This is a genomic window from Streptomyces sp. NPDC102279, assembly GCF_044766365.1.
Taxonomy (GTDB): domain Bacteria; phylum Actinomycetota; class Actinomycetes; order Streptomycetales; family Streptomycetaceae; genus Streptomyces.
The window spans coordinates 1-213,587 of record NZ_JBIWLU010000016.1 but is presented as its reverse complement, the minus strand read 5'-3'; the positions used below and the strand labels follow the sequence as shown (position 1 = coordinate 213,587).

The 213,587-nt window shown below is 71.0% G+C and carries 229 protein-coding genes, 3 tRNA genes and 7 pseudogenes; 93 read left to right on the top strand and 146 right to left on the bottom strand.

Going from position 1 to position 213,587, the window contains the following annotated elements:
* The 5 genes and pseudogenes from ACIRQH_RS35310 to tkt form a co-directional block, all read right to left on the bottom strand.
* A pseudogene (locus tag ACIRQH_RS35310) lies at positions 1–309 on the bottom strand (glucose-6-phosphate isomerase); the annotation flags it as partial.
* Positions 302–1,234, bottom strand: a complete 933-nt coding sequence (gene opcA, locus ACIRQH_RS35305; RefSeq protein ID WP_358820165.1) for a glucose-6-phosphate dehydrogenase assembly protein OpcA — start codon at positions 1,232–1,234, stop codon at positions 302–304. The pseudogene ACIRQH_RS35310 and the gene opcA, both read right to left, overlap by 8 nt.
* The gene (zwf, locus tag ACIRQH_RS35300; RefSeq protein WP_358820166.1) at positions 1,231–2,892 is read right to left on the bottom strand and encodes a glucose-6-phosphate dehydrogenase; all 1,662 of its coding nucleotides are present in this window, start codon (positions 2,890–2,892) and stop codon (positions 1,231–1,233) included. Before zwf ends, opcA begins: the two co-directional genes overlap by 4 nt.
* Complete coding sequence (gene tal / locus ACIRQH_RS35295; protein ID WP_358820167.1) at positions 2,889–4,034, bottom strand: transaldolase; 1,146 nt, start codon at positions 4,032–4,034, stop codon at positions 2,889–2,891. Before tal ends, zwf begins: the two co-directional genes overlap by 4 nt.
* Positions 4,035–4,053: 19 nt before the next feature.
* A complete protein-coding gene (tkt, locus tag ACIRQH_RS35290; RefSeq protein ID WP_404229092.1) occupies positions 4,054–6,129 on the bottom strand; it encodes a transketolase in 2,076 nt (691 codons plus the stop codon).
* Between the two features lie 146 nt (positions 6,130–6,275).
* Here tkt and ACIRQH_RS35285 point away from each other — a divergent pair, with 146 nt between their 5' ends.
* A complete protein-coding gene (locus tag ACIRQH_RS35285) occupies positions 6,276–7,205 on the top strand; it encodes an AraC family transcriptional regulator (RefSeq protein ID WP_388875525.1) in 930 nt (309 codons plus the stop codon).
* Positions 7,206–7,283: 78 nt separating this feature from the next.
* Here the strand turns inward: ACIRQH_RS35285 and ACIRQH_RS35280 are convergent, their stop codons facing one another.
* The gene (locus tag ACIRQH_RS35280; protein WP_358820170.1) at positions 7,284–8,687 is read right to left on the bottom strand and encodes a glycoside hydrolase family 16 protein; all 1,404 of its coding nucleotides are present in this window, start codon (positions 8,685–8,687) and stop codon (positions 7,284–7,286) included.
* Positions 8,688–8,925: 238 nt separating this feature from the next.
* Complete coding sequence (locus ACIRQH_RS35275) at positions 8,926–10,221, bottom strand: Ig-like domain-containing protein (protein WP_388934599.1); 1,296 nt, start codon at positions 10,219–10,221, stop codon at positions 8,926–8,928.
* A 301-nt stretch (positions 10,222–10,522) separates the two neighbouring features.
* Between ACIRQH_RS35275 and ACIRQH_RS35270 the strand changes: the two genes are divergently transcribed.
* The 3 genes from ACIRQH_RS35270 to ACIRQH_RS35260 all read left to right on the top strand — a co-directional run bounded on the left by ACIRQH_RS35270 (position 10,523) and on the right by ACIRQH_RS35260 (position 14,545).
* Positions 10,523–13,243, top strand: a complete 2,721-nt coding sequence (locus ACIRQH_RS35270; RefSeq protein WP_404229087.1) for an FAD/NAD(P)-binding protein — start codon at positions 10,523–10,525, stop codon at positions 13,241–13,243.
* Positions 13,244–13,562: 319 nt separating this feature from the next.
* Positions 13,563–14,201, top strand: a complete 639-nt coding sequence (locus ACIRQH_RS35265; RefSeq protein ID WP_388875516.1) for a class I SAM-dependent methyltransferase — start codon at positions 13,563–13,565, stop codon at positions 14,199–14,201.
* A 14-nt stretch (positions 14,202–14,215) separates the two neighbouring features.
* On the top strand, positions 14,216–14,545 hold the full coding sequence (locus ACIRQH_RS35260) for a hypothetical protein (protein WP_404229084.1): 330 nt from the start codon (positions 14,216–14,218) through the stop codon (positions 14,543–14,545).
* Positions 14,546–14,566: 21 nt separating this feature from the next.
* On the opposite strand, the gene ACIRQH_RS35255 is transcribed toward ACIRQH_RS35260, so the two are convergent.
* The 3 genes from ACIRQH_RS35255 to ACIRQH_RS35245 all read right to left on the bottom strand — a co-directional run bounded on the left by ACIRQH_RS35255 (position 14,567) and on the right by ACIRQH_RS35245 (position 17,031).
* Positions 14,567–15,349: an IclR family transcriptional regulator gene (locus ACIRQH_RS35255; RefSeq protein WP_388934607.1), complete on the bottom strand. Its 783-nt coding sequence runs from the start codon at positions 15,347–15,349 to the stop codon at positions 14,567–14,569.
* Positions 15,346–15,774, bottom strand: coding sequence for a MarR family winged helix-turn-helix transcriptional regulator (locus ACIRQH_RS35250; protein WP_404229081.1), 429 nt, complete (start codon positions 15,772–15,774; stop codon positions 15,346–15,348). The genes ACIRQH_RS35255 and ACIRQH_RS35250 overlap by 4 nt, the downstream gene beginning before the upstream one ends.
* A gap of 411 nt (positions 15,775–16,185) precedes the next feature.
* Positions 16,186–17,031, bottom strand: coding sequence for a hypothetical protein (locus ACIRQH_RS35245; RefSeq protein WP_404229078.1), 846 nt, complete (start codon positions 17,029–17,031; stop codon positions 16,186–16,188).
* 352 nt (positions 17,032–17,383) lie between these two features.
* Here ACIRQH_RS35245 and ACIRQH_RS35240 point away from each other — a divergent pair, with 352 nt between their 5' ends.
* Positions 17,384–18,721, top strand: a complete 1,338-nt coding sequence (locus tag ACIRQH_RS35240; RefSeq protein WP_404229075.1) for a 6-phospho-beta-glucosidase — start codon at positions 17,384–17,386, stop codon at positions 18,719–18,721.
* A 39-nt stretch (positions 18,722–18,760) separates the two neighbouring features.
* Here ACIRQH_RS35240 and ACIRQH_RS35235 read toward each other — a convergent pair whose 3' ends face one another.
* From ACIRQH_RS35235 to ACIRQH_RS35225, 3 genes and pseudogenes are all read right to left on the bottom strand, one after another.
* Entirely contained in the window at positions 18,761–19,816 is a 1,056-nt protein-coding gene (locus ACIRQH_RS35235; protein ID WP_404229073.1) for a D-cysteine desulfhydrase family protein, read from the bottom strand.
* Positions 19,817–19,927: 111 nt separating this feature from the next.
* Positions 19,928–20,098, bottom strand: a pseudogene (locus ACIRQH_RS35230) (chitinase); the annotation flags it as partial.
* 6 nt (positions 20,099–20,104) lie between these two features.
* Positions 20,105–20,353, bottom strand: a complete 249-nt coding sequence (locus ACIRQH_RS35225; RefSeq protein WP_404229070.1) for a hypothetical protein — start codon at positions 20,351–20,353, stop codon at positions 20,105–20,107.
* Between the two features lie 237 nt (positions 20,354–20,590).
* Between ACIRQH_RS35225 and ACIRQH_RS35220 the strand changes: the two genes are divergently transcribed.
* Positions 20,591–20,827, top strand: coding sequence for a helix-turn-helix transcriptional regulator (locus ACIRQH_RS35220; RefSeq protein WP_404229067.1), 237 nt, complete (start codon positions 20,591–20,593; stop codon positions 20,825–20,827).
* Positions 20,828–20,995: 168 nt separating this feature from the next.
* Here the strand turns inward: ACIRQH_RS35220 and ACIRQH_RS35215 are convergent, their stop codons facing one another.
* Positions 20,996–21,208 carry a hypothetical protein gene (locus ACIRQH_RS35215; protein WP_404229064.1) on the bottom strand — a complete coding sequence of 71 codons (213 nt, stop codon included), beginning with the start codon at positions 21,206–21,208 and terminating at the stop codon, positions 20,996–20,998.
* 157 nt (positions 21,209–21,365) lie between these two features.
* Complete coding sequence (locus ACIRQH_RS35210; protein ID WP_404229062.1) at positions 21,366–21,755, bottom strand: hypothetical protein; 390 nt, start codon at positions 21,753–21,755, stop codon at positions 21,366–21,368.
* A gap of 191 nt (positions 21,756–21,946) precedes the next feature.
* Here ACIRQH_RS35210 and ACIRQH_RS35205 point away from each other — a divergent pair, with 191 nt between their 5' ends.
* A complete protein-coding gene (locus ACIRQH_RS35205) occupies positions 21,947–23,155 on the top strand; it encodes a helix-turn-helix transcriptional regulator (RefSeq protein WP_404229059.1) in 1,209 nt (402 codons plus the stop codon).
* On the opposite strand, the gene ACIRQH_RS35200 is transcribed toward ACIRQH_RS35205, so the two are convergent.
* The 3 genes from ACIRQH_RS35200 to ACIRQH_RS35190 form a co-directional block, all read right to left on the bottom strand.
* Positions 23,136–23,798 carry an HAD family hydrolase gene (locus ACIRQH_RS35200; protein WP_404229056.1) on the bottom strand — a complete coding sequence of 221 codons (663 nt, stop codon included), beginning with the start codon at positions 23,796–23,798 and terminating at the stop codon, positions 23,136–23,138. The two genes, ACIRQH_RS35205 and ACIRQH_RS35200, sit on opposite strands and share 20 nt — an antisense overlap.
* Before the next feature lie 388 nt (positions 23,799–24,186).
* Complete coding sequence (locus ACIRQH_RS35195; protein ID WP_404229053.1) at positions 24,187–24,384, bottom strand: hypothetical protein; 198 nt, start codon at positions 24,382–24,384, stop codon at positions 24,187–24,189.
* Positions 24,385–24,388: 4 nt separating this feature from the next.
* Positions 24,389–24,712, bottom strand: a complete 324-nt coding sequence (locus ACIRQH_RS35190) for a hypothetical protein (RefSeq protein ID WP_404229050.1) — start codon at positions 24,710–24,712, stop codon at positions 24,389–24,391.
* A gap of 60 nt (positions 24,713–24,772) precedes the next feature.
* Between ACIRQH_RS35190 and ACIRQH_RS35185 the strand changes: the two genes are divergently transcribed.
* The 3 genes from ACIRQH_RS35185 to ACIRQH_RS35175 all read left to right on the top strand — a co-directional run bounded on the left by ACIRQH_RS35185 (position 24,773) and on the right by ACIRQH_RS35175 (position 26,509).
* Positions 24,773–25,108, top strand: coding sequence for a DUF6233 domain-containing protein (locus ACIRQH_RS35185; protein WP_404229047.1), 336 nt, complete (start codon positions 24,773–24,775; stop codon positions 25,106–25,108).
* 108 nt (positions 25,109–25,216) lie between these two features.
* A complete protein-coding gene (locus ACIRQH_RS35180; protein ID WP_404229044.1) occupies positions 25,217–25,588 on the top strand; it encodes a hypothetical protein in 372 nt (123 codons plus the stop codon).
* A gap of 54 nt (positions 25,589–25,642) precedes the next feature.
* A complete protein-coding gene (locus tag ACIRQH_RS35175) occupies positions 25,643–26,509 on the top strand; it encodes a DNA ligase (protein ID WP_404229041.1) in 867 nt (288 codons plus the stop codon).
* 82 nt (positions 26,510–26,591) lie between these two features.
* Here the strand turns inward: ACIRQH_RS35175 and ACIRQH_RS35170 are convergent, their stop codons facing one another.
* The 11 genes from ACIRQH_RS35170 to ACIRQH_RS35120 all read right to left on the bottom strand — a co-directional run bounded on the left by ACIRQH_RS35170 (position 26,592) and on the right by ACIRQH_RS35120 (position 33,662).
* Positions 26,592–28,055, bottom strand: coding sequence for a glycosyltransferase (locus ACIRQH_RS35170; protein WP_404229039.1), 1,464 nt, complete (start codon positions 28,053–28,055; stop codon positions 26,592–26,594).
* Positions 28,052–28,222: a hypothetical protein gene (locus ACIRQH_RS35165; protein ID WP_404229036.1), complete on the bottom strand. Its 171-nt coding sequence runs from the start codon at positions 28,220–28,222 to the stop codon at positions 28,052–28,054. Before ACIRQH_RS35165 ends, ACIRQH_RS35170 begins: the two co-directional genes overlap by 4 nt.
* Positions 28,223–28,361: 139 nt before the next feature.
* Entirely contained in the window at positions 28,362–28,688 is a 327-nt protein-coding gene (locus ACIRQH_RS35160; protein ID WP_404229033.1) for a hypothetical protein, read from the bottom strand.
* A 2-nt stretch (positions 28,689–28,690) separates the two neighbouring features.
* Entirely contained in the window at positions 28,691–29,974 is a 1,284-nt protein-coding gene (locus tag ACIRQH_RS35155; RefSeq protein ID WP_404229032.1) for a hypothetical protein, read from the bottom strand.
* Entirely contained in the window at positions 29,974–30,135 is a 162-nt protein-coding gene (locus ACIRQH_RS35150) for a hypothetical protein (protein ID WP_404229029.1), read from the bottom strand. Before ACIRQH_RS35150 ends, ACIRQH_RS35155 begins: the two co-directional genes overlap by 1 nt.
* A gap of 6 nt (positions 30,136–30,141) precedes the next feature.
* The gene (locus tag ACIRQH_RS35145) at positions 30,142–31,032 is read right to left on the bottom strand and encodes a hypothetical protein (protein WP_404229027.1); all 891 of its coding nucleotides are present in this window, start codon (positions 31,030–31,032) and stop codon (positions 30,142–30,144) included.
* A 13-nt stretch (positions 31,033–31,045) separates the two neighbouring features.
* Positions 31,046–31,624, bottom strand: a complete 579-nt coding sequence (locus tag ACIRQH_RS35140; protein ID WP_404229024.1) for a hypothetical protein — start codon at positions 31,622–31,624, stop codon at positions 31,046–31,048.
* A 2-nt stretch (positions 31,625–31,626) separates the two neighbouring features.
* Positions 31,627–31,956, bottom strand: coding sequence for a hypothetical protein (locus ACIRQH_RS35135; RefSeq protein WP_404229022.1), 330 nt, complete (start codon positions 31,954–31,956; stop codon positions 31,627–31,629).
* Positions 31,953–32,402: a hypothetical protein gene (locus ACIRQH_RS35130; RefSeq protein WP_404229019.1), complete on the bottom strand. Its 450-nt coding sequence runs from the start codon at positions 32,400–32,402 to the stop codon at positions 31,953–31,955. The genes ACIRQH_RS35135 and ACIRQH_RS35130 overlap by 4 nt, the downstream gene beginning before the upstream one ends.
* Complete coding sequence (locus tag ACIRQH_RS35125) at positions 32,403–32,711, bottom strand: hypothetical protein (protein WP_404229016.1); 309 nt, start codon at positions 32,709–32,711, stop codon at positions 32,403–32,405. It abuts the gene before it with no gap.
* A 27-nt stretch (positions 32,712–32,738) separates the two neighbouring features.
* Positions 32,739–33,662, bottom strand: coding sequence for an N-acetylmuramoyl-L-alanine amidase (locus ACIRQH_RS35120; RefSeq protein WP_404229014.1), 924 nt, complete (start codon positions 33,660–33,662; stop codon positions 32,739–32,741).
* 185 nt (positions 33,663–33,847) lie between these two features.
* On the opposite strand from ACIRQH_RS35120, the gene ACIRQH_RS35115 reads away from it, so the two are divergent.
* From ACIRQH_RS35115 to ACIRQH_RS35055, 13 genes are all read left to right on the top strand, one after another.
* Complete coding sequence (locus ACIRQH_RS35115; RefSeq protein WP_404229011.1) at positions 33,848–34,294, top strand: hypothetical protein; 447 nt, start codon at positions 33,848–33,850, stop codon at positions 34,292–34,294.
* Between the two features lie 103 nt (positions 34,295–34,397).
* Positions 34,398–34,787: a hypothetical protein gene (locus ACIRQH_RS35110; protein ID WP_404229008.1), complete on the top strand. Its 390-nt coding sequence runs from the start codon at positions 34,398–34,400 to the stop codon at positions 34,785–34,787.
* The gene (locus ACIRQH_RS35105) at positions 34,784–35,107 is read left to right on the top strand and encodes a hypothetical protein (RefSeq protein ID WP_404229005.1); all 324 of its coding nucleotides are present in this window, start codon (positions 34,784–34,786) and stop codon (positions 35,105–35,107) included. The genes ACIRQH_RS35110 and ACIRQH_RS35105 overlap by 4 nt, the downstream gene beginning before the upstream one ends.
* A complete protein-coding gene (locus ACIRQH_RS35100; RefSeq protein ID WP_404229002.1) occupies positions 35,104–36,183 on the top strand; it encodes an NAD-dependent epimerase/dehydratase family protein in 1,080 nt (359 codons plus the stop codon). The genes ACIRQH_RS35105 and ACIRQH_RS35100 overlap by 4 nt, the downstream gene beginning before the upstream one ends.
* A 9-nt stretch (positions 36,184–36,192) precedes the next feature.
* Positions 36,193–36,669 (top strand): hypothetical protein, encoded by a 477-nt coding sequence (locus tag ACIRQH_RS35095; protein ID WP_404228999.1) that lies wholly within the window; start codon positions 36,193–36,195, stop codon positions 36,667–36,669.
* Positions 36,666–37,676, top strand: a complete 1,011-nt coding sequence (locus ACIRQH_RS35090) for a glycosyltransferase family 4 protein (RefSeq protein WP_404228997.1) — start codon at positions 36,666–36,668, stop codon at positions 37,674–37,676. Before ACIRQH_RS35095 ends, ACIRQH_RS35090 begins: the two co-directional genes overlap by 4 nt.
* Complete coding sequence (locus tag ACIRQH_RS35085) at positions 37,673–37,873, top strand: hypothetical protein (RefSeq protein WP_404228994.1); 201 nt, start codon at positions 37,673–37,675, stop codon at positions 37,871–37,873. The genes ACIRQH_RS35090 and ACIRQH_RS35085 overlap by 4 nt, the downstream gene beginning before the upstream one ends.
* A complete protein-coding gene (locus ACIRQH_RS35080; protein ID WP_404228992.1) occupies positions 37,870–38,115 on the top strand; it encodes a hypothetical protein in 246 nt (81 codons plus the stop codon). The genes ACIRQH_RS35085 and ACIRQH_RS35080 overlap by 4 nt, the downstream gene beginning before the upstream one ends.
* Positions 38,112–38,333, top strand: coding sequence for a hypothetical protein (locus tag ACIRQH_RS35075; RefSeq protein WP_404228989.1), 222 nt, complete (start codon positions 38,112–38,114; stop codon positions 38,331–38,333). Before ACIRQH_RS35080 ends, ACIRQH_RS35075 begins: the two co-directional genes overlap by 4 nt.
* Positions 38,330–39,088 (top strand): glycosyltransferase, encoded by a 759-nt coding sequence (locus ACIRQH_RS35070; protein WP_404228987.1) that lies wholly within the window; start codon positions 38,330–38,332, stop codon positions 39,086–39,088. The genes ACIRQH_RS35075 and ACIRQH_RS35070 overlap by 4 nt, the downstream gene beginning before the upstream one ends.
* The gene (locus ACIRQH_RS35065; RefSeq protein ID WP_404228984.1) at positions 39,085–39,402 is read left to right on the top strand and encodes a hypothetical protein; all 318 of its coding nucleotides are present in this window, start codon (positions 39,085–39,087) and stop codon (positions 39,400–39,402) included. The genes ACIRQH_RS35070 and ACIRQH_RS35065 overlap by 4 nt, the downstream gene beginning before the upstream one ends.
* Positions 39,399–40,262 carry a hypothetical protein gene (locus ACIRQH_RS35060; RefSeq protein WP_404228980.1) on the top strand — a complete coding sequence of 288 codons (864 nt, stop codon included), beginning with the start codon at positions 39,399–39,401 and terminating at the stop codon, positions 40,260–40,262. The genes ACIRQH_RS35065 and ACIRQH_RS35060 overlap by 4 nt, the downstream gene beginning before the upstream one ends.
* On the top strand, positions 40,262–40,462 hold the full coding sequence (locus tag ACIRQH_RS35055; protein WP_404228977.1) for a hypothetical protein: 201 nt from the start codon (positions 40,262–40,264) through the stop codon (positions 40,460–40,462). The genes ACIRQH_RS35060 and ACIRQH_RS35055 overlap by 1 nt, the downstream gene beginning before the upstream one ends.
* A 3-nt stretch (positions 40,463–40,465) precedes the next feature.
* On the opposite strand, the gene ACIRQH_RS35050 is transcribed toward ACIRQH_RS35055, so the two are convergent.
* From ACIRQH_RS35050 to ACIRQH_RS34930, 25 genes are all read right to left on the bottom strand, one after another.
* The gene (locus tag ACIRQH_RS35050; protein ID WP_404228974.1) at positions 40,466–41,380 is read right to left on the bottom strand and encodes a hypothetical protein; all 915 of its coding nucleotides are present in this window, start codon (positions 41,378–41,380) and stop codon (positions 40,466–40,468) included.
* Positions 41,373–41,963: a hypothetical protein gene (locus tag ACIRQH_RS35045; protein WP_404228971.1), complete on the bottom strand. Its 591-nt coding sequence runs from the start codon at positions 41,961–41,963 to the stop codon at positions 41,373–41,375. The genes ACIRQH_RS35050 and ACIRQH_RS35045 overlap by 8 nt, the downstream gene beginning before the upstream one ends.
* 1 nt (position 41,964) lies before the next feature.
* On the bottom strand, positions 41,965–44,832 hold the full coding sequence (locus tag ACIRQH_RS35040; RefSeq protein WP_404228968.1) for a hypothetical protein: 2,868 nt from the start codon (positions 44,830–44,832) through the stop codon (positions 41,965–41,967).
* Between the two features lie 4 nt (positions 44,833–44,836).
* The gene (locus ACIRQH_RS35035; protein ID WP_404228966.1) at positions 44,837–46,051 is read right to left on the bottom strand and encodes a hypothetical protein; all 1,215 of its coding nucleotides are present in this window, start codon (positions 46,049–46,051) and stop codon (positions 44,837–44,839) included.
* Positions 46,052–46,100: 49 nt separating this feature from the next.
* The gene (locus ACIRQH_RS35030) at positions 46,101–50,759 is read right to left on the bottom strand and encodes a hypothetical protein (RefSeq protein WP_404228963.1); all 4,659 of its coding nucleotides are present in this window, start codon (positions 50,757–50,759) and stop codon (positions 46,101–46,103) included.
* Between the two features lie 3 nt (positions 50,760–50,762).
* Complete coding sequence (locus ACIRQH_RS35025; RefSeq protein ID WP_404228960.1) at positions 50,763–51,068, bottom strand: hypothetical protein; 306 nt, start codon at positions 51,066–51,068, stop codon at positions 50,763–50,765.
* Positions 51,069–51,136: 68 nt separating this feature from the next.
* Positions 51,137–51,559, bottom strand: coding sequence for a hypothetical protein (locus ACIRQH_RS35020; protein ID WP_404228957.1), 423 nt, complete (start codon positions 51,557–51,559; stop codon positions 51,137–51,139).
* 45 nt (positions 51,560–51,604) lie between these two features.
* Complete coding sequence (locus tag ACIRQH_RS35015; protein ID WP_404228955.1) at positions 51,605–52,165, bottom strand: hypothetical protein; 561 nt, start codon at positions 52,163–52,165, stop codon at positions 51,605–51,607.
* A 2-nt stretch (positions 52,166–52,167) separates the two neighbouring features.
* Positions 52,168–52,365 (bottom strand): hypothetical protein, encoded by a 198-nt coding sequence (locus ACIRQH_RS35010; protein WP_404228952.1) that lies wholly within the window; start codon positions 52,363–52,365, stop codon positions 52,168–52,170.
* On the bottom strand, positions 52,362–52,589 hold the full coding sequence (locus ACIRQH_RS35005) for a hypothetical protein (protein ID WP_404228949.1): 228 nt from the start codon (positions 52,587–52,589) through the stop codon (positions 52,362–52,364). Before ACIRQH_RS35005 ends, ACIRQH_RS35010 begins: the two co-directional genes overlap by 4 nt.
* Positions 52,586–53,053 carry a hypothetical protein gene (locus tag ACIRQH_RS35000; protein WP_404228946.1) on the bottom strand — a complete coding sequence of 156 codons (468 nt, stop codon included), beginning with the start codon at positions 53,051–53,053 and terminating at the stop codon, positions 52,586–52,588. Before ACIRQH_RS35000 ends, ACIRQH_RS35005 begins: the two co-directional genes overlap by 4 nt.
* Positions 53,050–53,421, bottom strand: a complete 372-nt coding sequence (locus ACIRQH_RS34995; protein WP_404228944.1) for a hypothetical protein — start codon at positions 53,419–53,421, stop codon at positions 53,050–53,052. Before ACIRQH_RS34995 ends, ACIRQH_RS35000 begins: the two co-directional genes overlap by 4 nt.
* A 75-nt stretch (positions 53,422–53,496) precedes the next feature.
* On the bottom strand, positions 53,497–53,826 hold the full coding sequence (locus ACIRQH_RS34990) for a hypothetical protein (RefSeq protein ID WP_404228942.1): 330 nt from the start codon (positions 53,824–53,826) through the stop codon (positions 53,497–53,499).
* Entirely contained in the window at positions 53,826–54,269 is a 444-nt protein-coding gene (locus tag ACIRQH_RS34985; protein ID WP_404228939.1) for a hypothetical protein, read from the bottom strand. Before ACIRQH_RS34985 ends, ACIRQH_RS34990 begins: the two co-directional genes overlap by 1 nt.
* Positions 54,270–54,271: 2 nt before the next feature.
* On the bottom strand, positions 54,272–54,709 hold the full coding sequence (locus tag ACIRQH_RS34980; protein ID WP_404228936.1) for a hypothetical protein: 438 nt from the start codon (positions 54,707–54,709) through the stop codon (positions 54,272–54,274).
* A 68-nt stretch (positions 54,710–54,777) separates the two neighbouring features.
* On the bottom strand, positions 54,778–55,692 hold the full coding sequence (locus ACIRQH_RS34975) for a phage major capsid protein (RefSeq protein ID WP_404228934.1): 915 nt from the start codon (positions 55,690–55,692) through the stop codon (positions 54,778–54,780).
* A 134-nt stretch (positions 55,693–55,826) separates the two neighbouring features.
* Complete coding sequence (locus tag ACIRQH_RS34970) at positions 55,827–56,555, bottom strand: phage scaffolding protein (RefSeq protein WP_404228931.1); 729 nt, start codon at positions 56,553–56,555, stop codon at positions 55,827–55,829.
* 37 nt (positions 56,556–56,592) lie between these two features.
* Positions 56,593–57,609: a hypothetical protein gene (locus tag ACIRQH_RS34965; protein ID WP_404228929.1), complete on the bottom strand. Its 1,017-nt coding sequence runs from the start codon at positions 57,607–57,609 to the stop codon at positions 56,593–56,595.
* On the bottom strand, positions 57,609–59,144 hold the full coding sequence (locus ACIRQH_RS34960; RefSeq protein WP_404228927.1) for a phage portal protein: 1,536 nt from the start codon (positions 59,142–59,144) through the stop codon (positions 57,609–57,611). The genes ACIRQH_RS34965 and ACIRQH_RS34960 overlap by 1 nt, the downstream gene beginning before the upstream one ends.
* A 97-nt stretch (positions 59,145–59,241) precedes the next feature.
* A complete protein-coding gene (locus tag ACIRQH_RS34955) occupies positions 59,242–60,783 on the bottom strand; it encodes a hypothetical protein (protein ID WP_404228924.1) in 1,542 nt (513 codons plus the stop codon).
* A 2-nt stretch (positions 60,784–60,785) separates the two neighbouring features.
* Positions 60,786–61,409 (bottom strand): hypothetical protein, encoded by a 624-nt coding sequence (locus ACIRQH_RS34950; protein ID WP_404228922.1) that lies wholly within the window; start codon positions 61,407–61,409, stop codon positions 60,786–60,788.
* Positions 61,410–61,753: 344 nt separating this feature from the next.
* The gene (locus ACIRQH_RS34945; protein ID WP_404228920.1) at positions 61,754–62,416 is read right to left on the bottom strand and encodes a PASTA domain-containing protein; all 663 of its coding nucleotides are present in this window, start codon (positions 62,414–62,416) and stop codon (positions 61,754–61,756) included.
* Positions 62,417–62,792: 376 nt separating this feature from the next.
* Positions 62,793–62,966 (bottom strand): hypothetical protein, encoded by a 174-nt coding sequence (locus ACIRQH_RS34940; protein WP_404228918.1) that lies wholly within the window; start codon positions 62,964–62,966, stop codon positions 62,793–62,795.
* 15 nt (positions 62,967–62,981) lie between these two features.
* Complete coding sequence (locus ACIRQH_RS34935; protein ID WP_404228915.1) at positions 62,982–63,389, bottom strand: hypothetical protein; 408 nt, start codon at positions 63,387–63,389, stop codon at positions 62,982–62,984.
* A 204-nt stretch (positions 63,390–63,593) separates the two neighbouring features.
* Complete coding sequence (locus ACIRQH_RS34930) at positions 63,594–63,968, bottom strand: hypothetical protein (protein ID WP_404228913.1); 375 nt, start codon at positions 63,966–63,968, stop codon at positions 63,594–63,596.
* Between the two features lie 125 nt (positions 63,969–64,093).
* Here ACIRQH_RS34930 and ACIRQH_RS34925 point away from each other — a divergent pair, with 125 nt between their 5' ends.
* Genes ACIRQH_RS34925 through ACIRQH_RS34915 form a run of 3 tightly spaced genes read left to right on the top strand, consistent with a single transcriptional unit; the run spans position 64,094 to position 64,856 of the window.
* Complete coding sequence (locus ACIRQH_RS34925) at positions 64,094–64,282, top strand: hypothetical protein (protein ID WP_404228910.1); 189 nt, start codon at positions 64,094–64,096, stop codon at positions 64,280–64,282.
* Complete coding sequence (locus tag ACIRQH_RS34920; protein ID WP_404228908.1) at positions 64,279–64,443, top strand: hypothetical protein; 165 nt, start codon at positions 64,279–64,281, stop codon at positions 64,441–64,443. The genes ACIRQH_RS34925 and ACIRQH_RS34920 overlap by 4 nt, the downstream gene beginning before the upstream one ends.
* Positions 64,440–64,856 carry a hypothetical protein gene (locus ACIRQH_RS34915; RefSeq protein ID WP_404228905.1) on the top strand — a complete coding sequence of 139 codons (417 nt, stop codon included), beginning with the start codon at positions 64,440–64,442 and terminating at the stop codon, positions 64,854–64,856. Before ACIRQH_RS34920 ends, ACIRQH_RS34915 begins: the two co-directional genes overlap by 4 nt.
* 58 nt (positions 64,857–64,914) lie before the next feature.
* Here the strand turns inward: ACIRQH_RS34915 and ACIRQH_RS34910 are convergent, their stop codons facing one another.
* The 7 genes from ACIRQH_RS34910 to ACIRQH_RS34880 form a co-directional block, all read right to left on the bottom strand.
* Positions 64,915–65,259, bottom strand: coding sequence for a hypothetical protein (locus ACIRQH_RS34910; protein ID WP_404228902.1), 345 nt, complete (start codon positions 65,257–65,259; stop codon positions 64,915–64,917).
* Between the two features lie 118 nt (positions 65,260–65,377).
* The gene (locus tag ACIRQH_RS34905) at positions 65,378–65,530 is read right to left on the bottom strand and encodes a hypothetical protein (RefSeq protein WP_404228900.1); all 153 of its coding nucleotides are present in this window, start codon (positions 65,528–65,530) and stop codon (positions 65,378–65,380) included.
* Between the two features lie 222 nt (positions 65,531–65,752).
* Positions 65,753–67,513 (bottom strand): FtsK/SpoIIIE domain-containing protein, encoded by a 1,761-nt coding sequence (locus ACIRQH_RS34900; RefSeq protein ID WP_404228897.1) that lies wholly within the window; start codon positions 67,511–67,513, stop codon positions 65,753–65,755.
* 63 nt (positions 67,514–67,576) lie between these two features.
* Positions 67,577–68,503, bottom strand: coding sequence for a hypothetical protein (locus tag ACIRQH_RS34895; RefSeq protein ID WP_404228894.1), 927 nt, complete (start codon positions 68,501–68,503; stop codon positions 67,577–67,579).
* A 22-nt stretch (positions 68,504–68,525) separates the two neighbouring features.
* Complete coding sequence (locus ACIRQH_RS34890; protein WP_404228891.1) at positions 68,526–68,774, bottom strand: hypothetical protein; 249 nt, start codon at positions 68,772–68,774, stop codon at positions 68,526–68,528.
* An 83-nt stretch (positions 68,775–68,857) separates the two neighbouring features.
* A complete protein-coding gene (locus ACIRQH_RS34885; RefSeq protein ID WP_404228888.1) occupies positions 68,858–69,016 on the bottom strand; it encodes a hypothetical protein in 159 nt (52 codons plus the stop codon).
* 161 nt (positions 69,017–69,177) lie between these two features.
* A complete protein-coding gene (locus ACIRQH_RS34880; RefSeq protein ID WP_404228886.1) occupies positions 69,178–69,438 on the bottom strand; it encodes a hypothetical protein in 261 nt (86 codons plus the stop codon).
* A gap of 184 nt (positions 69,439–69,622) precedes the next feature.
* Here ACIRQH_RS34880 and ACIRQH_RS34875 point away from each other — a divergent pair, with 184 nt between their 5' ends.
* From ACIRQH_RS34875 to ACIRQH_RS34865, 3 genes are all read left to right on the top strand, one after another.
* On the top strand, positions 69,623–69,889 hold the full coding sequence (locus ACIRQH_RS34875) for a helix-turn-helix domain-containing protein (protein WP_404228883.1): 267 nt from the start codon (positions 69,623–69,625) through the stop codon (positions 69,887–69,889).
* A gap of 84 nt (positions 69,890–69,973) precedes the next feature.
* Positions 69,974–70,219: a hypothetical protein gene (locus ACIRQH_RS34870; protein WP_404228881.1), complete on the top strand. Its 246-nt coding sequence runs from the start codon at positions 69,974–69,976 to the stop codon at positions 70,217–70,219.
* Between the two features lie 149 nt (positions 70,220–70,368).
* Positions 70,369–70,584 (top strand): hypothetical protein, encoded by a 216-nt coding sequence (locus tag ACIRQH_RS34865; RefSeq protein WP_404228880.1) that lies wholly within the window; start codon positions 70,369–70,371, stop codon positions 70,582–70,584.
* A gap of 123 nt (positions 70,585–70,707) precedes the next feature.
* Here the strand turns inward: ACIRQH_RS34865 and ACIRQH_RS34860 are convergent, their stop codons facing one another.
* From ACIRQH_RS34860 to ACIRQH_RS34715, 30 genes and pseudogenes are all read right to left on the bottom strand, one after another.
* Positions 70,708–71,916, bottom strand: a complete 1,209-nt coding sequence (locus ACIRQH_RS34860) for a T4 RnlA family RNA ligase (protein ID WP_404228877.1) — start codon at positions 71,914–71,916, stop codon at positions 70,708–70,710.
* Positions 71,913–72,092, bottom strand: a complete 180-nt coding sequence (locus tag ACIRQH_RS34855) for a hypothetical protein (RefSeq protein WP_404228874.1) — start codon at positions 72,090–72,092, stop codon at positions 71,913–71,915. Before ACIRQH_RS34855 ends, ACIRQH_RS34860 begins: the two co-directional genes overlap by 4 nt.
* The gene (locus tag ACIRQH_RS34850) at positions 72,089–72,289 is read right to left on the bottom strand and encodes a hypothetical protein (RefSeq protein ID WP_404228871.1); all 201 of its coding nucleotides are present in this window, start codon (positions 72,287–72,289) and stop codon (positions 72,089–72,091) included. The genes ACIRQH_RS34855 and ACIRQH_RS34850 overlap by 4 nt, the downstream gene beginning before the upstream one ends.
* A gap of 115 nt (positions 72,290–72,404) precedes the next feature.
* Positions 72,405–72,665, bottom strand: a complete 261-nt coding sequence (locus ACIRQH_RS34845) for a hypothetical protein (RefSeq protein ID WP_404228869.1) — start codon at positions 72,663–72,665, stop codon at positions 72,405–72,407.
* Positions 72,662–72,895 carry a hypothetical protein gene (locus ACIRQH_RS34840; RefSeq protein WP_404228867.1) on the bottom strand — a complete coding sequence of 78 codons (234 nt, stop codon included), beginning with the start codon at positions 72,893–72,895 and terminating at the stop codon, positions 72,662–72,664. Before ACIRQH_RS34840 ends, ACIRQH_RS34845 begins: the two co-directional genes overlap by 4 nt.
* Positions 72,892–73,830: a hypothetical protein gene (locus tag ACIRQH_RS34835; protein ID WP_404228864.1), complete on the bottom strand. Its 939-nt coding sequence runs from the start codon at positions 73,828–73,830 to the stop codon at positions 72,892–72,894. The genes ACIRQH_RS34840 and ACIRQH_RS34835 overlap by 4 nt, the downstream gene beginning before the upstream one ends.
* A gap of 60 nt (positions 73,831–73,890) precedes the next feature.
* Positions 73,891–74,358: a hypothetical protein gene (locus tag ACIRQH_RS34830; RefSeq protein WP_404228862.1), complete on the bottom strand. Its 468-nt coding sequence runs from the start codon at positions 74,356–74,358 to the stop codon at positions 73,891–73,893.
* Positions 74,355–75,197, bottom strand: a complete 843-nt coding sequence (locus ACIRQH_RS34825; RefSeq protein ID WP_404228861.1) for a DNA adenine methylase — start codon at positions 75,195–75,197, stop codon at positions 74,355–74,357. The genes ACIRQH_RS34830 and ACIRQH_RS34825 overlap by 4 nt, the downstream gene beginning before the upstream one ends.
* An 82-nt stretch (positions 75,198–75,279) precedes the next feature.
* A complete protein-coding gene (locus tag ACIRQH_RS34820) occupies positions 75,280–76,107 on the bottom strand; it encodes a DNA adenine methylase (protein ID WP_404228859.1) in 828 nt (275 codons plus the stop codon).
* A 43-nt stretch (positions 76,108–76,150) separates the two neighbouring features.
* Positions 76,151–76,516, bottom strand: a complete 366-nt coding sequence (locus ACIRQH_RS34815; RefSeq protein ID WP_404228857.1) for a hypothetical protein — start codon at positions 76,514–76,516, stop codon at positions 76,151–76,153.
* A gap of 57 nt (positions 76,517–76,573) precedes the next feature.
* Entirely contained in the window at positions 76,574–76,999 is a 426-nt protein-coding gene (locus tag ACIRQH_RS34810; RefSeq protein WP_404228854.1) for a DUF4326 domain-containing protein, read from the bottom strand.
* A 42-nt stretch (positions 77,000–77,041) separates the two neighbouring features.
* Complete coding sequence (locus ACIRQH_RS34805; RefSeq protein WP_404228851.1) at positions 77,042–77,239, bottom strand: transcription factor WhiB; 198 nt, start codon at positions 77,237–77,239, stop codon at positions 77,042–77,044.
* Between the two features lie 407 nt (positions 77,240–77,646).
* A pseudogene (locus ACIRQH_RS34800) lies at positions 77,647–77,898 on the bottom strand (WhiB family transcriptional regulator); the annotation flags it as partial.
* The gene (locus ACIRQH_RS34795; RefSeq protein WP_404228848.1) at positions 77,895–78,353 is read right to left on the bottom strand and encodes a hypothetical protein; all 459 of its coding nucleotides are present in this window, start codon (positions 78,351–78,353) and stop codon (positions 77,895–77,897) included. The pseudogene ACIRQH_RS34800 and the gene ACIRQH_RS34795, both read right to left, overlap by 4 nt.
* A 554-nt stretch (positions 78,354–78,907) precedes the next feature.
* A complete protein-coding gene (locus tag ACIRQH_RS34790; protein ID WP_404228845.1) occupies positions 78,908–79,144 on the bottom strand; it encodes a hypothetical protein in 237 nt (78 codons plus the stop codon).
* A 183-nt stretch (positions 79,145–79,327) separates the two neighbouring features.
* Positions 79,328–81,865: a phage/plasmid primase, P4 family gene (locus ACIRQH_RS34785; RefSeq protein ID WP_404228843.1), complete on the bottom strand. Its 2,538-nt coding sequence runs from the start codon at positions 81,863–81,865 to the stop codon at positions 79,328–79,330.
* A gap of 106 nt (positions 81,866–81,971) precedes the next feature.
* A complete protein-coding gene (locus tag ACIRQH_RS34780; RefSeq protein WP_404228841.1) occupies positions 81,972–82,787 on the bottom strand; it encodes a DUF2303 family protein in 816 nt (271 codons plus the stop codon).
* A complete protein-coding gene (locus ACIRQH_RS34775) occupies positions 82,784–83,146 on the bottom strand; it encodes a hypothetical protein (RefSeq protein ID WP_404228839.1) in 363 nt (120 codons plus the stop codon). Before ACIRQH_RS34775 ends, ACIRQH_RS34780 begins: the two co-directional genes overlap by 4 nt.
* Positions 83,147–83,241: 95 nt before the next feature.
* Positions 83,242–83,865, bottom strand: a complete 624-nt coding sequence (locus ACIRQH_RS34770) for a hypothetical protein (protein ID WP_404228836.1) — start codon at positions 83,863–83,865, stop codon at positions 83,242–83,244.
* Positions 83,866–83,955: 90 nt separating this feature from the next.
* Positions 83,956–84,762 carry a hypothetical protein gene (locus ACIRQH_RS34765; protein ID WP_404228833.1) on the bottom strand — a complete coding sequence of 269 codons (807 nt, stop codon included), beginning with the start codon at positions 84,760–84,762 and terminating at the stop codon, positions 83,956–83,958.
* Complete coding sequence (locus tag ACIRQH_RS34760; protein WP_404228831.1) at positions 84,759–85,037, bottom strand: hypothetical protein; 279 nt, start codon at positions 85,035–85,037, stop codon at positions 84,759–84,761. The genes ACIRQH_RS34765 and ACIRQH_RS34760 overlap by 4 nt, the downstream gene beginning before the upstream one ends.
* Positions 85,037–85,288: a hypothetical protein gene (locus tag ACIRQH_RS34755; protein ID WP_404228829.1), complete on the bottom strand. Its 252-nt coding sequence runs from the start codon at positions 85,286–85,288 to the stop codon at positions 85,037–85,039. The genes ACIRQH_RS34760 and ACIRQH_RS34755 overlap by 1 nt, the downstream gene beginning before the upstream one ends.
* Positions 85,285–85,668 (bottom strand): hypothetical protein, encoded by a 384-nt coding sequence (locus tag ACIRQH_RS34750; RefSeq protein WP_404228827.1) that lies wholly within the window; start codon positions 85,666–85,668, stop codon positions 85,285–85,287. Before ACIRQH_RS34750 ends, ACIRQH_RS34755 begins: the two co-directional genes overlap by 4 nt.
* Complete coding sequence (locus tag ACIRQH_RS34745; protein WP_404228824.1) at positions 85,665–86,108, bottom strand: hypothetical protein; 444 nt, start codon at positions 86,106–86,108, stop codon at positions 85,665–85,667. Before ACIRQH_RS34745 ends, ACIRQH_RS34750 begins: the two co-directional genes overlap by 4 nt.
* The gene (locus ACIRQH_RS34740) at positions 86,105–86,341 is read right to left on the bottom strand and encodes a hypothetical protein (RefSeq protein ID WP_404228820.1); all 237 of its coding nucleotides are present in this window, start codon (positions 86,339–86,341) and stop codon (positions 86,105–86,107) included. Before ACIRQH_RS34740 ends, ACIRQH_RS34745 begins: the two co-directional genes overlap by 4 nt.
* On the bottom strand, positions 86,338–86,613 hold the full coding sequence (locus ACIRQH_RS34735) for a hypothetical protein (protein WP_404228817.1): 276 nt from the start codon (positions 86,611–86,613) through the stop codon (positions 86,338–86,340). The genes ACIRQH_RS34740 and ACIRQH_RS34735 overlap by 4 nt, the downstream gene beginning before the upstream one ends.
* Entirely contained in the window at positions 86,610–86,969 is a 360-nt protein-coding gene (locus ACIRQH_RS34730) for a hypothetical protein (RefSeq protein WP_404228814.1), read from the bottom strand. The genes ACIRQH_RS34735 and ACIRQH_RS34730 overlap by 4 nt, the downstream gene beginning before the upstream one ends.
* Complete coding sequence (locus ACIRQH_RS34725) at positions 86,966–87,346, bottom strand: hypothetical protein (protein WP_404228812.1); 381 nt, start codon at positions 87,344–87,346, stop codon at positions 86,966–86,968. The genes ACIRQH_RS34730 and ACIRQH_RS34725 overlap by 4 nt, the downstream gene beginning before the upstream one ends.
* A gap of 86 nt (positions 87,347–87,432) precedes the next feature.
* Positions 87,433–87,624: a hypothetical protein gene (locus ACIRQH_RS34720; RefSeq protein ID WP_404228809.1), complete on the bottom strand. Its 192-nt coding sequence runs from the start codon at positions 87,622–87,624 to the stop codon at positions 87,433–87,435.
* Positions 87,621–87,857 carry an XRE family transcriptional regulator gene (locus ACIRQH_RS34715; RefSeq protein WP_404228806.1) on the bottom strand — a complete coding sequence of 79 codons (237 nt, stop codon included), beginning with the start codon at positions 87,855–87,857 and terminating at the stop codon, positions 87,621–87,623. The genes ACIRQH_RS34720 and ACIRQH_RS34715 overlap by 4 nt, the downstream gene beginning before the upstream one ends.
* A 237-nt stretch (positions 87,858–88,094) precedes the next feature.
* On the opposite strand from ACIRQH_RS34715, the gene ACIRQH_RS34710 reads away from it, so the two are divergent.
* Positions 88,095–88,634, top strand: coding sequence for a hypothetical protein (locus ACIRQH_RS34710; protein ID WP_404228804.1), 540 nt, complete (start codon positions 88,095–88,097; stop codon positions 88,632–88,634).
* A gap of 82 nt (positions 88,635–88,716) precedes the next feature.
* Positions 88,717–89,202, top strand: a complete 486-nt coding sequence (locus ACIRQH_RS34705) for a hypothetical protein (RefSeq protein ID WP_404228802.1) — start codon at positions 88,717–88,719, stop codon at positions 89,200–89,202.
* Here the strand turns inward: ACIRQH_RS34705 and ACIRQH_RS34700 are convergent.
* Together ACIRQH_RS34700 and ACIRQH_RS34695 are read right to left on the bottom strand one after the other, a co-directional pair.
* Positions 89,123–90,757 (bottom strand): recombinase family protein, encoded by a 1,635-nt coding sequence (locus ACIRQH_RS34700; protein ID WP_404228800.1) that lies wholly within the window; start codon positions 90,755–90,757, stop codon positions 89,123–89,125. The genes ACIRQH_RS34705 and ACIRQH_RS34700 overlap by 80 nt on opposite strands.
* A gap of 28 nt (positions 90,758–90,785) precedes the next feature.
* On the bottom strand, positions 90,786–92,327 hold the full coding sequence (locus ACIRQH_RS34695) for a carbohydrate binding domain-containing protein (RefSeq protein ID WP_404228797.1): 1,542 nt from the start codon (positions 92,325–92,327) through the stop codon (positions 90,786–90,788).
* Positions 92,328–92,624: 297 nt separating this feature from the next.
* Between ACIRQH_RS34695 and ACIRQH_RS34690 the strand changes: the two are divergent.
* Positions 92,625–93,399 (top strand): annotated as a pseudogene (locus tag ACIRQH_RS34690) (aldo/keto reductase); the annotation flags it as partial.
* 19 nt (positions 93,400–93,418) lie between these two features.
* Here the strand turns inward: ACIRQH_RS34690 and ACIRQH_RS34685 are convergent.
* Together ACIRQH_RS34685 and ACIRQH_RS34680 are read right to left on the bottom strand one after the other, a co-directional pair.
* Positions 93,419–93,895, bottom strand: a complete 477-nt coding sequence (locus tag ACIRQH_RS34685) for a GNAT family N-acetyltransferase (protein ID WP_388876692.1) — start codon at positions 93,893–93,895, stop codon at positions 93,419–93,421.
* A 69-nt stretch (positions 93,896–93,964) separates the two neighbouring features.
* A complete protein-coding gene (locus tag ACIRQH_RS34680; protein ID WP_404228794.1) occupies positions 93,965–95,197 on the bottom strand; it encodes an ATP-grasp domain-containing protein in 1,233 nt (410 codons plus the stop codon).
* A 271-nt stretch (positions 95,198–95,468) separates the two neighbouring features.
* On the opposite strand from ACIRQH_RS34680, the gene ACIRQH_RS34675 reads away from it, so the two are divergent.
* The 6 genes from ACIRQH_RS34675 (at position 95,469) to ACIRQH_RS34650 (ending at position 102,275) form a co-directional block, all read left to right on the top strand.
* Positions 95,469–96,377: a metallophosphoesterase gene (locus ACIRQH_RS34675; RefSeq protein ID WP_358820185.1), complete on the top strand. Its 909-nt coding sequence runs from the start codon at positions 95,469–95,471 to the stop codon at positions 96,375–96,377.
* Positions 96,325–97,041 (top strand): 4'-phosphopantetheinyl transferase, encoded by a 717-nt coding sequence (locus tag ACIRQH_RS34670; protein WP_388934629.1) that lies wholly within the window; start codon positions 96,325–96,327, stop codon positions 97,039–97,041. Before ACIRQH_RS34675 ends, ACIRQH_RS34670 begins: the two co-directional genes overlap by 53 nt.
* A 151-nt stretch (positions 97,042–97,192) precedes the next feature.
* Complete coding sequence (locus ACIRQH_RS34665) at positions 97,193–97,945, top strand: GNAT family N-acetyltransferase (RefSeq protein WP_404229099.1); 753 nt, start codon at positions 97,193–97,195, stop codon at positions 97,943–97,945.
* A 230-nt stretch (positions 97,946–98,175) separates the two neighbouring features.
* Positions 98,176–100,344 carry an FG-GAP repeat domain-containing protein gene (locus tag ACIRQH_RS34660; RefSeq protein WP_404228791.1) on the top strand — a complete coding sequence of 723 codons (2,169 nt, stop codon included), beginning with the start codon at positions 98,176–98,178 and terminating at the stop codon, positions 100,342–100,344.
* Between the two features lie 229 nt (positions 100,345–100,573).
* Positions 100,574–101,161: a YciI family protein gene (locus ACIRQH_RS34655; RefSeq protein WP_358820188.1), complete on the top strand. Its 588-nt coding sequence runs from the start codon at positions 100,574–100,576 to the stop codon at positions 101,159–101,161.
* Between the two features lie 163 nt (positions 101,162–101,324).
* Complete coding sequence (locus tag ACIRQH_RS34650) at positions 101,325–102,275, top strand: hypothetical protein (RefSeq protein ID WP_388934633.1); 951 nt, start codon at positions 101,325–101,327, stop codon at positions 102,273–102,275.
* A gap of 1 nt (position 102,276) precedes the next feature.
* Here the strand turns inward: ACIRQH_RS34650 and ACIRQH_RS34645 are convergent, their stop codons facing one another.
* Positions 102,277–102,513 carry a hypothetical protein gene (locus ACIRQH_RS34645; protein WP_081220334.1) on the bottom strand — a complete coding sequence of 79 codons (237 nt, stop codon included), beginning with the start codon at positions 102,511–102,513 and terminating at the stop codon, positions 102,277–102,279.
* Positions 102,514–102,775: 262 nt separating this feature from the next.
* Between ACIRQH_RS34645 and ACIRQH_RS34640 the strand changes: the two genes are divergently transcribed.
* Positions 102,776–103,819 carry an alpha/beta fold hydrolase gene (locus ACIRQH_RS34640; protein ID WP_404228787.1) on the top strand — a complete coding sequence of 348 codons (1,044 nt, stop codon included), beginning with the start codon at positions 102,776–102,778 and terminating at the stop codon, positions 103,817–103,819.
* Positions 103,820–103,831: 12 nt separating this feature from the next.
* Here ACIRQH_RS34640 and ACIRQH_RS34635 read toward each other — a convergent pair whose 3' ends face one another.
* Genes ACIRQH_RS34635 through ACIRQH_RS34625 form a run of 3 tightly spaced genes read right to left on the bottom strand, consistent with a single transcriptional unit; the run spans position 103,832 to position 106,339 of the window.
* On the bottom strand, positions 103,832–105,103 hold the full coding sequence (locus tag ACIRQH_RS34635) for an MAB_1171c family putative transporter (protein ID WP_404228785.1): 1,272 nt from the start codon (positions 105,101–105,103) through the stop codon (positions 103,832–103,834).
* Positions 105,104–105,116: 13 nt separating this feature from the next.
* Complete coding sequence (locus ACIRQH_RS34630; RefSeq protein WP_358820192.1) at positions 105,117–105,647, bottom strand: toxin-antitoxin system, toxin component; 531 nt, start codon at positions 105,645–105,647, stop codon at positions 105,117–105,119.
* Between the two features lie 32 nt (positions 105,648–105,679).
* Positions 105,680–106,339 carry a helix-turn-helix transcriptional regulator gene (locus tag ACIRQH_RS34625; protein WP_358820193.1) on the bottom strand — a complete coding sequence of 220 codons (660 nt, stop codon included), beginning with the start codon at positions 106,337–106,339 and terminating at the stop codon, positions 105,680–105,682.
* 269 nt (positions 106,340–106,608) lie between these two features.
* Between ACIRQH_RS34625 and ACIRQH_RS34620 the strand changes: the two genes are divergently transcribed.
* Positions 106,609–107,268 (top strand): hypothetical protein, encoded by a 660-nt coding sequence (locus tag ACIRQH_RS34620; protein ID WP_388876711.1) that lies wholly within the window; start codon positions 106,609–106,611, stop codon positions 107,266–107,268.
* A 43-nt stretch (positions 107,269–107,311) separates the two neighbouring features.
* On the opposite strand, the gene ACIRQH_RS34615 is transcribed toward ACIRQH_RS34620, so the two are convergent.
* Both ACIRQH_RS34615 and ACIRQH_RS34610 read right to left on the bottom strand, forming a co-directional pair.
* The gene (locus ACIRQH_RS34615) at positions 107,312–108,091 is read right to left on the bottom strand and encodes a cache domain-containing protein (RefSeq protein ID WP_388876713.1); all 780 of its coding nucleotides are present in this window, start codon (positions 108,089–108,091) and stop codon (positions 107,312–107,314) included.
* Positions 108,048–108,866, bottom strand: a complete 819-nt coding sequence (locus ACIRQH_RS34610) for a FadR/GntR family transcriptional regulator (protein WP_388876715.1) — start codon at positions 108,864–108,866, stop codon at positions 108,048–108,050. Before ACIRQH_RS34610 ends, ACIRQH_RS34615 begins: the two co-directional genes overlap by 44 nt.
* A 121-nt stretch (positions 108,867–108,987) precedes the next feature.
* Here ACIRQH_RS34610 and ACIRQH_RS34605 point away from each other — a divergent pair, with 121 nt between their 5' ends.
* The 4 genes from ACIRQH_RS34605 to ACIRQH_RS34590 are packed head-to-tail and all read left to right on the top strand — an operon-like array spanning position 108,988 to position 112,982.
* Positions 108,988–110,025 (top strand): ABC transporter ATP-binding protein, encoded by a 1,038-nt coding sequence (locus ACIRQH_RS34605; protein ID WP_388876718.1) that lies wholly within the window; start codon positions 108,988–108,990, stop codon positions 110,023–110,025.
* A 24-nt stretch (positions 110,026–110,049) separates the two neighbouring features.
* Entirely contained in the window at positions 110,050–111,258 is a 1,209-nt protein-coding gene (locus tag ACIRQH_RS34600; protein WP_404228780.1) for an ABC transporter substrate-binding protein, read from the top strand.
* 7 nt (positions 111,259–111,265) lie between these two features.
* Positions 111,266–112,156: an ABC transporter permease gene (locus tag ACIRQH_RS34595; RefSeq protein WP_358820199.1), complete on the top strand. Its 891-nt coding sequence runs from the start codon at positions 111,266–111,268 to the stop codon at positions 112,154–112,156.
* 10 nt (positions 112,157–112,166) lie between these two features.
* Entirely contained in the window at positions 112,167–112,982 is an 816-nt protein-coding gene (locus tag ACIRQH_RS34590) for an ABC transporter permease (RefSeq protein ID WP_404228777.1), read from the top strand.
* 34 nt (positions 112,983–113,016) lie between these two features.
* On the opposite strand, the gene ACIRQH_RS34585 is transcribed toward ACIRQH_RS34590, so the two are convergent.
* Positions 113,017–113,640: a hypothetical protein gene (locus tag ACIRQH_RS34585; RefSeq protein WP_404228774.1), complete on the bottom strand. Its 624-nt coding sequence runs from the start codon at positions 113,638–113,640 to the stop codon at positions 113,017–113,019.
* Positions 113,641–113,825: 185 nt separating this feature from the next.
* Positions 113,826–115,235: an aminopeptidase P family protein gene (locus tag ACIRQH_RS34580; protein WP_404228771.1), complete on the bottom strand. Its 1,410-nt coding sequence runs from the start codon at positions 115,233–115,235 to the stop codon at positions 113,826–113,828.
* 161 nt (positions 115,236–115,396) lie between these two features.
* Here ACIRQH_RS34580 and ACIRQH_RS34575 point away from each other — a divergent pair, with 161 nt between their 5' ends.
* From ACIRQH_RS34575 to ACIRQH_RS34520, 12 genes are all read left to right on the top strand, one after another.
* Positions 115,397–116,548, top strand: coding sequence for an NAD(P)/FAD-dependent oxidoreductase (locus tag ACIRQH_RS34575; RefSeq protein WP_404228768.1), 1,152 nt, complete (start codon positions 115,397–115,399; stop codon positions 116,546–116,548).
* Positions 116,545–116,877 (top strand): (2Fe-2S)-binding protein, encoded by a 333-nt coding sequence (locus ACIRQH_RS34570; RefSeq protein WP_388876735.1) that lies wholly within the window; start codon positions 116,545–116,547, stop codon positions 116,875–116,877. The genes ACIRQH_RS34575 and ACIRQH_RS34570 overlap by 4 nt, the downstream gene beginning before the upstream one ends.
* Positions 116,870–118,294 carry an FAD-dependent oxidoreductase gene (locus ACIRQH_RS34565; RefSeq protein ID WP_404228765.1) on the top strand — a complete coding sequence of 475 codons (1,425 nt, stop codon included), beginning with the start codon at positions 116,870–116,872 and terminating at the stop codon, positions 118,292–118,294. The genes ACIRQH_RS34570 and ACIRQH_RS34565 overlap by 8 nt, the downstream gene beginning before the upstream one ends.
* Before the next feature lie 138 nt (positions 118,295–118,432).
* On the top strand, positions 118,433–119,332 hold the full coding sequence (locus tag ACIRQH_RS34560) for a dihydrodipicolinate synthase family protein (protein ID WP_388876740.1): 900 nt from the start codon (positions 118,433–118,435) through the stop codon (positions 119,330–119,332).
* A 57-nt stretch (positions 119,333–119,389) separates the two neighbouring features.
* Positions 119,390–120,391 carry a proline racemase family protein gene (locus tag ACIRQH_RS34555; RefSeq protein WP_358820207.1) on the top strand — a complete coding sequence of 334 codons (1,002 nt, stop codon included), beginning with the start codon at positions 119,390–119,392 and terminating at the stop codon, positions 120,389–120,391.
* A 107-nt stretch (positions 120,392–120,498) separates the two neighbouring features.
* Positions 120,499–121,188, top strand: coding sequence for a GntR family transcriptional regulator (locus tag ACIRQH_RS34550; RefSeq protein ID WP_358820208.1), 690 nt, complete (start codon positions 120,499–120,501; stop codon positions 121,186–121,188).
* 79 nt (positions 121,189–121,267) lie between these two features.
* Positions 121,268–122,266: a LacI family DNA-binding transcriptional regulator gene (locus ACIRQH_RS34545; RefSeq protein ID WP_203659742.1), complete on the top strand. Its 999-nt coding sequence runs from the start codon at positions 121,268–121,270 to the stop codon at positions 122,264–122,266.
* Positions 122,267–122,432: 166 nt separating this feature from the next.
* Positions 122,433–123,788, top strand: a complete 1,356-nt coding sequence (locus tag ACIRQH_RS34540; protein WP_388876743.1) for an ABC transporter substrate-binding protein — start codon at positions 122,433–122,435, stop codon at positions 123,786–123,788.
* An 8-nt stretch (positions 123,789–123,796) separates the two neighbouring features.
* A complete protein-coding gene (locus ACIRQH_RS34535; RefSeq protein WP_358820210.1) occupies positions 123,797–124,768 on the top strand; it encodes a sugar ABC transporter permease in 972 nt (323 codons plus the stop codon).
* On the top strand, positions 124,765–125,640 hold the full coding sequence (locus ACIRQH_RS34530) for a carbohydrate ABC transporter permease (protein ID WP_358820211.1): 876 nt from the start codon (positions 124,765–124,767) through the stop codon (positions 125,638–125,640). Before ACIRQH_RS34535 ends, ACIRQH_RS34530 begins: the two co-directional genes overlap by 4 nt.
* 39 nt (positions 125,641–125,679) lie before the next feature.
* Complete coding sequence (locus ACIRQH_RS34525) at positions 125,680–127,281, top strand: glycoside hydrolase family 13 protein (RefSeq protein WP_388876747.1); 1,602 nt, start codon at positions 125,680–125,682, stop codon at positions 127,279–127,281.
* A 55-nt stretch (positions 127,282–127,336) separates the two neighbouring features.
* Positions 127,337–129,508: a discoidin domain-containing protein gene (locus tag ACIRQH_RS34520; RefSeq protein ID WP_404228759.1), complete on the top strand. Its 2,172-nt coding sequence runs from the start codon at positions 127,337–127,339 to the stop codon at positions 129,506–129,508.
* On the opposite strand, the gene ACIRQH_RS34515 is transcribed toward ACIRQH_RS34520, so the two are convergent.
* Genes ACIRQH_RS34515 through ACIRQH_RS34500 form a run of 4 tightly spaced genes read right to left on the bottom strand, consistent with a single transcriptional unit; the run spans position 129,477 to position 132,908 of the window.
* Positions 129,477–130,289, bottom strand: coding sequence for an ABC transporter ATP-binding protein (locus ACIRQH_RS34515; RefSeq protein WP_388876753.1), 813 nt, complete (start codon positions 130,287–130,289; stop codon positions 129,477–129,479). The genes ACIRQH_RS34520 and ACIRQH_RS34515 overlap by 32 nt on opposite strands.
* A 23-nt stretch (positions 130,290–130,312) precedes the next feature.
* Positions 130,313–131,083, bottom strand: a complete 771-nt coding sequence (locus ACIRQH_RS34510; protein WP_388876903.1) for an ABC transporter permease — start codon at positions 131,081–131,083, stop codon at positions 130,313–130,315.
* A 47-nt stretch (positions 131,084–131,130) separates the two neighbouring features.
* Entirely contained in the window at positions 131,131–131,940 is an 810-nt protein-coding gene (locus ACIRQH_RS34505) for an ABC transporter permease (RefSeq protein ID WP_358820216.1), read from the bottom strand.
* Positions 131,937–132,908, bottom strand: a complete 972-nt coding sequence (locus ACIRQH_RS34500; protein ID WP_388876757.1) for an ABC transporter substrate-binding protein — start codon at positions 132,906–132,908, stop codon at positions 131,937–131,939. Before ACIRQH_RS34500 ends, ACIRQH_RS34505 begins: the two co-directional genes overlap by 4 nt.
* A 185-nt stretch (positions 132,909–133,093) precedes the next feature.
* Here ACIRQH_RS34500 and ACIRQH_RS34495 point away from each other — a divergent pair, with 185 nt between their 5' ends.
* Positions 133,094–133,909 (top strand): IclR family transcriptional regulator C-terminal domain-containing protein, encoded by an 816-nt coding sequence (locus ACIRQH_RS34495; RefSeq protein ID WP_358820218.1) that lies wholly within the window; start codon positions 133,094–133,096, stop codon positions 133,907–133,909.
* On the opposite strand, the gene ACIRQH_RS34490 is transcribed toward ACIRQH_RS34495, so the two are convergent.
* The 7 genes from ACIRQH_RS34490 to ACIRQH_RS34460 all read right to left on the bottom strand — a co-directional run bounded on the left by ACIRQH_RS34490 (position 133,860) and on the right by ACIRQH_RS34460 (position 139,811).
* A complete protein-coding gene (locus ACIRQH_RS34490; RefSeq protein WP_404228755.1) occupies positions 133,860–134,795 on the bottom strand; it encodes a PDR/VanB family oxidoreductase in 936 nt (311 codons plus the stop codon). The genes ACIRQH_RS34495 and ACIRQH_RS34490 overlap by 50 nt on opposite strands.
* Complete coding sequence (locus ACIRQH_RS34485) at positions 134,792–134,971, bottom strand: hypothetical protein (protein ID WP_358820220.1); 180 nt, start codon at positions 134,969–134,971, stop codon at positions 134,792–134,794. The genes ACIRQH_RS34490 and ACIRQH_RS34485 overlap by 4 nt, the downstream gene beginning before the upstream one ends.
* Positions 134,968–136,032: a Rieske 2Fe-2S domain-containing protein gene (locus tag ACIRQH_RS34480; RefSeq protein ID WP_404228753.1), complete on the bottom strand. Its 1,065-nt coding sequence runs from the start codon at positions 136,030–136,032 to the stop codon at positions 134,968–134,970. The genes ACIRQH_RS34485 and ACIRQH_RS34480 overlap by 4 nt, the downstream gene beginning before the upstream one ends.
* A gap of 138 nt (positions 136,033–136,170) precedes the next feature.
* Entirely contained in the window at positions 136,171–137,019 is an 849-nt protein-coding gene (locus tag ACIRQH_RS34475) for a YhjD/YihY/BrkB family envelope integrity protein (protein ID WP_388876906.1), read from the bottom strand.
* Positions 137,020–137,138: 119 nt separating this feature from the next.
* On the bottom strand, positions 137,139–138,152 hold the full coding sequence (locus ACIRQH_RS34470; protein WP_388934651.1) for an NAD(P)/FAD-dependent oxidoreductase: 1,014 nt from the start codon (positions 138,150–138,152) through the stop codon (positions 137,139–137,141).
* Positions 138,149–138,688 carry an isoprenylcysteine carboxyl methyltransferase family protein gene (locus ACIRQH_RS34465; protein ID WP_388876767.1) on the bottom strand — a complete coding sequence of 180 codons (540 nt, stop codon included), beginning with the start codon at positions 138,686–138,688 and terminating at the stop codon, positions 138,149–138,151. The genes ACIRQH_RS34470 and ACIRQH_RS34465 overlap by 4 nt, the downstream gene beginning before the upstream one ends.
* A gap of 37 nt (positions 138,689–138,725) precedes the next feature.
* Complete coding sequence (locus tag ACIRQH_RS34460; RefSeq protein WP_388876770.1) at positions 138,726–139,811, bottom strand: type III polyketide synthase; 1,086 nt, start codon at positions 139,809–139,811, stop codon at positions 138,726–138,728.
* 163 nt (positions 139,812–139,974) lie between these two features.
* On the opposite strand from ACIRQH_RS34460, the gene ACIRQH_RS34455 reads away from it, so the two are divergent.
* From ACIRQH_RS34455 to ACIRQH_RS34445, 3 genes are all read left to right on the top strand, one after another.
* Complete coding sequence (locus tag ACIRQH_RS34455) at positions 139,975–140,844, top strand: UbiA family prenyltransferase (RefSeq protein WP_388876773.1); 870 nt, start codon at positions 139,975–139,977, stop codon at positions 140,842–140,844.
* 219 nt (positions 140,845–141,063) lie between these two features.
* Complete coding sequence (locus tag ACIRQH_RS34450) at positions 141,064–143,115, top strand: phosphocholine-specific phospholipase C (protein ID WP_388876776.1); 2,052 nt, start codon at positions 141,064–141,066, stop codon at positions 143,113–143,115.
* A gap of 52 nt (positions 143,116–143,167) precedes the next feature.
* Positions 143,168–144,025: a phospholipid scramblase-related protein gene (locus ACIRQH_RS34445; RefSeq protein ID WP_388876779.1), complete on the top strand. Its 858-nt coding sequence runs from the start codon at positions 143,168–143,170 to the stop codon at positions 144,023–144,025.
* A 109-nt stretch (positions 144,026–144,134) separates the two neighbouring features.
* Here ACIRQH_RS34445 and ACIRQH_RS34440 read toward each other — a convergent pair whose 3' ends face one another.
* Positions 144,135–145,088 carry a hypothetical protein gene (locus ACIRQH_RS34440; protein ID WP_358820229.1) on the bottom strand — a complete coding sequence of 318 codons (954 nt, stop codon included), beginning with the start codon at positions 145,086–145,088 and terminating at the stop codon, positions 144,135–144,137.
* The gene (locus ACIRQH_RS34435; protein WP_388876782.1) at positions 145,085–146,008 is read right to left on the bottom strand and encodes a phosphatase PAP2 family protein; all 924 of its coding nucleotides are present in this window, start codon (positions 146,006–146,008) and stop codon (positions 145,085–145,087) included. The genes ACIRQH_RS34440 and ACIRQH_RS34435 overlap by 4 nt, the downstream gene beginning before the upstream one ends.
* Before the next feature lie 231 nt (positions 146,009–146,239).
* Between ACIRQH_RS34435 and ACIRQH_RS34430 the strand changes: the two genes are divergently transcribed.
* Positions 146,240–146,857: a TetR/AcrR family transcriptional regulator C-terminal ligand-binding domain-containing protein gene (locus ACIRQH_RS34430; RefSeq protein ID WP_358820231.1), complete on the top strand. Its 618-nt coding sequence runs from the start codon at positions 146,240–146,242 to the stop codon at positions 146,855–146,857.
* 307 nt (positions 146,858–147,164) lie between these two features.
* On the opposite strand, the gene ACIRQH_RS34425 is transcribed toward ACIRQH_RS34430, so the two are convergent.
* The 3 genes from ACIRQH_RS34425 to ACIRQH_RS34415 form a co-directional block, all read right to left on the bottom strand.
* Entirely contained in the window at positions 147,165–148,175 is a 1,011-nt protein-coding gene (locus ACIRQH_RS34425; RefSeq protein WP_388876785.1) for a DUF2510 domain-containing protein, read from the bottom strand.
* Positions 148,176–148,239: 64 nt separating this feature from the next.
* Positions 148,240–149,394 (bottom strand): anhydro-N-acetylmuramic acid kinase, encoded by a 1,155-nt coding sequence (locus ACIRQH_RS34420; protein ID WP_388876788.1) that lies wholly within the window; start codon positions 149,392–149,394, stop codon positions 148,240–148,242.
* A 4-nt stretch (positions 149,395–149,398) separates the two neighbouring features.
* Positions 149,399–150,715: an MFS transporter gene (locus tag ACIRQH_RS34415; RefSeq protein ID WP_388876791.1), complete on the bottom strand. Its 1,317-nt coding sequence runs from the start codon at positions 150,713–150,715 to the stop codon at positions 149,399–149,401.
* 259 nt (positions 150,716–150,974) lie between these two features.
* Here ACIRQH_RS34415 and ACIRQH_RS34410 point away from each other — a divergent pair.
* Positions 150,975–153,641 (top strand): annotated as a pseudogene (locus ACIRQH_RS34410) (ATP-binding protein).
* A 117-nt stretch (positions 153,642–153,758) separates the two neighbouring features.
* Here ACIRQH_RS34410 and pcaD read toward each other — a convergent pair.
* Genes pcaD through ACIRQH_RS34375 form a run of 7 tightly spaced genes read right to left on the bottom strand, consistent with a single transcriptional unit; the run spans position 153,759 to position 160,203 of the window.
* Positions 153,759–154,889 carry a 3-oxoadipate enol-lactonase gene (gene pcaD, locus ACIRQH_RS34405; RefSeq protein WP_388934662.1) on the bottom strand — a complete coding sequence of 377 codons (1,131 nt, stop codon included), beginning with the start codon at positions 154,887–154,889 and terminating at the stop codon, positions 153,759–153,761.
* Entirely contained in the window at positions 154,886–156,235 is a 1,350-nt protein-coding gene (gene pcaB, locus ACIRQH_RS34400; protein ID WP_358820745.1) for a 3-carboxy-cis,cis-muconate cycloisomerase, read from the bottom strand. Before pcaB ends, pcaD begins: the two co-directional genes overlap by 4 nt.
* Entirely contained in the window at positions 156,232–156,795 is a 564-nt protein-coding gene (pcaG, locus tag ACIRQH_RS34395) for a protocatechuate 3,4-dioxygenase subunit alpha (RefSeq protein WP_388876802.1), read from the bottom strand. Before pcaG ends, pcaB begins: the two co-directional genes overlap by 4 nt.
* Positions 156,796–156,797: 2 nt before the next feature.
* Positions 156,798–157,565, bottom strand: coding sequence for a protocatechuate 3,4-dioxygenase subunit beta (gene pcaH / locus ACIRQH_RS34390; RefSeq protein WP_358820743.1), 768 nt, complete (start codon positions 157,563–157,565; stop codon positions 156,798–156,800).
* 9 nt (positions 157,566–157,574) lie between these two features.
* Positions 157,575–158,777 (bottom strand): thiolase family protein, encoded by a 1,203-nt coding sequence (locus tag ACIRQH_RS34385; protein WP_388934669.1) that lies wholly within the window; start codon positions 158,775–158,777, stop codon positions 157,575–157,577.
* Positions 158,774–159,421, bottom strand: a complete 648-nt coding sequence (locus tag ACIRQH_RS34380) for a CoA transferase subunit B (RefSeq protein ID WP_388876808.1) — start codon at positions 159,419–159,421, stop codon at positions 158,774–158,776. Before ACIRQH_RS34380 ends, ACIRQH_RS34385 begins: the two co-directional genes overlap by 4 nt.
* The gene (locus ACIRQH_RS34375) at positions 159,421–160,203 is read right to left on the bottom strand and encodes a CoA transferase subunit A (RefSeq protein ID WP_388876811.1); all 783 of its coding nucleotides are present in this window, start codon (positions 160,201–160,203) and stop codon (positions 159,421–159,423) included. Before ACIRQH_RS34375 ends, ACIRQH_RS34380 begins: the two co-directional genes overlap by 1 nt.
* Positions 160,204–160,448: 245 nt before the next feature.
* Between ACIRQH_RS34375 and ACIRQH_RS34370 the strand changes: the two genes are divergently transcribed.
* Entirely contained in the window at positions 160,449–160,913 is a 465-nt protein-coding gene (locus tag ACIRQH_RS34370; RefSeq protein ID WP_388934675.1) for a MarR family winged helix-turn-helix transcriptional regulator, read from the top strand.
* A gap of 21 nt (positions 160,914–160,934) precedes the next feature.
* Here the strand turns inward: ACIRQH_RS34370 and ACIRQH_RS34365 are convergent, their stop codons facing one another.
* Positions 160,935–161,930: a DUF3048 domain-containing protein gene (locus tag ACIRQH_RS34365; RefSeq protein WP_358820738.1), complete on the bottom strand. Its 996-nt coding sequence runs from the start codon at positions 161,928–161,930 to the stop codon at positions 160,935–160,937.
* Positions 161,931–162,097: 167 nt separating this feature from the next.
* Complete coding sequence (locus tag ACIRQH_RS34360) at positions 162,098–163,168, bottom strand: ATP-dependent DNA ligase (protein ID WP_388876815.1); 1,071 nt, start codon at positions 163,166–163,168, stop codon at positions 162,098–162,100.
* Positions 163,169–163,242: 74 nt separating this feature from the next.
* Here ACIRQH_RS34360 and ligD point away from each other — a divergent pair, with 74 nt between their 5' ends.
* Positions 163,243–164,274 carry a non-homologous end-joining DNA ligase gene (gene ligD, locus ACIRQH_RS34355; protein ID WP_358820736.1) on the top strand — a complete coding sequence of 344 codons (1,032 nt, stop codon included), beginning with the start codon at positions 163,243–163,245 and terminating at the stop codon, positions 164,272–164,274.
* Positions 164,275–164,434: 160 nt separating this feature from the next.
* Positions 164,435–165,469 carry a LacI family DNA-binding transcriptional regulator gene (locus ACIRQH_RS34350; RefSeq protein ID WP_358820735.1) on the top strand — a complete coding sequence of 345 codons (1,035 nt, stop codon included), beginning with the start codon at positions 164,435–164,437 and terminating at the stop codon, positions 165,467–165,469.
* Between the two features lie 315 nt (positions 165,470–165,784).
* Here ACIRQH_RS34350 and ACIRQH_RS34345 read toward each other — a convergent pair whose 3' ends face one another.
* Positions 165,785–166,576 (bottom strand): VOC family protein, encoded by a 792-nt coding sequence (locus ACIRQH_RS34345; RefSeq protein WP_358820754.1) that lies wholly within the window; start codon positions 166,574–166,576, stop codon positions 165,785–165,787.
* A 272-nt stretch (positions 166,577–166,848) separates the two neighbouring features.
* Here ACIRQH_RS34345 and ACIRQH_RS34340 point away from each other — a divergent pair, with 272 nt between their 5' ends.
* From ACIRQH_RS34340 to ACIRQH_RS34315, 6 genes are all read left to right on the top strand, one after another.
* Positions 166,849–167,094 carry a WhiB family transcriptional regulator gene (locus tag ACIRQH_RS34340; protein ID WP_179165336.1) on the top strand — a complete coding sequence of 82 codons (246 nt, stop codon included), beginning with the start codon at positions 166,849–166,851 and terminating at the stop codon, positions 167,092–167,094.
* An 89-nt stretch (positions 167,095–167,183) separates the two neighbouring features.
* Positions 167,184–167,255: transfer RNA gene (locus ACIRQH_RS34335), tRNA-Gly, on the top strand.
* A 6-nt stretch (positions 167,256–167,261) separates the two neighbouring features.
* Positions 167,262–167,333, top strand: a tRNA-Glu gene (locus ACIRQH_RS34330).
* A gap of 93 nt (positions 167,334–167,426) precedes the next feature.
* Positions 167,427–168,884 (top strand): SDR family NAD(P)-dependent oxidoreductase, encoded by a 1,458-nt coding sequence (locus ACIRQH_RS34325; RefSeq protein ID WP_404228743.1) that lies wholly within the window; start codon positions 167,427–167,429, stop codon positions 168,882–168,884.
* On the top strand, positions 168,878–170,134 hold the full coding sequence (locus ACIRQH_RS34320; protein ID WP_404228740.1) for a ribonuclease inhibitor: 1,257 nt from the start codon (positions 168,878–168,880) through the stop codon (positions 170,132–170,134). Before ACIRQH_RS34325 ends, ACIRQH_RS34320 begins: the two co-directional genes overlap by 7 nt.
* Before the next feature lie 131 nt (positions 170,135–170,265).
* Positions 170,266–170,341 (top strand) — tRNA-Trp (locus ACIRQH_RS34315).
* A gap of 95 nt (positions 170,342–170,436) precedes the next feature.
* On the opposite strand, the gene ACIRQH_RS34310 is transcribed toward ACIRQH_RS34315, so the two are convergent.
* The 3 genes from ACIRQH_RS34310 to ACIRQH_RS34300 all read right to left on the bottom strand — a co-directional run bounded on the left by ACIRQH_RS34310 (position 170,437) and on the right by ACIRQH_RS34300 (position 174,165).
* Positions 170,437–171,414: an acyl-ACP desaturase gene (locus ACIRQH_RS34310; RefSeq protein ID WP_358820732.1), complete on the bottom strand. Its 978-nt coding sequence runs from the start codon at positions 171,412–171,414 to the stop codon at positions 170,437–170,439.
* Between the two features lie 216 nt (positions 171,415–171,630).
* Positions 171,631–172,407, bottom strand: a complete 777-nt coding sequence (gene ddaH, locus ACIRQH_RS34305) for a dimethylargininase (protein WP_404228737.1) — start codon at positions 172,405–172,407, stop codon at positions 171,631–171,633.
* Positions 172,408–172,530: 123 nt separating this feature from the next.
* The gene (locus ACIRQH_RS34300) at positions 172,531–174,165 is read right to left on the bottom strand and encodes an ABC-F family ATP-binding cassette domain-containing protein (RefSeq protein WP_404228734.1); all 1,635 of its coding nucleotides are present in this window, start codon (positions 174,163–174,165) and stop codon (positions 172,531–172,533) included.
* 303 nt (positions 174,166–174,468) lie between these two features.
* Between ACIRQH_RS34300 and ACIRQH_RS34295 the strand changes: the two genes are divergently transcribed.
* A complete protein-coding gene (locus tag ACIRQH_RS34295) occupies positions 174,469–175,149 on the top strand; it encodes a GPP34 family phosphoprotein (RefSeq protein WP_358820729.1) in 681 nt (226 codons plus the stop codon).
* 117 nt (positions 175,150–175,266) lie between these two features.
* On the top strand, positions 175,267–176,103 hold the full coding sequence (locus tag ACIRQH_RS34290) for an isocitrate lyase/phosphoenolpyruvate mutase family protein (protein WP_404228732.1): 837 nt from the start codon (positions 175,267–175,269) through the stop codon (positions 176,101–176,103).
* 15 nt (positions 176,104–176,118) lie between these two features.
* Here the strand turns inward: ACIRQH_RS34290 and ACIRQH_RS34285 are convergent, their stop codons facing one another.
* Positions 176,119–176,535, bottom strand: a complete 417-nt coding sequence (locus tag ACIRQH_RS34285; RefSeq protein ID WP_358820727.1) for an SsgA family sporulation/cell division regulator — start codon at positions 176,533–176,535, stop codon at positions 176,119–176,121.
* Between the two features lie 272 nt (positions 176,536–176,807).
* Here ACIRQH_RS34285 and ACIRQH_RS34280 point away from each other — a divergent pair, with 272 nt between their 5' ends.
* Positions 176,808–177,911, top strand: a complete 1,104-nt coding sequence (locus tag ACIRQH_RS34280) for a WD40/YVTN/BNR-like repeat-containing protein (RefSeq protein ID WP_404228729.1) — start codon at positions 176,808–176,810, stop codon at positions 177,909–177,911.
* Positions 177,912–177,961: 50 nt separating this feature from the next.
* Here ACIRQH_RS34280 and ACIRQH_RS34275 read toward each other — a convergent pair.
* A pseudogene (locus ACIRQH_RS34275) lies at positions 177,962–178,159 on the bottom strand (hypothetical protein); the annotation flags it as partial.
* Here ACIRQH_RS34275 and ACIRQH_RS34270 point away from each other — a divergent pair.
* Complete coding sequence (locus tag ACIRQH_RS34270) at positions 178,097–178,786, top strand: endonuclease V (protein ID WP_404228726.1); 690 nt, start codon at positions 178,097–178,099, stop codon at positions 178,784–178,786. The pseudogene ACIRQH_RS34275 and the gene ACIRQH_RS34270 overlap by 63 nt on opposite strands.
* Before the next feature lie 146 nt (positions 178,787–178,932).
* A complete protein-coding gene (mmpA, locus tag ACIRQH_RS34265) occupies positions 178,933–179,079 on the top strand; it encodes a morphogenic membrane protein MmpA (RefSeq protein ID WP_358820724.1) in 147 nt (48 codons plus the stop codon).
* A gap of 90 nt (positions 179,080–179,169) precedes the next feature.
* Here the strand turns inward: mmpA and ACIRQH_RS34260 are convergent, their stop codons facing one another.
* Entirely contained in the window at positions 179,170–180,342 is a 1,173-nt protein-coding gene (locus ACIRQH_RS34260) for a saccharopine dehydrogenase NADP-binding domain-containing protein (protein WP_358820723.1), read from the bottom strand.
* Positions 180,343–180,481: 139 nt separating this feature from the next.
* Here ACIRQH_RS34260 and ACIRQH_RS34255 point away from each other — a divergent pair, with 139 nt between their 5' ends.
* From ACIRQH_RS34255 to ACIRQH_RS34230, 6 genes are all read left to right on the top strand, one after another.
* Positions 180,482–180,862 (top strand): MmcQ/YjbR family DNA-binding protein, encoded by a 381-nt coding sequence (locus ACIRQH_RS34255; RefSeq protein ID WP_404228722.1) that lies wholly within the window; start codon positions 180,482–180,484, stop codon positions 180,860–180,862.
* Positions 180,863–181,098: 236 nt separating this feature from the next.
* Positions 181,099–182,235: a CaiB/BaiF CoA transferase family protein gene (locus tag ACIRQH_RS34250; RefSeq protein WP_388876846.1), complete on the top strand. Its 1,137-nt coding sequence runs from the start codon at positions 181,099–181,101 to the stop codon at positions 182,233–182,235.
* Positions 182,235–183,248, top strand: coding sequence for an LLM class F420-dependent oxidoreductase (locus ACIRQH_RS34245; protein WP_388876849.1), 1,014 nt, complete (start codon positions 182,235–182,237; stop codon positions 183,246–183,248). Before ACIRQH_RS34250 ends, ACIRQH_RS34245 begins: the two co-directional genes overlap by 1 nt.
* Positions 183,249–183,321: 73 nt before the next feature.
* Positions 183,322–184,464: an acyl-CoA dehydrogenase family protein gene (locus ACIRQH_RS34240; RefSeq protein WP_388876852.1), complete on the top strand. Its 1,143-nt coding sequence runs from the start codon at positions 183,322–183,324 to the stop codon at positions 184,462–184,464.
* 21 nt (positions 184,465–184,485) lie between these two features.
* Complete coding sequence (locus tag ACIRQH_RS34235; RefSeq protein ID WP_358820718.1) at positions 184,486–185,700, top strand: acetyl-CoA C-acetyltransferase; 1,215 nt, start codon at positions 184,486–184,488, stop codon at positions 185,698–185,700.
* A gap of 38 nt (positions 185,701–185,738) precedes the next feature.
* On the top strand, positions 185,739–187,967 hold the full coding sequence (locus ACIRQH_RS34230) for a 3-hydroxyacyl-CoA dehydrogenase NAD-binding domain-containing protein (RefSeq protein ID WP_404228717.1): 2,229 nt from the start codon (positions 185,739–185,741) through the stop codon (positions 187,965–187,967).
* Positions 187,968–188,440: 473 nt separating this feature from the next.
* On the opposite strand, the gene ACIRQH_RS34225 is transcribed toward ACIRQH_RS34230, so the two are convergent.
* The gene (locus ACIRQH_RS34225; RefSeq protein WP_358820716.1) at positions 188,441–189,139 is read right to left on the bottom strand and encodes a MerR family transcriptional regulator; all 699 of its coding nucleotides are present in this window, start codon (positions 189,137–189,139) and stop codon (positions 188,441–188,443) included.
* Between the two features lie 593 nt (positions 189,140–189,732).
* Here ACIRQH_RS34225 and ACIRQH_RS34220 point away from each other — a divergent pair.
* From ACIRQH_RS34220 to ACIRQH_RS34210, 3 genes and pseudogenes are all read left to right on the top strand, one after another.
* The gene (locus ACIRQH_RS34220) at positions 189,733–191,199 is read left to right on the top strand and encodes an amino acid permease (protein ID WP_404228714.1); all 1,467 of its coding nucleotides are present in this window, start codon (positions 189,733–189,735) and stop codon (positions 191,197–191,199) included.
* A gap of 99 nt (positions 191,200–191,298) precedes the next feature.
* Positions 191,299–191,777 (top strand): annotated as a pseudogene (locus tag ACIRQH_RS34215) (macro domain-containing protein).
* Positions 191,778–191,909: 132 nt separating this feature from the next.
* On the top strand, positions 191,910–192,830 hold the full coding sequence (locus tag ACIRQH_RS34210; protein WP_404228712.1) for an adenosine kinase: 921 nt from the start codon (positions 191,910–191,912) through the stop codon (positions 192,828–192,830).
* Positions 192,831–192,922: 92 nt separating this feature from the next.
* Here ACIRQH_RS34210 and ACIRQH_RS34205 read toward each other — a convergent pair whose 3' ends face one another.
* Positions 192,923–194,440 (bottom strand): M1 family metallopeptidase, encoded by a 1,518-nt coding sequence (locus tag ACIRQH_RS34205; protein ID WP_404228709.1) that lies wholly within the window; start codon positions 194,438–194,440, stop codon positions 192,923–192,925.
* Positions 194,441–194,622: 182 nt separating this feature from the next.
* On the opposite strand from ACIRQH_RS34205, the gene ACIRQH_RS34200 reads away from it, so the two are divergent.
* Positions 194,623–196,584: a Xaa-Pro dipeptidyl-peptidase gene (locus ACIRQH_RS34200; RefSeq protein WP_358820711.1), complete on the top strand. Its 1,962-nt coding sequence runs from the start codon at positions 194,623–194,625 to the stop codon at positions 196,582–196,584.
* Between the two features lie 24 nt (positions 196,585–196,608).
* On the opposite strand, the gene ACIRQH_RS34195 is transcribed toward ACIRQH_RS34200, so the two are convergent.
* On the bottom strand, positions 196,609–197,571 hold the full coding sequence (locus ACIRQH_RS34195) for an FAD-dependent oxidoreductase (protein WP_388876870.1): 963 nt from the start codon (positions 197,569–197,571) through the stop codon (positions 196,609–196,611).
* Positions 197,572–197,637: 66 nt separating this feature from the next.
* On the opposite strand from ACIRQH_RS34195, the gene ACIRQH_RS34190 reads away from it, so the two are divergent.
* Both ACIRQH_RS34190 and ACIRQH_RS34185 read left to right on the top strand, forming a co-directional pair.
* Entirely contained in the window at positions 197,638–198,657 is a 1,020-nt protein-coding gene (locus ACIRQH_RS34190; protein WP_404228705.1) for an oxidoreductase, read from the top strand.
* Between the two features lie 346 nt (positions 198,658–199,003).
* Entirely contained in the window at positions 199,004–200,644 is a 1,641-nt protein-coding gene (locus tag ACIRQH_RS34185; RefSeq protein WP_388876874.1) for an ABC-F family ATP-binding cassette domain-containing protein, read from the top strand.
* Positions 200,645–200,804: 160 nt separating this feature from the next.
* Here ACIRQH_RS34185 and ACIRQH_RS34180 read toward each other — a convergent pair whose 3' ends face one another.
* The 3 genes from ACIRQH_RS34180 to ACIRQH_RS34170 form a co-directional block, all read right to left on the bottom strand.
* Positions 200,805–203,207 (bottom strand): Tex family protein, encoded by a 2,403-nt coding sequence (locus tag ACIRQH_RS34180; RefSeq protein ID WP_388876876.1) that lies wholly within the window; start codon positions 203,205–203,207, stop codon positions 200,805–200,807.
* Between the two features lie 127 nt (positions 203,208–203,334).
* Positions 203,335–203,466 carry an LPFR motif small protein gene (locus tag ACIRQH_RS34175; protein ID WP_356164563.1) on the bottom strand — a complete coding sequence of 44 codons (132 nt, stop codon included), beginning with the start codon at positions 203,464–203,466 and terminating at the stop codon, positions 203,335–203,337.
* 56 nt (positions 203,467–203,522) lie between these two features.
* Positions 203,523–204,389, bottom strand: a complete 867-nt coding sequence (locus ACIRQH_RS34170; protein WP_404228701.1) for a hypothetical protein — start codon at positions 204,387–204,389, stop codon at positions 203,523–203,525.
* 111 nt (positions 204,390–204,500) lie between these two features.
* Between ACIRQH_RS34170 and ACIRQH_RS34165 the strand changes: the two genes are divergently transcribed.
* Both ACIRQH_RS34165 and ACIRQH_RS34160 read left to right on the top strand, forming a co-directional pair.
* Positions 204,501–205,454 carry a GlxA family transcriptional regulator gene (locus ACIRQH_RS34165; RefSeq protein WP_404228698.1) on the top strand — a complete coding sequence of 318 codons (954 nt, stop codon included), beginning with the start codon at positions 204,501–204,503 and terminating at the stop codon, positions 205,452–205,454.
* 107 nt (positions 205,455–205,561) lie between these two features.
* Complete coding sequence (locus ACIRQH_RS34160) at positions 205,562–206,197, top strand: DJ-1/PfpI family protein (RefSeq protein WP_388876885.1); 636 nt, start codon at positions 205,562–205,564, stop codon at positions 206,195–206,197.
* A 68-nt stretch (positions 206,198–206,265) separates the two neighbouring features.
* Here ACIRQH_RS34160 and ACIRQH_RS34155 read toward each other — a convergent pair whose 3' ends face one another.
* On the bottom strand, positions 206,266–207,009 hold the full coding sequence (locus ACIRQH_RS34155) for an enoyl-CoA hydratase/isomerase family protein (RefSeq protein WP_404228694.1): 744 nt from the start codon (positions 207,007–207,009) through the stop codon (positions 206,266–206,268).
* A 310-nt stretch (positions 207,010–207,319) separates the two neighbouring features.
* On the opposite strand from ACIRQH_RS34155, the gene ACIRQH_RS34150 reads away from it, so the two are divergent.
* Positions 207,320–207,823: an ATP-binding protein gene (locus ACIRQH_RS34150; protein ID WP_358820753.1), complete on the top strand. Its 504-nt coding sequence runs from the start codon at positions 207,320–207,322 to the stop codon at positions 207,821–207,823.
* Between the two features lie 8 nt (positions 207,824–207,831).
* Here the strand turns inward: ACIRQH_RS34150 and idi are convergent, their stop codons facing one another.
* The 4 genes from idi to galE all read right to left on the bottom strand — a co-directional run bounded on the left by idi (position 207,832) and on the right by galE (position 211,369).
* Positions 207,832–208,425: an isopentenyl-diphosphate Delta-isomerase gene (gene idi, locus ACIRQH_RS34145; protein WP_358820702.1), complete on the bottom strand. Its 594-nt coding sequence runs from the start codon at positions 208,423–208,425 to the stop codon at positions 207,832–207,834.
* Between the two features lie 123 nt (positions 208,426–208,548).
* Positions 208,549–209,100, bottom strand: coding sequence for a GNAT family N-acetyltransferase (locus ACIRQH_RS34140; protein WP_404228691.1), 552 nt, complete (start codon positions 209,098–209,100; stop codon positions 208,549–208,551).
* A 199-nt stretch (positions 209,101–209,299) separates the two neighbouring features.
* Entirely contained in the window at positions 209,300–210,238 is a 939-nt protein-coding gene (locus ACIRQH_RS34135) for a cation diffusion facilitator family transporter (RefSeq protein ID WP_388876892.1), read from the bottom strand.
* 150 nt (positions 210,239–210,388) lie between these two features.
* A complete protein-coding gene (gene galE, locus ACIRQH_RS34130; RefSeq protein ID WP_388876895.1) occupies positions 210,389–211,369 on the bottom strand; it encodes a UDP-glucose 4-epimerase GalE in 981 nt (326 codons plus the stop codon).
* A gap of 321 nt (positions 211,370–211,690) precedes the next feature.
* Here galE and ACIRQH_RS34125 point away from each other — a divergent pair, with 321 nt between their 5' ends.
* Positions 211,691–213,487 (top strand): DUF5941 domain-containing protein, encoded by a 1,797-nt coding sequence (locus ACIRQH_RS34125; RefSeq protein ID WP_358820752.1) that lies wholly within the window; start codon positions 211,691–211,693, stop codon positions 213,485–213,487.
* Positions 213,484–213,587: sugar phosphate nucleotidyltransferase (locus ACIRQH_RS34120; RefSeq protein ID WP_358820751.1), on the top strand; the 104-nt coding region annotated here is incomplete at its 3' end. The genes ACIRQH_RS34125 and ACIRQH_RS34120, both read left to right, overlap by 4 nt.

Sequence of the window (213,587 nt, the reverse complement as noted above, 5' to 3'; positions counted from 1 at the left end):
CCGCAACGCGGTGTGCAGCACCGCCCGGCCCTCCGTCGTGTTGATCTTCTCGCCACGGAACATCGCGTCCCGCAGACCGAACACACCCGTCGCGGTGGCCAGTTCCTGGAGCAGGGCGAGGGTCTCGTCCGTGATCAGGTGTTTGGAGTAGTCGATGTGCAGATCGCCGACCCGTACGACATAGCGCTCGGCGCGGCCGGGGTCCGCGGCGAACAGGTCACGCAGGTGCGGCTGGAGCAGTGTGGTCGCGCGGTGGTCCTCCAGGGCCACCCACTCCGGACGCCGCGTGGGACGGGGGAAGTCAGGCACGGGAGGTCTCCTTGGTGCCCTCGCCCCGCAGGGCGACGGCGTACATCTCGTCCGCGTCGAGGCGGCGCAGTTCCTCGGCGATCAGCTCGGAGGTGGAGCGCACCTTCAGCGCCAGGGTGCGCGGCGGCTGCCCGGGCAGGGACAGCGTGGCCAGCGGCCCGTCGGGACGGTCGATCACGACCTCGCCGTTCTCGGTGCCGAGCCGTACGGCGGTCACCACGGGCCCCGCGGTGACGACGCGTTCGGCGGTGACCTTGAGGCGGGCCTCCAGCCAGCGGGCGAGCAGTTCGGCGCTCGGGTTCTGCGCCTCGCTCTCGACCGTCGCCGAGATCACCTTCGCGCGGGCCTGGTCGAGGGCCGCCGCCAGCATCGAGCGCCACGGCGTCAGCCGGGTCCACGCCAGGTCGGTGTCGCCCGGCGCGTACGAGGCGGCGCGGGCGTCCAGGGCGCGCAGCGGGTCCTCGACGGCGTACATGTCGGTGATCCGGCGCTGCGCGAGGGCGCCCAGCGGGTCCTTGACGGGGTTGTCCGGCGCGTCCACCGGCCACCAGACGACGACGGGCGCGTCCGGCAGCAGCAGCGGCAGGACCACGGAGTCGGCGTGGTCGGTCACCTCGCCGTAGGTGCGCAGGACGACCGTCTCGCCGGTGCCCGCGTCCGAACCGACGCGCACCTCCGCGTCGAGGCGGGAGTTGGTGCGGTCGCGCGGGGTGCGGGCGACGCGCTTGATGACGACCAGCGTCCGCGAGGGGTGCTCGCGGGACGCCTCCTCCGCCGCCTTGATGGCGTCGTAGGCGTTCTCCTCGTCGGTCACGATGACCATCGTCAGGACCATGCCCACGGCGGGGGTGCCGATGGCACGGCGCCCCTGCACGAGCGCCTTGTTGATCTTGCTTGCCGTGGTGTCGGTCAGATCGATCTTCATGGCCTGCGCCAGCTCCGTCCGTCTCGTGCGAGCATCTCGTCGGCTTCCTTCGGGCCCCAACTGCCCGAGGGGTACTGCGCGGGCTTGCCGTGCGCGTCCCAGTACCCCTCGATCGGGTCGAGGACCTTCCAGGACTCTTCCACCTCCTGGTGACGGGGGAAGAGGTTGGCGTCGCCGAGCAGGACATCCAGGATCAGCCGTTCGTACGCCTCCGGGCTGGACTCGGTGAACGACTCGCCGTACGCGAAGTCCATGGTGACGTCCCGGATCTCCATCGAGGTACCCGGCACCTTCGATCCGAAGCGCACCGTCATGCCCTCGTCCGGCTGGACGCGGATGACGATCGCGTTGGCGCCGAGTTCCTCGGTGGCCGTGGAGTCGAAGGGGGAGTGCGGGGCGCGCTGGAAGACGACCGCGATCTCGGTGACGCGCCGGCCGAGCCGCTTGCCGGTGCGCAGGTAGAAGGGGACGCCCGCCCAGCGGCGGTTGTCGACCTGGAGCTTGACGGCCGCGTAGGTGTCGGTGGTCGACGCGGGGTCGATGCCGTCCTCCTGGAGGTAGCCGCGCACCCGCTCGCCACCCTGCCAGCTCGCCGCGTACTGGCCGCGCACGGTGTGCTCGCCCAGGTTCTCCGGCAGCTTCACCGCGCGCAGCACCTTGAGCTTCTCGGTCAGCAGCGACTCGGCGTCGAACGCGGCCGGTTCCTCCATGGCGGTCAGGGCCATCAGCTGGAGGAGGTGGTTCTGGATGACGTCACGGGCGGAGCCGATGCCGTCGTAGTAGCCGGCCCGGCCGCCGATGCCGATGTCCTCGGCCATGGTGATCTGCACGTGGTCGACGTAGGACCGGTTCCAGATGGGCTCGTACATCTGGTTGGCGAAGCGGAGCGCCAGGATGTTCTGGACGGTCTCCTTGCCGAGGTAGTGGTCGATGCGGAACACCTGGTCCGGGTCGAACACCTCGTGCACGATCTTGTTCAGCTCGCGCGCGCTCTTCAGGTCGTGGCCGAACGGCTTCTCGATGACCGCACGCCGCCAGGATCCCTCGGGGGAGTCCGCAAGACCGTGCTTCTTGAGCTGCTGGACGACCTTCGGGAAGAACTTCGGCGGGACGGACAGATAGAACGCGTAGTTGCCGCTGGTGCCCTGCGAGGAGTCCAACTCCTCGACAGCCGCACGCAGTTGCTCGAACGCGCCGTCGTCGTCGAAGTCACCCGGGATGAACCGCATGCCCTCGGCGAGCTGCTGCCAGACCTCCTCGCGGAACTCGGTGCGCGAGTGCTCGCGCACCGAGTCGTGCACCACCTGCGCGAAGTCCTGGTCCTCCCACTCACGCCGGGCGAACCCGAGGAGCGAGAAACCCGGCGGCAGCAGACCCCGGTTGGCGAGGTCGTACACGGCCGGCATGAGCTTCTTGCGGGACAGGTCACCGGTCACACCGAAGATGACGAGCCCGGAGGGGCCCGCGATCCGGGGGAGCCTGCGGTCGCGCGGGTCACGCAGCGGGTTGTCCCAGTCGGCCGCCGGGACGACGCCGAGTGCCTCGGCGAGCGCCTCGGATGTCAGCCCGGACGGTTCCACGGGCGCGTCACCGGATCCCTGCGGCGCGGCGGCCGCGTCCTCGACGGTGTCGTCGGCACGTACGTCACCCTTGGTCATACCCCTTCAACTCCCTTGCCGCGCAGCGAGGTCCCCACCGCTTCGAGCAGGTCCTCCCACGCCGCCTCGAACTTCGCGACCGCCTCGTCCTCCAGCTGCCCGACGACCTCTTCGTAGGAGATCCCCTGCGCCTCGACGGCCGCGAGGTCGGCACGCGCCTGGGCGTAGCCGCCGGTCACCGCGTCACCGTGGATGTCGCCGTGGTCGGCCGTCGCGTTCAGCGTGGCCTCCGGCATGGTGTTCACCGTGCCCGGCGCGACCAGCTCGTCGACGTACAGGGTGTCCTTGTAGGAGGGGTCCTTGACGCCCGTGGAGGCCCACAGCGGGCGCTGCTTGTTGGCGCCGGACGGGGCGAGCGCGGTCCAGCGGTCCCCGGCGAACACCTCCTCGTACGCCTCGTAGGCGAGCCGCGCGTTGGCGAGCGCCGCCCGGCCCTTGAGCGCGAGGGCCTCGTCGGTGCCGACCTTGGCGAGGCGCTTGTCGATCTCGCTGTCCACGCGGGAGACGAAGAAGGAGGCGACGGAGTGGATGCCGGCGAGGTCGATGCCCGCCGCGTCCGCCTTCTCCAGGCCCGCCAGGTAGGCGTCCATGACGGCGTTGTAACGCTCCAGGGAGAAGATCAGCGTGACGTTGACGCTGATGCCGAGGCCGATGACCTCGGTGATCGCCGGGAGGCCCGCCGTCGTCGCGGGAATCTTGATCATGACGTTCGGGCGGTCGACGAGCCAGGCGAGCTGCTTGGCCTCGGCGATGGTGGCGGCCGTGTCGTGGGCCAGCCGCGGGTCGACCTCGATGGAGACCCGGCCGTCGCGGCCGCCGGTCGTCTCGAACACCGGGCGCAGGATGTCGGCGGCGGCGCGGACGTCCGCGGTCGTCATCATGCGGACGGCCTCGTCGACCGTCACCTTGCGTACGGCGAGTTCGGCCAGCTGCTCCTCGTAGCCCTCGCCGGAGCCGATGGCGGCCTGGAAGATGGACGGGTTGGTGGTCACGCCCACCACGTGGCGGTTCTCGACGAGTTCGGCCAGGTTGCCGGACTCGATGCGCTTGCGGGACAGGTCGTCCAGCCAGATGGACACGCCTTCGTCGGAGAGGCGCTTCAGGGTTGCCGCGGTCGCGGTTGCTTCGGTCACAGTGATCATCTTCCTTGGTACGAACGGATCAACCGCGCAGGGCGGCGAGGGATTCCCGCGCGGCGGCGGCGACGTTCTCGGCGGTGAAGCCGAACTCGGCGAACAGTGTCTTGGCGTCGGCGGAGGCGCCGAAGTGCTCCAGCGAAACAATGCGTCCTGCGTCACCGACGTAGCGGTACCAGGTCAGACCGATTCCGGCCTCGACCGCCACGCGGGCCTTCACGGACGGCGGAAGGACACTCTCCCGGTACTCCGGGGACTGCTCCTCGAACCACTCGACGGACGGCATCGACACGACGCGGGTGCCGACGCCCTCGGCCTCCAGGCGTTCGCGCGCCTCGACGGCGAGCTGCACCTCGGAGCCGGTGGCGATGAGGACGACGTCCGGGGTGCCGGTGGAGGAGTCCCGCAGGACGTATCCACCGCGTGCCGCGTCGGGGTCGGCCGGGTAGGTCGGCACGCCCTGGCGGGTGAGGGCCAGACCGTGCGGGGCCGGGTCGGTGGCGTGCCGGCGGAGGATCTCGGCCCAGGCGATCGAGGTCTCGTTGGCGTCGGCCGGACGGACGATGTTCAGGCCCGGGATGGCCCGCAGCGAGGCGAGGTGCTCGACCGGCTGGTGGGTGGGGCCGTCCTCGCCGAGGCCGACGGAGTCGTGCGTCCAGACGTACGTGACCGGGAGCTGCATCAGGGCGGACAGCCGGACGGCGTTGCGCATGTAGTCGGAGAACACCAGGAAGGTGCCGCCGTAGATGCGCGTGTTGCCGTGCAGCGCGATGCCGTTCATCTCGGCGGCCATCGAGTGCTCGCGGATGCCGAAGTGCACGGTGCGGCCGTACGGGTCCGCCTCCGGCAGTGGGTTGCCCTTCGGCAGGAAGGAGGACGTCTTGTCGATGGTGGTGTTGTTCGAGCCGGCCAGGTCGGCGGAGCCACCCCACAGTTCGGGGAGCACGTCACCGAGCGCCTGGAGCACCTTGCCGGAAGCGGCACGCGTGGCGACCGAGGTGCCTTCCTCGAACACCGGCAGCGAGGTCTCCCAGCCCTCGGGGAGCTGGCCCGCGACGATCCGGTCGAAGAGCTTGGCGCGCTCCGGGGCGGCGGTGCGCCAGGCGCCGATCCGCTTGTCCCAGGCGGCGTGCGCCTCGGCTCCCCGGTCGAGGGCCTGGCGGGCGTGGGCCAGCACCTCGGCGTCGACCTGGAAGGTCTGCTCCGGGTCGAAGCCCAGGATGCGCTTGGTGGCCGCGATCTCCTCGGCCCCCAGTGCCGAGCCGTGCGAGGCCTCGGTGTTCTGCGCGTTGGGCGCGGGCCACGCGATGATCGTGCGCATCGCGATGATGGACGGGCGCCCGGTCTCGGCCTTGGCCGCGGTGAGCGCGGTGTGCAGCGCGTGCACGTCGATGTCGCCGCCGAGGGCGGGCTCGATGCGCTGCACGTGCCAGCCGTACGCCTCGTACCGCTTGAGGACGTCTTCGGAGAAGGCGGTCGCGGTGTCGCCCTCGATGGAGATGTGATTGTCGTCGTAGACGAACACGAGGTTGCCGAGCTGCTGGTGGCCGGCGAGCGAGGACGCCTCGGCGGAGATGCCCTCCTCCAGGTCGCCGTCGGAGACGATCGCCCAGATGGTGTGGTCGAAGGGGGACTCGCCCTCCGGCGCCTCGGGGTCGAAGAGGCCGCGTTCGTAGCGGGCGGCCATCGCCATGCCCACGGCGTTGGCGACGCCCTGTCCGAGCGGGCCCGTCGTGGTCTCGACGCCGGCGGTGTGCCCGTACTCCGGGTGACCGGGCGTCTTCGACCCGTGCGTGCGGAACGCCTTCAGGTCGTCGAGGCCGAGCTCGTAGCCCGACAGGAAGAGCTGGGTGTAAAGAGTCAGCGAGGTGTGACCGGGGGAGAGGACGAAGCGGTCGCGTCCGGTCCACTCCGGGTCGGCCGGGTCATGACGCATCACCTTCTGAAAGAGCGTGTACGCCGCCGGAGCCAGGCTCATCGCGGTTCCGGGGTGGCCGTTGCCCACCTTCTGCACCGCGTCAGCAGCCAGGATGCGGGCGGTGTCGACGGCTCGGCGGTCGAGCTCGGTCCAGGTGAAGTCGTCGGAGCTCTGCGTACTCATCTTCAAGAAGTCCTCACGGGAGGGGTCATCGCTGGTCGAACGTCTTCAAACCTAAAAGTCAGACTTTTGCCGGGGAAGGTGCCCGTGTGTCAGCCTTCGGTGAAAGTGGGACACGCAGAGTCGTGGCGAGCCGACGCGAGAAGGACATGACAGACAGAACAACCCAAGGCGGGACCGGGATCCGGAGCGGTGCCGCGGGCGAGGGAGGCACCCCGGACGGGATCAGGACGTTCCCCTTCCCGTCCGATCTGAGCCTCTCCGGCGTCGGTATGCAGGTCGGCGCGATGGGGACCGGCCGCACCTGGCACGCGGAGGCCCCGCTGGAGCGCGTGCACCGCATCGACTTCCACGTCGTGATGCTCTTCAGCGAGGGCCCGGTCCGCCACATGATCGACTTCGCCGAGTACGAGGCCGCGGCGGGCGACATCCTGTGGATCCGGCCCGGCCAGGTGCACCGCTTCTCCAGCGCCGACCGCTACCGCGGCACCGTGCTGACGATGCAGCCCGGCTTCCTGCCGCGCGCGACCGTCGAGGCGACCGGCCTCTACCGCTACGACCTGCCCCCGCTGCTGCACCCCGACGCCGGCCGGCTCGCCGCCCTGGAGCACTCGCTCGCCCAGTTGGAGCGCGAGTACGTCGACACCACCACACTGCCGCTCAGCCTGCACACCTCGGTGCTGCGGCACTCGCTGACCGCGTTCCTGCTGCGCCTCGCCCATCTCGCGGCCAGCTCCGCCGAGGCGGCCCGGGAACACACGGACACCACCTTCACCCGCTTCCGGGACGCCGTCGAGAAGGACTTCGCCACCAACCACAGCGTCAGCGCCCACGCCGACGCGCTCGGTTACTCGCGGCGCACCCTGGTCCGCGCGGTGCGCGCCGCCACGGGTGAGACGCCCAAGGGATTCATCGACAAACGGGTGGTCCTGGAGGCCAAACGGCTCCTCGCCCACACGGAGATGCCGATCGGGCGCATCGGGGTGGCCGTCGGCTTCCCGGACTCGGCGAACTTCTCGAAGTTCTTCCAGCAGCACACGGGGACGGCCCCGGCGGCCTTCCGCGCCGAACTGCGCTGAGAGGGGCGGACCGTGTGGTCCGCCCCTCCCGCGCGGCCGTGCGGCCGCCGGTCACCGCTCCCCGCGGGGAGCCGTGCCTCAGTGACCGAAGTCGAACCAGTTGACGTTCACGAAGTCGGCCGGCTGGCCGCTGGTGAAGGTCAGATAGACGTCGTGCGTTCCGGTGACGGAGCTGATGTTCGCCGGTACGGTCCGCCAGGACTGCCAGCCGCCGGTGTTGCCGAGCGCGAAGCTGCCGACGGGCGTCGCGGTCCGGCTGTCGAGACGCACCTCGACGAGGCCGCTGACACTGCCGCCCGCCCCGCTCGCGACCCGCCCGTAGAACTGCTTGGCCGCCGTGGAACCGAAGTTGACGCCCTTGTAGAGCGCGTAGTCGCCGTTCGCGATGGAGCTGATGTTCTGGCCGCCGCCGGTGTCGGTGGTGGTCTCGGTGCCGACGCCCGCCTGCCCGTCGTAGGACTCGGCCTGGACGGCGCTGTAGGCGTCACGGTTGCCGGTGGGCGGCGGGGTGGTGCCGCCACCGCCGCCGGCCGACTGGAGGACCTGGACGTAGTCGACGGTCAGCGGGTGGCCCGGCACCGTGCCGCTGTCGGGACCGCCGCCGAACGCGTCGGGGAAGCCGCCGCCCATCGCGACGTTCAGGATCACGAAGTAGCCGTGGTTGGTGGCGTTCGCCCACGTGGCCGCGTCGACCTGGTTCGCCTTCACCGTGTGGAAGTTGACCCCGTCGAGGTAGAAGCGGATCTCCTCGGGGCTCGTCGACCGGTCCCACTCCATGGCGTACGTGTGGAAGCCGGCCTGGCAGGTCGCGCCGGCGCAGGGCGTGTTGCCGCCGATGCCGGACGTCTCGTTGCACGGGCCGCCCGGGTTGGTGCCGCAGTGCATCGTGGCCCACTCGGTGTTGAGGCCCTGGACGTTCTCCATGATGTCCAGTTCGCCGACGCTCGGCCAGTTCTGGTAGTTGCCGCGGTAGGGCGCGCCAAGTGCCCAGAAGGCCGGCCAGTAGCCCTTGGCGGCGGCGCCGGTCACGTTCGGCATCTGGAGCCGCGACTCGACGCGCAGTTTGCCCCCGGCGGGCGGCTGGAAGTCGGTGCGCTTGGTCTCGATGCGGCCCGAGGTCCAGTTGCCGGCGGCGTCACGGCGCGGGGTGATGAGCAGGTTGCCACTGCCGTCCAGGGCGACGTTGTTGGTGCTGGAGGTCATCGTCTCGACCTCGCCGGTGCCCCAGTTGGCGGCCCCGCCCGGGTAACTGGTGCCCGTGTCGTACTGCCAGTTGGCGGTGTTGACGCCGGTTCCGGCCGTGCCGTTGAAGTCGTCGAGGAAGACCTGGGACCAGCCGGAGGGGGGAGTGGGGGCGGAGGCGTTCGCGGGGAGGGTGGCGGCCGTCGCGGCGGCCGCGGCCAGGCTCAGCGTGCTGAACACGGCGATCAGTACGCGGCGCAGGGAGCCGCGTCTGACAGGTGTGCCGGAAGTTTCACTCATGGGTGCCTCTTCGGGTACGGAGTGTGGGGTGCGCGGGTGGTCGTGAGAGCGCTCCCATGGCCTTTGAGAGCGCTCTCACAGCAGCTGCGCGGCCAATGTGCTCTCTGTCACTCCGACCGTCAAGAGGTGAAGCCGAGAAACTCCTTGCGGCGTACGGGAGTTCACGCCGTGAAAGAAGGAGCCGCGGGACCGCGGCGGGCCGGCGCGTTGCGCCGGGACCCGCCCTTCGGCGCCACCGTCACAGGGCGCTGCCGGTCTTCCAGTCCGCCCACGACAGGTTCCAGCCGTTGAGGCCGTTCGACGCCTCGACGGTCCGTTCGCCGGAGTTCTTGACCACCACCACGTCACCGAGCATCGAACTGTCGTAGAACCGGTAGCCCGGTACCGAGTGGTCGGCCCCGCCCTTGGCGTCGTGCAGGCCGATGCAGCCGTGGCTGGTGTTGCCGCTGCCGAAGACCGAGGTCGCCGCCCAGTAGTTGCCGTGGATGAACGTGCCGGACGTGGTCAGGCGCTGGGCGTGCGGCACGTCCGCGATGTCGTACTCGTCGCCGAGCCCTACGGTCGAGGACTCCATCCGGGTCTGCCGCAGCCGCTCGCTGATCACCATGATCCCGGACCAGGTGGTGTGGTCCGTGTCGCCGCCGGTGACCGGGTAGCTCGCGAGGGTCGCGCCGTCCCGCTCGACCGTCATGGTGTCCTTCGCGAGGTCCACGGTGCTCACCTGGCGGCGGCCGATGTGGAAGGTGACGTCCTTCGACTGGACGCCGTAGACGCCGTCCGCGCCCTCGACGTCCTTCAGCCGCAGGCTCAGCGTGATCTTCGTGCCCGCGGCCCAGTACTCCCGGGGCCGGAAGTCGAGCCGGGTGTTCCCGAACCAGTGGCCGACGATCTCGACCGCGGGCTCCGCCGTGACCGTGATGGCCTTCTCGACGGCGGCCCGGTCCGCCACGGCGTGCGTGAAGTCGATCGACACGGGCATGCCGACACCCGAGGTGGAATTCGCCTCCGGCGTGAACCGGCCCACGAAGGTCTCGCCCGGGGACTTCGTGACGAAGTTCGCGGTGTGCTCCGAGCCGTCCAGCGTTTTCGCGATGACCGTGTATTTGGTTCCCGAGTACGGATGCGCCGTGGAGGTCCATCGCGTGCGGCCCGCGTCGAAGGATCCGGCCAGGAGGGAACCGTCGTTGCCGGACACCACGACCGTCGACAGGGTGCCGTCCGTCACGGCTATCTCGACCGGGCGGGTGAACGCGGCCTTCTTGGTGCCGTCGGCCGGGGTGACGGAGACGGTCGCCCTCCTGACCTGGGACGTGGCCCCGGATCCGGCGGTCGCGCCGCCGGTCGCCGTCGCGCCCGTTCCCTCCGCCGCGTCGGCGGAGGCGCCGCACCCCGTCAGGGCGAGGGCCGGCACGGCCGCTCCGAGCGCGGTGAGCACCCCACGCCGTGACCAGGCGGGGCGCCCGCTCCGGTGCCGGTGCCGTCCTGCGGTCTCCGGCACGGATTCGGGCCGGACGGATATCTCGGGGACCTCCACGGAACGCCTTTCCTCGGTTCTGCTCCCCCATTGCCTCGGGTGCATCCTCTGCGACGTTCATGGGTTGATTCTTTGAATTCGGCGTCCCTCACCTGAGATTCCTGTGAGGACACCTGGAGAGACGTCCGGAATCCATGGTGTCCGGCCGCCTCCGTCGGTGAACAGAGTAGGAAGCGCCGAACGGAATCCTGAGTTCTCCGGTGAGATCCCGCACCGGGAGCCCTTTCCGGCGGCTCCCGCCGACAGAGGGGACGGAGGAGTTCCGCCTGTCGGATCAGCACCAGACCCGCCGGAGGTATCCGTGAGTCCAGCCCGAGAGCGTCCGACCGTGGCCATCGTCGGAGCGGGCGCGGCCGGCACACTCACCGCCGTGCAACTGTGCGAGACGGCCGCCCGCCGCCGGACGCCGCTCGGCCTCGTCCTGATCGACCCCGCCCCGGAGGCCGGACGCGGTACCGCGTACGCCACCACCGACCCCCGGCACCGGCTGAACGTGCCCGCCGGTGGCATGAGTTGCTACCCCGACGACCCCGGCCACTTCACCCGCTGGCTGTGCCGGCACGGCGAACCCACGGTCAGGCCGGCCGACTTCGCCACCCGGTACCGCTACGGCGCCTACCTCGCCGACACGTTGGCGCGGGCCGTCGTCCGCGCCCACGGCATCGTCGCCGTGCAGCGGCTGCGTACCAGGGCGCTGGGCTGCACCCGTACCTCCGACGGGCGACCGGAACTCCAACTCGCCGACGGCGGACATCTGGTGGCCGACGGTGTGGTCCTGGCCACCGGACCCGCGGGCACCACCGCCGACTGGGCCCCGACCCACCTCCGTGCCTCAGGGCGCTTCGTCCGGTCCCCGTGGGCACCGGGCGCCCTCGACGCCGTCCTCGCCCACCGGAGCAGCGGCCCCGGCGGCGCGGCGCGGACCGACGTCCTGCTGGTCGGCACCGGCCTCACCGCGGTCGACCTGGCGCTCACCCTCGACCGTCCCGACCGCACCGTCCACGCCGTCTCCCGCACCGGACTGCTGCCCCAGCCGCACGCGCTGAGCCCCGCCGCGCCGATGGCCGCACCGGACGACCTCGACGCCCCCACCCTCTCCGCACTGCGCCGCACCGTCTACCGCCACATCGGCCGCGCGGTGCGCACCCACGGTGACTGGCGCCCCGCCCTGGACAGCCTGCGCCCGCACACCGCGCGCCTGTGGCACAGCCTCACACCCGGCGAGCGCGCCGCGTTCCTGGAGCGCGAGGGTGCCCTGTGGAACACTCACCGCCACCGCATGGCACCGATCACGGCCGAGTCCGTGGACCGGGCGCGAACGGCCCGCCGGCTGCGCGTGCACACGGGCCGGATCACCGGCACCGCCGCACGGCCCGACGGCACCCTCCTGGTCACCCTCTCCAACGGCCGATGCCTGGAGACCGGTTGGGTGATCGACTGCACCGGACCGGGCCCGCGCCCCGAAGACCCCCTGTGGCGCTGCCTGTTCGCCATCGACGCGGCAGTCCCCGGGCCGCTCGGCCTGGGCGTGGCGACCCGAGACGGACGGCTGGTCGACGCGTCAGGGCACACCGGGCTTGCCCTGTTCACCCTCGGGGCACCACGCCGCGGGGAACTCTGGGAGACCACCGCGGTCCCCGAGATCCGCGTCCAAGCGGCGGACCTGGCGCAGCAGTTGCTCACCCTTCTCGTCCCGCCGCGACGGGCTGCCCGCCGCCGTCCCCTCGACTCCCACGGACTCCCGCTGTCCACCCACGCCGAGGCGGCGGCCGCCCACCGCACCGGACTCGAACGGGTCCTCAAGGTCAGGGCGGGAGCCGAGGACGCCTTCCGTCGCGCCGTCGCTCTCGACCCCGGGTTCGCCCTCGGACACGCCGCCCTCGCCCTGCTCGGTCACGAGGGCGGCGCCGACGTCGACGTGCCGGGAGCACTGGCCGACGCGCGCCGCGCCGCGCGGGAACGGGCCGACGAACGCGAACGCTCCTTCGTCGAGGTGGTGACCCGCCGGGTGCGCGCCGACACCCCGGACGCCGGCGCGGGCGCCCTGCTCGCCCACCTCGCCGCGCACCCCGCCGACGCCCTGGCCCTCGCCGCCGCCGTGCCCACCATCGCCTTCTCCGGCATCAACCACCTCGACACCGCTTACGCGTTGCAACTGGTCGAACAGGCCTCGCCCGCCTACGACGGACACTGGTTCCCGGTCTCGCTGCTCGCCTTCCTGCGTCAGGAACAGGGCCACTACGAGGAGGCGGCAGAGCTGGCCCGGCACGCGCTCGCCGCCGAGCCCGCCGCCGGCCACGCCGTGCACGCGCTGGCCCACGTCCACTACGAGTCCGGCGCCCACGCGAAGGGCCGCGACTGGCTCGACGCCTGGGTCTCCGGTCAGGGCCGCGGAGCCGTCCACCGGGCCCACTTCTCCTGGCACATCGCCCTGCACGAACTCGCGCTGGACGACGCCGCCGCCGTCCGCAGACGCTGGTTCGCCCAGCTGGCCCCGGGCCGGGTGACCGGAGTGCGGGCGCTCGTCGACTCCGGGTCCCTGCTGTGGCGGGCCAGGCTCAGCGACAGCTGGCGGGGCCGGGTGCCGGCGTCGGACGTCCTCGACAGCGTCGCCCCCGAGCACGTGGAACGCCCGGCCACGGCCTTCACCGCCCTGCACGTGGCGGTCGCTCTCACGGCCGCCGGTGACCTGCCCGCCCTGCGCCGCCTCCGCGACCACGCCGCGGGCGCCGATCCGGTGCAGCGCGCGGTGGTCGCCCCGCTCTGCGAGGCCCTCGCCGCCCTCGTCGAGGAACGCTTCCCCGACGCGGCCACGGGTCTCGCCGCCCTCCTCCCGGTCCTCACCCGCGTCGGCGGCAGCGCGGCCCAGCGCGAGGTGGTGGAGGAGACGCTGTTCTACGCCCTCGTCGCGGCGGGCCGCTGCGAGGCCGCCCGCCGCCTGCTGACCACCCGCCTGGACCGGGCCGACGCCCCGAGGGACCGCCGGCTGCTGGCGGCGCTGGGCGGCGGAGGAACGGGCTGAGTCCCGCGAGCCGCCCTCCGGACGGGACAGGGTGCTCTCGTCGATCCCGGACTGCCGGACTGCCGGACTGCCCGGACACGTCGGCGAGGGTCGGCCCGCGTCGACGCCGCAGCTCTCGCAGGCGGGGCCCGACCGCTTCGAGGACGTCCTTCTTCGAAGTGCCCGTACCGGCTGTTTGCCGAAACGGCATGTTCGGTTGCACCTCAGGCAGGAGCGCTCGCATGCTCGGGTTCGGACCGGAACGCCACCCGGGACTCCCGCGGAGCCAGGTGGAGGCCGAACCACCAGCGACCCGCCGACCGCGCCCGAAAAGGACCCCATGAACGACAGCAGCACGGACTCCGCAGCCTTCTGGGAGAAGCACTATGCCGGGATGGACGCGCACTGGGGCACCAAGCCCAACATCGTCCTGACGGGCCTCGTCGAGCACCTGGCATCCGAGCCGGGCACCGCACTGGACCTGGGCTGCGGACACGGCGGAGACGCACTCTGGCTCGCGGGGCTCGGCTGGCACGTCACGGCCGTCGACGTGTCACGGACGGCTCTCGAGCGGGTGGCCGCGGGAGCCGTGGCCACCGGTGTGACGGACCGGGTCACGCCCCGCCGGCACGACCTGGCCGAGACCTTCCCCGACGGAACCTACGACCTGGTCACCGCCACCTATTTCCACACACCGGTCACCATCTCCCGCGAACAGGTCCTCCGCCGGGCCGCCCACGCGGTGGCCCCAGGTGGCCTGCTGATCGTGATCGAACACGCCTCACTGGCCCCCTGGTCCTGGCAGGCGGGCCAGGACATCCGCTTCCCCGCCCCCGACGAGGTCGTCTCGTCCCTCCAGCTGGACGACGCCTGGCGCGTCGAACGAGCCGAAGCACCCCGGCGAACGGCCACCGGCCCCGAGGGGCGGACGGCGACGGTCACGGACAATGTGATCGCGGTACGACGCACGCGGGACTAGGAGCGGGGACGGCCATGGGAGTGCACGTCAGCCTGGTGCACGTCACGCAGACCGGTAGCAGCGGCAAGGGGCGATCGCTGCGGCACCTGGACAGCGCGGGGCGTTCCGGCGACACCTTCGCCGGGGTGTGCGCGGGGAGCGGGCTTCCCCTGCTGAGCCGCGTCGATCCGTACCGGAGTCTGATCCTGACCGCCGCCGACATGACGCAGTTCGTCTCCGAGATCGAGACGACCCGGGCACGGTGCGGGGACGCGAAGACCGTGGCGCTCCTGGACGACGTACGGGCGCTCGCCCTCCGCTGCGCCGCGCAGCCGGATCTGGAGATCCACCTCGACGGCGACTGACGAGCCGGAGCCCGTACGGAATCAGGTCGCCGTCCCCGCCGCGCTTCCCGGCAGGCCTTCCGGCCGCCATCCCAATCCCCGTGAGATCCCCCGGGCCGCCAGCCGCACCGCCGGTATCAGCGCCGGGGTCCGAGCGCCGGAGTACGGGACCACGACCGACACGGCGGCGGTGACCGTTCCCGTCGGGCCGTGGACCGGGGCCGCCACCGACAGGGCGTCGTCGGTGACCTGACGGCTGCTCACCGCGACGCCGGTGCGGCGTACTTCGGCGAGGGTGCGGCGCAGGAGGGACGGGTCGGTGATCGTGTGCGGGGTGAAGGCCGCCAACGGGCCCGCGCAGTAGGTGTCCTGGAGGGCGGGGGCCTCGTGGGCGAGCAGCGCGAGGCCGACGCCGGTCGCGTGCAGGGGCCAGCGCGCGCCCACCTGGATACGGACGCCGACGGCCGAGCGTCCGGAGATCCACTCGATGTAGACGACCTCGTCACCGTCGCGGACCGCCAACTGGACGTTCTCATGGGTCGCTTCGTAGAGGTCCTCCAGATACGGCAGGGCGACCTGCCGCAGCGCCAGGCCGCGCGGGGCGAGCGCCGCCGTCTCCCACAGGCGCAGCCCCACGTGGTAGATCCCGTCCGCGTCCCGCTCCAGCGCGCCCCACGCGGTGAGGGCGGCCGCCAGCCGGTGGGCGGTGGTGAGGCTGAGTCCGGCCCTCCGGCTGATGGCCGTGAGGGACAGCGCGGGGTGGGCGTGGTCGAAGGCGGCGAGCACGGCGAGCAGCCGCTCGGGCGCTGACCGGTCGCCGGTCATGCGGTGAGTTCGGTGTCCGCGATCCGTTGCAGCAGCGCGTGCAGGGTCGTGCGCTCGGCGCTGCCCAGGGGCTCCAGCAGGTCGTTCGTCACGCGCAGTCCCGCCTCGTCCGTGTCGCGCAGGAAGGCGCGCCCGTCCTCGGTGAGGACGACGACACGGCTGCGCCGGTCGTCGGGGGAGGAGCGCCGCTCCGCGAAGCCGCGATTCTCCAGGTCGTCGACGAGCCCGACGATCGCGCTCGGGTCGTAACCGAGCCGCGCGCTCAACTCCCGCTGCAGCGCGCCCTGCGAGGTGGCGAGGAACCGCAACAGCGCGTAGTGCCGCAGCCGCAGCCCCGACTTGTGGAGAGAGGCGTTGAACAACTGCCCCGATCGCAGGCCGAGTCGGTAGAGCAGATAGCCGGTGTCTCCGTGGAGTCCGCGCATCCACGGTTCCCGCGCGTCGACACGGACGGGGGCTGCCGGCTGGTCGGTGGCGCGTCGCGGGCCTGCGATGACGGACTCCCTGGGGCCGTGCCCCGGGCGGGCGGGGCGGTTCGGACGTGCGGCACCAGCATGCCGTACGTCGACGGACCACAACGACTATTGATGTCGACAACCATTGCTCTTGGCTTCGATCTCGGAAGCCGCACCGCGTCGAAGGGATCCTCTCGTGCCCGGCACCGATCACACCGGCAAGGCCGCCGTCGTCACCGGCAGCGGCCGTGCCCGCCGACCGCTTTGCCGGCCGCGTCGTACCGGAGTTCGGCCGGATCGACGTCCTGGTAACCAAACGCGGGCATCCTGCGGGACACGGTCCTGTGGAAGACGACCGACACGTCGACCGGCCGGACCCGGCTACCTCAGCCGGTACGCGTACACCGAGGTCGCGACGGCGCACACGCCCGGCTGGACGACCTCGGTGCGCAGTGTCCCGCTCGCGGGGTCGTAGTCGACGCCCTCCGCCTCGTACGTCCCGTCGCACACGCCGCGCTGCGGCAGGGCGAAGAGGCTGGTGACGTGTCCCGTGACCGGACGGCCGTCCACGGCGTGCTCCACGTCGATCTGGAGCAGCGGCCGGTCCTGCGGGAACAGCGCGCGCGAGCCGTCGTCCGAGGCGCACAGCAGCCGTGTGGCGTCGACGAAGTCGCAGCCCTGGATGTCGCGCACCGGTCTGTCGAGGGTGATCTGCCCGGCCTGCGGAAGGGCGCCGCCGGTGCGCGGGGTCGACGGGTTGAGCAGCGGGGCGGGGAACACCTGGAGCCGGTCCTGGTCACCCCACTCGCCCGACACCAGCCACTGCCCGTCGGGCGACACCGTGGCGAAGGAGTTGTTGACCTTCTCGCCCGGGTCGAGCTGGTGGACGTACTCGTAGCGGTTCCCGGCGGGGGTGGTGACGGCGAACATCTTCGTCGTCGCGGAGTCGGGCCCCTGGTAGGCGTCGAACACGTTCCCCTGGGCGATGTCGGGGTCGCCCACGTGGTTCCAGCCCTTGATCCGCAGGCCGAGGGGGATGGTGAGGAGCCCGCGGTGCAGCAGCGATCCGTCCGCCCGGCTCGCCAGCCCCTGGCCGCCGCTCAGTGTGTCGACGTACGAGGTGCCGGTCTCGGTCCACGCGGGCGCGCCGACCGCCGCGGCCGACGAACCAAGGCCGAGCGAGATTGCACTCAACAGGCTTGCGATTGACAGTAATTGATGCTTCATCAGCGACCCTCCGCAGCGTTGACGGACACGGGCTGGAATGGAATCACGGGGCGCCTGGCCACGCGTAGGGCCCAGGACCACTTGTGGGGACCGCTCGGACCGGCTACTAGGTGCCTGTGAGCCGCGCGTACGGCGCTGCGAGGAAAGCCCGACGCCGCCGAGTACTGTTCACGGCGTGCCGGCGGAGCGACGACACCGGCCACGGGCCCGGGACGCCTGACGGGGGACGACGCGGGAGCCGTCGGCCCGGTGACGCGGTCCGACCCTGGAAGGAACGGGCGTCCGGGCGGCCGTGGCGTGACCCTCGCCGCGCGGCCCGTGGCCCCGGACGAACTGCGAAGGTGGTACTTGCGTGAGGCTGACCATTCTCGGCGGCGGCGGATTCCGCGTCCCGCTCGTCCACGGGGCGCTCCTCGGCGACCGTGCCGAGGGCCGCGTCACCCAGGTCGTGCTGCACGACCTGGACGCGGACCGGCTCTCCGCCGTCGCCCGGGTCCTCGCCGAGCAGGCCGCGGACGTTCCCGACGCGCCGGAGGTGACGGTCACCACCGACCTCGACGAGGCCCTGCGCGGAGCCGACTTCGTGTTCTCCGCGATCCGGGTCGGTGGCCTGGAGGGACGCGCCGCCGACGAGCGGGTCGCCCTCGACCTGGGTGTCCTCGGCCAGGAGACGGTGGGTGCCGGCGGCATCGCGTACGGCCTGCGCACCGTGCCCGTCGCCGTGGACATCGCCCGGCGCGTGGCCCGCCTCGCCCCCGACGCCTGGGTCATCAACTTCACCAACCCGGCCGGCCTGGTCACCGAGGCCATGTCACGCCACCTCGGCGATCGGGTGATCGGGATCTGCGACTCGCCGGTCGGCCTCGGCCGCCGGATCGCGCGGGTCCTCGGCGCCGATCCGCGCGAGGCGTTCATCGACTACGTCGGACTCAACCACCTCGGCTGGGTACGGGGTCTGCGCGTCGCGGGCCGCGACGAACTCCCGCGCCTGCTCGCCGACCCCGCCCTGCTCGGCTCCTTCGAGGAGGGCAAGCTCTTCGGCACGGAGTGGCTCCGGTCGCTCGGCGCGGTCCCCAACGAGTACCTGCACTACTACTACTTCAACCGCGAGACCGTCCGCGCCTACCAGGAGGCCGACCGGACCCGCGGCGCGTTCCTGCGCGACCAACAGGCCGGTTTCTACGAGGAGATGAAACGCCCGGACGCCGCCGCCCTGAGCGCCTGGGACCGTACGCGCGCCGAGCGCGAGGCCACCTACATGGCGGAGAACCGGGACGCGGCCGGCGCCGGTGAACGGGACGCGGACGACCTGTCGGGCGGGTACGAGAAGGTGGCGCTCGCCCTGATGCGGGCCATCGCCCGCGACGAACGCACCACCCTGATCCTCAACGTCCGCAACCGGGGCACGCTGAGCGCGCTCGACAGCGAGGCCGTCATCGAGGTGCCCTGCCTGGTCGACGCGAACGGCGCCCACCCCGTCGCCGTCGACCCGCTGCCCGGCCACGCCACCGGCCTGGTCTGCGCGGTCAAGGCCGTCGAGCGCGAGGTGCTCTCCGCCGCCGCGTCCGGGTCCCGTACGACCGCGGTGAAGGCTTTCGCCCTGCACCCGCTCGTCGACTCCGTGAACGTGGCACGCGCCCTGGTCGATGGCTACACGGCCGTTCATCCGGGCCTGGGCTACCTCAAGTAGACGGCGCCGTCGGCATCCTGGGCCCGACGTCCCCCGGAGTCACGGGGTCGGTCGGGGCGTCGTGGGGGTGTCCGGAGGGCTGAGCAGTCCGGCCTCCGCCCTGGCGACCGTCGTGGGATGGCCGAAGAAACCGGGCAGCCCGCCGGTGTGCAGGAAGACGGTGCGCTGCCCGGGGGCGATGTCGCCGTCCGCGACGGCGGCGGCCAGCCCGGCCATCGCCCGGCCGGTGTAGATCGGGTCGAGGACGATGCCCTCCGTCCGCGCGGCCAGGGCCAGGGCGTCCATGACCGGCTCGGTGAGCGTGGCGTAGCCCGCCCCGACCTGGTCGTGGCGCACCCGCAGCGCGCGCGGGTCGCAGGGTCTGCCGCACAGCTCCGAGACCAGGTCCGCGACGGTGCGGGCGGGCTCGTCGACGGCGCCGACGTGCACGCCGAGGACCCGCCCGTCGCCCAGCCCCGCGACGAGCCCCGCCATCGTGCCGCCCGAGCCGAGCGCGACGACGACGCTCGCCACGTCCGGCACCTGGTCGATGAGCTCGTTCGCGCACGCCGCGTAGCCGCGGGCGCCCAGCGCGCTGGACCCGCCGAAGGGGATCAGCGCGGGGACCTCTCCGGCCGCCCGCAGCTCCTCCACGACATGGTCCGCCCGCGCGGTGATCCGGTCGCGGTCGCCCGCCCAGACGACCTGGGCGCCGAAGAGACCATCGAGCGCGAGGTTGCCCGAGGCGGGCGGGGTGGTGGCGGCCGAACCGGAGGAGGGTCCGGAATCCGGCGGCGAGCCCGCGAGCACGAGGACGACCCGCAGGCCCAGCCGGGCGCCCGCGGCCGCCGTCAGCCGGGCGTGGTTGGACTGCGCCGCACCGGTCGTCACCAGCACGGTGGCGCCGTCGGCGAGCGCCGCGCCGCAGGTCCACTCCAGCTTGCGGATCTTGTTGCCGCCGGCGCCCAGACCGGTGAGGTCGTCGCGTTTGACCCACAGGTCGTCGGGGCCGAGGCCGAGCGCCGCCGCCAGCCGGGGAGCCGGTTCGAGAGGGGTGGGCCAACTGCCCAGTCGGGCGCGGGGAGGGGTGTTCCCCTCGGAGAGTGTGCTGGTCACCGCGGGCCTTTCTGCTGACGCCGGTCGTGCGGGGAGCGTAACGCGACGGGCCGCCCGGATCTCCGGGCGGCCCGCCGCGTCGTCTCGCTGTCCGACGTCGCGCTGCCGGTCTCAGCCCGTGAAGCCGGCCGTGATCGACGTGAACTGCCAGGTGCTCTGGCTGATGCCGGAGCAGTTGCTCACCACGCCGCCCCCGGGGCAGGACCGGTCGCGGTTGACCGACCAGTAGGCGAGCCGGGCGATGTGGTGGCTGTTGGACCAGTCGCGGATCTGGGTCCACAAATTGATTTAGGGGTGGCTTTCCATGGGTCCCGCCGGGCCGTGGGGTAGGGGTCCGCAGAGTTCGGTGATGACGGAGAGGCTGTCTTCGAGTCGGCGGGTGAGGGTGGCGACGGCGAAGACGAGTCCGTGCGGTGTCATCTGGTTGAGGTCCTGGGATCGGATGCTTTCCAGGTCGCGGCGGGCGAAGTCCAGACGCGTGAGCTGCATGTCGGTGAGCTTGTGACGCCCGGGGGTGGCGGGTTGCTGCTCGTGCATGTGGATCCCTGTGCTGGTGCTGGTGGGAGTTCCGTTCCGCGGGGGCCGGGCGGTCCGGTGTGTGGTGAGTGCACGTAATCATGCAGTGATGTCCTTGACTGAACAAGAGTCAGCGCAGGGTCATCACTCGAACGTGTGTTTTATCTGGCGAGACTCTTGCCCGCTTCATTGAATGATGCATCAAAAAGTACGGTCGGCGATACAGACAGATGATCAAGGGCGGGCAACGGTTAACCGGTGCCTTCCGCCCCGCCACCCGACGAGTGGGTCCACGCCCGCCGCCAGGACATCGGCGAGCGGATCCGCGAGGCCCGCCGCGCCGCACGCCTCAGTCAAGAGGCCCTAGCCGAGCGCGCAGGTATAGACCGGCAGGCCATTAACAGGATCGAACTGGGGCGCCAGGCAGCGTACGTCGACAACCTGCTCCGCATCGCCTACGCCCTCGACCTTCCGCTCGCCGACCTGGTCCGGTAGGTCCGACGTCCGACATCACCGGAGATCATCCTCATGGATGGGATCCCGCTCCGGTAGCCCTTCGGCATGTCCAACCTGCGCTAATTCGCCTTGAGTTGGACAGCCGCCCCCGATGAAGACATGGACAGCCGCCACCCTGGCGCGGCACCGCCGTGCCGGGGACGGAAGTCAGGGGGCGTACCTGCTCACGCGGTCGGCAGCCGCCCGCAACTGCTCGGCGAACAACTGGGATCCCGTCAGGTCCGGTGCCGTCTGATGGCCAGGCATGTTGCACAGCTCGGCATGCACGGTGACGTCGGCGCCGCCGGCGGATGGAGAGTCCAGGGCCAACGTGGTGCCCTGCCCGGGGAGGATGGGCTTGTCGCAGCGGGCGCAGATCATCGGGTCACTCTCCAGGTAGCGGACCAGTCGCGCCGGAGGCGGACGGCGACGGAGCAGGAGTTCGCGGGATCGCGGCGGCAGAACTGGCAGCCCATGCAGTGCTGCATCAGGGCCTCGTACCGTGCCGAGGCAGACGGCGGCTCGACAATCCGCGCCGTCATCCCGCGCCCTCCGTGTCCCGCCGAGGAGCGCACGCATCCGCGAGCGCGGCAGTCAGGGCAGCCGGATCAGTCAGCCACCGGTCCTCGCCCGGACACATCAGCCAGAACGCGCCCGGGCCCTGCACACGCCGGGTCGGGGGGATCGTCACTGCCGAACCCGCGCCGAGCGCCCGTGTCGTGTCGACCGTCCACACCTCCGCCGTGCCGACCGGGGTGAAGAAGTACACGGCCCCGTTCATGGAGTCCTCGACGACCGCGCCGCAGCGGGTGCCGAGGATCGCGACGGCGGAGGCTCCGACACTGCGGGGGACGCGGATCGCATCCCAGTCGACGCCTGCGTCTTGCAGGCTCCACCCCGTGGTGGACGGTAAGCGGGTCGTCGGCATGTCGTGTCCCCTTGGCGCCGGTCTGAGCAGGTGACGACAAGACTGGCCCGTGCAATTGCAAGAACCGAGGACCTGGAGAGGACTTTTCGCCGCCGAGAATAGGACTTTCGTTGCGCCTTGCGGGTGACGACTGGCCAACGACAGGGCCCGCATGGACACTTGCCCCGAGTGCTCGACACGGAGGTGCACCAGTGGCAGGCGCAGGGAACACCCGACTCAAGGCCGCCCGCGTCGCGGCTGGCTACCACTCGCAGCAGGCCCTCGCCGACGCGCTCCAGGTCGGGGTGCGGCAGGTGCGGCGCTGGGAATCCGACACGCCCCCGAAGCCGAACCTCGACGTGGCCCAGGCTCTCACGCGGTTGCTGGGGCAAGACCTCGATTCCCTCGGATTCGCTGGCGGCGCCATCGCGGCCCCCGGCCGGCGCAGTGCCCTCGCGGCTGCCGTTGGCCTGTCGGTCGTGCCCACCCAGTCCACGACCGTTCAGCCCGCCACCGTCGCCGACGACTTCGAAGCCGTCACCCGGGCGCACCGGCGCCTGTACTGGTCCGTCGCACCCACCACCCTGCATCCGGCCGCGCTCGCGCACGCCACCCTCGGCTGTGCCCTCCTGCCCGAGACGAACGGGCGGACCCGGGCCCGGACCGCGGCGGCCCTCGCCGAGACGTGGCTCCTCGCCGGGCGCATCGAGTTCTTCGACATGCGCGAACCGGACCGCGCGAGCCAGACCCTGCTTCGCGCGCTCCAGGCCGCGGGTGAGGCGGACGATCCGCTCCTCGGCGCGGGGATCCTCGCGCACACGGCGTTCATCCCTGCGTGGGTGGGTGAGCGGGACGCGGCGGTCGAGCGGATGACCGCGGCCCGCACCTACGCCCGCCGAGGGTCCGCGTCCGCCGATCTGCTCGCGTGGCTGGACGCGGTCGAGGCCGAGTGTGAGACCCGCTGTGGGAACACGCGGACAGCACTGCACCTGATAGGGCATGCCGAGGACGTCCTCGCCGCAGGCTCCGTCCACGCGACGCCGGAGTGGCTCGACTGGTTCTCCCCGGTCCGGCTCGCCGCGTTCAAGGGCAACACGCAGTTGAAGGCCGGGCACCTGCCGCAGGCCCGCACCACCCTGCTCCGTGTCCTCGAAGACCTTCAGCCCAGCGAGGAGAAGCAGACGACGGTGATCCTCGGCGACCTCGCCGCCGTCGAGGCCGCAGCTGGGCAGCCAGAGGCAGCGTGCGAGTACGCGGTCCGCGCGCTCGACCAGCTCGGCCGCACCTGGTACGCCATGGGCATGGACCGCGTGCGGGAAGTGCGGCGCACGCTCGCACCGCACCAGCACGAGCAATGCGTCCGAGACCTCGACGAACGTCTCTACGGATGGGCGACCACGGTCAGCGCGCTGTCCCGTTGAACTCGGCGATCAGCGGCGACAGTTCGAGGAGGCTCTCCACCCGGAAGGTGGGGAGCTCCTTCGCTTCCTGGTCGTTCCACTGGATCGTGGCCCACGGGCCGCGGCGCACCAACGCGGTCGGCATGCCCGCGCCGACAGCCGGCCGCAAGTCGTTGTCGACGCGGTCCCCGACGTAGAGGATCTCCTCGACGTCGTGGGGTACGACCTCGGCGACGCGGTCGAAGAAGGCGATGTCCGGCTTGCTCGCACCCCAGTCGTCCGACGTGCCGATCAGATCCACATCACTGCTGAACAACTCGCGGAGGATCCCGCCGGCGCGGACCGTCTGATTCCCGGCGATGCCCAGCCACAGCCCGTCCGCGCGGAGCTGCGCGAGCATCGGCCGGACGTCCGAGTAGAGGTCGTCCTCGCCGAAGTGCTCCGGACGGCCGACGGCCGCGCGCGCTTCCCGCTCGGCGTACAGATCGAAGCCGGGATGGAACTCCTGGAAGACGTCGCGGTAGTCGCGGCCTTGCGCAATGACTGCGCCGAACATCGCGGCGAACGTGTGGCGGGGGATGCCGAGCCAGTCGGCCCAGGTGCCGTACTCCCGTGTCTCGTCTACCAGGCACTCACCGACGTCGAAGACCACTGCGCGAATCATGCGGGCAGCGTATCGAGGAGTGAAGACCGGCCACGAGAGGGTCCGCTGTCGGTGGTCGCCGATAGAATCAGGGCATGACCCCGAACCCCGCCGCTCCTGGTTCCGCGCGGTCTGCTGGCCAGATCAACGACGACATTCGCGCTCTGTGGGCCCGCGCCCGGGGCAGCCTCACGCCCGAGGAACGCGCACGGTATGAGCAGCTGCTTGCCGAGTGGGCCGCCGCCATCGGTGAGGCTGCGTAGCCGGGCTACTCGCCTGCCCGTCGTGTCGACAGGCGGTACTCGCCGGCGGGTGGGGGGTCTGCGAAGTCGACGTCGTCGAAGAGGTCGTCTTCGGTCACTTCGTCCGGGGCTTCCTCATCGATCATGACGCCAGGATGGCAGAGCGGTCACGCCTCGTCGGGCCACCTGTGGATAACCGTGCCGTCGGCGGTGTCGGTCAGGGTGATGCGGGTCCCGGCCCGGCCGCGCTCCCCGACCCAGCCACGGAACTGGCGGCGGGCGGTCACCTCGTCGTTCCACCAGCCGTGCATGCCGCGGCCGGACGCGAGCGTGAGGTGCAGGTGGTAGCGGCCGGCATCGTCCATCTCGTCAGCCTGCCGCCTCGTCGGTGATCACGGTTAGTGCCACGCCTGCCTCGGCTGCTGCTTCCCGCAGGTCGGCGAAGACGTCGACGGTCCTGGGGCCGGTTCCCTCGCGGAGGCGGAAGCTTTTCAGCATGTGGTCCCGGCAGGAGTCGAGCCAGCAGTGGCCGTGCGGCAGGCGGATGATGCGGGTCGAGACGCCCGGGGTGCCGCAGCTGGAGCACGGCCGGCCGAAGCGGCGTCGGGCGTCCGCGGTGTGCAGATGCTCGGGTGCTGGGTCGAGGGTGGTCGGGTCGGCGCCGAGTGCGGCCAGGATGGCGGTCTCGTCCACGCCTGCCCCTCTGCTCGACCCGATGTGCCGGGGGAAGACTACAGCCGTAATATCGAACACGTGAACGACCCGCGCGCCGACCGGCTCACCCAGCTGCACTTCCTCGCCCGCGTCCAAGAGGCCGACCTCGACCGCACCAGGCGCTGGATCGCAGCCGAGGAGCAACGCCTGCAGGAGCAGCAGCGCGGCGAGCATGCCCGCCCGCCCGCACCCGACTGGCTCCTGGAGCAGGGCCTCAACGGCGGCCACCCCGTGTACGTCCACCGCGGCGACTGCCACATGAAGGGCAAGCGCAGCCGCGGCATCAGCGAAGACCAGGCGCGCCGGGCACTCGCCGACCGGGTCGACGCCTGCACCCACTGCCGGCCCGACACCGCGCTCGGCGTGCTGGGGTAAATCCGCAGACGAGGATCACGACTCACACGTGCTGCCGATCGAGAACCAAAAAATCTACTTGGGCGTCTTCGCGAGCAAGGTTGTGGGGACACCGGCAAGGGGTGGGTCATGGGGCTTCTCGACAAGGAACTCAAGAAGGCCAAACGTCGGATGGGAGTATTCACGTTCCTCTGGGGCGCCTGGTACCGCTCCAGCCGGGCCGCCTTGATCGTGGCGGCAGCCGCCGTAGCTGCTGGTGATCACCTTCATGGCAAGCTCGGATGGCTGATGAAGTGGCAGCCTGCGCTCGCCCTGGCCGTCGGCATCCTGACCGCTATGGACTCCTGGCTGCGCCCGCACACGAAGTGGCAGGGGTCCATGAAGTCGCGCGATGACTTTGTCTCCTTGGCGATTCAGAGCGAGGGCGGGCTCCCTGCGGATGAGGTGCGCTCCAAAGTCGATGAGATCCGAGCCGAGCATCGCGACAGGAACCTTCTCTAGTCGAGTCGACAGCTCCGAGAGGCGACCACCGACCTTCGGCGGCAGGCTGACCGTATGGACTTCCCCGTCGACGTGGCGCTCGCCGAGGCGGTACCGCGCCTGCCAGTCGGGCCCGGTATTTGGTACGAGGTGAAGTTCGACGGCCACAGAGCCGTGATCTGGCGGGAGGCGGAGACCGTCCGCGTGCAGGCCCGGTCCGGGCGGGACGTGACGAGGGCGTGGATGGATCTCGCGGTCGCCGCACTCCACACCCTCCGCCCGGGCACGGTCCTCGACGGGGAGGCCGTCATCTACCGGCACGGACGCGTCGACTTCAGTGCCGCGCAGTGCCGGGCCGCCTCGTCCCCCGCGCGCGCGAGGGCGCTCGCCGCTGAGTGGCCGGCGACGTTCGCCGCGTGGGACGTCCTCCAGCATCCCGAGCACGGGGACGTGCGGGGGCGTCCGTACACGGAACGCCGCGGGCTGCTCCTCGACCTGCTCGAAGACGTGCCGCCGCCGCTCCAGGTGGTGCCCGCGACCGACGATCCGACGGTGGCGCAGGCCTGGTACGAGACGCTCACCGATGTCGGCATCGAAGGGATCGTCGCGAAGCGGGCAGCGTCGCCGTACCGGCCCGGGAGGGTCTGGCAGAAGATCCGGCACGCCGACACCCTGGACGCCGAAGTCATCGGCCACACCGGGCCCGCGGTCCGGCCGCGGGCTGTTGTCGTCGAACTCCCCGACGGCCGGCACCGGCTGTCGCAAGCCTTGACCGCCCCGCTCGCCGCGGCCGTAGCCGACCACATCGCCACATCCGCGCCCGGCCGGCGGAAGCGCAGCCGCGACCTCGGCAGCTACACGACCGTCGCGCCGGGCCTCACCGTCGAAGTCCTAGCAGGCACCACCAGGCACGCGGTCGTCACCGTGACGCGGGTCCGCTAGCCCACCCGCTGCTGGACCAGGCACCCGCACGCGCGGGCCCCGTCCAAGGGGGGATGGACGGGGCCCGCAGAACAGGGGTTGCTTACCTTGCAGGCAGGGCGATCTCCAGCGTGTTCTCGCTCTCCAGGTCGTACAGCTTCGTGACCGGGGGCTCCACGGGCGGAGCTGCAGCCGGGACGCCCAGTGAGACTTCGGCGCCGTTCTGCCGGGTCCCCCAGCCTGTGCGCGCGCAGGTGGCGATGCCGTACCAGCGCAGCCACCGGAGTGCCGTCCACGCCATCACGATCGCCAGCGGCATCATCAGCCACGTCAGGGCACGCGACCGGATCCGCTCATCGCTTCGGATCACTCCCAGGTAGCGCAGCCCCTGCGCCCACCCGATCAGAAACGGCACCCACAGGAGACTCGCCGGCGGGAGGTTGTCGAACGCGATCGGCTCCACCACCAGCAGCCACACCGTGACCATTTGGACGAGGAACATCTGGAACCAGCGCAGCATGTGCAGCCAGAACGCCGGACGCGCCGGCGACAGATACTTCATCCGCCACACCGAGCGGATCGTCGAGCCACGCATCCACCGCAGATACATGCGCGAGAAGTGCGACCACTTCTCCGGCATCGCCGTGAACACCACCGCCGACGGCTGCTGAACCGTCAGCCCGCGCTCCTGCGCATACAAGGTGAGGAGGCTGTCGTCGGAGAACATCACCGGCCGGCCCATGAACGTCTCGTTCAGATACGAGCCCAGGTTGTCGCGGATGATCCCGGCCCGGTATGCGGCCAGCGGACCGGAGTTCACCATGACTGCCCCGACGGCGGATTGCCCCGACCGGTCGACCAGCTGGGTTGTCGTAAACCACAGGTCGGTGACTCGGGCCAGCAGGTTCGCCCGGTTGTTCGTTGCGATGACGATGCCGGCCACCGACTGGACGCGCGGCCGGGCGAACGGGGCGAGAGCTTCGGCGACGGCGTTCGGGGCGAAGCAGGAGTCGGAGTCGCAGGTGATGTAGATGTCGGCCTCTGGGCTGACCCGGACGGCGTGGGCCTGGGCGTGGCGTTTGCCGCCGTTCGGGACGCGCTGCCACGTGGTGGTGATGCCTGCCTCGCGCGCCGCCCACGCCCACCAGTCCCGGATTTCGGCGTAGTCGCTGCTTGTGGAGCCGTCGTCCACGATGTGCACGCTGTCGGGCATGCGCGTCTGGCGGAGAAATGACTCCAGTCCCAGCCGGAGGTAGCCGGGATCTTCGTTGTAGGCGGGGACCAGGATCGATACGTGCAATTCGTCGAGCTGTCGGGCGAGCCGCGGCGTGAGCCTGCGGGGTCGCTCAAGGTGGTACATCAGGGTCTGTGCCATGAAGACGAAGAAGAGGGCTGCCCACACCAGGCTGAGCCGGTTCGTGGCGCTGCTGTCGTAGTCGGCTGCGCTGGTCGCGTGCTGCACGGCCCAGGCTGCGGCCAGCGCGAGGACGAGGATTCCCATGAGGACGGAGCCGGAGCGGTGCTGGCGGGCGGCCAGCACCGGCATCCGGCGGCGTTTGCCGCTCACTCCTCGCCCACGGCGCGACCGCGACGGAACCGGAATCGGATCATGAGCGTGCCGGCGATGACGAGTGCGGCGGCGGCCAGGATCATCCAGCCGCCGACGTAGTAGGCGGTGCCGCCGATGACGACCGTGCCCATGCCGGTCTGGGCGAGCTGCCCGTTGTCGGACATGAAGTTCCCCCCTGGGAGTGATGTGCTGTGCTGTCGCAGTGCATCAGGTTGACGCGGGTTCGTGTGGGGCAAATGGACCTAACCGGGCGGGTGTTGCGCACGGAGTGGAACTGGATGGCGTGCCCTCGGCGTAGCCGATCTACGTTCCGGGGAGTGCCACCTCAGGGATCGCGGCCGGCAAGGCGAGGTAGTACGCCCGCGCCGGGCCGCCCACCCGCGCCTCGTCCACCCGGTACAGCCAGCCCGACGGGGTGAACCCGTCCGCATCCGTCGCCAGCAAGGTCACCGACAGGGAGCCGTCAACGGCCAGCGGGATGACGAGGGTGCCCTGGACGATCGCGTCATGCTCAACCGATTCGACCGCCTCACCCGCGGTGAACGCGACGGTGCCTTGGTAGGGGCTGCCGTCCGGGTGGAGGAACACCCCGGTCACCGTCACGGTCTCAACATTCGGTGGCCACGTCATGGCTACTCCCACACCCCTCCGCCAGTCCGTGTCTTGACGGTGGTCGCCTTCCACAAGCTGCCCGTCCACACCTTCACCGGGCACACCTTCCACACCGATCCCGTCCACACCTTCGCCCGCTGCGCCGGCGTGTACTCGACGAGGAGCCACGCCGCCGACACCCGGCGGGTCGTCGATTGCGAGACGTTCGACCGGTAGCCGATCTGCGCCGTCGCCAACGTGGACCGGGTCCAGGCGGTGCTGGTCTGCGGGTTGGTGTAGGCGGTGAGCCCGTACAGGCGGGGCACTGCGCTCTTGTGGGTCTGCCAGCCGATGAACGCGACGCTCGTCGTCGCGGACTCCGTCGTCGTTCCGGAGGCTTGGCCTTTCAGGCGGGTGACGATGGATGCTGCGGTGGTGGCGATGGATCCGATGCGGACGCCGACGGAGACGAGGTTGATGGTGTCGGTCGCACCGATGCCTGCGGTCGTCGGTGAGGACACGGTGAAGTCGTCGGTGGTCGTAGTCCCGGTGGCGACGGTCGCGTTGTACGAGGTCGCGTCGTCGGGTGGCCGTTCGCTGACGCGCGTCCAGTTGTTCGCCGCACCCGCGGTCCCGCCCGTCGCGGTGGCCCAGCCGTTGTTGTCGCCCTGCCCGGCGGGCTGCAAATGCACGACGGTGCCCGGCCCGGGGAGTCCGGTCTGTACCGTGCCGGTGGTGTCGTTGACGGCGATGTCGTCGAGGTAGATGTCCATCGTGTTCGCGGACTGGAGGGCGCCCGCGCGGATCCTGGAGAACCCGTTGATGTTGTAGCAGAGCTGGTCGGAGACGAGCGTGCCGTCGATGTACAGCTTGAACGCGGACACGCCGGGGGTGATGCTCCCGGTGGTGACGTCGTTGAAGTCGGCCTCGATGCGGTACCACTGGCCGGTGTTGAGTGGGCTGGTGGCGGAGCCGAGGTTGGTGGCGGCCTGGTCGTCGCGGAGGATGAGGGAGCCGTCGGTCTTCAGCCTGATCATGCCGGGGAAGTAGCCGGACTGGCCGATGCCGTAGATGTTGCAGTCGGCTGCGGGGAGCGCGTTGATGTACAGGTAGAAGCGGTGCATGGTGCGCATCACCGTGCCGCCGGTGAACTGGTGCTCGATGTACGAGGTGCCTGCGGTCGGGGTGATGCGGAGGGATGCGGTGCCTCCGCGGTGGATGCTCGTCGAGATGGCTGGGCTGCCGCCGACGGTGTTGGTGTCCTGCCACTCCATGAGCGGTGCCACCGTCTGGAGTTCGAACCCGCACGTCCACATGCGGGCCATCAGGTGGTGTCAATCCACACGTCGCCGGTGGCCGGTGACGACGGTGCGCTGCTGGCGACGGTGATTTTCGGGGCGCGGTTGTCGACGTACTGCTTTGTCGCCGCCTTCAGGTTGCTGTTCGGATCGCGTGGGAGGACCACGTCGGCTGTGAAGTCGGGCATCGGCGGTCAGCCCTGCACCGTGACGCGGAACTCGTTGCTGGTCGGCGCGGTGACGAACGTCAAGGTCACGTTGTTGGTGTCCGTGGCCACCCAGTCCGTCTCCACCCGCACGTCGTCGCTGTTCCTCCGCATCGTCACCGACACGTCTTTCGTGCCCAGGTTGTGCGTCACCGCGATCGACGTCGAGGATCCGTTGCCGATCGACGCGGACGCGTGCCGGGTGACGACGCTCGTGTCCACCGCGACGGCGTCCGCAGCCACGCTGATGCCCGTGCCGGCGCCGACGGCGAGGACACCCGTCGACTCGACCAGGCCCGCACCGGCAGCAGCCGATCCGATCCGCAGGCCGGACGACGACTTCTGCAGTGTCGACCCGTCCAGCTCCAGGGAGAACGTGGTGGAGGAGAGTTCGATGCCGTTGCCGTCAGCGGTGTACGACAGTCCGCCGCCGGCCTGCACCCACGTCTGCGCCGTCGTGCCCAGCGTGATCGTGTCGACGGTCTGCGTGTACGTGCGGTCCGCGTTGACGGTGCCCTGGAGGACGATCACGGTCGCCCCGTACAGCTCGGTCGCCGAGTCGGCGTCGGTGGCTCGGGTGGGGGCGCCGGATGCGGCGACGGTGTAGATGCCGTTGTCGCCGCCGGTGCTCTGGTCTTTGAGGAGGATGCGGTCGCCGGTGGCGAGGGTGATGCCGTCGATGGTCTGGCCGTTGGCGAATGCGGTCGCCAGCGTTCCGTTGGCTGTGGTGGCGACGCGGACGGGCTGCTTCCAGCGGAGGCCGTTGAGGAGGTTGTCGACGTATGCCTTGGTTGCGGCGTCGGATGCGGATGACGGGTCGGCGACGGAGACGATGCGCTGACTCGAAGCGTCGAAGCCGGTCAGGGACTTGAGGGCCATGGGGGTGTGCCTTTCAGGAGCAGACGGCTCGGCCGCTGTACGGGATGGGGAAGGTCACGACGGCGAGGTCGAGGGTGGAGTGGTCGACGTCCGCGTAGACGACCCGGCCGCCGTCGTTGATGATCGAAACGTTCGGGCGCTTGCCGAGGCTGTGCTGCACCTGCCACACCGCGGACGGCGCGGACTGCACATGCTCGTACCGGAACTCGACCCCGGCCGGGCCGGTCACCACCAGGTAGTTGCCCTCCGCCGGGTCCGTCGGTGCGACCGCGGGCAGGCTCACAAGTGGTGCCGCTGCGGGGAGCATCAACTCGTAGGCGCGCTGGTCGTTTCCGGCGAGGTGCTCGTCGACCCGGTACGTCCAGCCGACCGGGCTGACGTCCGGGTCGTCGGTGGCGAGGACCACGAGTTGGAAGAACCCTGCGACGAGGACGGCGCTACTCGGGCCGAGGAGGATCACCCCGTGCGTGGCGGAGGTGAGGGCGCGGGGGGTGGGGGTGAGGGTGACCGACCCGGCCATGGGGGTGCCGTCGGGGTAGGCGTAGCGGCCGGTCAGGGTGACGGTCGCGAGTCCGGGCGGCAGGGTGGGCATGGTCAGACCCCCGTTCGGTTGTACTCATCGACCAGTGGATGTGGCGGCTCAGGCTCGATCCCCGCGTCTCGCATCTGTCGAGACCACCGGTCCATCGTCGATGAGCACGCCCGGAGGATCACTTCCAGTCGAGACATGCGGCCACGCAGGCTGCCGTTCTCCTCGTCCACCCGCTGCACCGTCGCCTGCAACACGGCGAAGTCCTGAGCCTTCGCGGCCGGAGCTGCTTGAATCGCTGCCGCCGCCCGCCCGCCCCGGTACGTGAACCAACCCGTCACGATCACACCGAGCACCGTCACGGCCGCACCCGCCAGCCCCAGCCAACCGTTCACTCGGGTCTCCCCTCAATCACCAGGCCGGACAGATCAGGGGATCCGGACTCAGGTGGGACTCGGGATGCGCACCAGATCACCCCGCAGTGCGACGTCATGTACCAGACGAACAGCCAGAGACCGCGCGGGTAGTCGCCGACCAGGCCGGACCAGCCGTAGGCGAATGCCCACATCGTCGGTGGCACCGATGCGAGCACGAACCCCCACCGGTCTCGGGTGAACGGCAGCCACGCCGAGGCGAAGACGCCGATCCCGGCGAGGATCCAGACCCATGCCCAGCAATGCAGTGGGGCGCGGGAGGTGAGGACGCCGAGGCCCTGTGTGGTGAACGGGGGCTCGAAGATGAAGGAGGCGCCGAAGCACACCTTGCCGATACCCATGAAGACCAGGAATGGGCCGCGGCGGCCGAGGTGGCCGCTGAACCAGGTGGCCGCCGGGCCCAGCATTCAGGCTGCCTTGACGAACGAGTCCTGCGCCCGGCCGCTCACACCGACCGGCTTCCAGAACCCGAAGTGGGAGAGGACAGCCGACGCGAACGCGACGAGGGCGAGGACGGCTGCGGTGCCCACGCTGTACCCGGCGTCGTGCGGGCCGGCGTACTCGACGACGAACCCGGTCACCGCGGACAGGGCGAGGAGGAGGACCGCCTTCAGTCCGGCATGGGTGACTCTCGTGGTCACCAGGCCGACGAGGACGGGCAGGACGACCGAGGTGAGGAGTCCGAGCCAGTAGGCGGCGGGGAGATCGACGTTCATGGCGGGTCTCGATTCTGGGAGAAGGGGTCAGGCGACGACGTCGAAGCCGTGCTTCGCGCCGAGCTTCTTGAGCGACGTCATCCCAGGGACTCCGTCGGCTGCAGTGCCTGAGTAGCCCAGGCGCCGCTGGTGCTTGGCGTATGCGTCCCGGGTCGTCGAGCCGTAAGACCCGTCACCCGCATACGTCTTGGCGAGGAGTCCCTCCTTCACGAGGGCCGCCTCGACGAGGTTCACTCCGGCCATGTACGTGACGTGGCCCTGTACGGCGCGCGGGTCCGTCTTTGCGGCGGACACCAGGCGGGACAGGTCGACGCGCGGCTTCGACGGGGTCGGCTTCGGAGGGACTGCACCGCCCGGCCGGGTCGCGAGCTGCTTGTGCACGTCGGTCCGGAACACGTCCATGTCGAACGACGGGTCGATCTTCCCGGGCTGGACTTCCTTGTGCCCGGCCACCCTCTTCTCCGACCAGCCGTGGTGGCGGCAGTGCGCGGCAGCCCACAGCACCGCGTCCCGGTACTGGTCGACGGGGTACGGGTCCTTGCTGTCGCCGAGGTTCTCGATCTCCAGCCCGTACAGGACGTCGTTGCCGTCGGTGTCGGCGTGGTCGTCTGTCGGCAGCGGGGTCCGTTCGGCGATGAGTGCGGCCACGACGTCGCCGTCGACGAGGCCGGCATGGTTCGTACGGCCGTGGCCGATCATCCACAGGCCAGCGGTCTTGCCGAGCCAGTTGTGGCAGAGCGGGCCGGGGAGGTCTGGTCTGCCCTTGTAGCAGATCTCTTTGTCGTTGTGGCCGGCTGTGTGGTGGATGAGGACGCCGACGACGGGGCCGAACGTTTTGCCGGTGGCGGTGTCGCGTCCGTGGGTGCGCCAGCCGTCGTGTTCGTGGACGGTGAGGCCCTCGTATTTGTAGGCGGCGATTCGTTCGGCGGCCGTCATTGGCGTGGTTGTCATGCGGGTCCCCTCACTAAGCCTTCACCTTGGAATCGTAGCTTGAACAGGGCATGTTGCCGATGAATCGTAGGCTACAGTTCTGTCAGCCTTCGCTCAGAGGCTGGCGGTGGGGCCGTGTCCGTGCGGGTCGCGGTCCCGCCGCGTCAACACCCGCACCCACCCGCACCACCCGCACAGGAGCGATCGTGAGCAATGAAGCCGTGCCTCCCGAGGGCTTCACGCTGATCCGGAACGACACGGCTCGGCGTGTATACGCCCGCTCATGGACTGCTGGAGACGGCCTGTCTTGCGCCTACGCCAAGGGCGCCCCCCGCAACCTGCCGTGTGGCCCGCCCGTGGCCCTCGTCATCTACGAAGACGCACGCGGTTGCCGACGAACGCGACACGCGAACGCGGCCTGCGAGTGCCAGCCGAAGAGGCTTCGTCGCGTCGTGTGCCTCAGCCACATCCCCGAGCTGAAGAAGCCGCACGAGATCACCGCCGAAGCCCAACGCGTGGCTCAGGAACGCCTTGCGGCGGCGCACTGGGATGAGTGGCAGTCCTACCTGCGTGACGAGGTGGAGCGCCAGTTGGCCGAGCAGTTTGAGTTCGCGGCCCCGGAGATTCGGCGGCTTTTGGGTGGTGAGTTGTGAGCGTCATCTGTCACGGGCTGGGTCTGCTGTTCGCGTTCGTCATGCTCCAGCCCCACGCCCCGGTCCACGCCTACGACTACCCGACCGTCGCCTGGAGCCCACGATGACCGAGCCGGACTTCCACATCGCCTGCGCCGCACTCCACACCGACGGCCAAGGCAACGTCATCCCGTGCCCTGGATACCCCCACGCGGACGTCGCAGAGCCAGAGCCCGACGAGTACGACGAGGACGCGCATCCGCAAGGCCCTGCGCCTGAGGAACCGAACCCGGCGCTCCCGGTCCAGCCCGACCCCCGGCAGCCCGCCTACGACGCGGTGTACGAGTACATCCGGGGACTCGGCCCGTACCTGCCGCCCGACCCGGTGCACCGTAACGCGATCCTCTGGCGGGCCGTCCACGCCGCACTCGGCGCCACCACGGTCGGCCTCTGCGTGTCGTCGCACTGCGTCGAAGGCGACCACATGGTCTTCATCTCCGAGGAGCCGTCGTGAACCCGGTCATCGCCGTCACCGCGATCATCGCCGCGATGATCCTCGGCAACGTCATCGTCTACGCCGTCCGCGACGTCGCCAAGGCCAAGCACCGAGCGACACCCGCGCCCAGCGTCGCGCGCTGCACCGTCGAGGACTGCACCAACACCGGCACCCTCGCCGACCCCGGCGGCGACTGGAGCCGCGACAGCAAGGGCCACCACTTCTGCCCAGCCCACCCCGCCACCACCTCCTGCCGGATTTGCGGCGGCGACAAGGGCAGCAACCGAATCATCTGCGCGGCGTGCGCCCGCACCGACAGCAAGGAGCAGCAGGCATGAAGGTACTGGTCACAGGGGGATCCGGCTTCATCGCCTCATGGATCCGCAAGGAACTCAACGCACGCGGACACAGCGTCCTCGTCTTCGACCACCAGGACCGGCGCCACCAGCTCGCCGACAGGGAAGAGTTCTTCCTCGGCGACGTCCGCGACGCCACCGCCGTCACCGAAGCCGCCGCCCACGTCGACGGAATCATCCACCTCGCCGCCGTCCTCGGCACCCAAGAGACGATCAACAACCCGCGGCCGTCCGCCGAGACGAACATCCTCGGCTCACTGAACGTCTTCGAAGCCGCCGCCCAATACGGACTCGCCGGGGTGTATGCAGGCGTGGGCAACTCCTGGATGCGCGACCACGGGACCGGCGCCTACACCATCTCGAAGAGCGCCGCCGAAGACTTCGCCCGCATGTTCAACCTGTACCGCGACGGCGGTCGCATCACCATCGTCCGCCCCGTCAACGCCTACGGACCCGGCCAGTCCATCGCCGCCCCCTACGGCACCAGCAAGGTCCGCAAGATCCTCCCAGCGCTGACCTGCCGCGCCCTCACCGGAACCGACATCGAGGTCTACGGAGACGGCACCCAGATCAGCGACTGCGTGTACGTCGAAGACGTCGCCCGCACCTTCGTCACCGCCCTGGAACACACCGCCGAACACGGGCCCACCGAGAAGCCGGTGGAGGTCGGGCCGCTCACCTCCGTCACCGTCAACGACATCGCTCTCGCCGTCGCCGAGTACGCGGCCGAGGTCACCGGGCAGCAGCCTGTCGGGATCAAGCACTCGCCGATGCGCCCGGGCGAAGTCCCCAACGCGGTCGTCTCCTCCGACACGACGACGCTGCAGCAGATCGGGATGACTGCTGCGGACTTCGTGCCGCTCGACGAGGGCATCCGCCGGACCGTCGACTACTACGCCACCCAGTGGCTGCCCGGATACCTGGAGCCGGACCGGGCGCCCCGGAGTGGCGGCGTGGTTGCGGGCAACGTGACGATCAACCTCAGCCCGGGCGACAGGGTCCTGAGCGCGCAGGACGTGGCTCGCGCGGTACGCCGTACCCCCAACGGTCGGGTCTGAGGGGGAGCCGTGGCGCGCTTGCAGATCCTCGAACTCCCCGAAGGCGCCAGCGACGAGCGGGCGCCGTTCCTCCTCGTCATCGACCAAGTGGAAGAAGCTGTCCGCGAGGAGATCGCCCGCTGGCCGGGGGACCTCGGCGAGCGGTTCGGGGCGCGCCAAGTCCTCTGCTTCGCCGAGACGATCGAGATCCCCGCCAACGACACCAGCGCCTACACGCCGCCGGCCGAGGACTCGGAGCAGGCGGGCGTCACCCAGCTCGTCTACGCGCACGAGCGGACCCGACTGGACTTGTGCGATGCGCTGCTGCTGTCCCGGACAACGACGTGGCGCCAGCTTGTTGACGCAGTCGGCGAGCAGCAGCGGACCATCACTCTCAGCCGTGACGCCGGTCCCGAGGAGGACGGCGCCGAGGGTGCGCGCGCCGTTCTCCACGAGGAACTCGGCAAGCTGAAGCGGGAAGTCTCCCGCCTGAGCAGGCACCGGTGAAGGTCCACTTCTGGTCCGCCGACATGGCCGGCAGCGCCTGGTATCGAGCCGTGCTCCCCGCGATGGGCTTGTCGTGGCTTGGCCACCACGCCAGTCACCACATCCGCCTGCCCCAAAACTGGGCGTCCTACGACACGGTCGTCGGCTGCCGTGTCGCGCAGACCGATCCGTCTCGGATGTGGATCCGGCTGAAGGACGAGGGCAAGCGACTGATCCTCGATCTTGACGACGACTACTTTCACATCGACCCCAGCAACACGCACGCGCGCACCGTGTGGGACACGCAGATGCTGGGCCGCCTCGCCCACAACATGGGCATCGCCGACCTCGTCACCTGCTGCAGTGAGCCTCTCGCCGCGGTGCTCCGCGACTACGCGCCGGACGTGCGGGTGATTCCGAACGGGTTGCCGGCGCAGTACCTCGGGCGTCCGCGGGATTACAGCGCGGAGGGTCGGCCGTTGTATGTCGGCTGGGCGGGGACGTCGTCGACGGTGGCGGATCTTCCGGAGGCGGTGCGCGCGCTGAATCGGATCTCGCAGTACCCGCGCCGGGATGGGGTGATGGTGCGGTTGGTGGGGATCGATTCGGAGCAGGCGATCGCGCGGGGCCTGAAGGGCAAGCGGATTGGGGCGCTCGGTTGGGTGGAGCGGATTGAGCACTATCTGCATGCGGTGTCGGAGTTCGATGTGTGGTGTGCGCCGTATCGGGCGACGCCGTTCAACGGGGCGAAGTTTCCGACGAAGTGGCTGGAGGCGAGCGTGTTGGGGATTCCGTTGGTGGCGTCGGATACGGAGGCGTACAGGCGGGTGATCCGGCATGGGGAGAACGGGTTCTTGGTCCGGCGTGAGCATGAGTGGGGGCGGTTGTTGAAGCAGCTTGTGGATGATCCGGGGCTGCGTCAGCGGGTGGGGATGGCGGCGCGTGGGGAAGCCTCGGGGTCGATCATGCAGGCGTTGCACCACCAGTGGGAAGCCGCCGTGTCCGTGCCGGTGGGGGTGACGGTGTGAGGCGCCTGTCGTCGGAGACGTGGTTCCTGGTCGGCTTCGCCGCCGTCATCTGGCTGCTCGCCCTCGCGGCTACCGTCTCCATGGCCTTGGGGAACTCGACGGCTATCAACGCAGTGGTGGGGTGCAGCATCCCGGGTGCGTTCCTCACCTGGTGCGCGGTGAGCTTCGCCCGGCAGGACACGAGGTGGCGGCCATGATCGCCCGCATGACGTGGGCGCCAGACAGCGGGCCCATCCAGACCCTCACCGTAGATGTCTCCGAGTCCTGGTTCACCGAGTTCCGGAGGCTCATTAGCACCCCGGAATGGGCAGCATCCCAGGCCGTCATGGCCATCCCCTTTCGCCTCGGCAGCAACGGCCCGTGGACGGGGGGACTGTTCCGCCTCGCCTGCATCACGGCACTGGACCCGCACCCCACCAAGGAAGGGACCACGCCATGACGGGGCCTGAGCACTACAGCGAGGGCGAACGCCTCCTCGCGGGCCAGCCCGTCAACACCGACGACCGCACCGAACGAGGCGTAACCGAGACCCACTGGCCACCCACCGCGCGCGAAGTCGCCGAAGCCAACGCCCACTTCCTCGCCGCGCTCGTAGCCGTCCAAGCCGAGGACAAGTTCACCGACCGCGTCTCCTGGCAGAAGGCGGTGGGCTGGTGAAGATCGGCGTCGTCATCCCCGCCCGCAACGTCGAAACCTTCATCGGCGAACTCCTCGCTTCGATCCAGGCCCAGACCCACCCCGCGCACGCCTACATCGCCGAAGACCGCAGCGACGACAGCACCCACCAATGGCTCCGCGACCACCCCGAGTTGTACACCAGCATGCGACGCAACCGCGTCCGGAAAGGCTGGGCAGGCAGCCTCAACGCGGCCGCGCAACTCGCCCTCGCCGACGGATGCGACGCCATCCTCACCGTCTCCGCAGACGACAAACTCCACCCCGAATGCATCGCCCGCTGCGCCGCCGTCCTCAACGCCGACGGCGGCCGAGACTTCGTCGTCCCCTACGCGCAGCAGTTCGGCGGCGGTGACATCGTCCAAGCCTCCCTCCCCGACGCGACCATGGACGACTTCCTGCGCTGGCCGCCGCTCATCGACGAAGCCCTCTTCCGCCGCAACGTGTGGGAGACCGTCGGCGGCTACAGCCCCAAGGCCACCCCGCCCGGCACATGGGGGACAGCCGAGGACTGGGACTTTTGGATCCGCGTCTGGAAGGCCGGCTTCACCCGGTACGCGGTCATCGACACCCCGCTCTATTTCGTGCGCGTCCACCCCGACCAGTTGTCTCGCGGCCGGGCGGAGCATCACGCGGCGACCGTCGACCTGCTGCGCAAGCTGCACCCGGACCTGCCGTGGCCGGACGACGCACACGTCTGGCCACCACGACACCGCACCACAAGGAGAGAAGCGTGACCGACAACGAGGGCACCTTCGAACTGGCCATGCCGTTCGTCCTCACCAAGAGCAACGGCGGCCCCTACGAAGACGAAGCGTTCGCCGCCGGAATGGCATGCGGCCAGCTCTGGACCGAACTACTGGTGCTCGCTAAGCACGGCGCCACGCCCCGCCCCCGATACGTGCAACCCGAGCACGTCCCCCAGGTCGACCTGATCGCCATGCACTACGGCTACACCCTGAGGCCCGGTGAGATCGACGAGGCGTCCGGCTGGCAGCGCGTCGACTTCGGCCCCGACTACAACGACGACACCGAAGGAGACCCCACATGATCGACGGCAAGCGTGTGATCGCCTGGACGCCCTACGGCAGGACCCGCACCTACAGCCTGCTCATCAAGTACCTCCAGCGCGACGTCGAACGCGGCCTCATCGATGAGGTGTGGGCGTTCATGAACACCGACCCCGTCGGCCAGGAAGCAGACATCGCCTACGCGCACGAACTCGCCGAACGATACCCCTGGTTCCACGTCAAGCACCGGCCCGAAGGCGTCGACCTCGGCAACCTGCCAAAACAGAGGTACACCGGTCTCGCTTATCGGGAGATGACCGACCCGGACACCGTGTACCTGAGGTTCGATGACGACGTCGTCTACGTCCACGAATCTGCCGTGGAGAACCTCGTCCGCGCCCGCATCCAAATGCCCGCGCCCGTTGCCGTCTTCCCGATCATCTTCAACAACGCGATCTGCTCGTACTTCCTCCAGGCCTGCCAGAAGATCCCCATCGAGTGGGGCGAGGTCAAGCCCTACTGCATGGACCCCAACGGCTGGGCATCCGGCCCGTTCGCGGTGAAGCTCCACGAACTGCTGCTCTCCCACATCGAGGCGGGCACGGTTGAGGACCTGTATCTGCACCACGACTTCCAGCTCGCCCCCGGAACCCAGTTCTCCGTGTCCTGCTTCGCGAGCCTCGGCAGCATGTACGCCGGCCTCGACCAGCCCGGCATCCTCGTCCCCGATGAGGAGGAGTCGTGGCACACCATCCACCGGCCGCTGGCCACGAGCGTCCCGAACGTGGTGCGTGCTGACTCGGTCGTCAGCCACTTCTCGTTCTTTACGCAGCACCCGTTCCTCAACCAGACCAACCTCCTGGACCGCTACCGGGAGCTCGCAGACAAGGCGGTGGCGTGATGGCCCAAGAGATCAGCATCGAGGACGCGTTCCCCACGTTCCAGCGGCGGGTGCGTGAGCTGTTCGAGGAGAACCTCGTTCTGCGTGCGCAGGTCGACGTGCTGGAGCGGAAGTTCGCCGCGGCGCAGCAGGACGCGCCCGTGCTGGCCGGCCCCGACCTGGCCGCGCAGCCCCCGTACCCGAAGGACGAACGGGGCTAGCGGTCAGGCGACGCGGGTCATCTGCATGAAGGAGCCTGCCTTCAGCGTGGTTCCGGAAGCGTCGGATGCGTTCTGCGCCCACTGCAGTTGGAAGCTTCCGGCGGTGCTGCTCATGACGAGGCGGCCGAAGATGCGGACGCCTGTGAGGACGCTGCCCACTCCGAACGCAAGGGTGGCCGCTGCCGAGGATGTGGCGAGTTTCGCGATCCACTCGCCGTTGGAGCTGGTGGCGGGGCTTGCGAGGTCAGTGGTGTGGGCGCCCGCCCCGTGCATGTCGAAGGTGGCGCCGGTCGGGCAGGTGAACGACATCTTGAAGTCGCCGACATAGTCGGTGGCTTCGCTCATGTACAGGTCGAGGACGAACGTGTACACGGCGTTCGCGACGACGGGCAGGACGAGGTGGTCATCGTTTTGCAGGGTGGCGCTGGAGTTGACCGTCTCGTCGGCGGTCTTCGCGATGTACTGGAGCTGTCCGATCCCAGTGACGGAGAGGTTGCCGGTGACGGCGAGGCCGCCGCTCGCTGTGAGCGCCCCGTCGACAATGAACGCGTCGTTGGTGCGGAGGACGTTCGCGGCGTTGCGGAGCAGGTTGACGTCCGCGCCGATCGTCAACTGCACGCCAGAGGCGAGCTTCAGGGTGGAGCCGAACGTGCTGGAGCTGTTGGGGATCTCCACCCACGATGCGGACGCGGGCGCCGTCCCGTTGGAGAAGTAGGTCGAGTACGACGTGTCCGACTGGGTGATCGGCTTGCCCGCATACGGTGACGACGGGCGTGTGCTGGACGTGACGATCTGGAAGCCGGCCGCCGCGTCGACCTTGTCCCAGTTTTGGCCTAGGTCTTGGGTGTAGTTGACCAGCTCGGACCCGTCGCTCTTCGACTTGTAGAGCGCGAGTCGTGTCGTGGACGGATCAGGCATGGTGGTCGTCCTTCACTACGAGGTCTGGTACCGACGGAGGCTGAGGCGCCCGCCCTTGCGCGATGAGCCGGCGCTGCTCGATCCGGCGGACCTTGTCCGCGACCCGGCCCGGGTCGATGCCGTGGTTGCGGCGGATCACATCCAGCGGATCCTTCTTGCCCTTGCCGACGCTGACGCGGACGTTGTTCGCCTTGCCGTGCTCGACGCGCAGCAGATGCGCCTCACGCGCCGTCGCCACGTCGGGCGCCGTGTACAAGGTGGTGGGGATCAGGTCGCCCTTGCGCGCCGTACCGCGGGAGACGAGCGCTGGGGACAGTAGGCCCGCGGTTGCGGCTGGGTCTTCGCCCTTCAGTGGGTCGTCGGGGTGGGGGGCGTAGGGCTCGTGCAGGACGATGTCGAGGAGCGTGTCCACGTCGGTCGGGTCGATGCCGTACTCGGCGGCCCGGAACTCCAAGGTCACCTTGGGGAAGATGTGCCGGTGCCCGGTCCCGTCGGGTTTGATCATGTCGACGGCCCAGCAGGGCGTGACTGGGTTTGGCCAGTACTCGCTGACCGTCTGGATGATGTACTCGTCAGCTGCCATGTCAGATCCTGAAGCACCAGAAGTAGAGACTCCACGCACCGTCAGCGGCACCGGAAAGCTGCACGCTGAAGCTGGTGGTGTCGGAGGCGGAGATGCAGAACCCTCGCGTGTTGGCCACGGTGGGCGCATCGCGGATGGACACGATCGGCACCAACTGGGTGTCCATCGTGGCCCCGAACGACAGAGTCAGCGACGTCCCGCTGGACGTGCCTGTGGAGGTGCCGGTGAAGAGGCCCTCGTTGCTGTCCACGCCCACGAAGTCGGCCCACCGGCCGACGTGCCGGGTTCTGCCGCTCGTGAAGTCGAGGTAGTTGCCGGTGCTGGCGTTGCTCGGGTTCCAGCCCACACGGCCAAGGGCATTGGTGGCGCTGAACTGGCCGCCGTCCACGTCATCCCGGACGTAACCGGAGAAGAAGGTACCGGCTGTCGCTGCGGCCCAGCCGCCACGCCGGAGCTGGGTGTCAGCGCGGATGACGGAGAGTTCGGCGGCACCCGTGTTGAGGAAGGCTCGGGAGATGACCTGAGTGCCGGTGCCGTCGTCGTAGGGGCTGGAGTTCATGCCGAGGCTGACGTCGGTGCCGCTGGAGACGCCGTTGATGTAGCCGTAGTCGGTGCCGGTGTTGGCGTACCAGCGGATCTCGGGGAGGTAGCTGGCGGTGGGGTTGATCTCGATGCGCTTGCCGGAGGTGCCGGACTTGAGTTGGCCGACGATGGAGACGGAGCCGTCCGCGCCGGCGATAGCGACGGTCTGTAGTCCGGCTGTGTTCCAGGCCCCGATGCCACCAGAGTTGAGTTCGACGCGCGCGCCGGTGTCGGCGGTTTTGATGCGGGCGCCGACGATGAAGTCTGCGTTGATGATCCCGGCGGTGACTTTGGAGACGGTGAGGTCGGAGATGTGGGCGTCGTCGATGAGGAGTGCGGTCGCGGTCGCCGCATCACTGGGTCCGGACTTGTTGCCGGTTTGGTCGACGGCGACGACGCGGACGTAGCGTGCGGAGGTTTCTTCGACTTGGACGGTGGCGACGACGGGGATCTGTGCCTGGATCATCCCCGCGGTTGCGGAGACTTTGCCCTTGAGTGTCGCCTCGGTCGGGGTGAACGTCGGCTCGTACTCGACGTGGATCTCGAAGTGGTGGAGGTCCGACTCAAGGTTGTACGTGCCGCCCGACGATTTGCCGAGGGTGTGCGTCACCTGCACTGCCATCCGCGACGCGGCCACGGTCGGCGCGGCCGGTGTCGAGGGGGGCAGGTTGTCCGAGCTGGCGACGAACGTCGTCGTGCTGGACCAGGCGCCGATGTTGCCGGTCTTGTCGACGCCCCGGATTTGCACGTCGTAGCCGATGCCGGGGCTGAGGTCCTGGAGTTGGGCGGTGGTCTGGTCCCAGGCGACGACCATGGTCTGCCACTGGCCGGTCGGTGCGGCGAATGGCTGTGCCCACGTCTGCAGGTCCTGCCAGCGGACTTGGGCGACGGACGCCCATGAGGACGGGTACAGCATGTCGGTGTCGACGGCGTAGCGGATCTCGTAGTGATCCCCGTCGAGCACGCTGGACCCGTCGGTGTTGTTCGGTGCGTTCCACGACAGGGCGACCCGAGCCCGCGTGAAGCCGCGCGCATCCAGGTAGGCGGCCCCCGTGAAGGGGGTGACGAACACCGGCTGCCCGGGCGTGCTGGTGTCGGCGTTGGGCCGGGACCCGACGGGCTCCGCCGACGAGGACAACGCCCGGTCGAACCCGCCGACCGTCACATACGTGCCGGCGTCCGACGTCTCGATGTAGTCGGTGAGGTCGATCCACACGCCGGCCGCAGTGCGGTAGGCGACCGTGTAGTCGGAGGTCACGCCCCACGAGATTTCGGTGACCTGCAGTTTGATCGGGTTCAGGCGTTGGCCGCGGAAGACGATCTCGATGTTCGGGTTGAGGAGGTCTTTGTCGGGGTCGTAGGCGTACACGTAGTCGCCGAGGGCGAAGCTGCCCTCGACGTCGTAGTCCTGGATGTTGAGGCGGAGGTCTTGCTTCGGGTCGACGTACTGGGCGAGTGCGAGCTGTGCGCGGATCGCGGCGTTCGTTGATGCGGTGTCCGACTCGGACACGACCCGGGTCAGCTTGACCGCGTTGCCGTGGATGTCCTTGTAGCCGGTGGCCGGGCTGATGTCCGCGGACCCGGTGGCGATGCTGGTGCCTTCTCCTTCGGCGAGGAGGACGACGCGGGTGGTGTAGTCCTCGACATCGCCGGTGAGGTCGAGGCTGCCGGGCACGCCCCGCATGGTCATGTCGTCGCCGGCCCCGACCGCGACGATCGTGCAGGTCGGGGTGGTGGCGAACAGGTTGGCTTCCGGTCCGGCGTCGAGTGTGCCGTCGCCGTTGACGCGCCAGGAGACGGGCACGCTGGTGGTGGACATGGTCTGGCACACGTACTGGATGGCGTCGCGCGGGGACTGCCACTGGTGGGTGCCCGTGTACTGGCCTGCGACCGGGTAGAGGGTGCCTTCGGTGACGGCGCCGGATGCGGGGAGGAGCATGCGGATGGTGTCGGCGAAGGTGGCGGAGGCGGCGGTGACGGCGTTCTCGTAGACGGAGCCTTTGCCGTCTTGGTCGCCGAGCCACATGGCCATGCCGACGCCGGAAACTTTAACGTTGTCGTTGGGGATCTTCGTGCGGGCATCGTCGGCGAGGCTGTTGCCGGTGACGACGCCGACGTAGCGGGCGGTGCGCAGCAGGTTGTCGCCGTACAGGGTGGGGTCGACGCGGCCGCGGATGATCGCGATATGCCCGAAGTACGTGAGGGCGTCGAGCTTCTCGCGGGGGATCGTCGGGAGGAGGTCGATCTCCCACTGGCCGAGCTTGGTGAGGGACTCCTGGATTGTCACCCGGTCACCGCCTTACGGCGTAGGTAGCTTCGGGCAGGCAGGCGATGTACTGGTTCCGCAGGTCGAGTGCCGCGTCCCCGGACACGGCACTGCCTCCGCCGGCTGCGACGCCGATCCAGAAATCCAGGGTGGTGGTGGCCGCTTTGGTGACGCCGCCGTTCGTGTGCGCGGTGAACGTGCGGGCGGACCCGGCGGCGAAGCGGTTGCCGTCGGCGTCGTTGGCGGTGGCGGTGACGTAGCCGGAGGCGGCGAAGCTGGTGTTGGTTTCGAGGGTGCTGCGGTAGGCGGCGAGGGTGGCGCTGGTGCCGATCTGGAGGTAGCCCTCGACGAAGCGGGCGCCGCGGCGCAGGGACAGGTCGAGGGTGGTGCGGCCAGGTGACTGGCTCTTGCTGAGGCGGAGGATGACCTGCTCGGGGTCGTTGCGCAGCAGGCTCGCGGAGTCCCACGAGGTGATCGACGACGCCGATCCTGCGACGCTGACGTTCCACAGCTTGGAGCGCCAGGCGCCGCCCGTGTAAGCCTGCACATCGAACGACGCGGACGCGCTGGGAGTGACGTTCACCAGGCCGTTCGACAGGGCCCACGCGGCGGCAGGGACCGGCCGCTCGGTGCCCTCCAGCTCGATCGGCGCGGCCGGCGTGGTGGTGTCCGTGATCCGGGCGCGGCCCTTCAGATAGTTGGCCGGGTCGCAGCCCCAGCGGGGGATGACCCCGGCCGGGACGCTGCGGTAAACGGTCATCGCCCCGTCCGCGCCGGTGCGGGTCATCGTGGACGGGTTCGTGGATCCGGTGAAGTAGCCGAAGTGGCCGACGGGCGGGGCGTGCCAGCGCTCCCCGGTCAGCGCGAAGTCGTTCAGCCTGACGACGCCGGTGAGCCGGGACTGGATGTCGACCTCGCCGGCGGAGCCGAGGCGGTCGAGGGCGATCGTCCAGTCCGCGGTGACCATCTCGACGCGGTACTCGATGAGCGTCGACGCGCACGAGGTGACCTGGTAGTAGCCGTTGCGCTCCGGCTTGTCGGTGAACGTCACCGCCACCGGGGCTTGGGCTTGGAGGGCGTTGATGTTGTCGTGCGCGCCGACCAACTGGGCCCGTGTGAGCGGCGGGTTCGACTCCTGCCCGGCCAGGTTCAGGCTGCGATTGCCGCCCTGCTCCGTCGCGGTGAACGTCTCCCGCAGTGCGGTCCGGGAGAGCTGGATGGTGCCCCAGTTGTAGGCCACGGTCAGCACCCCCAACCGTCGTGGACCTCATGGGCGTTTGGTTGAGTGCTCATCGTTGGGACTTCTCCAGCTTGCGAATGGCTTCTCGGGTCTCGCGGGCCATGTCGACGGCGAACTTCTGCTTCTCGGCGTCCGACGGCATCATCAGGCTGTTCACCGTGAACTCGATCTTCTCGATGGTGACGCCACCTCCTCCGGCTGCACTCAGCCCGGAGACCAGCCCGCGGAACGCCTCGTGCTCCTCCGCGGTGAGGACGGCCTCGGGCTTCCGGGTCTTGTTGATCGCGAGTGTCGCCCCGGGTTGGAGCAGCCCGCCGCTGTCGTACTTCGCGGCCGGCGCGAACCCCCACCGGCTGGTGAACAGGCTGTTGTTGTAGCCGCGGGCGCTGGACCCCATGTGCACGCCGGCGCCGCCGGAGGATTCGACGTTCATTCCGGCGAGGGTGCCCGCGGTGTGGCCGACGCCAGCGTTCGTGATGCCGATCATGAACGGGGAATTCAAATTCCGCACCCAGCCGGAAGGACCGCTACTACCAGAGAATGCGCCAGTAGCCCAACGGCGATGAGGCTTTTCCCCTCGAATTACGGATTCAATTGCGGACATTAGACCTGAACAATCCCAGGAAGGATTTCCATTTCCGGCCCATTGATAACGCAATCCATTTTGCGTTTTAACCCAGGAAAGGGCGCGCTGCACGGCCGGCCCGCCCACGGCCTTCTTGTCCTCGTTGCCGAACCAGTTCATCATTCCGTCGACGCCATGGTTGGCGACGCCCTTCATCAGGTTGCCGATCCCGCTGCTGGGAATCCGGTTGATGAGCGGCCGCACCAGCGCGGACAGTGCCTTCTGGCCGGCGGACTTGAGGCCGCCGATGACGAGATCCTTCGCCCATGAGGCGGCGCCGCTGACTGCGTTGCCGACTGCGCTGGTGACGGTGCCGACGATGCCGCCGTTCGCGAAGTGGGGTGTGACCTGCTCGCGTTGCTTCTCCTGCTGGCTGGACGGGTTGCCGCCGGTGCGGGTGGGCTTGTCCTTGCCGAGCATGGCGTCGATGCCGCGGTGGCCGCCGAGGGCGGTGACCTGGCTGTTGGAGAGGATGCGTTCGCCGGGGGTGAGCATGGCGGGGACGGTGTCGCGGTTGCCGCTGCCGGGGACGACACCGCCGGTGTTGAAGCCGAGGGGGATCGCAGGCAGTGTGATCTTGCTGGAGATCTTCCCGGCGATGCTGTTCCACATCTTGCGGATGCCGTTGTTGTAGACGGAGGACAGCACGAACTTGACCGGGCTGCCGATCTTCGTCTTCACCCCGTCCCAGATGGTGCCGAGCCCGTTCTTCAGGTTGGTGAACGCGGACCGCATTCCGGAGGCGAAGCTGGAGATCTTCCCGTTGATCGTCGTGAAGATCGACGTGACCTTGTCCTTCACGCCGGTCCACAGCGACGACCACGTGGCGGTGATGGCCGTCTTCAGGTTGGTGACGCTGTTGCGGAACGTCGTCCACGCCGACGTGAAGGACGTCTTCAGCCCGGACCAGAAGGTGTTCCACTTCTCCCGGACCGTGGACCACAGCCCGTTCCAGATCGCGACGACACCGTTCTTCAGATCAGTGAAGATCTTCTTCGTGCTCGTCCACAGCAGCGTGAACCAGGTGACGATCGCGTTGACCAGGTCGGGGATGATGCTGTGCCCGACGAGAACGTCGTACAGCCACTGGAACTTCCCGACGATCCACTTCACCCCGTCCGTCACCTGCTGGACGAACAGTGTGATGCCGCTGATCGCGAGGGTGATCGCCGGGACCAGGCCCGCGATCGCCACCCCCAGGACACCCGTCAGGATTTGCGCCGCCTGCACGATCAACGGCATCAGCGGGATCAAGATCTGCATGCCGAGATCCAGCAACGCCATCGACAGCTGCAGCAGCGGCGGGATCAGCGGTAGGAGCGCCGGGTACAGCTGCGCGAACAGCGGGGCGATCTGTCCGAAGAGCTGCCCGAACATGGCCACCACGGGGATGAGCCCGTTGATGACCGGGACGAGCAGGTTGACGAGCGCGCCGACGATGACGGTGAGGTTGTCGCCGAACAGTTTCAGGAACGGCGCGAGCGCAGTGATGATCACGGCGAGGAGATCACCGATCGGCTGGAGCAGCGGCATCACCGCCTTCACCAGGGTGATCAGCAGAGTGCCCAGGTCGCCGACCACCGGGAGCAGCGCATCCATGATCGGCATCAGGGCGTCGCCCAGCGTGCCCGCCAACTGGACGAGGACCGGACCGAACTTGGTTGCCAGCTCCGTGATCACCGGGGCGAGCGCGGCCAGCAGCGGCAGGGCCGCCTCGATCACCGCGCCGAGCGTCGTCGCGAACAGCTTCGCGATCGCGTTGACCGCAGTGAAGATCGAGGTGAGGGCCTTCTGCACCTCCGGCATCGCCGTGATCCGACGCAGCTCCGCGAACGCCGCACCCAACCCGCCGAGCGCGTCCCCACCCGCCGCACCGGCAGCCTTCAGCACGTTGCCGAGGGTGCCGAAGATGTCGCCCAGCAGAGACCCGAACTGCTTGGCAATGTCGATGGCATTGTTGATCGCGGTCTCCAGGCCACCGGACTTGAAGCTGTCGGACAGCTTCTTCGCGATCCGGTCCGCCGCGCTGCCGGCCGCGGTGGTCAGCCGCTCGAACGCCGGGGACGCGGCGATGCTGATCTGTGCGAGCGCGGTGATGATCTGCGCGGGCAGCTTCGCCAACGGCTGCAGCCCGGAGTTGAGCCCGTCGAACATCTGCCGGAGCTGGCCGCTCTTGCCGAGCTGGGTGACCGCGTCGGCTGCGTTCTTCGCCATCGAGTTGAGGACGGTCGCCGTGCCCACCAGGCCGGCCGTGAGGGACGGCAGGATCGCCTGCGACAGCGTCGTGAACTTCGCCCCGAGCCCTGCGAAGAGCGCGTTCTGCACGTCCAGCTTCAGGGAGCGCCACGCGTCCCGCTGCGCGAGGACCGCACGCACGAAGGCCTGCGCGTTCGGCGCCAGCTTCGCCATCGCATTCGCGGTCGCAGTCGTCGCCGCGGCCGCCGGCTTCTGTGCATCCGTGAGCGCCTCGGCCGCCTCCCGCGCTGACATCTGCGCGTCCGCGATCTGCCGGGCCCCGTCCGTGGCAGCCTTCGCCGCGGCAGCCTGAGCGTCCGCGACGTCCCGCTGGGCTTTCGCGAGGCGCTGTGCCCCGTCCTGCTGAGCCCGCGACGCCTCCAGCTCCGCGTCCTTCAACGCCTGCGTCTTGTCGACGACGTCCTCGTTGGCGTCAGCGATGTCCTGCTTCGCCTTGGTGACCTTCTCCGAGCCTTCGACTCCGGCCGCGTTCGCCTCGGTCGACTGCTCCTCCAGGCGAGCCGTCTCCGTCTGCTGCTTCTCCAAAGCCTGCTGCGCCTTGTCGTACTGCAGCTGCGCCTTGTCCAAGTCCTCCTTCGACGCTGCGGCACCCTTGGCCTTGACCGCGGTGAGTTCCTGCTCCGCGTCCTGGAGGTCGAGGACGGCTTGGCGCTGGTCGAGTTGTGCGTCTTCGAGGCGGGTGTTGAGGTCTTCGAGTTCCTGCGCGGCGTCGTGGCGGGCGTCGGTGAGGTCTTCCTGTGCCTGGCGGGCGTCGCGTTGTGCGTCGGCGAGGTCGCGTTCGGCGGAGGTGACGGACTGCACGGCCCGCCGGTTGGCGTCGGCGACGTCCTGCACCGTGTTCTTCAGCGACTGCTGCGCGTCCTGAATGTCCCGGGCCGCCTTGACGCGGGCGGCAGCGGCGTTGACCTCGGCGTCCTTGACTGCCTGCTGGGCTTTGGCCAGGGAGCGTTGCGCGGACTCGACTCTCTTCGTCGCCGACTCCGCGGCGCCCGCACTCTTCGTGGCCGGGGCGAACGCCTGCTTGAACGCGTCACCAATCCCCGACGTGCCGATCTTGATCGCGGCGAACGCGGCACCCAGCGACAGCACGGCCGGCACGGCAACGGCCGCCGCCGGGCCCATCGAAATGATCGACTGCCCCAGCGACACCAACGTCGGCAAAGCTTGAACGGCAAGGGAGACGATGGACGTCAGCGACGTCTTGATCAGGGAGAACGCCCCCGACAGGCCGCTGCCGAACATGTTCGAGATCGTCGACGCCGCACTCCGGTCCACGTCCGCACGCACGTTGACCCGCCGGTCCCGGCTCAACAACGCGAGACGAGCAGCAGCAGCGGTGACATCCGCGTTCGCCTGCACCGTCATCTGCCTGCGCCGCGTCAGGTTCGCGATGTCGTCGGCGGCGACGCGGGTATCGACGTCGATGCCGATGCGGACGCGGCGGCGTTGGGTCAGGTTGCGGATCTCGTCGGCGCCGACCCGGGTGTCGACGTTGGCGCGGATGTTCACGACTCGGTCTGCGGTCAGCCGATCCAGCTGGGTGCGTGCCCGGTTGAGGGCTGCTTCCTGCAGCTTCGGGATCAGGTTGACGGTGACGTCTTGCAGGCGCAGCCGGGACAAGGCGGTCTGGTCGAGGTTGACTTTGACCTTGACGGTGCGTTCGCGGGAGAACCGCTCCAGCTGGGTGATGGCCTCGCGGTCGTCGAGCTTCAGTTGGACGCCGACGGTGTTCCGCTTGGACTTCAGCCGGTCGATCGCGCGGTCGTAGCCGGACTCGTCGGCGGTGACCTCGACGTACCCTTCGGCGATCCTGAAGGCTCCGGCCACGTCCTACCCTCCCTGTGCCACGCTCACGAGATCCGGGAACTGCATCCGGAACTGGGTCAGTGAGACCTCGGTGGTCTCACCGCTGCCGCGCCTGGGTGGCGCGTCCTGCGTGCGGGTTGGGGTGCTGCTGGCCTGCGGTTGGTCATCTCGTTCGTCGTCGACGCGGGCGGCCATCACGCCTTGGTAGGCGGGGAGCCGGTAGGCGAGGGCGAAGTAGCGGCGGCTGCTGATCTCGACGTGCTCAAGGTCGAGTCCGTAGATGGCGAGGAAGTCGGCGTCGAGATCGTCGACGTGGTCGAGGACCCACATGACTTGGTCCACTCGTGACGGGACTACGTCGATCCACGAGACGGTGAGGACCCAGTCATCCAGGATCGTCAGCCACGCGCTTTTCCCCCCTCCTTCTCCTTCTCCTTCTGGCCGAGGGCGAGGTCGACGATCAGCTGCACGATCTTCTCCAGCTGTTGCTCCGTCACGGCCTTCGACTGCTCCAGCGCCATGTAGGCGTCCTCGCCGAGGACGCGGATCAGGAGCGGCGGAGTGGCGAGGTCGTGGCCGGACTCCCGTGCCTGGCGCAGGTATTGCAGTGCTGCGCCGGGCGGGACCTCGCGGGGGATCGTGTACTCGACGTCGCCGATGTAGAAGAGCGGGATGCGGTCTTCCTCGACTTCGTCGTCGCCGGGGATGCGGATCGGTTCGAACTCGGTAAGCGGGTCGGTGGCGGTCGGCTTGGCCGCGGCACGCTTTCGTGCCGCGGCGGCCTGGCGGGTACGGGCGGGGGACGGGCTGGTGGATGCCATGGGTGGTGCTCCTCGTGATGGGCAGGGGTGAGGGCCGACCGGCTACTAGGTGGTCTGGTCGACGATGTGGAACGGCTTGACGGCCTCGCTGACGTAGTGGCCGGCGAGCTTGACGGGGATCAGCGTCTGCTTGTCCTTCGTGTACGCCAGCTCGGCGGAGTCGACGTTGAGGACCTTGCGGGCGATGACGCGGCGCCGGAACTGCTGTGGGGCGTAGCCGTCGAGGATGGTGGCGAAGTAGTTCGGCTGGGTTGCCGAGCTGGTGACGATGGGGTCGAGGCTCTTCCAGCCGGCGCCGGATGCGGCGGTGCCCCCGTTGAGGACCATGGACAGGTTTTCCAGGGTGGCCTCGGCGAGGCTGGTCTCGATGGTGAAGTCGGCCTTGGTCAGGCGGGACCCGACGCGGAGGGTGATCTGGTCGACTTCCAGCTCGGAGTACGTCTGGTCGATGGCGAGCTTGACGCCGTCCTGTGTGCCGCCGAGGTCGGTCCATGCGGACGCGGCCGGGGTGGTGTTGACGGCGGTGTCGGTGGGCTCCAGGGCTCCGAAGGCGCCCTGGTAGAGGGTTGCCGGGCCCTGGATGAGGTTGGTGGCGGTGACGGCCATCGTCAGCTCTCCTTGCTGGTGCTGGTCTTCCGAGGCGCCTCGGGCGTCTTCGGCGGAGCCGGGGCCGCGGTCGCGGGCGGCACGTCCTCGTTGGCGGAGTCCCCTACGAGGAGGCCCTGCCGCTGCAGGTCGAGGTACTCGGCGTTGCCGACTTCGATCTCCTCGTCGGGGCGCATGGTGGTGCGGACCTTGTGACTCACTGGTAGGCCTCTCTCCGGATCGGGAACTGGTGGTGCGCGAAGTGCGGGTGGAAGCGGAGCTCGATGGTCTGCTCGGGAGGGAGGCTGCGCGGACACTCGACGATGCGGATGTCTCCGGTGAGGAGGAACTCCAGCTCGCCACGGGAGTCGTGGACGATGACGCGCCCGTTCCAGGTCGCGAGGTCGCCGCCAAGGTTGGCGTCTTGGATGGCGTAGCGGCTCATGTGGGCAGCTCCGTCCAGGCGATGACGAGGCCGGGGATGTCGTAGCGGGCGTAGGAGGAGGCGTCGTCGTTGATCCGGCGCGGGTCGCCGGTGGTGTAGGCGGACTTGACCTGCACGTTCGGGTAGTCGCCAGGCAGGGCGAGCGTCGTCTTCGGGACGTTCGGGTGGTCGAGCGTTGCGGCGACGATCGTCTCTGCCAGGTTGGAGGCTTTCCCCCACGGCGGTTTCTGCGAGCCGGGGTTGGCTGCCCAGCAGGACAGGCCCATGACGGGGTCGCGGAGCGGGACGTACATGTTCGGGCTGCCGCCCACGCCGACGAGGGTGACGAACCCGGTGTCAGTCCAGCCGAGGGTGCCGTCGCTGCTGGGCTTGGGGAGGGTGGTGGCGACGCAGTCCCCGACGACTGTCTTCAGCCATGCGGTGGCGACGAGTTCGGGGGTGGCGCGCAGCACGGGTGTCGTCATGCCGTCCTCCGCTGGTAGAGGGCGGGCCGCAAGTACGGGGCAGGTGCGGTGCCGGGGTGGTTGACCTTCGCGACCGGGTGGTCGGCGCCGGGCCAGTACAGGGCCTTCTTGTTGCGGGGGAGGATGACGTGCGGTGCGGTGCCGAGTTCGACGTCGGTGGCGTAGTTGCAGTCCAACGAGCCGACGCGCAGCACCTTGTCGTGGCATTCGGCGCGGAGGGAGTCGTGGAGGCGGCCGGACCTTTTGTGGACGTAGGAGCGGGCGTCTCCGAGGATGGCGTCGCCGATGACGTCCTGCATCCAGTCGTTGATCGCCGCGTCAACGTGCGCTCGCGCGCTGGGGTCGATGCGCACACCGGATCGCGCCATGGCCGCCTCCTCTCCGAAGGTGGTGTCGTGCTGGCCGGGCCCGGTCTCCCCGGGCACAAGTGGCCGATGCTGTTGTCAGGTGGTGCGTCGCAGGTCGAGCCGAATGTCCGGCACGGCCGTGGGGTTCGCCATCGAGGAGACGGCGTCGACGATGTAGGTGGCGCCGGTCCGCTCGTCACGGACCCGGTCCTGGTCCAGCACGTCTGTGCGGGCCGGGACACGGGCGACGGCGTAGCGGACGATGCGGGGGGTGGGGTCGTCGCGGGTGGTGACCCGCCGGGACTGCTCCGTCAGCGAGGCAGGGATGCCCGTACTGATGGCGGTGTCGGTGTCCTGCTCGTCTCCGTAGGCGTCGGTGGTGACGCCACGAAGGATGCTGACCTTGGTGGTGGCGATGGCCTGCATCACGCACCCCCCGGGTACGGGGCCCAGACCTGCGAGTCGTCGGACCCGTCCGACAGCGGATTCCCGACCGGGCGTGCGCTCTCGAACGCGGAGCGGATGTGGACGGTCCGGGACCGCATCCACGACACGCGGCGCAACGCGCGAGCAGCCATGGGTGCGAGGACCAGGCCGTCGCCCGTCAGCGTGGAGGAGACCTGGTCTTGCTGGATCTGCGTGGCATCCAGCCGCGTCTCCAGCCCGAACTGGCCTGCCTGCCACGCGGCTTGTCGGGCGACGGCCTGGCCCAGCCAGTAGAGGTCCCGCGTCCGCATCCGCTCCCCATCGGGGTAGATACGGTTGCTGAAGATCTCAATGTCCGACTGCGCCTGGGCAAGCTGCGTATCGGTCACCGAGACACCCGTGGTGTCGATGACCTGCTGCGCAGTAGCCCAGGCGTCGACCATGACTAGGCCTCAGCCTTGCTGCTGCTGGTGTCGCCGCCGTCGCCCACGATCACGTCGCGGGGTGTGGTGGTGTCCTCCGGCCGGTGGTCGATCGAGGAGGGCACCGTCTCCACCGAGTAGGCCAGCGTCAGCGACAGCCCGTCCGGGTGGTCCTCGGCCCCGTCGAACGACACGTCGCCACGCGGGTGGAGCCCACGCTGGATCGCCTCGTTGGCGACGGCGGCCTTGTTCGCCTCGTGCTGGTAGTCCTCGCCCGTCCAGTGATCGCCGAGGACGACGAACTCCTTCTCATGACGAGTGCCAGTCGAACCGTCGGGGGATCGTTCGTCGACCTCGACGTCCGGGGCGCCGGCCTTCGCGGGGAACTGCTGCTTCCGCAGCTGCTCCTCGGTGGGCTTGTCGGCCTCGGTCTTGCTGCTGGTGGTCTTCCTCGCTGCCATGGCTCACCTCCTACCGGTGGCCCGTACCGCCCAGCCATGGAAGCGGTACGGGGGTCACAGGGGGTGGGTCAGCCGACGAGGATGCTGGCGCCGTTGGGGTGGCCGTAGGCCCAGGCGCGGCGGGCACGCATCTTCAGGATCGACTCGTCCGTCAGCGCGGACAGGCCGTCGCGCCCGTCGATGAACACGGACTCGGGGCCGGAGCGGACGCCGAGGAGCATCAGCTCCGGGTTGACGAACGCCATGATCGGACGGCCGGTCGGGGCGGACGTCGCGGTCGCGGACACCTTCGCGCCGAGGGACCAGCGGACCTGGACACCGAAGATGGTGTCAGGGGTTCCGTTCAGACCTTCGAGGAAGATCGGCCGGTTCTGCGTGTCGAGGACCCCGCGGAGCGACTTGCGGAACGCCGGGTGGGCGATCGCGTACATGTTGCCCGGGTCGAAGTAGTCGCCGGACTCGATGTTGCCGACCGCGGTGGAGAACTCGGTGTAGGACGGCAGGCCGGCCGACGCGGCGGTGGTGATGTTCGTGCCACCGGTGTAGCTGAGGCCGGAGTCCGTGGTGTTCAGCAGCTGGTAGAGGCTGGTGAACGGGATGGTCGTGCCGTTCTCCGCGGCGGACACCGCGAGGGACGCGTTGTCGATCATCTTGGCGTAGGACTTGCCCCAGCCGATCATCTTCGCCTCGATGACGTTGGCCACCGAGTCGTCGATGTCCTCTTCCGCCAGGCGAGCAGCCTTGCCGAACTTACGCGCGGTGAGGAGGACTTCGTCGTTGAGGGAGACGTCCTCACCGTAGGCGCCGCCCTTGGCGACGACGTCGACGCCCATGCCCGCGGTGCGCGGGACGTGCTTGGTGTCGGATCCCATGGTGATGCGGGAGGCGAGGGCCTCGACCGCGGAGATCTGGGTGATGGACTGAACGACCTTGGAGGTCTCCCACTCTTCGGGGAGCCACGCCTCCATCGTGTTGCGTGCCACTGTGCCCTCCTGCGGGCGTCGTGATGGGGAAGCTGGTGGGCTCGGGCCCCATCACGGGCGCCTTCGCAAGCAAGGGCGGTGGCCTGCCCCGATCACCGGGGTAATTCACCTGGTGATGAATATACCTCGGGAGGTCAAGCCCTACCCAGGATCCGGTTCGCGTGCTGTTCCGCCGTGCTCTTGGGCTTCTCCACGGCTGCCGTCTTCGGTGCGCCCGTCGGCCGGGCCTTCGCCTTCGGCTTGTCCTGCGGCAAGAACTCCGGGTAGTCGGACTTGATCCGGTCGACCTCCGCCTCGGCGCCGATGAGTTCACCCTCGTCGTCGACGCTGACCGAGTCCCAGTCGACGAGCTTCATCAGCCGGTCCGGCGTGGAGAACCCGGCCTCGGCGAGCGCGGCGCGGATCCCGGCCTTCTTCATCGGCTCGCGGAATCGCTTCTCGCCCTCTTCGCGTGCCTCGCGCAAAGCTTTCTCGTGCTCGGTCTCGTCGCCGCGGACCTTGTCCTCCAGCTCCTTGTTGCGGAGCCGGTGCCGCTTCCCGTCCTCGTTGGCCTTCTTCAACGCGGCCTGCGTGCGCGCCCACTCGTCCTTCGACGGGGGCGTGAAGTCGTCGGCCTTGTCGTCCTTCTTGGCTGGAGGCTTCGGCTTCGGCGCCTCGTCGGGCTCCGCTTCCGGTTCGAGGTCCGGCTCGGGCTCCGCCTCCGGAGCGTCCTCGACCTCAACGTCCGGGGCGTCGTCCTCGGCTCCGCCGGCGATGACGTGGATCGGACGGCCGTCGGTGCGGTAGCCGAGGATTGCGCCCGGCGGCAGGCTGATACCTGCGGCCGGCTGGCTGGTGTGGATGCCCATCTGGTGTTCTCCCATCACGGGGTTGGTGGCGGCCCATCGGCGGGCGCCGGGTCTAGGCGGCGGCGGGGAAGCGGCCGGTGCGGGTTGCGGTGCGGGCGGTGGCTTCGACTGCGGGCAGGAGGTCGTCGACGGTGCGGAGCAGTTCCCGCGCGGCGCGCAGGCGGACCGCCCGCGTTTCGGAGGGCCGGCCGTTGCCGTAGCCGATCGACCGGTGCGCCTCCCGCTGCAGCGCCAGGGGGAACGGCACGCCCTCGGTAGTCCACGCGTCATCCCAGGGAACGGCACGGCATCGGCAGTGCGAGTGCAGCGGCGGCCCCTCCACCGGGGTCGCGCGGGTGCGGCGCTGGCGGGGATCCCACGACAGGCCACCCGGAAACGCCTCTCCAGCCTTGACGGTCCGCCCGGTGTAGGCGAGGCAGCGCACGCACGCGTCGGCCTCCGATACCCACACCCGCAGCGGCGCCGTCGCCTGCACCACCACGTCGAGCCCCTCGTGGACGGCAGTGTTGATGACCCACGCGATGTGCGCACGCACCGCGGGCAGCGCGGCCCGGGCGGCGCCGAGCCCGGCCAGCAGGTGGGACCAGCGCGATACCCGGTCCGGGTGGAGGAGGTGCGCGGCCCGCTTCTGCCGGTCGGCCACCAAGTCGCGGAGATGACGGGCCTGGTCCCGGAGCGTGCGGCTCACCGCGGGGACCTTCGGTGCGCGGCGCCGACGCCCGGACGCCGCAGCCACGAACGCCGCGCCCTGCGCCACCCCCAGGGCGACCGCAGGGTGCAGGCCGTCGGCGAGCGCTGCCGGCGCCCGTTCCGTGATCCCGTCGAGGATCCGGGCGGCAGCCGCGCGGGCGGCGTTGAGGATGCGCCGCAGCAGGTCCCCGGGCAGGGCCTCGTAGTTGGGGCCGCCGAACGCTTTCGTCCATGCGGCGAGGGTGGTGCGGATCAGGTCCTCGAACGCCCGGTCGCTGCCGGCCAGGGCCCGGCTGACGATCCCGGCCTCCAGGTCGATGACCTCGTCGGTGTGCTCGCCCTGGACCAGCTTCATGAGGCGGTCGCTGGAGTAAGGCATCAGCCCGTCTCCTGCGCAGTGGCGAGGGCTTCGAGGTCGTCGATCGCGCCGGACATGAGCGCCGCGACCTGGTCGTCGGTGACGACGCCGAGGGTCTTCGCCGCGCCGAGCTTCTGCGCCGAGTCGGCCAGGGAGGCGAGGACGTCGACACGGCGCTGGAGTTCTGCGTCGTCCGTACCTGTGAGCCACGCGTCGACCTGCTCGGCCCGGTAGCCGGCCTCCATGAGCGCCTGACGGCGAGGCACGCCTGCCTCGATCTTCGCCTTGACGGTGGCCCAGCCCTCGGCATCGTCGACGGTCTCGGCCGGCTTCCAGTGCACGGTCACCACCGGGTCCGGCACCCCCAGGCGGCGCAGCGCGAACGTGAGCGCCTCCCGCAGGGTCGCACCGTAGGACAGCTGCCGGTTGGTGACCTTCCTGGTGAACGGGGCGTCCTGCGCGCGGACGGACTGCCCGGACGGCTGCTCGCCGGACGGGTCGAACAGGTGCAGCGGGGTGGTGGTGATGACGGCCATGGCGCGGACGTTGAACTGGATCGGGTCGAGGAACACGCCGGGCTGCGCGACGTCGAACTGGCCGACCTGCTTGAAGCCGCGCAGGAGTAGGAGTTCGCCGGGGCCGCCCTTGAGGCTGCTGTCGTCGCCGGAGTCGGAGGGCCCGACCCCGTTGGTGTTCGGAGGGAAGTCCTCGTCGTCGAAGTCGCCTGGTTCCAGGTCGCTGGTGTCGGTGTTCGCGGTCTCGGTGAGCGCGTACCGCAGCGGGAAGCCTTGGCTGTCGACGGTGCCCATGTGGGTGGCCTGCAGCTTGGTGATCGCGTTCTGCGGGCCGTAGGCGGCGTAGTGCTCGGGTGTGCCGTAGGGCCGGTCGGTGCGGAAGTGGAACGTGGGCTGCTCGTTCCAGTCGTTGTCGATGATCCACGACTCGGGGTCTTCCGGGTCAGCCGGCCACGGCTTCCAGTCACCGGGTTCGGCGCCGCTCGCGTTCGCTTCCGTCGTCCAGCGCACGGTGCGGCCGTCGTACTGGACCTCGGCCCGCTGGAGCTTCGCCTCGCACCAGCGCTTGACGGTGAACGCCTTGCGGCGGGGGTTCTCCTCGTCGTAGATGATGCGGACGGTCTGCGGGGAGTTGTAGAACATCTCGACCCGCACCGTCTTGTCGTCGTCGTCTTCGACGGGCAGGACCATCAGGTAGGCGTCGCCGAACTCGCCGGCCCGGCGGAACACGTCGGGCATCTCCAGGTCGAGCTGGTTGTCCTGCCAGATCTGGGAGATGAGCGCGGTCTGTGCGTCGTCCTTGCCGGTGACGCCTGCGATCTCCAGGCGGTCGGTGACGGCGTCGACCGGCGTCTTCGCGAAGTTGAGGTCGAAGTCGATGTTGTGGGCGGCGAGGGCGCGGCGGATGCGGTTGGAGCTGAAGACTTCGGGGACCTTGCCGTCGTAGTAGAGGGCGGCTTGATCGTAGTGGGGTCGGGCTTCGGTGAGTTCGTGGATCCCGTACATGAGGTCGTCTCGGAGGGCGTTCGCCTCTTCATCCAATGCATCCTCCACCCGTGACCTTTGAATCGAAGGATAGACGGTCCGGCTGGTTACGTCATGGCCCGCACGATGTGCCCTCACCTACGAATGCCAGTTGCTACGTGTACGGAGTCTTCGACGCCGACGGCGACGCCTTCCGCACCGGAGGGATGAACCGACGCACCGCGCTCCCCACCGCGTCGACCATGTCGTCGTTCGGGCCCTTCGGGAAGGTGCACATCTGCTGCTCCAACTCCGGCAGCTTCCGCGCATGCAGCACCCGGCCCCGCTGGTACAAGCCGAGCACCCCCTCCGCCCGCACGAACTTCGGCTCCGTCTGATGCACCGGCTTCACCTTCACCGGCATGTCGTGCAGCACCGACTGCCACGTGTCGCCGCCCTGGTTCACCTCGATCAGCACCAGACCGATCCGAGGGAACTCGTCCAGCAGCGCGAGCACCCGGTCGCGGAGCTCCGGCCCGGGCCGGACCTTCAGCGCCATCGCCGCGTGCACGGTGCAGCGGCGATGCTGCGCCGACCACGACACCACGGCCAGCCCGGTGAAGTCGGACGCCTTCTTCGCGGTGGTCGCTGGGTCGATCGACAGCATCATGTGCGTGACCGGCTCGGCGCTGTCGTCGGGGTAGCGGAAGTCGTCCGGCGTCCACAACGCCCCGTCCGCAGCGAGCGGATCGTTCGCCATGTTCTTCGCGTAGCTGCGGGTGTGCCTGATCTCCAGCAGGTAGCCGATCGGCCACTTCGCCGGCCACATCGACCGCTCCGTGCCGTCCGGGCGTTCCACGATCGGGAGGCTGTGGTGCGCTCGGATGCCTTCCTCGCGGATCCAAGTCGCGACGTTGACGCCCTTCGCGGCCCGCACAAGCTGGTGGATGATGCTCCCCGGCATGGTGACCGTCCCGCAGATCACCACGCGGGCGTAGATGTTCAACGGGAGGATCGCGTCGACGAGCGTGGTGAGTCGCTTCGCTGCGAGAGCCGCCGAGTACGACGCCTCGTCCGGCTCCACGTCATCGCACAGCAGCAGGTCCGGCCGCTTCTCCTCGACCTTCAACCCCAGTGAGCTGGAGTCGACGCCATGCGCGGCGAAGATGAACCCGGACTTCGCGACGTACATGCTCTGGGTGTCCGCGACATTCGCCCCGGACAGTCGGCGTGCCGCGGAGCAGAGGTCGGGGAAGTCTCGGCGCAACAGGGAGTTCCCGTCGAGCTCGCGCTTGAAGGTGCTTAGGTGGCGCTCCGCCTGGGTCGCGGCGGAGGCGAACGCGGCGGCGAACCGGACGTGCCCGTGCGCGGCCGCCCACATCGGCAGGAGCAGGAACCACCAGGTCGTCTTGCCCGTGTTGCGGGGCGCAATGTACGCGTCACGGTTCTCTGCCGGCCCGGAGGGGGGGCGTACCCAGGCGCGGGCGGCGCGGCACCAGTCGAGGTGGGCGTCGCCGAAGGTGATGCCGCCGTCTTCGTCTTTGAGATGGTGGCGGAGATAGACCAGGGCGAACAGCAGCGGGTCGAGGCGGGTGAGAACGCGCCGGCCTTCAGGGTCTGCGAGGAGCCGCGGGTCGAACTGTGCGAGGTAGGCGGGCAGGTCGAAGGTTTCGGCGTCGAGCCCGTCGAGGTAGCCGGTGCGGGTCGCGGTCGTCACGGTCAGCCGTCGCTGCCCGCGCCGTCGCGGATCTGCTGCTCTTCCAGCGCGGTCTTCGCCCTCGCGTCGCGGAGCATCTCCTGGAGTTCGAGATCCTGCTGGGTGACCTGGTGGACGGTCGCATCAACCTTCACCGCGGCCTCGATGCCGGTGAGCTTCGCGCGGCGCTCCCCGTTTCGCCGGCGCGCTTCCTCGATTTTCAACAGCCGGTCGGTGGCCTGGAGTACGGGCGCGTCGTCTTCCATCGGTGCGCCGGTCTCCGGGTGGACGATGACTCGCCCGTTGTTGACGGTGATGTGCCGGGCGTCGAGGACCTGCCGCACCCGCAGTTCGAGCGCGTCGAGGCGGACGAGTTCGGCGTCGAGGCGTTCGAGTTCGAAGTGCAGGACGGCCGTGGCGGGTTCGCGGACGACGTCGGAGATGGCGCGGTCGACGGCGGTCTGGGCTTCCTTGCGATGGCCGAACTTCAGCTCGTCGGCGATCTGCTGGTAGGTGCGGCCCTGGCTGCGGAGGCGGGCGGCTTCGGCGTCGCGGTGAGCGGTGGCAGGGTTGCGTTGGAAGCGGCCGTTGCTGCTGCTGCGGAGTGCGTCGGCGGGGTTGTAGGGGGTGCCGTCTGCGTTGGGCATGGTGTTCCACCTCCTTGACCGGATACCGTTGAATCGTAGGCGAGAAAGGCTTGCAGCCTTCGATCCGTCCGCAAGGAGGTGGCGTGCATGGTGTCCGACCGAGGCGGTCGCGCCGGCTTCGTGTACCGCAACCGCTTCGCCGTGTATCGCGCATTGCGCCGCCGGGGGCTGACGAAGACCCGGGCTGCGGAGATCTCGAACGCGGGCAGGACCCACGTGCAGCGCAGCAGGATGTCCCGCAAGGCCGCACGCACGCGGCAGGCGCGGGGTGGGAAACGTCGCTGAGGGGCGACGGGGTGAGGTAGAGGGCCCGAGGCCGGGGGCGGCTTCGGGCCCTCAGCGTGTCAGGGGCAGGACTCCTCGAACTTCACCGCGCCGAACGTCACCGGCTGCCCGTTCAACGCCGCGCCCGCCGCGGGTTTCTGCGAGCACACCTTCCAGTTCGACTCCATCAGGATGTACCGGCCCTCCCCGGTCGCATCGTTGACAGTGATCGACATCCCCGAGTCGAGCGCACCGCGCGCGACCTTCACCGCCTTCCCCGCGAAGTTCGGCATCGTCTTCCCCGCAGCAGCCAGCGCGGCCTGGTCCGTGGCCGGGCAGGTCTCGGCGAGCTTCACCGTGCCGAAGTCGATGGTGGTGTCCGTCGACACCGGCTTCCCGGCCGCGGGCTTTTGGGAGCAGACCTTCCAGTCCCGGTCGAGGAACTGGTTCCGGTCGCGGCCGAGGGAGTCGTGACTGTCGAGCCCGTAGAAGCCGGCGGCTTGGGCTTTGTCCTGCGCGGATTGCAGGCCCATGCCGACGAAGTTGGGAAGGGTCTTCTTCTCCGTGTCGGCCGGCTTGGCGTCGTCGCTGCTGCCGCTCGTCGCGGCCGGGCCGCTAGTGGTGGGGCTGGCGATGCTGCCGGATGTCGGGCTGGTCTTGTCGTTGCCGTCGATGGCGTTGCCGATGGCGCCGAGGACGATGACGCCGCCTGCGATGCCGCCGATGAGTTTCCAGTTGGCCATGCTTCCCCCTGAGTTGTGCGGGTTGTGGTGAGGGGTGAGCGTAGGGGTGGGTGTGTTGGGGTGTGGGGTGTGTGACGGGGTTGTGACACGAACGAGTGGGTACCGGCGACGGCACCGGATTCAATACCCTGAGGGTATGAATCGACGGGCGGTAGCCCGGAGGAGGACAACCCCCATGGCGAAAGCACGGATCGGGCCCACGCCCACACCGCCGCATCCGCACGAGAGGCCGGCGCCGCTCCCGCCGCGGCCGCCGAGTTCGTGAAACGTGAAGGCCCGCCCCGATGGTTGGGGCGGGCCTTCAGTGTCAGAGGGTGTTGAACTGCACGTCGAAGTCGAGCGTCACCAGGGATCGGGCCCTCTGATGTGCGCGGGGTCAGGCGGGCTTGTGGGCCGGGCAGTAGTCCCGGCCTTCCACGTCGCTCCATCCGTCCGCGGCGAGGGACCGCCGGTGGTCGGCGGCCTCCTGCTCCCAGGTGGTCGGCTTGAAGGCGGCACGCAGGGAGCAGTCGTCGCAGTCGTCGTGCGCGCAGCGGATCGTGTGGGCCATCGGGTCTCCTTCGGGTCAGGCGGAGGCGCGCTTGCGCTTCCTGTAGGCGGTGACCTGGGCGCTGTTGCAGGTTCGGCACTGGCGATGCGTCGGAGAGCGGTAGTACGTGTTCTGCGGAGTGAACTCGTGCCCGTTCTTGCAGCGCGTCTTGAGCGCGTTCACGGCACTGAAGCTGACACCCCTGAGCTTGTTCTCCCGTTGCGTGACGGGCTCCAGATGCGACGGGTTCACGCAGCGGCGGTGCGCACAGGAGGGGCCGCCTGAGCAGTTCTCGTCGAACGTGTGGCACAGGTGATCCAGTTGGCGGCCTTCAAGGATGGGGCCGACGAAGACCTTGTACGAGATCCTGTGCGCGGTTCGCGTCCGGCCGTCGTCGTCAAGCAGGGCCCCGTAGCCGCCCGGGTTGATGTATCCCTCAAACACCCAGCAGCCTGACGCATCCGCGCGAACCTTGGCCAGGAGCCGGTCCTTTACGGGCCGCGTGTTGCTACTGCCGACGCGCGTGATCTCGCCGGACTCCAGCGCCGCGATATAGCAGCGCTTACACTGCGTCTGAGCGTAGACGGGGCTCTTGCCGCAGGCGGGGCAAGTGGGCTTGGGCTTCTTCGCTCGCGTCTGGAAGTTGGTCTAGGCGACCTCCGTGGTGAGGAGGTGGCGGGTGCCCTTGTAGGAGAAGAGGCCGGCGTACAGGGCCTCGTCGATGGAGCCGTAGACGTGGACGTGGATCCACTTGCCGGTGGTGCGGTGCTGTGCCCACACCTTGGGGGCGTCGTGTCCGGTGGCGGTGCGGTATGCCTTGGCGACGTGGCGGCCGAACCAGGACTTCTTTCCGTCGGGGAGGTCGTTGCCGCCGATGCGGTCGAGGAAGTCGCCGGTGCGGATGAGCCGGCCGGTCTCGACGAGGGCGGCGATGATGCCGGAGAGGGTGCGGTAGCCGAGGGCCTTGGTGGTGGTGGCTGAGGCGCGGAGGCCGTTTCGGCGGGTGCGGGTCTTGGCGTTCATCTCGGCTGATCCCCCTGCTGTGATGCGGTTTCTGTAATACGAGAATGCATCACGACCGGCGGGGTTGTCAACAGGCTTGCGCAGGTGAATAGTGGTTCCTGTAATACGCGCACCTAGGAGGACTCATGGCCAGGCCAGCCACCGGCCAGACCAAGCCGATCTCGTTCCGCCCACCACCGCAGGTGCTGAAGGAGTTCGACGCCACCATCGAAGACGGCCGCACCCGCTCCGACGTGCTGATTGAGCTGATGCACGACCGCATCAACCGGAAGCGACGCGAGCGCCCGTCGAGCAGCGAGGAGAAGAGCGCATGAGCGACGTCGACTGCCCGCACTGCCACGCCACGTTCAACAACCTGGACGTCCGCCTCGTCATCACCGGGCCGGACGGAAAGCCTGTCGCGATCAAGCACACGAGGGACTGCGTCGACTACCCGCCGGACGCCGACCGCCCGGACGAGACGCCCGCCAGATGAGCAGCACCACGCCGCGCTTCCAATGGCGCCACCGACAAGACGACGGCTGGGGCTGGAGCAGCGCCCATGCCACCGCCGGCCCGTGCGCGGGATGTTGCCCCACCAACGCGCTGACAGACTGCCCTCGCTGCGGGGGACGCCTCCACCGTGAACTGGCCATCGTCAACGACGGGTTGGGCGAGGCCCTGTTCTGCCAGCAGGAGCGAGTGGATGCGCAGGCCCGTGCGACCCGCACACGGTCCGCCGAGTCGGAAGCGCAGACGTCGGCACGCTTCGCGGCGGCCCGCAGAGAGAGGGCGGCCATGGCAGACCGGTGGCTCGGGCGCGTGATCGGCGGCGTTCTCGCCGTGAAGGTGGCGCTACTGATCTGCTTCGTGATCGTCTTCGCCCTGGGGATCGTGACCAGTATCTGACACCGCATGACGAAGGCCCCGCCCGGACTTCCGGTGCGGGGCCTCGCTGCGCCCAACGTCAGCCGATGCTGCCGTCGATCGTCCCGTTGTCGTAGTAGTCCAGCATGTCCCGGTCCTTCTTCGACATCCCGTCGATGGCGTTGGACATGACCAACGCCGTGTAGTCGTCGTCCTTCACGTCCTCACAGGCGGACGGCTTGCCCTTCCCGCCGGCCTTCGTCTGCGCGATGAGGGCCTTCTGGCAGTCCTTGACGATGTCGTCGTAGGACGGGCGGCTGATCCAGTACGCGCCGCCTCCGATGGCCAGGGCGGCGGCGATGACGGCGGCGATGATCCACGTGGTGCGTCTGCTGCGCGTCGGCGCGGGCGGGGTGCTGGGCATCGGCGGCAGGTTGCTGGTCATGGTCCCCCCAGGACTCGGTGTGTCGGGGATCGTAGTCGCGGCCACCGACAGCCCGCCGGGGAAACAGCGAAGGCCCGACCCGTCTGGGGGACGAGCCGGGCCCGCGCGGACCAGGCGGCTACAGCGCCGAGTCGAAGGTGATCGGCTGGGCCGGGCGGCGTCCGGGGATGTCCCGCATCCGGCCGGCTGCACGCGCGGCAGTCTTGCTGTGCGGGTCGATCTGCGCGAGCGGAGTACGAGGCCGACGCGAGACAGGCTGGGGCTGGGTCACGGGCGGTTCCTCTGCTGGATAGGGGCCGGCCTCGCCGCGAGGGGGGAAGTCCGCGGCGAGGCCGTGCCGGGCGCGACCCGGCGCGTAACCCACAGTGTGGCACCGCGGGCTGTCTGGCGGGGTCGGAAACCCCGTCGGGCCCGGCCCGCGCCACCGACCCGTCACGGCCACGCCATCCGACCCCCCATCCGACCCACCGAACAAGCTGTCTGACCTGCACGTTCACGGACTCGCGACCGCCTGCGCCTCCCACGCCGACAACTGGACGATCCGCCACGTCTGCGTGTCCTCACAGCGCTCGACATCCGGGCGCAGTGCCCGCGCCGCATCGAGCACCTGCTTCTCCCCAAGCCCCGTCGCCAACTCCAACTCACGGCGCGTGCAGTTCCCGTACTTCGCCAGCGCGTTCCGCACCCGCTCCTGCTTCGACTCGCCCGGCGCGGGCAGAATCAGCCGCCTCCCCACCGGCGGCCGCACGGTGGTCGCGCCGATGCGCCGCACTTCCGCCCGGAACTCCTCGCCGGTCAGCCACATCCCCTTGTACGGGGCAGGCTGCTGGTGAAGCGGGGACTGGAGGAGGAACTTCCCCGGCTGGTTCAGCTTCCCGGGCTCCCAGCCTGGGGTGTTGCCGAAGATGAACCGCCGGTGGTCCGCATCGTTCATGCGGGTGGACAGCCGGTTCGCGTAGTTGCCGCGCGCGTCGGTGGTCCCGCCGAACACCTTCCGAGACGGCTGCTGAGTCGCCGACAGGAAGTGCATGGCAGCGAACCGCATCAGTGCCAGGAGCGACGTCTGCTTCTTCGACGCCGGGTTCTTCTTCCACAGGCCGTCGTCGCCCTGCCTGACCAGCTCGGCCAACTCGTCTTCGATGACCCAGATCGCGGGCCGGCCGTGCTTCTCGGGGTCCCATTCCTGGTCGCCTGCGGTGGCGAGGATCTCGCCGCGCTCGGCGAGTTCTTCGGAGAGCCAGTCGAGGAGGGCGTGCGCCTGTTCCGGGGTGGCGGCCACGTCCTGGAGGATCGGCGCCATGGGGGTGAGTTCGGGTGCGCCCGGCTTCAGGTCCATCCCGTAGACCACGGTGTCGGGCCGGTCCGCGAGCTGGACCGCGATGGACCGGACCAGGGTGGACTTCCCGAACTTCGAGGATCCGGCGACGAGGGTGTGGTTGTAGGCCATGTCCAGGGTGATCGGGTCGAGGAAGCGGTCCACGCCGAGGTGGACCGGGTCGGTGAACCGGCCGGCGGTGGACCGGACGTAGGGGATGACCTGGTCGAGGGGGTCGCCGTCGATGAACCGGACGATGAGCTGGTTCGTGAGCGGCCCGTCATCGAGGGCGAACTCCCCGGCCACGCCCATCCCGCCGGCGACCTTGGGCCACGCGGTCCGGAGCTTGGCCCGGTCCAGGTTCACTGGCAGGTCCAGGACGGCAGTCCAGCCGGTCCTGGTCCGTTCCACGATGCAGCCGGGGAGTTCGGCGGTGAACAGTTCGTGGACCACGGTCCGCAGCCTGGTCTCTTCGACGGTCCGCCCGGTCAGGTCCGGTCCGGCCTGGACCGGTTCGGGCGCGGTCTTCTGGACCAGCGTGTGGTGGGCCATCTGTAGTCGGACAAGCCCGGTCTGGAGCTTCACCGACTCCTGCTCCACTTTGATCTCGTCGTGGCGTGTGTGGTGCCGGTAGACGCCACATGCGGCCGCGGTGATGGCCATGCCTGAGAGCCACGCGTACACGGCGGGTCCGGCTCCGAATGCCCCGGTGATGGCGGCCTGGGTGAACGCGGCGCCGACGGCGAGGTTGCTCCAGGCCAGCGCAGGTGACCACTTCTTCGCGAAGCTGGCGAAGGAGACCTTGTGGGCCGCGACGGCTGCGATGAACTCGACGGCGGTGGCGGTGCCGGCGTACTGCCAGTCAGCAAGGAGCGCAGCGCCAGAGACGAGGCTGGGCAGGGCGATGGTGAGGGCGACGTCGGTGCGGGTGATCTTCACTGGGGCTCCGGTGCGGGACGCGGCGGCCCCCACCCGAGGGTGGGGGCCGGGCCGGCGGACGGGTCAGCGGTACTGGTTGAGGAGGCGCTGCGCCTCGGTGAGCCGCCGGTAGGCGGTGGACTCCGAGACGCCGAGGATTTCCGTGGCACGCCGCTTGGTGATGTGGTCGCCGAGCTTGAGGCGGCGCAGCAGTTCACCGACCTGGTCATCGATCTGAACCGGGCGGTCCGGACCGGCCTGGACAGCCTGAACCGTGGCCGGTTCGGGGGCGGGCGGCGCCTGGTCCATCGGCTGGTCGGGCGCCTGAACCGGGGTGGACTGGACCGGGTTCACGAGCTGGTCCACGACCGGCCGGGACGGGCCGTGCTGCGCCTCCAAGGCGAGCCGCAGCTTCACCGTGGCGTTGTGGGTGAGTGCCCGGTCTCGCTCGCCGAGGGCCAATGCCTGCTCGGTGCCGGCCTGCTGCTGCCGGGCACGGAGGTAGGCCTCGTACTTCGGGTCCAGCTTGATCCGGATCGTGTACATCGCGACGGCCCACATGCCCTTCGCCGCGGCGGAGACGAGGGCGCCGATGATGCCGATGGCGATCGCGTGGGCTCGGGCCCCGTCGATGATGATCGCGGCGACGGACACGGCGAGCATGGCGAGGCCGACCGCGGCGGGGATCCTCGCGCGTGCGTGGTCGAAGCGCAGGACCCACTCGGCGATGAGGCAGCCCGCCCACCCGGCGTCGAAGATCCCGGCGACGAGGTAGGCGCCCCACGGTGGGGCGAGGAGGGTGAGCATGCTGCCGATGGCGACGGTGCCCCAGACGATCGCACCGGCTGTCATGGCGATGGCAATGCTGAAGAGGATGCGGCGCAGCATCGCGTCGAGGTTGAAGGGGATGCGGATGATGGGGGTGTTGTCGGGGACGTCGTAGGTGACGTCGACTCCGTGGACGTTTTCGGTGACGGCTTTCGTGGGCCGGCGGAACGGGCGGGCGGGCATGGTGGTGGCCTCCGGGCTGGGGTCAGGCGCGGGCGGTTGCGGGGCGGGGCTGGTGGGTGCGGATCTGGTGCGCGAGGTACGCGGCGCCGGCGAGGAGAAGCGCGGCACCCGGGTGGGCGGCGGCCCCGTCTGCTGCGCCTTGGACGATGGTGAGGACCAGCTCGGTGCCGAGGCGGGCGAGTTGCCGGGTGGCGTGGGGGTGCATCGCGGCGAGGATGATCAGGCTGGCGATGAGGAGGTTGCGGATCAGGTGGTTGGGGTGGCGTCGCATGGCGGGCTCCGGGTGCAGGCGGGGTGCTACGGCTGGCCAGATCTCCAGGGCCCGCGTGCGAGACGCGGACCGAGGGCTACCGGTCAGCGCTTCTTGTTCTTGGCGGCCTTCTCTGCCTTGACGACGCGGTCGTGGGAGGCCAGGTAGGCGTCGCTGTCGGGGTTGGCGTCGCGGTGGTTGTAGGTCGCGTTGTGGTCGCGCTGCTCGGGGGTGCCGAGGATGAAGTTGCTGAGCTTGCCCATGGCGGGTTCCTTCCGGTGGGTGGTGGAACGCTGAGCGGTTCCCTTCACCGCCCGTGCGTGACGGGCGGATCGGGCAGCCGGTCAGTGGGTGCAGGCGACGGCGAGGGCTGCGGTGGAGAGGGTGGCGATGAGGGCGACACCGGCCCAGAAGCGGACGCCCATCAGACGGTCACGTCCAGGGCGCGGCTGGCGGCGAGGAGTTCATCGACGGTGTGGCCGGCGTCGCGGGCCTCGGTCCAGATGCGGTCGCAGGTGCGCTGCGCCTGTCGCCATTCGGCGGTGAGGTCGTAGTCCTTGCCGATGCGGCGTTGGATGGCGAGCTGCTTCTGCATGGCGGCCGCGTACTGGGCGACGAGGGCGGGGGTTGTGGCGACGGTCGTGGGGGTGGGCTCGGGACCCGTGCGACTTGTACCGTGTGTCACGGCTGTCCTTCCTGTTCACGCAGGTTGGTCAGTGGCCCGGCAGGGGGTGCAACCCCTGTCGGGCCGTACTGCTTACGGACGGAGACGGGACCTCCGCGCCGTTGTGTAGTCAAGCTACACGCGTGTAGGCTCCCTACACAAGACGGCAGGACGATCCGCCTCCCAGCCCCGGGAAGGGACGGACATGGACGACCGGGCGGAGGAGGTGCGGCGGATGCTGGATGCGGTGGATGCCGTAGCGGCTGAGGAGCCACCCACAGAGCAGGCCAAGCGGATCACGCAGGCGTGGGGCGAAGCCGTGGACCGATTCCGGTGGCGCCGCCAGCAGGCGGTGCGCCGGATGCACGACAGCGGCATGACGTACCGGCAGATCGCCGACGAGTTGAGCATCAGCTTCGGACGCGTCCGTCAGATCCTCGCGGAAGAACTCGAACCGCCGTCCGTGGAATAACGGGGCCCCATAGCCGCGTCTGCTCTGAGCCCTCACCTGCGTGCCGGGTGGGGGCTCGCTCACGCCCGGCCTACGATCCTGCTCGTGGCAAACGACCTTGACGAGCTGATCCTGCTGGAACGATCCTCCGAGACCGAACGGGCGCGGCTCGCGGGGCTCGCGGGCGACGAGTACAGGGCGCAGTGGGAACGCTGGCGCAGCGCGGCCGTCGCCTTCCAGGCCGCGGTCACCGCGTACGCCGGCCGCGACGATGTGAAGGAGTCGCGGTACGAGGTGGAGCAGGCCGCGAAGCGCGCGGTCCGGCACGCGAGCGAGGACCCGGCGGAGTAGATGCACGCACGAGAAAGCCCCGACCGATGTGGTCGGGGCTTCAGGCTGTCCAGGCCTCGCATGATCCCGCAGCCCGGTTGGCGCCGAGCTGGGCTCCCAGCGTAGCCGTCCGGGATGCGCTGCCGCAGGCCCCGGGTGAGGCTGGGGTCATGACCTCCGCAACCCCGGTGATCGTGTACCCGCCGGACGAGACCGGCGGCCGGCGCGTGCGCGTGGACGGGCAGATCCTCGGCCTCGCGTACAACGTGCGGGACGTGGCGGCGCTGCTCCAGACGGCCGGCATGCAGGACGCGGACGAGATGGACGTCATCCGCAGCCCGTTCATCGAGTGGCGGGGCGGCGGCCCGGAGGTCTGGACGCACTGACCGGGGCGGGCGTAGCGTCGGCGTATCTGGGAGGTACACGGGCCCGCCGGTCTTCGGACTGGCGGGCCTCGTGCTGTCCCGGACATGCGACCGCCCGTCCCTGCCGGAGCAGCAGCAGCGCGGTCAGGCTTCGTCATCCGCAGCGAACGGCGTCGACGCCTCCGGCTTCACCGACCGCCACAGGTGCAGCGCCGCCGGTTTCCCGTCGAGGATCAGGAACATCGCCGCCCGCACCCCGGGGTGGTCGATGCGCTGCGCGGCGCGGGCGAACTCCCCCCTGTCCACGGCGAGGTGGGCGAGCGCGGTGAACTCTGCGGACGCCCGGTCGACGAGCCCGTCAGCCTCGACCGCGAGACGCTCGGCCACGCCCCGCACCCACGCGTCGAACTCGTCCGGGACCTGCTCCAGCAGCGCGGCGAGCGGGCCACGGCCACCGGCGGCGAGCGCCTCGACCTCTGCGACGGGGCAGCCGAGCGCCTTCGCGACGAGCTTCGGGGGCTGGCCGGCGAAGTGCTCGATGCCGGCGTACCGCCAGATGTCCCGCTCGGTGATCCCGGTGAGCACCTTGTGGAGGCGGACGTACTCGGCGAGCTTCGCCTTCGCGCGGAGCCCGTTGGCGTACCGGATGACGTAGCCCTCAGCGTGCATGCCGCTGGTGGGCTGGCCGTCGGGGCGGGCGTTGGCCTCGGTGAGCTTCAGGAGTTCGGGGAGCGGCAGGGCGTCCCATGAGCGGACGACGGAGCCGATCGGCGCCCAGTCGTCGGCAACCCAGGACAGGCGAACCTCCTTGCCTGCGCTGTTGAAGGCGCCGAGGAGGACGAGATCTGTTCGGCTGTCGTAGTCGACGACGATCCGGTTCTCGGGGTAGATGATCTCGGCGAGGTAGGTGACGCCGGTCATGAGCAGCGAGGTGTCGTGGTCGTCGAGCCATGCCTGCGCCCACTGCGCCTGCTCGCTGATGAACGAGCCCTTCGACGCGGCGCGCCACCGGCCCGCGTACCAGAACACGATGCCCAGCGAACCGTCGACCTTGTCGAATACCTCGAACGTCTCGCCTTCGGGGAGCGGCGGCGCGTACTCGGTGCCGTAGGCGTGCTCGCCGACGTTGAAGAACTTCGGGAACGGCCAGGCGACGATGTCGCCTGTCTTGTCGTCGGCGATGAGGCCCCGGCAGCGGAGAGTGGTCGGAGTCCAGGCGTGCTCATACTGCGCGGCCCGCGTGTAGGTGTAGATCGACAGCGGCAGGGCGGGGTGCGTCTTGCGGGTGACGTGGCCGGCCTGGATGGCGGCGGCGAGGTCTGAGGGCGGGATGAGGTCGTCGAGGCTGGTCACTGCTTCCTCCGTGCTGCGCGTTGCATGGCGCGCCGGGTGGCGCGGTTGGGTGTGGGTGGTTCGGGTTCGCGCCAGCCGAACGGGCTCTCGCCGTCGTCTGTGTCGACGACGACCTCGGCGGTGACGAGGACGGTGTCCCAGTGGCGGCCGGGGGTGCCTGCGCGTTCGACGCTCATGCGGTGTCCCTCCACTCGGTCCCGTCGAACCGGTCTTCGATGTCGCGGAACTGGGCTCGCTCGTGGTGGTTGAGCTGGAGTTCGTCGCGGTGCGCGTCCGCACCGATGGGCCGGTAGACGATGCGGGCGGTGCAGTGGCCCCAGACCCAGCTGGCGGGGACGGCGAGGGTGAGGCTGAGGATCCACAGGGCGATCACGGTGTCCTCCAGGTGCGGATGGTTCGGGCGAGGTGCCGCCCTGCCTGCCGGGTGGCGAGGAGGGCGGCGGTGATGAGTGGTGAGGCGAGGACGCCGGCGAGGATCCCGGCGATCATCAGGCGGCTTCGTCGTAGCTGGGTGGCTCTGTGTGGGCCCAGGAGGGTGCGGGGTGCGGCTCGGGTGTCCGACGGTGGTGTGCGGCCCTCCATGCCCCCGTGAGGCCCCGTCTGATGGCACGCCAGGTGACGACCCCGGTGAGGACCACCGTGTAGATGGCGACCGTGGCGACGAACGCGGCGGCGACGATCCACAGGAAGATCGCGTCGAGGATCCTGCCCGCGGTGTCGATCGCGTCGAAGATCAGCAGGCCCGTCACGACGGATCACCGGCCAGCGTGACGCGCCCTGCGGTGACCGCCGACACGACGACGACTGCCACGCCGATCCCCCATAGCGGGAGGCCGCTGCCGATTGCCCCTGCGGTGAGGAGGCCCCAGGGCAGGGCGGTGAGCATGAGGGCTTGGGAGGGGGTGAGGCCGCCGCGCATGGTCTCCGCGGTGACCAAGGCGAGGCAGAGGGCTGCGGCGGCGAGGAACAGCGTGGTCACGAGATCTCCTTGTCGGGCTGGGACACGACAGCGGGCTGCCAGCGTGAGGCGCAGCCGGGGTCGCAGGGGATGACCCGGTGACAGCCCTGCGCGTCTCGACAGTTCGCGGCGGCACGCTCAGCTGCCTCCCGCGCCTCGTCGGCGGCGCCGAGTGCAGTGGTCAGCGCGCGGCGCATCCGGGCTGCCGACTCCACCTGGAGGATCAACTGCCCGGCCGGGACGGACTGGGTGAAGCTCACGGCCCGGCTGAGCCAGGCGGTGATCCGGCCGTCCTCGTAGGCCACGCCGGCGGACTCGTCCCACAACAGCAGCGGCGGCGTCTCCGTCTCGCCCTGCTGCGCCTCGCCACCGGGCTTCCCGCCGTGCACGCACTCCCCGGCCTCGGTGTCGCAGGCGGTCTCGGACTCGGCTTCGCGTAGGCAGCTGCCGGACCGGGACGCGCTGCACTCGTCCTGCTGTGTCTCGCCGGCCTCACCGCGCAGCCCGGCAGCGGGCGCGCCACCGCTCTCCCCGAGGACGTCGCCGAGCATCCCGTACAGGACGCGGGCCGCGTCGAGGGGGATCTCCAGCGGTACGGGTTCCGTGCTCCCGGGCGTGTTCACGTCGATGTCGACGGTCGCGGTGGGTCCGGTTCCGTGGGAGGCGACCGACTCGGCCCAGGAGAGCGTCTCGGCCCGGTCGGCGGCAGGCGGGGACACGACCGTCGGGGCGGCGGCGTCTTCGGCCTCGGCACGGGCGCGGCGGAGCAGTTCGTCGAGCATGCCCGCGGTGCCCGGGTAGCCCTTGGCGATCACGAAGTTCCGCAGGTGCTCGGTCGGCAGGTCTACCTCGCAGGTGAGGCCGCAGTGCGTGTGGATTCCGGCGGCGTGCTCGCGCTCCGTCTCCTTGCGGTCGGCGCGCTGCTCGTCGGTCTCGGTGTTCGTGGTCTCGGTCATGGGTGGCTCCTGGTGTGGGTGGGGCCGCGGTCGGGTACGGCCCCACAACGGGCGCGGCAGTCAGGCGGAGGCGGGGGGCGGGCCGGGGCAGATGAACGGGTACGGCGGGTTCGTGCCGTGGCAGGCAGGGCAGTCCTCGGCGTTCCCCCCGACGTGCGAGGGCGGCCTGCTGCGGTAGGCGTCGAGGGCGCTGCGTCCGTTGACGACGAGGTGCGGGGCGGCGTTCTTCGCCAGCCGTTGCGCGGTCACCAGGTCGAAGCGGTGCGTCTCAAGCCAGGCGTCATCACGGGCAGACGGCAGGCGTTCGTACTCCCATTCGCCGTCAGTTCCGAGGCAGTGGTGCCCGTCGAGTACGGCCCACCGGTTTTGGTCTCGCCATTCGATGGTGATGGTGAAGTAGCGGCGGGCGTCGTGGTCGCGCGGGAACAGCGACACCTCGTAGCGGGTGGTGTCGACGAACGGTTCGGGTGTCCTCGCGTCGGTGCGGGTGTCGGGCATGGCGGGCTCCAGGTCGAGGGCGTCGGTCATGCGGAGGCGGTGAACAAGTCGTGCTCGGACGCGACGGGGAATGGCCGGTTGGACCACAGCACCTCGGTCCGCGCCCGCTCGCCGGCAGCGGCGTTGTCGGCGCGAGCCGCCAACTCGACGCGATGCCAGCCCTCGTACAGGGCGCCGTACAGCGGGCTGTCGTAGCCGGACAGGACGACCGCCGCCCGACAGTCGGCGAGTGCGGCCGCCAACTCCCGGTGCTGCTCCTCGCCGCGCATCTCGTGCCGGTAGTTCGCGAACGACCGGGTGGAGCCGAGGTAGGGCGGATCGACGTACAGCAGGACTCCCGGGTGCTGGCCGTACCGGGCGATCAGTTCCACTGCGGGCAGCGCCTCCAGCGACACGGCGTGCAGACGTTCCGCGGCGGCCGCCATCCGGTCCACCAGTCCGTCGAGGCAGGACGGCAGTGATGTCGACGTGCCCGCAGGGTTCACGTACTGCCGCCACCCGGTGCGGCGCTGCGTACCGCCACGGCCCTGAGACAGGCGCACCCAGACGCGGCGGGCCGTCTCCAGGTCGTCGCCGGGGGTGTCCTGGTAGGAGCCGTCGTGTTCGGCGCGGGAGTGTGGGGTGAGCGCGCAGGCGCGGATCAGGTCGGCCGACCGTTCGCGCAGCACCCGCCAGAACGTCATCAGCTCGCCGTCGAGATCGTTGACGGTCTCCAGCTTCGACGGTGTCTTGGCCAGCAGGACGGACAGGCCCCCGGCGTAGGGCTCGACGTAGTGGGCGTGGGTGGGGAGGAGGCTGGTGATGCGGGTGGCGAGGCGCTGTTTGCTGCCGAAATACGGGACCGGCGGTCGGATGACAGTGTCGGGCATGGTGGGCCTTCCGGCAGACGTGGCAGGGTGGACGGGCGGCCGGCCCGCGCGATACGAGCGCGCGGGACGGCCGTGCAGCGGGTCACGCGGTCTGGTCGAACAGGCCGGCCTGGCCATCGAGTCGGCGGTTCGACCACAGCACCTCGGTACGCGCCTTCGACGTGATCGCGTTGCCGGTCGTGGTGGCCTGCTCGTACCGGTGCCAGCCCTCGAACAGCTCGAGGTACAGCGGGCTGTCGTAGCCCGACAGGACGACGGTCGCCTTGCAGTCGGCGAGCGCGGCCGCCAACTCCCGGTGCTCCCCGTCGGTCTTCATCTCGCAGCGGTAGTTGTTGCCCCACCCGCGGGTCGTCCCGAGGTACGGCGGGTCGACGTACAGGAGCACGCCAGGCCGGGCGCCGTACCGGGCGATGACCTCCAGCGCGGGCAGCGCCTCCAGCGACACGGCGTGCAGACGCTCGGCAGCTGCAGCGAGCCGGTCGGCGTAGGCCTCGAGGTAGCCGGGCATCGACGTCGACGAGCCGGCGGGGTCGATGTAGTGCCGCCAGCCGGTGTTCCGCAGGGTGCCGGACCTGCCCTGTGCGAGGCGGCACCAGATGCGGCGGGCGAGTTCGAGGTCATCGGTCGTCGGGTCCCAGGTCGCGGCGAGTTCGGCGCGTCCGTGCGGGGTGAGCATGCAGGCGCGCAGAAGTTCCGTGGGCTGGTCGCGGAGGACGCGCCAGAACGTCATCAGTTCGCCGTCGAGGTCGTTGACGGTCTCCATCCGTGCCCGCGGCTTGGCGAGGAGGACGAACAGTCCGCCGGCGAACGGCTCGACGTAGTGCTCGTGCGCGGGGAGCAGCGACGCGATCCAGGGTGCGACGCGCTGCTTGCTCCCGAAGTACGGGACCGGACTCTTCAGAGCGGTCATGGTGTGGGCCTTTCAGAGCGATAGGCGGGCGGGGCGAGCACGACTACTGGCTCCAGCCGATGAGCTGGAAGGTGGCGCCGTTGTCTTCCATCTCGCGCTTCGAAGAGCACACGTCGTGGTCCCAGACGAGGCGGAGGATCGCGGCGTCCGCGAGCGGGGTGGGCGGGCTGGTCTGGTACTCGCCGTAGATGAAGCCCTCCTCGTCCACCCAGATCGCGTCGTGCTTCGGGGTGGGCCGGTCTGCGGCCGGGGCGATCCCGGCGGCGACAGCAGCCTGGAGCCAGGTGTCGGCGAGGCTGACGGCCATCTCCTGCTCGATGGGGCTGAGCTGCTCCCAGGTGAACGCGCCGTTGTCGTTTCCGATCTGCTGGCGGGCTTTGGCGAGGGCCAGGGCGCGGTCGGTGGTCATGATCACTCCTTGTTGACGGTGGTGTCAGCGGTGTATCCGGCCGGACGTGTACGACGGTCAGGCGGCGGGCGGGTTGGCGATCTCCAGCAGCACGTCCGCGTGGCAGGGCTGGCCGGTGGGGCACCAGCACATGAGGTCGCGGCCGGCCAACTGCTCGCGTGCTGCGATGGCCAGGCTCGGCATGCGCTCCAGCCACCGGCGGTACATGGCGACGGCCTGCTCGGGGGTGGCGTCCTTGACGAGGTGCGAGGTGATCGTCTTGTCGGGGTGGACGAAGGCGTGGTGCTGGCCGCTCGTCTTGCCGAGGCGGCCTTCGCGTTCCCACTCGGAGCCGTCGAGCGCTGGGTAGCGGACCTGCGTGCACGGGTTGCCCCAGCGGCTCCCGCGACCGACGTAGACGGCGTCTGCGGGTGCGCGCCAGCCTTTGGTGCGGCGGCGTTGGATGCGGCGGGGTTCGTCGAGGGTGGTCTGTCGGGGGGTCATGCGGAGTCCCTTTCATCGTGGGGTGCGTGGGCGTGGGCGGGGTCAGGCGGGACAGCGGTCTGCGTGGTCTGCTGCCGGGTTGCTCGCGGTGAACTCGGCGACGTCGGTTCGTCCGGTGACGCGTTTGTGGGCGCCGCATCGGCCGCACAGGTAGTCGGCGGTCGGGGTTTCGCCTCGGTCGAGGCCGCGAATGTGCAGCCCGGGGCGGATGCCGAGGATGACGATGGGGGGCTCGGTCATGCCGCGCGCTCTTTGGTGGTGCCGGTGCGGCGCAGGCGGTTGTCGGCGTCGGCGTTCGCGCGCCGGCAGGGCGGGCAGATCTCTGTCTTCTCCCGGCGGTGCAGGTGGTAGCCGGTGCGGGTGCCGCAGACGCCGCGTTCCTGCTGGTCTTTGAGGTGCGTGGGGAGGACGCAGTTGGTGATGCCGCATTCGGAGGAGACGCGGCCCTGGGGGGAGCGTCCGCGGTCGAGGGTGAACACGAACTGCTTGGGCGTGAACGTCTGCCCGTTGAAGCAGATCTTCCGGGGGCCAGTCCATGCGGTGTGCCCGTTGTGGAGGGGCTTCGTACTGGTGTTGAAGATGCCGCGCATGGTGGTGGGCTTGGCGGGTTTCGCCTTGGCACGTGCTGCGGCCTGGGTCACGGGGAGCTTCCGGCGTTGGGCTACGCGGCGGATGCTGCGGCGTTCCTTCTCGGTGAGCCCGCCGAAGATTCCGGAGTCGATGCCTTCGGTGAGGGCGTGCTGGAGGCAGGCGTCGGCGACAGGGCAGGTGCGGCAGATCTGCTTGGCCTGCTCGATCGTGTGGAGGTACGGCCCGGAGTCGCCATTGGGGAACCAGAGTTCGGGGTTCTCAGCGAGGCACGCGGCCTGGTGGCGCCAGTTCTTCTGGGTAGTGGTCACGACGCCACCCCCGCGGTCCTCCACTGGAATGCGGCGTGTGTCACCGGGGTGATCTCTTGGATGACGAGGGTGAGTTGGCCGCCTTTGACGACGGGTCCGATGCGCATGTCGGGTCCGACAACACGGGTGTGGTCGTCGTCTTCGAGGACGCCCGCGTCGACGAGCCCGTCGACCGCGGCCTTGAAACTCGGGTAGAAGTTCGCCGGGTCGATCCGCCGCCGGCTCCCTGGGTGGAGGACGCCGAGGATGTAGGCCTGCTGGAGGACGACACCCGGGTTGGCCGCGGCGAGCGCTGCTCGCATCTGCTCGTTCTCCGAGCAAGCGGTCTGGGTGGCGCCGCGGATGATGCTGGTGAGGTCGGCGCGGACTCGGTGGTGGATGCGCTGGTTCGCGTTCAGCAGCTTCAGCCCTGGGGGGAGTGTCAGGGTGAAGACGCGGGTGGCGGGTGTGGTCACAGAAGTACTCCTTGGACTGGCGTTGGTGGGCAGGTGTGGTCGGCGATTACGGGGTGGCGTGGGGGTCCGGCGCGGATGTGGAAGCGGTCTCGCCAGGTGATGCGCTGCACTCCGAGGGCGCTGGTGGTGAGGTGCCAGGTGAGGCGCCCGTCGAGGCGGGCGAGGATCTCGCCGAGGGTGTCGACGGGTTGCGGGTCTGCGGTCACGTCGAGGGCTGCGACGCGGCCGGCTCGGGCGCGTAGGACGGGGTGGCCGCAGAGGTTGCAGGTGCCTGGCTTTGCGTGGTCCGCGGTGGCTGCGATCTGTTCGGTGAGCCACGCTGGGCGGGTTGTGTCGGTCATCGGGCATCGGCCGGGTGAAGGGCTGACAGTGCCCGCAGTGACAGCAGTGACCGTCGAAAGGCATTCCCAGGTTGAACAGCCATGCGCACGCATGGAACTGGAACTAGGGAAATATGGTCACTGCTGTCACTGCCGGATTGAATGCGCAGGTCAAAGCGTGTTTTTGTCAGTGACAGCAGGCTTTTTTTGCTGTCACTCGTGCTGTCACTGCTGTCACTGGTTGAGAGGCTGCTGGCCTCCGTGGAGGGCGATGCCCCGGTAGTAGCGCTGGCCGTTACTTCGTACGACCGCAATGTCGTACTGGTTGCGCAGTGCCATCCCGAGGGCGCGCGGCGAGAGGGTGTCTCCTGCGTTGGTCGCGGACCATCGGGCGTAGGCGAGTTGGATCGCCTTGGTGTTGGTGCGGAACTCCGGGTTGATGAGGCACGCGGCGGAGACGAAGCGATCCACGCTGTCCTCGCGGAGGGATGGAGAAGCTTCTGCTGCTTCAGCCGGCCCTTCATCGGTGACCTGCACCGCGATTGAGTGGCCGCAGTTGGGGCAGTTCAAGTGCTGCTTCATAGTGACCAATGTATCGAACGGTCACTGTCTTGGTGTGGGGATTCGTGGAATTCAGTGACCGAGTGTTGGTGGTCATTCGTCGTCATCCCCCTCGCCCGGCTGAGTGAGGAGTGCGACCCCGACGTAGAAGCGGCGTCCGTTGGAGCGGAGCTGTTCGATGCTGAAGCGGGTGCGGAGCTCGCGGCCGAACACCTGAGGCTTGAGCGGGGTCTCGCCCTCGGCGCGGCACCAGTCGTCGTATGCGGCGCGGAGCTTGGCGGTGTTGATCGTGACGTTGGCGCCGCCGCCGAGGTAGCAGCAGTCGCTCATGAACCGGGCGAGGGAGTCTTCCTCCTCGGCGTAGGTCTCGGTGAACGCCATCACCGCGGCGGGCTCGCGGAGGCCCGCGGTGAACACGTCGACTGCGCCGGCGATCATCCAGGCGAGGATTCCGGGGCCTTCTTCGTCGGCGAGGATCCGGGCGAGGCCTTCGATCTTGCGCTCTGGGGGGACGCTGCGGGTGAAGGGGATGAGGCGTAGGCGTCGCCAGAACGAGTCGCCGCCGGCTTTCACGGCGGGGAGGTGGTTGCCCATCAGCCAGAGGTGGTGGGTGGGTTCGAAGGTGAAGTGGTCCTGGCGCATGAAGCGTGCGGTGAGGGCGTCGCCTCCGGTGAGGAGCTTCATCTTCGCTTCGTCGAAGCGGGCGTCCTGGTTGACCTCGGAGACGACGACGAGGCGCAGGCCGTGGAGGCGGGCGACTTCGGTCTCGTGCTGCTGCTGGCCGGCCATGAGGAAGGTGTTGGGCGCGGTGGCCGCGTAGTCGCCGAGGATGATGCGGAGGACGTCGAGGATGACGGATTTGCCGTTGCCGCCTGGTCCGTTGAGGAAGGGCAGGATGTGGAAGCGGGTGTCTCCGCTTGCGGAGTAGCCGGCGAGGCGTTGGACGAATGCGGCGACGTCGGAGTCTTCGCCGAACGTGTCGGCGATGAACTGTGCCCATCGGGGGGTGGGCATGTTCTGGTCGGGGGCGACGCTGGTGGTGCGGGTGTGCATGGCCGCGGGGTCGGGTGGGCTGATCTTTCCGGTGGCGAGGTCGACGACCCCGGCGGGGGTGTTGAGGTGCAGGGGGTGCGCGTCGAGGGTTTGCATGAGGGCGACGGTGCGGGGGTCGGTCTGCGCCATGGTGATCATGGATGCGATGCCGGCGGAGGAGAGGGAACGGGCGCGGTGCTTCGCTTCGCCTTCCCCGTTGGGCAGGGCGCGGGCGATGGCGCGGCACATTTCGCGGACCTCTCCCGCGTCGTCCCATCCCCAGCAGTAGCCGTTCCAGCGGAGCCACTTGCCTCGCTGGGGGACGTACCGGATTTCCTCCTCGTGCTCGTCGATGAGGCGGAGCGCGTTCCCGTCGTCGGTGCGGGTGTACGTGCCTGGGGTGTCCTGCTCGGCGGCCGGGTGCTGGTGCACGTTGAGGGCTGCGGTTCCGTCCACAGGGTGTGAGGTCGGGTTGGGGACTGCGGTGAGGTGGCGTACCGGTTCGGGGGCGGGCGTTCCGTAGCCCTGCCGGCGGAGCGTGCGGGCCGCGGCGGAGTGGTCGCCTGCGTGGTTGAGGAGTGTGTACGCGCCGAACTTGGTGTAGGGGCGTTCGGCTTCGAACTCGGTGCTCGTGGTGAACACGTACAGGCGGTCGCGGTCCATGGCCCGGCCCGTCGTGGCCGAGGGCTCGCGGCCGGTCTTCCCAGGGCGCTGCCAGTACGTGGTCTGCCCGGAGACGAACATCAGCTTCCACCCGTGGGGGGTGAGGATGTCCGACCAGGTGGCGCGCTGCTCGAAGTCGTCGCCCGGGGTGAGCCCACCCTCGGGGAAGCCGCCGCCACCCCCGGAGAAGAGGAATGCCGCGGCCTCGTCGAGGGGAGGCTGACCTGCGGCGTTGTTCGCGGGTTCTACTTTTGCAACATCATCGGAGGGGACCGCGTCGATCATCCGGCAGATCGCGTGCACGGCCTGGTGCTCGTCCGCGGTGAGCCCGGGCATGGACTCCGGGCCCCCGGAGAGCAGCTCGTACGGGCGGCCGCTCGCGTGCACCGTCCCATAGCTCGGCGCCGTGACTACGAAGCCGCCTTCGCCGCGGGTCTCGATGAGCCCACGGAGGATCTTCTTGTGCGGGTGGCGGGCCTTCAGGTCCCGCTCGTCGTCGGTGTACTCGTCCTCGCGGGCCAGCCGGGAGGCGAGCTTCGTGTTCCCGGGGACCGGGGTCCCGTCGATGCGGTAGTGGAAGTGGAGGCCGCCGCTCGGAGAGCGTTCGAGCCATCCGGTGGCGACGCGCTGCCACAGTTCGCCGAGCCCGGATCCGAGGAAGATTTCGGCGAGCTGGTTGAGGATGCCCTCGTCGACAGCGCGGCCTTCGAGTTCGAGCATCTCCAGGTTCCCGGAGATGGCGCCGCAGATGATCCCGATCCCGGGGTGTCCTTCAGCGAACAGTGCGTGGAGCTGCTCCTCGGTGGCGCGTTCTGTTTGTGCTGCCTGCCAGGACCCCTGGGGGCGTTTGCTTCCGTCGGCGCGGACCGCGACGACGGAGCAGCCGGACGCGTGCAGCGTGAGTGCTGCGGCGAGGGTGTCCGTGGTGGCTCTCAATGTCGCTCCTTGATCGTGTGCCGTGCGGTGCTGCGGGGGAGAGGCCCGTGCCCTGGCGTTGCACCAGGGCCGCCGGCGTGGGTACCGGGCGGGCGGTGTGCTGGTGTTACGCGGGCGTCCCGTTGAGGACCGGGGTGTCGATGCCTTCGCTGATCGCGTTAAGGACGTCGGTGAACGCGGCCTTCGCGCGCTCCTCGGGCTGCTCCAACTTGAAACCGAGGGTGAGCACGCTCCCGTTGAGCCGGTACTTGAACCGGGCCGTCATCGAGTAGGCGTCCGCGCCTTCGAACGGGGGCACTGCGATGCGGAATGTCTCGGGGATCTGAAGGTCGCCCCGTGCGCCGGCGGACGTTTTGGTGTCCTCGGTAAAGACGAACTTCCGCTCACCGGACTGGAGTCGGCTGCTGCTCTGGAACTCGGCCTTCGTGGTGGCTTTGATCGACTGAGCGATTTCGAGCATGGTCGCCGCGTCCGGGTCGACGAGGTTGGGCAGGTGGTCCTCGAGGAAGTTCGCGAACCGGTCCTGGTCGACGAGCTTCCCGTCGAGCTCGAGCCACTCCGTCCATGCCTTGGTGCGGCGCAGCGCGAGGGTGAGGCGGTGCTCACCGAACCCGGGCTCGTCCGCTGCGTGCGCGTCGAGGACTGCGGTGACGGACAGCTTCTCGACGTCGGAGTAGACCTCGCTCGCGTCGTCCTTGTGCTTGCCGTAGTAGGTGAGGAACGACGCCGAGTCGCGGACCACGGTGACGCCGGTCTTGCGGGCGAGGGTTCCGGTGTACTCGGGCCCGGTGAGGTCGACGCGTTCGACGTGGCCGGCTGCGGTGGCGACGAGGTAGATCCCCCCGGGCTCGACCTCCTTCGGCGCGAGTGCCTGCTGGGCGAGCGCGGCGACGGCCTGGACGCTGGTGTCGGTGTTGGTCACTTCTGGATGTCCTTGATCTCGCTGTTGGTGGTGGGCAGGTCACGTACGTCGAAGGCCTGCGTCTGGCGCGGGTCGTTGCGGGTGGCGTTGCCGCTTCCGTCGACGAAGTAGATGGACGGCGGGGCGGTGGCCTTCGGGGCTTTGAGGACGGTGTCGATGGAGATCGCGACGGGGGCTCCGTCCATCCCGCCCTTCGGGGGTTCGACGGTGAGGGTGAGGGTGAGGGAGCCCTTCTTCCCGTGCTCCTGGACTGCGGCGAGCAGCTCGTGGAACTCGGTGCTGGCCTGCTCGTGGGCCTCACCGCGGGAGTGCTGGACGAAGAACGCGGCGAACTCCGCGGGCTGTGCTTCTGTACTCATGTGCTGGTCCTTCTGTCTGTGGCTGGCCCACCCGCGGGCGCGACCCTCAGGGGGAAGGGGCGTGCGCCCGCGGGTGGTGCTGGTGGGGTGGAGGGTTAGAAGGCCGGGACGTTGGCCGCGGCTGCGGCCTGCTGCTGTGCGAGGAGCGCCGCGGTGGCGGGGTTCTGTGCGGCCTGGGCCTGCTGCTGCGGGGTCAGCCCCGGGATGGCCGTGGCGGGCGGGGCGTACTGCTGCTGCACCGGGGGCTGGCCGGGCGTCGGGTCCGGGGTGTGGAGCGTGTTGGTGGCCGCGGGGATGTACTGCGCGGTGAAGTTCTTCGGTGCGTTGAAGCGGGGGTTCTTCGCGACCCCGTCGGCGGAGTAGGTGACGGTGAGGGTGCCGCCGACTTCGAGGCCGCGGGCGCCGGCGGATCGGACGGCCTGGGCCACCGCGTTCTTCATCTGTCCCTTGACGTAGACGCGTCGGGTTCCGTCGTCTTCGGCGTTCTCGGGGTCCCGCTGCTCGGTGGCGAGGGTGACGACGAGCTGGAGCTGGGGCTTTCCGTCGTCCCAGAACTTGAGCTCGCCGGTGGTGAAGTCGGTCTGCTGCTCGACGGTGGGCCGCTCGGTGATCCGTCCGGAGACGGACGCGCCGAGGGTGGGGAACTTCGCCGAGGGGACGGAACCGCCGAGGAGGAAGTCGTCGGCGGAGGGGACCTGGGACTGGGTGGGAACGGTCATGATCTGGAACTCCTTGCGGTGGTTGCTTCGAGCTGGTTGCTCTTAGCTGTGTGGTGCACGCCGAGTTCGGTGACTCGGCGAGTTCGTGGGTCAGGCGATGAGGGCTTCGAGGGAGGCGCCGGCGCTGGCGTTGCTGCCTCCGGGGCATCCTTGGGAGAGGTCGGTGCTGCCGGGCTTCACGTAGGGGCAGAAGCGGCAGTTCGGCTTCTCGGGGATGGGGATTTGGTTCCAGCGCTCCGGGTGGAGGTCGAGCTCCAGGGCCTGGGCCCGGTCGCGGATGCGGTCCAGGCGGGCGAGCGCGGCCTCGGCGACGGTCCGGTCGTAGGGCTCGGACCACACGTGGACCTTCAACTCGTGGTGCCGGGCGACGAACGCGACGACGACACGCTCTGGGGTGTGGCCGGCGTTCTCCTGGCCGAGGCCGTAGAGGTGGGCCTGCACCCGGTACTTCTGGCCGGGGCCTTGGCGCCGGTACTTGTCGAGGGAGGAGACGCCGACGAGCTTCCAGTCCCAGTTGAGTCGGGCGAGTCGGTCGTACAGGTCGGAGCTTCCGGTGAGCCGTGCGGCGTCGGTGTAGCCGTCGCGTACGGTGACGCGTTCCTCGATGCGGTAGCGGGGCTGTCCGTCGGCGAGTGGGGCCTGTCGGGCTTCGAACTTCTCGGCCATCCACAGGTGGAATCCGGTGCCGATGATCGCGGCGATGGGGTCGCGGTCCGTGTTGCTCTCGGGCCAGTCGAGGATCTTGTATGTGAGCTGTCGCTCGCACGGTTCGCCGACTTCGGACGGGCCGATGGTCCGCTGCTGGCTGCGGGCGCTGCCCGCGTCTGCGGCGACGATGAACTGGCCGATGCGCTCGGCAAGCTGCTCACTGAACTCGTCGTTCCCGGTGGCGATCACTGGTGCTCCTTCTTGCGCTGCTTCTGGACGCGGTTCTGGTTGGCCTTGCGGCAGCGCTCGCATCGGCAGCCGGCCCGGTATCCGGGGAGTCCGTGTTGCACGTGGGCGAAAAGTGCGGGGTGTCCTGCCGGGAGGAGTCCGAGGGTGGCGAGCAGTGCGATCGCCTCGGCCTTGCTGGTCGCGACGCGGACCACGTAGCGGGATGCGGTCCTGCGTTCCTTCGGGGTGCCGACGTCCTGGGGGGACCAGGTCCTGCGGTTGAGGTCGCCTCCCATCAGCGGGCCCCCTGCGTGGTGTGACCTTCGGTGCAGGTGTGGCCGCCGCTCGGGTGCAGTACGGCGGCCGTCTCAACCCCGCACGGGGTGCAGAAGCGGAAGCCCTGGGTGACTGCGGCTCCCACGGCCGGCTGCGGAAAGATCGGAGAGGCGATCGCTCCGCGGGCGCGGTGCTCGCCGAGGGGGCGGACGATTTCGATCGCGGCCCGGAGGGGCAGGGGGAGCCGGCGGATCCTGCTGCGGGTGCTCACGGACGGCTGCCCTTCTGGATGTTGCGGGTGTAGAGCCGCACGCCCTTCTCGTCGTGTTGGGTGATGGCGCCTGAGTCGCGGAGGATGGCGAGGTCGTGGCGGGCGGCGCGGACACCGAGCCCGGTCAGACCTCGGGTGGCGTACCAGCGGACGACGTCGCCGGACTTCCACCGGTCGCCGAGTGCCATCTCGTGGAGGAGGTGGGCGCGTCGGTTGGTGTCGGCGGGAGCGACCGTCCAGCTAGCCGTGCTGGATTCGGCGAGGACTTCATCGCGGTAGGCGTTGACCAGCTGCTCGGCGCGTTCCACGTCGTGGAGGGTGGCGATCCCGCCGTAGCTGTCCTCGGACAGGGCGGCGATGAGCTGACGGCGGGCGCTCATGCGGTTCGCCTCCCGTCTTGCGTCGGGAACGGGTTGGCCTTCAGGTGGGTGCGGGTGGCGCGCATCGCCGGGTGCCGAATGTCCGAAGCACCCTGCGAGCGACTCGGGTTGAACCGGCCGGACGTGGCCGCGATCACGCGGTTGAGTTCGTCGCGCAGGCGGATCAGGTCCGGGCTCTGCACTTCGATCTGCGCCGTGTCCATACCGGCCGCGTCCTCAACGTGCTGGACGAGCTGGTCGAGTTCGCCTTCGCGGGGGGAGGTGACCGCCTCGGCGAGCGCATCGAGTTGCGCGATGACGTCCTCACGCGCCTCGGGGTCATCCCACGTGGCGACCAGGCCGATGAGGGTGTCGAGGCGGAGGCGGTCGCCGCGGAGCAGGCCGTGCAATCCGTTGGCGCCGGTGGTGAAGGACAGCGGGGGCTTGCTGGATTCGGTCATCGGGCTTCCTCCGCGTCGATCTCGGGCTTGTTGGTCTCGTCGTCGCGGAGCAGGTCCCACTCGCCGTCGATGTTCAGCGACTGGTTCCGCTCCGACGACGCGCACTCCCAGCACAGGGACGGGGTGTCGGCGGCCAGTGCGGCGGCTTCGAGCTGCTCCGGGGTCGCGTCCTTCGGGGCGTCGAACTCGACGACGCACGACGCGGTCTGAATGAGGACGGCGCGGTACTTCATCCCATCGCCCCCTTCGGGCTGGTGGTGAGGAGGAGGACCAGGGCGGCCGCGTCGAGGACCGCATCCCGCACCGCGAGGCGCGCGTTGGCGAGGTCGATGAGCAGCGGGTCCAGCCGGCCGGACTCGACGAGGCGGGCCCACAGGCGACGCGGGTCGAAGTCGGCGAGGTCTGCGTCGCAGATGAGGAAGACGAGCGCGGACCCGGCGGAGTAGATCGACAGGGCGAGGAGCAGGGACTCGGCCCACTCGGCGAGGGAGTGCGTGTGGTTCATCGAGCACCGCCCGGTTCGGGCAGGTCCCGGCCCACGAGGTAGGAGTGGTGCAGCGGCGACTCGTGCGAGTCCTCCACCGCGGCACGCTGCCCGGCGAGGAGGGACCGCAGCTTCCGTACCTGCGGCGTCACCTCATCGCGGAGACTCTGCGGCGGGGCGATCAGCGGCGCGGGCTCGTGACGCTGCTGGTCCAGCTCGGCGACCCGGGCCCGCAGCTGCTCCAACTCGGCAGCGACCTCCGGGGACATGAGCAGGCCCGCGGACTCCAGAGCCAGCGCGATCCCCGCCGGCGTCCGGTCCTTCGCCTGCGCCGCCTGGATGACACCGGCCGCCGAGTTCACGAGACGCGTGTTCACGCTGCCACCGCAGACCGCAGCGACGGGAGAACGTCCTGCCCCAGCACCGTCAACGCGTGCACCTGCACCGGCACCGCGCCCCGACGCCGCGTCGCCTCCAACTCCGTCAGCAGCGTCCACGTCCGGCAGCCCGGCGTACCGTCGACGACGAGCCGGCCGCCCAGCTCGGCGAGCCACGGCGCCATGTCGTCGATGTCCGCGAGCATCACGTGCACCGCGTCCGGCTGCGGCACCAGCGTCGGCGCGGGCAGGCCGGTCCGGTCGATGAGGACCTGGACGGCGTCTCCGTTGTCGCGGGTCCGGCCGAGCGGGGAGAGTGCCTCGCGGAGGGGGAGCACGGTCGGTGCTGTGCTCGGGGTCTGGAATGATGCGGTCATAGCCGCCTCGCTTTCTCTGTTGTGCGGGGTTGCTGCCAGGGGTCGCCGAGCCGGGAAGTTCGGGCGGCCCTTCGGCATGTGGTGGGTCAGGCGGCGTCGGCCGTAGGCCGGGCGGTACTCGCCGGCCGGGGGGCGGGGATCTCGCCGCCGGGGTTGGTCATGATTCGGCGGAGCCTGTCGACGAGTTCGTCGGTGGGTTCGGGGGCGAGTGCGACGCGGGCCTTGATTGCGGCGACGGTGTCGGGGCCGAGGATCGCGAGCCGTTCTTCGCGGGTCATGCGGTGGCCTCTAGGGCCTCGGTGTCGTTGACCTCGTCCATGACCTCGCGGATGTCGAAGTCGTAGATGACGGACAAGCGAAGCGCCGTGATCAGGTCAGGTTGTGCGGCGCCGCGGAGGATTCGGTAGACGGTGGAGTCGTTGATGCCGGTCCGCTTCTGGATGGCGTAGCCGCTCTTGTCGCCGATCTCGCGGGTCTTCTCGCGGAGCTTGCTGATGTTCAGCTCGTACATGGGTTCGCGCCTCCTTCCGCAGGTAGCGGGGGGTTTCTGCCTCACGAGGAAGACTCTCGCACAGAGAATGCCTGCCGCGCAAGGCAGGACTCGTACGCGGCAGGAAAAGTTTTGAGGCGAACGCGTGTTCGATACAGGGCGCTACCAGTGTTAATGCAGGTCAGTGGCCGAATGGCCAACCTTCCTCGCGAGGCAGGGCATAGCTACTGCCTACCTAGGCAGGTACTGTCTTGGGACATGACGGATGCCCCCCAGGGCCGCGCCGAGAAGTTCCGCGCGGTCGTCCGGCCCCTCCTGGAAAAGGCCGGCCTCGACGAAGGCTTCGGCCCCCAGCAGTTCTTCGCCGTAGTCCTGCCCCTCCTCAAAGAGGCGGGCTACACCGGTTACGGCTCGCAACAGCGCATCGTCGACGCGACCGGTATGTCCCCCGGTACCGTGTCTCGTCTGATTCGCCGTCAGACAGTTCCAGACATCGCCTCGTTCGTGGCGCTCGGGACACTCATCGGCATGGAACCGCTGGAACTGCTCGTTCTGGCAGGCCACTTCCCGCCCTCGGCCCTTGAGTCACACAAGGCACTGTCCGAAACTAATCAGTCACAGGTAGGGTTCGACGGACTAACTCCGGAAGAGGCGGCGGAACGCGCCGCGGACCATCTCGGCTTCCACGACGAGGTGCGCCGCCAGATCTTCTTCGGCATGATCGACACGCTGAAGAAGAGCAAGCCGGGCGACGAGAAAGCCGACGACTCCTCCGGAGGCGCAGCAGCACAGATGTGATGCGGGGGTGCGGTGGATGAGTCTCACGATTGGCACACGGACCACAGCGACGGCAGGGTCAGTCCTTGCTCTAGCAGGCCTCGTGCTCAGCGCCCACGGCGCGATCCGAGATAGCGGCGCCCGCGCCGCAGCCGGTGCCGCTCTGGCCATCACCGCACTCTTCGCCGTCCTGGTCAGCCTCGCGCACCGGTGGATGACCGACACACGGGCCGAGCACGGGAACCTGGCACGCGCACGGGAGCGGACCGAGGAAGAGAGGGCTACCTACATCGCCCTGAAGGCGGCCAACGAGGCAGAGGCGATGCGCATGCAGCGTGACTTCGCCGCCGAGCGGGCACAGAACGCCGCTGCTCTGGCCGCGGAACGCGTAGCGATGTACGCCAAGCTCGAAGAGGAGCGCCTCCAGATCGAGGGCAAGGGCTTCCAGACTGGTGTCCTCTTCGAGAGGGCAGGCATGCTGGAGCCTGAGCCGCCGAAGCGCACCAACCTCATCCCGTTCCCCGCGCCGGCACCGGGAGCAGACCCTCAGCCGGAGCGGACTCGGGAGCACGGAGTCGTCGGGCCCTGAACCCCGGCTCCCCGAAGAACGACAGGCGGATGCGGCCATCGTCCAACTGGCGCCGGCCGGACGCCGCCGCCTTGTGCAGCCGCACCGTCACCACCTCTTTGATGACCTGGCGTTTCTGGTCCAGCGTGAGGCCCGGCTCGTTCGCCTCGGGCCGCCCGTTCCACACGGTCTGCGGGTCCCCGGCCTCCAGCATCCGCAGCAGCAGCGGTGAGACTCCCGTGGCGCTGGCGAGCTTCTTCTTCTCCGCCTCCAGCAGCGGCACCAGTCGTGACTCCATCGCAGCCAACGAGCCTGCGGTCAACTTGAACCGGCCCGTCGCCGCGTCGAAGTCCTGGGCCAGCGCGCGGGCTTCGGTGAGCTGTTCCTCGTAGGCGTTGATCAACCGCTGTGCGGTCTCGGCCATCTCCTTGACCTTGTCGTCCGCCGGGACCAGTGCGGAGCGGGCCTTCGCCTTGTCGGTGAACCAGTCGATCAACGCCTCCTCGACATACGCGTCCAAGCGGGCCTCGCCGATCGACGTGTCGCTCTTCTCCGAGCAGCACAGGCTGGCCTTCCGTGTGCGGGTCGCGGCGAGGATCCGCAGTACCGCGTGATCGCCGCACTCGCCGCACAGTCCGAGGTAGGTCAGGAGGTGTGCGACCTCCGACCCGCGCTGCATCAACCGTGTCGGACTCGTGAGCGTCGCCGTGACCCGGTTGAACATCGCGCGGCCGCCCGGAGTCTCCAGCCCCTGGATGGGCTCCCAGGTGGCAGGGAGGTAGGAGCCTTTGTGGATGCGCTCGCCGAGGTAGGCCCGGTTCAAGAGCATCGACCGGACGAACGTCTCCGTCCACGGCTTGTCGTCCAACCGCGTCGCGTCCTGCTGCGAGTTGAGCCACCGAGTGAGCGCGCGCAAGGAGTGGCCGGCGTCGAAGCGCTGCATGGCCTGGAGCACGAATGGGCCGCGGGTGGAGTCCTCAACCTGTCCCGTGCACCGCTTGCGGCCGGCGACGGTCTGGTAGGTGCGGACGTATCCGTACAGGAGCTTGCCGTGCGGCATGCCTGCCTGAGCCTGGGAGATCGTTGTGCGGACGTTCCGGTCGCGGATGCCCTCCGCCTCGTCCTCCGCGTCGATGGCGTGCTGTGCGGTGGCTTTGCGGTCGTCGCGGCGCGAGAGGTCGTAGACCTGCCCGTTGTAGCAGAGCAGCGAGTTCGAGGTCATGCACACCGCGCGGAGCCGGACGTATGCCTCAAGGTCGCGGTAGTAGCGGGACGCTTCGAAGGCGACGACGATCCTGCGGATGCCAGGCGGGGCGGGCTCGGTGGCGAGATAGTGGAGCAGCGCCTCGAAGTCGTCGCGGGTCTTGCGCGCGTGCCGGCTGGCGGAGAGGTCGGTGTCGCTGAACTCGCGGCGTACGGGCCAGTTGTGGCGGTCGCACATGCGGCGGCCGGTGTCGAGCTGGTCGGTGACGGAGCTACCTTCTCCAATGGCGTCGTCGCTGTTGCGGCCGTAGAGGAGTGCTTCGAACGTCACGCCGGGGATGACCATGTGCAGGTACTCGGGCGCGTAGGGCATGCGCCGATGGTAGCGAAGAACGCCACCCCTAAAGAGGGTTGTGTGTCCAGATCGCCGGCGTGGTGGTCTCCTGCTGGTCGGACAGACCGTTCATGCCGGAGATGCCGATGTGCGAGTAGGCCGTCGCGTCGTCCCAGCCGAAGGTCGACTTCAGCTTGGCCTTCAGCCCCTCGGCCGCGTTGACCGTGTTGCCGTACATGTCGGAGCCGCCGCCGAAGTCGAACGGCATGATGGTGAAGACGTCGATGTTGGCGTTCAGGGACTGTGCCTGCTCGATGAGCCGGTTGCCGTAGTAGGTCGGGCCGGTCGTCGAGGTGCCGAAGGTGACGATCGTCTTCAGGCCGGGGTTGTTGGCCTTGACGGTCTTCAGCGCGGTCAGGATCTTCGCCTGGACGGCCTCGTTCTCGAACTCGTCGGTGTTCTCGATGTCCATGTCGATCGCCTTGAGGCCGTAGGCGTCGATCACCTTCTGCAGCGCGCCGGCGAGTGCGCTCGCCGAGGAGCAGTTGGCGCCGAGCTTGCTGCCCTGCCAGCCGCCGAACGACGGCACGATGTCACCGCCCGCGGAACGGATCTGGTTGATCGCGCTCTGGTCGACCCCGCCGGTCAGCGGCCGGCTGCTGTCCCAACTCGGTGTGCAGCCACCGGAGTCCAGGACGAACGCCATCGTGAACCACTTGACGCCGGTCGCGTTCATCACCGTGGCCGGGTTCGGCGGGTCGCCCCAGCCCTCGTACAGGTAGGGCGCGGCCTGCTTGAAGCCGGTGCCGCCACCGCTGCCCGAGTTCGTCGTGACGCTCACGGAGTTGGAGGCGCCGGAGGTGTTCCCGGCCGCGTCCCGCGCCTTGACGGTGAAGGTGTAGGCGGTGCCGGCGGACAGCCCGCTGACGGTCGCGCTGGTGCCCGACACGCTGAGCAGCTGGTTGGAGCCGCTGTAGATGTCGTACGCGGTGACGCCGACGTTGTCGCTCGACGCGGCCCACGACAGCGACACGCTGGAGGAGGTCTTGCCGGTCGAGGTCAGACCGGTGGGCGCGGTCGGCGCCTGCGTGTCGGAGCCGCCGCCACCGCCCGGACCGTCCAGGCTGATGTCGTCGGCGTAGTAGGTGCCCTGCGCGTACCAGCCGTGCACGTAGATCTTCGCGCTGGTCTGCGAGGCGCCGGTGGTGAAGGAGACGCTGAGCTGGCTGTACGCCGACGGGGACGTCGTCCAGGTCGAGGCACCGCCGTCGACGCCCAGGTAGACGTAGCTGCCGCGGACCCAGCCCTTGAGGCTGTACGTCGTGTTCGGCTGGACCGACACGGTCTGGGTGCACTGCGCGTTGTCGCTCGAACTCACGGCACCGGCGAGGGCTTTGGCGCCCCCGTGGACGGGGCTGGAGACGATGGAGCCCAGGTTGCCGGAGCAGGACCAGGGGGAGAGGCTGCCCGTCTCGAAGCCGGGGTTGGTCAGGATGTTGGCCGCCTGCGCCGTTCCGGGCAGGGCGACCGCCCCGGCCAGGGCCAGCGCGGCCGTGCCGAGGAGGGCGAGGAAGCGGTGTCTGGAGCGTCTGAGCTGTGTGATGCGCACGCGATCTCCCTGGGGAATGGGGTGTTCGGGAGTGCAGAGAGGTGCGCAACCAAGTTGGTATGGACCAATCGCGCTGTCAAGATGCCGAACGGATTTCGGGACCTCAATCAACTACCGCAGTGCTGGCAGGAGTTGGCCTGGCCGCGGCTCGCACCGCTCTTCGAGCCGGAACGGACAGCCGCGCAGGTACTCCTCCAGGCTGTGATCGATGGGGGAGACGAAGTCCCGGTGTCCCCGCGCCGCGTCGTGATAGTGGTCGAGGAACGGCGGGTGGCCGTTGTCGCCCCAGTGGGCCGTCCGACGGGCCGGGACCCGAACCGGCAGGGCGCCTCCCGGCGCTGGATCATGACCGCGGTCGAGGACTCGCTGCGCCGCCTGCAGACCGACCACATCGACCTCTACCAGATCCACCGCGTCGACCCCGGCACCGACGTCGAGGAGACACTCTCCGCGCTCACCGACCTGATCCGCAGCGGAAAGGTCCGCGCCATCGGCTCCTCCACGACCCCGGCCTCCGACATCGTCGAGGCCCAGTGGGTCGCGGCACGCCGGAACCTGGAGCCCTTCCGCACCGAGCAGCCGCCCTACTCCATCCTCAACCGCGGGATCGAGCGCGAGGTCCTGCCCGTCACTCAGCGGTACGGCATGGGCGCCCTGGTGTGGGGGCCGCTGGCGCAGGGCCTGCTCACCGGCCGCGTCCGCAGGAACCAGGAGAACGGCCTGCGCCGCGCGCACCTGTTCAAGCACCTCACCGACGAGCGCCGCATCGACGTCGTCGAACAGCTCGTCCCCCTCGCCGCGGAGGCGGGCCTGCCGATGACCCACCTCGCCACGGCCTTCGCCATCGCCCACCCGGGCGTCACCAGCGCGATCATCGGGCCCCGTACGGCGGAGCATCTCGACGACCTCCTCGCCGGCCTCGATCGTCCTCGGCGACGACGTCCTGGACCGCATCGACGAGATCGTCCCGCCGGGCACCGACGTCGGCACCCTCGACCAGAACTACGTGCCGCCCGCCCTGGAATCCGCGCCCCCGCGCCGCCGCCCCCGGGCCGAACGCGCGGCGGGCTGAGGTCCCGGCGAGAGCCGGTTCATCGCCGCCTGTCCTCCGGTGTCCAGCGGAGCGTCAGGTCGGGCAGGTTCTCCATGTTGCGGTCACCGTCGCCGCTCTCGATGACGCTGAAACCGTGCCGCTCGTAGAACGCGCGGGCGTCGGTGTTCTGCCGGAAGACGTGGAGGGACACCCCGTCAGGAGTGTGCCGCCGCACCTCGTCGAGCAGGAGCGTGCCGACGCCACGTCGCCGGACGTCCGGGCGCAGATAGAGGTGTTCGAGCATGTCGCCCTCCAGGGCCGCGTAGCCGACGACCTCCGCATCGCACACCGCGACCCACATGCGGCACTCCTTGAGCAGGACGTCCCGGACCCAACGGGTGACCTGCTCGTGGCCCCGCTTCTGCGGAGGCAGATACGGCATGGTCGCCGACCGCGAGGCCATGTGGACGCGCGCGATCACGGCCGCGTCCGCCTCCCGCGCGAACCGGATCCGTGCCCCGCCGTCACCGCTCATGCCGGGAACCTGCAAGTCCGCCGGCGTTCGATCCGGCGGTCGGCCCGGTACGCGTTCGCCGGCACCGTACTAGGCCGGCGCGGTGGCGGCGCTTCCCGCCGGGGCGGCGGCCGTCGAGGCCGACGCGTTCGCGTGGCCGACCGGTGAGGACGCCGTGGATCCCGTCGGGTGCGCGGAGGCCGTCCCGTGCGGGCCGGACGGGGAGTCCGTGGGCTGGGCCGGCACGGCCGGGAGCGTGGGCATCGCCGCGTCCGCCGCCGTCCGCTGGTGCGGCAGCGACACCGGACGCACCGGACGCGGCCCCGACACCACCGTGTAGTCCTGCGCGAGGAACGGCGGAACGATGTCGCCCGTCTCCTCACCCAGCGCCAACTGAACAGCCGCCCACGGGGCGTTCACCCCGCACTGCGCGAGCTGGTGCAGCCCGCCCGCAGGACGGGTGTTGACGTCCATCAGGACCGGCTGGTCGCCGTACATCCGGAACTGGATGTTCGACAGGTGCTTCAGCCCGAACGCCTCCGCGAGCAGCCGCGCCGGCTCGATCCAGGAGGGGTGCAGTGTGAAGCCGCGACGGCGCCCGTTCTTGGTCCGCCCGATCGCCATGCGCACCCGGCCGTCGGGCCCTGTCAGGCAGTCCACCGACACCTCGGGCTGCCCGAGGTGCGGCATCACCAGCCAGTCGACGGGCTCCTCGGCCGCGCGCAGCGCCTCCACGACCAGGTCGAGAGGGACGTACGCGCTGGGAAAACCGTTCAGATGCATGAGGGAGAACGGCGTGCGGGTGATGACACGGAAGCCCACCCCGCCCGCTCCCGCGGCCGGCTTGAAGCAGGCCCGCTGACCCGCCGCCTCCAGCGACTCGACCGCGGTGACCAGCTCGTCCTCCGTCCGTACCCGCCACCACGGAGGCACCGGCACACCCACGGACTCCACCGCCTGGTACGCGGTGGCCTTGTCGTGGAAGACCGCGACCGCCTCCGCGGGCGGCGCCAGCAGCGCCGTGCCGACGGCGGCGAACTCCGCGCGCTGCGCCACGATCGCCGCCTGGTGCAGGACCGGCACGAACACGTCGATCGAGCGCCGGGCGCAGAGGTCGAGCGCGTACTCGACGTAGGCGCGCGGCGACAGGCCGTCCGGCTCCGGCTCGGCGGTGTCCGCCGCGGCCAGGACGGGGGAGTCGGCGTCACCGTGGGTGGCATGGACCTCGACCGCACGATGCTGCGGATTACTTCGCAGCTGATCGATGAAGAACACGTTCTCCGCGTACGTGCGGTTGAGCCAGACGCGTACGCGAGAGCCCATGCAAGCCACCTTTACGGTTTCCGGGCACGGCGGAGCAGGCCGAGCCCGGCCAGGGGTAGGGGAGGTACACCCAGCCGTCATGGGCCAAGGCCGGTTCGAGACGGTGGTGTTGGGGCGATCATAGGGGGCACGGAACCCCTCTGCTGCTACAGGGATGTTACGGATTCACCGATCTTCCGGCAGGCCTCCCAGGCCGGCGCCTCCTTGTCCCCCGGCGGCCGCTGTGTTCTTGTGTTGCCGTCCGATGTCCACGGTTCCTCGGGGGTAGCGCGTGCGGCCGATCGACGGCGGTGACGGGAACCTGCTCGCCATCAGCGACCTGCACATCGGCTATCCCGAGAACCGCGCCATAGTCGAACGGATGCGCCCGGAGACGGACCGGGACTGGCTCCTGGTGGCCGGTGACATCGGCGAGATCGTCGACGACATCCGCTGGGCCCTGGAGACACTCGCCGGCCGCTTCCGCAAGGTCGTCTGGGTCCCCGGCAACCACGAGCTGTGGACCCATCCGAAGGACTCCGTCCAGCTCCGGGGCGTCGCCCGCTACGACCATCTGGTCGCGCTGTGCCGGGAGTCGGGCGTCGTGACCCCCGAGGACCCCTACCCCGTCTGGGACGGCCCCGGCGGCCCGGCCGTCGTCGCCCCGCTCTTCCTCCTCTACGACTACTCGTTCCTGCCGGCGGGCTGCGCCGACAAGGACCAGGGCCTGGCCTACGCCCATGAGACCGGGGTCGTCTGCACCGACGAATACCTGCTCCACCCCGACCCCTACCCGAGCCGCGAGGCCTGGTGTCGGGCCCGGGTCGCCGAGACCGAACGCCGGCTCGCCGAACTCCCCGACGGCCTCCCGGTCGTCCCCGTCAACCACTATCCGCTGGACCGCCACCCGATGGACATCCTGCGCTACCCCGAGTTCGCCATGTGGTGCGGCACGACCGCGACCGCCGACTGGCACCGCCGGTTCCGCGTCGAGACCATGGTCTACGGACATCTGCACATCCCCCGGACCACCTGGCACGAGGGTGTGCGCTTCGAAGAGGTCTCGGTGGGTTACCCGCGAGAATGGCGCAAGCGTCCGGGACAGCCGGGCACGCTGCGCCGCATTCTGCCGATGGAGGTCAAAGCCGGTGATGGAGGAACTGCTCCCGGAGTCGGTGGTGGCCGTGGAGAGCCACGGTGACGAGGCCGAGGCCGCGCCGCTGTACCCCGAGGAGCAGGCGCTCCTGACCCGCGCCGTGGCGAAGCGGCGGCGCGAGTTCGCGACCGTGCGCTTCTGCGCACGGCGTGCCATGGAGAAGCTGGGCGTCCCCCCGGCGCCCGTGCTGCCCGGCGAGCGCGGCGCCCCGCAGTGGCCGGCCGGTCTGGTCGGCAGCATGACCCACTGCGACGGCTACAGCGCCGCCGCGCTCGCCCGTGCCGCGGATCTCGCCTCGCTCGGCATCGACGCCGAACCCCACCAGGGGCTGCCGGCCGGTGTCCTCGAAGCCATCGCCCTGCCCGCCGAGTCGGCCCGCCTCACCCGCCTGCGGGCCCGAACCCCCGCCGTGCACTGGGACCGCCTCCTCTTCAGCGCCAAGGAGTCGGTCTACAAGGCGTGGTTCCCCCTCACCGGCGAGTGGCTGGACTTCTCCGAGGCGGACATCGACATCTCCGTCACGCCGACAGGGCCCGGCGCCACCGCGTCCGACCCCCTCACGGGGCGCTTCCGGGCCCAACTCCTCGTCCCCGGACCGGTGGTGGACGGACGCCCCGTCGCGTCCTTCGACGGCCGCTGGATGCTGAGGGGCGACCTGGTGGGCACAGCGGTGTCGGTCCCGCGCGCTCCAGCGGCACGAAAGGCGTGACACGACAGGGGAGTTGCTCCGGAATGGGGATGCCCGGTCTCGCCGCGGCGGAGGGTGCCGGGAAGGGACGGGCGGGAACGGAACAGGCCTCCGTACGCTCGACACCGTGACGGACGACATCGAGGCACTGCTGGCCGTGTACGACGCGCAGATGCGGGGCGTTCCGCGCGCGCTCCCCACCGGAGTGCGATGGGAGGCGGACGGGCCCCTGCACCGGGTGGTCGGTCACTTCTGCGGCTTCGTCATCGGCCCCCGCGACCTGGGGCCGGTCGGCCCGGATCTGGACCGGCTGATCACCCGGCAGCGGGACCACTTCGCCGCACGGGGCGAGGCCGTCGAGTGGAAGATCCGCGGCCACGACGGACCGGCCGACCTCGGCGCCCGCCTGCGCGCGGCGGGCTTCGTTCCCGGTCCCACCCAGACGGTGCTGATCGGCCGTGCGGCGGACCTGGCGACGGAGCCGCGGGTCCCCGAGGGAGTCGCCCTGCGACGCGTCGCGGCGGAGCCCGACATCCGCCGGATCGCGAAGATGGAAGCGGCCGTGTGGGACATGGACTGGCGCCCCCTCCACGCCTTCCTGACCGGGCAGATCGCGGCGGCACCCGACGACATGGCCGTCTTCGTCGCCGAGGCGGACGGCGAGGTCGTCTCCGCCGCATGGCTCCTCCTCACCCCCGGCGGCACCTTCGCCGGCCTCCGCGGCGGCACGACCGTCCCGCCCTGGCGCGGCCGCGGAATCTACCGCGCCCTCATCGCGGCCCGAGCCCGACTGGCCCTGGCCCGGGGCGCCGAACACCTGCACGTCGACGCGTCCCGCGACAGCGCCCCCACCCTGCAACGCCTGGGCTTCCGTCCCGCGACGACGGCAACGCCGTACATGTGGACGCCTGCGACCCGGCGTTGAACGACCATGTCAGGCCGCGCGGGGGCGGCCGGTCGCGCACATCACCCGCGGCGCGTGACACGACACTGACGAGACAGGCGGTACGGCTGAGCCGTCATCGCTGAAGAGGCCGGTGAACTGCGCGGTTGCCGCCTCGGCAGCGGACGGGTGCCCGTACTTCCATGATCGCGGGTGATATACGCTGCGGCTGATTTCATGGCGTCAAGCCCGGGGGGGCCTTCCACATGATCATGCAGTCTCGTGCGTTTCTGGGCAGCGCCCTGATACCCGTGTTCGCGCTGGCGATCACCACACCGGGCATGGCAGCCGCTCCTGCGGCGTCGGCCACCGCTTCGGCCACCGCCGTCGGGGTCGGCCCGTGGACGGCGCCGAAGCAGCTGACCGGTGTCACCGACGTGCTGGACCTCGAGTCGACCCGCAACGGCACCCTGGCCGGCCTCTTCAGGCAGGGCGCGAAGACCGTGCTCTCGGTGCGTCCCGCCGGCAGCGGCACCTGGCAGGCCGCGGAGCCCGCGCCCGGTGCCACACTCCACCGCACGGACGACGGTGCCCTGACGCTCCTGTGGTGGGAGAAGGCCGCGAACGCCACGACCGGGACACTCCGGATGTCCAGGATGGCGCCCGACGCCACCGCCTTCGGTCCGGCCGAGAACGTCGCGACGGGCACCTCGGCGACCGACGGCTACTACGCCGGAACGGACGTCGTCGCGTTGGCCGCCGGACCCACCGGACGCCAGGCTGTCGCCTGGATGGACCGGGACCACCGGCTGACCGTCGTCGACCGCTCGGGTCCGCAGGGGGCCTGGTCCGTGCCCGCGCCCCTCGACCGGCTCCCGGAGCCGATCGTCAGGCCCGACAACGTCTACGACTACCACCTGCGGGACCTGCGCCTCGCCGTCGCCAAGGACGGTGCCGTGGGAGTGATCTGGGGCGGGGACAGCTACTACACCGGCGACGGCGTCGACCCCGATCCGACGGCCTACCAATGGCACTACCGCTACCTGGAGAAGTCCGCCGGGTCGTCGTCCTGGTCCGCGCCGCGGACGCTGCCGCAGTTGGGGGACAAGCCGCGCCTGGTCACGCTGGCCGCCCACCCGCAGGGCGGCTTCCAGCTGGCGTCCGGCGGCGAGTACTCCCGCAAACCGGCCGGGGCCGCCGACTGGGGTCCGGCCGAGAGCACCGGAATCTACGCGAACCACTCCCGGCCCGCCGAACTCCTCACCGCGGCGAACGGCGACGTCACGGCGGTCGGTTCAGGGACCGGCGGCCCGGCCGTGGCCACGCGCGTCGCCGCCGGTGGAGGCTGGACCGGCGCACAGGACCTCGCCCGTTCCACCGAGGACGACTCGGTCGCCGGCGCGCGGACCGCGGACGGCTCGGTCGTCGTCACGTACACGCAGAAGCGCTACGTCTCGAGCCGCACGGTCCGCCGGGACTTCGTCGCCCAGACGGTCGGGGTGGGCAGTACCTCCAAGCCCCGCACCCTCAACTCCCTGACGAACGGGACCACCAGTCTCGGCCGAGTCACCACCGATTCCGCGGGGCGCCCCGTGGCGGTCTGGACCCAGTCGGCGGACGACGGCTCCGGTCGTGCGGTGTTCACCGCGACGACGGCCACCCGTTCGCTGCCCAAGTGGCACGACTACGCCGACAGCACCCGCTCGGACATCCTGGGCACCGGGGCCGGGGACACCCTGAACCTGTTCACGCAGGACGCGGGGAACCCGCTCCTCACCTTCCAGGCGCGTCCCTGGCCGGCCGCGGCCCGTGTCGTGCCGTTCGGCGACTTCGACGGCAACCGCTGCAACGACCTCGTCGTGCGGCTGCCGGGGGGCGAGACCCGCCTCTACACCCCCGTCTGCGGCGGCCTGCCCTCGTCCGACTCCCCCTACCGGCGTCTGTCCCGGGACTGGAGTGCCTACGACACCCTGCTCTCCAGCGGCGACCAGACCGGTGACGGCCGCCCCGACCTGCTGGCCCGTGACAAGGCCTCCGGTGATCTCTACCTCTACGCCCACAACGGCACCGACGGTTTCCTCCCCCGGGTGAGGATCCGCTCCGCCTGGACCGGCTACCAGCGGGTCATCGGCGCCGGAGACCTCAACGGCGACGGCCTCGGCGACGTCCTCGCCCTCGACCGCGCAGGCACGCTCTACCGCTACGACGGCACCCGCACCGGCAAGCTCAAGGACCGTGTCCGGGTGTTCGCGGACTGGGGACGGACCTACAAGGACGTCATCGGCGCGGGCGACATCGACGGCGACGGCAAGAACGACCTCGTCTCCCGCGACACCTCGAACAACCTCTGGCTCAACACGGGTACAGGCACGGGCACCTTCAAGAACCGTGTCCCGGCGGGAGATTCGACGTACTGGAAGAACTGGGCCTCGATCGGCTGAGCGGTGTACGCCGGCGAGGTCACGCGCCACCTCGGTCACCGCGGAGGCGTTCAGCAGCGCGGGCGGTCCGCCGAAGCCGTATCACCGGGCAAGGCACAGCGGGGCCGGGGTCTTCTCCGGTCCCGTTCGCGTCGCTTCCCGGTGAGTCTCCGTGTTCGTCCGTATCGGGTTCGCGTCCGGCCTTTCCCCGTCCGGGGCGGCCGGGTGTCCGGTGGTACAGAGTGTGGTCATGGAGTTCTTCTGCTATCACCGCGACCGGGCCGGTTCCCTGGCGCTGCGCGACGAGTTGTTGGAGGACCACTGGTCCTACATGGACGGGTACGCGAAGGAGATGATCGCTCGCGGACCGACCCTCGCCGGAGCCGGTGAGGACGACGTTCCCACCGGCAGCGTGCACATCGTCGACCTGCCGGACGTGCGTGCCGCCCGCGCGTTCGCGTTCGACGAGCCGGGCTATCAGGCGGGCGTGTACCGGGACGTGATGCTGCGCCGGTGGCGGAACCTGCTGGGGCGCACCATGTGGGACTTCCCCGGCGGCCGGACCGGCGGCACGCGCTACCTGGTGCTCGGCCTCGGCGAGGGGCGGGAGGCCGACGCCTTCGAGGGTCCCGATCCGGTTCCTCCCACCGAGCGCGACGAGTTGATCGCGTACGGGCCCCTGCTGTCCGACGACGGGCGCACCTGGCTGGGGACGGCCGCGTTGGTGCGCGCGCCGGATCCCGACGCCGCTCGTGCGGTCCTCACGGCCGACCGGTCCGCCGCTGACCGTTACACCGAAGTCGAGGTTCACCTCTGGCAGTTCGGCGGCCGGTCGTGAACCGAGGTCGTGCGGTCGAGCCACGAGGCGGGCGCGGGAAGTGCGCCACGGCCGCATCCGGGCGTCGGCTCCCCAGGACCGCCCCGCCGTGACTTCCCCGGACGCCGGTCACCATGCCGCCGACCCACCTCGTCGACCGATCCCGTGCGAAAGAGGCAGCCACGTGGACGCCCTCTCCGTGACCCTGGTCTCCGCGGTGACCTCGGGTGCCGTCTCCCTGACGCTCGCGTGGCTGTCCAGCCGGCAGCAACGGCGCGACAGCGAGCGCGTCCAGCGGGAGACCCGGACCATGGCGTACCTCAACCCTCTCCGTTGGCACACCGCCGAGGTGCACCACCGGCTCTCCCTCTACGCCACCTCCGTGGAACACCACGGCTGCTACCCGCCCGCGCAGGTCCTCACCGAGCCGCGGGAGATGGAGGGCGAGGGCGCCGTCTGGTTCGCAGGGAAGGGTGTCGTCCTCGGGTCCAGCGTGTGGATGATCGCCTGCCTGTTCGCACAGATGACCCGAACCCGTCACGACCTGCCGTTCCTGCGGCTGGCCGGGAACGACGACACGCGGCTGCCCGGCCTGTTGCAGAAGGTGCACGCGGCCTTCGCCGCCTGCGAGATCTACTACGCGACGCAGTCCAGCATCGGCACGGACGCCCTCCTCGAACCCGAGGGACGGCTGCGCAGCTACCGGGAGTTCTGCGACCTGCTGGCGGAGCCCGAGCGCAGGGTGTGGGCCGATCCCCTCATCTGGTTCCTGATCGCCGTCGCGCACGGTGAGCGGCGTCCAGCGCTCCAACGGGCCCTGGACGCGCTCTCCGAACTGTCCGCGTTCCTCGACGACAGCCTCGCCGGAGGAGCGTCGCTCCGGGCACGTCACGGCGCCGAGATCCACCGGCCTCCCGGCCAATCTCCCGGCGCGGGCGCAGGCCCAGATGCGGGCGCAGGCGCGGGCGAAGGCCGTGGCCGGACTCCCGCCCTGCCGCCGAACACCATCCCGGCCCCCGGCCCCCGCCCCCGCCGCGATCCCGGCCCCCGCCTTGATCCCAGCCCCGGCCCGGGTCCTGGTCCCGCCCCCGCTCCGGGGACCGGACCCCACACCCCGACCCGGCCCCCGCAGTAGCTCACGACCAGCCCGGCTCGGGGCACCACGCCTGCAGCAGCCGGAAGAACTCCTCCTCGTTGCCCGCGAGTCCTGCCGCCGCCAGCGCCCGCTCCGCCTCGGCGAGGACGGCCGGCGGCACCATGGGTGGTCGGCCCCCGTCCGGCGGGCCGTCGAACGCTGCTCGAACCGTCTGGAGGAGACGGAGATAGGCCTGCACGGCGGCGCGTTCGTGTTCGGTCAGTACGGCGGTCGGCATCGGACGGCTCTCCCGGTCGGCTTGTCGTGACACTGGTCCTGGACCCAGCTTGCCGTCCACCACTGACAATCCGGTTTCGGTCCGCGCAGGTTCGCCCGCTTAGCGGAGGCGAAACCTCACGGAAATCCCTTGTGTGACAGGGGCCCTACGCTGGACAGAAGAGCTGAGGGCCGCCCACCGCACGGCCTCGGAGCCGTCTTCCCGACGGCTCGTGAACTGCGTCGGCCGCCCTCGCGGTGGCCCGGAACGGGGAGGCCGGCCCGTGGACGACTCACCACCCCCGCAGCCCCGGCGCACCCCTCGGCTGCGGTCCGTGAACGACGCGGAACTGCGCCTGCGTCACCGCGTCGTGCACGGCTACCGGCGCGCGTACCGGATGGCCGGCGAGGGCCCGGCGCTCGTCCTGATCCACGGCATCGGTGACTCCTCCGCCACCTGGGCCGACCTGATCCCCGACCTCGCCCGCAGCCACACGGTGATCGCACCCGACCTCCTCGGCCACGGCGCGTCCGACAAGCCGCGCGCCGACTACTCGGTGGCCGCCTACGCCAACGGCGTGCGCGATCTGCTGACGACCCTCGACATCGAGTCCGCCACGCTGGTCGGGCACTCGCTGGGCGGGGGAGTGGCGATGCAGTTCGCGTACCAGTTCCCCGAACGCACCGAGCGGCTGATCCTCGTGAGCGCGGGCGGTGTCGGCGGCGAGGTCAACCCCGTCCTGCGCGCCGTCTCCCTGCCCGGCGCGCATCTCGTGCTCTCCTCCCTGCAACTGCCCGGCATGCGCCTTCAGGTGGGGCTCTTCCTGCGCCTGATGCGGCTGCTCGACACCGATCTGGGCCAGGACGCACCGGAGTTGCTGAACCTGGTGGACGCGCTGCCCGACACGACGTCCCGCAGCGCGTTCATCCGGACCCTGCGTGCCGTCGTCGACTGGCGCGGCCAGGCGGTCACCATGCTCGACCGCTGCTACCTCACCGAGGGCATGCCCACCATGCTCCTGTGGGGCGACCGGGACAGTGTGGTGCCGGTGCGGCACGCCTACGGTGCCCACGAGGCCATGCCGGGCAGCCGGCTGGAGATCTTCGAGGGCGCCGGCCACTTCCCGTTCCACAGTGATCCGGCCCGCTTCCTCGCCCTGGTCGAGGAGTTCACGACCGGTACGCGTCCCGCCGACTGGAGCCGCGAGCACTGGCGCGAACTGCTGCGCGCCGGACGCCCGGGCACGGCGGCGGGGGAGCCGGACAGCGCCAGGAACCGTGCGCTGGAGAGGGATCTGCGTGAGGCGAGCGAACGCAGCGCCACCTGAGCCGGGTCGCGGTCAGGCGCCGCGGCCCTTGTCGGCGGCGGCGGCCCCGGCCGTCCCCGCGGACTCGATCGCCGGGTCGGCGGGGCAGCCCGCGTCCCCGGCCCGGCCGCGTGCCGCCGCCACGACCGCCGACTCGCGCAGCGCGATCGACATGCGGACGAGATCACGTGGACCGTCGCTGTGCACGGACGAGGTGTCCGCGGCGCCCTGCGCGATGGACGCGTCCACCGTGCTGATGACCCTGCCGTCGGGGTCGGCCGCCCGCGCGCGCACCGCGGCCGTCACCATCGCGGCGTCGGCCTCTGCCTGCGCGTCGCCGGGGGAGGAGCCGGCGGCGACCGCGGCGTCGTAGGCCCGGGAGCGCAGGGCGGAGTCGAAGTACGGATAGAGGCTGAGCATGCCGTCGTGGATGTCGGACTCGCGCTGTGTGACCTGGAGTTCGGCGGGCGACCACCAGGAGATGCGCACCGCGCGGTCCTCCGGGGCGGCGACCGGGCGCAGTTCCCGCCACAGCGGCCCGAGCAGTCGGTAGGTCGACCAGGTGTTCCAGCTGTCCCCGATGCGCCGGCAGGCCAGCGGCACACAGAAGCCGACCGCGGTGAGCTGGGCACCGGCCGAGGCCAGGACGGGTGCCACGTTGGTGCTCAGGCCGTCCAGGTCGCCGCCGTTCCAGCGGGCCACCACGGCGGCGAACTTGGCTGCCGAGTAGGGGATGTTGAACAGGGAGCCGAGCGCGATGATCACCAGTCCGGCGCGCAGCCGGCCGCGGACCTGCGCGGCCCAGCGCCAGCACATGACGTTCATCGCGATCCCCGCGACGGACAGCGACACGAGGTAGAGCACGATCATTTCGCGGATGAACGGGGTGTTGGCGTAGTAGGTGTCGAGATCGCGCAGCCGTTCGACGGGCGCCTCACCCAGGACGAACAGCGCGATCAGGGCCACGCCGACCATCGTGTAGCCGAGGATCCAGCGGCGGGTGAGACGTCGGGTCACCTCGGGCGGTCCGCCGCGCCAGTTGATGATCAGCACCAGACAGGAGGCGCTGAAGGCGCTCAACAGGCAGTAGACCAGGGGACCGGAGATGTTCGGTATCCCGGTGGCGTCGTTGACGGCGGCGATGGTCGGCGGGGCGGCGAAGAGGAAGACCAGCCCCGCGAGAGCCAGCAGGACGCCCACGGCACGCAGCAGAGGATCGCGCCAGCCGCGCAGCAGCGCGGGCCCCTTGAAGGTGAGGGCGGCGCCCATGGCGACGGCGGGGATGTAGTAGCTGGATCCGTCCATGGTCGCGGGACCTTCAGCCCCGCGGTCCGCGGTAGCCCAGGGACGCCTCGATGCGGCCCGCCAGCCCGTCACGCTGCACCGGGCCGCGCAGTGACGAACCCGCCAGCCAGGTACGGCACTTGCTGGCGAGCAGCAGACCGAAGCTCTCGGCCTCCTTCTCGTCGGCGAGGTCGAAGCGGGTACGGGCGGCCACCTTGAGGACGGTCGCCCGGAGGTCGGCGCCCTCGCTCAGTAAGCGTGCCGCGACGGCGGCGCCCCCGACGTGATGACTGCAGTGGCCGGCCTTCATGTGCCACAGTTCGTGGCCGAGGATGACCAACTGGTGGTCCGGCGCGGTGCGTTCCTCGATGACGACGAGGTCCTGCTCGGCCATGTCGAGCCACAGGCCGCTGGCGGTGCCGGGCGGGAAGGAAGCCGTGCGGAACCGGACGGGACGGCCGCGGCGTCTGCTCATCGCGCCGCACAGCGCCGCGTAGAGGTCGGCGGGTGCCGCCGGTGCCGGGAGCGACAGCTCCGCGACCAGCTCGCCGCACAGACGTCGCATGTCCCTTCCGATGCCCACGGATCTCCCCCGGCTCACGACTCTGGCCGCTTGACGCTCTCCAGGAGCATGTCCAGCCACTCGGCGACCTTGTCCCGGTGCTGGTCGGTGGGCAACTGAGCGGCCCGCCAGGCGATTCCGCGGACTCCGTGATCGAGGAGCAGCCGCTCCAGCGGATCGGCCGCGGTGACGGTGGCCGCCGCCCGTTCGCGGTCGGCGAGTCGCTGCAGGAGTTCCTGCTCGGATCGCTGGAGGGCGCCCACGAGCGCTTCGGAGTCCTCCGCGGTCAGGAATCCGGCGTGCACGCGGAAGAATCGCTGGATGGCGTCGCAGTGCTCCATGGTGGGGCGCCGGTCGCCGTTGATGAGGGCGCCCGCCTGCTGGCGCGACATTCCGGCGCCGTCCGCGATCTCCTGCTGGGTGTGGCGGCGCCCGTTGGGCTTGAGCCGGGTGCGGCGCAGCAGGTCGAGTCGTTGCAAAAAGCGGGCCTGCAGGTCGGGTTCACCGGCGGGGCGGCCGCCGAGCAGGGTCTTGACCACGGGCTCGGGAACACCGGATTCGGCCGACAGCCGCCGGACGTCGAAGACCTCGGCGTGCTGCACGCCGAGCCGGTCGGCGAGTGTGGTGACCCGGGCCACGACGGCCTGCAGCAGAACCGTCGCCGTGGCGCCCGGAACCTCGAAGCCATCCGTCACCGACAGATCTCCTACGTCTCTCTCAGGTCGCTCTCACGAAGGTCGGGAACCATCCGGACGCGAAGGCCAGGACGCGTCCCGGCGCGAAGACCGGGGACCATGCGGAGCGTAGCCCCTTGCTCGAACTCACATCCAGGTCTCGCCACAACTGTGGCGAGATTCAGCCGTCAACAAGCGCCAAATGCCACGATAGTTGACACGCCTGCGCCCTGGGCAGCAGGATCGGTGCGCCGCGTGAAGGCCGCAGAGGCAAGAGGGGTGACCTCCCGATGGCGTACCAGGCAGGAAGGCAGCGGTCCCAGCCGCGACCTGTCCCCGAGAGTCTCGAAGCTCAGGCGTACCTCCAGGACTACGCGAGCCTGCTCGAGGCCGTCCCGTTCCCCTCCGTGGTGTTCGACCACCGCTGGGACGTCGTGCTGTCCAACGCCGGGTTCGAGACACTTTTCGGCGGCGTCGGCGCGCACCCGACCGCCATGCCGGGGGACAACTTCCTGCGTTTCGTCCTGTTCCATCCGGACGCCGCCACGGTCCTCGGCGAGCACGAGTCGAGCTGGTGCCTGCCCATGCTCGCGCACTTCGCGGCGGCCGTCGAGCAGCACGGACAGGACCGCGGACTCCTGTCGATCCGCCGGGACATCGCCCAGGACCCGATCATGGACGCGGCCTATCGACACGGTCTGCCGCACTGGATCCGCGCGGTCGGCCCGGGCGCGGTCCAGCACGACGGCGCGGTGCGCCCGGTCGTGCACCCGGACCCGCGCTGGGGCAGCACCGACTGCCGCATCGTCGACGACACCCCCAAAACCCTTCAGGACATGGGCTATACGCGGATGACGCTCGTCCTGCGCGAGGCGGTCCGGCCGGCTCCGAGCGGCCCCGGCAAGGCGCGCACCACCCGCAACGGCGCCGCGGAACTGCGCGCGGTCTGAGCCGTCGAGCCCGGTTCCCGGGTGCGATCCCGCGGACGCCGTCTCAGCCGGCCGGCGTCACCAGCACGAGCGGTACGCCGTCGCACGGGACGAGCCGCATCGCCTCGAAGCGCGCGCTCCGGGCGGCGGTCAGCACGGACCCGAAGTCCGGTCCCTTGGTGAGTGATCCGGCCAGATGCTCCGGGTCGGCGGAGGCGGCCACCCGGCCCCGCGCGTTGACCAGATGGGCGGCCCCGGACAGCCGCTGCAGGAGCGGCACGACGGCGCCCTCGAAGTGCCGCAGATACACGTCGGCCGCCGCCACCCCCACGAACCGGCCCTCCACGTGGACGGGGGCGGACAGGGTCAGGCTGTACTCGTCGGAACAGAGGTAGTCGACGTACGGCCCGGCCACCGCGCGCCGCCCGGTGTCCCGCGGGAGCGCGAACCAGTCCCAGTGCGTGTAGTCGGAGTACGCGGAGTGCGCCGGGTCGAGATCGAGCAGCAGCGGCCGTACGTTCCCGTCGGCGCCCTGCTGCCACCACTCCAGCCACGCCGGTACGTCACCGAGCAGGCCCGGCGCCGCCACGAAGCCGACGCCCGACACCAACTCCTGCCTGACGAGCCGCAGATGGAGCCCGGGACGCAGCGCGGCGAGGTCCACCGTGGCGGGACGGCGGCCCTGCGCGGCCACCCGGGTGAGCAGCGCGGTCGTCTCGTCCCGGGTCTCGGCGACCGCGGCGAAGACGGCCTCCAGTGTCGAGCGGACCTGGGCGGCGACGGCCGCCTCGGGACCGCCGTCAAGCGTTGCGGTTGCGCCGACCGGGCCGGGGCTCCTGCTCATGGGTGCCCTCCAGCGGACGGGAGCCGGACGCGGTGCGAGGCATCGCCAGACGCAGGCCGATGAGCCGCGCCGTCGAGTCCTGTACGCACCGCTCGGCCAGCGCTCTGGCCGAATCGTGGGCCCCATCTTGCACCGCCGAGATTACGGAGCGGTGACGGTCTGCGACTTCTTCACGATATTCGTCGTCCCCGAGCACCAGGCACATCAGCGCCCCCACCTCGGTCTGGAGCGCGACCTGTTCACGGGTCAGCCGGGCGGACTGTGCCGCCGCGGCGAGTTCGACGTGGAAGCGGCCGTAGACGCGGCTGCGGGCGGCGGCGTCCTCGGCCGACGACAGCTCGTCCAGGGTGCGCCGCAGCGCCCGCAGATCGTCCGGTTCGGTGCGCTGTGCCGCGAGCCGGGCGGCGGCACCGGAGACGGCGGCCCAGTGGTCCCCGAGGTCGCGCAGCTCCTCGGTGCTCCAGCCGGCCAGCCGGACCCGCAGCCGGTCCTCGCCGGGGACCTCGGGCAGGGAGACGAAGCTGCCGCCGCCGCGTCCGCGCCGCGTGGTGACCAGTCCCTGCTGGCGGAGGGCCATGAGCGCCTCGCGCAGGGTGACCGTGGACACGCCGAGCTGCCCGGCCAGCTCCATCTCGCCGGGGAGCTGCTCGCCGTCGGCGAGCAGCCCGAGCTCGATGGCGTCGCCGATCCGGTGCACCACCGTCTCGACGCGGGCGCGGTTGTCCACGGGAGTGAAGACGGCTCTGCGGACGCCGTCGTCCCTGTGTTGCTTCACGGTCACCACCTTGTGCGTTGACTCAACCTTTACTCTAAAGGGGTCTTGAGATTTGAACTATGACTTCATATCTTTCCGGTCAGTGTTGCAACGCGCCACCGCACCAGAAAGGTTCCCGCCCATGGAGGCACAGGCGATCCGGCTCCAGGGCCTGCGCAAGGCGTTCGGCAGCGCGACCGCCGTGGCCGGAGTCGATCTGGAGATAGCCGACGGCGAGTTCTTCTCGATGCTCGGCCCGTCCGGCTCCGGAAAGACGACCGTGCTGCGGATGATCGCCGGGTTCGAGCGTCCGACGGCCGGCCGGATCGAGCTGGCCGGCCGGGATGTCACCGGTCTCGCGCCCTTCGAACGGGACGTCCACACCGTCTTCCAGGACTACGCCCTCTTCCCGCACATGACGGTGGAACAGAACGTCGCCTACGGCCTGAAGGTCCGCAAGGTGCCCAAGGCGGAGCGGCTGGTACGGGCCCGCAAGGCGCTCGCCGACGTCCGCCTCGAAGGGTTCGGCCGGCGCCGCCCGAGTCAGCTCTCCGGCGGCCAGCGCCAGCGCGTCGCCCTCGCCAGGGCCCTCGTCGGCCGCCCCGGCGTCCTGCTGCTCGACGAACCGCTCGGCGCCCTCGACCTCAAGCTGCGCGAGCAGATGCAGGTCGAACTCAAGGCGATCCAGCGCGAGGTCGGCATCACCTTCGTGTTCGTCACCCACGACCAGGAGGAGGCCCTGACGATGAGCGACCGCATCGCCGTCTTCCACCAGGGCCGCATCGAACAGGTCGGCACCCCGGCCGAGATCTACGAACGCCCCGCCACCCCGTTCGTCGCGGGATTCGTCGGCACCTCCAACCTGCTGGAGGGCCAGTCCGCCCGGCAGGTCGTCGGCTCCCCGGGCACCTACAGCGTCCGGCCCGAGAAGATCCGCCTCCTCGCAGAGTCCGCCGAGGCCGACGAGCCGGAGCACTCCAGCACCACCGGCACCGTCGCCGAGGTCGTCTACCTGGGTGACTCCACCCGCTTCCTGGTGGACCTCGACGCCGGCGGCCGCCTCACCGCGCTCCAGCAGAACCTGGACACCTCCTCCGAGGACGTCGCCGCCCTGCGCGGCACCCGGGTCCGCCTCCGGTGGCACCACCGCCACTCGGTCCGGGTCCCCGACCCCAGCTGACCTCCCGCTCAGTCCCCGTCACGTATGGAGTACGTCGTGCCCCTCACCCCAACCCTCCGGGCCGCCGCCGCCGTCGCGGTGCTCCTCGCGGCCACCGCCTGCGGATCCTCCGACTCCGGCTCCTCCTCGGCCGGCGGCCTCAACCCGCCCGACCTCAAGGCCCCCACGAAGCTCGGCACGACGGAGGGGCAGGTCAATCTGATCGCCTGGGCCGGCTACGTCGAGGACGGGTCCAACGACCCGAAGGTCGACTGGGTCGGCGACTTCGAGAAGCGGACCGGCTGCCAGGTCAACTCCAAGGTGGCCGCCAGCTCCGACGAGATGGTCAAGCTGATGAAGACCGGCCAGTACGACGCGGTCTCCGCCTCCGGCGACGCCTCCCTGCGCCTGATCGCCTCGGGCGACGCGGCCCCCGTCAACACCGGCCTCGTACCGAACTACAAGGACGTCTTCAGCGGTCTGAAGAAGGGCGCCTGGAACTCCGTCGACGGCCAGATGTACGGCATCCCGCACGGCCGGGGCGCCAACCTCCTGATGTACGACACCGGGAAGGTCAGGCCCGCGCCCACCTCCTGGTCCGCGGTGTTCGACGACGCCTCCGCGTACAAGGGCCACGTCACCGCGTACGACTCGCCCATCTACATAGCCGACGCGGCCCTCTATCTGAAGTCCGCCCGGCCCGAGTTGAAGATCAAGGACCCCTACGCCCTCGACCAGAAGCAGTTCGACGCGGCGGTCGCCCTGCTGAAGAAGCAGAGCGCGAACGTGGGGGAGTACTGGAGCGACTACCTGAAGGAGATCTCCGCGTTCAAGAGCGGCGACTCCGTCATCGGCACGAGCTGGCAGGTCATCGCCAACCTCACCGCCGACGAGGGCGCCAAGGTGAAGGCGTTCGTGCCCGAGGAGGGCTCCACCGGCTGGTCCGACACCTGGATGGTCTCGGCCAAGGCCAAGCACCCCAACTGCGCCTACAAGTGGATGGACTGGATCATCTCCCCGAAGGTGAACGCCCAGGTCGCCGAGTACTTCGGTGAGGCGCCCGCCAACTCCAAGGCCTGCGCGGACACCAGCGACAGCACCTTCTGCGACACCTTCCACGCCGCCGACGAGAGCTACTGGAAGAACATCGCCTTCTGGAACACGCCCATCGAGCAGTGCCTGGACGGCCGCACGGACGTCACGTGCGTCCCGTACGCCAAGTGGGTCCAGGCCTGGACCGAGATCAAGGGCTGACGAAGCGATGACCTCCCCCCTGCCGGCCGCCGGACGCTCCCCCGTCCGGCGGCTCGCCGGGACCCTGCACCGGCACTCCCGGCTGCGGCTGTCCCTGCTTCTGGCCGCGCCGCTGCTGTGGCTCGCGGTGCTCTATCTCGGTTCGCTGGCCGTGCTGTTCGTCTCCGCGTTCTGGACGACCGACTCCTTCACCTCGGAGGTCGTCAGGGTCTGGTCGACGGACAACTTCCGCGAGCTGTTCACCACGCCCGTCTTCCGGCAGGTCGTCCTGCGCAGCATCGGCGTCGCCCTCGCGGTCACCGTCCTGTGCGCCCTGATCGCCTTCCCCGTCGCCTTCTACACGGCCCGCGTCGCCCGACCCCGGTGGCGCCCGCTGCTCGTCGTCGCCATCCTCACCCCGCTGTGGGCGAGTTACCTCGTCAAGGTCTACGCCTGGCGGCTGATCCTCTCCCAAGGAGGCCTGGCCGACTGGATGCTGCGGCCCTTCGGGCTCAGCGGCCCAGGGTTCGGCCTGACCGCGGCGATCATCGCGCTGACCTACCTCTGGCTGCCGTACATGATCCTGCCGATCCACACGGCACTGGAGCAGCTGCCCGCCAACCTCCTCGACGCGTCGGCCGACCTGGGCGCCGGGGCGGGCCGTACCTTCCGCTCCGTGGTGCTGCCGATGGTCCTGCCGTCCGTGGCCGCCGGTTCGGTCTTCACCTTCTCGCTCAGCCTCGGCGACTACATCACCGTGCAGATCGTCGGCGGAAAGACCCAGCTCATCGGCAACGTCGTCTACTCCAACATCGAACTGAACCTGCCCATGGCCGCCGCGCTCGGCACGGTCCCCGTCGTGGTCATCGTGGTGTACCTCCTCGCGATGCGCCGCACGGGCGCCCTGAGCAGTCTCTGAGGAGCCCGCTGTGCAACTCTCCCGTCCCGCGCGCATCGCCCTGCGCGTCGCCGCCGGGCTCGGCTTCGCGGTCATCTACGTGCCGCTCGCGCTCGTCCTGGTCAACTCCTTCAACCCGGACCGCAGTGCGAGCTGGCCGCCGTCCGGTCTCACCGTCCACTGGTGGTCGGCCGCCTGGGACAACGCGGGCGCCCGCGACGCCCTGTGGGTCTCGGTCAAGGCGGGCATCGGCGCCACGGCGATCGCCCTGGTGCTGGGCACCCTGATCGCCTTCGCGGTCGCCCGCCACCGCTTCTTCGGCCGCGGCGCCGTCTCCTTCGTGGTCGTGCTGCCGATCGCGCTGCCCGGCATCGTCACGGGCATCGCCCTCAACTCGGCGTTCAGCACGGTCCTCGAACCGCTCGGCGTCGGCCTCGGCATGTTCACCGTGATCGTCGGCCACGCGACCTTCTGCATCGTCGTCGTCTTCAACAACGTCGTCGCCCGGCTGCGCCGCACCTCCGGCAGTTACGAGGAGGCCGCGGCGGATCTGGGCGCGGACACCTTCCGCGCCTTCGCCGACGTCACGTTCCCGCTGGTGCGCTCGGCGCTGCTGGCCGGCGGGCTGCTCGCCTTCGCGCTGTCCTTCGACGAGATCGTCGTCACGACGTTCACGGCGGGGCCCGGGATCGAGACCCTGCCGATCTGGATCTTCAACAACATGACCCGTCCCCAGCAGGCACCGGTCGTGAACGTCGTCGCGGCCGTCCTCGTCCTGCTCTCGGTGATCCCGATCTACGTGGCCCAGCGGCTGTCGGCGGACACCGCCACCGCGAGCAGGATCTGACCGGGCCCGCACAGCGGGCCCACCCGCGCCCCGGTCATCGGGGCTGCGACCGCTGCCCGGGCCGGCCGGGGGCCGCCCCGTTCGACGCCGGGAGACCGGGACCGCCGGGGTTCGGGGCGGAGCGATCCGGGCCGGCGGCGTCCGGGGCCGCGGCGAGGAGGTCCCGCATGTGCCGCAACCGCCGCTGTCCACGGCCGCCGCCGACCACGGCCCAGGTCAGGAAGGCCGCCGTCAGCAACCCGAACCCGATCGTCTGCCGCGGTCCGGCCGTCAGGGCCGTCAGCACCACCACGCCGCCGAAGAGGAGGAAGAGGAACAGCAGGGCCGCCCCGCGATGCCGGGTCCGGTGCGCCCTCCGGTCCACCAGCTCCCGCATGGCCTCCTGCCGCTCCGGTTCGACGGGCACCTCACCCGTGCGCAACTGCCTCTCCAGAGCGACCAGTCCATCCGTCGAGCCCCCCGCGGCCCGCTTCTCCCGGGCGCGGATCCGCAGGGCGACCCACAGGGCGCCCACGGACGTGACGACGACACGGACCAGTACGCCCGGCACCGAACGCCCCGGATAGATCAGCAGCACGACCGCGGTGGCCGCCAGCCACGACAGGGCGAACTGGAACCACAGGTGCCGGGCCAGAAAGTCGGAGAGCTTCTCCATCATCGGTCTCCCCCTCCCGCGACGGTCTCCCCCGGAGCCCGCCCGCTCCGCGCACCGTGTGTACGCGGAGCCCTCCGACTACCCCTGAGGAAGCCCCGTACGCGGGCGAACAGCCGTCTGCCGCAAGCTCGTTGGACAGCGGGAGGTGTCCGGCGCCCGCCGGGCACGCGCCCCGGGACCCCCGCCGGCTATCCCGCGTGCTCCCGCATCCACGCCTCGACCTCGTCGGCAGAGCGCGGCAGAGCGCCCGACAGGTTCTCGTAGCCGTCCGCCGTGACCAGGAGGTCGTCCTCGATCCGGACGCCGATGCCGCGCCACTCCTCGGGGACCGTCAGGTCGTCCGGCTGGAAGTAGAGACCCGGCTCCACGGTGAGGACCATGCCCGGCTCCAGGACGCCGCCGACGTAGTCCTCGTTGCGGGCCCGCGCGCAGTCGTGCACGTCGAGGCCCAGCATGTGACCCGTGCCCGCCATGGTGAAGCGACGCTGCAGACCGAGGTCGAACGCCCGCTGCGCCGGGCCCTCGATGAGCCCCCAGGCCACCAGCCGCTCGGTCATCGACCACTGGGCGGCGTCGTGGAAGTCGCGGTACGGGGCGCCGGGCTTCACCACGGCCATGCCGGCCTCCTGCGCCGCGTACACCGCGTCGTAGATCTCGCGCTGCAGCGGTGTGAACGTGCCGCTGATCGGGAGGGTGCGGGTCACGTCGGCGGTGTAGAGCGTGCGGGTCTCCACGCCCGCGTCGAGAAGCAGCAGATCACCGGGTCGGACGGGCCCGTCGTTCTCCACCCAGTGCATGATCGTGGCGTGCTCGCCGGCCGCGCAGATCGAGCCGTAGCCGACGTCGTTGCCCTCGACGCGGGCGCGCCGGAAGAACGTGCCCTCGATCCACCGCTCCGAGGTGGCGACGGCCTGCGACAACTCCCTTACGACGTCGATGAATCCGCGCACCGTGGAGTCCACCGCCCGGCGCAGCTCGCCGATCTCCCACGCGTCCTTCACCAGCCGCAGCCCGGACAGCGCCTCCTCCAGCTCGGCGTCCCGCTCCTCGTCCGTGACGAGGGCCGCGTCGATCGCCGGGGCGTGGCCGCGCACGACGCGGGTCGGGACGCCGGTGTCCGCCAGGTCCTTGGAGAGCGTGCGGATGTCGCGGCAGGGGAGTCCGAGCACCTGCTCCGACTCGGCGAGGGAGCGGCGCCGGCCCATCCACAGCTCGGCCGTCATGCCCGTCCAGAACTCGTCGCTGTCCCGGCCGTCGCGGGGGAGCTGGTAGCAGTGCGCGTCGTGACCGCCGCCCGTGCGCGGCTCCAGCACCAACGCACCGTCGCGTGCCTGATCGCCCGTCATATGGACGTAGCCCGAGTACGCGCGGAACGGGTAGTGGGTGTCGTTCGACCTGTTCCTGAGGCCGCCGGACGGGATGACCAGCCGTTCACCCGGGAACAGGGCGGACAGCGCGGCGCGGCGCCGGGCCGCGTGCGCAGCCTGCTCGCCCGGCGGCAGGTCGGCGCGCTCGGTGCCGGCCCAGCCCGTACGCATCAGAGCGGACAGCTCGTCGGAGATTCCTCGGTAGAGACCGTTCTTCCGGGCCTTGGCCACGGCGGACACCTTCTTCTTCAGCTCGTCTCGGTCAGTTCGGGTCACGGCGGTCGGGGCGGCCCGGCGTGCCGCGGGAACGCGGCCGGCACGGCGCCCGCGAAGAGCGCCCGCCCTCGGCGCCGACCGTTCCGCACGACAGAAGCATGTGACATAGTACTGGCGTGAGCAAGCCCTTTACCTGCGATGTCGTGGTCGTCGGTGCCGGAATGGTGGGTGCCGCCTGCGCTCTGTACGCGGCTCGCGCCGGCCTCGACGTGGCCGTGGTGGACCGTGGCCCGGTCGCCGGCGGCACGACCGGCGCGGGCGAGGGGAACCTGCTCGTCTCCGACAAGGAACCCGGACCCGAGCTCGATCTGGCCCTGCTCTCCGGGCGGTTGTGGACCGACCTCGCCGAGGAGTACGCGGAGGCGATCGAGTACGAGGCCAAGGGAGGGGTCGTGGTGGCGTCGACCCCCGACGGGCTGGCCGCGCTGGAGAGGTTCGCGACCGGCCAGCGCGCGGCCGGTGTCCTGGCCGAGCCGGTCACCGCCGACCGGCTCCAGGACCTGGAGCCGTATCTGGCCCCCGGCCTGGCGGGCGCCGTGCACTACCCCCAGGACACCCAGGTGATGCCGGCCCTCGCCGCCGCCCATCTCGTACGGGCCTCGGGCGCGCGGCTGTTCACCGGGCGCACGGTGACCGAGGTCCTGCGGGCGCGGGACGGATCGGTCCGCGGGGTGCGCACCGACCGGGGCGACCTGCACGCGCCGGCCGTCGTGAACGCGGCGGGGACCTGGGGCCGCGAGGTGGCCTCCCGCGCCGGTGTCGGCCTTCCCGTACTGCCCCGCCGCGGTTTCGTCCTCGTCACCGAACCGCTGCCGCGCCGCGTGCGGCACAAGGTGTACGCGGCGGACTACGTCGCCGACGTGGCCAGCGACTCGGCCGCCCTCCAGACCTCACCGGTGGTGGAGGGAACGGCGGCCGGTCCGGTCCTGATCGGCGCCAGCCGTGAACGGGTCGGCTTCGACCGCTCGTTCTCGCTGCCCGTCGTCCGCGAACTCGCCGCCGGCGCCACCCGGCTCTTCCCCTTCCTGGCGGAGGTGCGCGCCCTGCGGAGCTATCTCGGCTTCCGGCCCTATCTGCCCGACCACCTGCCCGCGATCGGCCCGGACCCCCGGGCGCCCGGGCTCTTCCACGCCTGCGGTCACGAAGGCGCCGGGATCGGTCTGTCCACCGGGACCGGACACCTCATCGCGCAGGTCATGACCGGCGCGACACCCGACCTCGACCTCACGCCGTTCCGGCCCGACCGCTTCCCCGAGGAGGCCGCGTGAACCCGCTGGACCTGGCCGGGGCCGAGCCCGGACCCGCGTTCACCGTCACCCTCGACGGCCGGGAGATCGAGGCGCTGCCCGGCCGGACGGCGGCGGCCGCGCTGTGGGCCGCGGGCGTCACCTCCTGGCGCACCACCCGCGACTCCGGCCGGCCACGCGGTGTCTTCTGCGGCATCGGCGTCTGCTTCGACTGCCTCGTCACCGTCAACGACCGCCCCAACCAACGGGCCTGCCTGGTTCCGCTGGAGCCCGGCGACGCGATCCGCACCCAGGACGGCACCGGCCACGACGCGGGCCGCGGTCAGGAAGGCACGGGCCAAGATGACTGAGGGACGGCACCACCTCGCGGTGATCGGCGCGGGGCCGGCGGGGCTCGCCGCGTCCCTCGCCGCCGCGGCACGCGGGATCCACGTCACGCTGATCGACGCCTCGGCCACGGCGGGCGGCCAGTTCTACCGGCGCCCCGCCCCCGGCCTGCGCGCCCGGCGCCCCCGCGCCCTGCACCACCAGTGGCACGCCTGGGAACGGCTGGAGGAAGGGCTCGCACGGCACCTGGAGGCGGGCACGGTCGAGCACATGACGGACCGTCATGTCTGGCTGGTGGAACCGGCGGGGGCCGGGGCGGACGGCGGCGCGGCGCCGGGCTTCACGGTCCACGCCCTGCTGGGCCCGCTCCAGGAGCGCTCGGCCGTCGTGAGGGCGGACGCCGTGCTCCTCGCCACCGGCGGATACGAGAAGGTGCTGCCCTTTCCCGGCTGGACCCTCCCCGGCGTCGTGACGGCGGGCGGGGCCCAGGCCATGCTCAAGGGCGGGCTCGTCGTGCCGGGCCGTACCGCTGTTGTCGCCGGGACCGGGCCGCTGCTGCTGCCGGTGGCGACCGGACTGGCCGCCGCCGGGGTCGAGGTCGCCGCGCTGGTGGAGTCCGCCGGTCCGCGCGCCTTCGTCCGGGGGGCCGCCGCGCTGGCCGCGCAGCCCGCGAAGGTCGCCGAGGGCGCCCGGTACGCGGCTCAACTCCTGCGTCACCGGGTGCCGTTCGTCTCCCGCCACACCGTTGTCGAGGCGCATGGCGACGAGCGGCTCGAAGCCGTCACCGTCGCCGCGCTCGGCCCCGACGGACGGGTCGGGCCCGGCGCCGAACGGCGCATCCCCTGCGACACGCTCGCCGTGGGCCACGGGATGATCCCGCACACCGACCTCGCCGAAGGGCTCGGCTGCCGGATCGACGGGCTCCGGGTGGCCGTGGACGACGAGCAGCGCACCGACGTGCCCGGCGTCTGGGCCGCGGGGGAGGCGACCGGCATCGGCGGCTCCGCGCTCGCTCTGGCGGAGGGACACATCGCGGGCCGGTCGATCGCGGCCCGGCTCTCCGGCGCCGCACCCGACCCGCGCGCGACGACCCGCGCGATCCGGTCCCGTACGCGCCTGCGGGCCTTCGCCGCGACGCTCGACACGGTGTACGCGCCGCCCGCGCACTGGACGGACCAGGTCACCGACGACACCGTCGTGTGCCGCTGCGAGGAGGTCACGGGCGGCCGGATCCGCGAGGCCGTCGCCGACCTCGGGGCCGGCGACGTACGCACGGTGAAACTGCTCACCCGCGCCGGGATGGGATGGTGCCAGGGCCGGATGTGCGAACCGGCGGTGGCCGGCCTCACGGGCTGCGAACAGACGCCCGCTCGACGGCTGTTGGCGCGCCCCGTACCGCTCGGCGTGCTCGCGGCCGCCGGGGAGGAACCGGGTGAGTGAACGCGGGGTCCGGCCCGGCTCCGCCCGGCCGGGGGCCGCGCGCCGCCCGTAGCGCCCGCACCGCTCCCGGAACCCGACCAGGTCCCTTCGCCCTGGCTCAGTAAAATGTCACACCCTATCGAGAGGGATGAGTACGTCATGACGGTCACCCCCGACCACCGCCCCTGGCGCGGAGTCCTCGTCGCCACCGCGCTCCCGCTCAACGACGACCTCTCCGTGGACTACGACCGGTACGCCGAGCACTGCGCCTGGCTGGTCGAGAACGGCTGCGACGGAGTCGTGCCGAACGGCTCCCTCGGCGAGTACCAGGTGCTCACGCCCGAGGAGCGCGCCCGGGTCGTCGAGACCGCCGTCGCCGCGATCGGCGGGCACCGGGTGATGCCCGGAGTGGCCGCCTACGGCTCCGCGGAGGCCCGCCGCTGGGCCGAGCAGGCCGCCGAGGCGGGCTGCGGCGCCGTGATGCTGCTGCCTCCCAACGCCTACCGGGCCGACGAGCGGTCCGTCCTCGCCCACTACGCCGAGGTCGCCCGCGCGGGCGTTCCCGTCGTCGCGTACAACAACCCCATCGACACCAAGGTCGACCTGGTCCCCGAACTGCTCGCCGAGCTGTACGCGGCCGGCTCGGTCCAGGGCGTCAAGGAGTTCTCCGGCGACGTGCGGCGCGCCTACCGCATCGCCGAACTCGCCCCGGAACTCGATCTGTTGATCGGCGCCGACGACGTCCTGCTGGAACTGGCCGTGGCGGGCGCCAAGGGCTGGGTGGCCGGCTACCCGAACGCTCTGCCGCGGGCGAGCGTCGAGCTGTACCGCGCCGCCGTCGCCGGTGACCTCGACACGGCGGGCAAGCTCTACCGCCGGCTGCACCCGCTGCTGCGCTGGGACTCCCAGGTCGAGTTCGTCCAGGCCATCAAGCTGTCCATGGACATCGTCGGCCGACACGGCGGCCCGGTCCGCCCGCCCCGCGTACCCCTGCTGCCCGGACAGGAGGCGGCCGTCAGGTCGGCCACGGAACGGGCCGTGGCCGCCGGTCTCGCCTGAGCGGCGGGCCGCGCGCCCGTCCCGGTCCGTCCCCCGCCGACACCACCCAGGAGTGCCATGCGCAGCAAACTCGTCCTGCACGCCGTCGACTCGCACACCGAGGGCATGCCCACCCGGGTGATCACGGGAGGCATCGGCACGGTTCCGGGCGCGACGATGAACGAGCGGCGGCTGTACTTCCGTGAGCACCGCGACGACGTCAAGCAGCTCCTGATGAACGAGCCGCGCGGGCACGCGGCGATGAGCGGCGCCGTCCTCCAGCCCTCCACCCGGCCGGACTGCGACTTCGGCGTGATCTACATCGAGGTCTCCGGCTACCTCCCGATGTGCGGACACGGCACGATCGGTGTCGCGACCGTGCTGGTGGAGACGGGCATGGTCGAGGTCGTCGAGCCGGTCACCACGATCCGGCTCGACACCCCGGCGGGCGTCGTCGTCGCCGAGGTCGCGGTCGAGGACGGCGCGGCGAAGGAGGTGACGCTGCGGAACGTGCCCTCGTTCTCCGTCGGGCTCGACCTGAAGGCCACACTCGCCGACGGGCGCACGGTGACCTACGACCTGGCGTACGGCGGGAACTTCTACGCGATCCTGCCGCTGGAGCAGTTCGGTCTGCCCTTCGACCGCTCCCGCAAGGACGAGATCCTCGCGGCCGGACTGGCGCTGATGGACGCGGTCAACGACGAGGGTGAGCCCGTGCACCCCGAGGACCCGTCCATCCGCGGCTGCCACCACGTCCACCTGTACGCCCCCGGGGCCACGGCCCGTCTCTCGCGCCACGCGATGGCCATCCACCCCGGCTGGTTCGACCGGTCGCCGTGCGGGACGGGCACCAGCGCGCGCATGGCCCAGCTGCACGCGCGGGGCGAACTCCCGCTGCACACCGAGTTCGTGAACGAGTCGTTCATCGGGACACGGTTCACCGGACGGCTGCTCGGCGAGACCGAGGTGGCCGGGATCCCCGCGGTGCTGCCCAGCTTCACCGGCCGCGCGTGGATCACCGGGACGGCCCAGTACCTGCTCGACCCCACCGATCCGTTCCCGGCCGGGTTCGTCCTGTGAGCGGCCCGCCCCGGGGACGTAGATACTGGTGGTCCGAGTAGGACGTGACATGGCACCCGGCCGGTGCGGCGATACGGCGACGCACCGGCCCGTACGAGGAGACCCCGATGGCCGCCCAGCGCAGCAGCGCACCTTCCGCCGCTCCCGACCTGCCCTCACTGGGCGGGAGGCGGAGCAGCTATCGCGAGCGGGTGGCCGACGCGCTGCGGGCGGCCCTGATCGCGGGTGAACTACGGGCCGGTGAGGTCTACTCGGCGCCCACGCTGGCGGCGCGCTTCGGTGTCTCGGCGACGCCGGTCCGCGAGGCGATGCTCGATCTGGCCAAGGAGGGACTGGTCGACACGGTGCCGAACAAGGGGTTCCGGGTCACGGCGGTCTCCGAGCGGCAGCTCGACGAGTACACGCACATCCGCTCCCTCGTCGAGATCCCCACCGTCGTGCACCTGGCCACCACGGCGGACCCCGTCTCCCTGGAGGCACTGCGTCCCGCGGCCCGGGAGATCGTGACCGCCGCGGCGGCCGGCGACCTCATCGCCTACGTGGAGGCGGACATCCGTTTCCATCTCGGCCTGCTCGCCCTCGCGGGCAACGCGCACCTGGTGGAGGTCGTCGGCGACCTGAGGAAGCGCTCGCGGCTGTACGGGCTCACGGCGCTGGTCGAGGCGGGCCGGCTGGAGGCTTCGGCGGAAGAGCACCTGGAACTTCTCGACGCGCTCCTGGACCGCGACGAGCAGGCGGTGCGCGCGGTGATGACCCGCCACCTGGGACATGTCCGGGGGCTGTGGGCCGCGCCCTGAGGGGGCGCCGCGAGGCCGTCCGTGAAGTGGCTGGTCTGTTACGCAAGCAGCTTGCATTTCTTGCGCTATTCTTGCGAACATGACGCGACGACTTGCTCAGGTGGCGAAGAAGGTCGGGGTCAGCGAGGCCACGGTCAGCCGGGTGCTCAACGGCAAGCCCGGAGTCTCCGATTCCACCCGGCAGGCGGTTCTCTCCGCCCTGGACGTCCTCGGCTACGAGCGGCCGACCCAGTTGCGCGGCGAACGCGCGCGGCTCGTCGGGCTGGTCCTGCCCGAGCTGCAGAACCCGATCTTCCCGGCCTTCGCCGAAGTGATCGGCGGGGCGCTCGCCCAGCTCGGTCTCACACCCGTGCTGTGCACCCAGACCAAGGGCGGCGTCTCCGAGGCCGACTATGTGGAACTGCTGCTTCAGCAGCAGGTCTCCGGCGTGGTCTTCGCCGGCGGTCTCTACGCCCAGGCGGACGCTCCGCACGACCACTACCGGCAGCTCGCGGACCGCAATATTCCGGTGGTGCTGGTCAACGCGGCCATCGAGCACCTCGGTTTCCCCTGCGTCTCCTGCGACGACGCGGTCGCCGTCGAGCAGGCCTGGCGCCATCTCGACTCCCTCGGCCACGAGCGCATCGGCCTCGTCCTCGGCCCCGGCGACCACATGCCCTCGGGTCGCAAACTCGCCGCCGCGCGCGCCCTCGCGCCGCAGTTGCCCGACGAGCACGTCGCCCGGGCGATGTTCTCGCTGGAGGGCGGCCAGGCCGCGGCCACCCGGCTGCTCGACCGGGGCGTCACCGGCATCATCTGCGCGAGCGACCCGCTCGCGCTCGGCGCCGTGCGGGCCGCCCGCCGCAAGGGGCTCAGTGTTCCGGGCGAGATCTCCGTGGTCGGCTACGACGACTCGGCCTTCATGAACTGCACCGAACCCCCGCTCACCACCGTCCGCCAGCCGATCGAGGCCATGGGACGTGCCGCGGTGGAGCTGCTCAACGCGCAGATCGGCGGCAGCAGCGTGACAGCCGAAGAGCTCCTGTTCGAGCCTGAGTTGGTGGTGCGCGGGTCGACAGCGCAGGCCCCCCGCGGCTGAAGTTCCCGCAACCATACGCCACAGGGATCCCTATCGCTGTCAAATAATTACAGATTCTGCGCGACATCTTGCGGACAGATGTCGTCGGTGCTTGAGTGTGCGGCGCCAGAACACGGCGGCGCGCCCGCCGTGGGCCTTCCTCGCTCCAGCCCGAAGGGGTCCACCAATGAGAAGTACCGGGTTCCGCCGTACCTTCGTCACGCTCATGGCGTCGTCCGTCGTGCTCACCGCCGCCGCGTGCGGTTCGAGCGACGACGACGGCAAGGCGGCCGACGGAAAGACCAGCATCACCGTCAACTGCGAGCCGCCCAAGAGCGCCAAGGTCGACCGCTCGTTCTTCGGCGCCGACACCAAGGCCTTCGAGAAGGCCAACCCGAACATCGACGTCGTCACTCATGACGCGTTCCCCTGTCAGGACCCCAAGACCTTCGACGCCAAGCTCGCCGGCGGCCAGATGGAGGACGTGTTCTACACGTACTTCACCGACGCCAAGCACGTCGTCGACGTCAACCAGGCCGCCGACATCACGAGTTACGTCAAGGACCTCAAGAGCTACAGCAGCATCCAGCAGCAGCTGCGCGACATCTACACCGTCGACGGCAAGATCTACGGCGTCCCGCGCACCGGCTACTCGATGGGCCTCATCTACAACAAGGCCCTCTTCAAGAAGGCCGGCCTCGACCCCGACAAGCCCCCGGCCACCTGGGAGGAGCTGCGCGCGGACGCCAAGAAGATCGCCGCGCTCGGCAAGGGCACCGTCGGCTACGCCGACTACAGCGCCCAGAACCAGGGCGGCTGGCACTTCACCGCCGAGCTCTACTCGCAGGGCGGCGACGTCGTCAGCGAGGACGGCAAGAAGGCCAGCGTCGACACCGCCGAGGGCAAGGCCGTCCTGCAGAACCTCAAGGACATGCGCTGGAGCGACAACTCCATGGGCAGCAAGCAGCTGCTGGTCATCAACGACGTCCAGCAGATGATGGGCTCCGGCAAGCTCGGCATGTACCTCTCCGCGCCCGACAACATCCCGATCCTGGTCAAGGAGAAGGGCGGCAACTACAAGGACCTCGGACTGGCTCCGATGCCCGGAGGCAAGGGCACGCTCATCGGCGGCGACGGCTACATGTTCAACAAGAAGGACTCGCCGGCCCAGATCAAGGCGGGCCTCAAGTGGCTCGACTCCATGTTCCTGACGCCCGGCGACGGCTTCCTCGGTGACTACGCCCGCGCCAAGCAGAACAACGCCCCGGTCGGCCTGCCCGAGCCGCGCCTGTTCACCGGCGCCGCGGACGCCAAGGACCAGGAGGTCAAGAAGGCGAACGCGAACGTGCCGGTGGAGAACTACCAGCCCTTCCTCGACGGCAACCAGGGCCTCGACATGAAGATCGAGCCGCCGCAGGCCCAGCAGATCTACTCCGTCCTCGACGGCGCGGTGTCAGCGGTCCTCACCAAGAAGGACGCCGACGTCGACCAGCTCCTCAAGGACGCCTCCGGCAAGATCGACTCCATCCTGGCCCGAGGCTGACACCGTTCATGAAGACCGCATCGAAGCCCCCCGCAGCGTTCCCTCCGGCCGCCGTCGGCGCGCCGGAGGCGGCGCGGCCGGCGGGACGCCGGCCCGGGACACCCTGGCGCCGGCGCCTGGCCGACCAGTCCCGCGCCTACGCGTTCCTCACCGGCGGCGTGCTCTGCTTCGTGCTGTTCTCCTGGTACCCGGCGATCCGCGCGGTCGTGATCGCCTTCCAGAAGTACACGCCCGGCAGCGGCGGTGAATGGGTCGGCACCGCCAACTTCACCCGGGTCTTCCACGACCCGGAGTTCACCGCCGCCTGGCGCAACACCCTCACCTTCACCCTGATCGCCCTGCTCATCGGCTTCGCCGTCCCCTTCGTACTGGCGCTGGTGCTCAACGAACTGCGGCACGCGAAGGCCTTCTTCCGCGTCGTGGTCTACCTGCCGGTGATGATCCCGCCGGTGGTCAGCGCCCTGTTGTGGAAGTGGTTCTACGATCCCGGAGCGGGCCTCGCCAACGAGGCGCTGCGCTTCCTGCACCTGCCCACCTCGAACTGGTCCAACGGCGCCGACACCGCACTCGTCTCGCTGGTCATCGTGGCCACCTGGGCCAACCTCGGCGGCACCGTCCTCATCTACCTCGCCGCACTGCAGAGCATCCCCGGCGAGCTGTACGAGGCGGCCGAGCTGGACGGCGCGAGCCTCCTCCAGCGCGTCCGGCACGTGACGATCCCGCAGACCCGCTTCATCATCCTGATGCTGATGCTGCTGCAGATCATCGCCACCATGCAGGTGTTCACGGAACCGTTCGTGATCACCGGCGGCGGCCCCGAGGACAAGACCGTCACGGTGCTCTACCTGATCTACAAGTACGCCTTCCTCTACAACGACTTCGGAGGGGCCTGCGCGCTGAGCGTCATGCTGCTCGTCCTGCTGAGCGCCTTCTCCGCGGTGTACCTGAGGCTGACCCGCTCGGAAGGGGACGACGCATGAGCACGCGCACCCTGGTCTCCCCGCTCACCCTGGCACGCCCCCGCGGCAAGGCCGCCTACTGGACCGTCTTCTGCGGAGTCGTCCTGCTCTTCGCGCTGGCCTTCCTGTTCCCCGTCTACTGGATGGTGACCGGCGCCATGAAGTCGCCGGACGAGGTGACGCGCACACCGCCGACCCTCGTCCCCGACAAGTGGCACCTGACCGGCTACACCGACGCGTGGGACCTGATGGACCTGCCCACGCACCTGTGGAACACGGTCGTCCAGGCGGCGGGGGCCTGGATCCTCCAGCTCGTCTTCTGCACCGCCGCCGCGTACGCCCTGTCCAAGCTGAAGCCGGCCTTCGGCAACGTGATCCTCGGCGGCATCCTCGCCACCCTGATGGTCCCGGCGCAGGCCCTGGTCGTCCCGAAGTACCTGACGGTCGCCGACCTGCCCCTCATCCACACCAGTCTGCTGAACGACCCGCTCGGCATCTGGCTGCCGGCCGTCGCCAACGCCTTCAACCTCTATCTCCTCAAACGCTTCTTCGACCAGATCCCGCGCGACGTCCTGGAGGCCGCCGACATCGACGGCGCCGGGAAACTGCGCATCCTGTGGTCGATCGTGCTGCCGATGTCCCGGCCCGTCCTCGGCGTCGTGTCGATCTTCGCCCTGGTCGCCGTGTGGCAGGACTTCCTCTGGCCGCTGATGGTCTTCTCCGACACCGACAAACAGCCGATCAGCGTGGCACTCGTCCAGCTGTCGCAGAACATCCAACTGACCGTGCTCATCGCCGCGATGGTGATCGCGAGCATCCCCATGGTCGTGATGTTCCTGGTCTTCCAACGGCACATCATCGCCGGGATCAGCGCGGGCAGCACCAAGGGCTGACGCCTGTACGTGACCTCCTCGAACGAAAGGCATCGCACCGTGGGACAGCCCCGCCCTGCCCAAAATCAGTCCGCGTGGTGGCGATCCGCCGTCATCTACCAGGTGTATGTCCGCAGCTTCTCGGACGGCGACGGCGACGGCACCGGCGACCTCGCGGGTGTCCGCGCCGGACTGCCCTATCTCGCCGAACTCGGCGTGGACGCACTGTGGTTCAACCCCTGGTACCGCTCGCCCATGGCCGACGGCGGCTACGACGTCGCCGACTACCGCTCCATCGACCCGGCCTTCGGGACGCTCGCCGAGGCGGAGAAGCTCATCGCCGAGGCCCGTGAACTGGGTATCCGCACTCTGGTCGACATCGTGCCCAACCACATCTCCGACCAGCACCCGTGGTTCCAGGCGGCCCTGGCGGGCGGTCCGGAGCGCGAGCTGTTCCACTTCCGTCCCGGACGCGGTGAGAACGGCGAACTCCCGCCCAACGACTGGCCCTCCCAGTTCGCCGGCTCCACCGAGCCCGTCTGGACCCGGCTGCCCGACGGCGACTGGTACCTCCATCTCTTCACGCCCGAGCAGCCCGACCTCAACTGGGACCACCCGGCCGTCCGGCAGGAACACGAGGAGATCCTGCGCTTCTGGTTCGACCGGGGCGTCGCGGGCGTCCGCATCGACTCGGCCGCGCTGCTCGCCAAGGACCCCGACCTGCCGGACTACGTCGAGGGCGTCGACCCGAACCCGTACGTCGACCGCGACGAACTCCACGACATCTACCGCTCCTGGCGGTCGGTCGCCGACGCCTACGACGGTGTCTTCGTCGGCGAGGTGTGGCTCCCCGACACCGAGCGCTTCGCCCGCTACCTGCGCCCGGACGAACTGCACACCGCGTTCAACTTCTCCTTCCTGTCCTGCCCCTGGGACGCGGCCCGGCTGCGTACCTCCATCGACGACACCCTCGCGGAGCACGCGCCCGTCGGGGCGCCGGCCACCTGGGTGCTGTGCAACCACGACGTGACGCGCACGGTCACCCGTTACGGCCGCGCCGAGACCGGCTTCGACTTCACCGCCAAGACCTTCGGTACCCCCACAGACCTCGCCCTCGGCACCCGAAGGGCCCGGGCCGCCGCCCTGCTCTCGCTCGCCCTGCCCGGCTCCGTGTACGTCTACCAGGGCGAGGAACTCGGCCTGCCCGAAGTCGAGTTGCCGCTGGAGAGCATCCAGGACCCGATGTACCTCCGCTCCGGCGGAACGGACCCGGGCCGCGACGGCTGCCGTGTTCCGCTGCCCTGGGCGGCCGGGGCGCCCCACGCCGGGTTCGGCGGTGACCCGTGGCTTCCGCAGCCCGCCGACTGGCCTGCCTACGCGGCCGACCGGCAGGCCGGGGATCCCGACTCGATGCTGAGCCTGTACCGGGCCGCCCTCGGCATCCGCCGCGCCGAACCCGGATTCGGGGACGGGCCGCTCACCTGGCTGCCCGCACCCGAGGGCGTCCTCGCCTTCGCCCGCGCCGACGGCCTGCTCTGCGTCGTCAACCTGGCCGACGGACCGGTCGAGCTCCCGGCGCACTCCGAACTCCTGCTCGGCAGCTCCGCGTTGGACGCCGACGGATTCCTCCCACCGGACACGGCGGTCTGGCTGCGCGCCTGACACCGCGCCGGAACGCACACCGCTGTACCCACCCCCACCTCGAAGGGATCAGCACATGCACAGCAGCACTGTCGGACGCATGCCCCTCGCGTGCGCCGCGGCCGTCGCCCTCGCCGCCGGCATGCTCGGCGTCACCACGGCCCACGCCGCGGTGGCGGCGGCGGGCGCGAGCCTCCCCTTCGCCTCGGTCGAGGCGGAGTCGGCCACCACCACGGGCACGAAGATCGGCCCCGACTACACGCAGGGAAGCCTCGCCTCGGAGGCCTCCGGCCGGCAGGCCGTCCGCCTGTCGGCGGGCCAGCGCGTCGAGTTCACCGCCCCCCGCGCGGCCAACGCGGTGAACGTCTCCTACAGCGTCCCCGACGGCCAGTCGGGGACGCTCGACGTGTACGTCAACGGCACGAAGATCTCCAAGACCCTCGCGGTCACCTCCAAGTACTCCTACGTGGACACGTCCTGGATCGCCGGCGCCAAGCAGCACCACTTCTTCGACAACACCCGGCTGCTGCTCGGCCAGAACGTCCAGGCGGGCGACAAGATCGCCTTCCAGGCCACCTCGGCCCAGGTCACCGTCGACGTGGCCGACTTCGAACAGGTCGCCGCCGCGACCCGGCCCGCGGGGTCGGTGTCCGTCACCGACAAGGGCGCGGACCCCAGCGGGCAGGGCGACTCCACCCAGGCATTCCGGGACGCGATCTCCGCGGCCCAGGGCGGCGTCGTGTGGATCCCGCCGGGCGACTACCGAGTCACGTCCTCGCTCAGCGGCATCCAGAACGTGACCCTCCAGGGTGCGGGCGGCTGGTACTCCGTCGTCCACGCCTCCCGCTTCATCGACCAGGGCAGCTCCTCGGGCGGCGTCCACCTCAAGGACTTCGCGGTCATCGGCGAGGTCACCGAGCGCGTCGACTCCAACCCCGACAACTTCGTCAACGGGGCCCTGGGTCCCGGGAGTTCGGTCTCCGGGATGTGGATCCAGCACCTCAAGGTCGGCCTGTGGCTGACCGGCAACAACGACAACCTCGTGGTGGAGAACAACCGCATCCTCGACACCACCGCCGACGGACTCAACCTCAACGGCAACGCGCACGGCGTCCGCGTGAGCAACAACTTCCTGCGCAACCAGGGCGACGACTCGCTCGCCATGTGGTCGCTGAACGGCGCGGACAGCAACTCCACCTTCGAGGGCAACACCATCTCGCAGCCGAACCTCGCCAACGGCATCGCGATCTACGGCGGCACCGACATCAGCGTCAAGAACAACCTGGTGTCCGACACCAACGCGCTCGGCAGCGGCATCGCCGTGTCCAACCAGAAGTTCCTCGACCCCTTCTCCCCGCTGGCCGGCACGATCACCGTCGACGGCAACACCCTGGTGCGCACCGGCGCGGTCAACCCCAACTGGGGCCACCCGATGGGCGCGCTGCGGGTCGACTCCTACGACAGCGCGATCAACGCGACCGTCAACATCACCAACACGACGATCACCGACAGCCCGTACAGCGCCTTCGAGTTCGTCTCGGGCGGCGGCCGCGGATACCCCACGTCCAACATCAACGTGACCGGTGCGACCGTCAAGAACACCGGGACGGTCGCCGTCCAGGCCGAGACTCCGGGCTCCGCGAAGTTCAGCAACGTCCAGGCCACCGGCGTCGGTGCGGCCGGCATCTACAACTGCCCCTACCCGAGCGGCTCGGGCACGTTCACCGTCACCGACGGCGGCGGCAACTCCGGCTGGAGCAGCACCTGGTCGAACTGCTCGGCCTGGCCGCAGCCCGGCCAGGGCACTCCGCCGCCGGACCAGAACGCCAACCTGGCCAAGGGCCGTCCGGCCACCGCCACCGGCTCCCAGGACGTCTACACCCCGGGCAGAGCCGTCGACGGGAACGCCGACAGCTACTGGGAGTCGAGCAACAACGCCTTCCCGCAGGCCGTCACGGTCGATCTCGGCTCCGCACAGGCCGTCCGCCGCGTCGTCCTGAAGCTGCCGCCCGCCGCCGCCTGGGCGGCGCGCACCCAGACCCTGTCCGTGCTGGGCAGCACCGACGGCGCCGGCTACGCCACGGTCGCCGGCTCGCAGGGCCGGCGCTTCGACCCGGCCACCGGCAACACCGTGACGATCGCGCTGCCGGCCGGTACGAACCTGCGCTACCTGCGGCTGAACGTCACGGCCAACACCGGCTGGCCCGCCGCGCAGCTCAGCGAAGTGGAGGCGTATCTGTCCTCGTGAGGGTCTCCCCGCGCTTCGCCGCCTGGATCTGCTGGTACACATGGGTCCGCAACTCGGCGAAGCGCGGGGCCACGCGCGTGTGCAACTGGTCCCTCTCGTCCGGCAGATCGATCTTCAGCTGTTCCCGCACGACGGTGGGGGAGGCCGACAGGATCAGGACCCGCTCGCCGAGATAGACCGCCTCGTCGATGTCGTGCGTCACGAACAGGACGGTCATGCCGCGCTGCCGCCACAGCCGGCGCACCAGGTCCTCCAGGTCGGCACGGGTCTGCGCGTCGACCGCCGCGAACGGCTCGTCCATCAGCAGCACGTCGGGTTCGTAGGCCAGCGCCCGGGCGATGGCGACGCGCTGCTGCATCCCGCCGGACAGCTGCCACGGATAGGCGTCGGCCGCGTCGGACAGACCGACGGACTCCAGCGCGTCGGCGACCAGTTCGCGCCGCCGGGCCCGGCCCAGCTTCTTCTGCCTCAGGGGCAGTTCGACGTTCTCGCCGACCCGCATCCACGGGAAGAGGCTGCGTCCGTACTCCTGGAAGACGAAGGCCATGCCGGGCGGCGGTCCGCTCACCGGGTGCCCGGCGAGCCGCACCTCGCCCGACGTCGGGGTGAGCAGCCCGGCCATGCACTTGAGCAGCGTCGTCTTGCCGCAGCCCGACGGGCCGACCAGGCAGACGAGTTCACCCGTGTCCACGGAGAAGGTGAGGTCGCGGACCGCCTCCACCCGGCGCCCCGACCCCTCATAGACCTTCCGCAGGCCGGTTACGACCAAAGACGCGTGCATGGACCGCCCTTTCGCGAGCGTCGTCACGGGGACCGCCGGGAGGAGTCCCGCAGACCGTGGTACCAGCCGAGCACCCGGCGCTCCACGAGCTGGAAGACGGCCGAGAGGAGGAAGCCGAGCAGGCCGAGGACGAGGATCCCGGTCCACATGTCGGGGATCGCGAAGCCGCGCTGGAACTGCACGATGGTGAAGCCGAGGCCGTTGCTGGCCGCGAACATCTCACTGATGACCATCAGGATGATCCCGATGGACAGCGCCTGCCGCAGCCCGGCGAAGATCTGCGGGCTCGCCGCGGGCAGCACCACGGCGCGCAACCGCGCCGGGCCGGTGATCCCGTACGAGCGGGCCGTCTCGGACATCACGGAGTCGACGGCGCGGACCCCCTCGACCGTGTTGAGCAGCACCGGCCAGACGCACCCGCTCGCGATCACGGCGATCTTCATGGTGTCGCCGATGCCCGCGAACAGCATGATGACGGGCACGAGGACGGGCGGTGGCACCGCGCGCAGGAACTCCAGCACCGGTTCGCACACGGCCCGCACCTTCCGGTACGAGCCGATGAGCGTGCCGACGGCGACCCCGGCGAGGGCCGCCACCGCGTAGCCGGCGAGCAGCCGCAGCAGACTGGGCAGCAGGTCGGTGCGGAGCCTGTCGCCCGTCCAGACGTCCGGGAACGTCTTCAGGATCGTGCGCAGCGGTGGCCAGTACACGTTCGTGCTGCCGTCCGAGGCGAGCCACCACACGACGAGGAGCACGGCGGGGAGCGCGACGACGAACAGCAGCCCCCGCAGCAGAAGGACGCTCCGGACGTTCGGCCGGGTGCGGCCGGAGGTCTTCCCCGTCACACCGCCACCTCCCCGCGCACCGACTGGTGCCAGGCCAGCGCGTGCCGCTCCACCGACCGCGCCCCCACGTTGATCAGCAGTCCGAGCAGCCCCGTGACGACGATCAGCGCGTACATCTCGGGTACCGCCTGCGAGGTCTGGGCGACCGCGATGCGCGCTCCCAACCCCGGCGCACCGATGACGAGTTCGGCGGTGACGGTCAGGATGAGCGCGACGGCCGCGGCGAGCCGGACGCCGGTCATGACGTACGGGAGGGCCGTCGGCCACAGCACATGGCGTATCCGCGCCCAGGTGCCGAGTCCGTACGAGCGCGCCGTCTCCTCGGCGACCGGGTCGACGTCCCGCACCCCGTACATGACCTGGACGAGGACCTGCCAGAAGGACGCGTACACCACGAGGAGGAGCACCGAGCGCAGTTCGGTGCCGTAGAGGAGGACGGCGAGCGGGATGAGGGCCACCGAGGGGATGGGCCGCAGGAACTCGATGGTCGAGGCGGTCGCCTCCCGCAGATACGGCACCACCGAGACGGTCACCCCGGCCACGATGCCCGCGCCGACCGCGATGGCGAGGCCCAGCGCCCAGCCGGTGAGGGTGTCGCCGAGGTCCGTCCAGAAGGCGCGCTCGCCGATCTCGTCGACGAGCGCGCCGGCGATGCGGCTGGTGGGCGGGAAGTACCGCTCCTTGACGATGCCGAGGCGCGGCACCACCTCGCCGAGGGCGAGGAAGGCCGCGAGGCCGGCGGCGCCGAGAGCGGCGTTCGGGACCCCTCCGGCGGAGCCGCCTCCGCGTGGCTGCTTCCGCTTCACGGCAGCAGCTTGTCCAGGTCGGGTGCCGTCTTGAAGAGCCCGTCCTGCTCGCCGAGCTGTTCCAGCGCCTCGATCGAGGCACGGTTCGCCCCGGCCGGCCACTTCGGCAGGGTCACCTTCGCGAGGACGGCCGCCGGGATCTTCGTGTACGTGGTGACGATCTCGCGGACCTCGTCCGGGTGGGCGTCCGCGTAGGCGAGGGACTCCGCCGTCGCCTCCTGGAACTTCTTGACCGTGTCCGGATGTTGCTGCGCGTACTGGTTCGAGGTGAAGTACATGGCGACGGTGAGGTCCTTGGCCACGTCGACCAGGGACGAGGCGATCTCGGTGGCGCCCTGGCTCCTGACGGTGGCGAGCGCGGGCTCGACGACCATGGCGGCGTCGATCTGTCCGCTGTCGAGGGCCGCGGGCATCTGGTCGAAGGCCAGCTCGACGAACTTCACCTTCGCCGGGTCGCCGCCGGCCTTGCGCACGGACTCGCGCACCGCCGTCTCGTTGATGTTCTTCAGGGTGTTGACGGCGACCTTCTTGTCCTCCAACTGCTTCGGCGAGGTGATCGCGCTGCCCTTCTTGACCGTGATGGCGCCGAAGTCCTTGCCCGTGACGCCCGTCGAGGCGACGCCGTTGGCGATGGCGCGCACGGGAACGTTGTTCGACTGGGCGACCATCAGCGAGGTCATGTTGGAGAAGCCGAACTGGAACTGGCCCGAGACGACGCCCGGCACGATCGCGGCGCCGCCCTGCGCCGTCGTCAGGGACAGCTTCAGCCCGTGCTTCGCGTAGAAGCCCTTCTTCTGGCCCAGATAGACGGGGGCGACATCGACGATGGGGATGACGCCCAGCTTGACCGTGGTGGTACCGCCGGACGACGCGTTCTTGTCCGAGGCGCCACCGCCGTCGGACGAACCGCAGGCCGACGCGGCGACCAGGAAGGCTCCGACCGCGATACCGGCGAGCAGACGACGCATGGCTCCTCCTGTGCAGACGTAAGGGTTCCGACAGGTTGTGCGCAGACCGCACAATGGTGCACAGCGCGAAGGTAGAACCCCGCCGGAGCCGGGTCAATGGCTCTGGCTGACAATATTGTTGACAGTTGTCGAAGTGTGCTCCCGGTCGCGCGGGGAGCGCTCCGCGCGTCCCTCTGGAGGCGACGATGTCCGCGGCAGCCCGAGCGCCCCACTTCGTCCGGTCCTTCGAGCGCGGGCTGGCCGTGATCCGCGTCTTCGGCGCCGACCGGCCCGAACTGACCCTCAGTGAGGTCGCGCGGGGCTGCGGCCTGACCCGCGCCGCGGCGCGCCGGTTCCTGCTGACCCTGGCCGACCTCGGATACGTCCACACGGACGGCCGGACCTTCCGGCTCACCCCACGCGTCCTGGAACTCGGCTACGCCTACCTCTCCGGCTTCACCCTCTCCGAGATCGCCCTGCCCCATCTGGAACAACTCGCTGAAACGGTGGGGGAGTCGAGCTCGCTGTGCGTTCTCGACGGCGACGACATCGTGTACGTCGCGCGGGTCCCCACCCGGCGCATCATGGCGGCGACGATCACCGTCGGCACCCGCTTCCCGGCCCATGTCACCTCCGTGGGGCGGGTGATCCTCGCGCATCTCACGGACGAGGAGGCCGACGCCCGGCTGGCCCGCGCCGACCTGCGGCCCCTCACCGCACGCACCGTCGTGTCGGCCGACCGCCTGCGCACGGAACTCCGCCGGGTGCGACGGCAGGGCTACGCCGTCGTCGACCAGGAACTGGAGGAGGGCCTGCGGTCGGTCGCCGCCCCGGTGCGCGACCGGGACGGCGCCGTCGTGGCCGCCGTGAACATCCCCGTGCACGCCAGCCGCCACACCCTCGACTCCGTCCGCCGCGACCTGCTGCCCCACCTGCTGGACACGGTCGCGCGGATCGAGGCGGACCTCGGTGTCACAGGTCCAGCACGAGCCTCTTCCCGTGACAGCGCGACACGCAGATGAGCATCGTCTCGCCCGCCTCCCGCTCCTCGTCCGAGAGCACCGAGTCCCGGTGGTCCGGCGTGCCGTCGAGCACGTCCGTCTCGCAGGTCCCGCAGGTGCCCTCGGTGCAGGAGAAGAGCACCTCGACGCCGGCCGCGCGCACCGTGTCGAGGACGGAGACTCCGGGGACGACGGTCACCGTCCGTCCGGACCGTTCCAGCACGACCTCGAACTCCGGCTCTGTGTGCGGCTCTTGGAGCTTGGGGCGGAACCGCTCGACGCGCAGCCGTTCCGCCGGGCAGGCCGCCTCCACCGCGTCGAGGAGCGGCCCCGGACCACAGCAGTAGACCAGGGTGCCGTCGGGAAGGCCGTTCAGCACCGGGGGGAGAGCGAGCGGACCCGTCTCGTCCTGCGGGGCGAGCGTGACCCGCTTCCCGTACCGCTCCAACTCGCCGGTGAACGCCATGGATCCTCGGGTGCGTCCGCCGTACAGCAGCGTCCACTCCGCACCCGTCGCCTCGGCGGCGGCGAGCATCGGCAGAATCGGTGTGATGCCGATGCCGCCCGCGACGAACCGGTAGTGCGGGGCGGGCACGAGAGCGAAGTGGTTGCGCGGCCCCCGGACCCGGACCACGGCCCCCTCCGCCAACCGCCCGTGCACATGGGCCGATCCGCCCCGGCCGTCCGGCTCCCGCAGCACCGCGATCCGCCATTCCCCGCGCTCCGCCGGGTCCCCGCACAGGGAGTACTGGCGCTCCAGTTCGGGCCCGAGAACGAGGTCGACATGGGCGCCCGGTTCCCAGGAGGGGAGTTCCGCCCCCTGGGGATGGCGCAGGGTCAGGGCGAGCACGCCGTCGGCGGCGGACTCCCGCCGCGCGACGACGAGTTCGGCCTCGAATGCGTTCATGAACCGCCGTCCCCCGTTCCGTCGGTCCCGTGTCCCTCGGGGTGGCCGAGCATCCACTCCCACATCGCGGTCGGGTCCTCGGCGGTGTGCTCGGCGCCGCAGTGGCAGGTGCCGTGCAGCACGTCCGTACCCGGAAGCCAGTCCACGCGGTAGATCTCCCCGGTCGGGCCGCTCACCGGACCCTCTCCATCGGCTTGTCGCCCTCCTCGGCCAGCCGGGCCAGGATGCGGCGGGCGGCCAGGCCGCCGGTGTCGATGTTGATGCTCAGCTCCTGGTAGCCGGAGCGTTCGGTACCGAGCGTCCGCTGAAGGAGGTTGAGCGCGTCGACGTCCTGCATGACCACCGTGTGGTTGAAGTCCCGCAGGAAGGTGGTGACTTCGTCGTCCGAGCGGGCGAAGTCGCGGGAGACCGCCCAGAAGTCGTACACCTTGCCGTCGGCGGACGGCGTGATGGCGTACGTGATCTCGGTGTGGAAGGCGTTCGGGTCGCTGCCGTCCGGCTCCGGCGTCACGCCGGCCGGCGCGATCCTGCTGTGCAGCAGATAGAGGCACGGCGCGTGGTACTCGATGTCCTGCCAGCGGGTGATGCGGCCCGCGATGCCGGTCGAACGGGCGTAGAAGGGCGGGCACTCGGCGTCGTCCATGTGCCGGGAGACCCGCACGATTCCCGCGCCCTCGTTGACCTCGGTGGAGATCGGCGTCTCCGCGACCTCGGGCGTCCCGATGTACCCGCCGTGCAGGTACGTCTCGTGGGAGAGGTCGAGGAGGTTGTCGACGAGGAGTCCGTAGTCGGCGTCGATGGGCTCCATGCCGCTGACCGTCGTCCACTCCGGCGCGTCCATGTGCCGGGCGCGCGGCACGGCTTCCGGGTCGGCGAGCGCGGGGTCGCCGATCCACACCCAGACGAACAGGTCCTGCTCGACGATCGGGTAGGAGGCGACCCGGGCGGTGCGCGGTATCCGTTTTTGCCCCGGCACGTACACGCAGGTCCCGGTCGTGTCGTAGGTGAAGCCGTGGTAGCCGCAGACGATCCGGTCACCGTCGAGCCGGCTCTCGGAGAGCGGGAAGCGGCGGTGCACACACCGGTCGGCCAGCGCGACGGCCGTCCCGTCCTCCTCGCTGCGGTAGAGGACGAGCGGCTCTCCGAGGACCGTCCGGCCGAGCAACTCGCGCCCCACCTCGTAGGTGTAGGCGACGACGTACCACTGGTTCCTGGCGAAGGAGGTCATGTGCGGCATGGGGCGGCTCCCGTCTCTGCGTGGTGGCGCCATCGTCGGGACGGACCGCGCGGGCCCGCAACAGCACTTCCGCCCGGCGGAAGCCCCGCCCCGGCGAAGGGACCGGACGACCGCACGGCCCTCCGCCGCGCACCGCCCTCAGCGTTCCCGGCGCGCCGCCCTCCGCTTCTTCACGGCCTCGGCCACCGACGGGAGTTCCTCGTGCAGGAGCCGTCCCACCAAGGCGCCGTCGAACACGACGACCCCCACGCCGACCAGCCAGGACTGGACGACCAGGGCGGTGCCGAACGGACCGTAGGTGACGGCGCTGGAGGCGATCAGCGGTGAGAAGACGAGGCGTGAGAAGACGCGCAGCCCCAGCAGGCCGAGGGCGGTGAGGACCGCGCCGGGCAGCAGAGCCGGCCAGGAGATCCTGCCGCCGAGGAGCACCCACTGCGACCACCAGAAGAAGAGGACGGCACTCAGCGTCGCGGCCAGCGTGCCGGCGGCCGAGTGGCGCCACAGGGTGGTCGTCGCGGTCAGGAAGAGCGAGCCGACGAGCACGGCGAGCCACAGCACATGGCGCCAACGGGCGTACCAGCGGGCCGGGGGCAGGTCCCAGACCTTCTCGTAGCCGGTCTGCACCGCCGCGCCGAAGCCGAGACCGAAGACGGCGAGGGCGGCGAGGCCGAAGGCCGTCGTGGTCTGCAGGACCTGGCCGGGCCGCGTGAACAACTGCGCCACCTGCTCCCGCGCGGGCCTGGACACGCCGAGACCGTCCCCCAGCCACTCGGCGAACCCCCTCCCGTGCGCCGGATCCGCCGCGGAGACGACGATCAGGAGCGGGACCAGGGTGAGGAACCCGAGCGCCGCGAAGCCCAGTGACCGTGACGCCAGTTCGATCTCCGTGCTCCGCCGCCATCCCCGCCCGACGGGCGAATCACGCAGAGCGCGACCCAGCCGGGTCCGCGGGGGCGGGCGGTCGGCGTCGGCGTCGCCGGGAGACATCTTCGGCATGCAGGTCGACTATCACAGATGCCGGTCCCTCCAACAGGGCCTGGAGGGGCGCGCCCTGCCCTCCGCGTGCCGGATCCGCGGTCGGGAGCGCCCGCTTCGACCCGGGTGCGCTACTGGAGTGCCCGGACCGCCGCCGCGAAGACCGGGGGCATCCGGGAAGCCGCCGGGACGATGAGCCGGGCGGCACCCGGACGGCTGCTCGCACGCAACAAAGCTCCGGTCAACAGACGATGACGACGCGTCAGAGCGGCCCAGTCACGCTCGTACCGCTCCGGTCGTCCCGCGGCCAGACAGCGGACGGCGGCCCCGGCGGTCCCCACCGCGAGCGCGACGCCCTCACCGGTGAGGGCGTCGAGGTATCCCGCCGCGTCCCCGACGAGCAGCACACGGCCCGCGACCCTGCGCCGTACGCGCTGGAGCAGCGGCCCGGCGCCCCGCACACTCGTGTCGGCGGGGCCGCGCAGCGACGCCGTGAGGCCGGGGAAGTCGGCCAGATGGTCGTCGTAGGGGCGACGCGTGCGGCTGAGGACGGCGACGCCCACCAGGTCGTCGGCCACCGGCGTCACGTAGGCCTCCCCGTGCCGCGACCAGTGGACCTCCACGAAGTCCGTCCACGGCTCGACGCGGAAGTGCCGGCGAAGCCCGTAGCGGCCGTGCGGCCGGGCCGGGCGTTCCAGCCCGAGTCCGCGGCGCACCGGGGAGTGCAGTCCGTCGGCGGCGATCAGCCAACGGGCGGTGATCCCGGCGGCGGTGACCGTGTCCGTGCTCTGGCGCACCTCACCGACCTTGCCCTGGACGACGCGCACTCCCAGACCGAGAGCGCGCCGGTGCAGCGCGGCGTGCAGTGCCGTACGGCGGATCCCGAGCCCCGGCTGTCCGCGGAAGGGTGCCTCGGCGCGGGCGGCCCCGTCCACGTACCGGATGCCGCGCAGGTCGCGCCCCGCCACCTCCACCCCCAGCGCCCGCAGCGCCGCGACACCGCTGGGCATGACGCCCTCCCCGCACGCCTTGTCCACGGGCGAGACCCTGGGCTCCACGACGACGGCCTCCAGGCCCGCGAGCGCGGCGTGCACCGCGGCGGCCAGCCCGGCCGGCCCGCCGCCCGCCACCAGCACGTCGATCACGCCGGCACCGTAGCGGCCGGTGCGGTGGCGGACTCCAGCACCCGGTTCTCGCAGCGGACGCGCACGGTGAGCAGCGCCGCGTTCAGGACGGTGAAGACGACCGCGGTGATCCAGGCCGTGTGGACGAGCGGCAGCGCCACCCCCTCGGCGACGACCGCCACGTAGTTGGGGTGCCGCAGCCGGCGCCAGCGGTAGGGGCCCCTCGCCACCAGCGGCAGACCGGGGACGACGATCACGCGCGTGTTCCACCGCGGGCCGAGGCTGCGGATGCACCACCACCGCAGCGCCTGGGCGCCCGCGAGGACGGCCAGCATCGGCCATGCGAGCGCCGGGACGAAGGGCCGGCCGGCCGCCCACACCTCGGCGAGGCACCCCGCCAGCAGGCCGGTGTGCAGGGCGACCATCGCCGGGTAGTGGCCCTGCCCGGCGACGGTGGCGCCCCGTGCGGTGCTCCAGCGTTCGTTCCGGCGGGCGACGACGAGTTCGGCGACGCGTTCGGCGGCGACGGCGGCCACGAGAAGTCCGTACCAGATCATGATTCCTGCGTCCTGTGTCCTTCGGCGGTGCGGGCCACTACCAGCGCAGCAGGACGAGTTCGCAGGCGAAGCCCGGTCCCATCGCCAGCAGCAGACCCGGGGTGCCCGGCGCCGGGCGGCGGTCGGCGAGGGTGTCGCGCAGCACGTGGAGCACCGAGGACGAGGACAGGTTGCCGACGTCCCTCAGATGACGCCATGTCACATCCAGTGCGCTGTCGGGGAGTTCGAGGGCCTCGGTGACGGCGTGCAGGACCTTGGGGCCGCCCGGATGGCACACCCAGGCGGTCACGTCCTTCGGCTTCAGACCGTGGTCGCCGAGGAACCCCTCGACGTCCTCGGCGAGATAGCGGCGCACCACGTCGGGGACCTGCGGATCGAGGACGACCCGGAAGCCGGAGGTCCTGATCTCCCAGCCCATGACGCGTCCCGTGTCCGGGTACAGGTGGCTGCGGGTGTCGACGACGGTCGGGCCGTCGTTCGCGGTGCTGCCGTTGCTCCCGGTTCCGGCCCGGGCGCGGTCCGCGCCGCAGGCCACGACCGCGGCGGCCCCGTCCCCGAACAGGCCGGTGGCGACGAGGTTGGCCATCGAGGCGTCGTTCCGCTGGAACGTGAGCGTGCACAGCTCGACGGAGAGCAGGACCGCCACCTGGTCGGGGTGGCCCAGCAGGTAGTCGTGCATACGGGCCAGACCGGCGGCGCCCCCGGCGCAGCCCAGGCCGAACAGCGGAAGCCGCTTGACGTCCGGACGCAGTCCCAGGCGGCCGACCAGCCGGGCGTCGATCGAAGGGGTGGCGATACCGGTGACCGAGGTGAAGATCAGCAGGTCCACGTCGGTGGGGGAGAACCCCGACCGGTGCAGTGCCTCGCGGACCGTCCTGGCGCCCAGGTCGGTGGCGGCCGTGATGAAGACGTCGTTGGCGGCGCCGAACCCGTCGAGTTCCCCGTACCGGTCGAGCGGCAGCGTCGTGTGGCGGGAGCGGACCTGCGCGCTGGTGTGGAGCCTGTCCAGGACCCGGCGGTCGGCGCCCTCGGGCAGACAGGTGCGCGCCACTATGTCGGTGATCTCGGACTGGGCGTGACGGTGGGTTGCGAGGGCGCCGTGAACGGCGGCGATCCGCGTCATGTGGTTCCCGTCCGGTGACCGACTGGGTGGATGCCTGCACCTGTTCCCCGGACCGCGCCCTCACCACCAGGGATCGCCCGTCCGGCGGCTCGCCCGGACGGACGTTCGCACCTTCGGGCGCGCATGCGGCCGGTGCGGGGCGAGCGCGCCTACGATCGGCCGCGTGGGCACTCCCGGGCAGTCGACGACCGGCCACCCGGAGGCGAGGTGGGCCGGCCGGGTGGCCGGTCTGATCGGGTCCTGCCACCCCGGGCCCGTCGTGGCGGTCACCGCGTTGACGACCGCGCTCGCCGCGACCGCGGGCCAGAGTGCGGCCCGCTGTGTGCTGACCGCCCTCGCCACGCTGACCGGCCAGTTGTCCGTCGGCTGGTGCAACGACGCGTTCGACGCGCACCGGGACCTCGCCGCGGGACGTCGCGGAAAACCCGTCGTCGACGGCACCGTCCGGGTGGGTGAGGTGTGGGTGGCCGCGTTCGTGGCGCTGGCGCTCTGCGCGCCGCTGTCGTTGGCCTGCGGACTCCTCGCGGGCGCCGTCCACCTGACCGGAGTCGCGGCGGCCTGGGCGTACGACCTGCGGCTCAAGGCGACCGTCTGGTCCTGGTTGCCGTACGCGGTGGGGTTCGCGGCGCTGCCGGCGTTCGTGGCGTTGGGCCTGCCGGGCCGGCCGTGGCCGGCCTGGTGGGCGGTCACCGCGGGGGCTCTCCTCGGGATCGGCGCCCACCTCGGTGACGTCCTGCCGGACATCCGGGGTGATCTGGCGATCGGTGTACGGGGATGGCCGCACCGGCTCGGCCCGGACGGCGCCCGGCTGCTGCTGCCGGTACCGCTGGTGGCCGCTTCCGCCACGCTGGTGCTGGGGCCGGCCGGACCGCCCGGCGGACGGGGGATCGCCGCGCTCGCGCTGGCCGCCCTGGTGGCGGTGACGGGGACGCTGCTGGGGCGCCGCCGGGAACGGGCGGCGTTCGCGGCGGCCGTCGCCGTCGCCGTGGTCGACGTGGCGCTGCTGCTGGTCCGTGGGACGGGTATCGCGTAACGGTCCGGCCTCCGCCGGTCCGGGAGTCGCGCTCCGGCGCGTCCCGGGCACCGATATGCCTGACGACCTGTCCGGACCGTTCGCCTCGCGTACCTCTGAGTTTCACGCAAGAGCCACAGGGCCCTTTCCTGACGTTTGGTGCTCTTGGAACACTCGCTTCGCGCACGTTTCATCAAAAGCGGCCACGGCGGCCCGTCAGGACAAAGAGGTTACTCACTCATGCCCCAAGTGAATCGACGCCGATTCCTCCAGCTCGCCGGTGGCACAGCGGCGTTCACCGCGCTGTCGAACAGCATCCAGCGCGCCGCGGCCCTGCCCGCGCACCACCGCTCCGGGACGATCGAGGACGTCGAGCACATCGTCGTCCTGATGCAGGAGAACCGTTCGTTCGACCACTACTTCGGCTCGCTGAAGGGCGTCCGCGGTTTCGGGGACCCGCGCCCGGCGACCACGACGGGCACCAAGTCCGTCTGGTACCAGTCGGACGGCACCAAGGACGTGCTCCCCTTCCACCCCGAGGCGGACGACCTCGGGCTGGCCTTCATCCAGGACCTGCCGCACGGCTGGAGCGACGGACACACCGCCTTCAACAAGGGCAGGTACGACAAGTGGGTGCCCGCCAAGTCGGCCACGACGATGGCCTATCTGAAGCGTGAGGACATCCCGTTCCACTACGCGCTGGCCGACTCCTTCACCGTCTGTGACGCGTACCACTGCTCGTTCATCGGCTCGACGGACCCGAACCGCTACTACATGTGGACGGGTTACACGGGCAACGACGGCAAGGGCGGCGGCCCGGTCCTCGGCAACGACGAGGCCGGCTACAGCTGGACGACGTACCCCGAGCGGCTGGAGGCGGCCGGGGTCTCCTGGAAGATCTACCAGGACATCGGCGACGGCCTCGACGCGGCCGGTTCCTGGGGCTGGATCTCCGACGCCTACCGCGGCAACTACGGCGACAACTCGCTGCTCTACTTCGACCAGTACCGCGACGCAAAGCCCGGCGACCCGCTCTACGACAAGGCGCGCACCGGCACCGACGCGACCAAGGGTGAGGGCTTCTTCGACCGGCTGCGGGCCGATGTGTCGGGTGGCACGCTGCCGCAGATCTCCTGGATCGCCGCCCCCGAGGCCTTCACCGAACACCCCAACTGGCCCGCCAACTACGGCGCCTGGTACATCTCCCAGGTCCTCGACGCGCTCACCTCCGACCCCGAGGTGTGGAGCAAGACGGCGCTGTTCATCACGTACGACGAGAACGACGGCTTCTTCGACCACCTGGTGCCGCCGTTCCCTCCGCAGTCCGCCGCGCAGGGCAAGTCCACCGTCGACGTCGGCCCCGACCTGTACAAGGGGGACGCGAGCCACGCCGCCGGACCCTACGGGCTCGGCCAGCGGGTGCCGATGCTCGTCGTCTCGCCCTGGAGCAAGGGCGGCTACGTCTGCTCCGAGACGCTCGACCACACATCGATCATCCGATTCATGGAGGCCCGGTTCGGGGTGCGCGAGCCCAACATCTCGCCCTGGCGCCGCGCGATCACCGGTGACCTCACCGCCGCCTTCGACTTCGCGCACCAGGACACCAAGCCGGTCGCGCTGCCCGACACCGACGGCTACCGGCCGCCGGACCACGACCGCCACCCCGACTACGTGCCGACCCCGCCGGCGAACCCGGCGCTCCCCAAGCAGGAGCGCGGCTCGCGTCCGGCCCGGCCCCTCAAGTACGCGCCCCTCGTGGACGGTTCGGCCGACACCGCGGCCGGCACGTTCACCCTCACCTTCGGCTCCGGCGCCAAGGCGGGCGCCGCCTTCCTCGTCACGTCCGGAAACCGCACCGACGGCCCCTGGACGTACACCACCGAGGCGGGCAAGACGGTCGCCGACACCTGGAACTCGGCGTACTCGAACGGCTCGTACGACCTCACGGTGCACGGTCCGAACGGATTCCTGCGCACCTTCAAGGGTGCCGGCAAGACGGCCGGCCCCGAGGTCACGGCCCGCCATGCCGGCAACGACGTCGAGCTGACGTTCACCAACAAGGGGACGGCCACGGCGAACCTGAGGCTCACCAGCCGGTACGGCGGGCAGGCCCAGGTCTTTAGGGTGAAGGCGGGGGCGACCGTGAAGCACACGGTGGACCTGCGGGCGAGCAAGCGCTGGTACGACCTGAGCGTGGCCTCCGACACGGACGCGGGCTTTCTGCGGCGATTCGCCGGACATGTCGAGAACGGCCGGGCGGGCGTCAGCGACCCGGCTCTCATCACCGTCTGATGCCCACCCGACTGCCGGTTGATTTCCGGCCATGTCACGGTAGTGTGCCCCGGTGACCACGCATTCGAACACTCCTGCAGGTTGGTACCCGGACCCGAACGGAACGCCCCAGGCGTTGCGTTACTGGGACGGTTCGCAGTGGACCGACCACACGAATGCGGACCAGCAGGCCCCGGCCGCGCAGCAGGTTCCGCAGCAGGCCCAGGCGCAGCAGCAGGCGTTTCCCCAGCAGGCCGCGCCGGCTTCCGACCCGCGCGTGCAGCGTCAGGTGCAGCAGCAGGCCGGAGTCGCCGCGGGCGGCGTCGGCGGCGGCAGCCTGTTCACCGAGCCGGTCCTGGTGGTGAACCAGAAGGCCAAGCTGATCGAGCTGACCAACGAGTACAAGGTCATGGACCAGCAGGGCAACCTGATCGGTTCGGTCGTCCAGGTCGGGCAGAACGCGTTCAAGAAGTTCCTGCGCTTCGTCTCCAGCCTCGACCAGTACATGACGCACAAGCTGGAGATCCGTGACGCGCACGGACAGCCGCAGCTGCTGCTGACGCGTCCCGCGAAGTTCATCAAGTCGCGGGTGATCGTCACGCGTCCGGACGGTTCGCCGGTCGGCGAGATCGTCCAGCAGAACATGATCGGCAAGATCAACTTCGCGATCAACGCCGACGGCCGGCAGGTCGGCGCCATCAAGGCGGAGAACTGGCGGGCCTGGAACTTCGCGATCGTCGACCACGCCGACAACGAGGTGGCCCGGATCACGAAGACCTGGGAAGGCCTCGCCAAGACCATGTTCACGACCGCGGACAACTACGTCCTGCAGATCCACTTCCAGCTCCCCGAGCCCCTGCTGAGCCTCGTCGTCGCGACGGCGCTCACCGTCGACACGGCGCTCAAGCAGGACTCCCGCGGACTGGGATGAACCGACCGGGCCTGCGGCCCGGACGTACGGAAGGGCGGTCGCGGATCTCTCCGCGACCGCCCTTCCGTTCCCCGCTGTGGCGCGGCGTCCGTTCCGCGCGCGGTCCTGACTACAGGGACGTGAGGTGTCCCGGGCTGGGCCGCTGCGGGAGCAGGGACGGCTCGTAGGTCGCCGTTCCCGGTTCCAGTGCCAGCACCGCCGCCACCGGATGGTCGTCGTCGACGGCCGGTTCCGCCAGCACGGCCGGTTCCGGAGCCGAGCGGGACAGCGTCACCACACCCCAGCCCGCGACGGACGCCCCGGCCAGCGCGAGCAGGACACCCGCCACCCCGCCCTGCAGACGTTCGCCGAGCAGCGACAGACCGATCACGGCGGCGGCCAGCGGGTTGGCGAGGGTCACGACCGCCAGCGGTGCGCCGAGTCCGCCCTGATAGGCGGTCTGCGACAGCAGGAGTCCGCCCGCCGCGAAGACCGCGACCAGCAGCGCCACCACGATCACCTGGGCGCTCAGCAGCGAGTCCGAACGGTCCGTCGCGGCCACCGTCACGGTCTGGGTGAGGGCGGAGGCGACACCCGAGGCGAACCCGGAGGCCGTCGCGTGCCGCAGCCCGGGCCGCGCGCCGCGCGCCAGGGCGCCGATGAGCACGGCGGTCGTACCGGCCACGCCCAGCGCCTGCGGCAGGCTGAGCACGTCGTCGGGCGCCGGCCCGGACGCCGTGACGAGCAGGGCGGCGAGGCCGATCAGGGTGAGCGCCGTACCGCGCCACTCGACCGGGCTGACCTTCCGGCCGGCGACCCGGGCGCCCAGCGGGACCGCCGCGACCAGGGTGAGCGCGCCGAGCGGCTGCACCAGGGTGAGCGTTCCGTACTTGAGGGCGGCGACGTGCAGCAGCGCGGCCGCGGCGTTCAGCACCACGGACCACCACCAGGCGCCGTTCGCCAGCAGACGCAGCGTGCCCGAGCCGCCCGACCGGGCGGCGAGCCGCTCCTGCGAGACGGCCGCGGCGGCGTAGGCGACGGCGGAGAACAGGGACAGGACGATGGCGGCCATGGTCGGATTCATCGTCCCGCTCCGACCAGCTCGGGCCGGTCCTGCGCCGGGATCCTGGCGCGTCCGTGCCCCTGGTCCCGGACCGCGGTCGTCGCCGTGCGGCGCGGCGCGTGGACCACGGCGAGCGCGACGCCCAGCAGCGCGGCCGCGACGACCGAGTCGAGCCAGTAGTGGTTCGCGGTGCCCACGATCACCAGCAGCGTCAGCAGCGGATGCAGCAGCCACAGCCAGCGCCAGCGCGACCGGGTCGCCGCGATCAGCCCGATCGCGACCATGAGCGCCCAGCCGAAGTGCAACGACGGCATGGCGGCGAACTGGTTCGCCATCGCGTCGGTCGCCGGGTGCGCCCCGTACACGGAGGGCCCGAACAACTGCCCGGTGTCCAGGAGGCCGGACTCCCCGAGCAGCCGCGGCGGGGCGAGCGGGAAGGTGAGGTGCCCGACCAGGGCGGCGGCGGTGACCAGGGCGAGGACCCGGCGTGCCCACACGTAGTGCGTGGGGCGCCGCAGATAGAGCCAGACCAGGAAGGCCGCGGTGGCCGGGAAGTGCACGGTCGCGTAGTAGGTGTTCGCGATGTGCACGAGGGTGTCGCTGTGCAACAGGGCGGTCTGGACGGCGCCTTCACCCGGCAGGTGGAGGGAGCGCTCGGCGTCCCACACCCGGTGAGCGTTGGCGAACGCCTCCGCCGTGTGGCCGGTGGCCAGCTGGCGCCCGACCTTGTAGACGACGAAGAGGCCGACGACGAGCAGCAGCTCGCGCACGAGCGGCGGTCGCGCCGCGCGGTCGCCCGCGGCCGGCCCGATCCGGCGCTCGCCGGCGTGCGCCCGCGCGAGGACGCCGCGCGGCGCCCTCGCGGGTGCGGCCGCGTCGGGCGGCTCCGGTTCCGGTGCGGACTCGGATGCGGAAACTGCAGGCTCGGTTCGGGAATCCATCCCCCGGCCCCCTTGCTGACGATCGTGCGTGGGGTGGTGCGTGGTGAGCCCAGGACAGGCTCCACTCGGCGTCCGGTCCGGAGGAGTGGATCCTGTCCAAGGCTCATCGATACGACAGTGTACCGATACGCCAGTGTACCGATACGGGGCAGTACCGGTACAGTGGCGTATCGATTAGAGTGTGTGCAGCACGACACCCGCACGAGACCGGATGCAGCGAGGAGAAGCGCCATGACGTCGCAGGCCGCGGACGGACCGGAGACGGTCGTCGCCTCGCGCCGCTCCAAGATCACGCCCGAGCGTGAGCAGGAGTTCTTCGACGCCGTGCTCGAACAGATCCGCGCATGCGGCTACGAGGCGCTCACCATGGAGGGCGTCGCCGCCAGCACCCGCTGCAGCAAGTCCACGCTCTACCGTCAGTGGCGTACGAAGCCCCAGTTCGTGGCCGCCGCGCTGCGCAACAACCGCTGTCCGCGGTTCACGGGGATCGACACCGGCTCGCTCGCCGGCGATCTGCGGGAGGCGGCCCGGGCCGCGGGCGAATGGGCGGGCCGGGACAGCACCCAGCTGCTCCAGGGCCTCGGCAACGCCGTGATGCAGGACAAGGAGCTCCAGCAGGCGCTCCGCGACGAGCTGGTCGAACCCGAGGTCGTCGAGCTGCGGCAGATGATCGCCCGTGGCGTCGAGCGCGGTGAGATCGCCGCCGACCATCCGGCGCTGGAGTTCGTACCGGCCCAGATGCTCGGCGTCCTGCGGGTACGCCCGCTCCTGGAGGGCCAGTACGCGGACGCGGCGTATCTCACACAGTTCGTGGAGGCGGTCGTGCTGCCGGCCCTTGGCCTGACCTGAGACTCAGGCCGCCGTCCGCGGGATGACCGGACGACGGCCTGTCACGCGCCGCACCGTGGGGACGGGGGCGGCGCACACCCCCCGGCCGGGTGGGGTTCCCCTTGAGCGGAGGGGCGCTCCACCCGGCCGAACCATGTCCGGGGCCCCGCTCCTTCATGCGGGCACGAGGACGCCGGGACGCGATCACCGGCGGTGACGGACGACGGCGGCGGGACGCGGCCGCCCGCGCGGGTACGGCGGTGGGACGCGGCGCGGGTCCGTGCCGTACGCCACGGACCCGCGCCGCTCCGAAGGACTCGCTGACGTCCTAGACGTTCTGCCCGTCGCCGCCGGTCCCCGAGGCCACCTTGATGCCCTTGGTGATGGTGTCGATCGTCGACAGCTCGGGCGCCTTGGAACTGACGTCGACGCCGAAGCGGACGACCACGAGAGCGGAGGGGTCGGCGGGGGAGGGGAAGACGAGCGACTCGACGTACCCGTCGTCGCCCTTGCTCGTCGCGACCTTCCAGCGGACCAGATAACCCTTCCGGCCGGCCACCGTCACCGCCTTGGAGGCCAGCTCCTTGTGCGAGGTGATCGAGCCGTAGCCCTTGCCGTAGGACTCCGTGGCGTTCTTGGAGATGTCCTCCTTGGCCGCCGCCTCCGGGGTCTTCCCCTTCAGGCCCTGGAGTTTGGCGGGAGCCGAATAGGCGCCGCCGCGCTGGCACTTCTGCGAGGTGTCACCGGGGCACTTGTAGGTGTCCTTGGTGGAGACCGTCGCGCTGCCCGTGCCGTCCTGGCCGGTCCAGCCGTCCGGCACCGGGATGCTGATGCCGTTGTAGGAGTCCGTGGCGAAGCCGGCCTCGGTCTGCGGTTGTCCCGACTGGCCGGGCGCCGGGCTCTGCTCGCCGAAGCCGCCGGATCCTCCGGAGTCCCCGGGAGCGCCGCCGGACCCGCCCTCACCGCCGGAACCGCCCTGCCCGTTCGGGCCACCGCTCGGGCCGCCCTGGACGCCCGGTGCGCCCTGGCCTGCGGGGTCACGGGAGGCGGAGCTGCCGCCGTCGTCCTTGGTCAGGGCGTACACGCAGCCGCCGATCCCCGCGAGGACGGCGATGGCCGCGACGACCGCTATGCCCGTGCGCAGTCCGCGCCTGCGGGACCCCGGCGGTGCCGGATGGGGCGCTGCCGGCGGATGGGCCGGGGGACCCCAGGGAGCGGCCGGTCCGACGGCGCGGACCTGGTCCGTCCATGTCTTACCGTCCCACCAGCGCTCGGCGGCGGGAGCGTCACTTGTCTGCCCGGGGTCGGGATACCAGCCGGGGGGAGTCACCTGCGTCATGGACCCACCGTATGAGCCCCGGGTGAAAGGCGGATGAGAGGGTTCCCCTCCCGGGCCGCCGGGGTCACTTCAGGACGAGCCGCACCGGGGCCCGCTCCGCCGGCGGGGGCAGCCGCAGGCCGTCCCGGCCCGGGGTCAGCGAGCCGAGCACGCTCGGACGGCGGGCGCCGGTGCTCACCGGGTCCGTGCCCGCGAGACCGTGCAGGGTCAGGAAGCCGAGGACCGCGAAGGCGTACGCCTCCTTCGCCGCCGACGGCAGCCCCAGTTCGTCGGAGGTGCGCACCGCCACGCCGGGGAGCCGCGCACCCAGCATCGCCATGAGGGCCGGGTTGCGGGTGCCGCCGCCGGAGGCGATCACCTCCGTGGCACCCACCGACCGGACGGCGTCCGCGACGGTCACGGCGGTGAGTCGGGTGAGGGTGGCGATCACGTCCTCGGCGGTCAATGTCCCGAACCCCGCGAGGGCGTCGCGCAGATAACCGAGATGGAACAGCTCCTTGCCGGTCGTCTTGGGCGCGGGCAGCGCGTAGTACGGCTCCGCCAGCAGCCGTCGGAGCAGCGGCTCGTGGACGGTGCCGCGGGCGGCGAGAGCCCCGTCCACGTCGTGGTCGAGACGTCCTCCGCTCAGGCCCCGGGCCGCCGCGTCGAGGAGCGCGCAGGCGGGGCCGGTGTCGAAGGCGGTCCCGTCCGGCGCGGTGAGGTTGGCGATGCCCCCGAGGTTGAGCGCCACCGGGGTCCCGGGCCTGCCGCGCAGCCACAGCAGGTCGACCAGGCTCACCAGGGGGGCTCCCTGGCCTCCGGCGGCGATGTCGCGCGGCCGGAAGTCGGCGACGACCGGCAGGCCCGTGGCCTCGGCGATCCAGGCGGGCTGTCCCAGCTGGAGCGTGCCGTGCACCTGTCCGTTCTCCACCCAGTGGTAGACGGTCTGGCCGTGCGAGGCGATCGCGTCGGCTTCTCCGTCGCACAGCTCACGGGCCGCGCGGACGGCCGTCGCCGCGAACGCGCGGCCGATCAGGGTGTCCAGACGGCACACGTCGGCCAGGCCGGTCGGGGCCGGCGGCAGCGCCGCCGTGAGCAGGTCGCGCAGTTCCGGTTCGTATCCCTCGCTGACCAGCCCGAGGGGCCGCAGGACGAGGGCGTCGCCGTCCAGGTCCAGATCGGCCGCCGCCGCGTCGATCGCGTCGTACGACGTCCCGGACATCAGGCCGATGACCCGCACACGCTCACCTTCCCTTCCTCGTACGGGGCGTGGCGAGTGCCAGCGCGCTCACGGCACAGGCCGCCGCCGCGTAGTACCCGGGAATGTCGACGCTCCCGGTCCGCTTCACGGTTTCCGTGATGATGAGTCCGGCGCAGCCCGAGAACACGGCATTGGACAGGGCGTAGGCGAGTCCGAGTCCCGTGTAGCGCACGCTCGTCGGGAACATCTCCGAGAGCATCGCGGGTCCCGGTCCCGCCATCAGCCCGACGACCGCGCCCGCCACGAGGACGGCGAGCCCCTTCACGGTGTTCGAAGTGCCGCTGTCCTGAAGGAGGTCGAGGAGGGGGACCGAGAGTGCGGTGACGAGCAGGGCCCCGGTGAGCATGACGGGACGGCGGCCGATCCGGTCGCTGAGCAGCCCGGCGGGGACGATCGTGGCGGCGAAGCCCAGGTTGGCGACGACCGTGGCGAGCAGCGCCTGCCGGAAACTGGCGCCCAGAGTGCTCTGGAGGTACGACGGGAGCACCACGAGGAAGGTGTAGCCGGCGGCGGCCCAGCCCATGACCCGGGCCGCGCCGAGGGCGACGGACCACGCCACCTCGCGCGCCGGAGGCTGTCCGGGCGCGGGCCCGTCCGCCGACGCCTCCCGCTCCGTGTGCTCCCGCCGGAACGACGGCGTCTCGTCCAGTCGCAGCCGGAGCCACAGTGCGCCGAGACCGAGCGGCAGGGTCAGCAGGAACGGCAACCGCCATCCCCAGGAGTCGAGTTGGGGTTCGCTGAGCACGGTGGCCAGCAGCGCCGCCACTCCGGCGCCGCCCAGCAGGCCGAGCGCCACGGTGAACGACTGCCACGAGCCGTACAGGCCACGGCGGCCCGGTGGCGCGAACTCCGTCATCACCGACACCGCACCGCCGAACTCCCCTCCCGCGGACAGGCCTTGGACCACGCGAAGCAAGGTGAGCAGCCACGGTGCGAGGGCGCCGACGGTGGCGTACGTGGGGAGGACGCCGATCAACGTGGTCGCGGCCGACATCACGACGATGACGGTGATGAGGACGGGCCGTCGCCCGACACGGTCGCCGAGCCGTCCGAACAGCGCGGCGCCCACGGGCCGGAAGAAGAACGCGAGCGCGAAGGACGCATAGGTCTTCGCCAGGCCCTCGATCTCGCTGCCGCCCTCCGGCGTGAAGAAGCGGGCGGCGATGATCGTGGCGAAATAGCCGTAGACGCCGAACTCGTACCACTCGATGAAGTTGCCCACGGATCCCGCGAGCAGGGCTCTGCGGGACTGCCCGGGCCGGACGGCGCGCAGGTCGGAGTCGTGCGCGGGGGCGCTCATGCCGGTTCCTCCCGGAGGCGTGCGGGGGCCGGTCGCTGCCGGCCCTCGGCGAAACGATGTTGGAAAGTTAGCGTCAATTCCCGGGTGGTCGACTGTCAATAACTTTCACAACGGTCGTCGGGGGCTCCGGGGCGTCGCCTCCAATACATCGCCGTCACTCGTCTCGGCAACTGGTGACGGGTCCCGCCTCCGCCAAGGCGTCCAGGCGGCTAGGCTCGTTCCCTGTACGTCGTTTGGGCGACCGTGGGGAGGGAGCGGGATGACGGAGGTACGGCCCGGAGCGGTCGCCTCGGCCTCCCTGTGGGAGCGCGACGAGGAGGTCTCCACACTCGAAGCGGCGATCACCGCGCTGCGCGCGGACTCCGCGACCTCGGGCAGTCTGCTCGTGCTCAGCGGCGACGCGGGCCTCGGCAAGACGGCTCTCCTCGCCGAGGCGCGCCGCATCGCGGAGCGGAACGGCTGTTCGGTGTGGTCGGCGCGCGGCGGCGAGACCGTCACGTCCGTCCCCTTCAACGTCGTACGGCATCTGTTGCAGCCCGCCCTCGTCTCGCTGCTTCCGGAGGAGGCGCGCGAGTACCTCGGCGACTGGTACGACATCGCGGGCCCCGCCCTCGGCATAACCGAACCGGGCGACCGGCAGCCCGACCCGCAGGGCGTCTGCGACGGACTGGTCGCCGCGGTGCGCCGGCTCGCCAAGCGCGACTGGCCGCTCGTCCTGCTCATCGACGACGCGCACTGGGCGGACCAGGAGACCCTGCGCTGGCTCGCCGCGTTCGCCGAGCGCCTCGACGACCTGTCCGTCCTTGTCGTGGTCGCCCGCAGGCCCGGCGGGGTCAGCGGCGAGAGCGCCCGGCTGCTCGACGCCGTCGCCGCAGCGGCCCTCCCGATCTCCACGCTGAGCGCGCTCACCCCGGTCGCGACCGAGGGCCTCACCCGCGCCACGCTCGGGGAGCACGCGGACGCACCCTTCTGCCGCGAGGTCTGGGCGGTCACCGGCGGCAACCCCTACGAGACGGTCGAACTCCTCGCCAAGGTCCAGGACAGCGACCTCGAACCGGGCGAGGGCTCGGCGGCCGAACTGCGCGACCTGAACCGCTCGGCGCGCGGCCGGGGACTCGTCGCCCGCCTCGAAGGACTCGGCATCGACGCCACCCGGTTCGCCTGGGCGGCCGCCATCCTCGGCACCGGCATCTCCCTCGACCTCGCCGGCCAACTCGCCGGAATGCCCGACGACGAGGCCCAGCGCTGCGCCGAACTCCTCGCCGCGGCGCGCATCCTGACGACCACTCAATCGACGAACGGCCACGGTCCCGAGGGCGACCTGGAGTTCGTGCACCCGCTGATCGCGACCGCCGTCTACCGCTCGATCCCGGACGCCCTGCGCACCGCGATGCACGGGCAGGCGGCCTGGGCCGTCACCGAGTCGGGACGCGGGGCCGCGGCGGCCTCCCGGCACCTCCTCGAAGTGCACCCGGACGACGACCCCGAACTCGTCGAGCAGATGCGCGAGGCCGCCCGCGAACACCTCGCCGTCGGCGCCCCGGACGCCGCCCGACGCTGTCTGGAGCGTGCCCTGCAGGAGCCGCCGCTGCCCGAGGTGCACGCGCTGCTGCTCTACGAACTGGGCTGCGCCACCCTCCTGACCGCGCCGTCCACGACCATCGCCCACCTGCGCGCCGCGCTCGAACGGCCCGGCCTGGAGGACACCGTCCGCGTGGACGCCGTCTTCCGGCTCTCCCAGGCGCTGCTGCACAACAACCAGCTCGACGAGGCCGTCCGCACGGTCGACGCCGAAGTGGACCGGCTCACGCCGGGACCCGCCCGGATGCGGCTGCAGGCCGTGCACTACATGTGGGAGGGCATCCACGCCGGCGAGGAGCGCTCCGGACACTCCAGCGGCCTCGCCGAACTCGCCGCGACGTGCTCCGGACGCGACAACTCCGAGCGCGCCGTGCTGATACTGCGCGGCTTCGACGCGATGACCCGCGGCGAGAACGCCGAGGAGGTCGTGGAACTCTGCGACCGTGCCCTCGTCAACGGCCGCCTCGCACCCGGACTCGGCTGGACCGACACCGAGTGGGGTGTCGAACTCCTGCTGATGCTGGGCAGCGCGTACGCCTACGCCGACCGGCTCGACCGGGCCGAGAGCCTGTTCAGCGAAGCCCTGCGCGCCTATGTGAAGGCCGGCTGAAGCGGCGGCCATCTGTCCCTGGCCAACGCCTACCTCGGACTCGCCCACCGCCGCAGGGGCCGGCTCGCCGACGCCGAGCACTACCAGCGCGAGTCCCTGCGGCTCGCGGAGCGCGTCGGACGCGGACTGCCGCTGTACTGGTCGGCGACCTGCGGCCTCATCGACACCCTGCTGGCCCGCGGTCACGTCCAGCAGGCGGCCGAGATCGCCGAACGCTACGGCTTCGCACCGCCGTACCCCTCCACCATCGTCCTCCCGGACACCCGCTCCGTCCGCGGCCGGCTACTGATCGCCCTCGGCCGCACCAAGGAGGGCGTCAACGAACTGGAGGCGGCGGAGAAGGCGGCCACCGCGCGCGGTCACCACAACACGGTGCTCGCGCCCTGGGCCGTCGACCTCGCCAGAGCGCTCGCCACGGAGGACCCGTCCCGTGCGGCGGCTCTCGCGGCCGAGGCACGTCGCCAGGCCGAGCGGTTCGGCACCGACACGGCGATCGGCGAGGCACTCCGCTGCGCCGCCGCTCTGGAGACCGGCCAGCGCGCCGTCCGGCTCGCCGCGCAGGCGGTCACCTATCTGGAGTCCTCGCCCTGCCAGTACGAGCACGCGGCGGCCCGCATCGAGTACGGCGTCGCCTCCCGCTCGGTGACCGAGCTCAACAAGGGCCTGACGCTCGCCCGCACCAGCGGCGCCGACGGCCTCGTGACGCAGGCGGAACGGGCCTTGGCCGGCCTGTAGGCAAGGGCAGCCCCTCCGGCGTTCGAGGAGCGGGGTCCGGGCGGAGCCCCAGGACCGGGAGGGGATGGGGCGGAGGGGGCGAACGTCAGCCTGCCCCGCCCCGTCCGCTCGCGTGGGTCACTCCGAGGGCGCGCCGTCGTCCTCCGCCAGCACCCGCTGGGCCACGGCGAACGCCGAGTTGGCCGCGGGGACACCGCAGTAGACGGCCGTCTGCAACAGCACCGCGCCGATCTCCTCCGGCGTGAGCCCGTTGCGCCGCGCCGCGCGGACGTGCATCGCCAGCTCGTCGAGATGACCGTGCGCCACCAGCGCGGTCAGCGTGACCAGACTGCGCTCCCGGCGCGTCAGCGTCGGATCGGTCCAGATCTCGCCCCAGGCGTAGCGCGAGATGAAGTCCTGGAACCGTGCTGTGAAAGGTGTCTGGCGGGCCTGCGCACGGTCCACGTGTTCGTCACCGAGGACCTGGCGGCGGACCTCCATGCCCCGTCCCGCGTCCCCCGAGAGGTGGGTCCGCAGCGCCGTCAGAACAGCGTCCGGACGCTGCGCCGGCGCCAGGTGCGAGGCGCCCGGGATCTCGACGAGCGTCGCGCCCGCCACCGCGTCCGCGATCTCCCGAAGATGAGCGGGCGGTGTGGCGGGATCCTCGCGCCCGGCGACGAGCAGCGTCGGCACGCTGATCGACGCGAGCCGGTCCCGGATGTCGAACGCGGCGAGGGCGTCGCAGCAGGCCGCGTACGCGGCGGGATCGGCGGTGCGGTGGTCCTCGACCAGGGCCGGCACGGTGAAGCCGGGGGTGAACCAGCGGCTTTCGGCGCTCGCGGCCACCGGGGCGAGGCCCTCGCGGCGCACCAGGTCGGCCCGCTCCTCCCACGGTTTCGACCCGTTGAAGTGGGCGGAGGAACAGATCACGGCGAGGGAGGTGAGCCGCTCGGGGTGGTGGACCGCGAGGTGCAGGCCCACCGCGCCGCCCAGCGAGACACCGGCGTAGGCGAACCGCTCGATGCCGAGCACGTCGGCCAGCTTCAGCACGAGCCCCGCCAGGTCGGCGACCGTCGCGCCGGGCCCGATCAGATGGCCCGGCGAACCGCCGTGCCCGGGAAGGTCCCAGCGCACGACGCTGTGGGTGACGGACAGTTCGGGTGCGAGACCGTCCCACAGCCCGGTCGACGTCCCGAGCGAGGGCCCCAGGAGCAGCGGGGGAGCGGTGAGGGGGCCTTCGGCGCGGTGGTTGAGGATCTTCCCGGTCAACGTCGCTCCAGAGCACGGTCGGTGAGGGCCCCGGCGGAGCCCGTGTAACGGGTGGGGTCGGTGAGGTCCGCGAGGTCGGACGCGGCGAGGTCCTTGAGGTCGGGTTCCTCGCCGAGCACGTCCGCCAGCGGCCGCCCCTCGGAGACGGCGCGCCCGGCGGCCCGGGTCAGCAGCTCCTTGGCGCGGGCCCGGCCGAGCAACGGAGCGAGTTCGGCGGCCAGCCGTTCGGAGACGATCAACCCGTGGGTGAGGTCCAGGTGTTCACGCATGGCCGCGGCGTCCACCCGCAGCCCTTCGGCGAGTTCGGCCGCCTCCGCCGCCGCTCCGCCGGCCAGCCGGAGCAGGTCGCGCAGCGGCTCCCACTCGGCGTGCCAGGCCCCGGCCGGACGCTCGTCCTCGGCGGCCAGCGCGCCGTACAGCGTGGCCGCGAGCAGCGGTGCCCGGCGCGCCGCGGCGGCGATGAGGGTGGCGCGCACCGGGTTCGCCTTGTGCGGCATCGCGGACGAGCCGCCGCCCGACCCTTCGGCCAGTTCGGCGATCTCCGTGCGGGACAGGGTGAGGACGTCGACGGCCGTCTTGCCCAGTGCACCGGCCGTGAACGCCAGCGCGCCGGCCAGGTCGGCGACCGGGGTCCGCAGGGTGTGCCACGGCAACACCGGGTCGGCGAGGCCGAGTTCGCGGGCGTACGCGGTGGTCAGGCCCCGTGCGTCGTCCGCCCCGAACGCGGTGAAGGCGGCCAGGGTGCCTGCGGCGCCGCCGAGTTGGGCGGGCAGCGACGACCGTACGGCCCGTACACGGTCCCGGGCGTCGAGCACCAGCGAGCGCCAGCCCGCCGCCTTCAGCCCGAAGGTCGTGGGCACCGCGTGCTGGGTGAGGGTACGGCCCGGGAGCACGGTGTCGCGGTGTTCCTCCGCCAGCCGGGCCAGCGCCCGCGCCGTGCGGTCCAGGTCGCCGAGGAGCACGTCCAGGGTGCGGGCGGCGACCAGCATGGTGGCGGAGTCCAGGATGTCCTGGCTGGTCGCGCCCCGGTGCACGTAGGGCGCGTGCTCCGCGACGACGGCGGCGGTCAGGTCCGCGACCAGCGGGATCACCGGGTTACCGCCGGACCGGGCGCGCAGCGCGATCGACGCGACGTCGAAGGCCGCCCCGCCGGCCGCCTCGGACACCGCCGCCGCGGCCTCGGCCGGGGCCAGCCCGAGCGACGCCTGGGCCCGGGTCAGCGCCGCCTCGGCGTCGAGCAGGGCCCGCAGATACGCGGTGTCGCTCGTCTGTGCCGACGCGGGGGAGCCCGCCCACCCGGGGGCGAGCAGGCCGGTGTCGGACGCGACGGGGTCGACAGCTGTCACTGGAACTCCAGGAAGACCGTTTCGCCTTCGCCCTGAAGACGGATGTCGAAACGGTACGTCCGACGGGCGTCCTCGGCCGCGATCAGCGTGGCGCGCCGCCCGTCCGGCAACGCGTCCAGCAGCGGGTCCGCGCCGTCGGCCAGATAGGCGCGGGTGAACAGGTGGTGGGTCAGACCGCGCGCGAACACGCAGACGCTGATGTACGGCAGCCCGGGGTTCCCCGGCGGCAGCGTGCGCAGAGCGTAGTGACCGTCGGCGTCGGTGCCGACGCGGCCGAAGCCCGTGAAGTCGACGCCGTTGCGGCCGAGGAAACCGCCCGTCGACGGATCGCGGCGCAGGGAACCCGGGACGCCGGCCAGGGAGCCGTCGGGCGCCGCCTGCCAGAAGTCCAGCAGGGCGTCGGGGATCGGCACACCCGCCCCGTCGAGGACGTGTCCGTGCAGGGTGATGGTGTCGGGGTGGCCTTCGGGCGCTATGGCGCCGCCGCCCGGGAAGGGCAGCGCGTGGCCGTAGAAGGGGCCGATGGTGTGGGACGGGGTGGGGAGCAACCGCTCGGTCATGTTCAACGGCCTTCCTCGATCCAGGTGGCGGAGGGACCGTCGAGGACGATGTCCCAGCTGTAGCCCATGGAGAACTCGGGCCGGGAGAGACCGTGGTCGTAGGCGGCGACCAGCCGGCCGCGGGCCGCCTCGTCCGTCACGGACCGCAGGATCGGGTCGTAGCCGAACAGCGGGTCGCTCGGGAAGTACATCTGGGTGATCAGCCGCTGCGTGAACGCCGTGCCGAACACCGAGAAGTGGATGTGGGCGGGCCGCCAGGCGTTGGTGTGGTTGCCCCACGGGTACGGTCCCGGTTTGATGGTCGTGAAGGCGTACCGTCCCTGATCATCCGTCAGTGTGCGTCCCACACCGGTGAAGTTGGGGTCGAGCGGTGCCGGGTGCTGCTCCCGCAGATGGGCGTACCGGCCGGCCGCGTTGGCCTGCCAGATCTCGACGAGCTGGCCGCGCACCGGTCGGCCCGCGCGGTCGAGGAGCCGGCCCGAGACGGTGATCCGCTCGCCGATCGGCTCGCCCCGGTGCTGCAGGGTGAGGTCGTTGTCGATCTCCGTTATGTCGGTGACTCCGAAGACCGGGCCCGACAGTTCGACGGTCTCGGGGTCGCCGCTCACGGCGACCAGCGGCTGCCGGGGATGGCGGAGCCGGGAGCTGCGGTAGGGCGGGTAGTCGCGTGCGGGGTGGTGCCGTACGGGCGCGCCGCCGGCGACCGCCTTGTCGTACGCGTCCTGGAGATCCGTGATCTCGACGTCGATGTCCGACTGAGTGAGAGCCATCTCGACTTCCTAGCGTTCGAGGACGAGGGCGAGGCCCTGGCCCACGCCGATGCAGAGGGTGGCGACACCGACACCACCGCCCGCGCGGGCGAGTTGGTGGGCGACGGTGCCGGCGAGGCGGGCGCCGGAGGCGCCGAGGGGGTGACCGAGGGCGATGGCGCCGCCCTGCGGGTTGAGGACGGCGGGGTCGAACTCGGGCCATTCCGCGAGGCATCCGAGCACCTGCGCGGCGAACGCCTCGTTCAGCTCCAGAATCGACAGGTCGGCAAATCGCCTTCCTGCCTTGGCGAGCGCACGGTGCACGGCTTCGACGGGGGCGAGTCCGAAGTACTGCGGCTCGATCGCCGAGACGCCGGTCGAGCGGACCCGGGCGAGGGGTTCGCGACCGGTGGCCGCGAGCCCTTCCTCGTCGGCCAGCAGCAGGGCGGCGGCGCCGTCGTTGAGGGGCGAGGCGTTCGCGGCGGTCACCGTGCCGTGCTCCGGGCGGAAGGACGGCTTGAGGCGGGCCATGGCGTCGAGGGACGCGTCCGCGCGCACGCACTCGTCGGCGCCGAACACGACCGGGTCGCCCTTGCGCGCCGGGAGGGTCAGCGGGGCGATCTCCGTGTCGAACAGGCCCTCGCGCCGGGCCTGTTCCGCCTTGCGATGGCTGGCGAGGGCGAACTCGTCCTGCCGCTCACGCGTGATCTCGTGCTTGTCGGCGATGAGTTCGGCGGACTCCCCGAGAGGAATGGTCCACTGCGGGTCCATCCGCGAGTTGACCATGCGCCAGCCGAGCGTGGTGGAGTACATCTCGGTGTGCCCGGCGGGGAACGCGCGGTCGCTCTTGGGCAGGACGTAGGGCGCGCGGGTCATCGACTCGACGCCGCCGGCCAGGACGATGGAGGCGTCGCCGACGGCGACGGCGCGGGCGGCCTGTACGACGGCTTCAAGGCCGGAGGCGCAGAGCCGGTTGACCGTCACGCCCGGCACGGAGGTGGGCAGTCCGGCGAGGAGCGCGGCCATCCGGCCGACGTTGCGGTTCTCCTCGCCCGCTCCGTTGGCGTTGCCGAAGTACACGTCCTCGATCCGCGCGGGATCCAGGTCCGGGGTGCGGGCGAGGAGTTCACTGATGGCGTGGGCCGCCAGGTCGTCCGGCCGCACCCCGGCCAGCGAACCGCCGTACCGGCCGATCGGTGTCCGTACGGCGTCGACGACGTAGACGTCCTTCACGACGGGATCTCCTCTGTGACGCGGACTTCCGCGGCGGTCTTCGCGGCGATCTCCTCGACCGTGACACCGGGGGCGGTCTCCACCAGCACCAGTCCTTCCCCGGTGACGTCGAGGACGCCGAGGTCCGTGATGATCCGGTCCACGCACGCCTTCCCGGTGAGCGGAAGCTCGCACTCCCGCAGGATCTTCGGTGAACCGTCCTTCGCGGTGTGGGTCATCACCACGATGACCGTGCGGGCGCCGTGGACCAGGTCCATCGCGCCGCCGATGCCGGTGATCAGTTTTCCGGGGACGGCCCAGTTGGCGAGGTCACCGCCGGCCGAGACCTGCATCGCGCCGAGCACGGCCACGTCGATGTGACCGCCGCGGATCATGCCGAAGGACAGCGCGGAGTCGAAGTACGCGGCACCGGGCAGGACCGTGACGGTCTCCTTGCCGGCGTTGATCAGGTCGGGGTCGACCTGGTCCTCGGCGGGGTAGGGGCCGGTGCCCAGGATGCCGTTCTCCGACTCCAGGATCACCTCGACGCCCGGGGGGAGGTGGTTGGGGATCAGCGTCGGCAGGCCGATGCCGAGGTTCACGTACTGTCCGTCGGCGAGTTCGCGCGCGGCGCGGGCCGCCATCTCTTCCCTGCTCCAGGCCATCAGCCGCTCACCCTTCCGTCGGCGGCGGGCGCCGAGACCGTCCGCTTCTCGATCATCTTGGCGTTCGCCTGCGCGGGGGAGAGCGCCACGACCCGCTGCACGAAGATGCCCGGCAGATGCACCGCGTCCGGGTCGATCGCACCCGGCTCGACCAGCTCCTCGACCTCGGCGATCGTCACCCGGCCGGCCATCGCCGCGAGCGGGTTGAAGTTCCGCGAGGACTTGTTGAAGACGAGGTTGCCGTGCCGGTCGCCCTTCGCGGCGCGGACCAGCGCGAAGTCGGTGCGGATGCCGCGCTCCAGTACGTACGGGGTGCCGTCGAAGTCGCGCACCTCCTTCGGCGGGGAGGCCAGCGTGACGCCCCCCGCGCCGTCGTACCGCCAGGGCAGGCCGCCCTCGGCGACCTGGGTGCCGACCCCGGCGGGTGTGTAGAAGGCGGGGATCCCGGCGCCGCCCGCGCGCAGCCGCTCGGCGAGCGTGCCCTGCGGGATCATCTCGACCTCCAGCTCGCCCGCCAGGTACTGCCGCGCGAACTCCTTGTTCGCCCCGATGTAGGAGCCCGTGACGCGGGCGATCCGTCCCGCGGCCAGCAGGACCGCGAGCCCGGACTCCATGGCTCCGCAGTTGTTGGAGACCACGCCGAGCTCCCGGACCCCGCGCTCGTGGAGCGCCTCGATCAGCACGTTCGGCACACCGCTGAGGCCGAAGCCGCCGACCGCGAGTGTCGCGCCGTCCGGCACATCGGCCACCGCCTCCAGCGCCGTGGCGACCACCTTGTCCATCCGACAGGCCCCATCTCTCCCGAGCGCCCGGTCCCTCAATTACTCAGGGCACTGATTATTTCTTCGAGGTTTCCCACACGCTGCCACCGTGGCTCCCGAACGTCAATACCGGGCGTGAAGGACCTGCTGTGACGCGGTCGCGGGGTGGGACGGTCGACGGACGGACGGGTATCGTTCAGTACACAGACGATTTCGTACCTGGTGGCGCGTGGCCGGAAGCGCGTCCGGGAACCCGAGGAGCGCACATGGCCGCGGTGGACCTCTCCACCCACCCCGGGCACCTGGCCCGGCGACTCCAGCAGGCCCACTACCTGCTGTGGAACACGATGGTCTCCGAGGAGATCACCTCGCCCCAGTTCGCTGTCCTGAACGCGCTGGTCGCCGAGCCCGGCCTCGATCAGCGCACGGTGGGGGAGCGGGTCGGGCTCGACCGGTCCACCATCGCCGAGGTCATCAGCCGGCTCGGGCGCCGCGAACTGCTCGACAAGGTGCGCGATCCGCAGGACGGCCGGCGCTTCCAGCTCCGGCTCACCGACGAGGGGCTGCGCACCCACCGCAAGCTGACCGTGCGCACCGCGCGGATGAACCAGGTCTTCCTCGGCCCGCTCTCCGCCGAGGAGCAGACCCTCTTCTTCGGCCTCATCCAGCGGGTCTCGGACGCCGCCGAGGGGCTCCGCAACCCCGCGGAACCCCTCGGCGTCCGGCAGTAGCGACCGGCCCGCCGTCCGCGCTCACGCCTTGGCGAGGACGACCCAGACCTGTCCGCGGGCGAAGTTCATCGGCGCGCCGTCCGGCGTCGTGAACTCCGTCCCGTGCGACGCGTCGGACCGCTTCCAGTCGGCGTCGTAGGCGCGGCCGTCGCGCAGCACCGTCGCGGTGCCCGAACCGACCGACTCGGTGTACGGCGTGTTGTTGCCGAGGACGTCGTGGTACTGGGACGTGCGCACCTTGACGTGCTGGATGACCACCGTCGCCGGCGCGACCGACGTGCCCTCCGTGGTGACGGTCGGCGTGCCGTCCATGGCCACCGTCCAGCGCCCCCGCTCGGCGGACCAGGTGAAGGTGAACCGGGCCGACGGGAACCGCACCGTACGGGAGGTCTCCGGGGTCCCTCCGTCGGGCGCCGGGCCGAAGCGGAAGCCCGTGCTCAGCGCGGCGTCGCCCGGCGCGTCCCCGACGAGCCGCTGCGGGCGCAGATAGAGGTTGTGCGGCGCGGCCTTGTCGTTGCCCCGGAACCAGGCGTCCGGCACCTTCCCCGGGAGCTGTGGGTGCAGCGGCGCCTTGTCGATCAGCGGCAGCAGTTTGTGCTGGGCCCCCGAGAAGGCGAGCGTCGGCTCGTCGAACTGCCTCAGCAGCTCCAGATCCGACTCACGGGCGCTGCGCACCGGGCCGACGGCCTTCGGGAAGGTGCTCGCGAACACCGCCATCAGCCGGCTCAGACCGCCCTCGACCTGCTCCGCGTACACCACGTCCGCCGCGTCGAGGCCGGTCTGCGGACGGGCCGCGGCCACGTTGTCGATCTTCACCGCGAGCACCGAGCCGGTGCTCGCGGAGGCGCTCGCACTGTCGCTCGGGCTGGGGCTCGGCACCCGGGCCCTGCCGTCGTCGGTCGGGCTGCCGCCCCTGCCGTCCCCCGCGGTGCAACCCGCCATCAGGGAGCCCGTCACCGTGACCGCCAGCAGCGCCGCCGTCCACGCGCCGCGCCGCGTCCGCACCATCTTTCGCATGCCCACCGTGCCACCCGTCTCGTGCCATCGATTGTGCGTTCATCAGTTCATCGGTGGCCATACCCGATCGTTTCTGATTGCGCGCGTCGACTGGGCCGATCGGCTCAGCGAGATGATCGGAGGAGAGTGAAACGGAACCGCGGAGGCCGCCGTTCCACCCCTCGCGGTCAGTCCTGCGGCCCGAGGATCTCCGCCAGGTCGTAGCCCACCGGCTCCTCCAGTTGCCCGTACGTGCAGCTCTCCGCGGTCCGGTCCGGGCGCCATCGGCGGAACCGGGCGGTGTGCCGGAACCGGGCGCCGTTCTCCATGTGGTCGTACGCCACCTCCGCCACACGCTCGGGCCTGATCGGCACCCACGACAGGTCCTTCTTCGCCGACCACCTGCTCGGCGCGCCCGGCAGCCGCGCCGACTCGTGCGCGGACTCCTCGGCCCAGGCCGCCCACGGATGCTCCGAAGCGTCCTCCAGACGCAGCGGCTCCAGCTCCTCCACCAGCTCCGCGCGCCGCTTCATCGTGAACGCGGCGCTCACCCCGACGTGCTGGAGCGTGCCCCGGTCGTCGTGGAGGCCGAGCAGCAGCGACCCGATGACCGGCCCGCTCTTGTGGAAGCGGTACCCGGCGACGACGACATCCGCCGTCCGCTCGTGCTTGATCTTGAACATGGCCCGCTCGTCCCGCAGGTACGGCAGCGTGAGCGGCTTGGCGACCACCCCGTCGAGACCCGCGCCCTCGTACTGCTCGAACCACCGCTGCGCCACCTCGCGGTCCGTGGTGGCCGGCGCCAGGTGCACCGGCGCGGTCACCCCGGCCAGGGCCGTCACCAGCAGCGCGCGCCGGTCGCCCAGCGGGACGTCGAGGAGCGACTCGTCGGCCAGCGCCAGCAGGTCGAACGCCACGAAGGAGGCCGGGGTCCGCTCGGCGAGTGTCCGGACCCGCGAGTCCGCCGGGTGGATCCGCTCCGTGAGCGCGTCGAAGTCGAGCCGGCCGTCCCGGGCGATCACGATCTCGCCGTCCATCACACAGCGCTCCGGCAACCGATCGAGCAGCGCCTCGACCAGCTCCGGAAAGTACCTGGTCAGCGGCTTGCCCGTGCGGCTCCCGATCTCCAGCTCCGCGCCGTCCCGGTAGACGATGGCCCGGAAACCGTCCCACTTGGCCTCGTAGTGCATGTCCGGCGGGATCTTCGCCACGGACTTGGCGAGCATCGGCTTCACGGGCGGCATCACCGGCAGGTCCATGCTCCGATTCTCCGCGCAACCACGGGCATCCGCCCGGTGTGCGGGGCTACGGCGCTGCGCCTACCGTGGCTCGCATGGGCGATGCGGTGGAACTCGAGGCAGCCGGCAGGACCGTACGTCTGTCCAGTCCCGGCAAGATCTTCTTCCCGGAGCGCGGCTTCACGAAGCTGGACCTCGCCCAGTACTACCTGGCCGTCGGCGACGGCATCCTGCGCGCCCTGCGCAACCGCCCCACCACACTGGAGCGCTACCCCGACGGCGTGGCCGGCGAGTCCTTCTTCCAGAAGCGGGCGCCCAAGAACATGCCCGACTGGATCCCCACCGCCCACATCACCTTCCCCAGCGGGCGCAGCGCCGACGAGATGTGCCCCACCGAGCCGGCCGCCGTGCTGTGGGCCGCGCAGTTCGGCACGCTCACCTTCCACCCGTGGCCGGTGCGCCGCGACGACGTCGACCGGCCCGACGAACTCCGTATCGACCTCGACCCGCAGCCCGGCACCGACTACGCGGACGCGGTCCGCGCCGCCCACGAGCTGCGTCAGGTGCTCCACGAGTACGGCGACCTGCGTGGCTGGCCCAAGACCTCCGGGGGTCGCGGCCTGCACGTCTTCGTACCGATCCAGCCGCGCTGGACCTTCACGCAGGTACGCCGGGCCGCCATCGCCGTCGGACGCGAACTCGAACGCCGGATGCCCGATCAGGTCACCACCGCCTGGTGGAAGGAGGAGCGGGGCGAGAAGATCTTCGTGGACTACAACCAGACCGCGCGGGACCGCACCATCGCCTCCGCCTACTCCGTACGCCCCCGGCCGCACGCCCCCGTCTCCGCGCCGCTGCGCTGGGACGAGGTGGACGACGCCCGGCCGCGGGACTTCGACCTGGCGACGATGCCGGCCCGCTTCGCCGAACTCGGCGACGTGCACGCCGACATGGACGACCACGCCTTCTCGTTGGAAGCCCTGCTGGAACTCGCCAGCCGTGACGAACACGACCACGGACTCGGTGATCTCCCGTATCCGCCCGAGTACCCGAAGATGCCGGGCGAGCCCAAGCGGGTCCAGCCGAGCCGGGCCAGGCACGAGGACGCGGAACCGCCGGACGCCTGAGCGACCGCCCCATCACCGCGATCGGCCCGACGGCCCGGCGACCGCTTCGGCCGGCGCGTCGGAACGGCCGCCCCGCACACCGGGGTTCGCACTGGTCCGCACGACACCCCCTGCTACGGCGCGGTTATCCTGATCCGCATCCGCCGAGGAGGTGCCCTGCATGACCGAGACCGTGTCGCGCCCCACGCTGGAGGCCGTGGCCGCGCGGGCCGGGGTCTCCCGGGCCACCGTGTCCCGCGTGGTGAACGGCGGCGACGGGGTGCGCGAGCCGCTCGCGGAGCGGGTACGCCGAGCCGTCGAGGAACTCGGCTACGTGCCGAACCAGGCCGCGCGCAGCCTGGTCACCCGCCGCCACGACGCCGTCGCCGTCGTGATCGCCGAACCGGAGACCCGGGTCTTCGCCGACCCCTTCTTCGCCCACCAACTCCGCGGCATCAGCAAGGAACTGACGGCGCACGACTCCCAACTCGTGCTGCTGCTCACGGAGGGCCGCGACGACCACGCGCGCGTCGCCCGCTATCTCGCCGGCGGTCACGTCGACGGAGCGCTCGTCTTCTCGCTGCACCTCGACGACCCGCTGCCCGGCCTGATCCACGGCGCGGGCGTGCCCACCGTGTTCGGCGGCCGGCCCGACTGGGGCGAGAGCGACCGCGAGTCGGTGTACGTCGACTGCGACAACCGGGGCGGTGCCCGGGAGGCCGTGCGCCACCTCATCGGCCTCGGACGTACCCGCATCGCCCACATCACCGGTGCCCTCGACCAGACCTCCGCGGTCGACCGCCTCGACGGCTTCCGGGACGTCGTGGGCGATGTGGACCCGGCACTCGTGGCGCAGGGTGACTTCACACCTTCCGGCGGCGAACGCGCGATGCGGGAACTCCTGGAGCGCCGCCCGGACGTGGACGCCGTGTTCGTGGCGAACGACCTGTCGGCCCTCGGCGTGCTGCGCGTCCTGCGCGAGGCCGGGCGGCGGGTCCCCGAGGACGTCGCCGTGATCGGCTTCGACGACATGCTGCCGATCGCCGAGCAGACCGACCCGCCGCTCACGACGATCCGTCAGGACATAGAGGAGATGGGCCGGTTGATGGCCCGGCTGCTGATTCGCGGCCTGGAGGGCGGGGCGGGGGCGGCCGCCGATCCCGAACGCTCCGGTGTCGTCCTGCCGACGACCGTGGTGGTCCGGGGCTCGGCGTAGCCCTCGGGCGGCAGCCTTCAGGTGTCGGAGTCCGAGTGCCGGGACCCGGGCGGGATCATCCAGCGGCGGAATCGGGTGAGTTGCTCGCGGCCGCGAGTGCCAGGGGACGCGGCTCGGTCCGGGCGGCGCCGCCGCGCGTGACCCTCCGCAGGGGTGAGCCCGTGCCGGACGGACCCGACAGGATCCGATGGGACGGACCCGGCGGGCCGGGCCCCGGATCCTGGAAGCGTCCGGACGCGGAAGGGCCGGCGCCCACCGCGGCGGCACCTTCCGCGGTGCCGCGACCGGGGGTGTCCGGCCCCTCCGGCCGGAGGATCAGCTCTGCTGCTGCGCGCTCTTGATCACCGCGAAGCGTGCCCCGTACGGATCGGTGAGCTTGGCGGCCCGGCCGACGCCCTCCATGTCCGTCGCGGGCATCCGCACAGCGCCGCCGAGTTCCTGGGCCTTCGCGACCACGGCGTCCGTGTCGGAGACCTCGATGTACGGCAGCCAGTACGCCCCGGAGGCGGACTCGACCGGGTCGTCGGCGAGCGGGACCATGCCGCCGAACATGTCCTCCGCCTCCGCACCGGCGGGATTGATGCAGGTGTAGACGCCGCCGGGGAACGGGACCGCTGATGTCTCCCAGCCGAACACCGCGTTGTAGAACGCGGCGGCCGCCGCGATGTCCGGGGTGTACAACTCGACCCAGCACAGCGAGCCCGGTTCCGTGGCGAGGCCCAGGCCCTTCGTCCGGGCCGGCTGCCAGATACCGAAGGGCACGCCCGCCTGGTCGGCGAGCATCGCCAGGTGGCCCTCGCCCATCACATCCATGGGCGGCATCAGCACGGCGCCCTTCGCCTGCTCTACCGCCTTGGCCGTGGACTCGGCGTCCGCGCTCTGGAAGTACACGTTCCAGGACGGGGGGCCCTGCTCGGGAGTGGTCTGCATGCCGCCGGCGACGGTCTTCCCGTCGATCTGGAAGAAGCCGTAACCACCGGCGTCGGGCCCCGCCGACCGGAACTGCCAGCCGAACAGGGCTCCGTAGAAGGAGATGGCGCCGTCGATGTCGGATGTGCCTACGTCCAGCCAGTTCGGCGAGCCGTTGACGAAACGGGTGGTGAGCATCATTGCCCTCCTTTGAGGGGTCCCGCTGCCTTTTCCACCGAGTCTTCCACCGCCCACTGACATTCGCGGCCGGGACGCGCACTCCCGTCGCGAGTCCCCCGCGTCGCTACGCTCGGTGCCCGTACGGATCCACGTGGTTCTCGTCGTCCCCCGCGCGCCGCCGTGCTCCAAGCCGTACCGCGGGGGCATCATCGGGGCCGCCGGAGACGTCGGAACGCCGCGTTGATCCCGCGTTGATCGAACGTTTTTCGCGGCGGGGCACCATCCTGAGCATGCCCATGGAAACGATCACTCCGTCCGACATCGCCTGGCAGCAGCAGGCGCTGTGCGCGCAGACGGGGGCGGACTTCTTCTTTCCCGAGCCCGGCAGTTCGGTGCGCGAGGCGAAGCGCATCTGCGGGATGTGCGACATGCGGTCCGCGTGCCTCGACTACGCGCTGAGCAACGACGAACGCTTCGGCGTGTGGGGCGGGCTCTCCGAGAAGGAGCGCCTCGGTCTGCGCCGCGCCCGCGAATGACAGGGCGCCCCGTGCCTTCGGCGCTGCCCGGGGCGCCGGAAAACCCTGAGGTGACCGGCCGGTTGTGAGGTTAGGATCCGGGGGCGCGTCCGGGCGTAGCGCAGAGGCAGGCGCACCGCCTTGCCAAGGCGGACACACCGGTTCGAATCCGGTCGCCCGGATATCGCGGTCCTGTAGAGCAGAGGCAGACTCGCCGCCCTCTCAAGGCGGTCACGCCGGTTCGAATCCGGCCGGGACCACACCGAGCGCGGAGACCGGGCGTCGCGGACGAGCGGCGCCCGCTGTGCACGGGACCGGCGCGCGGAGGCCGGCGGCGAGACGCGGAGCGGAACATGGGTGACGGTGACGGGTTCACCGAGCGGGAGCCGGCCGGCACGGACGCGGACCTGGCGGCCGTCGGCGCGGAACCGACGTGCCCCGAGCCGCGATCGGCGGACACCTGTGGTGAACTCGCGCTCACCGAAGCTGAGTTGGCGGCATTTCACCGCACCGTCGGGAAGCTGCGGGCGCTGTCCGTCGACGACCCGGTGCGGCTGCGCGCCGAGCAGGTCGCCGCGTCCTTCGCCCGTGACGGCCGGGTGCGGCGCCGGAAGACGCGCGGCGCCGAGATCTCGGCGGCCGACGCGGCCGTCATGGCCGCCACCGCGACCGGCGCGCTCGACCGGCGCGAGGACGCGCCCCTCGCCCTCCCCGGAACCGGGGACGAGTCCGGCACGGCGGGCGCCTTCATCACGCCGCGCACCTGCTACGTCTGCAAGGCGCCCTATCGACAGGTCGACTCCTTCTATCACCGGCTCTGTCCCGGATGCGCCGCCGACAACGCCGCCCGACGTGCCCTCTCCACCGACCTGAGCGGCCGCCGCGCGCTGCTCACCGGGGGCCGCGTCAAGATCGGCTTCCAACTGGCCCTGATGCTGTTGCGCGACGGAGCCGAACTCCTCGTCACCAGCCGGTTCCCGCACGACACCGTGCGCCGCTTCCGCGCCGAACCCGGCAGCGAGAAGTGGCTGGACCGGCTGACGGTCCTCGCCGTCGACCTGCGCGACCCCCGGCAGGTCCTCGGGCTGTGCGAGCGGCTGCGGCAGGAGGGGGAGCCGCTGGACATCCTGGTCAACAACGCGGCCCAGACGGTACGGCGGCCCCCGGAGTCGTACGCGCTGCTGGCCGCGGGGGAGCGGCCCGGACTGCCCGAAAGGGCCCGGCAGGCGCCCGGGTTCACGCCGATGCGCGCCCTGGAGGGCGGCGCGTCGGCGCTGCCCGTCCTGTTGCGCGAGGCCGACGAGGCCGGTCTGCTGCCGGACCCCTCCCCGGACAACTCCTGGTCGGCCCGGCTCGGCGCGCTCGACCCGGCCGAGGTCCTGGAGACCCAGCTGGTCAACGCGCTGGCCCCCACGCTCCTCTGCGACCGCCTGCTCCCCCTGCTGCTCGCCTCCGCGCACCCGCGCCGTTACGTCGTCAACGTGACGGCGGTCGAGGGCCGGTTCGCCGTCCGGAACAAGACGGCCGGACACCCGCACACCAACATGGCCAAGGCCGCGCTGAACATGCTCACCCGCACCAGCGCCGCCGAACTCGCCGAGCAGGGCGTGCACATGTGTGCCGTCGACACGGGATGGATCACCGACGAGAACCCCGCGCCGAAGAAGGAGCGGATGGCGGGCGCGGGGTTCCGCACCCCGCTCGACATCATCGACGGGGCCGCCCGGGTCTACGACCCGATCGTGCGGGGTGAGGCAGGCGCGCCCGTCTCCGGGGTGTTCCTCAAGGACTACCGGGAGGCGGCATGGTGAACGGCGGCGAGAGCGGGGCACCGGAGACGGATCACACCGCTCCGGAGGGCGTCCCGGGCGCCCCGGCTCCCGTACGGGAGTTCGCCGGCGTCCCTCCGGTCGTGCCACGTCCGGTGACCGAACTGGCGCCGCTGCTCGCCTGGTTGCGCGACGGCCGTCCGGCCGGTGAGCGGCTGGACTTCACCGCCGGGACCGCGTTGCCCGACGGCAGGCTCGACCTGTGCAAGCAGGATCTCGGACCGCGAGGTGCCGCGCTCGTCGCCGAAGCCCTGTCGGAGCGGACCGAAGGCCCCTCACCGGTACGGCACTTGCTCGTCGGGACGGACGCGCTGGGCGACGAGGGTGCCGCCGCCGTCGCGCGGAGCGCCGACGTCGAGACGCTCTACCTGGGCTGCAACGGCATCACCGCGGGCGGCGCCTGCCGCATCGCCGACAACCTGCGCGCCTCCCCGCACGTCGTCACCGGAGTCTGGCTCAAGCGCAACCCGCTGGGCAGCGGAGGAGGGCGGGCGGCGGCCGAACTCATCGACGTCGCACGCCGGTTGCGCACTCTCGACCTCGTGCAGACAGGGCTCGACGCGACGGGCGCGACGGTCCTCGCCGACGCCCTCCTCGACGCCGCGCGGAACGGCCGGCGTATCGAGCGCCTCTTCGTCGGGGGCAACCCGCTGGGCGCGGACGGCGCGGTGCCCCTGGCCGCCCTCGTCGCGGCAGGCGTGATCGGCGAACTCTACGTCTCCGCCGCCCGGCTGGGGGACCTGGGCGCGCTGTGCCTCGCGACCGCCCTCCGGGAAGCGCCGTACGGCAGCCTCTCGCGGCTCTCCGTCGCGAGCAACGGGATCGGACCCACGGCCGCCGCACGCCTCGTCACGGCTGCGACCGAGGCCGGCGTCACGCTGCTCGACCTCGGCCGGGTCCGCGCGGCCGCCGTGCTCGGCGCGGCCGACAACCGCGTCGACGCCGGGGCCGCCGCGGCCATCGCCGACGCGCTCGCCGGCGCCGAACACCGCCTCACCCACCTCGTCCTCACGCACACCGGCATGCGCAGCCGAGAGGCACACCGCCTCCTCGACACGGCGCCGCGCGCCCGCACGGCCACCCGGTTCGTCCTCGGGCGGTCCATCGCCACCAGCGTCAAGCGCCGCCTCGACGCACTCAGCGCACACCTGCCCGTGCCGACGGTCCCGGCCGACATCACCGCCGTACGCAGCGTGCACCGCACGGCGTCCCGCGAGGACGAACAGGCCTGACCGCACCGGGGATCGGTGGACCCCACCGACGAACACCGTGGTCCGGAAGGGCAGTTGCCCGCATCGCCCGTACGGAGCGTGCCGTCGCCCCGCACCGGCATCGGGGCAGCGCCGTACGCTGGGACGCAAGGGCGGGGTCGTAGCGCAGAGGCAGGCGCGCCGGTCTCCAAAACCGGGACACGCTGGTTCGAATCCAGCCGCCCCGCCCCCTGACACGCGAGAACCCCCGCCTCACGCACCCCGTGCGAGCGGGGGAACGGGACACGGGGGCCGAGCGCGCAACGCCAGGGCCGGCGCGGGACCTACGCGGTCGCGCGGGCCGCCATGCGCGCCTTGCGGGCCGCGAGCTTCGCGTCGAACTTCGACGCCTCGGCGTCGAGGCCACCCATGAAGAAGCCGAGCTCCTCCTGGGCCTGGAGGCCCTCCGGGCCGAGCCCGTCGATGTCGAGCACCTTCAGGTGACGCAGTACCGGCTGCAGTACGTCGTCGTGGTGGATACGCATGTTGTAGACCTCGCCGATGGCCATCTGCGCGGCCATGCGCTCGAAGCCGGGCATGCCGTGTCCGGGCATGCGGAAGTTGACCACGACGTCCCGGACGGCCTGCATGGTCATGTCGGGGGCGAGCTCGAAGGCGGCCTTCAGGAGGTTGCGGTAGAAGACCATGTGCAGGTTCTCGTCGGTCGCGATGCGCGCCAGCATGCGGTCACAGACCGGGTCGCCCGACTGGTGGCCGGTGTTGCGGTGCGAGATGCGGGTCGCCAGCTCCTGGAACGCGACGTACGCGACGGAGTGGAGCATCGAGTGGCGGTTGTCCGACTCGAAGCCCTCGCTCATGTGCTGCATACGGAACGCCTCGAGCTTGTCCGGGTCCACGGCGCGCGAGGCGAGCAGGTAGTCGCGCATCACGATGCCGTGCCGGCCCTCCTCCGCGGTCCAGCGGTGCACCCAGGTGCCCCAGGCGCCGTCGCGGCCGAAGAGGGAGGCGATCTCGTGGTGGTAGCTCGGGAGGTTGTCCTCGGTGAGGAGGTTGACGACCAGCGCGATGCGGCCGATCTCGGTGACCTTGGACTGCTCCTTGTCCCAGGCCTCGCCGTCCTCGAAGAGACCGGGGAAGTTACGGCCGTCGCTGAACGGCACGTACTCGTGCGGCATCCAGTCCTTGGCCACCTTCATGTGGCGGTTGAGTTCCGTCTCGACCACTTCCTCCAACGCGTACAGCAGGCGTGCGTCGGTCCAGGCGGCTGACGGACTGCCGAGGTGAGGGGAAGTGATCGTCACGGTTGCTCCAGAGGGGGACGGGGACTACTACGAGCGGAGAAGCCAACCTACGGCATCGTAGGCTACGTATCCGTAGGTTACGTTGCCGTAGGTTAAGACTCCGTAAAGAGTGCTGATCAGCAGGGTTTTCGGCAAGATCGCTCACTCCCCGGCACCCTCCGGAAGCGCTCCGGAAGCGCAGGTCCGCGAGTACCCGCGAGCGTCTCGATCACTCGGTCAGGTGTACAGCTCCCGGAGCCGGACCGAGAGGCATGTCACACAGCCTTCGAGCTTCTCGAACTCGCTGATGTCGACCGGGACCGGTGTGTGTCCGAGGTCCGCGAGCAGTTCCGCGGTCTTCGGAGCACTCCCCGCCATCAGGAGCCTCCCGCCGCCCAGCAGCACCACGTGCGCCCCTGACTCCTCCGGCACCGGCAGGAAGCGCGGGAAGAGGGCGGGGGAGTCCACGAGGGGCTCGTACCCGATCACCGTTCCGTCGGGCAGCGCGGTGACCGCCGACTTCAGGTGGAGCACCGTGCTGACGGGGACGGCCACGACGCGCGCCCCGAGCGGCTCGAAGACGGCGCGCAACTGCCCCACGCCGGCCGCGTCGGTCCGCCCGCCCCGGCCCACGTAGATCGTGTCGCCGACCTTCAGGACGTCGCCCCCGTCGAGGGTGCCCGGCTCCCGGATCCGGTTCACCGAGCAGCCGAGGCGCTCCACGGCCTCCTCGACCCCGGCGGTCTCGCCGCGCCGGGACCGCGCGCCGGAGCGGGCGATCAGGGCGACGTTGCGGAAGACGACGACGGCGTCCTCGACGAACACGGCGTCCGGGCAGTCGTCGGCCGGGTCGACCTCGACGGTCTCCCAGGCGTGCGCGCGCAGCGCCTCGACGTACGCCTCCCACTGTTCGACCGCCCGGGCCACGTCGACCGGGGCGCGCTCGATGTGCGTCACCAGCCCCTCGGCGAGCCGAGGGCTGGGACGGCGCACGAGTGCTTTCCGGCTGGGCACAGGCGGGTCTCCGATCCGGCAGGGGGCGTCGGCGCACAGCGTGCGCGCTTGCGGCGCGCGAGAGCCCCCAGCTACACGTCGGGCACCGTCCCACCCGACGCTAGGCGGCCCCCGCCGTCCGCACTAGAAGGAATACCCGACAGTTTCCGGAGCGATTTCTTTCAGTTCTCCTCCTTCCAGCAGCAGCCAACGCGTGATGCCGATCGACTCGAGGAACGGCATGTCGTGGCTGGCGACGACGAGTGCGCCCTCGTAGGACTCCAGAGCTGAGGTGAGCCGGCTGACGCTCGCCAGGTCGAGGTTGTTCGTCGGCTCGTCGAGCATCAGGAGCTGAGGGGCGGGCTCGGCCAGCATCAGGGCGGCGAGTGCCGCCCGGAAGCGTTCGCCGCCGGAGAGCGTCGCCGCCCGCTGGTCGGCCTTCGCCCCTTTGAACAGGAAGCGGGCCAGGCGTGCCCGGACGCGGTTGTTGGTGGCCGCGGGCGCGTACCGGGCGACGTTCTCGGCGACGGTCAGTTCGTCGTCGAGGACGTCGAGGCGCTGCGGCAGGAACCGCAGGGGCACATGGGCCTGAGCGTGGCCGGACACGGCGTCCAGCTCGCCCGCGATCGTGCGCAGGAGTGTCGTCTTGCCCGCTCCGTTGCGCCCGATCAGCGCGATCCGCTCCGGGCCGCGCAGCTCGAACATGCCGTCCACCCGCGCGCCGTACCGCAACTCCAGCTGTTCGAGTGTGAGGACGGTCCGCCCCGGCGGTACGGCCGTGTGCGGCAGGTCGATACGGATCTCGTCGTCGTCCCGTACGGCCTCCACCGCCTCGTCGAGGCGCTCCTTCGCCTCGCTGAGCCTCTCCTCGTGCAGGATGCGGTGCTTGCCCGCGGACTCCTGAGCCGAGCGTTTGCGCGCCCCCATGACGATCTTCGGCTCGCGCTTCTGGTCGTTCATCTTCTGTCCGTACCGCTTGCGCCGGGCCAACTTGACCTGCGCGTCCACCAGTTCGCGCTTCTGCTTCTTCAGGTCGGACTCGGCGACGCGCACCATGCGCTCGGCCGCCTCCTGCTCGCCGGCGAGGGCCTCCTCGTACGCGGAGAAGTTCCCGCCGTACCAGGTGACCCCGCCGGAGTGCAGGTCGGCGATCTGGTCGACCAGGTCGAGGAGTTCGCGGTCGTGACTGACCACGACCATGACCCCGGACCACGCTTCGACGGCCGCGTACAGCCGCTGTCGCGCGTACAGGTCGAGGTTGTTGGTGGGTTCGTCGAGGAGGAGGACGTCGGGGCGGCGCAGCAGCAGGGATGCCAGACGCAGCAGTACCGACTCGCCGCCGGACACCTCGCCGATGGTGCGGTCCAGGTCGACGTGGCCGAGGCCGAGTTCACCGAGGGTGGCCAGGGCCCGCTCCTCCACGTCCCAGTCGTCGCCGACGACGTCGAAGTGTTCCTCGGCGGCGTCGCCGGACTCGATCGCGTGCAGGGCGGCCTGCTGTGCGGCGATACCGAGGGCCTCGTCGACCCGCAGGCCCGTGTCGAGCGTGACGCTCTGCGGCAGATGACCGATCTCGCCGGCGACCCTGACGGTCCCGTCGGCCGGGGTGAGTTCCCCGGAGATCAGCTTCAACAGCGTTGACTTTCCTGACCCGTTGACCCCGACGAGACCGGTCCTGCCCGGCCCGAACGCGATCTGTAGGTCCTCGAACACATCGGTGCCGTCCGGCCACGCGAAGGACAGGGAGGTGCACGTGATGGAGGTGGGGAAGGTTGACATGAGGGCCTCGCGGTTGCTGGAAGCGGTCGGGGGTACGCGTTCGGGACACCGCGAGGCGACGACGATCCAGTTCGGAGGAGAGCGAGAAGAAGGCCCTGTGCCGAAGGACGGCTCGAACGCCGAGGTCGCACGCTGCGCACACGGAAGCCGGACAGAACCGACTGCGTGTGACGCGGTGTCTCAGACCTCAGACGAGCAACGTCCTTCTCCATTCGACGGCAACAGAACCGCTGTACACGGTAGGGACGGCCCAGGGGGCTGTCAAAGGATTAACGTGGCCCCCACGACACCTAAGGAGACCCCGTGCCGTACGGCCCGCTCTCGCTGCCCGCCCGGCTCTACCTCCTGGCCTGGGACACCACGAAACCCAAGGTCACCGGGTCGACCCACCTCCATCACCTGGTGCGCGCCGGCGCCCTCACCGAGCTGGCCCAGCGTGGGCTGCTCGTCGACGACGACGGCATCGTCACCCCGGTGGACCCGGACTCCCGGACCGGTGACCTGGTCCTCGACGGGCTGCTCGAACTCGTCGCGGAGTCCCGGCCCCGCAAGTGGAAGGCCTGGGTCACGCTCCGCGCCCGGGTCACCCTGGACGCCGTCCGCGCGCAGCTGGCCGCCGAGGGATATCTGCGGGCGGAGAAGAAGCGGGTCCTCGGGCTCTTCCCCTCCGTGGACTACACCCTGGACCGGCTCCCCGTCGTGGACGCGCTGCGCGCCGAGGCACGCCAGGTACTGGAGGGGCCGGTGCCGGTCGCCGAGGTCGGTGACCGCGACGCCGCCCTGGTCGCCCTCGCCACCGCGGCCGAACTGCGCACGCTCGCCTCGGCCAAGGAACGCAAGCTCCACAAGGCCCGTATCGAGGAACTCACCGAACGCGGGGGCGCGGCGGCCCCGGCCCTGAAGAGGGTCATCCAGGAGGTCAGGACCGCGGTCATCGTGGCGGCGACGACCGCCTCGACCACGGCGGCGACCACCGGAGGCTGAGCCGCCCGGACTGATGCCGGGCGCTCCTCGAACCGGTGTTCCCGGCCGACGATGTGCCCCACGTCCATGTCGGATTCCTGCCAGCCCCCGCGCCCCGGCCCGTGCTTGGCTCCTCCCATGACCACCACGGAACAGCTCCGCGCAACCGCCCTCGCCTTCCGCGCCCTGCACGTCCCCGGGCAGCCCGTCGTCCTGCCGAACGCCTGGGACACGGCGAGTGCCCGGATCGTCGAGGAGGCCGGTGCGGCGGCGGTGGCGACGACCAGCGCCGGGCTCGCCTGGGACCTGGGCGCCGCCGACGGGGACGCGCTCGACCGGGAGCGCGCGCTGGCCGCCGTCGCGAGGATCGCGGCGGCGGTGGCCGTGCCGGTCAGCGCGGACATCGAGAGCGGGTACGCGCCGGACGCCCAGGGCGTGGGTGACACCGTCCGAGCGGTGCTGGCGGCGGGCGCCGTGGGCGTGAACATCGAGGACGCCCTCCACGGGGACGGCGCCGGGCCGTTGCGGCCGGTAGCCGCCCAGGCCGACCGGATCGCGGCGGCCCGCGCGGCGGCCGACGCGGCGGGCGTGCCGTTGTTCGTCAACGCCCGCATCGACACGTTCCTGCGCGGCGCGGGCGGGGTGGAGGAGACCCTGGAGCGCGCCGCGGCGTTCCTCGCCGCCGGAGCGGACGGCGTCTTCGTCCCCGGGGCCGTCGATCCGGTGACGGTCAAGGCGCTCGTCGGGGGCATCGACGGACCGTTGAACATCATGGTGGGCCCGGGCGCCCCGCCCGTCGCCGAGCTGGCCGCCCTCGGCGTGGCCCGCGTCAGCGCGGGCTCGGGCATCGCACAGGCCGCCCATGCCCTGGTCCGTCGTGCCGCGCGGGAGCTGCTGGGCACGGGGACCTACGGAGCGATGGTCGGCGGGTTCGACTACGGCGAGCTCAACTCCCTGCTGGGACGCACCCGCTGACGAGGCGTCGGGTCCTCAGCAGGTGCCCCGCATCAGCTCCGCGAGATCGTGGTCCAGGTCGACCTGGAGGTGCTCCAGACCGACCGGGACCAGCTCGGTCGTCAGCTGCAGGAAGTCCCGTACCTCTCCCGAGCGCACATGCACCACCGCGGTGCCCTCGGGGGCGTGGAACTCCAGCACGGTGCGGTCGTAGCCGTACGGCCGCACCCGTACGTCACCGAACCCCACCGCGTCGTCGAGACCCGCCACCAGCAGTTCGCGGGCGAAGGTCCAGCAGACCTCCACGCCTTCGAGCGTCGCGGGCGCGGGGAAGGTCATGCGGACGGCGAACGGGTCGGTCCGGTCGTAGTGGAGGGTCGCGGGAATGCTCGGCATCCGCGGCGCGGCGGCGACGAGACGGGCCTCAACGGGCTGCTCGATGACGGTGGACAACGCGTTTGCTCCCTTGTGACGACTGGACGGACTCCGGGTGGATGACGTCGGTCATGGGAAGAGACGGAAAAATGACACGGCGCGTGCACCCGTGACCCGAGTGACCTCTGTCACCGGGGTCATGCACCGGGGAGATCCACTTTCCCCGACCGCGGCAGTCCCTTCCCGTCCCGTGCTCGCGGGACACCCCTGAGGACACCCGGACGGGCCCCCGAGGTTCCCGCCGGAGGCCATCTGGACGACAGCGGGCGAGTGGACTAGCTTCGCCCGCCATGAGGGGCTTGGGGAAGAAGAGGCGTACGGGTCGGTCGGTCACGGTGGGGCTGAGTGTCGCCACGCTCGCCGCGGCGCTCGCGGTGGCCGTGCCCGCGCAGGCGCGCGAACCGTCGCACGGGCAGGCGCGGAGCCCGCACTGGGCGCTCAAGGCGAGCGGGACGGACGCGCGGTTCCGCGGACTGGCCGCCGTCAGCCGGAACTCCGCCTGGGTGGCCGGTTCCAAGGGCACCGTGCTGCGCACCACCGACGGCGGCGCGCACTGGCGCGACGTGTCGCCCGCGGGCGCCGCGGACCTGGAGTTCCGTGACGTGGAGGCGTTCGACGCGCGGCGGGCCGTGGTCCTCGCCATCGGTGAGGGCGAGGCCTCCCGTGTGTTCAGGACCGAGGACGGGGGCACGACCTGGACCGAGTCCTTCCGCAACACCGACGCCAGGGCCTTCTACGACTGCCTCACCTTCTTCGACCCGCGCCACGGCCTGGCGATGAGCGATCCCGTGGACGGCCGGTTCCGCATCCTGTCGACCAGCGACGGCGGCCGCTCCTGGAAGGTGCTGCCCGGCCGCGGCATGCCCGCCGCGCAGGAGGGCGAGGCTGGATTCGCCGCGAGCGGCCAGTGCCTGGTCACCTCGGGGCCGCGCGACGTGTGGCTGGCCACGGGAGGGGCGGCGAGCGCGCGGGTGCTGCACTCCGCGGACCGCGGGCTGACCTGGACCGCCACCGACACCCCCGTCCCCGCGGGCGACCCCGCACGCGGTGTGTTCGCCCTGGCCTTCCGCGACCGGGTCCACGGGCTCGCGGTCGGCGGGGACTACCGCGCCGACCAGGCGTCGCCACGGGCCGCCGCGGTCACCGCCGACGGCGGCCGCAGCTGGACGACGGCCGACCGGCCGCCGCCCGCCTACCGCTCCGGCGTCACCTGGCTCCCGCACAGCCGCACGTCCGCGCTCGCCGTCGGACCCACCGGCACCGACCTGACCACCGACGGCGGCCGCACCTGGCACACCCTCGACTCCGGCTCGTACGACACCGTGGACTGCACCCCCGACCTGGGCTGCTGGGCCTCCGGCGAGAAGGGACGGGTCGCCCGGCTGGAGCGCTGAGGCCGGGCGGGTGCCGCTCGCCCGGGGACGGGTACCGCTCGGTCGACCGGTTCGCGGTACCGCTCCGGGCCCGGTGCGGCCTTCGTGGCGACGAACTCGGTCACGCGGTGCGCGCACACGCCTGCCGTGAGGAACGGATCGCCGGTCGGGCGCCGCGTGGGACAGGCCCTAGGCTCCCTCCCATCATGACGACCGTGAGGATTCCGGCGGGCTGGCCCGTCACCGAGGACCAAGCCCGCGCCGTGCAGGACGAGTTGAGGGCGCGGGTCGTCCTGGACGAGCCGGGCCCGCCGCCCGGCACCGGCCACGTCACGGGTGTGGACGTGGCCTACGACGACGAGCGGGACGTCGTGGCCGCGGCGGCCGTCGTCCTCGACGCGGCGACCCTCGACGTCGTGGCGGAGGCCACCGCGGTCGGCCAGGTCTCCTTCCCGTACGTCCCCGGGCTCCTGGCCTTCCGGGAGATCCCGACCGTCCTCGCCGCACTGGACGCCCTGCCCTGCCCGCCGAGCCTGGTGGTCTGTGACGGCTACGGCCTCGCCCACCCGCGCCGCTTCGGTCTCGCCAGCCACCTCGGCGTCCTCACCGGACTCCCCACCATCGGCGTCGCCAAGAACCCGTTCACCTTCGCGTACGACGATCCGGGCACCCGGCGCGGCAGCGCCTCACCGCTCCTCGCCGATCGCGACGAGGTCGGCCGCGCACTGCGCACCCGGGACGGCGTGAAGCCCGTGTTCGTCTCCGTCGGCCACCGCGTGGACCTCGACAACGCCTGCGCGCACACGCTCGCGCTCACGCCGAAGTACCGCCTGCCGGAATCCACCCGGCGGGCGGACTCCCTGTGCAGGAGGGCCCTTCAGGCGGCAACGTCCTGATGGCAACGCCCAGTTGGCTCCGCACGCCGTGAACGCGGTGTCTGGGCGGGCCATGTGCGAACGTCATCCGGGCGAGGCGTCTGAGTACGTCTTCTGAGTACGTGTACGGATGCGACGGCGCGGGCGTGATCGGCAGGCTGGCCCGCATGACCTCACACCGTGCCCCGAAGGCCGTCGCCGGCCCCGCCCAGCCCGTCGAGCGCGCCGTGACGGCGGCCCTGCTCCTCGCCGTCCTGGCCGGACTCGGCTGGGTCGGCGGGATGATCTGGACGGTGACCGGCTGGGCCACGTGACGGACGCTGAGCCGGTCCGCGCCCGCCCCGGCCCGAAACGCCCCCGGCCCACCCGGTGGCACCACCGGACATGTTGCACCGGCCGAGGCCCTAACGAACCGCGGCCACCCGGAAGGTGATGCCCGCCGCGCGGAGCCGCTCGATCAGCGCGTCACCCATCGCCACCGCCGGGGTGACCTGCCCGGACGTCTTCGGCAGATCGTCGAGAGCCAGGGCCATCGCCGACTCCGCGAGCATCTTGGCGGTCTCGTCGTAGCCGGGATCGCCGCCCGCGACCTCGGTGAACACGCGTCGGCCTCCGCCCTCGCCCACGAAACGCACCGAGAACCAGCTCTTCGCCCGCCGCGCCGCGCTCGGCCCCTCGCCGGGCTTGAAACGGTCGGACAACCAGCGCCGCGCGGGCGGCAGCTGAGCCGCCGCGAAGATCGCGCTCACCCCGGCCAGTCCGCCGAGAGCGATGGGCAGTCGTCGTACGGCCGCGTAGTGCCGATAGCGGAAGTCCGGTCCGTACCGCTCCAGGGCCCGCGCCGAGCGCTGCACCACCTGGGCGTCGATCGTGGGCAGAGGCAGTGCCCAGGCGCCGACCTCCCCCGCGAACCGTGGCGCGCCCAGCGGCGCCACGGCTCGGCGGCCCATCAGCCGCGGTTCGTGGCGCCTGCGGTCCCGAGCGGCCGCGATCATCTGCGGGCCCCGGGCGAACTGGTTGAGGGCGGAGTTGAACGTGCCGCCCGAGAACATCGCCTGGGATCGGACGAATCCGTCCACCCGCAGCGGCACGCCCTCGGGGAGCTGACCCACGGTGAAGTACGCGCCGAGGTCGTGCGGAATCGAGTCGAAACCGCAGGCGTGCACGAGCCGCGCGCCCGTCTCCCGCGCGCGTGCGTCGTGCCGCACGTACATCAGGTCCACGAACTCCGGCTCGCCGGTGAGGTCCAGATAGTCGGTCCCGGCATCCGCGCAGGCGGCGACCAGATCCTCCCCGTACGTGACGTACGGCCCCACCGTGCTGGCCACCACGCGCGCGTGCCCGGCGAGTTCGCGGACCGAGTCCGGGTCCGTCACGTCCGCCCGCAGCACACCGGGCGCGCCGCCGAGCCGCTCCCGCAGGCGCTCCAGTTTCTCCTCGCTGCGTCCGGCGATCGCCCACCGCAGCCCCTCGGGCGCATGCGCGGCGAGGTACTCCGCTGTGAGCTCTCCGACGAACCCCGTGGCTCCGAAGAGCACGACGTCGTACGCGCGGTCCGTCCCGTTCGGCCTGCTCATGACACCTTCTCCACTGTGGGCTGCGCTCGACCGTGCGGTGGCCCCGCGTCGTGTGCGAAGCGCCGTTGTCGGTGGCTGAGGCTAGCGTGAGGTGCGAGCAGCCGGACGACGAGGTCGCACGAACTGGCCGGAGGTAGCCGTGGCCGTGCCGAAAAACGCGCTGAAAAAGTGGCAGAAGGTGCGCGAGTTCGCGCTCGGCCTGCCCGGCGCCGCGGAAGAGTTCCCCTGGGGCGAGACCGTGGCCAAGGCCGACAAGAAGGTCTTCGTCTTCCTCGGTGTCGACGACGGCAGTCACCCGTTGGCCGTCACGGTGAAGCTCACGGACGAGGCGGCGCACGCGCATGCGCTCAGCTCGCCCGGCGCTGAGCCCGCCGGCTACGGCCTGGGCCGGGCCGGCTGGGTGCGCATACCCCTGGAGGAGCCGGGGGCTCCCCAAGCGGAGCTGCTGTGCGACTGGGTCGAGGAGAGCTATCGGGCCGTCGCGCCCAAGCGGCTGATCGCGGAGCTGGGCCAGGCCTGAGCGTGGTGCCGGACCTGCCGTGAACGCGGAAGCGGCCCGGTCCCGACCGTAGAGCCGGTCCCGCCGTCGGCCCGCGGCGTCCGTTTCGGGTCCTCTGGTCCGTTCCGGACCCCCTCGGTCATCTCCACCCACCGGGAATTTAACTAAGCGCTTGCTCGTCGGGGGCTTGCCCGGAGTGGAACACGTTCTTAACATCGCTGATGTCACATCAGTGGTGTCACAGTGCTGGGAGCTTGATGGCAGTGACAGGAACGCCGGGGCACGGCCCCCTCGCCGGAGTGCGTGTCGTCGAGCTGGCGGGCATCGGACCCGGCCCGTTCGCCGCCATGCTCCTGGCCGACCTGGGAGCGGACGTCGTGCGGGTGGACCGCCCCGACGGCCCCGGCCTCGCGATCGATCCGGCCCACGACGTCACCAACCGCAACAAGCGGTCCGTGATCATCGACCTCAAGGCCGAGAACGGCCCGTCCCGGGTCCTCGACCTGGCCGAACGGGCGGACATCCTGATCGAGGGCTACCGCCCCGGCGTCGCGGAGCGCCTCGGCGTCGGCCCCGACGCCTGTCACGCCCGCAACCGCAAGCTCGTCTACGGTCGGATGACCGGCTGGGGCCAGGACGGCCCGCTCGCCCACCGCGCCGGGCACGACGTCGCCTACATCGCACTCACCGGCACCCTCGGCATGATCGGCAGGCCGGGCGAGGCCCCCGCCGTCCCCGCGAACCTCCTCGGCGACTACGCGGGCGGTTCGCTCTACCTCGTCGTCGGTGTCCTCGCCGCACTCCACTCCGCGCGCGAGAGCGGCGAGGGGCAGGTGGTGGACGCGGCCATCGTCGACGGCACCGCCCACCTGTCCGCGATGATCCACGGCATGATGGCCGCCGGCGGCTGGCAGGACCGGCGCGGCGCCAACCTCCTCGACGGCGGCTGCCCGTACTACGGCACCTACGAGACGGCCGACGGCGGCTACATGGCGGTGGGCCCCCTGGAGGGGCAGTTCTACGACATGTTCGTCGACCTGCTCGGCGTCCCGGAACTGCGCCCCGCCCGCAAGGACCTCGCCCGCTGGCCGGAACTGCGTGAGACGGTAGCCGCCCGCTTCAAGACCCGTACCCGGGACGAGTGGACCGCGGTGTTCGACGGATCCGACGCGTGCGTGGCGCCGGTCCTCTCGCTGCGCGAGGCACCCACTCATCCGCACCTCGCGGCCCGCGGCACCTTCGTGGACCACGGCGGCATCACCCAGCCGGCCCCCGCGCCGCGCTTCTCCACCACCCCCACCTCCGTGCGCGGCGGTCCCGCCCTGCCGGGGGCCGACACCGCGGACGTGGCCCGAGACTGGGACGTGCCCCGGCTGACCGAGGACGACGCCTGATGGAACTCTCCCTCCCGCTCGACTACGCCGGCGACGCGCGACAGGCCGCCGACGGGGTCGCCGCCCTGGAGGCCGCCGGTCTGGACGCCGTGTGGGTCGCCGAGGCCTACGGCTTCGACTCGCCCACGGTCATGGGCTACCTGGCCGCCCGCACCGAGCGCATGAGGATCGGCGCCGCGATCCTGAACGTCTACTCGCGCACCCCCGCCCTGATCGCCCAGACGGCGGCAGGGCTCGACGCGGTGTCCGGGGGACGCGCCATCATCGGTCTCGGAGCCTCGGGCCCCCAGGTCGTCGAGGGCTGGCACGGGAAGGCGTACGACAGGCCGCTCGGCCGGACCCGCGAGACCATCGAGCTGACCCGCCGCATCCTGCGCCGCGAGGTCATCGACCACCACGGCATCACCGACATGCCCCGCCCCGGCGGCCTGGGCAAGCCGCTGAAGATCCTCACCAGGCCCGTGCGCCCCGAAGTCCCGCTGTATGTCGCCTCGTTGGGACCGGCCAACGTACGGATGACCGCGGAGATCGCGGACGGCTGGCTCCCCACGCTGTTCATCCCCGAGAAGGCCCACCAGGTGTGGGGCACCGCCCTGGCCGAGGGCACGGCGCTGCGCGACCCGGCGCTCGGCCCCCTCCAGGTCGTCGCCGGCGGCCCGCTCGCGATCGGCGAGGACGCGGCGGCCCTGCGCGACCTCGTGCGCCCCCGCATCGCGCTCTACGTGGGCGGCATGGGCGCCCCGGGCAGGAACTTCTACAACGACCTCGCCGTGGCGTACGGCTACGAGAAGGAGGCCCGGCTCATCCAGGAGCTGTACCTCTCCGGCCGCAAGGCCGAGGCGGAGGCGGCCGTGCCGGACGAGTTCTGCGAACTGATGTCGCTGTGCGGCCCCGAGGCCTACGTCCGCGAGCGCGTCGCCGCCTTCCGGGAGGCCGGGGTGACGATGCTCAACGTGACGCCCGTGGGCCCGGATCCGGCCCGGCTCGTCGAGACCGTGAAGGGCTGGCTCTGAACGGCCGCCCGACCGGCACGCCCCCGCCCCCGACCGTGGCCCCCCGCACGCACACCAGGAAGGCCGTTCCCGCATGAAGCGGCAGATCTTCACCGCCGAGCACGACGCGTTCCGCGAGACCGTCCGCACCTTCCTCGCCAAGGAGGTGCTGCCCCACTACGAGCAGTGGGAGAAGGACGGCATCGTCTCGCGCGAGGCCTGGCGGGCCGCCGGCAGGCAGGGCCTCCTCGGGCTCGCCGTGCCCGAGGAGTACGGGGGCGGCGGCAACGCGGACTTCCGCTACAGCGCCGTCCTCGCCGAGGAGTTCACCCGCGCGGGAGCCGCCGGTCTCGCCGTAGGCCTGCACAACGACATCATCGGCCCCTATCTGACCGGCCTCGCCACCGAGGAGCAGAAGCGGCGCTGGCTGCCCGGTTTCTGCGACGGCTCGCTCGTCACGGCGATCGCCATGACCGAACCCGGCGCCGGATCCGACCTCCAGGGCATCACGACCCACGCCGAGGACAAGGGTGACCACTTCCTGCTCAACGGCTCCAAGACCTTCATCTCCAACGGGATCCTCGCCGACCTCGTGATCGTCGTCGCCCGGACCACCCCCGAGGGCGGTGCGCACGGACTGTCGCTGCTCGTCGTGGAGCGCGGCACCGAAGGTTTCGAGCGCGGCCGCAACCTCGACAAGATCGGCCAGAAGGCGCAGGACACCGCCGAGTTGTTCTTCAACGACGTGCGCGTGCCCAAGGAGAACCTCCTCGGCGAGCTGAACGGCGCCTTCGTCCACCTGATGACCAACCTCGCGCAGGAACGCATGGGCATCGCCGTCGCCGCCATCGCGGGCGCCGAACACCTGCTGGAGATCACCACCCGGTACGTGAAGGAGCGCGAGGCGTTCGGCAGGCCGCTCGCCAGACTCCAGCACATCCGCTTCGAGATAGCCGAGATGGCCACCGAGTGCGCCGTCACCCGCACCTTCCTCGACCGCTGCATCGTCGACCACTCCGACGGCGAACTCGACGCGGTGCACGCCTCGATGGCCAAGTGGTGGGCCACCGAACTCCAGAAGCGGGTCGCCGACCGCTGTCTGCAACTGCACGGCGGCTACGGCTATATGACGGAATACCGGGTCGCCCGGGCCTTCACCGACGGACGCATCCAGACCATCTACGGCGGGACCACCGAGATCATGAAGGAGATCATCGGCCGTTCCCTGCTCGGCTAACCCTCCCCGAAAGGCTTACCAGTGAGCACCGAAGCGTACGTGTACGACGCGATCCGCACCCCGCGCGGCCGCGGCAAGCAGAACGGTGCCCTGCACGGCACCAAGCCCATCGACCTGGTCGTCGGGCTCATCCACGAGGTGCAGCGCCGCTTCCCGGACCTCGACCCGGCCGCCATCGACGACATCGTCCTCGGCGTCGTCGGCCCGGTCGGCGACCAGGGCTCCGACATCGCCCGCATCTCCGCGATCGCCGCAGGACTGCCCGACACCGTGGCCGGCGTCCAGGAGAACCGCTTCTGTGCCTCGGGCCTGGAAGCCGTCAACCTCGCGGCGATGAAGATCCGTTCGGGATGGGAGGACCTCGTCCTCGCGGGCGGAGTCGAGTCGATGTCCCGCGTGCCGATGGCCTCGGACGGCGGCGCCTGGTTCGCCGACCCGATGACCAACCTGTCCACCAACTTCGTGCCGCAGGGCATCGGCGCCGACCTCATCGCCACCATCGAGGGCTTCTCCCGCCGTGACGTCGACGAGTACGCGGCCCTCTCCCAGGAGCGCGCCGCCGCCGCCGTGAAGGACGGCCGGTTCGAGAGGTCCGTCGTGCCGGTCAGGGACCGCGCCGGACTCACGGTCCTCGACCACGACGAGTTCCTGCGCCCCGGCACCACCGCCGACTCCCTCGCCAGGCTGAAGCCGTCGTTCGCCGACATCGGCGATCTGGGCGGATTCGACGCCGTGGCCCTGCAGAAGTACCACTGGGTCGAGGCCATCGACCACGTGCACCACGCGGGCAACTCCTCGGGCATCGTCGACGGCGCCTCGCTCGTCGCCATCGGCTCCCGCGAGGTCGGCGAGCGCTACGGCCTCACCCCCCGCGCGCGGATCGTCTCCGCCGCCGTCTCCGGATCCGAGCCCACCATCATGCTCACCGGACCCGCGCCCGCCACCCGCAAGGCGCTCGCCAAGGCCGGCCTGACCATCGACGACATCGACCTCGTCGAGATCAACGAGGCCTTCGCGGCCGTCGTCCTGCGCTTCGTACGGGACATGGGCCTGTCGCTGGACAAGGTCAACGTCAACGGCGGTGCCATCGCGCTGGGCCACCCCCTCGGTGCCACCGGCGCGATGATCCTCGGCACCCTCGTCGACGAACTGGAGCGTCAGGACAAGCGGTACGGCCTCGCCACCCTGTGCGTGGGCGGCGGCATGGGCATCGCCACGATCGTCGAGCGCGTCTGACCTTCCCAACGGATCACGGATCTACGGAGCATCCCCTGATGAGCACTGAGCCCACCACCATCCGCTGGGAACAGGACGAGACCGGCGTCGTCACCCTCGTCCTCGACGACCCCAACCAGTCCGCCAACACCATGAACCAGGCCTTCAAGGACTCGATCGCGGCCGTCGCCGAGCGCGCCGAGGCCGAGAAGGACTCCATCCGCGGCATCATCTACACCTCCGCCAAGAAGACCTTCTTCGCGGGCGGCGACCTCAAGGACATGATCCACGCGGGTCCCGAGGACGCCCAGCAGGTCTTCGAGGCCGGCACCGCCATCAAGTCCGCGCTGCGCCGCATCGAGACCCTCGGCAAGCCTGTCGTCGCCGCCCTCAACGGCGCAGCCCTCGGCGGTGGTTACGAGATCGCCCTCGCCTCCCACCACCGGATCGCCCTCGACGCACCCGGCTCCAAGATCGGCCTGCCCGAGGTCACCCTCGGTCTGCTGCCCGGCGGCGGCGGTGTCACCCGCACCGTCCGCCTCATGGGCATCGCCGACGCGCTGCTCAAGGTCCTGCTCCAGGGCACGCAGTACGCGCCGCAGCGGGCCCTGGAGAACGGCCTGGTCCACGAAGTGGCCGCCACCCCCGAGGAGATGCTCGCCAAGGCGCGCGCCTTCATCGACGCCAACCCCGAGTCCCGGCAGCCCTGGGACAAGCCGGGATACCGCATCCCTGGCGGCACCCCGGCCAACCCGAAGTTCGCGGCGAACCTGCCGGCCTTCCCGGCCAACCTGCGCAAGCAGCTCGGCGGCGCGCCCTACCCGGCCCCGCGCAACATCCTCGCGGCGGCCGTCGAGGGCTCCCAGGTCGACTTCGAGACCGCGCTGGTCATCGAGGGCCGCTACTTCACCGAACTGGTCACCGGCCAGACCTCGAAGAACATGATCCAGGCGTTCTTCTTCGACCTCCAGGCCGTCAACTCCGGCGTCAACCGGCCGCAGGGCATCGAGCCGCGCCCCGTCCGCAGGGTCGCCGTGCTCGGCGCGGGCATGATGGGCGCGGGCATCGCCTACTCGTGCGCCCGCGCGGGCATCGACGTCGTCCTGAAGGACGTGACGGCGGAGGCCGCGGCCAAGGGCAGGGCGTACTCCGAGAAGCTGTGCGCCAAGGCCGTCTCCCGGGGACGTACGACGCAGGAGAAGGCCGACGCCCTGCTCGCCCGCATCACGGCCACCGCGGACCCGAACGACCTCGCCGGCTGCGACGCCGTCATCGAGGCCGTCTTCGAGGACACCTCCCTCAAGCACAAGGTGTTCCAGGAGATCCAGAGTGTCGTCGAACCCGACGCCCTCCTCTGCTCCAACACCTCCACCCTGCCGATCACCGCGCTCGCGGAGGGCGTCGAGCGGCAGGAGGACTTCATCGGGCTGCACTTCTTCTCGCCCGTCGACAAGATGCCGCTCGTCGAGATCATCAAGGGCGAACGCACCGGTGACGAGGCGCTCGCCCGCGCCTTCGACCTCGTGCGGCAGATCAAGAAGACCCCGATCGTCGTCAACGACTCGCGGGGCTTCTTCACCTCCCGCGTCATCGGGCAGTTCATCAACGAGGGTGTCGCGATGGTCGGCGAGGGCATCGAGCCCGCCTCCATCGAGCAGGCCGCCGCCCAGGCCGGCTACCCCGCCAAGGTCCTCTCCCTGATGGACGAGCTGACGCTCACCCTGCCGCGCAAGATCCGCAAGGAGTCGCAGCGGGCCGTCGAGGAGGCGGGCGGCACCTGGGAGACACACCCGGCGGAGGCCGTCATCGACCGCATGGTCGACGAGTTCGGCCGCCCCGGCCGCAGCGGTGGCGGTGGTTTCTACGAGTACGGGGAGGACGGCAAGCGCGGCGGTCTGTGGCCGGGACTGCGCGAGCACTTCGGGGGTTCCGGGGGCCGCCCCCAGGACAACCGGAGCACCCGGGCGGGGCACGAGATCCCGTTCGAGGACATGAAGGAGCGCATGCTCTTCTCCGAGGCGCTGGACACGGTCCGGCTCCTGGAGGAAGGCGTCCTCACCTCCGTCGCCGACGCCAACATCGGGTCCATCTTCGGCATCGGGTTCCCCGGCTGGACCGGAGGCGTCCTGCAGTACGTCAACGGCTACGAGGGCGCCGCCGGCACCGGGCCGGCCGGATTCGTGGCCCGCGCGCGGCAGCTCGCCGAGCGCTACGGCGACCGGTTCACCCCGCCGGCGCTGCTGGTCGAGAAGGCGGACAAGGGCGAGCGTTTCACCGACGCGAGCTGACCCGGGCCTGTGCCGAGGGGTGACCTGTCACCCCTCGGCACAGGCGATGGGATCCGAGGGGCGGGCCATCGGACGCCGGCCGGTGAACCGGTGTCCCGCTCCTCACGGTCGGGCCCTTCTCCACGTTTTTGATGTCCCGGGCCGCCTACCGTGTCTCCAGGCCGCCCGCCGGGCCCGCGTCGTGATCATCGCCGCGGCCGTCCCCACGCCGTCGGCCCCGCCGCCGCCCGGACCGCTTCCGCGCCCGGACCGCCTCGGCGGCCGGACCGAGCGGCCTCAGCAGGGCGTTGGCGGCCGCGCGGGGGCCGTACGGCCTCACCGTCGACGTGATCGCGGCCGGAGTCCTCCCCGGTCGCGCCGACCTCGTCCCGACCCTCTTGCACGTGGTCGACGAGGGGAGGGGCTTCCTGGCCGGCCGGACACTCGACGTGACCGGCGGACCGGCCTGCCGGTGCGTTCCGCGCGGCGCCCGGTCAGGACTCCTTGAGCCACTCCCGCAGTTCCTCGTTCAGCGACCGCTGGAACGTGGTGAGGAGCGCCTGCACCACCAACGGCTGCATGTGCGCCGACAGTGACTTCACGGCCGCCACGGACTCGCGGTCGCCCACCGCTTCCCGCAGCAGGGCGGACAACTCGTGGGCCGCCGCCCGCGAGTGCTCCAGCAGGACGGTCCGGGCGGCGAGGATCGTCTCGTGCGCGAGGGGCACATCGAGGAGTTCCACCCCGAGCCGCAGCAGCCCGGGGTCGAGCCGAACGGCGTCGCCCGCCCGCTCGACGACGCCCATCGCGGTGAGCCGTTCCAGGTCCTCGTCGTCGAGGGGGCGCCCGGCCCGCCGCTCCAGCTCCGCACGGGTCACCTCCTCCGTCGCCTCGGGTGCCCAGGAGGCCACCACGGCGCGGTGGATGGCGAGATCGTGCGCACTCAGGCCGGGCGGCAACTGCGTGAGATGACGTTCGATCGCGGCCAGCGTCATGCCCCGGTGCTGCAACTCCTCGATGAGGGCCAGCCGCGCCAGGTGCTCCTGGCTGTACCGGCCGACGCGCCGAGGTCCGATCACCGGAGGCGGCAACAGGCCCCGGGCGCTGTAGAAGCGGACCGTGCGGACCGTGACGCCCGCCCGTGCGGCCAGCTCGTCGACCGTGAGCGTCGGCTCCCCGGTGTCCGTCGTCATGGCAGGTCCTCGCCTCTCGCGTCGTACCGCGCGCTCCGGTGAACCGGTGACCGCGCGGTGCAACAGTATTGCTGTCCCACCAGAGTTGTGAAAGCGGTTGTCCAGGACCGGCGCGGGGTGCGGCCCGCTCGGGACGACGGAGCGCGCCCGGCGACGGACCCCCGCCCTGTCGCCTCGCCCGTTCCCGGCCTCGATCCGCCGCCCCGCCTCGTCCTTGGCGCCCGGCGGGGCTGGGTCGAAGCCATGCACCCACGGTGACAGTGAGGTCGTAGAGCGTGATCGGACACACCCGGACGACGCGGTCACACGTGTCCGGAAAGCGTGCCCTCACACGGCCGGACCGCGTGACCTCAGGAGGTCGGCCGGGTGCGTGACGGCGGCGGGGTGCGGGCCGCACATGCCCGTCACAAGCCGTGCACCTCGTGATCGCCGGGTGAGAAGTTCCCTGGTGTGACGCGTGCCACCGCATGGGAGGTGATCCTCCTGGGCAGGCGGCGCCTTGGCCCGCGGACCGTCGAAGACAGCGCGGGCCCGGCACATCCGGACACCCGCGCACCCCGTGTGCCGGGGCGCACCAGAAGGTAGATCCACCCGTGAGCAAGGACGCCGTAGACACGGCCGGGGCCGCCTCCCGCACCGGTGCGACCCAGTCGCCCGCGGACGCGGGCGACGCCGGTTACAGCAAGGGCCTCAAGGCCCGCCACGTCAACATGATCGCCATCGGCGGCGCGATCGGCACGGGGCTCTTCCTCGGCGCCGGCGGCCGCCTCCGCGACGCGGGGCCCGCGCTCGCCGTCGCCTACCTCATCTGCGGCGCCTTCGCCTTCTTCGTGGTCCGCGCCCTCGGTGAGCTCGTCCTCTACCGGCCCTCCTCGGGGTCCTTCGTGTCGTACGCCCGGGAGTTCCTCGGTGAGAAGGGCGCGTACGTCGCCGGGTGGATGTACTTCCTCAACTGGTCGACGACCGGGATCGCCGACATCACCGCGATCGCGCTCTACACCCACTACTGGAGCTTCTTCACCGACATCCCGCAGTGGGTGCTGGCGCTGATCGCCCTCGCGGTGGTGCTGGCGGTGAACCTGATCTCGGTGAAGATCTTCGGCGAGATGGAGTTCTGGTTCGCGATCATCAAGGTCGCCACCCTCGTCGGCTTCATGCTGATCGGCATCTTCCTGCTGGCCACGCAGCACGAGGTCGGCGGCCACACGCCCGGCCCGGGCCTGGTCACCGACCACGGCGGGCTCCTGCCGCACGGCATGATGCCGGTCGTCCTCGTGATGCAGGGCGTGATCTTCGCGTACGCCGCGCTGGAGCTGGTCGGTGTCGCCGCCGGTGAGACGGAGGAGCCGGAGAAGGTCGTTCCGCGCGCGGTGAACTCGATCATGTGGCGCGTCGGTGTGTTCTACGTCGGTTCGGTCGTCCTGCTGGCCCTCCTGCTGCCCGGCTCGGTCTACACGGCCGACCAGAGCCCGTTCGTCACCGTGCTCTCGAAGATCGGTGTGCCCGCGGCCGGTGACGTCATGAACCTCGTCGTCCTCACGGCGGCCATGTCGTCGCTGAACTCCGGCCTGTACTCCACCGGCCGCATCCTGCGCTCCATGGCCATGGCGGGCTCGGCGCCCCGGTTCACCGCGAAGATGAACCGCAGCCAGGTCCCGTACGGCGGCATCCTGCTCACCTGCGCGGTGTGCGTGCTCGGTGTCGTCCTGAACTACCTCATGCCGAGCCAGGCCTTCGAGATCGTCCTGAACGTGGCGTCACTCGGCATCATCAGCACCTGGGTGATCATCATGATCTGCCACCTGGTGTTCGTCCGCCGGGCCAAGGAGGGGCTCGTGACCCGTCCCTCGTTCCGTCTGCGCGGCAGCCCGGTGACCGAGATCGTCACCATCGCCTTCCTGCTGGCCGTCCTCGGCCTGATGTGGAACGACCCCGAGGTCGGCCGGAAGACCCTCCTCCTCGTCCCCCTGATCGCCGTGCTGCTCGTGGCCGGCTGGTTCGGCGTCCGCCGCCGGGTCACCAAGACCCAGGACGAGGAACTGAGCGGGTTCACGAAGTAGCGCACGGGCGACGCGCCGAAGAGCTGCGCGCTCGGGGCTCCGTGGCTCACGGGTTCGCGCGCCGGGGCCACTGTCAGTGGCCGCCCTTACGGTGGCGTCATGTCGGGGATCAGGTATGTCCGGGGTGACGCCACCGCTCCGTCGGTCAAGGGCGCCAAGGTGATCGCCCACGTCTGCAACGACGTGGGGGCTGGGGAAAGGGCTTCGTGCCGGCCCTCTCCCGCCGCTGGCCGGAACCGGAGGCCGCGTACCGCGCCTGGCACCGCGCCCGTGCGGGCAACGACTTCGGCCTGGGCGCCGCCCAGTTCGTCCAGGTCGAAGGGGACCTGTGGGTGGCGAACCTGGTGGGGCAGCGGGGGATACGCGCGGGCAGCAAGGGTGCCCCCGTGCGCTACGAGGCCATCGACACCGCGCTCGGGCTGCTGGCGGACAAGGCGGTCGAACTCGGCGCGTCCGTCCACATGCCACGCATCGGCTGCGGGCTGGCCGGTGGCAGGTGGTCACGGGTGGAGCCGCTCGTCGAGGCGCGTCTGGTGAGTCGTGGCCCGGTGGTGACGGTGTACGACCACGGGGGCTGAGCGGGGGCTGAGCCGTCGTGATGTGGCCGTCGAAGATTGTGCCGCTGCAAGGAATTGCGAGACGTTGCGCAACTCCTTGCAGCAATCGTCGGAGGCTGCTTGACTCGCTGGTCGCATCCGACAGGGAGAGTCATGAGCCGCGACATCGACGTCCTCGTCCTCGGCGGCGCGGGCGTGGACACCATCGTGCACGTGCCCGAGCTGCCCCTTCCGTACGCCGACAGCTACATGATCCGCCCCGGGATCGAGACACGGGCCGGACAGACCGGGGACTTCGTCGCCCTCGGACTCCACGAGCTGGGCCTGCGCACCCACCACCTCGACATGCTCGGCGACGACCCGGAGGGCGACCTCGTCCGGGCCCTGCACCGCGACCGGGACATCCCGCTCACCGCGGTACCCCAGGCCGCCGGCACCAAGCGGGCCGTCAATCTCGTCGGGCCGGACGGGCGGCGGCTGTCCCTGTACGACAACACCCGCTCGGGGGACGCCGACCGGCTCCCGGAGCGGACGGTGCGGGAGCTGGCCGGGGCGAGCAGGCACGCCCACGTGTCCATCACCCACCCCTGCGCGTACGCCCTTCCGGCCCTCCGGGAGGCCGGGGTGACCCTGTCGACCGACCTGCACAACTGGGACGGCGAGAACCCGTACCACGAGCCGTTCGCGTACGCCGCCGACATCGTGTTCGTCTCCACCACCGCGCTGGCCGACCCCGAGCGCACCATGCGGCGCGTCAGCGAGCGCGGCCGGGCCGAGGTGGTCGTCGCCACGGCCGGCGCCGAGGGCGCGTACCTGCTGGCCGGGGACGAACTGATCCACGTGCCCGCGGTACCGCCCCCGGCACTCGTCGTCGACTCCAACGGCGCCGGGGACGCGTTCGCCGCCGGATTCCTCTTCGGCCGGCTGACCGGGGAGCCGCTCCGGCGCTGCGCCCTGTACGGCGCCGTGGCCGGCGCCCACGCGTGCACCGTGCCCTCGACCCGCGCCGAGGCGATCAGTCGCGCCGAACTCCTGTCCCGGACGGCCGAGTCGGAGGCAGCGGCCCCGGTGTGACCGGACGGGGGGGCGGAGCCCTGAGGGCGAGTGCGGGACGGACACCGGCTCACCCCCAGGGAGGTGTGGGCGACTCGGCCCGTGTGCGCCCCTCAGTGCCCGCGGGCCGTGCCCGAGTGGACCGAATCCGTCGCCGCGATCTTCCTCCACGACGTGGGCCGCGCCACGGAACCCCGGTCCGCCACCGCGGACTTGGCCAGACCCGCACCCCGCGCCGCCGGAGCGCCGGGCTTCGACGGCTGGAACAGCCAGGTGTCGAAGAGCGCGTCCAGTGACCGCCCGGACACCCGCTCGGCGAACGTGCGGAAGTCGTCGACCGACGCGTTCCCGTACGCGTGCTCCTTCGGCCACCCCTTCAGGACGGCGAAGAAGGCGTCGTCCCCGACCTCGTTGCGCAGGGCCTGCACCGCCAGCGCGCCCCGGTCGTAGATCGCCGCGTCGAACTGGTTCTCCGCCCCGGGGTCGCCGGGCGCGACCGTCCAGAACACGTCGTCCGCCGGGTGCGAGGCGTACGTGTAGTCCGCGAGTTCCTGTGTGGTGCCCTCGCCCTCGTGCTCCGACCAGAGCCACTGCGCGTACCGCGCGAAGCCCTCGTTGATCCAGATGTCCTTCCAGCCCTTCAGCGACACGTCGTCGCCGTACCACTGGTGCGCCAACTCATGCACGACGACGGAGGTGTTGGAGCCGTTCGCGAACTGCCGGGGGCTGTAGTACACCCGCGTCTGCGTCTCCAGCGCGTACCCGGTCGTGGTGTTGGGGACGTACCCGCCCGCGGAGCTGAACGGATACGGCCCGAAGTAGCCGCTCAGCCAGTCCACGAGCTCACCGGTCCGCTCGACACTGGCGCGCGCCGCGCCGTCGTTGTCGCCGAGGTCCTTGCTGTAGGCGTTGACGATCGGGACGCCGCCGTCGGACGTACCGGTCGTGATGTCGAACTTCCCCACCGCGAGGGTCGTCAGGTACGTGGCCTGCGGCTTGTTCGACCGCCAGTTGTAGCGGGTCCAGCCGAGCCGTGAACTCGACGACTGCAGTGTGCCGTTGGAGATCGCCTGGGTGCCGTCCGGGACGGCCACCGACACGTCGTACGTGGCCTTGTCGAGCGGGTGGTCGTTGCTCGGGTACCACCACCAGGCCGACTCGGGCTCGTCCGCGGCGACGGCGCCGTCCGGCGTGCGGTGCCAGGTCGAGAAGCCGTACGCGGACTTCGTGGACGGCACTCCGCTGTAGCGGACGACGACGGTGACGGGCGTGCCCTTGGCGAGCGGCTTCGCCGGGGTGATCTCCAGCTCGTGCTCGCCCGACGTCGAGAACGACGCCTTCGCGCCGTTGACCCGGACCTCGCTCACGTCGAGCAGGAAGTCCAGATCGAAGCGGGACAGATCCTGCGTGGTGGTCGCCAGCAGGGTTGCCGTTCCTTCCAGTTCGTCCGTCCGTGGCTGGTAGGTGAGCCGCAGGTCGTAGTGGGAGACGTCGTATCCGCCGTTGCCGTAGGCCGGGTAGTAGGGGTCGCCGATGCCCGGTGCTCCGGGTGTGTAGCTTGCCGCCGATGCCGGGATCGCCAGCAGCAGGGAGGCGGCCAGGGCGCCCGGGGCGATGAGTCTGCGGTGCACGTGGGGCTCCAAGTCGTGGGGGCATGAAGTCTGTCCGGAGCCTATTGAGTCCCTGTGGCCCCGGTCATGTCCACGGCCACCCCCGTCACACGATCGCCATTCGGCCGACATGTGACCCTCCACCCCGCCCGTCGCTCATCTCCCCCCTTTTGCAAGGGAGTTGACCGGGGTACCTTCCGCGCATGCCGATACCCGTGCGCCGCATGCGCTTCACGACCTGGAGATCGCTCGCGACGGCCGCCGTGGCCGCCCTGATGGCCGCGTTCCTCGCCCCTGCCGCCGCCGCACACGGCGCCCCGCGGGAGAGCACCCCGGTCTACTCGTACGAGAACGCGATCCGGGAGTCCGTCTGGGTCGACACCGGACTCGACGGCGACAGCGACGGAAAGTCCGACCGGGTCGCCGTCGACATCGTCCGCCCCCGCGAACCCGCCCGGCAGGGCCGCAAGGTCCCCGTCATCATGGACGCCAGCCCCTACTACTCGTGCTGCGGTCGCGGCAACGAGAGCCAGTTGAAGACGTACGACGCGAACGGCCACGTCGTCCAGATGCCGCTGTTCTACGACAACTACTTCGTGCCGCGCGGCTACGCCTTCGTCGGCGTCGACCTCGCCGGCACCAACCGCTCCGACGGCTGCGTGGATGTGGGCGGCCGGTCCGACGTCCAGTCCGCCAAGGCGGTCGTCGACTGGCTCAACGGCCGGGCCAGGGGATACACCACCCGCACCGGCGCCGCCACCGCCAAGGCGGGCTGGACCGACGGCAGTACGGGCATGATCGGCAAGAGCTGGGACGGCACCATCGCCAACGGGGTGGCCGCCACCGGCGTCAAGGGCCTGAAGACCATCGTGCCGATCAGCGCCATCTCCTCCTGGTACGACTACTACTTCGCCCAGGGCGCCCCGCTCTACGACTCCGGCCCCGACTGGCTCTCCGGCTACGTCGACAGCCCCGACGCCCGTGCCAAGTGCGCGGCGGTGCAGCAGAAGCTGGTGGACGGGGCTCCGCGCAGCGGCGACTGGACACCCCTGTGGACCGAGCGCGACTACGTCAAGGACGCGTCGAAGGTACGCGCGAGCGTCTTCCTCGTCCACGGCATGCAGGACCTCAACGTCCGCACCAAGAACTTCGGCCAGTGGTGGAGCGCCCTCGCCGAGCATGGTGTCGAGCGCAAGATCTGGCTCTCCCAGACCGGCCACGTCGATCCCTTCGACTTCCGCCGCGCCGCCTTCGTCGACACCCTCCACCGCTGGTTCGACCATGAACTCCTCGGCTACGACAACGGCATCGACGACGAGCCGATGGCCGACATCGAACGCCACCCCGACCGGTGGACCACTTCGGCGCTCTGGCCGCCCCGCACCACCGCGGCGACCACCCTGCGCCCCGGCACCGGCGCCCAGGACGGTGTCGGCACCCTCGCCCTCCGCAAGGGCTCGGGAACGCGGACCTTCACCGACGACCCGGCGCTGAGCGAGACGGACTGGGCCGCGCACATCGACCAAAAGACGCCGGAGAAGGCGGGCTTCGTCACCGGGGCGCTCACCCGCGACCTGCGGCTCTCCGGTTCCTCCGAGGTCACCGTCACCGCCACCCCCACCACCTCGACGGCCCATCTCTCGGCGGTCCTGGTCGACCTCGGACCGGACACCGTCCGCGACTACGCGGGCTCCGGTGAGGGCATCACCACGCTCACCGACCGCACCTGCTGGGGCGCGAGCACCACGGGCGACAGTGCCTGCTACAAGGAGACCCGGGCGGCCACCGCGGACGTCGGCTTCACCGTGCTGAGCCGTGGCTGGGCGGATCTCGGCAACCACGCCTCGGGCCACGGCGTTCCGCTCACGCCCGGCAAGGCCTACACGATCACGCTCGACCTCGCGGCGACCGACCACGTCGTCCCCGAGGGCCACCGCCTCGCGCTGATCGTGGCGGGCACCGACAAGGACCTCATCGACCCGCCGTCCAGCACACCGACCCTGACCCTCGACCTGGCCCGTACGTCCGCGCGCGTCCCGCTCGTCGGCGGCGCGGCGGCCTTCGCGCGGGCGACGGCGGGTTCCGTCCCGGCCCCCGCCGCGTCCGTGCTCGACGGCGTACGTGATCCGGGCGCCGCCCTCCGCGTGCCGGGGGAGGGGCGCTGACCCGCCGCACCTGAACGACCGCTCTCAGCGGGAGGCGGCCGCGCTCACGAGCCCGGCGGCCTCCCGCGCACAGCCCCACGCCACGGTGACCCCGGCGCCCCCGTGACCGTAGTTGTGCACCAACACCCGCCCGTCGGACAGCACTTCACGCTCCAGCCGCACGGCGTCCCGTACCGGCCGCAGGCCCACCCGGTGGTCGAGCACCCGTGCCCCGGAGATCTCGGGCCGCAGCGCCGCGCACCGCTCGACGATCGCCGCCGCCACGTCAGGGTCGGGGTCCTGCGACCAGTCGTCCTCGTCGGTGGTACCGCCGAGGACGAGCCGGTCCGGCTGCGGGAAGACGTACGTCGTGGTGCCGGCGGCCGGGTCCGTGGTGACGAGCCAGTCGCGTATCCCCGGGTTCTCCACGATGACGAGCTGCCCGCGCACGGGCCGTACGGCGGGATCCGGGACGAGCGCACGGGCCCCGAGCCCCGTGCAGTTGACGACGACCGCCGCCGGAACCTGGGCCAGGTCCGTCACCGCCCGCTCCTCGATCGTGCCGCCCGCATCGAGGAGCCGGTCCCGGAGCAGCCGCAGATGCACGGGCATGTCGATCAGCGGGAGTCGCGCCCACAGCGCCGTCCCCGGATACTCGTCCGCCGTCGCCGTGCGCAGCCCCGGCACCCGGGCCGCCCAGTCGCCGAGTTCGTCCAGCCGCGTCTCGCCCATCACCCCCTCGACCACGCGTACGCCCGTCTCCGCGGGCCGGGCCGCCAACTCCTCGTACACGGCGAGGGAGGTGAGCGCCCACGCGCGGGCACGGGCCTTCGGTTCGATGCGGTACGGCCACCACAGCGCTCCGGCAACCGCCGAGGTGGTCCGCTCGGCGGGCTCCCGTGCCCACACCCGGACCCGCCGTCCGGCCTCGGCCAGCACCACGGCCGTCGTCAGTCCGACGACCCCGCTGCCGACCACGATCACATCGCCGTTCCCGGGCTGCTCCATGCGGGGACGCTAGCGGAATATGTCATGCCGTGCTCGGACCGGTCCCCGTGCGGGAATACTCACAGCATGTCTGCCGAGTACGCGACCTTCGGCCTGGCACCGGCGATGCGTGCCGGTGAAGTCCTCGCCAACGGTGACTTCCAAGTGCACCGGGACTTCGTCGACTTCGTCGTCGACGGACGCCCGCTGCTGTTCCAGCTCTCCGACCTCGACGCGGTGTCCCCGCTCGCCTCCGACGTCCCGCCCGCCATCTTCAGCGCACAGGTGCGCGGCCTTCTCCTGGAGGCCGACGCCCCGCTCGACGGCGGTCGTCACGTCATCTACGGCTGCCCGGAGTGCGAGGGCATCGAGTGCGGTGCGGTCACCGCGCTGATCGAGCGGGAGGACGAGGACTACGTCTGGCGCGACTTCGCGTGGCAGACGGGGGAGCGGCCCGACCTGGAGCTCAACGGCTACCACGGGATAGGGCCGTTCCGTTTCCACGGCACCGAGTACCGCGCCGCCCTGAACTCCCTGCTCGACGGCGACGCGGGCCCCCCACCCCGCATCCTGCTGATCGGCCCGAGGGTCGCCCTGCTGGCGAAACTCGCCGCGGCCCTGCGCACCATCGGCATCGGCGCCGACATCGCGCGCGACACCACCGGGGTCCCGGGTGACGAACTGCGTGTCTACGGAGCCGTGGTGTACGGGCCCTCCGTCGGCGCGGCGGAGCGGGCCGCCGTACGGGAGGCCTTCGACGCAGCGGACATCGAGGTCCCGCATGTCGATGGGCTGGCGCCCATCGTTCCGCTGCTGGTCGCCCAGGTCGAGCACGCGCTGGACCGCGGTCCACTGGAGCTGCGCCGCCTCACCCGCCTGGTCGCCGCCGACGGCGAGGCCGGGATCGAGGTCACCTCGACCTGCCGGGTCCGGCTGACCGCGTACCGGCTCGACCGCCTCGCCCGCGGCCACGCGCACGACGTCTTCGACGGGGTCCTGGAAACCGGGCGGCACCGGATCCCGCTGGAGGCCCGCGCGGTGAAGGGCGAGTCGTTCGTCGTGGCCCGGACCTCGGGGAGCGTACTGGTCGAGGCCATGGCCCACTGACACCCGACCCGGGGCGCCGGGAATCCGGAAAGCCAAGAAAGCCAAGAAAGCCAAGAAGGCCGGGGAGCGCCGGGGCGGCCGGGGGACAGGAGTCCCGGGGCGAGGAAGCGGCGACTCGGGGGCACTGTCCGTGGCGCGGCCCGGTCCGGCCCCGGCTCGTCCGCGGCCCGTACCGGCCCCGCCGAGCCGCCTGGCCGGGTCGAGCCCGGCAGCGTCGGTGGAGGCGGCGCGGGGGCCCGGAGACCCCCGGAGACGCCGGTCCTGCGGGGCCGGGCGCGGAGGGACGGCGGCCCCTCCGCATCGGCGGCGCGGATCGCGACGGCAGGCCGTTAAAATCGACCCCCTGATGACTGCCACCCTCGTCGCCAAGAATCTCACCGCCGGACACGGCGACCGCGCCCTCTTCGCCGGACTCGACCTCGTCGTCGCCCCCGGTGACGTGATCGGGCTCGTCGGCGCCAACGGCGCGGGCAAGTCCACCCTGCTGCGCCTGCTCGCCGGCCTCCTCACCCCGGAGGAGGGCGAGCTGCGGCTCTCCCCGCCGACCGCGACCGTCGGACACCTGCCGCAGGAGCCGGAGCGCCGGGAGGGCGAGACCGTCCGGGACTTCCTCGCGCGCCGCACAGGCGTGGACGAGGCCCAGCGCGTGATGGACGAGGCGACGCAGGCCCTCGTCGACGGAGCGCCCGGCGCGGACGACGCCTACGCGAACAGCCTGGAGCGCTGGCTCGACCTCGGCGGCGCCGACCTCGACGAACGCGCCGCTGAGGTCGCCGACTCCCTCGGCCTCGGTGTCGGCCTCGACCAGCCGATGACATCCCTGTCCGGCGGCCAGGCGGCCCGCGCCGGACTCGCCTCCCTGCTCCTTTCCCGCTACGACGTCTTCCTGCTCGACGAGCCCACGAACGACCTCGACCTGGACGGGCTGGAGCGCCTCGAACGCTTCGTCTCCGGACTGCGCGCGGGCACCGTCGTCGTCAGCCACGACCGCGAGTTCCTCACCCGCACCGTCACCAAGGTCCTCGAACTCGACCTGGTACAGCAGGAGATCACTCTGTACGGCGGCGGCTACGAGGCGTACCTGGAGGAGCGCGACACCTCGCGCCGGCACGCCCGCGAGGACTTCGAGGAGTACGCCGACAAGCGTTCGGCCCTCGAAGGCAGGGCCCAGATGCAGCGCGGCTGGATGGACAAGGGCGTCAAGAACGCGCGGCGCAAGGCGGGCAACGACAACGACAAGCTCGGCCGCAAGTTCCGCAGCGAGGCCAGCGAGAAGCAGGCCTCCAAGGCCCGGCAGACCCAGCGCATGATCGAGCGCCTCGACGTCGTCGAGGAGCCGCGCAAGGAGTGGGAACTGCGCATGGAGATCGCGGCGGCGCCGCGGTCGGGCGCGGTCGTGGCCACCCTGCGGGACGCCGAGGTGCGGCGCGGTGACTTCACCTTCGGTCCGGCGACGCTCCAGATCGACTGGGCGGACCGGGTCGCCGTGACCGGTGCCAACGGCGCGGGCAAGTCGACCCTGCTGGGCGCACTGCTCGGCCGGATCCCGCTCGACGCGGGCCACGCCACCCTCGGCTCCGGTGTGGTCGTCGGCGAGGTCGACCAGGCCCGCAAGCTCTTCCACGGTCCCGAGTCGCTGATGGACGCGTTCGGCGCGGCCGTGCCGGACACCGAACCCGCCGAGGTCCGCACCCTGCTGGCCAAGTTCGGACTGAAGGCCGACCATGTCCTGCGGCCGGCGGCGACCCTCTCCCCGGGCGAGCGCACCCGCTCCGCCCTCGCCCTGCTCCAGGGCCGTGGCGTCAACCTGCTGGTCCTGGACGAACCGACCAACCACCTCGACCTTCCGGCCATCGAGCAGCTGGAGTCGGCGATGGACTCGTACGAGGGCACGCTCCTGCTCGTCACCCACGACCGCCGGATGCTGAACGCGGTCCGCACGACCCGCCGCCTGGAGGTGGCGGACGGCAAGGTGACCGAGCACTGAGCCGGGACGGCATACCGCCGCGCCCGGACAGGGGGCGTCGAGGGCGCCGCGACCACACGCCCGGAGGGGCGGCAGCCGATCACGGCTGCCGCCCCTCCGGCGGTCTCACCGGGGGCGTCCGCCCTCGCCGGTGTCCGGTCCCGGTGCCCGGGACCCGGTGTCAGCCCCGGCCCCCCTTGGGGTCGGTCAGACCCGCGCGCCGCAGGGCATCGGCCATCGCGCTGTTGGCGGGCGGCGGAGCCTGCCGCGAGCCCCCGCCGGTGCCGCCACTTCCGCGGCCGCCCCCGCCCTGCCGCTGGCCGCCCTGGCGCTGCCCGCGCTGCTGGGGCGGACGACCGCCCCGCTGGGGACGGCCGCCGCCCTCGGCGGGATCCGGGGCCGCCGCCTCGTCGTCCAGCCGCAGCGTCAGCGAGATCCGCTTGCGCGGGATGTCGATGTCCTGGACCTTCACCTTGACGACGTCGCCGGACTTCACGACGTCCCGCGGGTCCTTGACGAACGTCCTGGACATGGCGGAGACGTGCACGAGCCCGTCCTGGTGGACGCCGACGTCGACGAAGGCGCCGAACGCGGCCACGTTCGTCACGACGCCCTCCAGGATCATCCCGGGGGCCAGGTCGGAGATCTTCTCGACGCCGTCCTTGAAGGTGGCCGTCTTGAAGGCGGGCCGCGGGTCGCGCCCGGGCTTCTCCAGCTCCCTCAGGATGTCCGTCACGGTCGGCAGGCCGAACTTCTCGTCGACGAAGTCGGCGGGCTTCAGCGACCGCAGCACGGCCGTGTTGCCGACCAGCGACCCGACCGCGCCGCCGGCCGTCTTCACCATCCGCCGCACCACGGGGTACGCCTCGGGGTGCACGCTCGAGGCGTCCAGCGGATCGTCGCCGCCCCGGATGCGCAGGAAGCCCGCGCACTGCTCGTACGCCTTCGGGCCCAGCCGGGCCACGCCCTTGAGGGCCGTACGCGCGGTGAAGGGGCCGTTCGCGTCGCGGTGCGCCACGATGTTCTCCGCGAGGCCCGAGGTGATGCCGGAGACCCGGGCCAGCAGCGGGGCCGACGCGGTGTTCACGTCCACCCCCACGCCGTTCACACAGTCCTCGACCACCGCGTCCAGCGAGCGGGAGAGCTTCACCTCGGACAGGTCGTGCTGGTACTGACCGACACCGATGGACTTGGGGTCGATCTTCACCAGCTCGGCCAGCGGGTCCTGGAGGCGGCGCGCGATGGAGACGGCGCCGCGCAGCGACACGTCCATGTCGGGCAGCTCCTGCGAGGCGAACGCGGACGCGGAGTACACCGACGCCCCCGCCTCCGACACCATCACTTTGGTCAGGTTCAGCTCGGGGTGCTTGGTGATGAGTTCACCGGCGAGCTTGTCGGTCTCGCGGGAGGCCGTGCCGTTGCCGATCGCGACCAGGTCGACCGCGTGCTCCTTGGCGAGCCGCGCCAGCTTGGCGACGGCCTCGTCCCACCGGTTGGCCGGGACGTGCGGGTGGATGACGTCCGTGGCGACGACCTTGCCGGTCGCGTCGACGACGGCGACCTTCACGCCCGTACGGAAACCGGGGTCGAGGCCCAGCGTCGCGCGCGTGCCCGCCGGAGCGGCGAGCAGCAGGTCCCGCAGGTTCGCCGCGAAGACGTTCACCGCCTCGTCCTCGGCGGCCGTGCGCAGCCGCAGCCGCACGTCGATGCCCAGGTGCACGAGGATGCGGGTGCGCCAGGCCCAACGGGCGGTGTCCGTCAGCCACTTGTCACCGGGCCGGCCGCGGTCGGCGATGCCGAAGCGGTGGGCGACGGTCCCCTCGTACGACGAAGGGCCCTCGGTCCGCTCCTCGGGCTCCAGGACGAGGTCGAGGACGTCCTCCTTCTCGCCGCGCAGCATCGCGAGGACGCGGTGCGAGGGCAGGTCCTTGAAGGGCTCCGCGAAGTCGAAGTAGTCGGCGAACTTGGAGCCCGCCTCCTCCTTGCCCTCCCGCACCTTGGCGGCCAGCCGGCCGCGCACCCACATGCGCTCGCGCAGTTCGCCGATCAGGTCCGCGTCCTCCGAGAACCGCTCGGTGAGGATGGACCGGGCGCCGTCCAGCGCGGCCTGCGGGTCGGCGACACCCTTGTCCGCGTCGACGAAGGCCGCGGCGGCATCGAACGGATCGACGGACGGGTCGCCGAGCAGGCCGTCGGCCAGCGGTGCGAGGCCGGCCTCGCGCGCGATCTGCGCCTTGGTGCGCCGCTTCGGCTTGAACGGGAGGTAGATGTCCTCCAGGCGGGCCTTCGTCTCGGCGCCCCTGATCTGCGCCTCCACCTCGGCGGTGAGCTTGTCCTGCTCGCGCACCGAGTCGAGGATCGCGGCGCGCCGCTCCTCCAGCTCCCGCAGATAGCGCAGCCGTTCCTCGAGGGTGCGCAGCTGCGCATCGTCGAGCATCTCGGTCGCTTCCTTGCGGTAGCGGGCGATGAAGGGCACCGTCGAGCCGCCGTCGAGCAAGTCGACGGCGGCCTTGACCTGCCGCTCCCGTACGCCGAGTTCCTCGGCGATCCTGCCTTCGATGGACCCTACGAGGGGTGTCGTCACGATCCCGTACCGCCTTCTCCACTGGGGTTGCGCGGCAATTGTGGCAGGTGACACCGACAACGGTGGATCAGGGCGGCGCTCGGAGGGGTCGCGCGCCGGGGGGCGGCGCCGGGCGAGGCGCCGTCCCTCACGCCTTGTGGGTCCGCCCGGAACCGGAGGCTCCGCCGAACAGCCGCGCCAGGGCCCGGAACGGCAGGGTCACGACCGTGGCGATCGCCCCGCCGATCTGACGCAGGACGTCCGCTATGGCTCGCAGCATGTCTCTTTCCCCTTTCGTCCTCCCGGAACGGAACACCGGGAGAACGTCCGGGTACCTCAGTCCTTGCCGATCATGTCCGCCGGGAAGGCATCGTTGGAGAACGCCGTCATCAGCAGACCCTTCGCGATCTCGGTGAGCCGCTCCACCCCGGCCGCGCCGAGGTGCTCGTAGGGCGCGCGGTCGAGGCGGTCCGTGCGGGCCTCGATGTCCTGCCGCAGGGCCACGCCCGCCTCCGTCAACTCGCCCCCGGCGTCGAGCAGCCCGCGCTCGCGCAGCCTGGCGGACGCCGCCTCCCAGTCCTGCCGGGACCAGCCGCGGGTGCCCAGCGCCCACTTCGGGGCCATGCCCTTGCCGGTCGCGGTGTGGCTCACCAGGGCCTCCACCGGGTCCAGCTCGGCGTCGAGCAGCGCGGCGAGGTGACCGTCCCCGCGGTGCTCGCGAAGCAGGGTCGCCGCGTGCCACAGCGCCAGATGCGGCGCCTCGGGCACCGGGAGGTCCGCGTGGGCGGAGTACAGCGGCCGGGCCGTAGCGTCGCAGGCCTCGGCCGCCCGCAGCGCGAGCCGGGCGGCCTCGGCCACGTCCTCGGAGGCGACGAGGTCCTCGCCGAGCAGCCGCCTGAGCGTCGCGTCCACGGCACGCAGGCGTGCCGCGAGGACGGTCTCCGGGGAGGCCTTCTCCCACACGGCGGGCACGTGGTCGGCAACCAGTGAGTGCCGGAAGTTGTAGAACGTCGCCGTCACCGTGCCGGCGCCGACCGCGCCCATCGCCGCGGACCGCGCGGCGAAATAGGCGCCCCGGTCGTCCGCGATACCGACCGCGGCCAGTTCACGCCCCAGATCGGGTGAGAAGTAGTGCGTCGAGTGCAGCGGGTTGAGGACGTTGTGGCAGCGGCGCCCGGCGCGCTCCGGCAGTGGATTGGTCATACCCCGCACATTACCGACTGGTCGGTACGTCGTGAACCGTGCTGCCCGTATGGCAGGAAAGGTGGGGTGCGCGTCATTGCGGCCATCCGGATACCGGTCGAGAATCGAGGCATGCGAACGGTCCTGATCGTCCTCTTCGACGGCGTGCAGAGCCTTGACGTCACCGGCCCGCTGGAGGTGTTCGCGGGCGCCGAGGCCTACCGCGCCGGCTCGTACCGCGTCCGCACCGCCTCGCTGGACGGCGCCCCGGTGCGCTGCTCCAGCGGACTCGTCCTCGTTCCGGACCACACGCTCGCCGAGGCGCCCGCGCCGCACACGCTTCTCGTGCCCGGAGGCAGGGGCACCCGGCGCCCCGATCCCCGGCTCGTCGACTGGCTGCGTGCGCACGGCCCGGGCGCCGAGCGTCTCGTCTCCGTCTGCACCGGCGCGATCCTGCTTGCCGCGGCGGGCCTCCTCGACGGTCGCCGGGCGACGACCCACTGGGCGTACTGCGAGCAGCTCGCCCGCGACCATCCGGCGGTCGAGGTGGACCCCGATCCGATCTACGTCCGCGACGGTCATGTGGCCACGTCGGCGGGCGTCACCTCCGGCATCGACCTGGCTCTCGCCCTCGTGGAGGACGACCTGGACCGTGCCGCCGCCCTCACCATCGCCCGTCACCTCGTCGTCTTCCTCCGACGCCCCGGGAACCAGGCCCAGTTCAGCGTCCAGCTCGCCGCCCAGACCGCGCGGCGTGAACCGCTGCGCGAGGTCCAGCAGTGGATCTCCGAACACCCCGGCGCCGATCTGAGCGTGGAGTCGCTCGCCGCCCGGGCCCGCCTCTCGCCCCGCCACTTCGCCCGCGCCTTCCAGTCCGAGACCGGCATGACGCCCGGTCGCTACGTCGAGCGCGTCCGGCTCGAACACGCCCGACGGCTCCTGGAGGACACTCCCGACGGCGTCGAGGGGATCTCCCGCGCCTCCGGTTACGGCACACCGGAGGCCATGCGCCGCGCCTTCGTGAAGACCCTCGGCTCCGCTCCGGCGGAGTACCGGCGCCGCTTCCGGCCGGCGTCGACCGGCTGACACGGCACCGGAGTTCACCCGTCCACCCGAATCGGCGGATCCCGCGCCGGGCCCGGGCGCACCCCGTCCTGCCCACCGCGCCCCGTCCCCCCATCGAAAGGACCCCGATGCAGATCGCCATCGTCCTCTACGACCGCTTCACCGCCCTTGACGCCGTCGGTCCCTACGAGACCCTCGGCCGGCTCACCGACGCGGACACCGTCTTCGTCGCCGAGGGCACCGGGCCCGTCCGCGCCGACACCGGACGGCTCGCGCTGACCGCCGACAAGAGCCTCGCCGAGGTCCCGCGTCCCGACATCGTGGTCGTCCCCGGCGGCCCCGGCCAGCGTGCCCAGATGGGCAACCAGGTCCTCCTCGACTGGCTCCGCACCGCGGACGGCACCAGTGCCTGGACGACCTCGGTGTGCACCGGCTCCCTGCTGCTCGCGGCCGCAGGGCTCCTCGAAGGACGCCGGGCCACCTCGCACTGGCTGGCCCTCGACGGGCTGAAGGAGTTCGGGGCGGATCCGACGGGGGAGCGGGTCGTGTTCGACGGCAAGTACGTGACGGCGGCCGGCGTCTCGTCCGGCATCGACATGGGACTCACCCTGCTCGGCCGGATCGCCGGCGACGAACACGCCCAGGCCGTCCAGCTGTTGACCGAGTACGACCCGCAACCGCCGTACGACGCGGGCTCACCGGAGAAGGCACCCGCCCACCTCGTCGACAGGTTCCGCAACGGCAGCCACGTCGTTCTGAGCTGAGGGCTGTCGCCGACCGGGAGGGGGGAGGGCAGGGGTGGGTCACTCGTCCCGGACCGCCGGGCGCGGCGTCACGGGGTCCAGGCGAAGCGCGGCTGCCTGCGCTCCAGGAAGGCGGCGACCCCTTCCGCGGTGTCGCCGCCGCCGCGCGCCTGCTCCGCCCAGTACGCGTCGCGGTCGGTGCGCCCGTTCGCGAACTCCTTCGCCGACGCCTGCGTCAGCAGGGAACGCGCGGCGAGGAGACGGGTGAACTCCCCGACCCGCTTGTCGAGTTCGCCCTCGGGCAGCACCTCGTCCACCAGTCCGGTGCGCAGCGCCCGCTCCGTGTCGATCAACTCGCCGGAGAAGAGCAGGTACTTGGCGGCGGACGGTCCCACCAGGGCCGCCAACCGCCGGGTGGAGGAGGCGGGGTAGACGATCCCGAGCTTCGCCGGGGTCACCCCGAACAGCGATCCCTCCTGCGCGAACCGCAGGTCGCAGGCAGCCGCGAGCTGGGCGCCGCCGCCGACGCAGTAGCCGCGGATCGCGGCGAGTGTCGGCTTCGGGAACGCGGCGAGGGCCTCCTCGGCGAGCACGGCCAGACCCTGGGCCTCGTCCGGGGAACCGCGCAGCGTGGAGATGTCGGCCCCGGCGCAGAAGGTCGCGCCCTCGCCGGTGAGCACCAGCGCGTGGACGTCGGGCCGGCCGGTCAGCTCCTCCACCAGGGGCGGCAGGGCGCGCCACATCTGCGTCGTCATGGCGTTCCGCTTGGCGGGATGGTCGATGACGACGGTGGCGACTCCGTCGCCGACGTGGTGCGACAGCTGCGGCTCCATGGGCCGGATGCTATCCGCACCCCGGAGGGCGGCTGGAAGGCGGCCGGGAAGGGGAAACGGAGCGAGGCGGAGCGAAGGGAAAGTGAGGGGGAGCGATTCAGGCCAGCTCCGGGACAAACCCGTACAACCTGAATACTTTCGGAAGTCGGCACAAGGCGGACAGGAGCTGTCGTGGAACTGACCGTGTCATACGCAGACGGTCAGAAGGCGTCGATAGTCGCTGACTTCTGTTCAGTTCTCCGGTACGGACCAGCGCATTACCAACACTCGACGTGTGGTGACAATCGAGCGCAAGGGTGGCGACCGGACGATGGAGAACCTCGGGCGGGGGTCCGACCCGAGCCCCGAAGGCGGGGGCGCGACGCCCGGCGTCAGATCGCCGGAACCGCTGCCGTACGAGGGAGTGTGGCGGTTCACCGCGCCCGCCGTCGACGCCTCCGTGCCCCAGGCGCGGCACGCCGTCCGTGACCTGCTGGCCCGCCAGGGGGTCCCGGTCTCGGACGAACTCGTCCAGGGACTGCTGCTGATCGTCTCCGAACTGGTCACGAACGCCGTCAAGCACGCGGCACTCCTGTCGCCGGTGCTCGCGGTCGAGGTCGCCGTCGGAGCCGAATGGGTGCGCGTGTCCGTCGAGGACAACCACCCCTACCGCCCGACCGCACTGGAGGCCGACTACGGCCAGACCGGCGGCCGGGGCCTGCTGCTGGTGCGCGAGGTCACCAGGGAGTCCGGGGGCGTGTGCGACGTCGAGCACACCGCGAGCGGCGGCAAGGTGATCTGGGCCGCCCTGCCGCTCACCCCGGGTGCCGTGTAGCGGACCCGCTACCAGCCCGCGGACGGCCCCGTCAGTTCACGGACGGCCGGCCGGGCCGCGTCCAGCACCGTCATGAACCACGCCGAGAACGGGTCCTTCGCGTGCCGCTCCGCCAGCTCGGCGGCGGTCACGAACGCCGTCGAGCCGACCTCCTCCGGATCGGGCCGCAGCGAGGACTGCACCATGCCGACGAAGAGGTGGTTGAACTCCTGCTCCACCAGGCCCGAGTCCGGGTCCGGGTGGTTGTAGCGGACCGTGCCCGCCTCGGCCAGCAGCGTCGGCGACACCCCCAGCTCCTCGTACGTCCGCCGGGCCGCCGCCGCGAACGGCGCCTCGCCCGGGTAGGGGTGGCCGCAGCAGGTGTTGGACCAGACGCCGGGGGAGTGGTACTTGCCGAGGGCGCGCTGCTGGAGCAGCAGCCGGCCCTGTTCGTCGAAGAGGAACACCGAGAACGCTCTGTGCAGCTGCCCCGGGGCCTGGTGGGCGGCGAGCTTCTCCGCCGTACCGATCGTGTTGCCGTCCTCGTCGACCAGTTCCAGCAAGATCGCTTCAACGGTGCCGTTCGACGAACTGTGCGTCGCGGTGGCAGGAGTGATCGGCATACCCATCCTTCGCATCGGTCTTCAAGCCCCAAGTCTGCCGTACGAAAGCGGCACTCCCGGCACTTCGCGGCTCCCGCATGTCCCGCCCCGGGAGCCCGGAGCGGGACACGCGGCCGGTGTGCGTCAGACGCCGAAAGCCGCTGGATACCTGATCGTGCCCGGTGCCACCGGCAGAGAACCGCCGAGGACGAGGGCCATCAGATGTTCGGACGGCACGTCGAATCCGGGCCGGATGCCGTACGCGGCGGCGGGCCCGAATCCGAACCTCGGGTAGTACCCGGGATGCCCGAGTACGAGGACGAGCCGCTCTCCGCGCGTGCGTGCCGCGTCCAGCACCGCGCGTACGACGGCCGAACCGGCGCCCCGGTGCTGGAGACCGGGCCGGACCGCCACCGGCGCCAGCGCGGCCGCCGGGGCGCAGTCGACGTGACAGCGGGTGATCAGCGCGTAGGCCGCCACCGTGCCGTCCGGTGCCTCGGCGACGTACGACAGTCCGGTGAGCCAGGCGTCCGGATCGGCGCGCAACGCGTCCACCAGGTCGGCCTCCTGCGCCCGTCCGAAGGCGGCGGCGGTCACGGCGTGCACCGCCGCCGCGTCGGCCGGCGTCTCCCGGCGGGTGTGCCAGGCAGAACTGTGCGGGGTCGAGGAAGTGCTGTTTTGCGTGTGCTCGGTCACTGTGGAAACCCTTGAACGAGGGCCCGGCCGACGCGTCGCTGAACGGTGGGTCAGCCGCAGACCCGGGAATCGGGGACGACGAAGTCGCTGCGCGCGGCAGCGCCGGGCACGACCGTCATCAACCCACCTCCCGGGATCGCGGCCACGCTAACAGCGGTCGGTGCCGCGGCGCCCCGGGTTTTACGGGAGCCCCGAGCGGTCAGTGGCAGAGCCGCGCCTCGTGCTCGGCGTGGCCGCTCGGCTCCAGCTGGAAGGTGCAGTGCTCCACGTCGAAGTGGACGCCGAGGCAGCCCTGGAGTTCGTGGAGCACCTTCTCGTGTCCTATGGCGTTCAGCACGTCGGAGCTGACGACGACGTGCGCCGAGAGCACCGGCATGCCCGACGTGATGGTCCAGGCGTGCAGGTCGTGGATGTCCTCGACCCCGTCGAGAGCCAGGATGTGGGCGCGCACCTCCGCCATGTCGACGCCCTTGGGGGCCGCCTCCAGCAACACGTCGAGGGTCTCGTGCAGCAGCTTCCAGGTGCGCGGGACGATCATCAACGCGATGGCGATCGAGGCGATGGGGTCCGCGGCCTGCCAGCCGGTGGTCAGGATCACCACCGCCGCGATGATGACCGCCAGCGAGCCCAGGGCGTCGGCCGCCACCTCCAGGAAGGCCCCCCGCACGTTCAGGCTGTCCTTCTGCCCGCGCATCAGCAGCGTCAGCGAGACCGAGTTGGCGACCAGGCCGATGGCGCCGAACACGATGGCCAGTCCGCCCTGGGTGTCGGCGGGCGTCACGAAGCGCTGGATCGCCTCGACGAGTACGTAGCCGCCGACGACGAGCAGCAGCAGACAGTTGGCGAGCGCGGCCAGGATCTCGGCGCGGGCCAGCCCGAAGGTGCGGTTGCGGCTCGGGGGCCGCGCCGCGAAGTGGATCGCGAGCAGGGCCATGCCGAGCCCCAGCGCGTCCGTCGCCATGTGGGCCGCGTCGGCGACCAGCGCGAGCGAGTCGGCCAGCAGACCGCCGAAGATCTCGACGACCATGACGGCGAGCGTGATGCCCAGGGCGACGCGCAGCCTCCCGCGGTACGCGGCCGTCGCCGTGCCCGTCGGGGGAGCGCCGTGCGCGTGCCCGTGATCGTGCCCAGCCCCCATGGAAAGCCGCCTCCTGTGCCTCGGTCCGGAACAACACGTCCGGAGTCACAGTGAACTACGGGAGCGGGGTACCCGGCAACGCGGCACTGAACACCGTTGTCATATGCTCTGACCTGCGGAAACGATGTGCAGGTCAGAGCGTTGACAAGATCATCCGATGGTGTTCTCCGGGTGGTGGAACCGCCAGCCGCGCCAGGCCGACTCGACCATCTCGGGGACCCCGCGCCGTGCGCTCCACCCGAGCCGCTCGCCGGCCAGGTCGGCCGAGGCCACCGCGCGCGCCGCGTCGCCCGGACGACGCGGCTCGACGACGGGCTGCCGGGGGTCACCGGTCACCTCGGAGACGAGGGTCATGAGTTCCCGCACGGAGACGCCCTGGCCCCTGCCGATGTTCACGGTCAGGTCGCCGCTCGCGCCGCCGGCCAGCCGCCGGGCCGCCGCGAGATGCGCCTCGGCGAGGTCGGCGACGTGGATGTAGTCACGGACGGTCGTGCCGTCCGGCGTCGCGTAGTCGTCCCCGAAGATCCGCGGGGCCTCGCCCCGGGTGAGCCGGTCGAACACCATCGGGATGATGTTGAAGACGCCCGTGTCGGCGAGTTCCGGCGCGGCGGCGCCCGCCACGTTGAAGTAGCGCAGACACACGGTCGCGATGCCGTGTGCCCGGCCCGTCGCCCGCACCAGCCACTCCCCGGCGAGCTTCGTCTCGCCGTACGGGCTCATCGGGGCGCAGGGGGTGTCCTCCGTGATGAGGTCCACATCGGGGTTGCCGTAGACGGCCGCCGACGAGGAGAAGACGAAGCGCTTCACGCCCGCCCCGGCGACCGCCTCCAAAACGGTCGCGAGGCCGCCCACGTTCTCCTGGTAGTAGCGCGTCGGCTGGGCCACCGACTCACCGACCTGCTTGCGCGCCGCGAGGTGCACCACACCCGTGATCGCGTGCTCGGCCAGCACCCGCTTGAGCAGGTCCCCGTCGAGCGAGGAGCCCTGCACCAGCGGGATGTCCTGCGGAAGTCGGTTCGGCACCCCGGACGAGAGGTCGTCGAGGACGACGAGACGCTCCCCGGCCTCCGCCATCGCCCGCGCCACATGTGCCCCGATGTATCCGGCTCCGCCGGTGATCAGCCATGTCATGGAGGCCAACCCTATGCCGGTCGAAAGAGGTGTCCGCCCTGCCCCGCTCCGGGGGGTGCGGGAGGGTGTCGGACGTCATGCCGAGAATGCGCCGGTCTGCTACCGCGGGTTTGTGAGCGGGGACCGCGATCCCCGATGATGATCGCGGCGCGGGCAGCGCAGCAGCGGTTGATCGGGCCATGAACGGGCGGTGAACGCCCGCTTCCGTTCATCCGATAGCCTCTGCCGACACGCCGCCCGGGCCGCCTCTGCAGGCCGGGGGTCTTCCCACCACGCACACGCCCGGCGCGAGGCCGCGCCGGCACCCAGGGAGTGAGTTCGCTGTCGACCGCCATCCTCACCGGTCAGCCGGTCCCCGGATCGTCGCTCGAAGGCGATCTGCGGTCGCTCGGCTTCGACGTGCGGCTCGCCTCCGACGCGGGTGAGACCGAGAGCCTGCTCGCCGCCGTGCCGGCGAACGAGCGGGTCGCCGTCGTCGACACCCGCTTCGTGGGGCACGAGCACGCCCTGCGTCTCGGTCTCACCGACCCCCGCTTCGCGGCCGCCGCGCTGCCCGGCGCCGTGTCCGTGCAGCCCGAGGCCCGGCGGGCGCTGACCCGCGCGGTGGCCCGCGAGAGCTCCGCGAGCGGCGGTCTCGCCGTCACCACGGAGAACCTCGCCGAACGCCTCGCCGCCGCCCTCGACGCGGACGACGTCGCCGTGCACCGCCCGGAACTCGGCGCCCTCGTCGCCGTCGTCCCGACGGACCCGCAGGAACGCAACGAGGCCCGGCAGGCCGTCTCCGCCGTGGACGACGAGGCGATCCGGCTGCGCGGCGCCGTGAAGGCCCGCGACGGCTTCTTCACCACCTACTGCATCAGCCCGTACTCCCGCTACATCGCCCGCTGGTGCGCCCGCCGCGGCCTGACCCCGAACCAGGTCACCACCGCGTCGCTGATCACCGCGCTGATCGCCGCGGGCTGCGCCGCCACCGGCACCCGCGCCGGCTTCGTCGCCGCCGGACTGCTCCTCCTCTTCTCCTTCGTCCTGGACTGCACGGACGGACAGCTCGCCCGCTACTCGCTGCAGTACTCCACACTCGGCGCCTGGCTGGACGCGACCTTCGACCGGGCCAAGGAGTACGCCTACTACGCGGGCCTCGCGCTCGGCGCGGCCCGCGGCGGCGACGACGTCTGGGCGCTGGCCCTCGGCGCGATGATCCTGCAGGCGTGCCGGCACGTCGTGGACTTCTCCTTCAACGAGGCGAACCACGACGCCACGGCCAACACCAGCCCCACCGCCGCCCTCTCGGACAAGCTCGACAGCGTGGGCTGGACGGTCTGGGTGCGCCGGATGATCGTCCTGCCCATCGGCGAGCGCTGGGCGATGATCGCCGTGCTCACCGCGTTCACGACGCCCCGCATCACCTTCTACGCGCTGCTGGTCGGCTGTGCCTTCGCGGCGACCTACACCACGGCCGGCCGGGTGCTGCGCTCGCTCACCCGCAAGGCACACCGCACCGACCGTGCCGCCCAGGCCCTCGTGGACCTCACCGACTCCGGCCCGCTCGCGGAGCTCCTGACCCGCGTCGCCCGCGGTGTCCCGCGTCTCGCGCCCGCCGTCGTCGCGTTCGCCGCCGGGGCGATCGTCGTGATCTGTGCCGCACTCGCTCCCTACGGAAGCTGGTGGCCGGTCCTCGGCGCCGCGGTGTACGTCCTGCTCTCTCCGGCCGCCCTGCTCAGGCCCCTGAAAGGCGCCCTGGACTGGCTGGTTCCGCCCTTCTACCGGGCGGCGGAGTACCTCACCGTTCTGGTACTGGCGGCCAACGCGGACGTGAACGGAGCCCTGCCGGCGGCTTTCGGCCTGGTGGCCGCGGTCGCCTACCATCACTACGACACGGTGTACCGCATCCGCGGAAACGCCGGCGCCCCCCCGCACTGGCTGGTGCGGGCGACCGGCGGGCACGAAGGCAGGACGCTGCTGGTCACCGTCCTGGCCGCGCTGCTCACCGCCGCACAGTTCAAGGTCGCGCTCACGGTGTTCGCCGTGGCCGTGGCGCTGCTGGTGCTCATCGAGAGCATCCGTTTCTGGGTGTCCTCCGGGGCCCCCGCCGTACACGATGAAGGAGAACCCGCATGATCGGCCTCGTGCTGGCGGCAGGCGCCGGACGGCGTCTGCGTCCCTACACCGACACTCTGCCGAAGGCTCTGGTGCCGGTGGGTCCGGAGGGTGCGGAGGA

What these genes read in the sequence shown, in the direction of transcription:
- opcA (WP_358820165.1), bottom strand. Translation starts at nt 1,234, where the DNA reads ATGAAGATCGATCTGACCGACACCACGGCAAGCAAGATCAACAAGGCG.
- zwf (WP_358820166.1), bottom strand. Translation starts at nt 2,892, where the DNA reads ATGACCAAGGGTGACGTACGTGCCGACGACACCGTCGAGGACGCGGCC.
- tal (WP_358820167.1), bottom strand. Translation starts at nt 4,034, where the DNA reads ATGATCACTGTGACCGAAGCAACCGCGACCGCGGCAACCCTGAAGCGC.
- tkt (WP_404229092.1), bottom strand. Translation starts at nt 6,129, where the DNA reads ATGAGTACGCAGAGCTCCGACGACTTCACCTGGACCGAGCTCGACCGC.
- ACIRQH_RS35285 (WP_388875525.1), top strand. Translation starts at nt 6,276, where the DNA reads ATGACAGACAGAACAACCCAAGGCGGGACCGGGATCCGGAGCGGTGCC.
- ACIRQH_RS35280 (WP_358820170.1), bottom strand. Translation starts at nt 8,687, where the DNA reads ATGAGTGAAACTTCCGGCACACCTGTCAGACGCGGCTCCCTGCGCCGC.
- ACIRQH_RS35265 (WP_388875516.1), top strand. Translation starts at nt 13,563, where the DNA reads ATGAACGACAGCAGCACGGACTCCGCAGCCTTCTGGGAGAAGCACTAT.
- ACIRQH_RS35260 (WP_404229084.1), top strand. Translation starts at nt 14,216, where the DNA reads ATGGGAGTGCACGTCAGCCTGGTGCACGTCACGCAGACCGGTAGCAGC.
- ACIRQH_RS35255 (WP_388934607.1), bottom strand. Translation starts at nt 15,349, where the DNA reads ATGACCGGCGACCGGTCAGCGCCCGAGCGGCTGCTCGCCGTGCTCGCC.
- ACIRQH_RS35250 (WP_404229081.1), bottom strand. Translation starts at nt 15,774, where the DNA reads ATGCGCGGACTCCACGGAGACACCGGCTATCTGCTCTACCGACTCGGC.
- ACIRQH_RS35245 (WP_404229078.1), bottom strand. Translation starts at nt 17,031, where the DNA reads ATGAAGCATCAATTACTGTCAATCGCAAGCCTGTTGAGTGCAATCTCG.
- ACIRQH_RS35225 (WP_404229070.1), bottom strand. Translation starts at nt 20,353, where the DNA reads ATGCACGAGCAGCAACCCGCCACCCCCGGGCGTCACAAGCTCACCGAC.
- ACIRQH_RS35215 (WP_404229064.1), bottom strand. Translation starts at nt 21,208, where the DNA reads ATGATCTGCGCCCGCTGCGACAAGCCCATCCTCCCCGGGCAGGGCACC.
- ACIRQH_RS35210 (WP_404229062.1), bottom strand. Translation starts at nt 21,755, where the DNA reads ATGCCGACGACCCGCTTACCGTCCACCACGGGGTGGAGCCTGCAAGAC.
- ACIRQH_RS35200 (WP_404229056.1), bottom strand. Translation starts at nt 23,798, where the DNA reads ATGATTCGCGCAGTGGTCTTCGACGTCGGTGAGTGCCTGGTAGACGAG.
- ACIRQH_RS35195 (WP_404229053.1), bottom strand. Translation starts at nt 24,384, where the DNA reads ATGGACGATGCCGGCCGCTACCACCTGCACCTCACGCTCGCGTCCGGC.
- ACIRQH_RS35180 (WP_404229044.1), top strand. Translation starts at nt 25,217, where the DNA reads ATGGGGCTTCTCGACAAGGAACTCAAGAAGGCCAAACGTCGGATGGGA.
- ACIRQH_RS35175 (WP_404229041.1), top strand. Translation starts at nt 25,643, where the DNA reads ATGGACTTCCCCGTCGACGTGGCGCTCGCCGAGGCGGTACCGCGCCTG.
- ACIRQH_RS35165 (WP_404229036.1), bottom strand. Translation starts at nt 28,222, where the DNA reads ATGTCCGACAACGGGCAGCTCGCCCAGACCGGCATGGGCACGGTCGTC.
- ACIRQH_RS35160 (WP_404229033.1), bottom strand. Translation starts at nt 28,688, where the DNA reads ATGACGTGGCCACCGAATGTTGAGACCGTGACGGTGACCGGGGTGTTC.
- ACIRQH_RS35155 (WP_404229032.1), bottom strand. Translation starts at nt 29,974, where the DNA reads ATGGCCCGCATGTGGACGTGCGGGTTCGAACTCCAGACGGTGGCACCG.
- ACIRQH_RS35150 (WP_404229029.1), bottom strand. Translation starts at nt 30,135, where the DNA reads ATGCCCGACTTCACAGCCGACGTGGTCCTCCCACGCGATCCGAACAGC.
- ACIRQH_RS35145 (WP_404229027.1), bottom strand. Translation starts at nt 31,032, where the DNA reads ATGGCCCTCAAGTCCCTGACCGGCTTCGACGCTTCGAGTCAGCGCATC.
- ACIRQH_RS35140 (WP_404229024.1), bottom strand. Translation starts at nt 31,624, where the DNA reads ATGCCCACCCTGCCGCCCGGACTCGCGACCGTCACCCTGACCGGCCGC.
- ACIRQH_RS35130 (WP_404229019.1), bottom strand. Translation starts at nt 32,402, where the DNA reads ATGCTGGGCCCGGCGGCCACCTGGTTCAGCGGCCACCTCGGCCGCCGC.
- ACIRQH_RS35125 (WP_404229016.1), bottom strand. Translation starts at nt 32,711, where the DNA reads ATGAACGTCGATCTCCCCGCCGCCTACTGGCTCGGACTCCTCACCTCG.
- ACIRQH_RS35120 (WP_404229014.1), bottom strand. Translation starts at nt 33,662, where the DNA reads ATGACAACCACGCCAATGACGGCCGCCGAACGAATCGCCGCCTACAAA.
- ACIRQH_RS35110 (WP_404229008.1), top strand. Translation starts at nt 34,398, where the DNA reads ATGACCGAGCCGGACTTCCACATCGCCTGCGCCGCACTCCACACCGAC.
- ACIRQH_RS35100 (WP_404229002.1), top strand. Translation starts at nt 35,104, where the DNA reads ATGAAGGTACTGGTCACAGGGGGATCCGGCTTCATCGCCTCATGGATC.
- ACIRQH_RS35080 (WP_404228992.1), top strand. Translation starts at nt 37,870, where the DNA reads ATGATCGCCCGCATGACGTGGGCGCCAGACAGCGGGCCCATCCAGACC.
- ACIRQH_RS35075 (WP_404228989.1), top strand. Translation starts at nt 38,112, where the DNA reads ATGACGGGGCCTGAGCACTACAGCGAGGGCGAACGCCTCCTCGCGGGC.
- ACIRQH_RS35060 (WP_404228980.1), top strand. Translation starts at nt 39,399, where the DNA reads ATGATCGACGGCAAGCGTGTGATCGCCTGGACGCCCTACGGCAGGACC.
- ACIRQH_RS35055 (WP_404228977.1), top strand. Translation starts at nt 40,262, where the DNA reads ATGGCCCAAGAGATCAGCATCGAGGACGCGTTCCCCACGTTCCAGCGG.
- ACIRQH_RS35050 (WP_404228974.1), bottom strand. Translation starts at nt 41,380, where the DNA reads ATGCCTGATCCGTCCACGACACGACTCGCGCTCTACAAGTCGAAGAGC.
- ACIRQH_RS35045 (WP_404228971.1), bottom strand. Translation starts at nt 41,963, where the DNA reads ATGGCAGCTGACGAGTACATCATCCAGACGGTCAGCGAGTACTGGCCA.
- ACIRQH_RS35025 (WP_404228960.1), bottom strand. Translation starts at nt 51,068, where the DNA reads ATGTGGGTCCTCGACCACGTCGACGATCTCGACGCCGACTTCCTCGCC.
- ACIRQH_RS35020 (WP_404228957.1), bottom strand. Translation starts at nt 51,559, where the DNA reads ATGGCATCCACCAGCCCGTCCCCCGCCCGTACCCGCCAGGCCGCCGCG.
- ACIRQH_RS35015 (WP_404228955.1), bottom strand. Translation starts at nt 52,165, where the DNA reads ATGGCCGTCACCGCCACCAACCTCATCCAGGGCCCGGCAACCCTCTAC.
- ACIRQH_RS35005 (WP_404228949.1), bottom strand. Translation starts at nt 52,589, where the DNA reads ATGAGCCGCTACGCCATCCAAGACGCCAACCTTGGCGGCGACCTCGCG.
- ACIRQH_RS35000 (WP_404228946.1), bottom strand. Translation starts at nt 53,053, where the DNA reads ATGACGACACCCGTGCTGCGCGCCACCCCCGAACTCGTCGCCACCGCA.
- ACIRQH_RS34995 (WP_404228944.1), bottom strand. Translation starts at nt 53,421, where the DNA reads ATGGCGCGATCCGGTGTGCGCATCGACCCCAGCGCGCGAGCGCACGTT.
- ACIRQH_RS34990 (WP_404228942.1), bottom strand. Translation starts at nt 53,826, where the DNA reads ATGCAGGCCATCGCCACCACCAAGGTCAGCATCCTTCGTGGCGTCACC.
- ACIRQH_RS34985 (WP_404228939.1), bottom strand. Translation starts at nt 54,269, where the DNA reads ATGGTCGACGCCTGGGCTACTGCGCAGCAGGTCATCGACACCACGGGT.
- ACIRQH_RS34980 (WP_404228936.1), bottom strand. Translation starts at nt 54,709, where the DNA reads ATGGCAGCGAGGAAGACCACCAGCAGCAAGACCGAGGCCGACAAGCCC.
- ACIRQH_RS34970 (WP_404228931.1), bottom strand. Translation starts at nt 56,555, where the DNA reads ATGGGAGAACACCAGATGGGCATCCACACCAGCCAGCCGGCCGCAGGT.
- ACIRQH_RS34965 (WP_404228929.1), bottom strand. Translation starts at nt 57,609, where the DNA reads ATGCCTTACTCCAGCGACCGCCTCATGAAGCTGGTCCAGGGCGAGCAC.
- ACIRQH_RS34950 (WP_404228922.1), bottom strand. Translation starts at nt 61,409, where the DNA reads ATGCCCAACGCAGACGGCACCCCCTACAACCCCGCCGACGCACTCCGC.
- ACIRQH_RS34945 (WP_404228920.1), bottom strand. Translation starts at nt 62,416, where the DNA reads ATGGCCAACTGGAAACTCATCGGCGGCATCGCAGGCGGCGTCATCGTC.
- ACIRQH_RS34940 (WP_404228918.1), bottom strand. Translation starts at nt 62,966, where the DNA reads ATGGCCCACACGATCCGCTGCGCGCACGACGACTGCGACGACTGCTCC.
- ACIRQH_RS34930 (WP_404228913.1), bottom strand. Translation starts at nt 63,968, where the DNA reads ATGAACGCCAAGACCCGCACCCGCCGAAACGGCCTCCGCGCCTCAGCC.
- ACIRQH_RS34925 (WP_404228910.1), top strand. Translation starts at nt 64,094, where the DNA reads ATGGCCAGGCCAGCCACCGGCCAGACCAAGCCGATCTCGTTCCGCCCA.
- ACIRQH_RS34920 (WP_404228908.1), top strand. Translation starts at nt 64,279, where the DNA reads ATGAGCGACGTCGACTGCCCGCACTGCCACGCCACGTTCAACAACCTG.
- ACIRQH_RS34915 (WP_404228905.1), top strand. Translation starts at nt 64,440, where the DNA reads ATGAGCAGCACCACGCCGCGCTTCCAATGGCGCCACCGACAAGACGAC.
- ACIRQH_RS34910 (WP_404228902.1), bottom strand. Translation starts at nt 65,259, where the DNA reads ATGACCAGCAACCTGCCGCCGATGCCCAGCACCCCGCCCGCGCCGACG.
- ACIRQH_RS34895 (WP_404228894.1), bottom strand. Translation starts at nt 68,503, where the DNA reads ATGCCCGCCCGCCCGTTCCGCCGGCCCACGAAAGCCGTCACCGAAAAC.
- ACIRQH_RS34890 (WP_404228891.1), bottom strand. Translation starts at nt 68,774, where the DNA reads ATGCGACGCCACCCCAACCACCTGATCCGCAACCTCCTCATCGCCAGC.
- ACIRQH_RS34885 (WP_404228888.1), bottom strand. Translation starts at nt 69,016, where the DNA reads ATGGGCAAGCTCAGCAACTTCATCCTCGGCACCCCCGAGCAGCGCGAC.
- ACIRQH_RS34875 (WP_404228883.1), top strand. Translation starts at nt 69,623, where the DNA reads ATGGACGACCGGGCGGAGGAGGTGCGGCGGATGCTGGATGCGGTGGAT.
- ACIRQH_RS34865 (WP_404228880.1), top strand. Translation starts at nt 70,369, where the DNA reads ATGACCTCCGCAACCCCGGTGATCGTGTACCCGCCGGACGAGACCGGC.
- ACIRQH_RS34855 (WP_404228874.1), bottom strand. Translation starts at nt 72,092, where the DNA reads ATGAGCGTCGAACGCGCAGGCACCCCCGGCCGCCACTGGGACACCGTC.
- ACIRQH_RS34835 (WP_404228864.1), bottom strand. Translation starts at nt 73,830, where the DNA reads ATGACCGAGACCACGAACACCGAGACCGACGAGCAGCGCGCCGACCGC.
- ACIRQH_RS34830 (WP_404228862.1), bottom strand. Translation starts at nt 74,358, where the DNA reads ATGACCGACGCCCTCGACCTGGAGCCCGCCATGCCCGACACCCGCACC.
- ACIRQH_RS34825 (WP_404228861.1), bottom strand. Translation starts at nt 75,197, where the DNA reads ATGCCCGACACTGTCATCCGACCGCCGGTCCCGTATTTCGGCAGCAAA.
- ACIRQH_RS34820 (WP_404228859.1), bottom strand. Translation starts at nt 76,107, where the DNA reads ATGACCGCTCTGAAGAGTCCGGTCCCGTACTTCGGGAGCAAGCAGCGC.
- ACIRQH_RS34815 (WP_404228857.1), bottom strand. Translation starts at nt 76,516, where the DNA reads ATGACCACCGACCGCGCCCTGGCCCTCGCCAAAGCCCGCCAGCAGATC.
- ACIRQH_RS34810 (WP_404228854.1), bottom strand. Translation starts at nt 76,999, where the DNA reads ATGACCCCCCGACAGACCACCCTCGACGAACCCCGCCGCATCCAACGC.
- ACIRQH_RS34805 (WP_404228851.1), bottom strand. Translation starts at nt 77,239, where the DNA reads ATGACCGAGCCCCCCATCGTCATCCTCGGCATCCGCCCCGGGCTGCAC.
- ACIRQH_RS34775 (WP_404228839.1), bottom strand. Translation starts at nt 83,146, where the DNA reads ATGAGTACAGAAGCACAGCCCGCGGAGTTCGCCGCGTTCTTCGTCCAG.
- ACIRQH_RS34770 (WP_404228836.1), bottom strand. Translation starts at nt 83,865, where the DNA reads ATGACCGTTCCCACCCAGTCCCAGGTCCCCTCCGCCGACGACTTCCTC.
- ACIRQH_RS34760 (WP_404228831.1), bottom strand. Translation starts at nt 85,037, where the DNA reads ATGGGAGGCGACCTCAACCGCAGGACCTGGTCCCCCCAGGACGTCGGC.
- ACIRQH_RS34750 (WP_404228827.1), bottom strand. Translation starts at nt 85,668, where the DNA reads ATGAGCGCCCGCCGTCAGCTCATCGCCGCCCTGTCCGAGGACAGCTAC.
- ACIRQH_RS34745 (WP_404228824.1), bottom strand. Translation starts at nt 86,108, where the DNA reads ATGACCGAATCCAGCAAGCCCCCGCTGTCCTTCACCACCGGCGCCAAC.
- ACIRQH_RS34740 (WP_404228820.1), bottom strand. Translation starts at nt 86,341, where the DNA reads ATGAAGTACCGCGCCGTCCTCATTCAGACCGCGTCGTGCGTCGTCGAG.
- ACIRQH_RS34735 (WP_404228817.1), bottom strand. Translation starts at nt 86,613, where the DNA reads ATGAACCACACGCACTCCCTCGCCGAGTGGGCCGAGTCCCTGCTCCTC.
- ACIRQH_RS34725 (WP_404228812.1), bottom strand. Translation starts at nt 87,346, where the DNA reads ATGACCGCATCATTCCAGACCCCGAGCACAGCACCGACCGTGCTCCCC.
- ACIRQH_RS34720 (WP_404228809.1), bottom strand. Translation starts at nt 87,624, where the DNA reads ATGACCCGCGAAGAACGGCTCGCGATCCTCGGCCCCGACACCGTCGCC.
- ACIRQH_RS34715 (WP_404228806.1), bottom strand. Translation starts at nt 87,857, where the DNA reads ATGTACGAGCTGAACATCAGCAAGCTCCGCGAGAAGACCCGCGAGATC.
- ACIRQH_RS34710 (WP_404228804.1), top strand. Translation starts at nt 88,095, where the DNA reads ATGACGGATGCCCCCCAGGGCCGCGCCGAGAAGTTCCGCGCGGTCGTC.
- ACIRQH_RS34700 (WP_404228800.1), bottom strand. Translation starts at nt 90,757, where the DNA reads ATGCCCTACGCGCCCGAGTACCTGCACATGGTCATCCCCGGCGTGACG.
- ACIRQH_RS34685 (WP_388876692.1), bottom strand. Translation starts at nt 93,895, where the DNA reads ATGAGCGGTGACGGCGGGGCACGGATCCGGTTCGCGCGGGAGGCGGAC.
- ACIRQH_RS34680 (WP_404228794.1), bottom strand. Translation starts at nt 95,197, where the DNA reads ATGGGCTCTCGCGTACGCGTCTGGCTCAACCGCACGTACGCGGAGAAC.
- ACIRQH_RS34665 (WP_404229099.1), top strand. Translation starts at nt 97,193, where the DNA reads ATGCGGGGCGTTCCGCGCGCGCTCCCCACCGGAGTGCGATGGGAGGCG.
- ACIRQH_RS34660 (WP_404228791.1), top strand. Translation starts at nt 98,176, where the DNA reads ATGCAGTCTCGTGCGTTTCTGGGCAGCGCCCTGATACCCGTGTTCGCG.
- ACIRQH_RS34655 (WP_358820188.1), top strand. Translation starts at nt 100,574, where the DNA reads ATGGAGTTCTTCTGCTATCACCGCGACCGGGCCGGTTCCCTGGCGCTG.
- ACIRQH_RS34645 (WP_081220334.1), bottom strand. Translation starts at nt 102,513, where the DNA reads ATGCCGACCGCCGTACTGACCGAACACGAACGCGCCGCCGTGCAGGCC.
- ACIRQH_RS34635 (WP_404228785.1), bottom strand. Translation starts at nt 105,103, where the DNA reads ATGGACGGATCCAGCTACTACATCCCCGCCGTCGCCATGGGCGCCGCC.
- ACIRQH_RS34630 (WP_358820192.1), bottom strand. Translation starts at nt 105,647, where the DNA reads ATGCGACGTCTGTGCGGCGAGCTGGTCGCGGAGCTGTCGCTCCCGGCA.
- ACIRQH_RS34620 (WP_388876711.1), top strand. Translation starts at nt 106,609, where the DNA reads ATGGCGTACCAGGCAGGAAGGCAGCGGTCCCAGCCGCGACCTGTCCCC.
- ACIRQH_RS34615 (WP_388876713.1), bottom strand. Translation starts at nt 108,091, where the DNA reads ATGAGCAGGAGCCCCGGCCCGGTCGGCGCAACCGCAACGCTTGACGGC.
- ACIRQH_RS34605 (WP_388876718.1), top strand. Translation starts at nt 108,988, where the DNA reads ATGGAGGCACAGGCGATCCGGCTCCAGGGCCTGCGCAAGGCGTTCGGC.
- ACIRQH_RS34600 (WP_404228780.1), top strand. Translation starts at nt 110,050, where the DNA reads ATGGAGTACGTCGTGCCCCTCACCCCAACCCTCCGGGCCGCCGCCGCC.
- ACIRQH_RS34595 (WP_358820199.1), top strand. Translation starts at nt 111,266, where the DNA reads ATGACCTCCCCCCTGCCGGCCGCCGGACGCTCCCCCGTCCGGCGGCTC.
- ACIRQH_RS34585 (WP_404228774.1), bottom strand. Translation starts at nt 113,640, where the DNA reads ATGATGGAGAAGCTCTCCGACTTTCTGGCCCGGCACCTGTGGTTCCAG.
- ACIRQH_RS34565 (WP_404228765.1), top strand. Translation starts at nt 116,870, where the DNA reads ATGACTGAGGGACGGCACCACCTCGCGGTGATCGGCGCGGGGCCGGCG.
- ACIRQH_RS34560 (WP_388876740.1), top strand. Translation starts at nt 118,433, where the DNA reads ATGACGGTCACCCCCGACCACCGCCCCTGGCGCGGAGTCCTCGTCGCC.
- ACIRQH_RS34555 (WP_358820207.1), top strand. Translation starts at nt 119,390, where the DNA reads ATGCGCAGCAAACTCGTCCTGCACGCCGTCGACTCGCACACCGAGGGC.
- ACIRQH_RS34550 (WP_358820208.1), top strand. Translation starts at nt 120,499, where the DNA reads ATGGCCGCCCAGCGCAGCAGCGCACCTTCCGCCGCTCCCGACCTGCCC.
- ACIRQH_RS34545 (WP_203659742.1), top strand. Translation starts at nt 121,268, where the DNA reads ATGACGCGACGACTTGCTCAGGTGGCGAAGAAGGTCGGGGTCAGCGAG.
- ACIRQH_RS34540 (WP_388876743.1), top strand. Translation starts at nt 122,433, where the DNA reads ATGAGAAGTACCGGGTTCCGCCGTACCTTCGTCACGCTCATGGCGTCG.
- ACIRQH_RS34535 (WP_358820210.1), top strand. Translation starts at nt 123,797, where the DNA reads ATGAAGACCGCATCGAAGCCCCCCGCAGCGTTCCCTCCGGCCGCCGTC.
- ACIRQH_RS34530 (WP_358820211.1), top strand. Translation starts at nt 124,765, where the DNA reads ATGAGCACGCGCACCCTGGTCTCCCCGCTCACCCTGGCACGCCCCCGC.
- ACIRQH_RS34520 (WP_404228759.1), top strand. Translation starts at nt 127,337, where the DNA reads ATGCACAGCAGCACTGTCGGACGCATGCCCCTCGCGTGCGCCGCGGCC.
- ACIRQH_RS34515 (WP_388876753.1), bottom strand. Translation starts at nt 130,289, where the DNA reads ATGCACGCGTCTTTGGTCGTAACCGGCCTGCGGAAGGTCTATGAGGGG.
- ACIRQH_RS34500 (WP_388876757.1), bottom strand. Translation starts at nt 132,908, where the DNA reads ATGCGTCGTCTGCTCGCCGGTATCGCGGTCGGAGCCTTCCTGGTCGCC.
- ACIRQH_RS34495 (WP_358820218.1), top strand. Translation starts at nt 133,094, where the DNA reads ATGTCCGCGGCAGCCCGAGCGCCCCACTTCGTCCGGTCCTTCGAGCGC.
- ACIRQH_RS34490 (WP_404228755.1), bottom strand. Translation starts at nt 134,795, where the DNA reads ATGAACGCATTCGAGGCCGAACTCGTCGTCGCGCGGCGGGAGTCCGCC.
- ACIRQH_RS34480 (WP_404228753.1), bottom strand. Translation starts at nt 136,032, where the DNA reads ATGCCGCACATGACCTCCTTCGCCAGGAACCAGTGGTACGTCGTCGCC.
- ACIRQH_RS34475 (WP_388876906.1), bottom strand. Translation starts at nt 137,019, where the DNA reads ATGTCTCCCGGCGACGCCGACGCCGACCGCCCGCCCCCGCGGACCCGG.
- ACIRQH_RS34465 (WP_388876767.1), bottom strand. Translation starts at nt 138,688, where the DNA reads ATGATCTGGTACGGACTTCTCGTGGCCGCCGTCGCCGCCGAACGCGTC.
- ACIRQH_RS34460 (WP_388876770.1), bottom strand. Translation starts at nt 139,811, where the DNA reads ATGACGCGGATCGCCGCCGTTCACGGCGCCCTCGCAACCCACCGTCAC.
- ACIRQH_RS34450 (WP_388876776.1), top strand. Translation starts at nt 141,064, where the DNA reads ATGCCCCAAGTGAATCGACGCCGATTCCTCCAGCTCGCCGGTGGCACA.
- ACIRQH_RS34440 (WP_358820229.1), bottom strand. Translation starts at nt 145,088, where the DNA reads ATGAATCCGACCATGGCCGCCATCGTCCTGTCCCTGTTCTCCGCCGTC.
- ACIRQH_RS34435 (WP_388876782.1), bottom strand. Translation starts at nt 146,008, where the DNA reads ATGGATTCCCGAACCGAGCCTGCAGTTTCCGCATCCGAGTCCGCACCG.
- ACIRQH_RS34430 (WP_358820231.1), top strand. Translation starts at nt 146,240, where the DNA reads ATGACGTCGCAGGCCGCGGACGGACCGGAGACGGTCGTCGCCTCGCGC.
- ACIRQH_RS34425 (WP_388876785.1), bottom strand. Translation starts at nt 148,175, where the DNA reads ATGACGCAGGTGACTCCCCCCGGCTGGTATCCCGACCCCGGGCAGACA.
- ACIRQH_RS34415 (WP_388876791.1), bottom strand. Translation starts at nt 150,715, where the DNA reads ATGAGCGCCCCCGCGCACGACTCCGACCTGCGCGCCGTCCGGCCCGGG.
- pcaG (WP_388876802.1), bottom strand. Translation starts at nt 156,795, where the DNA reads ATGACCGAGCGGTTGCTCCCCACCCCGTCCCACACCATCGGCCCCTTC.
- pcaH (WP_358820743.1), bottom strand. Translation starts at nt 157,565, where the DNA reads ATGGCTCTCACTCAGTCGGACATCGACGTCGAGATCACGGATCTCCAG.
- ACIRQH_RS34380 (WP_388876808.1), bottom strand. Translation starts at nt 159,421, where the DNA reads ATGGCCTGGAGCAGGGAAGAGATGGCGGCCCGCGCCGCGCGCGAACTC.
- ACIRQH_RS34375 (WP_388876811.1), bottom strand. Translation starts at nt 160,203, where the DNA reads ATGGACAAGGTGGTCGCCACGGCGCTGGAGGCGGTGGCCGATGTGCCG.
- ACIRQH_RS34370 (WP_388934675.1), top strand. Translation starts at nt 160,449, where the DNA reads ATGGCCGCGGTGGACCTCTCCACCCACCCCGGGCACCTGGCCCGGCGA.
- ACIRQH_RS34365 (WP_358820738.1), bottom strand. Translation starts at nt 161,930, where the DNA reads ATGCGAAAGATGGTGCGGACGCGGCGCGGCGCGTGGACGGCGGCGCTG.
- ACIRQH_RS34360 (WP_388876815.1), bottom strand. Translation starts at nt 163,168, where the DNA reads ATGGACCTGCCGGTGATGCCGCCCGTGAAGCCGATGCTCGCCAAGTCC.
- ligD (WP_358820736.1), top strand. Translation starts at nt 163,243, where the DNA reads ATGGGCGATGCGGTGGAACTCGAGGCAGCCGGCAGGACCGTACGTCTG.
- ACIRQH_RS34350 (WP_358820735.1), top strand. Translation starts at nt 164,435, where the DNA reads ATGACCGAGACCGTGTCGCGCCCCACGCTGGAGGCCGTGGCCGCGCGG.
- ACIRQH_RS34345 (WP_358820754.1), bottom strand. Translation starts at nt 166,576, where the DNA reads ATGCTCACCACCCGTTTCGTCAACGGCTCGCCGAACTGGCTGGACGTA.
- ACIRQH_RS34340 (WP_179165336.1), top strand. Translation starts at nt 166,849, where the DNA reads ATGCCCATGGAAACGATCACTCCGTCCGACATCGCCTGGCAGCAGCAG.
- ACIRQH_RS34325 (WP_404228743.1), top strand. Translation starts at nt 167,427, where the DNA reads ATGGGTGACGGTGACGGGTTCACCGAGCGGGAGCCGGCCGGCACGGAC.
- ACIRQH_RS34320 (WP_404228740.1), top strand. Translation starts at nt 168,878, where the DNA reads ATGGTGAACGGCGGCGAGAGCGGGGCACCGGAGACGGATCACACCGCT.
- ACIRQH_RS34300 (WP_404228734.1), bottom strand. Translation starts at nt 174,165, where the DNA reads ATGTCAACCTTCCCCACCTCCATCACGTGCACCTCCCTGTCCTTCGCG.
- ACIRQH_RS34290 (WP_404228732.1), top strand. Translation starts at nt 175,267, where the DNA reads ATGACCACCACGGAACAGCTCCGCGCAACCGCCCTCGCCTTCCGCGCC.
- ACIRQH_RS34280 (WP_404228729.1), top strand. Translation starts at nt 176,808, where the DNA reads ATGAGGGGCTTGGGGAAGAAGAGGCGTACGGGTCGGTCGGTCACGGTG.
- ACIRQH_RS34270 (WP_404228726.1), top strand. Translation starts at nt 178,097, where the DNA reads ATGACGACCGTGAGGATTCCGGCGGGCTGGCCCGTCACCGAGGACCAA.
- mmpA (WP_358820724.1), top strand. Translation starts at nt 178,933, where the DNA reads ATGACCTCACACCGTGCCCCGAAGGCCGTCGCCGGCCCCGCCCAGCCC.
- ACIRQH_RS34260 (WP_358820723.1), bottom strand. Translation starts at nt 180,342, where the DNA reads ATGAGCAGGCCGAACGGGACGGACCGCGCGTACGACGTCGTGCTCTTC.
- ACIRQH_RS34250 (WP_388876846.1), top strand. Translation starts at nt 181,099, where the DNA reads ATGGCAGTGACAGGAACGCCGGGGCACGGCCCCCTCGCCGGAGTGCGT.
- ACIRQH_RS34245 (WP_388876849.1), top strand. Translation starts at nt 182,235, where the DNA reads ATGGAACTCTCCCTCCCGCTCGACTACGCCGGCGACGCGCGACAGGCC.
- ACIRQH_RS34240 (WP_388876852.1), top strand. Translation starts at nt 183,322, where the DNA reads ATGAAGCGGCAGATCTTCACCGCCGAGCACGACGCGTTCCGCGAGACC.
- ACIRQH_RS34230 (WP_404228717.1), top strand. Translation starts at nt 185,739, where the DNA reads ATGAGCACTGAGCCCACCACCATCCGCTGGGAACAGGACGAGACCGGC.
- ACIRQH_RS34225 (WP_358820716.1), bottom strand. Translation starts at nt 189,139, where the DNA reads ATGACGACGGACACCGGGGAGCCGACGCTCACGGTCGACGAGCTGGCC.
- ACIRQH_RS34210 (WP_404228712.1), top strand. Translation starts at nt 191,910, where the DNA reads ATGAGCCGCGACATCGACGTCCTCGTCCTCGGCGGCGCGGGCGTGGAC.
- ACIRQH_RS34200 (WP_358820711.1), top strand. Translation starts at nt 194,623, where the DNA reads ATGCCGATACCCGTGCGCCGCATGCGCTTCACGACCTGGAGATCGCTC.
- ACIRQH_RS34195 (WP_388876870.1), bottom strand. Translation starts at nt 197,571, where the DNA reads ATGGAGCAGCCCGGGAACGGCGATGTGATCGTGGTCGGCAGCGGGGTC.
- ACIRQH_RS34190 (WP_404228705.1), top strand. Translation starts at nt 197,638, where the DNA reads ATGTCTGCCGAGTACGCGACCTTCGGCCTGGCACCGGCGATGCGTGCC.
- ACIRQH_RS34185 (WP_388876874.1), top strand. Translation starts at nt 199,004, where the DNA reads ATGACTGCCACCCTCGTCGCCAAGAATCTCACCGCCGGACACGGCGAC.
- ACIRQH_RS34175 (WP_356164563.1), bottom strand. Translation starts at nt 203,466, where the DNA reads ATGCTGCGAGCCATAGCGGACGTCCTGCGTCAGATCGGCGGGGCGATC.
- ACIRQH_RS34170 (WP_404228701.1), bottom strand. Translation starts at nt 204,389, where the DNA reads ATGACCAATCCACTGCCGGAGCGCGCCGGGCGCCGCTGCCACAACGTC.
- ACIRQH_RS34165 (WP_404228698.1), top strand. Translation starts at nt 204,501, where the DNA reads ATGCGAACGGTCCTGATCGTCCTCTTCGACGGCGTGCAGAGCCTTGAC.
- ACIRQH_RS34160 (WP_388876885.1), top strand. Translation starts at nt 205,562, where the DNA reads ATGCAGATCGCCATCGTCCTCTACGACCGCTTCACCGCCCTTGACGCC.
- ACIRQH_RS34155 (WP_404228694.1), bottom strand. Translation starts at nt 207,009, where the DNA reads ATGGAGCCGCAGCTGTCGCACCACGTCGGCGACGGAGTCGCCACCGTC.
- ACIRQH_RS34150 (WP_358820753.1), top strand. Translation starts at nt 207,320, where the DNA reads ATGGAGAACCTCGGGCGGGGGTCCGACCCGAGCCCCGAAGGCGGGGGC.
- idi (WP_358820702.1), bottom strand. Translation starts at nt 208,425, where the DNA reads ATGCCGATCACTCCTGCCACCGCGACGCACAGTTCGTCGAACGGCACC.
- ACIRQH_RS34135 (WP_388876892.1), bottom strand. Translation starts at nt 210,238, where the DNA reads ATGGGGGCTGGGCACGATCACGGGCACGCGCACGGCGCTCCCCCGACG.
- galE (WP_388876895.1), bottom strand. Translation starts at nt 211,369, where the DNA reads ATGACATGGCTGATCACCGGCGGAGCCGGATACATCGGGGCACATGTG.